At 63.4% G+C, this 222,483-nt stretch carries 215 protein-coding genes, 2 tRNA genes, 3 pseudogenes and 1 riboswitch (2 of these 221 only partly in view); of the genes and pseudogenes, 129 read left to right on the top strand and 91 right to left on the bottom strand.

The annotated features are described in order from the left end of the window. The 3 genes from ACVWZT_RS05280 to ACVWZT_RS05270 all read left to right on the top strand — a co-directional run. Positions 1-462: the end of an MFS transporter gene (locus ACVWZT_RS05280; RefSeq protein WP_457468473.1), read on the top strand. Its footprint begins 753 nt before the window's first position; the window shows 462 of its 1,215 coding nt (coding positions 754-1,215); the start codon falls outside the window, past its left edge; the stop codon is at positions 460-462. Between the two features lie 99 nt (positions 463-561). Continuing rightward, positions 562-699 (top strand): hypothetical protein, encoded by a 138-nt coding sequence (locus tag ACVWZT_RS05275; RefSeq protein ID WP_457468471.1) that lies wholly within the window; start codon positions 562-564, stop codon positions 697-699. Positions 700-782: 83 nt separating this feature from the next. Further along, entirely contained in the window at positions 783-1,940 is a 1,158-nt protein-coding gene (locus tag ACVWZT_RS05270) for an MFS transporter (RefSeq protein ID WP_457468469.1), read from the top strand. 6 nt (positions 1,941-1,946) lie between these two features. Here the strand turns inward: ACVWZT_RS05270 and ACVWZT_RS05265 are convergent, their stop codons facing one another. After that, the gene (locus tag ACVWZT_RS05265; protein ID WP_457468468.1) at positions 1,947-2,903 is read right to left on the bottom strand and encodes a FecR domain-containing protein; all 957 of its coding nucleotides are present in this window, start codon (positions 2,901-2,903) and stop codon (positions 1,947-1,949) included. Further along, positions 2,890-3,405 (bottom strand): sigma-70 family RNA polymerase sigma factor, encoded by a 516-nt coding sequence (locus ACVWZT_RS05260; RefSeq protein WP_296231841.1) that lies wholly within the window; start codon positions 3,403-3,405, stop codon positions 2,890-2,892. The genes ACVWZT_RS05265 and ACVWZT_RS05260 overlap by 14 nt, the downstream gene beginning before the upstream one ends. A 168-nt stretch (positions 3,406-3,573) precedes the next feature. On the opposite strand from ACVWZT_RS05260, the gene ACVWZT_RS05255 reads away from it, so the two are divergent. From ACVWZT_RS05255 to ACVWZT_RS05245, 3 genes are read left to right on the top strand one after another with little or no spacing between them, the layout of a single operon-like run. Continuing rightward, a complete protein-coding gene (locus tag ACVWZT_RS05255; RefSeq protein ID WP_457468467.1) occupies positions 3,574-4,200 on the top strand; it encodes a DNA-3-methyladenine glycosylase family protein in 627 nt (208 codons plus the stop codon). Positions 4,201-4,247: 47 nt separating this feature from the next. Next, positions 4,248-5,300, top strand: a complete 1,053-nt coding sequence (gene ada / locus ACVWZT_RS05250; protein WP_457468466.1) for a bifunctional DNA-binding transcriptional regulator/O6-methylguanine-DNA methyltransferase Ada — start codon at positions 4,248-4,250, stop codon at positions 5,298-5,300. A 55-nt stretch (positions 5,301-5,355) separates the two neighbouring features. Beyond that, the gene (locus tag ACVWZT_RS05245) at positions 5,356-7,767 is read left to right on the top strand and encodes a DUF3772 domain-containing protein (protein WP_457468464.1); all 2,412 of its coding nucleotides are present in this window, start codon (positions 5,356-5,358) and stop codon (positions 7,765-7,767) included. 348 nt (positions 7,768-8,115) lie between these two features. Here the strand turns inward: ACVWZT_RS05245 and ACVWZT_RS05240 are convergent, their stop codons facing one another. From ACVWZT_RS05240 to ACVWZT_RS05230, 3 genes are all read right to left on the bottom strand, one after another. Further along, positions 8,116-9,546 (bottom strand): aldehyde dehydrogenase family protein, encoded by a 1,431-nt coding sequence (locus ACVWZT_RS05240; RefSeq protein WP_296231835.1) that lies wholly within the window; start codon positions 9,544-9,546, stop codon positions 8,116-8,118. Positions 9,547-9,559: 13 nt separating this feature from the next. After that, the gene (locus ACVWZT_RS05235) at positions 9,560-11,059 is read right to left on the bottom strand and encodes a purine-cytosine permease family protein (RefSeq protein WP_457468463.1); all 1,500 of its coding nucleotides are present in this window, start codon (positions 11,057-11,059) and stop codon (positions 9,560-9,562) included. A 96-nt stretch (positions 11,060-11,155) separates the two neighbouring features. Beyond that, complete coding sequence (locus ACVWZT_RS05230) at positions 11,156-11,545, bottom strand: YybH family protein (protein WP_457468461.1); 390 nt, start codon at positions 11,543-11,545, stop codon at positions 11,156-11,158. A gap of 467 nt (positions 11,546-12,012) precedes the next feature. Between ACVWZT_RS05230 and ycaC the strand changes: the two genes are divergently transcribed. The 7 genes from ycaC (at position 12,013) to ACVWZT_RS05195 (ending at position 19,633) form a co-directional block, all read left to right on the top strand. Then, complete coding sequence (gene ycaC, locus ACVWZT_RS05225) at positions 12,013-12,633, top strand: isochorismate family cysteine hydrolase YcaC (RefSeq protein WP_296231831.1); 621 nt, start codon at positions 12,013-12,015, stop codon at positions 12,631-12,633. Between the two features lie 172 nt (positions 12,634-12,805). After that, positions 12,806-13,624, top strand: a complete 819-nt coding sequence (ppk2, locus tag ACVWZT_RS05220; protein WP_296231830.1) for a polyphosphate kinase 2 — start codon at positions 12,806-12,808, stop codon at positions 13,622-13,624. 35 nt (positions 13,625-13,659) lie between these two features. Continuing rightward, a complete protein-coding gene (locus ACVWZT_RS05215) occupies positions 13,660-14,856 on the top strand; it encodes a monovalent cation:proton antiporter-2 (CPA2) family protein (RefSeq protein WP_457468459.1) in 1,197 nt (398 codons plus the stop codon). Between the two features lie 39 nt (positions 14,857-14,895). After that, positions 14,896-15,993 carry an AI-2E family transporter gene (locus ACVWZT_RS05210; protein WP_457468457.1) on the top strand — a complete coding sequence of 366 codons (1,098 nt, stop codon included), beginning with the start codon at positions 14,896-14,898 and terminating at the stop codon, positions 15,991-15,993. Between the two features lie 13 nt (positions 15,994-16,006). After that, on the top strand, positions 16,007-17,527 hold the full coding sequence (locus ACVWZT_RS05205) for an efflux transporter outer membrane subunit (RefSeq protein WP_457468456.1): 1,521 nt from the start codon (positions 16,007-16,009) through the stop codon (positions 17,525-17,527). Beyond that, a complete protein-coding gene (locus tag ACVWZT_RS05200) occupies positions 17,524-18,621 on the top strand; it encodes an HlyD family secretion protein (RefSeq protein WP_457468454.1) in 1,098 nt (365 codons plus the stop codon). Before ACVWZT_RS05205 ends, ACVWZT_RS05200 begins: the two co-directional genes overlap by 4 nt. Then, the gene (locus tag ACVWZT_RS05195; protein WP_457468452.1) at positions 18,611-19,633 is read left to right on the top strand and encodes a DUF2955 domain-containing protein; all 1,023 of its coding nucleotides are present in this window, start codon (positions 18,611-18,613) and stop codon (positions 19,631-19,633) included. Before ACVWZT_RS05200 ends, ACVWZT_RS05195 begins: the two co-directional genes overlap by 11 nt. Before the next feature lie 89 nt (positions 19,634-19,722). Here the strand turns inward: ACVWZT_RS05195 and ACVWZT_RS05190 are convergent, their stop codons facing one another. Together ACVWZT_RS05190 and ACVWZT_RS05185 are read right to left on the bottom strand one after the other, a co-directional pair. After that, complete coding sequence (locus ACVWZT_RS05190) at positions 19,723-21,435, bottom strand: SulP family inorganic anion transporter (RefSeq protein WP_457468451.1); 1,713 nt, start codon at positions 21,433-21,435, stop codon at positions 19,723-19,725. A gap of 143 nt (positions 21,436-21,578) precedes the next feature. Then, entirely contained in the window at positions 21,579-21,794 is a 216-nt protein-coding gene (locus ACVWZT_RS05185; RefSeq protein WP_457468449.1) for a TIGR02450 family Trp-rich protein, read from the bottom strand. 214 nt (positions 21,795-22,008) lie between these two features. Here ACVWZT_RS05185 and folE point away from each other — a divergent pair, with 214 nt between their 5' ends. Together folE and ACVWZT_RS05175 are read left to right on the top strand one after the other, a co-directional pair. Then, positions 22,009-22,569 carry a GTP cyclohydrolase I FolE gene (gene folE / locus ACVWZT_RS05180; RefSeq protein ID WP_457468447.1) on the top strand — a complete coding sequence of 187 codons (561 nt, stop codon included), beginning with the start codon at positions 22,009-22,011 and terminating at the stop codon, positions 22,567-22,569. An 11-nt stretch (positions 22,570-22,580) separates the two neighbouring features. Next, positions 22,581-23,036: a DUF3429 domain-containing protein gene (locus tag ACVWZT_RS05175; RefSeq protein ID WP_457468446.1), complete on the top strand. Its 456-nt coding sequence runs from the start codon at positions 22,581-22,583 to the stop codon at positions 23,034-23,036. Positions 23,037-23,106: 70 nt separating this feature from the next. On the opposite strand, the gene ACVWZT_RS05170 is transcribed toward ACVWZT_RS05175, so the two are convergent. Continuing rightward, positions 23,107-23,370 (bottom strand): OsmC family protein, encoded by a 264-nt coding sequence (locus ACVWZT_RS05170; RefSeq protein ID WP_457468445.1) that lies wholly within the window; start codon positions 23,368-23,370, stop codon positions 23,107-23,109. A 259-nt stretch (positions 23,371-23,629) separates the two neighbouring features. Here ACVWZT_RS05170 and ACVWZT_RS05165 point away from each other — a divergent pair, with 259 nt between their 5' ends. Beyond that, on the top strand, positions 23,630-24,325 hold the full coding sequence (locus ACVWZT_RS05165; RefSeq protein WP_457468444.1) for a hypothetical protein: 696 nt from the start codon (positions 23,630-23,632) through the stop codon (positions 24,323-24,325). Between the two features lie 177 nt (positions 24,326-24,502). On the opposite strand, the gene ychF is transcribed toward ACVWZT_RS05165, so the two are convergent. From ychF to ACVWZT_RS05125, 8 genes are all read right to left on the bottom strand, one after another. Next, positions 24,503-25,603: a redox-regulated ATPase YchF gene (gene ychF / locus ACVWZT_RS05160; RefSeq protein WP_170028247.1), complete on the bottom strand. Its 1,101-nt coding sequence runs from the start codon at positions 25,601-25,603 to the stop codon at positions 24,503-24,505. Positions 25,604-25,627: 24 nt separating this feature from the next. After that, on the bottom strand, positions 25,628-26,212 hold the full coding sequence (pth, locus tag ACVWZT_RS05155; RefSeq protein ID WP_051095896.1) for an aminoacyl-tRNA hydrolase: 585 nt from the start codon (positions 26,210-26,212) through the stop codon (positions 25,628-25,630). 79 nt (positions 26,213-26,291) lie between these two features. Continuing rightward, the gene (locus tag ACVWZT_RS05150; RefSeq protein ID WP_296231815.1) at positions 26,292-26,885 is read right to left on the bottom strand and encodes a 50S ribosomal protein L25/general stress protein Ctc; all 594 of its coding nucleotides are present in this window, start codon (positions 26,883-26,885) and stop codon (positions 26,292-26,294) included. Positions 26,886-27,006: 121 nt separating this feature from the next. Further along, the gene (locus tag ACVWZT_RS05145; RefSeq protein WP_003247410.1) at positions 27,007-27,948 is read right to left on the bottom strand and encodes a ribose-phosphate pyrophosphokinase; all 942 of its coding nucleotides are present in this window, start codon (positions 27,946-27,948) and stop codon (positions 27,007-27,009) included. Between the two features lie 47 nt (positions 27,949-27,995). Next, positions 27,996-28,070, bottom strand: a tRNA-Gln gene (locus ACVWZT_RS05140). 20 nt (positions 28,071-28,090) lie between these two features. Further along, a complete protein-coding gene (gene ispE, locus ACVWZT_RS05135) occupies positions 28,091-28,951 on the bottom strand; it encodes a 4-(cytidine 5'-diphospho)-2-C-methyl-D-erythritol kinase (protein ID WP_457468442.1) in 861 nt (286 codons plus the stop codon). A gap of 3 nt (positions 28,952-28,954) precedes the next feature. After that, on the bottom strand, positions 28,955-29,572 hold the full coding sequence (lolB, locus tag ACVWZT_RS05130; RefSeq protein WP_170028250.1) for a lipoprotein insertase outer membrane protein LolB: 618 nt from the start codon (positions 29,570-29,572) through the stop codon (positions 28,955-28,957). A 4-nt stretch (positions 29,573-29,576) separates the two neighbouring features. After that, a complete protein-coding gene (locus tag ACVWZT_RS05125; protein WP_457468440.1) occupies positions 29,577-31,298 on the bottom strand; it encodes a tetratricopeptide repeat protein in 1,722 nt (573 codons plus the stop codon). 321 nt (positions 31,299-31,619) lie between these two features. On the opposite strand from ACVWZT_RS05125, the gene hemA reads away from it, so the two are divergent. The 6 genes from hemA to ACVWZT_RS05095 all read left to right on the top strand — a co-directional run bounded on the left by hemA (position 31,620) and on the right by ACVWZT_RS05095 (position 36,969). Beyond that, positions 31,620-32,897 (top strand): glutamyl-tRNA reductase, encoded by a 1,278-nt coding sequence (gene hemA, locus ACVWZT_RS05120; RefSeq protein ID WP_296231811.1) that lies wholly within the window; start codon positions 31,620-31,622, stop codon positions 32,895-32,897. Further along, positions 32,894-33,976 (top strand): peptide chain release factor 1, encoded by a 1,083-nt coding sequence (gene prfA, locus ACVWZT_RS05115; RefSeq protein WP_296231810.1) that lies wholly within the window; start codon positions 32,894-32,896, stop codon positions 33,974-33,976. Before hemA ends, prfA begins: the two co-directional genes overlap by 4 nt. After that, a complete protein-coding gene (gene prmC, locus ACVWZT_RS05110) occupies positions 33,976-34,806 on the top strand; it encodes a peptide chain release factor N(5)-glutamine methyltransferase (protein ID WP_296231809.1) in 831 nt (276 codons plus the stop codon). Before prfA ends, prmC begins: the two co-directional genes overlap by 1 nt. Then, the gene (locus ACVWZT_RS05105) at positions 34,800-35,555 is read left to right on the top strand and encodes a molybdopterin-synthase adenylyltransferase MoeB (protein WP_457468439.1); all 756 of its coding nucleotides are present in this window, start codon (positions 34,800-34,802) and stop codon (positions 35,553-35,555) included. The genes prmC and ACVWZT_RS05105 overlap by 7 nt, the downstream gene beginning before the upstream one ends. After that, positions 35,548-36,345, top strand: coding sequence for a glutamate racemase (gene murI / locus ACVWZT_RS05100; protein WP_457468437.1), 798 nt, complete (start codon positions 35,548-35,550; stop codon positions 36,343-36,345). The genes ACVWZT_RS05105 and murI overlap by 8 nt, the downstream gene beginning before the upstream one ends. Before the next feature lie 105 nt (positions 36,346-36,450). Continuing rightward, positions 36,451-36,969, top strand: coding sequence for an acyloxyacyl hydrolase (locus ACVWZT_RS05095; protein WP_457468435.1), 519 nt, complete (start codon positions 36,451-36,453; stop codon positions 36,967-36,969). A gap of 41 nt (positions 36,970-37,010) precedes the next feature. Here ACVWZT_RS05095 and ACVWZT_RS05090 read toward each other — a convergent pair whose 3' ends face one another. The 5 genes from ACVWZT_RS05090 to ACVWZT_RS05070 form a co-directional block, all read right to left on the bottom strand. Beyond that, the gene (locus ACVWZT_RS05090) at positions 37,011-37,715 is read right to left on the bottom strand and encodes an SDR family oxidoreductase (RefSeq protein ID WP_457468434.1); all 705 of its coding nucleotides are present in this window, start codon (positions 37,713-37,715) and stop codon (positions 37,011-37,013) included. Next, complete coding sequence (gene phrB / locus ACVWZT_RS05085) at positions 37,712-39,154, bottom strand: deoxyribodipyrimidine photo-lyase (RefSeq protein ID WP_296231805.1); 1,443 nt, start codon at positions 39,152-39,154, stop codon at positions 37,712-37,714. Before phrB ends, ACVWZT_RS05090 begins: the two co-directional genes overlap by 4 nt. After that, the gene (locus ACVWZT_RS05080) at positions 39,145-40,044 is read right to left on the bottom strand and encodes a MerR family transcriptional regulator (RefSeq protein WP_457468433.1); all 900 of its coding nucleotides are present in this window, start codon (positions 40,042-40,044) and stop codon (positions 39,145-39,147) included. The genes phrB and ACVWZT_RS05080 overlap by 10 nt, the downstream gene beginning before the upstream one ends. Further along, complete coding sequence (locus ACVWZT_RS05075) at positions 40,034-41,002, bottom strand: YbgA family protein (RefSeq protein WP_457468431.1); 969 nt, start codon at positions 41,000-41,002, stop codon at positions 40,034-40,036. Before ACVWZT_RS05075 ends, ACVWZT_RS05080 begins: the two co-directional genes overlap by 11 nt. A 97-nt stretch (positions 41,003-41,099) precedes the next feature. Next, the gene (locus ACVWZT_RS05070) at positions 41,100-42,086 is read right to left on the bottom strand and encodes an NAD(P)/FAD-dependent oxidoreductase (RefSeq protein ID WP_296231802.1); all 987 of its coding nucleotides are present in this window, start codon (positions 42,084-42,086) and stop codon (positions 41,100-41,102) included. Between the two features lie 187 nt (positions 42,087-42,273). Between ACVWZT_RS05070 and ACVWZT_RS05065 the strand changes: the two genes are divergently transcribed. Both ACVWZT_RS05065 and hemH read left to right on the top strand, forming a co-directional pair. Then, positions 42,274-43,179: a TIGR01777 family oxidoreductase gene (locus ACVWZT_RS05065; RefSeq protein ID WP_457468428.1), complete on the top strand. Its 906-nt coding sequence runs from the start codon at positions 42,274-42,276 to the stop codon at positions 43,177-43,179. Positions 43,180-43,192: 13 nt separating this feature from the next. Next, positions 43,193-44,209, top strand: coding sequence for a ferrochelatase (gene hemH / locus ACVWZT_RS05060; protein WP_457468427.1), 1,017 nt, complete (start codon positions 43,193-43,195; stop codon positions 44,207-44,209). A 59-nt stretch (positions 44,210-44,268) separates the two neighbouring features. Here the strand turns inward: hemH and ACVWZT_RS05055 are convergent, their stop codons facing one another. Both ACVWZT_RS05055 and upp read right to left on the bottom strand, forming a co-directional pair. Beyond that, complete coding sequence (locus ACVWZT_RS05055) at positions 44,269-45,540, bottom strand: uracil-xanthine permease family protein (protein WP_457468425.1); 1,272 nt, start codon at positions 45,538-45,540, stop codon at positions 44,269-44,271. 2 nt (positions 45,541-45,542) lie between these two features. Beyond that, entirely contained in the window at positions 45,543-46,181 is a 639-nt protein-coding gene (gene upp / locus ACVWZT_RS05050) for a uracil phosphoribosyltransferase (protein WP_225780412.1), read from the bottom strand. Between the two features lie 158 nt (positions 46,182-46,339). Here upp and ACVWZT_RS05045 point away from each other — a divergent pair, with 158 nt between their 5' ends. From ACVWZT_RS05045 to ACVWZT_RS05030, 4 genes are all read left to right on the top strand, one after another. Next, entirely contained in the window at positions 46,340-46,897 is a 558-nt protein-coding gene (locus ACVWZT_RS05045; RefSeq protein ID WP_296231798.1) for a hypoxanthine-guanine phosphoribosyltransferase, read from the top strand. A gap of 2 nt (positions 46,898-46,899) precedes the next feature. Then, entirely contained in the window at positions 46,900-47,373 is a 474-nt protein-coding gene (locus tag ACVWZT_RS05040; protein ID WP_457468423.1) for a WbuC family cupin fold metalloprotein, read from the top strand. Positions 47,374-47,500: 127 nt separating this feature from the next. Beyond that, positions 47,501-47,971 (top strand): hypothetical protein, encoded by a 471-nt coding sequence (locus tag ACVWZT_RS05035; RefSeq protein WP_457468421.1) that lies wholly within the window; start codon positions 47,501-47,503, stop codon positions 47,969-47,971. 68 nt (positions 47,972-48,039) lie between these two features. Next, positions 48,040-48,330 carry a PA4642 family protein gene (locus tag ACVWZT_RS05030; RefSeq protein WP_296231796.1) on the top strand — a complete coding sequence of 97 codons (291 nt, stop codon included), beginning with the start codon at positions 48,040-48,042 and terminating at the stop codon, positions 48,328-48,330. Positions 48,331-48,384: 54 nt separating this feature from the next. On the opposite strand, the gene mqo is transcribed toward ACVWZT_RS05030, so the two are convergent. Both mqo and ACVWZT_RS05020 read right to left on the bottom strand, forming a co-directional pair. Further along, complete coding sequence (gene mqo, locus ACVWZT_RS05025; RefSeq protein WP_457468419.1) at positions 48,385-49,893, bottom strand: malate dehydrogenase (quinone); 1,509 nt, start codon at positions 49,891-49,893, stop codon at positions 48,385-48,387. 598 nt (positions 49,894-50,491) lie between these two features. Next, positions 50,492-50,725 (bottom strand): hypothetical protein, encoded by a 234-nt coding sequence (locus ACVWZT_RS05020; RefSeq protein WP_457468418.1) that lies wholly within the window; start codon positions 50,723-50,725, stop codon positions 50,492-50,494. 145 nt (positions 50,726-50,870) lie between these two features. Between ACVWZT_RS05020 and ACVWZT_RS05015 the strand changes: the two genes are divergently transcribed. Continuing rightward, positions 50,871-51,455: a YajG family lipoprotein gene (locus ACVWZT_RS05015; RefSeq protein WP_296231793.1), complete on the top strand. Its 585-nt coding sequence runs from the start codon at positions 50,871-50,873 to the stop codon at positions 51,453-51,455. 106 nt (positions 51,456-51,561) lie between these two features. Here the strand turns inward: ACVWZT_RS05015 and ACVWZT_RS05010 are convergent, their stop codons facing one another. Further along, entirely contained in the window at positions 51,562-51,768 is a 207-nt protein-coding gene (locus ACVWZT_RS05010) for a hypothetical protein (RefSeq protein ID WP_296231792.1), read from the bottom strand. Between the two features lie 156 nt (positions 51,769-51,924). Here ACVWZT_RS05010 and ACVWZT_RS05005 point away from each other — a divergent pair, with 156 nt between their 5' ends. Beyond that, positions 51,925-52,185 carry a hypothetical protein gene (locus tag ACVWZT_RS05005; protein WP_296231791.1) on the top strand — a complete coding sequence of 87 codons (261 nt, stop codon included), beginning with the start codon at positions 51,925-51,927 and terminating at the stop codon, positions 52,183-52,185. A gap of 32 nt (positions 52,186-52,217) precedes the next feature. On the opposite strand, the gene ACVWZT_RS05000 is transcribed toward ACVWZT_RS05005, so the two are convergent. Then, positions 52,218-53,387 (bottom strand): 1-acyl-sn-glycerol-3-phosphate acyltransferase, encoded by a 1,170-nt coding sequence (locus ACVWZT_RS05000; RefSeq protein WP_457468416.1) that lies wholly within the window; start codon positions 53,385-53,387, stop codon positions 52,218-52,220. Positions 53,388-53,509: 122 nt separating this feature from the next. Between ACVWZT_RS05000 and ACVWZT_RS04995 the strand changes: the two genes are divergently transcribed. The 4 genes from ACVWZT_RS04995 to ACVWZT_RS04980 all read left to right on the top strand — a co-directional run bounded on the left by ACVWZT_RS04995 (position 53,510) and on the right by ACVWZT_RS04980 (position 55,520). Further along, entirely contained in the window at positions 53,510-53,695 is a 186-nt protein-coding gene (locus ACVWZT_RS04995) for a CPXCG motif-containing cysteine-rich protein (protein ID WP_176516808.1), read from the top strand. Then, the gene (locus ACVWZT_RS04990; protein WP_296231789.1) at positions 53,695-53,955 is read left to right on the top strand and encodes a putative signal transducing protein; all 261 of its coding nucleotides are present in this window, start codon (positions 53,695-53,697) and stop codon (positions 53,953-53,955) included. Before ACVWZT_RS04995 ends, ACVWZT_RS04990 begins: the two co-directional genes overlap by 1 nt. Before the next feature lie 15 nt (positions 53,956-53,970). Beyond that, a complete protein-coding gene (locus ACVWZT_RS04985) occupies positions 53,971-54,591 on the top strand; it encodes an SOS response-associated peptidase (protein WP_296231787.1) in 621 nt (206 codons plus the stop codon). Between the two features lie 113 nt (positions 54,592-54,704). Then, on the top strand, positions 54,705-55,520 hold the full coding sequence (locus tag ACVWZT_RS04980; RefSeq protein WP_296231786.1) for a M48 family metallopeptidase: 816 nt from the start codon (positions 54,705-54,707) through the stop codon (positions 55,518-55,520). A gap of 39 nt (positions 55,521-55,559) precedes the next feature. Here ACVWZT_RS04980 and ACVWZT_RS04975 read toward each other — a convergent pair whose 3' ends face one another. The 3 genes from ACVWZT_RS04975 to ACVWZT_RS04965 form a co-directional block, all read right to left on the bottom strand. Continuing rightward, a complete protein-coding gene (locus ACVWZT_RS04975) occupies positions 55,560-56,144 on the bottom strand; it encodes a TMEM165/GDT1 family protein (RefSeq protein ID WP_186673688.1) in 585 nt (194 codons plus the stop codon). 87 nt (positions 56,145-56,231) lie between these two features. After that, positions 56,232-56,371, bottom strand: a riboswitch (yybP-ykoY riboswitch). Between the two features lie 39 nt (positions 56,372-56,410). After that, positions 56,411-57,409 (bottom strand): methyltransferase, encoded by a 999-nt coding sequence (locus ACVWZT_RS04970; RefSeq protein ID WP_457468414.1) that lies wholly within the window; start codon positions 57,407-57,409, stop codon positions 56,411-56,413. 52 nt (positions 57,410-57,461) lie between these two features. Continuing rightward, complete coding sequence (locus ACVWZT_RS04965; RefSeq protein ID WP_296231784.1) at positions 57,462-58,427, bottom strand: 2-hydroxyacid dehydrogenase; 966 nt, start codon at positions 58,425-58,427, stop codon at positions 57,462-57,464. Positions 58,428-58,662: 235 nt separating this feature from the next. Here ACVWZT_RS04965 and ACVWZT_RS04960 point away from each other — a divergent pair, with 235 nt between their 5' ends. From ACVWZT_RS04960 to ACVWZT_RS04925, 8 genes are all read left to right on the top strand, one after another. Then, entirely contained in the window at positions 58,663-60,345 is a 1,683-nt protein-coding gene (locus ACVWZT_RS04960; RefSeq protein WP_296231783.1) for a fatty acid--CoA ligase, read from the top strand. A 332-nt stretch (positions 60,346-60,677) separates the two neighbouring features. Continuing rightward, entirely contained in the window at positions 60,678-62,564 is a 1,887-nt protein-coding gene (locus tag ACVWZT_RS04955) for a DUF1302 domain-containing protein (protein ID WP_457468412.1), read from the top strand. 25 nt (positions 62,565-62,589) lie between these two features. Then, positions 62,590-63,954: a DUF1329 domain-containing protein gene (locus ACVWZT_RS04950; protein WP_296231781.1), complete on the top strand. Its 1,365-nt coding sequence runs from the start codon at positions 62,590-62,592 to the stop codon at positions 63,952-63,954. Positions 63,955-64,195: 241 nt separating this feature from the next. After that, on the top strand, positions 64,196-66,913 hold the full coding sequence (locus ACVWZT_RS04945; protein ID WP_457468409.1) for a LuxR C-terminal-related transcriptional regulator: 2,718 nt from the start codon (positions 64,196-64,198) through the stop codon (positions 66,911-66,913). Positions 66,914-67,072: 159 nt separating this feature from the next. Continuing rightward, on the top strand, positions 67,073-68,680 hold the full coding sequence (locus ACVWZT_RS04940; protein WP_457468408.1) for a response regulator: 1,608 nt from the start codon (positions 67,073-67,075) through the stop codon (positions 68,678-68,680). Continuing rightward, positions 68,677-69,369, top strand: a complete 693-nt coding sequence (locus ACVWZT_RS04935) for a sensor histidine kinase (RefSeq protein ID WP_296231778.1) — start codon at positions 68,677-68,679, stop codon at positions 69,367-69,369. The genes ACVWZT_RS04940 and ACVWZT_RS04935 overlap by 4 nt, the downstream gene beginning before the upstream one ends. Before the next feature lie 98 nt (positions 69,370-69,467). Further along, the gene (locus tag ACVWZT_RS04930) at positions 69,468-70,112 is read left to right on the top strand and encodes an MBL fold metallo-hydrolase (RefSeq protein WP_457468406.1); all 645 of its coding nucleotides are present in this window, start codon (positions 69,468-69,470) and stop codon (positions 70,110-70,112) included. Positions 70,113-70,220: 108 nt separating this feature from the next. Then, a complete protein-coding gene (locus ACVWZT_RS04925; protein ID WP_225780436.1) occupies positions 70,221-70,940 on the top strand; it encodes an OmpA family protein in 720 nt (239 codons plus the stop codon). A gap of 33 nt (positions 70,941-70,973) precedes the next feature. On the opposite strand, the gene pta is transcribed toward ACVWZT_RS04925, so the two are convergent. Together pta and ACVWZT_RS04915 are read right to left on the bottom strand one after the other, a co-directional pair. Next, positions 70,974-73,061, bottom strand: coding sequence for a phosphate acetyltransferase (pta, locus tag ACVWZT_RS04920; protein WP_296231776.1), 2,088 nt, complete (start codon positions 73,059-73,061; stop codon positions 70,974-70,976). A 31-nt stretch (positions 73,062-73,092) separates the two neighbouring features. Then, entirely contained in the window at positions 73,093-73,395 is a 303-nt protein-coding gene (locus tag ACVWZT_RS04915) for a DUF3565 domain-containing protein (RefSeq protein ID WP_296231775.1), read from the bottom strand. Between ACVWZT_RS04915 and ACVWZT_RS04910 the strand changes: the two genes are divergently transcribed. Next, positions 73,394-73,879: an FKBP-type peptidyl-prolyl cis-trans isomerase gene (locus ACVWZT_RS04910; RefSeq protein ID WP_170028289.1), complete on the top strand. Its 486-nt coding sequence runs from the start codon at positions 73,394-73,396 to the stop codon at positions 73,877-73,879. The genes ACVWZT_RS04915 and ACVWZT_RS04910 overlap by 2 nt on opposite strands. Before the next feature lie 143 nt (positions 73,880-74,022). Then, positions 74,023-74,505, top strand: coding sequence for a glutathione peroxidase (locus tag ACVWZT_RS04905; protein ID WP_170028290.1), 483 nt, complete (start codon positions 74,023-74,025; stop codon positions 74,503-74,505). 114 nt (positions 74,506-74,619) lie between these two features. Here the strand turns inward: ACVWZT_RS04905 and ACVWZT_RS04900 are convergent, their stop codons facing one another. Continuing rightward, positions 74,620-75,837, bottom strand: coding sequence for a glycosyltransferase family 4 protein (locus tag ACVWZT_RS04900; RefSeq protein WP_457468403.1), 1,218 nt, complete (start codon positions 75,835-75,837; stop codon positions 74,620-74,622). A gap of 156 nt (positions 75,838-75,993) precedes the next feature. Here ACVWZT_RS04900 and ACVWZT_RS04895 point away from each other — a divergent pair. Further along, positions 75,994-76,737 (top strand): annotated as a pseudogene (locus tag ACVWZT_RS04895) (PAS domain-containing protein); the annotation flags it as partial. A 60-nt stretch (positions 76,738-76,797) separates the two neighbouring features. Beyond that, a complete protein-coding gene (locus tag ACVWZT_RS04890; protein WP_457472022.1) occupies positions 76,798-77,331 on the top strand; it encodes a methyl-accepting chemotaxis protein in 534 nt (177 codons plus the stop codon). A 52-nt stretch (positions 77,332-77,383) separates the two neighbouring features. Here the strand turns inward: ACVWZT_RS04890 and cysZ are convergent, their stop codons facing one another. Next, positions 77,384-78,112, bottom strand: a complete 729-nt coding sequence (gene cysZ, locus ACVWZT_RS04885) for a sulfate transporter CysZ (protein ID WP_457468401.1) — start codon at positions 78,110-78,112, stop codon at positions 77,384-77,386. Between the two features lie 329 nt (positions 78,113-78,441). On the opposite strand from cysZ, the pseudogene trxB reads away from it, so the two are divergent. Further along, a pseudogene (gene trxB, locus ACVWZT_RS04880) lies at positions 78,442-79,405 on the top strand (thioredoxin-disulfide reductase). Between the two features lie 124 nt (positions 79,406-79,529). On the opposite strand, the gene nadC reads toward trxB, so the two are convergent. Next, positions 79,530-80,378 carry a carboxylating nicotinate-nucleotide diphosphorylase gene (nadC, locus tag ACVWZT_RS04875; RefSeq protein ID WP_457468399.1) on the bottom strand — a complete coding sequence of 283 codons (849 nt, stop codon included), beginning with the start codon at positions 80,376-80,378 and terminating at the stop codon, positions 79,530-79,532. Between the two features lie 242 nt (positions 80,379-80,620). On the opposite strand from nadC, the gene ACVWZT_RS04870 reads away from it, so the two are divergent. From ACVWZT_RS04870 to ampE, 3 genes are all read left to right on the top strand, one after another. After that, positions 80,621-82,780: a DUF1631 domain-containing protein gene (locus tag ACVWZT_RS04870; protein ID WP_457468397.1), complete on the top strand. Its 2,160-nt coding sequence runs from the start codon at positions 80,621-80,623 to the stop codon at positions 82,778-82,780. Between the two features lie 88 nt (positions 82,781-82,868). Beyond that, positions 82,869-83,441 (top strand): 1,6-anhydro-N-acetylmuramyl-L-alanine amidase AmpD, encoded by a 573-nt coding sequence (ampD, locus tag ACVWZT_RS04865; RefSeq protein WP_296231767.1) that lies wholly within the window; start codon positions 82,869-82,871, stop codon positions 83,439-83,441. After that, a complete protein-coding gene (gene ampE, locus ACVWZT_RS04860) occupies positions 83,438-84,268 on the top strand; it encodes a regulatory signaling modulator protein AmpE (RefSeq protein WP_296231766.1) in 831 nt (276 codons plus the stop codon). Before ampD ends, ampE begins: the two co-directional genes overlap by 4 nt. A gap of 59 nt (positions 84,269-84,327) precedes the next feature. Here the strand turns inward: ampE and ACVWZT_RS04855 are convergent, their stop codons facing one another. Together ACVWZT_RS04855 and cra are read right to left on the bottom strand one after the other, a co-directional pair. Then, the gene (locus ACVWZT_RS04855; protein ID WP_457468395.1) at positions 84,328-85,104 is read right to left on the bottom strand and encodes a TatD family hydrolase; all 777 of its coding nucleotides are present in this window, start codon (positions 85,102-85,104) and stop codon (positions 84,328-84,330) included. Positions 85,105-85,106: 2 nt separating this feature from the next. Beyond that, complete coding sequence (gene cra / locus ACVWZT_RS04850) at positions 85,107-86,102, bottom strand: catabolite repressor/activator (RefSeq protein WP_457468393.1); 996 nt, start codon at positions 86,100-86,102, stop codon at positions 85,107-85,109. 284 nt (positions 86,103-86,386) lie between these two features. Here cra and ptsP point away from each other — a divergent pair, with 284 nt between their 5' ends. The 3 genes from ptsP to ACVWZT_RS04835 are packed head-to-tail and all read left to right on the top strand — an operon-like array spanning position 86,387 to position 91,923. Beyond that, positions 86,387-89,239, top strand: a complete 2,853-nt coding sequence (gene ptsP, locus ACVWZT_RS04845; protein WP_457468391.1) for a phosphoenolpyruvate--protein phosphotransferase — start codon at positions 86,387-86,389, stop codon at positions 89,237-89,239. Beyond that, the gene (pfkB, locus tag ACVWZT_RS04840; protein WP_457468389.1) at positions 89,240-90,187 is read left to right on the top strand and encodes a 1-phosphofructokinase; all 948 of its coding nucleotides are present in this window, start codon (positions 89,240-89,242) and stop codon (positions 90,185-90,187) included. Next, on the top strand, positions 90,184-91,923 hold the full coding sequence (locus ACVWZT_RS04835) for a PTS fructose-like transporter subunit IIB (RefSeq protein ID WP_457468388.1): 1,740 nt from the start codon (positions 90,184-90,186) through the stop codon (positions 91,921-91,923). Before pfkB ends, ACVWZT_RS04835 begins: the two co-directional genes overlap by 4 nt. Before the next feature lie 59 nt (positions 91,924-91,982). On the opposite strand, the gene ACVWZT_RS04830 is transcribed toward ACVWZT_RS04835, so the two are convergent. After that, positions 91,983-92,204 carry a DUF3820 family protein gene (locus ACVWZT_RS04830; RefSeq protein ID WP_289134240.1) on the bottom strand — a complete coding sequence of 74 codons (222 nt, stop codon included), beginning with the start codon at positions 92,202-92,204 and terminating at the stop codon, positions 91,983-91,985. Positions 92,205-92,405: 201 nt separating this feature from the next. Between ACVWZT_RS04830 and ACVWZT_RS04825 the strand changes: the two genes are divergently transcribed. Beyond that, positions 92,406-92,882, top strand: a complete 477-nt coding sequence (locus ACVWZT_RS04825) for a ferritin-like domain-containing protein (protein ID WP_296231760.1) — start codon at positions 92,406-92,408, stop codon at positions 92,880-92,882. Here the strand turns inward: ACVWZT_RS04825 and ACVWZT_RS04820 are convergent. From ACVWZT_RS04820 to norR, 7 genes are all read right to left on the bottom strand, one after another. Then, positions 92,879-94,369 (bottom strand): sensor domain-containing diguanylate cyclase, encoded by a 1,491-nt coding sequence (locus tag ACVWZT_RS04820; RefSeq protein ID WP_457468386.1) that lies wholly within the window; start codon positions 94,367-94,369, stop codon positions 92,879-92,881. The genes ACVWZT_RS04825 and ACVWZT_RS04820 overlap by 4 nt on opposite strands. Before the next feature lie 298 nt (positions 94,370-94,667). After that, positions 94,668-96,002: an OprD family porin gene (locus ACVWZT_RS04815; protein ID WP_457468385.1), complete on the bottom strand. Its 1,335-nt coding sequence runs from the start codon at positions 96,000-96,002 to the stop codon at positions 94,668-94,670. A gap of 204 nt (positions 96,003-96,206) precedes the next feature. Next, positions 96,207-96,431: a hypothetical protein gene (locus ACVWZT_RS04810; RefSeq protein WP_296231757.1), complete on the bottom strand. Its 225-nt coding sequence runs from the start codon at positions 96,429-96,431 to the stop codon at positions 96,207-96,209. A 175-nt stretch (positions 96,432-96,606) separates the two neighbouring features. Next, positions 96,607-97,341 carry a YkgJ family cysteine cluster protein gene (locus ACVWZT_RS04805; protein ID WP_457468383.1) on the bottom strand — a complete coding sequence of 245 codons (735 nt, stop codon included), beginning with the start codon at positions 97,339-97,341 and terminating at the stop codon, positions 96,607-96,609. Beyond that, positions 97,338-97,649: a hypothetical protein gene (locus ACVWZT_RS04800; protein ID WP_457468381.1), complete on the bottom strand. Its 312-nt coding sequence runs from the start codon at positions 97,647-97,649 to the stop codon at positions 97,338-97,340. Before ACVWZT_RS04800 ends, ACVWZT_RS04805 begins: the two co-directional genes overlap by 4 nt. Positions 97,650-97,736: 87 nt before the next feature. After that, positions 97,737-98,636 (bottom strand): chemotaxis protein, encoded by a 900-nt coding sequence (locus tag ACVWZT_RS04795; protein ID WP_296231754.1) that lies wholly within the window; start codon positions 98,634-98,636, stop codon positions 97,737-97,739. A gap of 69 nt (positions 98,637-98,705) precedes the next feature. Further along, positions 98,706-100,259, bottom strand: coding sequence for a nitric oxide reductase transcriptional regulator NorR (gene norR, locus ACVWZT_RS04790; protein WP_296231753.1), 1,554 nt, complete (start codon positions 100,257-100,259; stop codon positions 98,706-98,708). A 154-nt stretch (positions 100,260-100,413) separates the two neighbouring features. Here norR and hmpA point away from each other — a divergent pair, with 154 nt between their 5' ends. The 13 genes from hmpA (at position 100,414) to ACVWZT_RS04725 (ending at position 112,921) form a co-directional block, all read left to right on the top strand. Continuing rightward, entirely contained in the window at positions 100,414-101,592 is a 1,179-nt protein-coding gene (gene hmpA / locus ACVWZT_RS04785) for an NO-inducible flavohemoprotein (RefSeq protein ID WP_457468379.1), read from the top strand. Positions 101,593-102,086: 494 nt separating this feature from the next. Continuing rightward, a complete protein-coding gene (locus ACVWZT_RS04780) occupies positions 102,087-102,593 on the top strand; it encodes a disulfide bond formation protein B (RefSeq protein ID WP_170028313.1) in 507 nt (168 codons plus the stop codon). A gap of 558 nt (positions 102,594-103,151) precedes the next feature. Further along, on the top strand, positions 103,152-104,096 hold the full coding sequence (gene cyoA / locus ACVWZT_RS04775; RefSeq protein WP_015268993.1) for a ubiquinol oxidase subunit II: 945 nt from the start codon (positions 103,152-103,154) through the stop codon (positions 104,094-104,096). A 3-nt stretch (positions 104,097-104,099) separates the two neighbouring features. Beyond that, complete coding sequence (cyoB, locus tag ACVWZT_RS04770) at positions 104,100-106,118, top strand: cytochrome o ubiquinol oxidase subunit I (protein ID WP_063911280.1); 2,019 nt, start codon at positions 104,100-104,102, stop codon at positions 106,116-106,118. 3 nt (positions 106,119-106,121) lie between these two features. Then, positions 106,122-106,745 (top strand): cytochrome o ubiquinol oxidase subunit III, encoded by a 624-nt coding sequence (gene cyoC / locus ACVWZT_RS04765; protein ID WP_296231751.1) that lies wholly within the window; start codon positions 106,122-106,124, stop codon positions 106,743-106,745. Further along, positions 106,745-107,077, top strand: a complete 333-nt coding sequence (gene cyoD, locus ACVWZT_RS04760) for a cytochrome o ubiquinol oxidase subunit IV (RefSeq protein ID WP_003259128.1) — start codon at positions 106,745-106,747, stop codon at positions 107,075-107,077. Before cyoC ends, cyoD begins: the two co-directional genes overlap by 1 nt. A gap of 11 nt (positions 107,078-107,088) precedes the next feature. Beyond that, positions 107,089-107,976, top strand: coding sequence for a heme o synthase (gene cyoE / locus ACVWZT_RS04755; protein ID WP_296231749.1), 888 nt, complete (start codon positions 107,089-107,091; stop codon positions 107,974-107,976). 267 nt (positions 107,977-108,243) lie between these two features. Beyond that, entirely contained in the window at positions 108,244-109,452 is a 1,209-nt protein-coding gene (gene alaC / locus ACVWZT_RS04750; protein WP_457468376.1) for an alanine transaminase, read from the top strand. 116 nt (positions 109,453-109,568) lie between these two features. Further along, positions 109,569-110,696 carry a hypothetical protein gene (locus tag ACVWZT_RS04745; protein WP_457468374.1) on the top strand — a complete coding sequence of 376 codons (1,128 nt, stop codon included), beginning with the start codon at positions 109,569-109,571 and terminating at the stop codon, positions 110,694-110,696. Between the two features lie 159 nt (positions 110,697-110,855). Further along, entirely contained in the window at positions 110,856-111,239 is a 384-nt protein-coding gene (locus tag ACVWZT_RS04740; protein ID WP_170028317.1) for a YkgJ family cysteine cluster protein, read from the top strand. Positions 111,240-111,325: 86 nt separating this feature from the next. Beyond that, a complete protein-coding gene (locus ACVWZT_RS04735) occupies positions 111,326-111,889 on the top strand; it encodes a GNAT family N-acetyltransferase (RefSeq protein ID WP_296231746.1) in 564 nt (187 codons plus the stop codon). Between the two features lie 84 nt (positions 111,890-111,973). Further along, positions 111,974-112,513, top strand: a complete 540-nt coding sequence (locus ACVWZT_RS04730) for a hypothetical protein (protein ID WP_457468372.1) — start codon at positions 111,974-111,976, stop codon at positions 112,511-112,513. Between the two features lie 21 nt (positions 112,514-112,534). Next, positions 112,535-112,921: a lysozyme inhibitor LprI family protein gene (locus ACVWZT_RS04725; RefSeq protein ID WP_296231744.1), complete on the top strand. Its 387-nt coding sequence runs from the start codon at positions 112,535-112,537 to the stop codon at positions 112,919-112,921. Positions 112,922-113,027: 106 nt separating this feature from the next. On the opposite strand, the gene mnmH is transcribed toward ACVWZT_RS04725, so the two are convergent. Beyond that, complete coding sequence (gene mnmH, locus ACVWZT_RS04720; RefSeq protein WP_457468370.1) at positions 113,028-114,140, bottom strand: tRNA 2-selenouridine(34) synthase MnmH; 1,113 nt, start codon at positions 114,138-114,140, stop codon at positions 113,028-113,030. Next, positions 114,140-115,174 (bottom strand): selenide, water dikinase SelD, encoded by a 1,035-nt coding sequence (gene selD, locus ACVWZT_RS04715; RefSeq protein WP_457468368.1) that lies wholly within the window; start codon positions 115,172-115,174, stop codon positions 114,140-114,142. The genes mnmH and selD overlap by 1 nt, the downstream gene beginning before the upstream one ends. Positions 115,175-115,300: 126 nt before the next feature. Here selD and ACVWZT_RS04710 point away from each other — a divergent pair, with 126 nt between their 5' ends. The 4 genes from ACVWZT_RS04710 to phnE are packed head-to-tail and all read left to right on the top strand — an operon-like array spanning position 115,301 to position 118,549. Beyond that, the gene (locus ACVWZT_RS04710) at positions 115,301-116,155 is read left to right on the top strand and encodes a putative selenate ABC transporter substrate-binding protein (protein ID WP_457468366.1); all 855 of its coding nucleotides are present in this window, start codon (positions 115,301-115,303) and stop codon (positions 116,153-116,155) included. A gap of 14 nt (positions 116,156-116,169) precedes the next feature. Further along, positions 116,170-116,964 carry a phosphonate ABC transporter ATP-binding protein gene (locus ACVWZT_RS04705; RefSeq protein ID WP_457472021.1) on the top strand — a complete coding sequence of 265 codons (795 nt, stop codon included), beginning with the start codon at positions 116,170-116,172 and terminating at the stop codon, positions 116,962-116,964. Beyond that, positions 116,958-117,785: a PhnE/PtxC family ABC transporter permease gene (locus ACVWZT_RS04700; RefSeq protein WP_296231740.1), complete on the top strand. Its 828-nt coding sequence runs from the start codon at positions 116,958-116,960 to the stop codon at positions 117,783-117,785. The genes ACVWZT_RS04705 and ACVWZT_RS04700 overlap by 7 nt, the downstream gene beginning before the upstream one ends. Then, the gene (gene phnE, locus ACVWZT_RS04695) at positions 117,782-118,549 is read left to right on the top strand and encodes a phosphonate ABC transporter, permease protein PhnE (RefSeq protein WP_296231739.1); all 768 of its coding nucleotides are present in this window, start codon (positions 117,782-117,784) and stop codon (positions 118,547-118,549) included. The genes ACVWZT_RS04700 and phnE overlap by 4 nt, the downstream gene beginning before the upstream one ends. Positions 118,550-118,683: 134 nt before the next feature. Here the strand turns inward: phnE and ACVWZT_RS04690 are convergent, their stop codons facing one another. The 5 genes from ACVWZT_RS04690 to ACVWZT_RS04670 all read right to left on the bottom strand — a co-directional run bounded on the left by ACVWZT_RS04690 (position 118,684) and on the right by ACVWZT_RS04670 (position 122,871). Then, positions 118,684-119,577 (bottom strand): bestrophin family protein, encoded by an 894-nt coding sequence (locus ACVWZT_RS04690; protein WP_457468364.1) that lies wholly within the window; start codon positions 119,575-119,577, stop codon positions 118,684-118,686. Between the two features lie 122 nt (positions 119,578-119,699). Continuing rightward, a complete protein-coding gene (locus tag ACVWZT_RS04685; protein ID WP_457468362.1) occupies positions 119,700-120,188 on the bottom strand; it encodes an N-acetyltransferase family protein in 489 nt (162 codons plus the stop codon). Between the two features lie 135 nt (positions 120,189-120,323). Continuing rightward, positions 120,324-121,226, bottom strand: a complete 903-nt coding sequence (locus tag ACVWZT_RS04680) for a transporter substrate-binding domain-containing protein (protein ID WP_457468360.1) — start codon at positions 121,224-121,226, stop codon at positions 120,324-120,326. Between the two features lie 26 nt (positions 121,227-121,252). Continuing rightward, the gene (locus tag ACVWZT_RS04675) at positions 121,253-121,603 is read right to left on the bottom strand and encodes a RidA family protein (protein WP_457468358.1); all 351 of its coding nucleotides are present in this window, start codon (positions 121,601-121,603) and stop codon (positions 121,253-121,255) included. Between the two features lie 26 nt (positions 121,604-121,629). Continuing rightward, positions 121,630-122,871 (bottom strand): D-amino acid dehydrogenase, encoded by a 1,242-nt coding sequence (locus tag ACVWZT_RS04670; RefSeq protein WP_457468356.1) that lies wholly within the window; start codon positions 122,869-122,871, stop codon positions 121,630-121,632. 107 nt (positions 122,872-122,978) lie between these two features. Here ACVWZT_RS04670 and ACVWZT_RS04665 point away from each other — a divergent pair, with 107 nt between their 5' ends. Continuing rightward, positions 122,979-123,887 carry a LysR family transcriptional regulator gene (locus ACVWZT_RS04665; RefSeq protein WP_457468354.1) on the top strand — a complete coding sequence of 303 codons (909 nt, stop codon included), beginning with the start codon at positions 122,979-122,981 and terminating at the stop codon, positions 123,885-123,887. Positions 123,888-123,975: 88 nt separating this feature from the next. On the opposite strand, the gene ACVWZT_RS04660 is transcribed toward ACVWZT_RS04665, so the two are convergent. Further along, a tRNA-Leu gene (locus ACVWZT_RS04660) sits at positions 123,976-124,060 on the bottom strand. Between the two features lie 107 nt (positions 124,061-124,167). Here ACVWZT_RS04660 and queA point away from each other — a divergent pair. From queA to ACVWZT_RS04630, 6 genes are all read left to right on the top strand, one after another. Continuing rightward, positions 124,168-125,217, top strand: a complete 1,050-nt coding sequence (gene queA, locus ACVWZT_RS04655; protein WP_170028339.1) for a tRNA preQ1(34) S-adenosylmethionine ribosyltransferase-isomerase QueA — start codon at positions 124,168-124,170, stop codon at positions 125,215-125,217. A gap of 14 nt (positions 125,218-125,231) precedes the next feature. Beyond that, complete coding sequence (tgt, locus tag ACVWZT_RS04650) at positions 125,232-126,347, top strand: tRNA guanosine(34) transglycosylase Tgt (RefSeq protein ID WP_161959640.1); 1,116 nt, start codon at positions 125,232-125,234, stop codon at positions 126,345-126,347. A 42-nt stretch (positions 126,348-126,389) separates the two neighbouring features. After that, positions 126,390-126,725, top strand: coding sequence for a preprotein translocase subunit YajC (yajC, locus tag ACVWZT_RS04645; RefSeq protein WP_085623861.1), 336 nt, complete (start codon positions 126,390-126,392; stop codon positions 126,723-126,725). Between the two features lie 64 nt (positions 126,726-126,789). Continuing rightward, positions 126,790-128,652, top strand: a complete 1,863-nt coding sequence (gene secD / locus ACVWZT_RS04640; RefSeq protein ID WP_296231730.1) for a protein translocase subunit SecD — start codon at positions 126,790-126,792, stop codon at positions 128,650-128,652. A 10-nt stretch (positions 128,653-128,662) separates the two neighbouring features. Beyond that, positions 128,663-129,571, top strand: coding sequence for a protein translocase subunit SecF (gene secF / locus ACVWZT_RS04635; RefSeq protein WP_296231729.1), 909 nt, complete (start codon positions 128,663-128,665; stop codon positions 129,569-129,571). Between the two features lie 118 nt (positions 129,572-129,689). Next, positions 129,690-130,232 (top strand): glycine zipper 2TM domain-containing protein, encoded by a 543-nt coding sequence (locus ACVWZT_RS04630; RefSeq protein ID WP_457468351.1) that lies wholly within the window; start codon positions 129,690-129,692, stop codon positions 130,230-130,232. 214 nt (positions 130,233-130,446) lie between these two features. Here ACVWZT_RS04630 and suhB read toward each other — a convergent pair whose 3' ends face one another. Then, positions 130,447-131,265, bottom strand: a complete 819-nt coding sequence (suhB, locus tag ACVWZT_RS04625) for a type III secretion system regulator SuhB (RefSeq protein ID WP_440807033.1) — start codon at positions 131,263-131,265, stop codon at positions 130,447-130,449. A gap of 151 nt (positions 131,266-131,416) precedes the next feature. Here suhB and trmJ point away from each other — a divergent pair, with 151 nt between their 5' ends. From trmJ to ACVWZT_RS04520, 21 genes are all read left to right on the top strand, one after another. Continuing rightward, positions 131,417-132,172 (top strand): tRNA (cytosine(32)/uridine(32)-2'-O)-methyltransferase TrmJ, encoded by a 756-nt coding sequence (gene trmJ, locus ACVWZT_RS04620; protein ID WP_296231725.1) that lies wholly within the window; start codon positions 131,417-131,419, stop codon positions 132,170-132,172. 3 nt (positions 132,173-132,175) lie between these two features. Further along, a complete protein-coding gene (cysE, locus tag ACVWZT_RS04615) occupies positions 132,176-132,961 on the top strand; it encodes a serine O-acetyltransferase (RefSeq protein WP_296231724.1) in 786 nt (261 codons plus the stop codon). 179 nt (positions 132,962-133,140) lie between these two features. Next, on the top strand, positions 133,141-133,632 hold the full coding sequence (iscR, locus tag ACVWZT_RS04610; RefSeq protein ID WP_050704358.1) for a Fe-S cluster assembly transcriptional regulator IscR: 492 nt from the start codon (positions 133,141-133,143) through the stop codon (positions 133,630-133,632). Between the two features lie 46 nt (positions 133,633-133,678). After that, positions 133,679-134,893 carry an IscS subfamily cysteine desulfurase gene (locus ACVWZT_RS04605; protein WP_457468348.1) on the top strand — a complete coding sequence of 405 codons (1,215 nt, stop codon included), beginning with the start codon at positions 133,679-133,681 and terminating at the stop codon, positions 134,891-134,893. A gap of 46 nt (positions 134,894-134,939) precedes the next feature. Then, positions 134,940-135,326, top strand: coding sequence for a Fe-S cluster assembly scaffold IscU (iscU, locus tag ACVWZT_RS04600; RefSeq protein ID WP_003248539.1), 387 nt, complete (start codon positions 134,940-134,942; stop codon positions 135,324-135,326). A 28-nt stretch (positions 135,327-135,354) separates the two neighbouring features. After that, complete coding sequence (gene iscA, locus ACVWZT_RS04595; protein WP_170028347.1) at positions 135,355-135,678, top strand: iron-sulfur cluster assembly protein IscA; 324 nt, start codon at positions 135,355-135,357, stop codon at positions 135,676-135,678. 8 nt (positions 135,679-135,686) lie between these two features. Next, positions 135,687-136,208, top strand: coding sequence for a co-chaperone HscB (gene hscB / locus ACVWZT_RS04590; RefSeq protein ID WP_457468346.1), 522 nt, complete (start codon positions 135,687-135,689; stop codon positions 136,206-136,208). A 42-nt stretch (positions 136,209-136,250) separates the two neighbouring features. Beyond that, positions 136,251-138,113: a Fe-S protein assembly chaperone HscA gene (gene hscA / locus ACVWZT_RS04585; protein ID WP_296231721.1), complete on the top strand. Its 1,863-nt coding sequence runs from the start codon at positions 136,251-136,253 to the stop codon at positions 138,111-138,113. A 3-nt stretch (positions 138,114-138,116) separates the two neighbouring features. After that, complete coding sequence (fdx, locus tag ACVWZT_RS04580) at positions 138,117-138,458, top strand: ISC system 2Fe-2S type ferredoxin (protein ID WP_025337773.1); 342 nt, start codon at positions 138,117-138,119, stop codon at positions 138,456-138,458. A gap of 10 nt (positions 138,459-138,468) precedes the next feature. Next, on the top strand, positions 138,469-138,669 hold the full coding sequence (gene iscX / locus ACVWZT_RS04575; protein ID WP_023382209.1) for a Fe-S cluster assembly protein IscX: 201 nt from the start codon (positions 138,469-138,471) through the stop codon (positions 138,667-138,669). 89 nt (positions 138,670-138,758) lie between these two features. Next, positions 138,759-139,190, top strand: coding sequence for a nucleoside-diphosphate kinase (ndk, locus tag ACVWZT_RS04570; RefSeq protein ID WP_023382208.1), 432 nt, complete (start codon positions 138,759-138,761; stop codon positions 139,188-139,190). Between the two features lie 24 nt (positions 139,191-139,214). After that, positions 139,215-140,360, top strand: a complete 1,146-nt coding sequence (rlmN, locus tag ACVWZT_RS04565; RefSeq protein ID WP_457468344.1) for a 23S rRNA (adenine(2503)-C(2))-methyltransferase RlmN — start codon at positions 139,215-139,217, stop codon at positions 140,358-140,360. A gap of 13 nt (positions 140,361-140,373) precedes the next feature. After that, on the top strand, positions 140,374-141,135 hold the full coding sequence (gene pilW, locus ACVWZT_RS04560; RefSeq protein ID WP_457468342.1) for a type IV pilus biogenesis/stability protein PilW: 762 nt from the start codon (positions 140,374-140,376) through the stop codon (positions 141,133-141,135). Further along, positions 141,132-142,190 carry a RodZ domain-containing protein gene (locus tag ACVWZT_RS04555; RefSeq protein WP_457468341.1) on the top strand — a complete coding sequence of 353 codons (1,059 nt, stop codon included), beginning with the start codon at positions 141,132-141,134 and terminating at the stop codon, positions 142,188-142,190. Before pilW ends, ACVWZT_RS04555 begins: the two co-directional genes overlap by 4 nt. A gap of 3 nt (positions 142,191-142,193) precedes the next feature. Then, positions 142,194-143,303, top strand: coding sequence for a flavodoxin-dependent (E)-4-hydroxy-3-methylbut-2-enyl-diphosphate synthase (ispG, locus tag ACVWZT_RS04550; protein WP_296231718.1), 1,110 nt, complete (start codon positions 142,194-142,196; stop codon positions 143,301-143,303). Between the two features lie 24 nt (positions 143,304-143,327). Next, positions 143,328-144,617, top strand: coding sequence for a histidine--tRNA ligase (gene hisS / locus ACVWZT_RS04545; RefSeq protein ID WP_296231717.1), 1,290 nt, complete (start codon positions 143,328-143,330; stop codon positions 144,615-144,617). A 39-nt stretch (positions 144,618-144,656) separates the two neighbouring features. Next, a complete protein-coding gene (locus ACVWZT_RS04540) occupies positions 144,657-145,295 on the top strand; it encodes a tetratricopeptide repeat protein (protein WP_225780494.1) in 639 nt (212 codons plus the stop codon). Next, a complete protein-coding gene (bamB, locus tag ACVWZT_RS04535) occupies positions 145,296-146,438 on the top strand; it encodes an outer membrane protein assembly factor BamB (protein WP_296231715.1) in 1,143 nt (380 codons plus the stop codon). Between the two features lie 117 nt (positions 146,439-146,555). Beyond that, entirely contained in the window at positions 146,556-148,022 is a 1,467-nt protein-coding gene (der, locus tag ACVWZT_RS04530) for a ribosome biogenesis GTPase Der (RefSeq protein WP_296231713.1), read from the top strand. 209 nt (positions 148,023-148,231) lie between these two features. Further along, the gene (locus tag ACVWZT_RS04525) at positions 148,232-149,380 is read left to right on the top strand and encodes a pyridoxal phosphate-dependent aminotransferase (protein ID WP_457468338.1); all 1,149 of its coding nucleotides are present in this window, start codon (positions 148,232-148,234) and stop codon (positions 149,378-149,380) included. Then, the gene (locus ACVWZT_RS04520) at positions 149,368-150,159 is read left to right on the top strand and encodes an amidohydrolase (protein WP_296231711.1); all 792 of its coding nucleotides are present in this window, start codon (positions 149,368-149,370) and stop codon (positions 150,157-150,159) included. The genes ACVWZT_RS04525 and ACVWZT_RS04520 overlap by 13 nt, the downstream gene beginning before the upstream one ends. A gap of 129 nt (positions 150,160-150,288) precedes the next feature. Here ACVWZT_RS04520 and ACVWZT_RS04515 read toward each other — a convergent pair whose 3' ends face one another. Then, positions 150,289-152,844, bottom strand: coding sequence for a PepSY domain-containing protein (locus ACVWZT_RS04515; protein ID WP_457468337.1), 2,556 nt, complete (start codon positions 152,842-152,844; stop codon positions 150,289-150,291). A gap of 100 nt (positions 152,845-152,944) precedes the next feature. After that, positions 152,945-155,257, bottom strand: a complete 2,313-nt coding sequence (locus ACVWZT_RS04510) for a TonB-dependent receptor (protein WP_457468335.1) — start codon at positions 155,255-155,257, stop codon at positions 152,945-152,947. 222 nt (positions 155,258-155,479) lie between these two features. On the opposite strand from ACVWZT_RS04510, the gene ACVWZT_RS04505 reads away from it, so the two are divergent. Beyond that, positions 155,480-156,160 carry a Fe2+-dependent dioxygenase gene (locus tag ACVWZT_RS04505; RefSeq protein ID WP_296231707.1) on the top strand — a complete coding sequence of 227 codons (681 nt, stop codon included), beginning with the start codon at positions 155,480-155,482 and terminating at the stop codon, positions 156,158-156,160. Between the two features lie 3 nt (positions 156,161-156,163). Further along, entirely contained in the window at positions 156,164-156,913 is a 750-nt protein-coding gene (locus ACVWZT_RS04500) for a tetratricopeptide repeat protein (RefSeq protein ID WP_296231706.1), read from the top strand. Positions 156,914-156,988: 75 nt separating this feature from the next. Here ACVWZT_RS04500 and ACVWZT_RS04495 read toward each other — a convergent pair. Beyond that, positions 156,989-158,154, bottom strand: a pseudogene (locus ACVWZT_RS04495) (type III PLP-dependent enzyme). Between the two features lie 506 nt (positions 158,155-158,660). Here ACVWZT_RS04495 and ACVWZT_RS04490 point away from each other — a divergent pair. The 3 genes from ACVWZT_RS04490 (at position 158,661) to ACVWZT_RS04480 (ending at position 162,666) form a co-directional block, all read left to right on the top strand. Further along, positions 158,661-159,146, top strand: a complete 486-nt coding sequence (locus ACVWZT_RS04490) for a sigma-70 family RNA polymerase sigma factor (RefSeq protein ID WP_296231705.1) — start codon at positions 158,661-158,663, stop codon at positions 159,144-159,146. Beyond that, positions 159,143-160,129, top strand: coding sequence for a FecR family protein (locus ACVWZT_RS04485; protein ID WP_457468332.1), 987 nt, complete (start codon positions 159,143-159,145; stop codon positions 160,127-160,129). Before ACVWZT_RS04490 ends, ACVWZT_RS04485 begins: the two co-directional genes overlap by 4 nt. 107 nt (positions 160,130-160,236) lie before the next feature. After that, entirely contained in the window at positions 160,237-162,666 is a 2,430-nt protein-coding gene (locus ACVWZT_RS04480) for a TonB-dependent siderophore receptor (protein ID WP_296231703.1), read from the top strand. Between the two features lie 34 nt (positions 162,667-162,700). Here ACVWZT_RS04480 and ACVWZT_RS04475 read toward each other — a convergent pair whose 3' ends face one another. The 4 genes from ACVWZT_RS04475 to ACVWZT_RS04460 are packed head-to-tail and all read right to left on the bottom strand — an operon-like array spanning position 162,701 to position 166,147. Continuing rightward, positions 162,701-163,858 (bottom strand): osmoprotectant ABC transporter ATP-binding protein OsmV, encoded by a 1,158-nt coding sequence (locus ACVWZT_RS04475; protein ID WP_296231702.1) that lies wholly within the window; start codon positions 163,856-163,858, stop codon positions 162,701-162,703. Continuing rightward, the gene (locus ACVWZT_RS04470; protein WP_296231701.1) at positions 163,855-164,508 is read right to left on the bottom strand and encodes an ABC transporter permease; all 654 of its coding nucleotides are present in this window, start codon (positions 164,506-164,508) and stop codon (positions 163,855-163,857) included. Before ACVWZT_RS04470 ends, ACVWZT_RS04475 begins: the two co-directional genes overlap by 4 nt. Further along, complete coding sequence (locus ACVWZT_RS04465) at positions 164,505-165,419, bottom strand: glycine betaine ABC transporter substrate-binding protein (protein ID WP_296231700.1); 915 nt, start codon at positions 165,417-165,419, stop codon at positions 164,505-164,507. The genes ACVWZT_RS04470 and ACVWZT_RS04465 overlap by 4 nt, the downstream gene beginning before the upstream one ends. Before the next feature lie 14 nt (positions 165,420-165,433). After that, positions 165,434-166,147, bottom strand: a complete 714-nt coding sequence (locus tag ACVWZT_RS04460; protein WP_296231699.1) for an ABC transporter permease — start codon at positions 166,145-166,147, stop codon at positions 165,434-165,436. Positions 166,148-166,705: 558 nt separating this feature from the next. Between ACVWZT_RS04460 and ACVWZT_RS04455 the strand changes: the two genes are divergently transcribed. After that, positions 166,706-168,289, top strand: coding sequence for a peptide chain release factor 3 (locus ACVWZT_RS04455; protein ID WP_170028373.1), 1,584 nt, complete (start codon positions 166,706-166,708; stop codon positions 168,287-168,289). 117 nt (positions 168,290-168,406) lie between these two features. Here the strand turns inward: ACVWZT_RS04455 and ACVWZT_RS04450 are convergent, their stop codons facing one another. From ACVWZT_RS04450 to ACVWZT_RS04390, 13 genes are all read right to left on the bottom strand, one after another. Continuing rightward, a complete protein-coding gene (locus tag ACVWZT_RS04450; RefSeq protein WP_296231698.1) occupies positions 168,407-169,486 on the bottom strand; it encodes a polyamine ABC transporter substrate-binding protein in 1,080 nt (359 codons plus the stop codon). Positions 169,487-169,538: 52 nt separating this feature from the next. Continuing rightward, on the bottom strand, positions 169,539-169,880 hold the full coding sequence (locus ACVWZT_RS04445) for a cupin domain-containing protein (protein ID WP_296231697.1): 342 nt from the start codon (positions 169,878-169,880) through the stop codon (positions 169,539-169,541). A gap of 32 nt (positions 169,881-169,912) precedes the next feature. Then, entirely contained in the window at positions 169,913-171,319 is a 1,407-nt protein-coding gene (locus tag ACVWZT_RS04440; RefSeq protein WP_457468328.1) for an NAD(P)/FAD-dependent oxidoreductase, read from the bottom strand. Between the two features lie 64 nt (positions 171,320-171,383). Beyond that, positions 171,384-172,193 (bottom strand): helix-turn-helix domain-containing protein, encoded by an 810-nt coding sequence (locus tag ACVWZT_RS04435; RefSeq protein ID WP_457472020.1) that lies wholly within the window; start codon positions 172,191-172,193, stop codon positions 171,384-171,386. 347 nt (positions 172,194-172,540) lie between these two features. After that, positions 172,541-173,509, bottom strand: coding sequence for a peptide ABC transporter ATP-binding protein (locus ACVWZT_RS04430; RefSeq protein ID WP_296231694.1), 969 nt, complete (start codon positions 173,507-173,509; stop codon positions 172,541-172,543). Continuing rightward, complete coding sequence (locus ACVWZT_RS04425) at positions 173,509-174,477, bottom strand: ABC transporter ATP-binding protein (RefSeq protein WP_296231692.1); 969 nt, start codon at positions 174,475-174,477, stop codon at positions 173,509-173,511. The genes ACVWZT_RS04430 and ACVWZT_RS04425 overlap by 1 nt, the downstream gene beginning before the upstream one ends. A 10-nt stretch (positions 174,478-174,487) precedes the next feature. Further along, positions 174,488-175,414, bottom strand: a complete 927-nt coding sequence (locus tag ACVWZT_RS04420; RefSeq protein ID WP_063911340.1) for an ABC transporter permease subunit — start codon at positions 175,412-175,414, stop codon at positions 174,488-174,490. A gap of 10 nt (positions 175,415-175,424) precedes the next feature. Beyond that, positions 175,425-176,435: an ABC transporter permease subunit gene (locus ACVWZT_RS04415; protein ID WP_296231688.1), complete on the bottom strand. Its 1,011-nt coding sequence runs from the start codon at positions 176,433-176,435 to the stop codon at positions 175,425-175,427. Positions 176,436-176,526: 91 nt separating this feature from the next. After that, the gene (locus ACVWZT_RS04410) at positions 176,527-178,137 is read right to left on the bottom strand and encodes an ABC transporter substrate-binding protein (protein ID WP_457468325.1); all 1,611 of its coding nucleotides are present in this window, start codon (positions 178,135-178,137) and stop codon (positions 176,527-176,529) included. 77 nt (positions 178,138-178,214) lie between these two features. Next, positions 178,215-179,594: an OprD family porin gene (locus tag ACVWZT_RS04405; protein ID WP_296231685.1), complete on the bottom strand. Its 1,380-nt coding sequence runs from the start codon at positions 179,592-179,594 to the stop codon at positions 178,215-178,217. A gap of 226 nt (positions 179,595-179,820) precedes the next feature. Further along, positions 179,821-181,413 (bottom strand): ABC transporter substrate-binding protein, encoded by a 1,593-nt coding sequence (locus ACVWZT_RS04400; protein WP_457468323.1) that lies wholly within the window; start codon positions 181,411-181,413, stop codon positions 179,821-179,823. A 147-nt stretch (positions 181,414-181,560) separates the two neighbouring features. Continuing rightward, positions 181,561-183,186, bottom strand: a complete 1,626-nt coding sequence (locus ACVWZT_RS04395) for an ABC transporter substrate-binding protein (protein WP_457468321.1) — start codon at positions 183,184-183,186, stop codon at positions 181,561-181,563. Positions 183,187-183,505: 319 nt separating this feature from the next. Next, positions 183,506-184,222 carry an SIMPL domain-containing protein gene (locus tag ACVWZT_RS04390; protein ID WP_225780523.1) on the bottom strand — a complete coding sequence of 239 codons (717 nt, stop codon included), beginning with the start codon at positions 184,220-184,222 and terminating at the stop codon, positions 183,506-183,508. Between the two features lie 201 nt (positions 184,223-184,423). On the opposite strand from ACVWZT_RS04390, the gene ACVWZT_RS04385 reads away from it, so the two are divergent. The 4 genes from ACVWZT_RS04385 (at position 184,424) to ACVWZT_RS04370 (ending at position 188,811) form a co-directional block, all read left to right on the top strand. Further along, positions 184,424-185,680, top strand: a complete 1,257-nt coding sequence (locus tag ACVWZT_RS04385; protein ID WP_296231677.1) for an ATP-binding protein — start codon at positions 184,424-184,426, stop codon at positions 185,678-185,680. Next, a complete protein-coding gene (locus tag ACVWZT_RS04380) occupies positions 185,680-186,240 on the top strand; it encodes a response regulator transcription factor (protein WP_186673416.1) in 561 nt (186 codons plus the stop codon). Before ACVWZT_RS04385 ends, ACVWZT_RS04380 begins: the two co-directional genes overlap by 1 nt. 215 nt (positions 186,241-186,455) lie before the next feature. Next, positions 186,456-187,397, top strand: coding sequence for an AEC family transporter (locus ACVWZT_RS04375; RefSeq protein ID WP_457468319.1), 942 nt, complete (start codon positions 186,456-186,458; stop codon positions 187,395-187,397). Positions 187,398-187,452: 55 nt separating this feature from the next. Continuing rightward, entirely contained in the window at positions 187,453-188,811 is a 1,359-nt protein-coding gene (locus ACVWZT_RS04370) for an amino acid permease (RefSeq protein WP_296231675.1), read from the top strand. A gap of 55 nt (positions 188,812-188,866) precedes the next feature. Here the strand turns inward: ACVWZT_RS04370 and ACVWZT_RS04365 are convergent, their stop codons facing one another. From ACVWZT_RS04365 to gatC, 6 genes are all read right to left on the bottom strand, one after another. Continuing rightward, positions 188,867-189,241, bottom strand: coding sequence for a carboxymuconolactone decarboxylase family protein (locus ACVWZT_RS04365; protein ID WP_296231674.1), 375 nt, complete (start codon positions 189,239-189,241; stop codon positions 188,867-188,869). Positions 189,242-189,251: 10 nt separating this feature from the next. Beyond that, a complete protein-coding gene (locus ACVWZT_RS04360; RefSeq protein WP_457472018.1) occupies positions 189,252-190,292 on the bottom strand; it encodes a calcium/sodium antiporter in 1,041 nt (346 codons plus the stop codon). Positions 190,293-190,352: 60 nt separating this feature from the next. Then, the gene (locus ACVWZT_RS04355; RefSeq protein ID WP_457468316.1) at positions 190,353-190,727 is read right to left on the bottom strand and encodes a septal ring lytic transglycosylase RlpA family protein; all 375 of its coding nucleotides are present in this window, start codon (positions 190,725-190,727) and stop codon (positions 190,353-190,355) included. A 153-nt stretch (positions 190,728-190,880) separates the two neighbouring features. Next, complete coding sequence (gene gatB / locus ACVWZT_RS04350) at positions 190,881-192,326, bottom strand: Asp-tRNA(Asn)/Glu-tRNA(Gln) amidotransferase subunit GatB (protein WP_296231671.1); 1,446 nt, start codon at positions 192,324-192,326, stop codon at positions 190,881-190,883. Positions 192,327-192,337: 11 nt separating this feature from the next. Then, entirely contained in the window at positions 192,338-193,789 is a 1,452-nt protein-coding gene (gene gatA, locus ACVWZT_RS04345; RefSeq protein WP_296231670.1) for an Asp-tRNA(Asn)/Glu-tRNA(Gln) amidotransferase subunit GatA, read from the bottom strand. A 15-nt stretch (positions 193,790-193,804) separates the two neighbouring features. Beyond that, complete coding sequence (gene gatC / locus ACVWZT_RS04340; protein ID WP_003255165.1) at positions 193,805-194,092, bottom strand: Asp-tRNA(Asn)/Glu-tRNA(Gln) amidotransferase subunit GatC; 288 nt, start codon at positions 194,090-194,092, stop codon at positions 193,805-193,807. Between the two features lie 205 nt (positions 194,093-194,297). Here gatC and mreB point away from each other — a divergent pair, with 205 nt between their 5' ends. From mreB to tldD, 8 genes are all read left to right on the top strand, one after another. After that, positions 194,298-195,335 carry a rod shape-determining protein MreB gene (gene mreB, locus ACVWZT_RS04335; protein WP_200139197.1) on the top strand — a complete coding sequence of 346 codons (1,038 nt, stop codon included), beginning with the start codon at positions 194,298-194,300 and terminating at the stop codon, positions 195,333-195,335. Positions 195,336-195,530: 195 nt separating this feature from the next. Further along, the gene (gene mreC / locus ACVWZT_RS04330; protein ID WP_457472016.1) at positions 195,531-196,547 is read left to right on the top strand and encodes a rod shape-determining protein MreC; all 1,017 of its coding nucleotides are present in this window, start codon (positions 195,531-195,533) and stop codon (positions 196,545-196,547) included. Next, a complete protein-coding gene (mreD, locus tag ACVWZT_RS04325) occupies positions 196,547-197,035 on the top strand; it encodes a rod shape-determining protein MreD (protein ID WP_296231122.1) in 489 nt (162 codons plus the stop codon). The genes mreC and mreD overlap by 1 nt, the downstream gene beginning before the upstream one ends. Before the next feature lie 31 nt (positions 197,036-197,066). Continuing rightward, positions 197,067-197,678 carry a Maf family protein gene (locus ACVWZT_RS04320; protein WP_457468315.1) on the top strand — a complete coding sequence of 204 codons (612 nt, stop codon included), beginning with the start codon at positions 197,067-197,069 and terminating at the stop codon, positions 197,676-197,678. Between the two features lie 54 nt (positions 197,679-197,732). Then, positions 197,733-199,190 carry a ribonuclease G gene (gene rng, locus ACVWZT_RS04315; protein ID WP_289133946.1) on the top strand — a complete coding sequence of 486 codons (1,458 nt, stop codon included), beginning with the start codon at positions 197,733-197,735 and terminating at the stop codon, positions 199,188-199,190. Positions 199,191-199,278: 88 nt separating this feature from the next. Further along, positions 199,279-203,106 carry a YhdP family protein gene (locus ACVWZT_RS04310; protein WP_457468313.1) on the top strand — a complete coding sequence of 1,276 codons (3,828 nt, stop codon included), beginning with the start codon at positions 199,279-199,281 and terminating at the stop codon, positions 203,104-203,106. Then, on the top strand, positions 203,103-203,954 hold the full coding sequence (locus tag ACVWZT_RS04305) for a carbon-nitrogen hydrolase family protein (RefSeq protein WP_296231118.1): 852 nt from the start codon (positions 203,103-203,105) through the stop codon (positions 203,952-203,954). The genes ACVWZT_RS04310 and ACVWZT_RS04305 overlap by 4 nt, the downstream gene beginning before the upstream one ends. Before the next feature lie 2 nt (positions 203,955-203,956). Continuing rightward, positions 203,957-205,396 carry a metalloprotease TldD gene (gene tldD / locus ACVWZT_RS04300; protein WP_296231117.1) on the top strand — a complete coding sequence of 480 codons (1,440 nt, stop codon included), beginning with the start codon at positions 203,957-203,959 and terminating at the stop codon, positions 205,394-205,396. A gap of 34 nt (positions 205,397-205,430) precedes the next feature. Here tldD and yjgA read toward each other — a convergent pair whose 3' ends face one another. After that, positions 205,431-205,952 carry a ribosome biogenesis factor YjgA gene (gene yjgA / locus ACVWZT_RS04295; RefSeq protein ID WP_003255152.1) on the bottom strand — a complete coding sequence of 174 codons (522 nt, stop codon included), beginning with the start codon at positions 205,950-205,952 and terminating at the stop codon, positions 205,431-205,433. 108 nt (positions 205,953-206,060) lie between these two features. Between yjgA and pmbA the strand changes: the two genes are divergently transcribed. From pmbA to ACVWZT_RS04280, 3 genes are all read left to right on the top strand, one after another. Continuing rightward, positions 206,061-207,407, top strand: a complete 1,347-nt coding sequence (gene pmbA / locus ACVWZT_RS04290; protein ID WP_457468311.1) for a metalloprotease PmbA — start codon at positions 206,061-206,063, stop codon at positions 207,405-207,407. A gap of 166 nt (positions 207,408-207,573) precedes the next feature. Further along, positions 207,574-207,966, top strand: a complete 393-nt coding sequence (locus tag ACVWZT_RS04285; RefSeq protein WP_457468310.1) for a FagA protein — start codon at positions 207,574-207,576, stop codon at positions 207,964-207,966. A gap of 2 nt (positions 207,967-207,968) precedes the next feature. Next, positions 207,969-209,345, top strand: a complete 1,377-nt coding sequence (locus tag ACVWZT_RS04280) for a class II fumarate hydratase (protein ID WP_457468308.1) — start codon at positions 207,969-207,971, stop codon at positions 209,343-209,345. Between the two features lie 52 nt (positions 209,346-209,397). Here the strand turns inward: ACVWZT_RS04280 and ACVWZT_RS04275 are convergent, their stop codons facing one another. The 10 genes from ACVWZT_RS04275 to ACVWZT_RS04230 form a co-directional block, all read right to left on the bottom strand. After that, complete coding sequence (locus tag ACVWZT_RS04275; protein WP_296231113.1) at positions 209,398-209,670, bottom strand: HPr family phosphocarrier protein; 273 nt, start codon at positions 209,668-209,670, stop codon at positions 209,398-209,400. A gap of 19 nt (positions 209,671-209,689) precedes the next feature. Beyond that, positions 209,690-210,544 carry an RNase adapter RapZ gene (rapZ, locus tag ACVWZT_RS04270; RefSeq protein WP_296231112.1) on the bottom strand — a complete coding sequence of 285 codons (855 nt, stop codon included), beginning with the start codon at positions 210,542-210,544 and terminating at the stop codon, positions 209,690-209,692. A gap of 2 nt (positions 210,545-210,546) precedes the next feature. Further along, entirely contained in the window at positions 210,547-211,011 is a 465-nt protein-coding gene (ptsN, locus tag ACVWZT_RS04265; RefSeq protein ID WP_457468306.1) for a PTS IIA-like nitrogen regulatory protein PtsN, read from the bottom strand. 12 nt (positions 211,012-211,023) lie between these two features. Beyond that, positions 211,024-211,332, bottom strand: coding sequence for a ribosome hibernation-promoting factor, HPF/YfiA family (gene hpf / locus ACVWZT_RS04260; RefSeq protein WP_003255135.1), 309 nt, complete (start codon positions 211,330-211,332; stop codon positions 211,024-211,026). A 79-nt stretch (positions 211,333-211,411) separates the two neighbouring features. Beyond that, positions 211,412-212,905, bottom strand: coding sequence for an RNA polymerase factor sigma-54 (locus ACVWZT_RS04255; protein WP_296231107.1), 1,494 nt, complete (start codon positions 212,903-212,905; stop codon positions 211,412-211,414). A 176-nt stretch (positions 212,906-213,081) separates the two neighbouring features. Next, positions 213,082-213,807, bottom strand: coding sequence for an LPS export ABC transporter ATP-binding protein (gene lptB, locus ACVWZT_RS04250; protein ID WP_012270657.1), 726 nt, complete (start codon positions 213,805-213,807; stop codon positions 213,082-213,084). Further along, positions 213,808-214,332 (bottom strand): lipopolysaccharide transport periplasmic protein LptA, encoded by a 525-nt coding sequence (gene lptA, locus ACVWZT_RS04245; protein ID WP_015269063.1) that lies wholly within the window; start codon positions 214,330-214,332, stop codon positions 213,808-213,810. After that, positions 214,319-214,891 (bottom strand): LPS export ABC transporter periplasmic protein LptC, encoded by a 573-nt coding sequence (lptC, locus tag ACVWZT_RS04240; protein ID WP_457468304.1) that lies wholly within the window; start codon positions 214,889-214,891, stop codon positions 214,319-214,321. Before lptC ends, lptA begins: the two co-directional genes overlap by 14 nt. Positions 214,892-214,899: 8 nt before the next feature. Further along, a complete protein-coding gene (locus tag ACVWZT_RS04235; protein ID WP_225780545.1) occupies positions 214,900-215,424 on the bottom strand; it encodes a KdsC family phosphatase in 525 nt (174 codons plus the stop codon). 12 nt (positions 215,425-215,436) lie between these two features. Then, on the bottom strand, positions 215,437-216,411 hold the full coding sequence (locus ACVWZT_RS04230) for a KpsF/GutQ family sugar-phosphate isomerase (RefSeq protein WP_457468301.1): 975 nt from the start codon (positions 216,409-216,411) through the stop codon (positions 215,437-215,439). Positions 216,412-216,660: 249 nt separating this feature from the next. Between ACVWZT_RS04230 and ACVWZT_RS04225 the strand changes: the two genes are divergently transcribed. The 9 genes from ACVWZT_RS04225 to hisD all read left to right on the top strand — a co-directional run. Next, complete coding sequence (locus tag ACVWZT_RS04225; RefSeq protein ID WP_225780546.1) at positions 216,661-217,470, top strand: ATP-binding cassette domain-containing protein; 810 nt, start codon at positions 216,661-216,663, stop codon at positions 217,468-217,470. Then, positions 217,470-218,267, top strand: a complete 798-nt coding sequence (mlaE, locus tag ACVWZT_RS04220) for a lipid asymmetry maintenance ABC transporter permease subunit MlaE (RefSeq protein WP_225780547.1) — start codon at positions 217,470-217,472, stop codon at positions 218,265-218,267. The genes ACVWZT_RS04225 and mlaE overlap by 1 nt, the downstream gene beginning before the upstream one ends. Continuing rightward, positions 218,267-218,752 carry an outer membrane lipid asymmetry maintenance protein MlaD gene (gene mlaD / locus ACVWZT_RS04215; RefSeq protein WP_170028411.1) on the top strand — a complete coding sequence of 162 codons (486 nt, stop codon included), beginning with the start codon at positions 218,267-218,269 and terminating at the stop codon, positions 218,750-218,752. Before mlaE ends, mlaD begins: the two co-directional genes overlap by 1 nt. Before the next feature lie 9 nt (positions 218,753-218,761). Further along, the gene (locus tag ACVWZT_RS04210; RefSeq protein WP_296231103.1) at positions 218,762-219,409 is read left to right on the top strand and encodes an MlaC/ttg2D family ABC transporter substrate-binding protein; all 648 of its coding nucleotides are present in this window, start codon (positions 218,762-218,764) and stop codon (positions 219,407-219,409) included. Then, positions 219,406-219,708 (top strand): STAS domain-containing protein, encoded by a 303-nt coding sequence (locus ACVWZT_RS04205; RefSeq protein WP_296231102.1) that lies wholly within the window; start codon positions 219,406-219,408, stop codon positions 219,706-219,708. The genes ACVWZT_RS04210 and ACVWZT_RS04205 overlap by 4 nt, the downstream gene beginning before the upstream one ends. Before the next feature lie 117 nt (positions 219,709-219,825). Next, positions 219,826-220,065, top strand: coding sequence for a BolA family protein (locus tag ACVWZT_RS04200; RefSeq protein WP_003255121.1), 240 nt, complete (start codon positions 219,826-219,828; stop codon positions 220,063-220,065). 23 nt (positions 220,066-220,088) lie between these two features. Further along, entirely contained in the window at positions 220,089-221,354 is a 1,266-nt protein-coding gene (gene murA, locus ACVWZT_RS04195) for a UDP-N-acetylglucosamine 1-carboxyvinyltransferase (protein WP_296231101.1), read from the top strand. A gap of 117 nt (positions 221,355-221,471) precedes the next feature. Beyond that, positions 221,472-222,107, top strand: coding sequence for an ATP phosphoribosyltransferase (gene hisG / locus ACVWZT_RS04190; RefSeq protein ID WP_023382134.1), 636 nt, complete (start codon positions 221,472-221,474; stop codon positions 222,105-222,107). A 126-nt stretch (positions 222,108-222,233) separates the two neighbouring features. Continuing rightward, positions 222,234-222,483, top strand: partial view of a histidinol dehydrogenase gene (gene hisD, locus ACVWZT_RS04185; protein WP_296231100.1) — the 5' portion only. It continues 1,076 nt past the right edge of the window; only the first 250 of its 1,326 coding nucleotides appear in the window; it begins with the start codon at positions 222,234-222,236; its stop codon lies off the right edge, out of view.

Genomic DNA, 222,483 nt, shown 5'->3' with positions numbered 1-222,483 from the left:
TACCTGATCGAGAAGTTCCAGGTGTCGGTGGCCAGCTCGCAGCTGCACCTGTTCCTGTTCCTCGGTGCAGTGGCGGCGGGCACGTTCTTTGGCGGGCCGATCGGCGACCGCATCGGGCGCAAGGCGGTGATCTGGTTCTCGATCCTGGGCGCGGCGCCGTTCACCCTGGCACTGCCCTATGCCGACCTGTTCTGGACCACGGTACTGAGCGTGGTGATCGGTTTCATCCTGGCTTCGGCGTTTTCCGCCATCGTCGTCTATGCGCAGGAGCTGGTACCAGGCAGCGTCGGCATGATCGCCGGGATCTTCTTCGGCTTGATGTTCGGTTTCGGCGGCATTGGCGCGGCACTGCTGGGGTATGTGGCGGACTTGCGCGGCATCGAGTATGTGTACGGGCTGTGCTCGTTCCTGCCATTGTTCGGACTGCTGGCGGTGTGCTTGCCAAGTACCGGTAAGCGCTGATATTGGCGGGGCGCGCAGCGGCCCCGACGATTGACGGCCCGACCCCCTTGACCTAGAGTGCCGCCTCTTTTTCCAATCACCTGCGTAGTAGCCACCGCAATGTGCCGTACCCAGCCCCTGCCACACGCCCGCCAGCCTGCCCTCCAGGCCCTGCGTCGTGCGTGGCCGAGCGACACCGTGCTCAAGCGTCGCCGCAGCGTGCTGTTTGCCTTCACCTTCTCGCCACACCTCGCCTGAGCTGATCTGCGCTTTTGCGTCGCACGCCGCCCTGGCGTGCGCACCTGTGTCTGCACGTCTTTTCGGTTTGCAAGGAGTGGTACATGAACATGCGTTTGCTGGCGGGCCTGTTGTTCGCCGTCTCGGTGGTGGGCTTCAGCCTGGGGGCCAGCCTGCCACTGGTGTCGTTGCGCCTGCATGAAGCGGAGGCGAGCACGCTGGAGATCGGCATCCTTTCGGCCATTCCGGCTGCGGGCATGATGCTCTCGGCGTTTCTGGTCGATTTCTGTTGCCGCCATTTCACCCGCCGCACCCTCTATCTGCTGTGCTTCAGCCTGTGCACGGTCAGCATCGCCCTGCTCGAATCGGCGTTCGGTTCCCTCTGGCTGCTGGCGCTGCTACGCCTGGGCCTGGGGCTGGGCATGGGTATCGCCATCATCCTCGGCGAATCATGGGTCAACGAGCTATGCGTGGAACATAACCGCGGCAAGATCATGGCCCTGTACGCTACCAGCTTCACTGGCTTCCAGGTGCTCGGCCCGGCCATGCTGGCCGTGCTGGGCGCCGACAGCCCCTGGATCATCGCCGTGGTCACTGCTTGCTATGGCCTGGCATTGCTGTGCATCGTGCTGACCGTGCCCGACGACCATGTCGAACATGAAGAAGGCGAGAAAAGCTTCGGTCTGGCCGGTTTCTTCCGTGTCGCGCCGGCGTTGTGCGTAGCCGTGCTGTTCTTTTCGTTCTTCGATGCGGTGGTGCTGTCGCTGCTGCCGGTCTATGCCAGCAGCCATGGCTTCGCCGTGGGCGTGGCGGCGCTGATGGTGACAGTGGTGTTTGCTGGCGACATGCTGTTCCAGCTACCGCTGGGCTGGTTGGCCGACCGGGTCGAGCGTACCGGGCTGCACCTGGCCTGCGGGCTGGTGGCGATGGCGATCGGTATCGGCTTGCCCTGGCTGCTGAACCTGACCTGGCTGCTCTGGCCGCTGCTGGTGCTGCTGGGTGCCGTGGCCGGTGGCATCTATACCTTGGCGCTGGTGTTGATCGGGCAGCGCTTCAAGGGTCAGGACCTGGTTACCGCCAACGCCAGCGTGGGCTTGCTGTGGGGCGTCGGCAGCCTGGTCGGGCCGCTGCTGAGCGGCGCAGCGATGGACGTGGCGCCGCATGGTCTGCCAATGGCACTGGCACTGATGGCCGGCTTGTTCGTGTGCTTTGCCCGGCAGTCGTATCGGCGCGCAGGGCGTTTGCGCGCATTGGCCGACTGAGGTTGTTCAGGCCGCGCCGATGCTTACCCAATAGCGCGTGTGGTAATCGACCCGCACCGGCAGGCTGCGGGTGAGCAACTGCAGGATCTGCCCGGTGTCGTTCAGCTGGTAGGTGCCGGAAACAGCCAGCCCGGCAACCTCGGGGGCGCAGCGCAGCAGGCCCGGGCGGTAGCGCGCCAGTTCGGCGATGAACTCGCCCAACGGCATTTGTTGCACGCTGAGTACGCCGTCGGTCCAGCCCCACGGGTCGCTGCGCAGCGTCACCGCCTGGAAGCTGCCGCTGGGCCACACCTGCAAGGTTTCGCCAGGCAGCACCCGGCGTGGCGAAGCAGAGGCGGGGAACAACGTGACAGCGCCCCGACGCACTGCCAGCAACAGGCCATGGTCGTTCTCGCGCAGCAGCAGTTGGCCATCGAGGGTAGTCATTGGGCCGACGCGAGTGTCGATGCGGAATGGGCGGTTGTCGTTGGGGTTGCTGTCCAGGCTCGCCTCGCCGCGCAGCAGTTGCAGCCGGCGTTGCCCAGCCTCGTAATGCAGGTCGATGGCGCTGGCGGTGTTGAGCTGGATGCGGCTGCCGTCGTTGCCTTGCAGTTGGCGGCGTTCGCCGGTGGCGGTACTGCTGTCGGCCAGCAGCTGAGGCAGGCCCAACGGTTCGCGCGCGGCCCAGCCCAGGCTGCCGCCCACGGCCAGCACGGCCAATAGCTTGAGGTGGTCGCGACGGCTGCCGTGCTGCCGCTGGCAGGTATCCAGGGTGCGTCGGCTCAGGTCGTTGGGCAGCCCGGCGAGCTCGTCGCCGAGGCGGCTGACCCGTTGCCAGGCCAGGGGATTATGCGGATGGCTGGCCAACCATTGCTGGAACTGCTGCTCCAGACGCGGACTGGGGCGGTCGAAGCGCAGTTTCACCAGCCAATCGATCGCCTGGTCGACATGCGCCTGCGCGGGCCTGCTGTCAGGCGTCGGCATAGCGCAACCGGTAGCAGGCGCCCAGGGCCTTGGCCAGATCGCGCTCGACCGTGGCCCGCGACACATTCAGCCGTTGGGCAATCCGCACGATGCTCAACCCGTCGAGCTGGGCCAGCAGGAATGCCTGCCGGGCACGCGGTTTGAGCTGATGCAAGGCTTGGTCGAGGCGTGCCAGGGTATCGAGTATGAGCAGTCGATCTTCTTCACTGGGCACGTCGGCTTCCGGCAGGTGCGCCAGGCTTTCCTGGAAGGCCCGTTCCAGCGCGCGGCGGCGAAACTGATCGATCATCAGGCCTCGGGCGATGCTGCTGAGGTAGGCACGCGGCTCCTTCAGTGGCGACACCTGACGCGCCCGCAACAACCGCACGAAGGTATCCTGGGCCAGGTCGGCGGCCTGTTCGCGGCAACCGACCCGGCTGCGCAGCCAGCTGCGAAGCCAGGAATGGTGGGCCTGATAGAGCACAGCGACCTCGGCGGGCTGGAGCATGTCGTTGGTCTGCATCGTAGTGAAGGGCCGGTCCCGTGTGCATGCGATTGTGAATGGTTCTCAATTCTATGCGGGACGATGCCGCTGAGCAACGTTATGCGAGCAATTACCGCGCAAGAACCGGCGTTTGCCCATGGCGCGGCTGCGCTAAGCTGGACCTGCACTCGACCTGATGGAGGTGTCATGATCCTCGCCGACCTTTCGCCTGATGCCTACCGTGAGGCCACCGCCTATCTGGCGGCGCTCGACCCGGACTGGGCACGGCACATCGCTGCGACCGGGCCTTGCCTGCACCAGGCCACGCCGGGTCGTGAACCCTATGAAGTGCTGGTGCGGGCGATTGCCTACCAGCAGTTGCATGCGCGTGCCGCCGAAGCCATTCTCGGGCGGTTGCTGGCACTGTTCCCGGACAACGCGTTCCCGGGGCCGGAGCAATTGTTGGCGGTTGCCCCGGAAACGATGCGCGCCTGCGGTTTTTCGGCAAGCAAGATGGCCACGCTTCAGGGCATCGCCCGGGGCCGGCTGGAGGGCCTGGTGCCGACCCGGGAAGAAGCCATGGCCATGGCCGACGAGGCGTTGGTCGAGCGCCTGGTGGCGCTGCGCGGGGTAGGGCGGTGGACCGTGGAAATGTTGCTGATCTACAGCCTGGCGCGTTCGGATGTACTACCGGTTGACGATTTTGGCGTGCGTGAGGGATACCGCCGGCTGAAGGGGCTGGACAAGGCGCCGACGCCGGCGCAGATGCGCTCGCTGGGGGGCGGCTGGCGGCCGTACCGCACCGTGGCAGCTTGGTACCTGTGGCGGGCCTGAAGCCTTGCAGGGCCTGCACAGGCAACAACTTATCTGGACACTGACCGATGAACCGCTACACCACCCCCGAACAGCGCTGGCAAGCTGTAGAAGCCCGTGACATCAGTGCCAGCGGCCACTTCGTCTACGCCGTGCGCACCACCGGCATCTATTGCCAGCCCGGCTGCAAGTCACGCCTGGCCAAGCGCAGCAATGTCGCGTTCTACGACACCCCGGCCGCTGCCGAAGCGGCCGGTTACCGCGCCTGCAAGCGCTGCACCGCGACCGCCACCCCCACTCGCCACAGCCAGCTGGTCACCCGCGCCTGCCGCCTTATCGAAGCCTGCGACTCCGTGCCCAGCTTGGACCAGCTCAGCACCGAGCTGGCCATCAGCCCGTTCCACCTGCACCGGCTGTTCAAGGCCGAAACCGGCCTCACCCCCAAGGCCTACGCCACGGCTTTCCGCGCCCGGCGCCTGCGTGCGCACCTGGCGGACGGCCAACGCTCGGTCACCGAGGCCATCTACGACGCCGGGTACAACTCCAACAGCCGCTTCTACGAAAGCGCCGAGCAGCGCCTGGGCATGCACCCGCGGCAGTACCGCGCTGGCGGTGCCGGGGCGAGCATTCATTTCGCCCTTGGCCAGTGTTCACTGGGCGCGATCCTGGTGGCCCAGAGCGACAAGGGCATCTGTGCGATCCTGCTGGGCGACGACCCCGAAACCTTGTTGCGCGAGCTGCAGGACCAGTTCCCCAAGGCCCGGCTGATCGGCGGCGATAGCGCCTACGAACAGCTGGTTGCCGAAGTGGTGGGCTTCGTCGAGGCGCCGTCATTGGGCCTGGCCCTGCCGCTGGATGTGCAGGGCACCGCCTTCCAGGAGCGGGTATGGCAGGCTCTGCGCGAGATACCGGCCGGCAGCCGGGTCAGCTACACCGAGATCGCCGAGCGCATCGGTGCGCCCAAGGCGGTACGCGCGGTGGCCATGGCCTGCGCGGCCAACCGCATCGCCGTGGCAATCCCTTGTCATCGGGTGGTGCGCCGCGACGGCGACCTCAGCGGCTACCGCTGGGGAGTGGCGCGCAAAGCGCAACTGCTCAAGCGAGAAACGGCACTCTCCTGATCGCGTGAAGCCGCGTAGAATCCCCCGCCAAATCGAATTGCAAGAGGAATATTCGATGAGGCGTGTCAGCCTTGCCCGTTACTGCCCAGGACTGATGGTCCTGATGGCTTTTCTGCTGCTGGTTGCCAGCCCCGCCTGGTCGGCCCCGGCCACGCCGTTATCCAACCTGGCAGTCGCCGAAGCGCCGGAGCTGGATGAAAACGCCAGCATCGAACAACTGAGCGAGCGCCTGGACCAGATCCGCCAGGGCGTTACCAGTGAAGCCAACGACGATCTACTGTCGCAACTACGTCTGGGCGCCGTACAGGTTCAACGCCAGGCCGATGCGTTGAGTGCCCTGCGCACTGCGGACGTGGAAAAACTCGACGACCAGCTCAAGGTCATCGGCCCGCGCCAGCCGGACGAGGCGGCAGCCCTGACCCAGCAGCGCAAAGAGCTGGAAGCTGAGAAAAAGGCGCTGGTGGCGCAGCAGGACCAGGCCATCAAGCTGACCCAGTCGGCTCGCGACCTGTCCACGCAGATCGTCAACCTGCGCCGCAGCAAGTTCAACTCGCAGATTACCAGTCGCGCGGCGTCGCCACTCAGCCCGGCCTTCTGGCAGAGCATCATTCGTCCTACCCAGGACGATGTGGCGCGCCTGCATGACCTGCGTGCCGAGGCGGCCGACGCCATTGGCAGCGCCTTCAGCGCCGAGCACCGCTGGCTGTTCATCACCAGCCTGGTTGCCGCCATCCTGGTCTGGACCTTGGTGCGCCGCGTATTCGAGCGCCTGTTGGCCAGCGCCATGGTCAACTGGCTGCCCGAAGGCCGCCTGCGTCGCAGTTCGTTGGCGCTTGGCGTCAGCCTGGCGACCCTGGGTACCATCGCCGGGTCGGTCTCGCTGCTGCGCTGGGGGCTGGAGAGCAGCGCCGAACTGGGCTCCGATATCGCCAGCCTGGCCAACCATGTGCTCGCCCTGGTAGTGTTCAGCGCCTTCATCACCGGCCTGGGCCGCGCCATGCTGATGCTGCAGCGCCCGTCCTGGCGCCTGCCGCCGATCCATGACGAAGTGGCCAGCGCGCTGGGCTGGTTCCCCAAGGTCCTGGCGCTGGCGCTGATGGTCATGATGACCATGGAGCGCATCAACAGTGTGATCGGCGCCAGCCTGGCATTGACCGTGGCCGTCAACGGCCTGACCGCGCTGGTGGTGGCGTTCACCTTCGCCGGTGCGCTGCTGCGTTACCGCCGGACCCTGCGCAAGCATGACCTGGAGCGCCCGAAAGGCCTGGCCGGGCTGATTCCGTTCGTGATGGTGATCTGGCTGACGCTGATCCTGCTGGCGCTGCTTGCCGGCTACCTGACGCTCGCCTACTTCCTTACCGGCAAGTTGCTGTGGGTCAGCCTGGTCATCACCTGTGCCTACCTGCTGACCACCTTCTTTGGCGACCTGTGCGAAACCCTGTTGTCGCCGCGCCAGCCTGGCGGCCTGGCGCTGGCCTCGACCTTGGGCCTGGCGCCGCGTCACCAAGCCCAGGCCAGCACCATCCTTGCCGGTATCGGCCGCACCGTGGTGCTGTTCCTGGCGCTGCTACTGGCGCTGATGCCGTCGGGCACCAGCCCCAGCGAGCTGCTGTTGAGCCTGGCTGACTGGGACGGCACCGGCGGCAAGCTGCTCGGCAACCTGAATATCGTGCCCCAGGACATCCTGCTGGCGCTGGTGATTTTCTTTGGTGGCCTGTTCGCCATCCGCGTGGTCAAGCGCTGGCTGAGTGAGCGCCTGCTACCGGAAACCGACATGGACGCCGGCATGCGTGCCTCGTTGGTCACCCTGGTGGGTTACCTGGGCTTCATCTTCCTGGCCATGCTGGTGATGTCGACCTTGCGCATCAACCTCACCAGCCTGACCTGGGTAGTCAGTGCCCTGTCGGTGGGTATCGGTTTCGGCCTGCAGCAGATCGTGCAGAACTTCATCTCCGGCCTGATCCTGCTGACCGAGCGCCCGGTGAAGGTTGGTGACTGGGTCAGCCTGGCCGGTGTCGAAGGCGACATTCGCCGCATCAACGTGCGTGCTACAGAAATCCAGATGTCCGACCGTTCGACGGTGATCGTGCCCAACTCGCAGTTCATTTCCCAGAACGTGCGCAACGTGACCATGGGCAATGCGCTGGGGGTGGTCGGCATCACCCTGACCTTGCCGCTGGAAACCGATGCCAACCGCGTGCGTGAGCTCTTGTTGGCGGCGTACCAGGAGCATGAGGCGATTCTCGACGCACCGGCCACCTCCGTGTCGTTCAAGGATCTGACCAGCAGTGGCATGGTGATCGGCGTGAGTGGTTACGTGGCGGGACCGCGGCAGGTGTCGGGTACCCGCAGCGATCTGCTGTTTACCATCCTTGGGCGCTTGCGTGACGAGGGCATTGCCCTGTCTTCGCCGCAGAGCATGGTACTGCTGCAAGAAAGCGCGCGGTCGGCTGACGCAACGGCGTGAATGCCGAGGGCTGCTGTGCAGCCCATCGCGGCGCAAGGCCGCTCCCACAGGTACTGCACAGCAATCACTGGCGGCGCCGTTCCTGTGGGAGCGAATCGCCGGCAAGCCAGCTCTCCCAGACATAGCGCATGGCTTGAGGCAAATACGGTCGGGGTAGAAAGCAACGGTCTTGCTCAATTTCTAAAAGCTGGCGCGGTCCTGTGGGAGCGGGCTTGCCCGCGAACACGGGCGAAGCCCGTGCCATCCACCGCGGTGTCTTCTTCGCGGGTAAGATCCTGATGCCTGGGGCCGCACCAAGACACAAGCTGGCTTGCCGGCGAATGGGCCGCATGACGGCCCCTTGCGCTATCAGCCCAGGCACCGCGTTACATGCTTGACCGACTGGTACGCCGACAACCCCCACGGCCCGAGCTCGCGGCCGATCCCGCTGCCCTTGGTGCCGCCCCAGGAGGTCTCGACGAACACCGCCTGCACCGAGTTGATCCACACATGGCCAACCTCAAGTGCATCGGCCACCCGCTCGGCGCGCGCCAGGTCGGCAGAGCACACTGTCGCCACCAGCCCGAAACGGCTGTCGTTGGCTTCGGCAATCGCCTGCTCCTCGGTAGCGAAGCGACGTGCGCACAGCACCGGGCCAAAAATCTCCTCGGTCCACAAGCGGCTGTCTTTCGGCACATCGGCATACAACGTCGGGCTGACGAACCAGCCGTCCCGGTCCAGTGCCCGGCCACCGGCCAGGCACTGCAAACCTTCTTCCCGCGCCGTGGCAAAGTAACTGGCCACCTTCAGCCACTGCGCCTGGCTGGTCAGTGGGCCCATGTCGACCTCTTCGCTCAACGGGTTGCCCACCCGCAGGCTTTCCAGGGCCGCCTGCAAGCGTGGCAACAGCGCATCGGCAATGCCTTCCTGCACCAGCAGCCGCGACGTGGCCGAACACATCTGCCCGGCGTTCCAAGTGATGCCGGCGACGATCCATTCCACCGCCTGGTCGGCATCGCAATCATCGAACACCACGATCGCCGACTTGCCGCCCAGCTCCAGCGTCACCGGCCGGCATTGCGTCGCAGCGCTGCGCATCACCTGGCTGCCGACGCTGTTGCTGCCGGTGAAGGACAGCTTGTCCAGGCCAGTGTGGGTGCTCAGCGCGGCACCGGTCTCGGCCTTGCCATTGACGATGTTCAGCACCCCGGCGGGCAGGCCCAGGGCATCGGCGATCTGGCCGTAGGCCTGTTCGACCAGCGGGGTGACTTCCGAGGGCTTGAGCACCACCGTGCAGCCCGCTGCCAAAGCCGGCGCGAGCTTCCAGGCGCTGGTCACCAGGGGGAAGTTCCACGGCACGATCAGGCCGACCACCCCCACCGGCTCCAGGCGGGTTCGCGCAGTGAAACCTGGGGCAGCCAGGGGGACCTCACGGTTTTTCGAGGGCAGTTGCGCGGCCAGCTCGGCATAGTAGTTGAACGTGGCAATGGCATCATCCAGGTCGATTTCCGCCTCGTGGCGTGGCTTGCCGTTGTTGCGCATCTGCACGCTGATCAACGCTTCGCGGCGCTGGCCCAGTTGCTCGGCAAAGCCGCGCAGGTAGCCAGCGCGCTCGCTGGCGCCGGTGGCTTTCCAGGCGGGCAGGGCACCACGGGCGGCAGCCACGGCCTGGTCGACCTGGGCTGCGCTGGCTGCCATCAGTTCGGCGAACGGTTGCCCCAGCGCAGGGTCGTTGACGCTGATGCAGTCGCTACCCTGGCCTTCGACCCAGCGGCCGGCGATATAGTGGGAAGTGGTCATGGTCGGTTTCCAGTCAGGCCATTTCGGCAGTGGTTACCGGCGTATGCGCGGCGCTTTTGCAACGCACCCAACGCGGGCCCTGGGGGCCATACACGCCAGCAGGTTCGGGGAACAGGTTGAGCAGTACCAGGTACAGCACGCCGGCCAGGCCCAAGGTGACCGGCAGGCTCAGGTCGATGCCACCCGCCAGGTCACCCAGTGGGCCGACGAACTGCCCCGGCAGGTTGACAAAGCACAGGCCGACTGCCGCGCTGGGGATCCACGCGCCCATGCCGCGCCAGTTCCAGCCATGCAGGAACCAGTAATGGCCGCCACGCTGGCCGCGGGTGAACACCTGCAGGTCGTCGGCATGGTAGAAGCCGCGGCGGGTGACCAGGCCGAGGATCATGATCACCATCCATGGGCTGGTGCAGGTGATGATCAGCACGGCGAAGGTCGAAACGCTCTGCACCAGGTTGAAGGTGAAGCGGCCGATGAAGATGAAGCCGATCGCCAGCAACCCGATCAGCAGGGTGGCGCCGGCACGGCTGAGCAGGCGCGGGAACACGCTGGACATGTCCAGGCCGGTGCCATACAGCGCGGTGGTGCCGGTGGACATGCCGCCAATCACGGCAATCAGGCACACCGGCAGGAAGAACCAGCTTGGCGCCACTGCCAGCAGGCCACCGACGTAGTTGTTGGCGGTAATATAATCGGGGGCCTGGGTCGCCACCAGCGTGGCCGTGCACAGGCCGAACAGGAACGGGATCAGCGTCGCGGCCTGGGCCGCGATCACCGCCAGCATGATGCGCGCCTTGGGCGTTTCTCGCGGGATGTAGCGCGACCAGTCACCGAGGAACGCGCCGAACGACACCGGGTTGCTCATGGCCAGGATCGCCGCACCGATGAATGCCGCCCAGAAGCCCGCCTGGCCGAGGTTGACGCTGCCGGCGTAACCGGCGTCGAACGGCCCGGCAAAGGCGACGATGCCGAGCAGGAACAGCAGGCTCGAAGCCCACACGGCCACCTTGTTGACCCACAGCATGAAGCGGAAGCCGAAGATGCACACCACCAGCACCAGTACCGCGAACAGGCCGTAGGCCAGGCCCAGGGTGAGGTCGGTTTCCGGCAGGCCGGCCAGGCGCTTGGCACCGCCCACCAGGGCGTCCCCGGAGCTCCATACCGACAGCGAGAAGAACGCCACCGCGGTGAGCAGCGATAGGAACGAGCCGACGATGCGCCCGTGCACGCCAAAATGCGCGCCCGACGACACCGCGTTGTTGGTGCCGTTGAGTGCGCCGAACAGGCCCATTGGTGCAAGGATCAGGGCGCCAACGCCGACGCCAAGCAGGATCGCCCACACCCCGGCCTGGAACGACAGCCCGAACAGTACCGGGAAGCTGCCCAGCACCGCCGTGGCAAAGGTATTGGCACCGCCGAAGATCAGGCGGAACAGGTCCAGCGGGGAAGCGTCGCGTTGATCTTCAGGGATCTGTTCGACGCCGTTGGTCTCGATAGCGGTCGAGTGGCTCATGGTGATGCTCCAGCGCGGTTGTTGTGGGCCGGCGCGGTGCGCGGGCCTTCTTGTGGGTGCGATGGCAGGGCGGCAAGGCCGCAGGAAGAATGAAGATCAGCTCGCAGACACGACCGACAGGTGCTCGTGGCACGCCAGCCATTGTTCACCGTGGCGGCGGAAGACGATGGTCTCGCGTTCGCTCAGCTGGTGCTCTTCGCCGGCACTGCGGATGTGCGTGGCAACGTCATGCATGAAGATCGCCACCTCGCCTTGCAGGCTGATCTGGGCATTGCCTGATTCACAGGCGAGCACGGCAAAGCCCTCGGCCTGCCACTGCGCCCACAGTTCTTCATAGGCACGGCGTGACAGCAGGGGCTGCGGCAAGGTGTGGAACAGGAAGGTGGCGTCTTCGCTGAAGCAGGCGAAATAACGGGCGGTATCGTTGCTGGCGAACGCGGCAACGAGTTCGGCGGCGGCTTGGCGTACCTGGAGTGTCTGGTCCACGGAAGTGGCCTCACGGTTCTTGTGATTATGGTGAAGCGATTCTGGTGGCGCTCGGCGGGCGGAAAAATCGCTATCGGCAAATAATCAGTTCAGGAATTCGTGAAGTGATGGCTGCGTTACCTTTAGCCTCGCGCGCGCAGGGGATTAAGGTGACGCCTGATTCCAACGGGCTGCAGGCAATGAGCGATTACCCACACCACCGTTGACGGTGACGCTGACCGACCCTGAGTCTCCTCGCAGTCCCAAACAGCGGTATCGGCGGGTTGCGAAATAGGTTGCTTGCGCCGCTCCTGGATCCACTTCAGTTATTCATGCGTCGGCGGCTGGCGTGGCGGCGCTGGTCGTTTCGCAAGCCGTGCGCGCAGCGCCCCGTGCTACCGGCCCCGGGCAACCGACTGGCGGTATTCTCTGCGGCTGAACCTTGCCTACGCTGATAGTCCCAACCTGCCGAAGCAAGGAGACCCGTCATGGCCTTCCAATACAAGCGTCTGGACAAGAACAACACCGCTGTGCTGCTGGTCGATCACCAGACCGGCCTGCTCTCGCTGGTGAGGGACATCGACCCCGACCGCTTCAAGAACAATGTGCTGGCCCTGTCAGACCTGGCCAAGTACTTCAAGCTGCCGACCATTCTCACCACCAGTTTCGAAACCGGCCCCAACGGCCCGCTGGTGCCTGAACTGAAGGAACAGTTCCCCGACGCCCCGTACATTGCCCGCCCCGGCAACATCAATGCGTGGGACAACGAGGACTTCGTCAATGCGGTCAAGGCCACCGGCAAGAAGCAGTTGCTGATCGCTGGTGTTGTCACCGAAGTGTGTGTGGCCTTTCCCGCACTGTCGGCGCTGGAGGAGGGCTTCGAGGTGTTCGTCGTCACCGACGCCTCCGGGACCTTCAACGAACTGACCCGTGACTCGGCATGGCGGCGCATGGAGGCAGCCGGGGCGCAGTTGATGACCTGGTTCGGCGTGGCCTGCGAGCTGCATCGCGACTGGCGCAACGACATCGAAGGCCTGGGCACCCTGTTCTCCAACCATATTCCGGACTACCGCAACCTGATGACCAGCTACAACAAGCTGGCCGAGTAAACCCGCCTCGCGGCCACACCGTACCCTGTGGGAGCGGGTAACCCGCTCTTGCAGTCAGCCGAACGCCCACCAGATCAATCGGCTAGGCGCAAAACCTGGGGTCACAACAAGCGAAGCGGCAAATCGCCATGGATCGACCATACTGACTCCTCAACCGCCCCAGGAGCGCGCCATGCCGAAGCCGTCCAGGAATAAAACCACCCTTGAACAACCGGAAAAGCTAAGCAGCAAGGCATACGAGAAGCAACTCAAGCGCCTGCATGTGGAGCTGGTGAAACTGCAGGAGTGGGTGGTGGCCAAGGGCCTGAAGGTCTGCATTGTCTTCGAAGGCCGCGACGGCGCTGGCAAGGGCGGCACCATCAAGGCCATCACCGAGCGCGTCAGCCCGCGGGTCTTCCGGGTGGTGGCGTTGCCGGCACCGACCGAGCGGGAAAAGACCCAGATGTACCTGCAGCGCTATGTCGGTCATCTGCCGGCCGCAGGTGAAGTGGTGATCTTCGATCGCAGCTGGTACAACCGTGCCGGGGTCGAACGGGTGATGGGCTTCTGCTCGAGCGAACAGGCCGACCGCTTTCTCGCTGGCGTACCGCTGTTCGAGAAGGTCATGGTCGAGTCGGGCATCATCCTCATCAAGTACTGGCTGGAGGTCAGCGCCGAAGAGCAGACCCGGCGTCTGCAGGACCGCATCAATGACGGCCGCAAGCTGTGGAAGCTGTCGCCCATGGACCTCAAGTCCTACACCCGCTGGGATGACTACACCCAGGCCCGTGATGAGATGTTTGCCGCGTCGGACAGCGCCTGGGCGCCCTGGTTCATGGCCCACTCCAACGACAAGCGGCGCGCCCGACTGAACATCATCAGCCACATGCTCGGCCGCATCCCCTACAAGGACATCACCCAGGAGCAGACGGTGAAGCTGCCCAAGCGCGGCAAGATCGGCAAGTACAAGGCCGTTGCCTACCCGTTCAAAGTGGTCGAAGAGCGTTTCTGATCCCTCCCTGCGGGGAGCAGCAAGGGTGCAAACCTATGCCACATGACGGCAGCCTGCTACAGGCGACGGTGGTGTTCCTGCTGGCCGTGGTGCTTCTGGTACCGCTGGCTCAGCGTCTGAAAATGGGTGCAGTGCCGGGCTATCTGCTGGCCGGCATCCTCATCGGCCCCTCCGTGCTCGGGCTGCTCGACAACCCCGAGAACGTGGCGCGGTTATCGGAAATGGGCGTGGTCATGCTGTTGTTCGTCATTGGCCTGGAGCTGTCACCACAGCGCCTGTGGACCATGCGCCGGGCGTTGTTTGGCGTTGGTTCGCTGCAGGTCGGGCTGACCGCCGTAGCGCTGGGCATGGTGGCGTATTTCGCGTTCGGCCAGTCGCAGGCCGCCGCCATCGTGCTCGGCCTCGGGTTGGCGTTGTCGTCGACGGCCTTCGGCCTGCAGGTGCTGGCCGAGCGCAAGGACCTTGGCAAGCCACACGGGCGCCTGGCCGTGGCCATCCTGCTGTTCCAGGATATCGCTGCCATTCCATTGATCGCCGTGGTACCGCTGCTCGGTGGCAATGTCAGCACTGCCGATGAAGGCGCCTGGCCGCTGCTGGCGGTGGCGGTAGGCCTTGGCACATTGATCGTCTTTGGCCGCTATCTGTTGAGCCCGGTATTCAAGTGGACGGTCGGCTCCGGCCTGCCGGAGTTGTCGACCGCTACTGCCTTGCTGGTGGTGCTGGGCACGGCCTGGGTGATGGAGCATGTGGGCGTGTCGATGGCCCTGGGAGCCTTTCTCGCCGGCGTGCTGATGGCCGAGTCGCCTTTCCGGCATGAACTGGAGGCCCAGATCGAGCCGCTCAAGGGCCTGCTGCTGGGGCTGTTCTTCGTCGGCGTTGGCATGAGCGCCGACCTGCGACTGCTGTTCGACCTGCCGCTGCTGGTGCTGGGGCTGACGCTGTTACTGGTAGCCATCAAGCTGCCGCTGCTGTATGGCCTGGGGCGTACGGCCGGTGGCCTCGACAAGGCGCAGGCGCTGTGCCTTGGCGTGGTGCTGGCCTCTGGCGGCGAATTTGCCTTCGTGGTGTTCAAGTTGGCGCTGGAGCATCAGGTGCTGGCGCAGCAGGTGCACGACCTATTGGTACTGGCCATCACCCTGTCGATGGCAGTGGTGCCTTTGATAATGCTGGCCCTGGCGCGGCGACTGGCTGACGACAGCCCCGCCCGGGCAAGCCCTGGAACGGGCAAGTGAATCGCGCCACACGGCTTGGCTGAAGTTCGGAGGTGAAGCATGCAAGCGGGTATCAAGCTGGACAGCGGCCTGTCGCGGGGCTTGCTCGATGTGCTCATCAAGGCTGGCCTGATAGCCGCCTTGGTGATGTTTGCCTTCCAGACGTTTCAGCCATTCCTGGAACTGATGCTGTGGTCGGTGATCCTGGCGGTGACCCTGTATCCGCTGTATTGCCGTATCCAGCGCCGCACGGGCCTCAAGGACGGGCTGTCGGCGACCCTGGTCGTGGTGCTGGTACTGGTCGTGCTGCTGGTACCGATCTACCTGGTGGTGATGTCGATCGGCGAATCGGTGGACAGCCTGGTGACCTTGCTCAAGAGCGGCGCCTGGAGCGTGCCGCCACCGCCTGAATCGGTGGCGACCTGGCCAATGATCGGGCCGAAAGTCCATGCCCTGTGGCTGGCGGCTTCGGAAAACATGGCCGGTGTGCTGAACCAGTGGATGCCGCAACTCAAGGGCGCCGGGCGCACGGTGCTGGGGGCTGCTGCCAGTGCCGGGGGCGCGTTCCTGCTGTTCATCGCAGCGATCATCATCTCGGGCATCATCATGGCCTTCGGTGACCGTGGCGAAATCGCCGCGCAGCGCATCGCAATGCGGGTATCGGGCGAGGAGCGCGGCAAGCCGCTGGCCAAACTGTGCACCGCCACCATTCGTGCCGTGGCCCAGGGCGTGATCGGCATTGCCTTCATCCAGATGTTGCTGATCGGTGTCGGCTTCGTTGTCAAAGGGGTGCCAGGTGCCGGGATGCTGGCCATCGTCATTCTCATGCTGGGGATTGCCCAGGCACCAGCCACGCTGATCACCCTGCCGGTGATCATCTATGTCTTCAATGCCGAAGGCTTCACCGTGGCGACCATCGTGTTCGCCATCTACACCTTCGTCGCCGGGCTGGCCGACAACGTGCTCAAGCCGTTGCTGCTGGGGCGCGGGGTGGATGTGCCGATGCCGGTGGTACTGATCGGTGCGCTCGGTGGCATGGTGGTCAAAGGCATCATCGGCTTGTTCATCGGCCCGGTAATCCTTGGTGTCACCTATGTTCTGTTCTGGCAGTGGGTGGCGCTGCAGGTGCCGGAAAACCCCGCCGAGCCGACCGCCTGAAGCAGCGTTCGCCATGCCCGGACGCGCCTGCGGTTGTGCCCTGAGCCTGGTTGCCGTGTTGGCCGGCTGCAGCCAGGTCGGCCCGGATTTCCAGCCGCTGCAGGACCCCTGGCTGCACAAGTGGGATAGTCCCTTGCTGAAGCAGGCCGGCCAGCAGGGCACCGTGCCCGACCTGCGCCAGTGGTGGGCGGTGTTCGCCGACCCGGCACTGGACGCCCTGATTGCCGAGGCCGACGCCAACAACGCCAACCTGCGCGTGGCCGGCCTGCGCATCGTCGAGGCGCGCGCCCAGCTGGCTATCGTGCAGACCGGGCGTTATCCACAGCTGCAGCAACTGCGTGCCCAGAGCCTGTACCTGAAGCAGGACCAGTCCGGCAGCGCCAACGCCCGCGATTCGGTGTTCTGGCAATCCAGCGCAGGCTTCGACATCGGCTGGGAAATCGACTTCTGGGGGCGCTTCAGCCGCGCCATCGAGAGTGCCGATGCTGCCTACTTCGCCTCCCAGGCCAATTATGCCGATGCCATGCTGCTGTTGCGGGCGCAAGTGGCTGACACCTACTTTGCCCTGCGCACTGTCGAGGCGCGGCTGGATATCGCCGAAGAAAACGCCCGGCGTCAGGCGCGCAGCCTGGAAATTACCGAACGGCTGTTCCGCCATGGTGAAAACGACGAACTCGACTGGCAACAGGCGCGTACCCAATACCTGGCCACCCAGGCCACCATCCCCGAGTTCCACAACCAGCTCAATGCCCTGCGCAACGTGCTGTGTGCGCTGCTCGGCCGGCCACCCGGGCCGTTGCCGCAGCTGGACGCAGGCCACGGCCAGTTGCCGTTGCCGGACCGTGCCGTACTGCAGGACGTACCCGCCAACCTGCTGCAGCGCCGCCCGGACATCCGCGCCGCCGAGCAGGCAGTGGCCGCACAATCGGCATTGGTCGGGGTGGCCGAGGCCGATCTGTATCCCCAGCTGAGCCTGCTGGGCAGCATTGCTTGGAGCTTCGTCACGACCAGTCACCTGCCTGACACCTTCGACCTGGCCGCCGGGCCCAGCCTGATCTGGAGCCCGTTCGACTACGGCCGGCGCAAGAACGCCGTGCGTGTGGAGGATGCTCGCTTGCAGCAGCTCATCGAGCGCTACCACCAGGGTGTGCGCGAAGCCGCGCGCGAGGCGGACGATGCCGCCAGCGGGCTGGTGCGCTCGCTGCAGAGCGCGCGCATCCGCGAGCAGGCCTCGCAGGCCGCACAACGCTCGTTTAGCCTGGCCAGCTCGCAATACCGTGAAGGTTTTGCCGACTTCCAGCGCGTGCTCGACGCCCAGCAACTGCTGTTGCAGCAACAGGACGGTTACCTGGTCAGCCGTGGCAATGCCGTGAGCAGCCTGGTGACCCTGTACAAGGCCCTGGGTGGCGGTTGGGACGCCAGCCGCGCGCCGATCGACCCGGCCACGCGCCGGCAGATGCAGCAACGGACCGACTGGGGCGAGCTGCTCGACGAGCCGGCCCCCAGCGCACATGCACAAGGTGAAACGAAATGAGTGACGCTGCGCCGACGCCGCCCCCGGCCGCCCCCGATCGCGGCATGCGCTGGATATTGCTGCTGATTGCCGTGAGCCTGCTCTGGTACCTGCTGGCCGACCGCTTCACGCCCTACACCCAGCAGGCCCGTCTGCAGGCCTATGTGATACCGGTCAGTGCCGAGGTGGCCGGCCAGGTGAAGCGCGTGGCGGTGGGCAACAACCAGGAAGTGCGCCGGGGCGATGTGCTGTTCGAGCTGGACCAGGAGCAGTACCGCATTGCCCTGGCGCGTGCCGAGGCCGACCTGGACGCGGTGCGCCGGCAGATCGGCGCGCACACGGCTGGCATCGATTCGGCACAGGCGGCGCTGGTCGCGGCGCAGGCCAACGAGCGCAAGGCGCGGCAGGACGCCGAACGGCTCAAGCGCCTGATCGATGAAGACCCGGGGACGGTATCGGTGCGCCGCCTGGAAAGCGCCCAGGCCACTCGCGACCAGGCTGTCAGCCAGGTGGCGGCAGCCCGTGCCGAAGTGGAGCGGGCGCGGGAGCAGCAGGGTGGGGCGCAGGATGACAACGCCCAGTTGCGCAGTGCCGCGGCGAATGTGGAAAAGGCCCGCCTGGACCTGGCACGCACGGTGGTGCGTGCCGATGCGAACGGCTTGATCACTGACCTGCGTACCGACGTCGGCCACTATGTCGGCGCCGGCAGCCCGATGCTGACCCTGATCGCCATCCATGACGTGTGGATAACTGCCGACATGACCGAGAACAATCTCGGCCGCCTGCGCCCCGACACTCCGGTGCTGGTGGTGCTCGACGGACTGCCGGGCACGGTATTGAAGGGCCACGTTCGCAGCATCGGCTACGGTGTGAGCGTGGGCCAGAGCACCCCGCCGGGCACGCTGCCGACCGTGCAGAACAGCCGCGAGTGGCTGCGTTCGGCGCAACGCTTCCCGGTCATCGTCGAACTCGAGCGTGACCAGTTGCAGGACAAGAGCGGGCTGCGGGTTGGCGGACAGGCCGAAGTCATGGCCCTGCCCAGCGAAGGTAACCCGTTGAACCTGCTGGCCCGGTTGTTCATGTGGCTGATGAGCTGGCTGTCGTATGCCTATTGAGTTGCGCCGCCTGCGCGCGCTGCGCCTGGCCTGGGGCGTGGCGCTGAGCCTGGCGTTGAGTTTCGGCATCGGCCTGCCAGTGCCGATCCTGGCGCCGGTGTTCGCGGTACTGTTGCTGGCCAAGCGCAGCCAGCCCTTGCCGCTGCGTGCGGCACCGGCCCTGGCATTACTTGTGCTGCTCAGTTGCGGCAGCGGGCTGTTGCTGATTCCGCTGCTGCGCCATGCGCCGGTGAGTGGAGTGTTGCTGGTGGGCGTGGGCGTTTTCCTGACCTTGCGCTACGCCCTGAAGGGCGGCAACGGCTTGCTGGCGAACCTGCTGGTGATCGGCCTGACCATGATCGCTGCCGCCGGTACCAGCGACTTTACCCTGGCCTTGTCGGTGGTCGAAGCAATGGCCAAGGGCATGCTGCTGGCGGTACTGGGCACGGCTTTGGCCCATGTGCTGTTTCCCGAACCAGCCGATGCTCCGGCGCAACCAGCGCCGCCGTTGCTGGGCAGTGAGCAGGTAAGCTGGGTGGCGCTGCGTGCCACGCTGATCGTGATGCCAGCGTTCCTGCTGGCGCTGATCGCCCCGGACCAGTACATGCCGCTGATCATGAAGGCGGTGAGCCTGGGGCAGCAGGCTGGCGAGACCCGCGCGCGGCATGCCAGCCGGGAGCTGATCGGCTCGACCTTGCTGGCCGGCTTGTTGGCGATCCTGATATGGGGGGCGCTGAGCCTGTTCGTGCACCTGTGGATGTTCTTCCTGTGGGTGCTGCTGTTCGCACTTTGGCAAGGGCGGCGGATGTACCAGGCCGTGCCGAACCGGCAGGGCCCGGCCTATTGGCTGAGCTGCCTGATGACCATGCTGATCTTGCTGGGGCAGTCGGTGCAGGACAGTGCCGGTGGGCAGGATGTCTACCGCGCCTTTGCCGTGCGCATGGCGCTGTTTGTGGCGGTGTCGGTGTATGCCAGTGCCATGCTCATCTGGATCGACCGGCTTCGGCTACGGCGTGGCGTTCTTCGCGGGTGAACCCGCTCCCACAGGTATCGTGTCGCCTATGGGATCACGCAATCCTTGTGCGAGCGGGTTTACCCGCGAAGAGGGCAGCCCAGGAAACCCTAGGGCTTCCAGTCAACCCCACTCTCTTCCAGGTAGGCATCCACCGCCGCACCGACAGTGGGATGAAATGCCGACTCCCCCATGTTCTCGAACAACTCGAACTGCCGCATCTTGTCCTTCACCGGGTCCTTCATCTCGGCAAACTGCAGCTCCACCCCGCGCGCCTCCAGCGTCCGGTCCAGCTCGGCGAGCATGTCCGCCGAGGTGACATCAATGCTGGTCACCGGTTCTGCCGCGATCACCAGCCGTTGCACCGGGGTAGGCGATGCGGCCAGCGCCGCCATCACCGTGCTCTGGAACTGCTCGGCATTGGCAAAGAACAACGGCGCATCCCAACGCAGCAGCACCAGCCCCGGGATGCGCCGGGCCTGTGGATAACGCTGCACGTCATGGTACCCGCGGGTGCCATCCACTCGACCCAGCACCGCATGGTGCGGCCGCCAGCCGTCCCACAGGAACTCGATCACCGATATCACCACGGCAATGCCGATACCAGGGATCGCACCGAACACTGCGACCCCGACAAAGCAGGTGATGGACAACCAGAACTCCCACTGTTGCATGCGGAAGATGCGCTTGAGGTCGGCGAACTCGAACAATCCCAGTGCGGCTGCTATCACCACCGCTGCCAGGGCGCTGTTGGGCAGGTATTGCAGCAGGTTGGGCGCTACCAGCAGCAACAGGGTCACCGCCAGCGCACCGATGATGCCGGTGAGCTGCGTCTGCGAGCCGGCCGCTTCGGCCACGGGGGTACGTGACGAACTGCTGCTGATGGGGATGCCCTGGAACAGCCCGGAGGCCAGGTTGGCCATGCCCAGGCCGAACATTTCCTGGTTCGGGTTGACCGGCATCTTCATGCGCGCGGCATAGGAGCGCGACAGCACGCTGGTATCGGCGAAGGACACCAGCGCCACGGCAATGCCGCCCAGTACCACTTCGACCATGTCGATGTCGGAGACCCAGGGGAACACCAAACTGGGCAAGCCTTGGGGCAGTTGGCCGAGCACCTTGACGCCCATCTGCTCAAGGTCGAACAGGCTCACTGCCAGCGTTGCCAGGACCACGGCGATCAGGATCCCTGGCAGGCGCTTGAAGGGTTTGAGCAGCATGATCAGCAACAGGCTGCCGGCACCGACAATGAAACTGGGCCAGTGCCCTTGGCCGGCAAGCAGTGCTTCACCCAGCTGCCAAAGGTCGCGCAGCGGCCCCTGGCTATCGACCTTGATGCCGAACAGCTTGGGCAACTGGCTGATCAATACGGTGAGGGCAATGCCGTTCATGTAGCCATAGCGGATCGGCTTGGACAGCAGTTCGGTGATGAAGCCCAGGCGCAACAGCCCGGCGATCACGCAGAAGGCCCCGGCGACCAGGGCCATCAGGCTGGCGATGGCGATGGCCCGCTGCGGGTCGCTGGCGGCGTACTGCACCACCACCGCCAGGATCGGTGCGGCCAGCGCCGAGTCCGGGCCCAGTACCAGGATGCGGCTGGGGCCGAACAGGGCATAGGCCAGTAGCGGGATGATGGTGGCGTACAAGCCGTAGATGCCTGGTACTCCAGAGGCCTCGGCGTAGGCGATGCCCACCGGTACCAGCATGGTGGTGAGTACCAGGCCGGCGGCGATGTCCTTGGGCAACCAGGCGGGTTGATAGTGGAGCAGGGTGACCAGGCCGGGTAACCAGCGTTGCCAGTCGAAGCGGTGCTTTTCCGCCATGGTGCGCTCCGAGGGAACAGTGCTGAATCACAGCTTAGATGCTGTTTTTTTTGCCTGCTGGCAAACGCTGCCGTGTCGCGACAGCACCAGGCTGCTTCCTGCTTGCCGCCATTTGCCTTTACCTCGGATGGCGCCCGGGCTGTTCAACACCAGCCGAATTTCCAGCGTTGGCTATCCCTGAGTTCTCGCCAGTCGAGCACCTGCTTGCGCTGGCTGTGGACGGCCTCCAGTTCAATCTGCAGAGGCGTACCGTCTTCGTCGCAAATCAGCTCGGTCACCATGAAGTGCTTTTCCCGATTTACAGGCTGACACGCCGTCCACTTGGACGCCCCCAGTTTGCGCGGATTGAATCTGTTCATCTGGTGTGGATCCCCTGATCACCTTCACGTTGAGGTGCGATGACGCTCTCCGCTCGTCCGCGTCCGGGCGGGCAAAGCTGCTGGCGACATTTCATGCTCGAGGCCGGAGCGGCTATTGCTTATTGCTGGCTTTCGGCTAAATTGTACAAAACCTGTACAAGAATTCAATCTTGTACATATTTTATGGTCGTCGCCGTAGCGGTGAGGAGTCCAAATGTCCCATTCGTTAGCTGCAAACTATCGCGAAATTCTGCTCGAAGTAGGCGAAGACCCGCAGCGAGAAGGGCTGTTGGACACTCCCCAACGCGCGGCCAAGGCCATGCAGTACTTGTGCAACGGCTACAAGCTGAATATCGAAGAGGTCATCAACGGAGCGCTGTTCGAGTCCCAGAACGACGAAATGATCGTCGTGCGCGATATCGAGCTTTATTCATTGTGTGAGCACCACATGTTGCCCTTTATCGGCAAGGCTCATGTTGCCTACCTGCCTACTGGCAGGGTGCTGGGGTTGTCGAAGGTCGCGCGCGTGGTCGATGTATTCGCCCGCCGCCTGCAGATTCAGGAAAACCTCACCCGGCAAATTGCCTGTGCCATACAAGACATCACCGATGCGGCAGGGGTGGCTGTGGTCATCGAAGCAAAGCATATGTGCATGATGATGAGAGGTGTGGAAAAGCAGAACTCGGTGATGGTTTCCTCCGTGATGCTGGGTATGTTCCGCGACTCGGCGACCACGCGCCAGGAGTTCCTTCAACTGATTGGCCGAAACAAATGACAGGCGTTCAGATGAGCGGGTCTGGCACGTTATTGCCAAGGCGCTTTGCCATCCTCGGTTATGGCGGCTTGCTGCCGTTCGTTGGCTTGATGCTGCTGGTGGTCTTTTCTCCCGAGTACCGATCATTGTCGGCGATGATGCTGGTGAACTATGGGGCCGTCATTTTGAGTTTCGTCGGCGCCTTGCACTGGGGCTTCGCGATGTCCCTGCCGGAGTTACCCGCCGAGCAGCGTCGCGAACGGCTCATGTGGAGCGTCGTGCCGGCTCTGCTCGGTTGGGTCAGCACTTTGCTGCCTGCTTCCCTGGGTTGTCTGCTGTTGCTTGGCGGTTTTGCTGTTCATTATTGGCAAGATCGAAAGTTGCTGCAGGTCGTGCCAGGCTGGTACCTGCCGATGCGATTGCAGCTGACCACCGTGGCGAGCATTTGCCTGCTGCTGGGCGCGATGGCTTTGGCGAGCGATTTTTGAATCTACGTGCCATCGCGACACCAAGCCATGCCTGCAAAGGGAGCGTTAGCCCCGGGCCTCTAAGCCAGCGTCACCAGTGCCGCGCACTCGACCGGGAAATTGACCGAATTGGCAATGAAGCACTCATGGTGCGCCTCCTCATGCCGGCAACCAGCAGGTCTTCCGGGTCCCAGCGCAGGGGGTTACCGCGAAAAGCCGGGTCGGCCGAACCTTCCAGAGTCGACTTGCCCGGGGCTTCGACACTGAAGTCGCGGGCGTAAGCGGTGTAGCGGGATGTGCCATTGCCATTGTTGCCGGTCCAGGTCACCTGGACCTCGTACTGGTGTTCTTTCATGGTTCTTCCTTGAATCGATCTTTCAACAACGGACAGCGCTGACCAGAGCGCTTTTTAACGGTTGTTGCATGGAGTTGCTCAGCGCTGTGGGCTTCGCTGCCATGCAAGGACCAGATCCTTGGCGCGCATTTTGTCAAAGTGACAACGACAACCTTGAAACCATAGAATATATCGATAGGCGAAACCAAGGACGTTTCTAAAAAATTGTCGATTCTGGGTGCCGCTCAGGTTTCCTTGAACTGTAGGCGGCGCACATTTCGTGCGCCTTTATTGGCGCCATATTCAAACGATGATCCTAGCGAGGGACTGCAATGAAAATGTACGAGCTTTAGCGCTTCTGCCTTTTTTTGTGACGGGTTGTTCGTCAACAGAAATGCAGGGAGCGTTGAACTCGCTCAATGGTGTAGGGCAATCGATCAGTGCCAATCTGAAGCAGGTATCCCCCGCATCGGCTGGCACAACCAGCAAGAACAGCTTGCTGCGTACACCGCTTTACAACGCTTTGCGGCAGAATATCTCTACGGACGGACGCGCACCTGAGTGGCCAAAGGTAGTTATCACGAACCTCGACATTCCGGCCGATCAACGTAGCCTGTCCCGCAGTCTAACTCTCAAGGCAAACGACTGCGTTCATTTCGACGCAGTGCTTTGGCACGATGCCAGACGCTCCGAACATTTCGAGAACCTTTCCCTGTGCGCGCCGGACCTGCCCAAGCAGTCCAACAACTTTGTGTTGACCTGGAAGAGCTTTTCCGTGTCAGGAAAGACGACAGGCCAAGCCCGTACGGATGGACCAACGCCTCCGTACAGCAAGTTGCCCAGTGATGCGGTCATGGACAGTTGGGTGATGAACCAGTTTGGCCTTTACTATGTGGGCTCGATGCTGACACTGGTTGGCTACGACCCCAACTTCAGCGTTGATGATCGACGTTTCTGGATCAAGAACATCAAGTGAGCTAATAGAAACGAAAGAGCCGCGCTATTGCGCGGCTTTTTCGTATCGAGCTGTTTGGGGTGGCTAATTATACGGAATGGAAGGCGTTGGCTCACGCACACGTTGAAGCGCACGAACAAAACAAAACCCCTTGAAGCCATGGGCCTCAAGGGGTTTGTCAGTACTGCAAACTGCCGCTTAGACGTTGAAGCGGAAGTGCATCACGTCGCCATCCTTGACGATGTAATCCTTGCCTTCCAGGCGCCATTTACCGGCTTCCTTGGCACCGCTTTCACCCTTGAACTGGATGAAGTCGTCATAGGCCACCACTTCAGCGCGGATGAAACCCTTTTCGAAGTCGGTGTGGATAACCCCGGCCGCCTGCGGCGCGGTGGCACCGACGCGCACGGTCCAGGCGCGTACTTCCTGCACGCCGGCAGTGAAGTAGGTTTGCAGGTTCAGCAGTTCGTAACCGGCGCGGATCACACGGTTCAGGCCAGGCTCTTCCAGGCCCAGGGCCTCGAGGAACATGTCCTTCTCTTCACCGTCTTCCAGCTCGGCGATTTCTGCTTCGATCTTGTTGCACACCGGTACCACGACCGCGCCTTCTTCCTCGGCGATGGCCTTGACCACGTCCAGGTGCGGGTTGTTCTCGAAGCCGTCTTCGGCCACGTTGGCGATGTACATCACCGGCTTGCTGGTCAGCAGATGGAAGCCGCGAATGACCGCCTTGTCTTCGGCGCTCATGTTCTTCATCAGGCTGCGCGCTGGCTTGCCTTCGGTGAAGTGCGGGATCAGCTGTTCGAGAATGGCCTTCTGCGCCAGGGCGTCCTTGTCGCCGCCCTTGGCGTTACGGGCAACCTTCTGTAGCTGCTTCTCGCAGCTGTCGAGGTCGGCGAAGATCAGCTCGAGGTCGATGATCTCGATGTCACGCTTGGGGTCGACGCTGTTGGAAACGTGGATCACGTTCTCGTCTTCGAAGCAGCGCACCACGTGGGCAATGGCGTCGGTCTCGCGGATGTTGGCGAGGAACTTGTTGCCCAGGCCTTCGCCCTTCGACGCACCGGCCACCAGGCCGGCGATGTCGACGAATTCCATGGTGGTTGGCAGGATGCGGTTGGGCTTGACGATTTCAGCCAGCGCATTCAGACGCGCATCGGGCATCGGCACGATGCCGCTGTTTGGCTCGATGGTGCAGAAAGGGAAGTTCTCCGCCGCGATGCCAGACTTGGTCAGGGCGTTGAACAGGGTGGACTTGCCGACGTTGGGCAGGCCGACGATGCCGCAATTGAAACCCATGGGTATTCCCCTCTCTAAAGGAAATCAGGCCTTCTGGCTGTGCAGCTCGCGCATCGCCTTGGCGAAGTCGCCGGCAAGCACGTCCGGCAGCACGCCGAGGGCAAAATCGATGCTGGCGTCGAGCTTCTCCTGCTCGGCGCGCGGCGCGCGGCCCAGGACGAAGTTGGAGACCAGTTTGGCGTCACCCGGGTGGCCGATGCCAAGCCGCAGGCGGTGGAAGTCGTTCTGGTTGCCGAGCTGCGCGATGATGTCGCGCAGGCCGTTGTGCCCACCATGGCCACCGCCGCGCTTGAGCTTGGCGACGCCCGGGGGCAGGTCGAGTTCGTCATGCGCCACCAGGATCGCTTCCGGCTTGATGCGGAAGAAATTGGCCAAGGCCGCCACGGCCTGGCCGCTGCGGTTCATGTAGGTGGTGGGGATGAGCAAGCGAACGTCGTTGCCCTGATGGCTGAACTTGGCCGTCAGGCCGAAATACTTGCGGTCAGCGGTCAACGAGACGCGCTGGGCGCTGGCAATGCGTTCAACGAAAAGAGCCCCTGCGTTATGCCGGGTCTGTTCGTATTCGGGGCCGGGGTTACCCAGGCCGACGATCAACTGGATGGCGGTCACGTCAGGGGCTCTTCCTTGGAGTTGGTGGGTTACAGTGCGCGCGGCACTGTAACCCGATCAACGCCGGCGCGCGAGTGGATTACTCGGCAGCGCCTTCTGCTTCTGGAGCAACGCGTGGAGCGTGAACGTTGGCAACAGCTTTGTCATCACCGTGGGCCAGAGCGACGAACTCTACGCCTTTCGGAGCTTTCAGGTCCGACAGGTGGATGATGGTGCCGATTTCAGCGTTGGCCAGGTCGACTTCGATGAACTCAGGCAGGTCCTTGGCTTCGCAGGAAACTTCGATCTCGGCCTCTACGTGGGAGATCTCGCCGCCTTTCTTGACCGGGGCTTCTTCGTTGATGAAGTGAACCGGTACCTTGGCGGTCAGTTTCTGGCCAGCAACGACGCGAACGAAGTCGGCGTGCATGATGAAGCCTTTGGCCGGGTGACGCTGCAGGGCCTTGACCACGACGTTCTGCTTGGTGCCGTCGACGTTCAGTTCCAGAACGTGGCTGAAGGCAGCCTCGTTTTCGAACAGCTTGGTGATTTCCTTGGCCAGGATGGTCAGGGACTGAGCGTCCTGGTTACCACCGTAGACAACGGCTGGGATGTTCGCGGAGTGACGCAGGCGGCGGCTCGCACCTTTCCCCAGGTCAGTACGCGCTTGGGCGTTCAGAGTGAATTCGGTCATTTTGTTTCTCCAAAATAGCCCCCCGAGGGCGTTTGCGACCAGCGCCAACGGGGATGGCAAAAAAGCCCCGCCCCAACAACCAGTGTTGGGGCGGGGCGCTTTTCGTCAGCGTGTGTTCCGCTTAGCGGAACATCGCGCTGATCGATTCTTCGTTGCTGATGCGGCGTACCGCTTCAGCGACAACCGGTGCGATATCCAGCTGGCGGATACGGTCACAGGCTTGAGCAGCGGCGGACAGCGGAACGGTGTTGGTCACCACCAGCTCGTCCAGTACCGACTTCTCGATGTTCTCGATCGCGCGGCCCGACAGGACAGGGTGCGTGCAGTAGGCGTAAACCTTGGCAGCGCCGTGTTCTTTCAGGGCTTTGGCCGCGTGGCACAGGGTGCCGGCGGTGTCGACCATGTCGTCTACCAGGATGCAGGTGCGCCCTTCGACGTCGCCGATGATGTGCATGACCTCGGAGTGGTTAGCCTTCTCGCGGCGCTTGTCGATGATACCCAGGTCGACGCCCAGGGACTTGGCGACGGCACGTGCGCGCACGACACCACCGATGTCCGGGGAGACGATCATCAGGTTCTCGAAACGCTGGTCTTCGATATCGTCGACCAGCACGGGCGAGCCGTAGATGTTGTCGACCGGGATATCGAAGAAACCCTGGATCTGGTCAGCGTGCAGGTCGACGGTGAGTACACGGTCGATACCGACGACAGTGAGCATGTCAGCGACGACTTTGGCGCTGATGGCTACACGTGCCGAACGCGGACGGCGGTCCTGGCGGGCGTATCCGAAGTAAGGAATCACGGCGGTGATTCGGGATGCTGAGGAGCGGCGGAAGGCGTCGGCCATCACTACCAGTTCCATCAGGTTATCGTTGGTCGGGGCACAGGTCGGCTGAATAATGAAAACGTCTTTACCACGAACGTTTTCATTGATCTCAGTGCTGATCTCGCCGTCGGAGAATTTACCGACAGAGACGTCACCGAGAGGGATATGCAGCTGACGTACTACACGCCGAGCCAGATCGGGGTTGGCATTCCCCGTAAAGACCATCATCTTGGACACGCGCAGTACCTGGAGGCTGAGGGTAACCTGGATGAGTATAAGGAAAATGGCAGGGGCGGCTGGATTCGAACCAACGCATGGCAGGATCAAAACCTGCTGCCTTACCGCTTGGCGACGCCCCTGTATCTGTTGCTGCGAACGCTTATGCGCTCGACTTCTTGATCAGACTTTGCAGCTTGCGATGCAACATCGAAATATTGCTTCCTTTCGCCACAAACCCTGTTTGGGTCGCTGAAAGAAGGGCCAGAACTTTATCAGCTTCGGCTTTGCTTGGGAAGGCCCCAAACACACAACTTCCAGTTCCGGTTAGCCGAGCTTCAGTGAATTTGCCCAAAGAATTCAACGCATTGCGAACTTCCGGGTAACTCTGCTCTACCACCGGTTGGCAGTCATTTCGACTGTTTCCCTCGGGAACGGGGCGCATCTTAAGGGGCAGTGAATCACGTGTCAACTGCGGATGTGAAAAAATTTCTGCTGTGCTGACAGACACTTGCGGCACCAGCACGACATACCACGGCTCGCTCGGGTCGACCGGGGTCAGTTGTTCGCCCACGCCTTGAGCGAAGGCCGCGTGGCCGCGCACGAACACCGGTACATCGGCACCCAGGCTCAGGCCCAGGGCGGCCAGGCGGTCTTCGTCCCAGCCCAGTTGCCACAGGTGGGCGAGGGCCAGCAGGGTGGTGGCGGCGTCCGAGCTGCCACCACCGATGCCACCGCCCATGGGCAGTACCTTGGTCAGCCAGATGTCGGCGCCCAGCGTCGTGCCGGATTGCGCCTGCAGCATACGTGCGGCACGCACGATCAGGTTGCTGTCGTGCGGTACGGTCTCGATTTCGGTGTGCAGGCGAATCACGCCATCGTCTCGCACGGTGAAACTCAGCTCGTCGCCGTGGTCGAGAAACTGGAACACGGTTTCCAGTTCGTGATAGCCGTCAGCGCGGCGGCCGATGATATGCAGCCACAGGTTGAGCTTGGCCGGGGCGGGCAGGGTCAGCGTGTGCATGGATCAGTGCCCCAGCTGGCGCGGCTGCCAGTCCTTGACCACCAGGGTAACGTCGAGGTCCTTGCCGTGCAGCTTCAGGCGTTCGGGCAGCCAGTAGCCGTTCTGTTCGGTGTAGCTCAGGTACTGCACCTGCCAGCCGTCCTGGTCAAGGCTGGCCAGGCGGCTGTCGCCATCCAGGGTCAGTTTGCTCTTGCTGTCTGGGGCAGGCAGGCCGCGCACCCACCAGACCAGGTGCGAGACCGGCAGTTGCCAGCCCAGTTGCTCTTCCAGCAAGGCCTCGGGGCTGCTGGCCTCGTAGCGGCCCTGGTTGGCCACTTCCAGCACCACGCCGCCGGGGCGGCCGGTCAGGCGTGCGGCGCCACGGCCCAGCGGGCCGGCCAGGCGGATGTCGTAGTAGTCCTGGCGTTGCAGCCAGAACAGCGTGCCGCTGCCGGAATCACGCGGGGCGCGGATGCCGACCTTGCCGTTGATCTGCCAGCCATCGAGGCTGCTCAACTGCTCTTTATGGGCGCGCCACTGCTGCGGGTTGCCGTGGCCCTCCAGGGCCTCGCGGCTACCGAAGCCGGCACAGCCGGCCAGCAGGGCGATCAGGGTGAAGGTGATGCAATGGCGCAGGAACATGGCGTTAAAGAGTCTCGGATCCGGTCAGGCGCAGGAGGGTCTTGCGCAGGATGGGGCTGTCGGCCTGGGCGGCGAAGCCCTTGGCCCAGACCTGGCGGGCTTCGCGGCGCTTGCCGTTGGCCCACAGCACTTCGCCCAGGTGGGCGGCCACTTCATGGTCGGGGAAGCTGGCGAATGCCCGGCGCAGGTACGACTCGGCCTCGTCCAGGTTGCCCAGGCGATAATTGACCCAGCCCAGGCTGTCGAGTATCGCCGGGTCATCCGGGGTCAACTGGTGGGCCTTGTCGATCAGCGCCTTGGCTTCGCTGTAGCGGGTGGTGCGGTCTGCCAGGGTATAGCCCAGGGCATTCAGCGCCATGGCATTTTCCGGTTCGCGGGCGATGATCGCGCGCAGATCCTTTTCCATCTGCGGCAGGTCGTCGCGTTTTTCCGCCAGCATGGCGCGGGTGTACAGCAGGTTGAGGTCGTCCGGGTAGCGCTGGATGGCCTGCTGCAGGACCTGGCTGGCCTGGGCGTCCTTGTTGTTGTTGCTGTAGCTTTCCGACTCGATCAGGTACAGCTGGATGGCGTAGTCCGGCTGCGCTTCGCGGGCTTCGGCGAGCAGGCGCGAGGCTTCGCTGCCGCGGCCGTTGGCAACCAGTATGTCAGCCTGGCGCAGCTGCGCCGGCAGGTAGTCGGGGCCGGGGCCGACCAGGGCGTATTCACGCAGGGCGCCGGCTGGGTCGTGGCGTTCCTCGCGGATGCGGCCCAGGTTCAGGTGCGCGGCGTCGACATTGCTGTCGCGCTCGATCAGCTCCTGCAGGTAGCCCTCGGCTTCATCCCAGTCTTTGTTTTCCAGACATACCAGGGCCAGTGAATAGCGCAGTTCGTCGTCGTCGGGGTATTGCTGGACCAGGCTGAGGAATTCGCCCTTGGCATCAGCAATACGGTCCTGTTCGACCAGGGTCCGTGCGTAGGTCAGGCGCAGGCGTTTGTCATCTGGGTTGTCGCGGATCGCCCCGCGCAGCAGTGGCAGCGCTTCCGGGCCGCGGTTCAAGGCCTGGAGCAAGCGGGAGCGCAACAGGATCGGGGCGATTTCGCCATTCTGCGCCGGGTGCGCTTCGAGCAGGTCGAGGGCTTCCTGGGCCTTGCCGTCCTGGTTCAGCAGCAACGCCTTGCCGAACACCAGCTGGCTGTTGTCCGGATATTTGACCAGCAGGCGGTCGAAGCTCTGCATCAGGCCATCGCGGGTGCTCTGGTCGGTTTCGGCGGCGGACAGGGCGAGGAAGTCGAAGTGGGTGTCCCCCTGGCCTTGCAGCACCTTCTCCATATAGTTCATGGAATCGTCATAGCGGCCGGCACGTGCCAGCTGGATGGCGGCGGCGCGTTGGGCGTCGAGATTCTCCGGGGCGTTCTTGGCCCAGATCAGCGCGCTGTCCAGGGCCGGCTCGTCGGCACCGAGGTATTCGGCGATCCGATAGGCGCGTTCGGAGACGCCCGGGTCCTGGGTCTTCTCGGCCTGGTCGGCGTAGTTGGCCAGAGCGATGTCGAAGCGGTTGCGTTGCCCGGCCAGTTCCGCCACCAGCAGGCTATAGAGCGTTTCCTGCTTGAACGAGCCATACACCACGGGCTTCTCCGCCTCGCGCTTGGCAGCCTCGGCAATGGGAGGCTCGGCCTTTTGTGGAGCCAGGCTCTGGCAGCCCTGGAGCAGGGCGAAGGCAAGCAGCAATGCGTATGGTTTGTTCATAAAAGGCTTTAGAAAGACTCACCGGCGGTCGGAGCATGATGACACAAGCGCGGGGGCAAACCCACCCGTGCCGTGGCTGGTTAACTGCGACCTTTGAGGGGGGGAAGGGTTCCGGGAGCGGGCGTGGCTGTGCCGTGTGCATTTCTTGAATGGTGTGGTGGCGTTCGATTTCCGCGCCAGCGCAACTCCATCGGTATACACCACCGGTTCCCCCAACGCCAACGACATGCCCCTGCGATGAGCGCAATAGCGAACGGTGGTTGTCCTGAAACCTGTGAAAGAGGACAATTATCGGCTTCCCGTCACAACCAGCGACCTTGCATGGCCTTTCTTGCACTTGGTATCAACCATAAGACTGCCTCGGTAGACGTACGCGAGCGCGTGGCGTTTACCCCAGAGCAGCTGGTAGACGCCCTGCAGCAGCTCTGCCGGCTGACCTCCAGCCGCGAAGCGGCAATCCTGTCGACCTGCAACCGTAGCGAGCTCTACATTGAGCAGGACCAGCTGTCCGCCGATGCCGTGCTGCAATGGCTGGCCGACTATCACCGGCTCAGCCTGGACGAGCTGCGCGCCAGCGCCTACGTGCACGAAGAACACGAGGCGGTGAAGCACATGATGCGCGTGGCCTCGGGCCTGGATTCGCTGGTGCTCGGCGAGCCGCAGATCCTCGGTCAGATGAAGTCCGCCTATGCCGTGGCGCGCGAAGCCGGTACCGTCGGCCCGCTGCTCGGGCGCCTGTTCCAGGCCACCTTCAGCGCCGCCAAGCAGGTGCGTACCGACACCGCCATTGGCGAAAACCCGGTGTCGGTGGCGTTCGCCGCGGTCAGCCTGGCCAAGCAGATCTTCAGCGACCTGGGCCGCAGCCAGGCGCTGCTGATCGGTGCCGGTGAAACCATCACCCTGGTGGCCCGCCACCTGCACGAGCAGGGCGTGCGCCGCATCGTCGTCGCCAACCGGACTCTGGAGCGGGCCAGCATCCTCGCCGAACAGTTCGGCGCGCATGCCGTGCTGCTGGCCGACATCCCCCAGGAGCTGGCCAACAGCGACATCGTCATCAGCTCCACCGCCAGCCAGCTGCCGATCCTCGGCAAGGGCGCTGTAGAAAGCGCGCTGAAGCAGCGCCGGCACAAACCGATCTTCATGGTCGACATCGCCGTGCCACGCGACATCGAAACCGAAGTCGGTGAGCTGGACGATGTCTACCTGTACACTGTCGATGACCTGCACGACGTGGTGGCGGAAAACCTCAAGAGCCGCCAGGGCGCAGCCCAGGCCGCCGAAGAGCTGGTGGCCGTCGGGGCGGAAGATTTCATGCTGCGCCTGCGCGAGCTGGCCGCAGTGGACGTGCTCAAGGCCTACCGCCAGCAAAGCGAGCGCCTGCGCGACGAAGAACTGCAAAAGGCCCTGCGCCTGCTGGCCAACGGCGGCAACCCCGAGGATGTGCTGGCCCAGCTGGCCCGGGGGCTGACCAACAAACTCCTGCATGCGCCCAGCGTGCAACTGAAAAGGCTCTCGGCCGAGGGCCGCCTCGATGCGCTGGCCATGGCCCAGGAACTCTTTGCCCTCAACGAGGGCTCGACGGACAAATCCCCGCAATGAAAGCGTCGCTGCTGAACAAACTGGAAATCCTCCAGGACCGCTTCGAAGAACTCACCGCATTGCTCGGTGATGCCGAGGTCATTTCCGACCAGACGCGCTTCCGCGCCTATTCCCGTGAATACGCCGAAGTCGAGCCGGTCTACGCTGCATATAAAGAGTGGCGCAAAGTCCAGGACGACCTCGAAGGCGCCCAGGCGCTGCTCAAGGACAGTGACCCGGACCTGCGCGAAATGGCCGTGGAAGAAGTGCGTGAAGCCAAGGAGCAACTGCTGACGCTGGAGGCGCAGCTGCAACGCATGCTGCTGCCCAAGGACCCCAACGACGGCCGCAACGTATTCCTCGAAATCCGCGCCGGCACCGGTGGCGACGAGGCGGCGATTTTTTCCGGCGACCTGTTCCGTATGTATTCGCGCTACGCCGAAAAACGCGGCTGGCGTCTGGAAATCCTCTCCGAGAACGAAGGCGAGCACGGCGGTTACAAGGAAATCATCGCCCGCGTCGAGGGTGACAGCGTGTACGGCAAGCTCAAGTTCGAGTCTGGTGCGCACCGCGTACAGCGGGTGCCGGAGACCGAATCCCAGGGCCGTATCCACACCTCCGCATGCACCGTGGCGGTACTGCCCGAGCCGGACGAACAGGCTGCCATCGAAATCAACCCGGCCGACCTGCGCGTGGACACCTACCGTGCGTCCGGTGCCGGTGGCCAGCACGTCAACAAGACCGACTCGGCGATCCGCATCACTCACTTGCCGACCGGCATCGTGGTCGAGTGCCAGGAAGAGCGTTCGCAGCACAAGAACCGTGCCCGCGCCATGTCCTGGCTGTCGGCCAAGCTCAACGACATGCAGACCAGCGCCGCGCAGAACGCCATCGCTACCGAGCGTAAGCTGCTGGTCGGTTCGGGCGACCGTTCCGAGCGTATCCGCACATACAATTATCCACAGGGCCGGGTCACCGACCACCGTATCAACCTGACCCTGTACTCGCTGGACGACATCCTCGCCGGTGGCGTGGAGGCCGTCATCGAACCGCTGCTGGCCGAATACCAGGCCGATCAGCTGGCCGCGCTGGGGGACTGATGACCATCATCGCCAGCCTGCTGCGCAACGCGCAGTTGCCAGAGTCGCCCACCGAGCGGCTGGATGCCGAGCTGTTGCTGGCAGCAGCCATCGGCAAGTCGCGCAGCTACCTGCACACCTGGCCCGAGCGGATCGTCAGCAGCGAAGATGCCGAGACCTATGCCAGTTACCTGCAGCGCCGCCGCGACGGCGAACCGGTCGCCTACATTCTCGGGCAGCAGGGCTTCTGGACGCTCGATCTGGAGGTGGCCCCCCACACCCTGATTCCGCGGCCGGATACCGAGCTGCTGGTCGAGACCGCCCTTGAACTGCAACCCGCCACGCCGGCCAGGGTCCTTGACCTGGGCACTGGTACCGGCGCGATTGCCCTGGCCCTGGCCAGCGATCGCCCGGCCTGGCAGGTAACCGCAGTCGACCGGGTGGAGGAGGCCGCTGCCCTGGCCGAGCGCAACCGCCAGCGCCTGGGCCTGGCAAACGTCCAGGTGCGGGTCAGCCACTGGTTCGACAACCTTGCCGGCGAGCGTTTCGACCTGATCGTCAGCAACCCGCCCTACATCGCCGCCGCCGACCCGCACCTGGTCGCCGGCGACGTCCGCTTCGAGCCCAGCAGCGCACTGGTGGCCGGCGTCGATGGCCTGGACGACCTGCGTGTCATCGCTGCCCAAGCCCCCGCGCATCTGGTCGCAGGCGGCTGGCTGTTGCTGGAACACGGCTATGATCAGGCAGCGGCGGTCCGCGCCTTGCTGGCTGAACAAGGCTTCATCGAGGTCGCCAGTCGCACTGACCTGGGCGGCCATGAACGCATTACCCTGGGACGCCTGCCATGCTGAGTGATCAGGAACTGCTGCGTTACAGCCGGCAGGTATTGCTGGCCCAGATCGACATCGACGGCCAGTTGCGCCTCAAGCAGAGCAAGGCGCTGATCGTCGGGCTCGGTGGCCTGGGGTCGCCGGTCGCCTTGTACCTGGCCGCTGCCGGTGTGGGCGAGCTGCACCTGGCCGACTTCGATACCGTCGACCTGACCAACCTGCAACGCCAGGTGATTCATGACAATGCCAGCGTCGGCATGAGCAAGGTCGATTCGGCCATGCAGCGCTTGCAGGCGATCAACCCGGAAATCAGCCTGGTCGCCCATCGCCAGGCCCTGGACGAGGACTCGCTGGCCGCTGCCGTGGCGGCAGTCGACCTGGTGCTGGATTGCTCGGACAACTTCAGCACCCGCGAGGCGGTCAATGCCGCCTGTGTCGCGGCGGTCAAGCCGCTGGTCAGCGGTGCCGCGATCCGCCTGGAAGGGCAGCTTTCCGTATTCGACCCACGGCGCGACTACAGTCCTTGCTACCACTGCCTGTACGGCCATGGTAGCGAAGCCGAACTGACGTGCAGTGAAGCCGGCGTGATTGGGCCCCTCGTTGGCCTGGTGGGCAGCCTGCAAGCGTTGGAGGCCATGAAGCTGCTGGCCGGCTTTGGCGAGCCGCTGGTCGGGCGCCTGCTGCTGATCGATGCCCTCGGCACCCGCATCCGTGAATTGCGGGTCAAGCGTGATCCCGCCTGTGCAGTGTGCGGCAAGCGCGATGGCTGAGCGCTCGGCGCCGATCGGCGTGATGGATTCGGGGGTCGGTGGCTTGTCGGTGCTCGCCGAGATCCAGCGCCTGCTGCCTGGCGAGACGCTACTGTACGTGGCCGATTGCGGTCACGTGCCGTATGGCGAAAAGACCCCGGACTACATCCGCGAGCGCTGCCGGCGAATTGCCGGGTTCTTTCATGAACAAGGCGCCAAGGCCATGGTACTGGCTTGCAACACGGCGACGGTGGCGGCGGTGGCCGATTTGCGCGAACTTTACCCGACCTGGCCGCTGGTTGGCATGGAGCCGGCGGTGAAGCCCGCTGCGGCTGCCACGCGCTCGGGGGTGGTCGGTGTGCTGGCGACCACCGGTACCCTGCAGAGTGCCAAGTTCGCCGCCTTGCTCGACCGTTTTGCCAGCGACGTTCAGGTCGTGACGCAGCCTTGCCCCGGGCTGGTAGAGCGGATCGAAGCAGGCGACCTGGCCAGCCCGGCATTGCGCCGGTTGTTGCAAGGCTACGTGCAGCCTTTGCTGGCGGCGGGCTGCGATACCCTGATCCTCGGCTGCACCCATTATCCCTTCCTGCGCCCCCTGCTGGCCGACCTGGTACCAGCTGACGTGGCGATCATCGACACTGGCGCCGCGGTCGCCCGTCAACTGCAGCGCTTGTTGGGCGCCCATGACTTGCTAGCCGAAGGGCCAGCCGGCGCCACCCGCTTCTGGACCAGCGCTGATCCGCAGTTGATGAGAAAAATCCTACCTTTGCTGTGGCATAAGTCCGACAGTGTGCAAAGCTTTGCGTTGTGAAAAAAACGTGAAATCGAGCTGAACTATCGTACCAATGCCGCTTTCTACCGTGTGCCTGAAATGAGGCGGACACTAACAACAGCATCAGGAAGAAGGATGTTTCTCATGAAGAAACTGCTGTGCTTGGCGGCGGCTGCCGTCGTGACCTTGGGGCAAGCACTATCGGCGCAGGCCGCCGACGTTTCGTTTTCGGTGGGGCAGACCGGCGACTCGACCATGGTCTACCGGCTGGGGCTGCAATCGAACTGGGAGGCGAGCTGGTGGCAAACCAGTGTCGGTCGCCTGACCGGGTACTGGGATGGGGCCTACAGCTATTGGGACGGTGACGAGACCGCCAGTAACCACAGCCTCTCGTTCGCGCCGGTATTCGTCTATGAGTTTGCCGGTGACTCGGTGAAGCCCTACATCGAGGCGGGGATCGGCGTGGCGGCGTTCTCCAGCACCGAGCTGGAAGACAACCAGCTAGGCTCGTCGTTCCAGTTCGAAGACCGTATCGGCTTTGGTTTGCGTTTTACCGGTGGGCATGAGATCGGAGTGCGGGCGATCCACTATTCCAACGCCGGCATCAAACAACCGAACGACGGTGTGGAAAGCTACAGCCTGCATTACCGCATGGCGCTGTGAGTCAGCGATAGCGGCCCTGTGGCCGCTGCCCGCATGCAGATTCATCGTCTTGTAGGCAGCGGCCACAGGCTGGCCGGGTCCAGAGCTTCCAGCACCAGCTCCGGTGCATTCTGCGGCCACCGCCGTAACAGCTCTTCTGCCGCGCTCTGCGGTGTCCAGGCCTCCGGTATTGCCTGCGCCGAGATCACGGGTGCCTTGAGCGACTGTGGGCCCACCACGGTCAGCGCGACCCCCTGAGCCTGCAACGCCTGGCGCCGCTCGCGCAGCCACTTCGGCATGTTGTTCCAGCCTGCGCTCGGCTGCGTCGGCGCATACAACTGCAGCGCAGAATAACGATTGAAAACCGCCATTACCTGCGGGGAGTCGCCGTTGGCCAGCAAGGGCAACGCCTGGGCCAGGCAATGTTCGCCGGCCAACTGGTTGCTGGTGACGATCGCTTCGAACAGCTGGCTGTCGGCCACGTCAGCCGGCAGGTAGTCGCAGGTCCCCGCATTGAGGATCAGGCCATCCAGCGCGCACCAGGCATGGCAAAGCATCTCGCCGGCCTGCGCCGCCTGCTGTTCTTCATGCAACTGCCAGGGCAGACGCAGCAGTCGGCGCCCATAGCGTGCCGCCAGGGCATCCAGTACCTCGCCATGCTTGCCGCTTGCCGCTACCCGGTGTCCTTGGCCAAGCAAGCTTTCCACTAACGCCAACCCTAGTCCATTGTCGGCACCCGTTACCCAGATACGACGCGCGTTGTTCACGATACTGCCCTCTGATCCTGCCGGTGCGGGAGGCTTCTGAATGCTTCCAGTACACGCTGGCGACTACTGTCGAGATCGACAATCGGACTGTGATACGAATGTTTAGCAAAAAGATCGGCATTCTTCACGGGTAAATGAATGGATTTTTCACCCAGGCCCTGCAATTCCGGCAACCAGTGGCGAATGAAGCGCCCCTCAGGGTCGAAACGCTGCGACTGCGAAACCGGGTTGAACAGGCGGAAATAGGGTACGGCGTCGGTGCCGGTGGACGCGCTCCACTGCCAACCGCCATTGTTGGCGGCGAGGTCGCCATCGATCAGGTGACGCATGAAGTGGCGTTCGCCCTTGCGCCAGTCGATCAACAGGTTCTTGCTGAGGAACATGGCCACGATCATGCGCAGGCGGTTGTGCATCCACCCGGTGTGCAGCAACTGGCGCATCGCGGCGTCGATGATCGGGTAGCCGGTGCGTCCCTGTGCCCAGGCTTCGAGATCGGCCGGCGCGTCGCGCCAGGGCAAGGCCTCAGTCTGGGCGCGGAAGGCACGGTGGCGCGAGACCTGTGGATAACCGGTCAGGATGTGTTTGTAGAATTCGCGCCAGAGCAGTTCGTTGATCCAGGTCTGCACGCCGCTGCTGCCAGTGTCGAATTCGCCCCGGTTGCTGGCCAGGGCAGCGTGCAGGCATTGGCGCGGCGAGATCACTCCAGCGGCCAGGTAAGGGGAAAGCTGGCTGGTGCCGGGCTTGGCGGGCAGGTCGCGCAGTTGCTGGTAATCGTCGATGGTTTCGTCAACAAAGCGGGCCAGCCGCGCCTGTGCCTCGGCCTCACCGGCCGGCCAGTGTTCGCGCAGGGCGCGGCCCGGCTTTTCGAAGCCATCCAGCTGCTCGGGTATGGGGTCGCTGGCAACCTGTAGCGGTGCCTGGCGCTGCACCCGCCGGGCCAGGGCCGGCAGGCCGCGGTGCAGGTGCTCCAGGCAGCTCTTCTTGAACTGGCTGAAAACCTGGAAGTAGTCGCCACTGCGGGTGAGGATGGTGCCGGGACGAAAAAACAACTGGTCGAGATGGCTGTTGGCATGGATGCCTGATCGTTCCAGCAGCGCGCGGGTGGCGTCGTCGCGGCGCTGCTCGTTGAGGCCGTATTCTTCGTTCCAGTGCACGCTGTGCACCCGATGCTGGCGGCATACCTCGAGCACGGCCTGTGGCGCCTGGTCCCAGGTGTCGATCGTGCGGATCAGCAAGGGGATGTTCAGCCGCGCCAGCGACTGCCTCAGGTCACGCAGGTTACGCAGCCAGAAATCGACCTTGCAGGCGGCGTCGTCGTGGGCTCGCCACTGCCCGGGGCTGACCAGCCACAGGGCGATGGTCGGGCCACGTTCAGTGGCGGCACTGAGTGCGGTGTTGTCGTCGATGCGCAGGTCACTGCGCAGCCAGGTCAAGTGCATGATGAGTCCGGTCCTGAAGGCGGCCTGTCAGTGCCCTGAAGCAAGCGCAGGGCTGCGTGTGGGGTGTCGAAGAAGGAGAGGGCGCGATGGTCGAGGTTGGCCAGCGGCACTTCGTGCATGGCCAGTGTCGAGCCGCCCAGCAGGGCGGGAACTGGCAAGCTGCGCAGCATGCGTTGCAGCGCCTTTGCATCGATGCGCGGGCCAAGGTGCAGGATGACCGCGCGCACCTTGAGGGAAGTGGCGGCATGGCTGAGCTGTGCAGCGCCGATGGGATGCTCCAGCACTTCGACCGCAATACCATTGTTGGTCAGCAACCAGGCGCATAACCACAATTCGGGGTTGAAGCCGCGCTGGTAGTCATCGGCCAGCAACACCGCCGGGCCTGGCAACAACTGGTTGTCGTGATAGACCCGGGCGCCGAGCTTGCTGCGCAACCATGTGTTGAAGAAAATCTGCTCCAGCCCGGCATTGAAGTAGTTGCGCCAGCGCAGTTCAAGAATGTCGAGCAGCGGTAGCAGCAGTTGTTCACACAGGGTAACCGCCGGGTATAGCGCCATGGCCTGGTTGAGCTGCTGGTCGAGCGCACGTTGTGAAAGATTGGCGATGGCATCGACCAGCTGGAACTGCCTGGCTTGCCAATCCCCTTTGGGCGGCGTGGCGGTGGGCTTGTCGAGAAGCTCGCCGACCTGGCTGACCGATGCGCCACGTTGCAGCCAGGCGAGGATCGCCTCCACTCGTTCGACCTGGGCCAGTGGGTACAGGCGGTGCCCCTTGGCCGTGCGCTGGGGCTTGAGCAAACCGTAACGCCGCTCCCAGGCCCGCAAGGTAACCGGGTTGACGCCAGTACGGCGGGCAAGCTCGCCGATGGGCAGGAGGATCTCAGACAGCATTGCGCAGCCCCAGGCTCTCTGGGTGCGGCTGCAGGTAGGTCTGTTGCAGCAGATACGGATCGGGGTGCTTGCGCAAATGGTGCTTGAGCAAGGTCAGTGGCACGACCAGCGGTACCATGCCTTGCTGGTACTGGCCGATGATGGCCTGCAGTTCGGCCTTGTCCTGTGGCGTCAGGGCGTCCTTGAAGTAGCCACTCAGGTGCCGCAGTACATTGCCATGTGTGCCGCGGCTGGCGCAGCGGCGCAGCGCCTGCATCAGCTGGCTGAAGTAGCGGGGGCCTATGCTTTGCGGGTCGTCTTCGCGGCGCATGCTGCCAAGCAGGCGCCCCAGGGTGCGGTAGGCCTGGGGATTGTTGGCCATCAGCAGGTACTTGTAGCGCGAATGGAACTGCACCAGCGCTCCGCGGCTCAGGCCCTCGGCCAGCAAACGCTGCCAGTCGGCATAGGCATACACCCGGCTGATGAAGTTCTCGCGCAGCACGGCATCATGCAGGCGGCCTTCCTCTTCAACGGGCAGGTCCGGGCGCTGTGCGCAAAACGCCTGGGCATACGCGCCACGCCCGCTATTGATGGCCGGGCGGCCATTGTCCTGGTACACCTTGACCCGCTCCAGTCCGCAGGACGGCGACTTTTGCATGAAGATGTAGCCACAAATTTCATCGAGTTCCGCAGCCATTTGCTCACCGTAGCTGCGCAGCGGGCCGGTCAGGTCGATGTCGGCGTTGCGGGTACCGACCACTTCCGGTCGCTCGGGGTCGCCGACCAGGCGAATGGGGTCGCGCGGTGTGCCGAGGCCAATGGCCACCTCCGGGCATACCGGCAACCAGTCGAAGTGTTCCTCGAGCTGCGTGCGACACAGGTCGGAAGCCTTGTGGCCGCCGTTGTAGCGCACGCTGTGGCCGATCAGGCAGGCGCTGATGGCAATGCGCGGCTTGCGATGAGTGGAGGGGTCGTGCATGGCTGTCTCCATAAACCTGTACGAGAAAAGAATCTTGTACAGGTTTATTCCAGCACAGCCGAGCCGTTATGCAAACTAGTATTTTTGTATAGCTTCGTCACTCAAGGTGTTCAAGCAGCCGCCGTGCGGCTTCCTGGCCACTCAGCCAGGCGCCCTCGACACGCCCGGACAGGCACCAGTCGCCGCAGGCATACAAACCTTGGTCGGCATCGGCCAACGCCCCCCACTCGTGGTTGCTGGTTGGGCGGGCGTACAGCCAGCGGTGGGCCAAGGCAAAGGTCGGCGCCGGCACCACGCAGCCGACAAGCTCGGCGAATTCGCCCCACAGCTGCTCGATCACCTCTTCCTTGGGCAGGTCGATATGTTGTCGGCTCCAGGTCGAGGTGGCGTGCAGCACCCAGGTGTCGAGCTGCTCGTCACGGCCTGGTTTGCTTCGGTTGCGGGCCACCCAGTCGAGCGGGTTGTCCTGCACGAAGCAGCCTTGCATAGGCGTGTCGAGGGAAGGCTGGAAAGCCACGGCCACGGCCCAGGTGGGTTCCATCTGCACCCCCGCTGCCACTGCGGCGAGCTTCGGGGTAGCAGCCAGCAGTGGCGTGGCCTGTGGAGCCGGCACGGCGATGACCACGCGGCTGAAGGGGCCATGACTGCAGCCTTCGGTATCCTGCAGGTGCCAGTACTGCTTGCCGCGGAACACCTCGGCGATGCGGCAGCCAAAGTTGACCGTCACATCCTTGAGCAGGCCGCGGGTAATGGCGCTCATGCGCGGCACGCCCACCCAGCGCGTCTGTTCGTCCGGCGAGGGGCTGAGTTGACCATCGCGATAGTTGTACAGCTGCGGCTTCCATTGCTCGGCCCAGCCGGCGGCGACCCATTGCTGTACCTGCTCGACAAAGCGCCGGTCACGGGCGGTGAAGTACTGGGCACCGAGATCCAGCGCGCCCGCTTCGCTGCGCTTGCTGGCCATGCGCCCGCCACTGCCATGGCCTTTGTCGAACAAGTGCACGGATTGCCCGGCCTTTTGCAAGGCCTGGGCGGCAGACAGGCCGGCGATACCGGCCCCGATGATGGCGATTGGTACTGTCATGATGGCCTCTTTAAACCGTGCTGTAAGCAGACTACGCTGTCAAACAAACCTGTACAATGCATAAATACTGTATAAGGTTATGCCGCTTTGGCGGGCAGCTTGGCCTATGTTTATCCGAGAGCGTCGGGTCAAAAAAGTGCCTTGTCGTTAAAAATAGACCACCGCCGCATTCTGCGAGGACACAGCCATGCATATATTGCTGACAGGCGGCACCGGGTTGATCGGCCGGCACCTGTGCCGGTACTGGCTTGGCCAGGGGCATCGACTGACGGTGTGGAGCCGGCGACCTGAACAGGTGCCGGCAATCTGCGGGGCCGGTGTGCGCGGTATCGCCCGGCTGGAGCAACTGGAGGCAGACGAGCGGCTGGATGCGGTGGTCAACCTGGCCGGTGCTCCGATTGCAGACCGGCCTTGGACGGCGGCCAGGCGCAACCTGTTGTGGGCCAGCCGCGTCACCCTTACCGAGCAGTTGCTGAGCTGGCTGGGCACCCGTGAGCAGCGCCCGGAAGTGCTGATTTCCGGTTCGGCGGTAGGCTGGTACGGGGATGGTGGCGAACGCGAGTTGAGCGAGGATTCACCACCGGTGCGGGAAGATTTCGCCAGCCAGTTGTGTATTGCCTGGGAAGAAACCGCGCTGCGTTCCCAGGCCCAGGGCATTCGCGTAGTACTGGTACGCACCGGGCTGGTCCTGGCCGCTGATGGTGGCTTTTTGTCGCGCCTGCGCACGCCCTTCAAGTTGGGGCTGGGCGGGCCTTTGGGCAACGGGCGCCAGTGGATGCCATGGATCCATATAGACGACCAGGTCGCCCTGATTGATTTTCTCTTGCAGCACAAGGACGCCAGCGGTCCTTATAATGCCTGCGCCCCGGAGCCCGTGCGCAACCGCGAATTCGCCACGCGCCTGGGCCGCACCTTGCACCGCCCGGCGTTGCTGCCAATGCCGGCACTGCTGCTCAAGGCCGGCCTGGGCGAGCTGTCGGTCCTGCTGCTCGGCGGCCAGCGCGCCCGCCCGGTACGCTTGCTGGCGGCAGGCTTCATCTTCCGCTTCAACGATCTGCAATCGGCCCTGGACAACCTGTCCGGCCAACTCTGACATAGGACGCTGCATGACCGATCACGCCCTGCTGCTGGTCAACCTGGGTTCCCCTGCCTCCACTTCGGTGGCCGATGTGCGCCGCTACCTCGACCAGTTTCTCATGGACCCGTATGTGGTCGACCTGCCATGGCCGCTGCGGCGCCTGCTGGTGTCGCTGATCCTGATCAAGCGCCCGGAGCAGTCGGCGCATGCCTATGCCTCTATCTGGTGGGACGAGGGTTCGCCATTGGTGGTGCTGACCCGGCGTCTGCAGGCGGCGATGGTCGGGCACTGGCCGCATGGCCCGGTGGAAATTGCCATGCGCTATGGCCAGCCGGCGTTGCCTGAAGTACTGGGGCGGCTGGCGCAACAAGGCGTGCGCAAGGTGACCTTGGCACCGCTTTACCCACAGTTCGCCGACAGCACGGTAACCACGGTAGTGGAGCAGGCAAGCCAGACCATCGCTGAGCAGCGGCTTGCGTTGCAGATGCGCGTGCTGCAGCCGTTTTATGCGCACCCGGACTATATCGAGGCGCTGGCCGCCAGCGCCCGTCCCTACCTGGAGCAGTCTTATGACCACGTACTGCTCAGCTTCCACGGCCTGCCGGAGCGACACCTGAAAAAGTTGTTCCCCAAAGGTAGCAAGCACGACCTGCGTGCTGCCGATTGCTGTCACGGTGCGCCCGCCGAAGTGCGGGCGGTCTGCTACCGTGGGCAATGCCTGGCCACGGCCAACGCTTTTGCGCGGAAAATGGGCATTGCCGATGGCAAATGGTCTGTCTCGTTCCAGTCGCGGTTGGGCCGGGACAAGTGGATCGAACCCTATACCGAGACACGCTTGGACGAGCTGGCCAGGGCCGGGGTGAAGAAGCTGCTGGTGATGTGCCCGGCGTTCGTCGCCGATTGCATCGAAACGCTGGAAGAGATCGGCATGCGTGGCCGTGAGCAATTTGTCGAGGCGGGGGGGCAGGAACTGGTGCTGGTGCCGTGCCTGAATGATCATCCGGAGTGGGTGAAGGTGCTGGCTGATATGTGCGAAAAGGCCTGATTCTCAGGGCGTCTGTGCTGGCCTCTTCACGGGTAGAGCCGCGAAGAGGCCAGATCAGGTCAAGGCTGATCGTCCCGTTTCTTGTGCTTCCAGCCATCATTCCCCGGCAGAATCAGGTTCAGGGCGATAGCCACGATGGCGCACAGGGCGATGCCTTTCAGGCCCCAGTCATCCGGGCCGTCGCCGCTGCCGATGAGCACGCCGCCGATACCGAACACCAGGGTGACCGAAACGATCACCAGGTTGCGCGCTTCGGCCAGGTCGATCTTGTGACGGATCATGGTATTCATGCCCACCGCTGCGATCGAGCCAAACAGCAGGCACAGGATGCCGCCCATCACCGGTACCGGAATGCTCTGAAGCAGCGCGCCGAACTTGCCGATGAAGGCCAGGGTAATGGCGAAGATCGCCGCCCAGGTCATGATTTTCGGGTTGTAGTTCTTGGTCAGCATCACCGCGCCGGTCACTTCGGCGTAGGTGGTGTTGGGCGGACCACCGAACAGGCCGGCGGCGGTGGTGGCCAGGCCGTCACCCAGCAGGGTGCGGTGCAGGCCGGGCTTCTTCAGGTAGTCGCGGCCGGTCACGCTGCCGACCGCAATCACCCCGCCGATGTGCTCGATCGCCGGTGCCAGGGCGACCGGGACGATGAACAGGATGGCCTGCCAGTTGAATGCCGGCGCGGTGAAGTTGGGTAGCTCAAGCCACGGGGCGGCGGCGATTTTGCCAGTGTCGACCACGCCAAAGGCGAACGACAGGGCAAAGCCGACCAGCACCCCGGCAATGATCGGCACCAGGCGGAAGATGCCCTTGCCGAACACGGCGACGATCAGCGTGGTCAGCAGCGCGGGCATGGAGATCAGCATGGCGGTCTTGTACGGCAGCAGCACGCTGCCGTCCCCGGCCTTGCCCATCGCCATGTTGGCGGCGATCGGTGCCATGGCCAGGCCGATGGAGATGATCACCGGGCCGATTACCACCGGCGGCAGCATGCGGTCGATGAAACCGGTGCCTTTGATTTTCACCATCAGGCCCATGAAGGTGTAGACGAAGCCTGCGGCCATCACGCCGCCCATGGTCTCGGCCAGGCCGAACTGGCCCTTGGCGAGGATGATCGGGGTGATGAAGGCGAAGCTCGAGGCCAGGAACACCGGGACCTGGCGGCCGGTGACCAACTGGAACAGCAAGGTGCCGATGCCGGCGGTGAACAGCGCGACGTTCGGGTCGAGGCCGGTGATCAGCGGCATCAGCACCAGCGCGCCGAATGCCACGAAGAGCATCTGCGCGCCCGAAACGACCTGGCGCCAGAGCGGGTCGTTGAAGCCGTCCTGCATGGTCAGGCGTCCTTTTGCTTGGTGCCGAAGATCTTGTCACCGGCATCGCCCAGGCCTGGCACGATGTAGCCGTGTTCGTTCAGGTGCTGGTCGATCGACGCGGTGTAGATCTGTACGTCCGGGTGGGCTTTTTCCACCACTTCGATGCCTTCTGGCGCGGCCACCAGGACCATGGCACGGATCTCTTTGCAGCCAGCCTTCTTCAGCAGGTCGATGGTGGCGACCATCGAACCGCCGGTGGCCAGCATCGGGTCGATGATCAGGGCCAGGCGCTGGTTGATGTCCGGCGCGAGCTTTTCCAGGTAGGTGTGGGCTTCGAGGGTTTCTTCGTTGCGCGCAACACCGACCGCGCTGACCTTGGCCCCCGGGATCAGGCTGAGCACACCGTCGAGCATGCCGATGCCGGCGCGCAGGATCGGCACCACGGTAATCTTCTTGCCAGCGATCTTTTCAACTTGCACCTTGCCACACCAGCCGTCGATCTCGTAGCTTTCCAGCGGCAGGTCCTGGGTCGCTTCGTAAGTCAGGAGCGCGCCGACTTCCTGGGCGAGTTCGCGAAAATTCTTGGTGCTGATATCGGCACGGCGCATCAGGCCGAGCTTGTGGCGGATCAGCGGATGGCGGATCTCACGAGTGGGCATAGGGGGCTCCGAAAGGCGGGCAAAAAAACCGCGCTAGATTAATCTATTCAGCCTGTGCTGTCGTCTGGTCATTTGGACGTTAGTCCATAAATGCTTGATCTGTGACGAGCGGATGCGTACCTTTGCCCGCTTTTCCAAAATGCCACCCGGAGAGCGCCATGTCCGCCGATCTCGAGCATATCCGTCAAGTCATGCGTGAAGCTGACTGCCTGTACACCGAAGCCGAAGTCGAAGCGGCCATCGCCAAAGTCGGCGCGCAGATCTGCAACGACCTGCACGACAAGAACCCGGTGGTATTCTGCGTGATGAACGGCGGCCTGATCTTCTCCGGCAAACTGCTGACCCACTTGCATTTCCCGCTGGAGGCCAGCTACCTGCACGCCACCCGCTACCGCAACCAGACCAGCGGCGGCGAGTTGTTCTGGAAGGCCAAACCGGAAGTGTCGTTCATCGACCGTGACGTCTTGATCGTCGATGACATCCTCGATGAAGGTCACACCCTTGGCGCCATCATCGAGTTCTGCAAGCATGCCGGCGCGCGTTCGGTGCACACCGCAGTACTGATCGACAAGGACCATGACCGCAAGGCCAGCCCGGACCTCAAGGCCGACTACGTGGGCCTGCCCTGCGTCGACCGCTACATCTTCGGCTACGGCATGGACTACAAAGGCTACTGGCGCAACGCCAACGGCATTTTCGCCGTCAAGGGGCTGTGACCATGCGCCAGCCTGCGTTCATCGACCAATCGCTGTTCGCCGGGCTGGCCGCGCAGGCTGCCGCCAGCCCGAGGCAGCGGCAGCACCACACCTTCCATGACATGGAAGAACCCTGCCACCGCATGGCTGTCGGCCTGCAGCCGGGTACCTACATCCCGCCACACCGCCACCTCAGCGCCGACAAGGCGGAAACGCTGCTGGCCCTCAAGGGACGCTTCGGCCTGCTGCTGTTCGATGAACAAGGCGTGGTGACCGACAAGCGGGTGCTGCAGGCGGGCGGTGACTGCCTCGGGGTGGACCTGGCGCCAGGCATCTACCACGGGCTGGTAGTGCTGGAGCCGGACAGCATCCTGTTCGAATGCAAGGCCGGGCCGTACCGTCCGGTGGGCGAAGGCGAGCACGCGCACTGGGCACCGCGCGAGGGTGAAGAGGGAGCTGCCGGTTACCAGGCCTGGATGGTCGCGCAGTTCGCTTGATGTACCTGCCCTGGCCCGGTTGCCGGCAAGCCAGCTCACGCCGGAATCGCCCATGGCTTGCCGGCGACCGGGCCGCTACAGCCCACACCCGGCATGCTAGAGTGCTCCTTCATACAAGGAGCCTCACATGCGTGCGTTTCTTCCCTTGCTGCTGGCGGTCAGCCTGCCACTTGCTGCCGCACCACTGCACAGCCAGTTCCTGCCACCTGACGACCAGTCCCTGCGCCAGGAAGCGCCGACCGGCCAGCAATTGCTGCAGGTGACCGACTATTCGGTGGTCGTCGGCGCCCAGCGCCAGTCCGACCAGCAGCCGATCCCGATCACTTCGTCGTTGCAGGTGCGCCTCAAGGGCAAGCCGTTGAACAAGGGCGCGACCATCGCCCAGGTGTTGCTGACCTTCGACGGGGAAGCGGCCAAGAGCCTGAAAAAACCCGTGTACGACGAGAAAACCCGTACCCTGAGCCTGAATTACCCGGTCAGCGACTACCGGGTGATCATGGACCTGCTGCGCAATGAAACGCTGTATGTGCAGTTCCTCACCTACGGCAACGGCCACATCTGGGCCGACCTGCACACCGGCACCGTACGTACGCGTTGAGGCGCGCGGGCTGAGGGGGGTACACTGCCGGCCTTCGAAATCCCGTGATGGTCCAGTTGGAGTCGGCAATGCGTAAAGACAAGAAACAGGTAATCGGCGACGAGATCAGCGACGACTACATCAAGACGTTCCTTCAATTCGAGCCGGCCGACGGGGTGACCTCACCTTCGCTGCACAAGCTGGTCAAGGCCTACCGGGGCCTGCGCGTCGACGACTTCGCGCGCTTTGTCGGCTTCTTCGTCGAAGCGGGCCTGGACCTGGATGGCAAGGACGAGCATGGCAAGACCTTCGTCGAGCAGATTGCCGACCAGCGCAATGCGGCTGAATACATCGAGATCATCGCCAACGCTCGCGGCTGATAAGATCCAGGTAACAAAAAAAGCCCCGAGGGGCGTTTTTTGTTACCGCTGCAATCAAGCGTAATGCTTGGCCGCCGGGCTGCTTTCCACCAGGTCCAGCGCCACGTCGTTGTCGGCACTGATCTTGTGGTACAGGGCTGCGTCGGTCGCCAGGGTCTTCTCGCGAGCCGGGAAGATTTCCTTGAGCTTGGCAGCCCAGGCACCTTTGGCCTGCTCGGGGAAGCAGCGCTCGATCAGTTCCAGCATGATCGACACGGTCACCGAAGCACCCGGCGATGCGCCGAGCAGTGCCGCCAGGCTACCGTCCTGGGCCGAGACCAGCTCGGTACCGAACTGCAGCACGCCACCTTTCTTCGGGTCTTTCTTGATGATCTGCACACGCTGCCCGGCCACTTCCAGGCGCCAGTCTTCGGCCTTGGCCTGCGGGTAGAAGCGCCGCAGGGCTTCCAGGCGCTGCTCCATCGACTGCATCACTTCACTGACCAGGTACTTGGTCAGGTCCATGTTGTCGCGGGCCACGGCCAGCATCGGGCCGATATTGCCCATGCGCACCGACAGCGGCAGGTCCATCAGCGAACCGTGCTTGAGGAACTTGGTGGTGAAGCCGGCGTACGGCCCGAACAGCAGCGATTTCTTGCCGTCGACCACGCGGGTGTCCAGGTGCGGTACCGACATCGGCGGGGCACCGACCGCGGCCTGGCTGTAGACCTTGGCCTGGTGCTGCTTGACGATTTCCGGGTTGTCGCAACGCAGCCACTGGCCGCTGACCGGGAAGCCGCCGAAGCCCTTGCTTTCCGGAATGCCGGACATCTGCAGCAGCGGCAGGGCAGCGCCACCGGCACCGAGGAAGACGAAGCGGGCGTCCACTTCGCGGCTGCCGCCGCTGTTCACGTCCTTGATGCTCACGGTCCAGCCGCTGCCATTACGGCGCAGGCCGACGACCTTCTTGCTGTACTTGACCTGGGCGTGCTCGGCGTCGCCCAGCAGCTTCAGCAGCTTGTTGGTCAGCGCGCCGAAGTTGACGTCGGTGCCCTTGATTACGCGGGTGGCGGCGATGCGCTGGTCGGCCGGGCGGCCTGGCATCATCAGCGGCATCCAGTCCTTCATCACCGCCTTGTCTTCGGTGTATTCCATGTCGGCGAAGGCATGGTGCTGCTTGAGCAGTTCGAAGCGCTTCTTGAGGAAGGCAATACCCTTGTCACCCTCGACATAGCTCAGGTGCGGCACAGGGTTGATGAAAGCACGCGCCGAGCCGAAGTTGCCCTTCTTGCTCAGGTAGGCCCAGAACTGGCGCGAAACCTCGAACTGGGTGTTGATGTGCACGGCCTTCTTGATGTCGATGCTGCCATCGGCGGCCTGCGGCGTGTAGTTAAGCTCGCATAGGCCGGCGTGGCCGGTACCTGCGTTGTTCCAGGGGTTGGAGCTTTCCGCGGCTCCGGAGTCCATCGCCTCGACCACCTCGAGTTTCAGGGCCGGGTCGAGCTCCTTGAGCAGTACGGCCAGGGTGGCACTCATGATGCCCGCGCCAACCAGTACCACATCAACCGATTCGTTCTGCGCCATTTAACGCGTCTCCACAATCTACAGCTACCTAATTGACAGCATAGGACCTGGGGTCGCCAGGATCGCCATGTCCGACTTCTCGCAGTTCTTGCAACTTCCGCGGGCACCGCCAATCAGTCTTCGGGTTCGGCTATTGAACGCCGTTTGCCACGGGTGCGGCAATTCGACTTATGGTCAAGGTGTCGTGCGTGCGTTATGGAACGGCTCAGATACTCATCCGGGATGAGCGCATTTGCCGCCTGTTCAGGGCTGTTCGGGACACATCTGCCGCTTTTGCACATGCCAGACTGTTCATTTGCTCGCCACACTCTTGTGAAGTTGTGAAAACCGTTTTTTCACGCTCTTTTGGAGACGTGAACCTCAAAAGGGACTGCGCGATGGCAACCCGCAGGTTCATGCAGTGTGAAGGGCCGGAAAAGCAGGCACGACAGCCGATGCAAGACCTGAGTGGAAGGCTCTCTGTGGGCGAAGCGGTGAAGTTGCCGGGGTCAATCGGCGATGCGGGGCCCGATCAGGAGACGTCCTTATAATCGGGGGGAGATTATAGCGAGGTCGCGCGCAGAAATGTCGCCATTCGTGGTTTTTATTGCAGCGTTTGTCAGGCCGCGAGGATGCGCTGGTGCCAGCGGCGGCTTGCGCGTGCGCAAACCCTGGCACTGGCGGGCAGCTCGCGGCCCAGCCAGGCAAGCTGGATTTCCCCGATCCGGACCCAGCCGCTGCCGCTGGGGGCCTGGCTGCATTGCTTGAAGGCCAGGCATTTGCCTTCGGCATCGAGGCGCGCATAGGCGTTGTGGCGCGGGCGTGGGAAGAGCAGGGTCCAGAGCGAGGCCATGGCAGCGGGTCCTGTGCGTTGGGGCTTGGCGCAAGAATAAGGGCGCGGCGATGAAACCATTGTGACAACCGGGCCGGACCGATGACTGGTCGGTGGGTCGCTAGGTATACTGTGGGCCTTCGCCGTATATTCTGGAGTAACGCGCATGTTGCAACGTCTGTTGTTCGGTTTGATCGCCGTGGCCAGTCTCAGCCTGGCCGGTTGTGCCCACAGCCCGCAACAACTCAGCCCGCAACCCACGCTCAAGGCCCAGCTCGCCCCGGTCGGCCATGGCCAGCCGGTGGTGGTTCGGGTCGTTGACGGCCGGGCGTCGCCGTCCCTGGGCACTCGTGGTGGCATGTATCCTGAAACCAGCACCATCAGCGTCAGCGGTAACGACATCGTGCCCAAGCTGCAGGCCCAGGCCGAAGCCGCCGTGCGCCTGCTCGGCTTCACCCCGACGCCGAACGCCTATAACGCGCCGAAGCTGACCGTGACCCTGGCCGAGTTGAAGTACCAGTCGCCGAAAGACAAGCTGTACGTCACCGAGGCGACCATCGGCGCTACCTTCCGTGCCGACGTTGCCAACGGCGGCCGTACCTACAGTGGCCGTTACGGCGCTTCGCTGGACCAGCGTTTCGGCATGGCACCGAACCAGGAAACCAACAACCAGCTGGTGGGCGATGTGCTGAGCGATGCCCTGACCCGCCTGTTCAAGGACCCGAGCATCGGGCAGGTGCTGGGGCAGTAAACCTTTTACTGGCATGAAGAAAACCCGCTGCCTGTGCTTCAGGCAGCGGGTTTTTTGTTGGCTGTAGCTGCCTTGCGGGTGAACCCGCGAGCAGTTCGGTCCAGGCTTATGCCGCTTCTATCTGGAAATCCAGCACGCTGAGGCCGGTATGGGTATCGATATCCGGTAAACCGTCATGCACATGCCCACCCAGCGCGCAATACACCAGCCACTGGCGGTCTTGCACGTTGATGGCAAGACCATCGATCAGCGCCTGCTGTTCGTCGCTTTGGGCAACGAGGTAAAGACGGTCCTGGTTTTCGGCGTGCAGCATGAACTAGCTCCGGGTCATTGAAAGGCCGACAGGGTGGCCTGTTCAGATGACGAGCACATGACAGATGAAATTTAATGACACTTTGTCGCCCGGGCCGGGTGTCAGGGCTTGACTTGGGTAGAATGCGGGCCTCGTCGCTCACACCGAGGTTGCGTGATGTCCTTGCAAGTGCTCTGGGGGTTCCTGGCCGCTCACCCGGCCAAACTGATCAATCTGCTGGCGCTGCTGCTGACCTGCCCGGGCGGGCTGCTGCTGCACGGTGCGCGGCGGCGCGAGGCCGAGACCCGCGAGTACATGGCAATGGGCGAGGGGGTAGTGGACGCGTTCGACCTTCGGGTGCCGCGCTATTTCTACATTCTCGGCTTTTCCTGCCTGGCGATGGCGTTGCTGCTGTCCTGGTTCAGCACCTGGGTCTGACAAACCGGGGCTGCGAAGCAGCCCCGATGCCATCAGGCGACCGGTGCCTGCTGCCTGACCTGGTACTGGTTACGCACCGGCGTGGCATACTGCAACACCAGGTACGGCCGCTGCTCTTCAGGGCAGGCATCCAGGCGGCGTTGCCATTCCTCTCTGGCCCGGGCCAGCTCATCGGCCGGGAATACGTTCTCGGCGCTCGGTACCTGCAAGGACTCATCCTTGCCTTCCCACATCGCATACGCCAGGTAGTGGACCGGGAACAGCCGGTAGCCGCCGAGGATCTGACGGTCGATTTCCGCCGCCAGCTGCTTGGTGTCTTCGTAGTACTCGGTCACCGGAGGGGCGAAGTTGATATGCACCCTGCCTTTGTAGCCGGTAATGCCCTTGGCGATGCTGTTGTCATCCTCACCCGGCGCCTTCTTGTAGGTGCCGGTGGTGGCGCGGATATACAGCTCGCGGGCCTTGGCCTGGTCGCACGGGTCGTATTCATAGCTGATCGACACCGGCGTCAGGTTCAGGCTCTGGATCACCGCGCCGAACGGTTCGTCCTTGCGGCTCATGTGGAACATCTTGAGAATCGCCGAGTCGGTGCGGTCGTCACCGTCCTTGGCGCGGCCTTCGGCCTGGGCGATCCAGATCGATGTCACGTCGTTGCGGATCGAGTGGTTGATGTACGCCGAAAGCAACTGGTAGGCGGCCAGCTTCTCGCGACGCCCGCTGAGCGACCGGTGCACGATGAAGCTCTTGTTCAGGCGCATCATGTCGCTGACGAAGGGTTTCTGTAGCAGGTTGTCACCAATGGCGATGCGCGGCGTGGGCAGGCCGGCGTGGTAAACCGCGTAGTTGACGAAGGCCGGGTCCATGACGATGTCGCGGTGGTTGGCCAGGAACAGGTAGGCGGTACCGGCCTTGAGCTGCTCCACGCCCGAATAGGTGACGCCGTCGGTGGCGCGGTCGATGGTCTGGTCGACGTAGTATTCGACTTTGTCCTGCAAGGTCGAGACACAGCTGACGCCGGCGAATTCCTTGCGCAGGCGGCGTGCGATCAGCGGCTTGAGCAACCAGCCCAGGGCGCCGGCCGCACGCGGGAAGCGGAAGTGGGTGAGGATATCGAGGAATGCCGGGTCGCTGAGCAGGCGTGCCAGAACGGCAGGGACCTCAGCGTCGTCGTACGGTCGGATGGCATCGAATTCGCCCATCATGCTCTCTTGTTGGAAACGGCTAGGGTAATAAGGTAGGGACGGGCTCCGAAAAACGGCTCGGACGCACACAGGCCCTGTAAACAGACCGGCAATTATACGCATAAGTCACTGCGGAGGCCGCGATGCTGGAAACCGACTTCTATGATTGCCCGTATTGTGGCGAACGGGTGGAGACCACCGTCGATCTGTCGGCTGGCGACCAGGTCTATACCGAGGATTGCCAGGTGTGCTGCCAGCCTGTGGTGTTCATTCTGCAGGTCCATGGCGACGAATGGATGCTCGAAGTCCGCCGCGAGGATGACGCCTGATGCAGCGAATCTACGAACCGGAAAGCCTGCTCGAGGCGGAAATGCTGGCGGGCATGCTTGCCAGCGAAGGCGTTGAAGTACACGTGGTCGGCCGCGACCTGGTCGGTGCCGCCGGCGAGTTGCCGCTGCAAGGCCTGCTGGGGCTGGCCGTGGCTGATGAGCAGGCCGAATACGCACGACAGCTGATCGATGCGTACAATGACGCCCAGCCACTGGTTGGCGACGAACCGGAGAGTTTTCCCGGTACCTTGATCTGTTAGGTTCTGAATTCGCCCATGTGTGGACGTTACGCGCTGTTTCGCTGGCCCCAGGCGCTGGCCTGCCTACCGGGCTTTCCTGCCGGGCAGCCAGCCCAATGGAACATCTCGCCAGGGGCTTCGGTACTGATCCAGCGGCAGCTGGACGGCCAGTTGCAATTGGCCAAGGCGCGCTGGGGGCTGACTCCGGCCTGGCTCACCGACCTGTCCCGTACCCCGGCCCATGCCCGCGCCGAGACCCTGGCCGAACAGCCGATGTTTCGCGATGCGTTCCGCCAGCGGCGCTGTCTGATGCCGGCCAACGGCTTCTACGAATGGCGTGGCAGTGTACGCAAGCGCCCGTACTGGTTGACCCCAGGGGAGGGCGCGTCGCTATACTTCGCCGCCATATGGGAGGCTTACCCCGTGCAGGACCAGGTGTGGCTGAGTTGTGCGGTGGTGACTCAGGCGGCCATGAACCAGCGTCGGCCGTTGATTCTGGATGAAGCAGGGCAGGCGGCCTGGCTTGACCCGGACACGCCACTGACGCGCCTGCACGAGCTGCTGGCCAGCCCGTCGGCACAGTTGCGTGAGCGGGCGTTGGCCAACTTCGTCAATGACCCGAAGCTGGATGCACCAGAGTGCCTGACCCCGGCCTGATGGCCTGCCTGAGCCGGCGTATTGAGGCTTCAGTGAAAATCTTCTCTACGGCTATGGCGGCCCACAGGCCAGTCAGCCTAGGATACGGCGCATGTAGGAAAGGGAGTGTTTTCATGCGTAAGTCTTTTGTCGTCAGCCTCTTGAGTGCTGGCATCCTGCTGGCCGGCTGCCAGGCGGTGAATACCACCAGCGGCGGTGCTGTCGGCGTCGAACGCCAGCAATACATGTTCAGCATGCTTTCGGCCGATGAAGTCAACAAGATGTATGCCCAGTCGTACCAGCAGACCCTCGGCGAGGCATCCAGCAAAGGCGTGCTCGACAAGTCCAGCGCCGATGCCAAGCGTGTGCAGGCCATCGCCAACCGCCTGATCGCCCAGACCCCCAAGTTCCGCCCGGATGCCGCGCAGTGGGACTGGCAGGTCAATGTGATCAAGAGTGACGAACTCAACGCCAACTGCGGCCCGGGTGGCAAGATCATCGTCTACACCGGGCTGATCGACCAGCTTCAGCTCACCGATGCGGAAATCGCCGCGGTGGTCGGCCACGAGATCGCCCACGCCTTGCGTGAACACAGCCGCGAAGCGATGTCCAAGGCATATGGCGTCGAGATGGCCCGCCAGGGTGCTGGCGCCATCTTCGGCCTGGGCCAGAGCAGCATGGCCCTGGCCGACACCGTGGTGAACTATGCCATGACCCTGCCCAACAGCCGGGCCAACGAGAACGAGGCCGACCTGATTGGCCTGGAACTCTCGGCGCGTGCCGGTTACGACCCGAACGCCGCAATCACCCTGTGGAACAAGATGACCAAGGCTTCCGAAGGTGCACCGCCTGAGTTCATGAGCACCCACCCGGCGTCGGCGAGCCGTATCGCTTCGTTGCAGGCGGCGATTCCGAAGGTCATGCCGCTGTATCAGGCCGCCAAAAAGTAATGACTGTCATGGGGCCGCTTCGCGGCCCCGTCTTCCTGATTATCCGACCCAGCCACTGGCCTTCATCGCCGAGTAGACGGCCACGATCGCCAGCACGAAGAACGCCGTCGCGGCGAGGCGACGAATCAGCGTCAGCGGCAGTTTGTCCGCTGCGAAGTTACCTGCCAGCACCACCGGCACGTTGGCAATCAGCATGCCCAGGGTGGTGCCGATGATGACCATGATCAGGTGCGGATACTGAGCCGCCAGCATCACCGTGGCGACCTGGGTCTTGTCACCGATTTCCGCCAGGAAGAAGGCAATCAACGTCGTCAGGAACGGCCCGAAGCGGCGTGCCGGGCTCTCGTCGTCATCCATCTTGTCCGGTACCAGGGTCCACAGCGCGGTGGCGGTAAAGCTGGCGGCCAGGACCCAGTGCAATGCCGAATCGCTGAAGAAGCTGCCGACCCATGCCCCCACGGCACCGGCCGCAGCATGGTTGGCCAGGGTCGCGGCGATGATGCCGGCGATGATCGGCCACGGCTTGCGGAAGCGGGCAGCGAGAATGAGCGCGAGCAGTTGCGTCTTGTCGCCAATTTCGGCGAGCGCAACGATTGCGGTGGGGACCAGCAGAGATTCCAGCATCAGGATTCCTACGGGGGCGGGTCGACACGGCTATGACACGTACAGCCTCCCCGCCCCGGGTAAGGTGTGCGTGTCATAGGTCTTGTCAAACCCTGGATCCGTCTACGCGGATCTCGCCATGCAGGCTGCATGGTGGGTCGCACGCGCCATGGTCTGTGGACCAAGTATGTTGACGCGTACCGGGCGAGCTGGGCGCTCGCGGGAGACTACTCCCCTAGGACGGTGCGGATTCTGCCTAGGCAAAACGCTTTCGGCAAGCGCTGTTTTTATCCGCGTGTTGCCCGGTAGATGCGAAAGCCATCGGCCTCGTCGCACACCTGGCAGTTGCCCAGCGCGCCTTCGATCAGCGGCTGGTAACGCAGGAAACTGTTGGCAACCAGGCGCATTTCGCCGCCTTTTCGCAGATGCTTCGCCGATCTTGTCAGCAAGTTCTCCGATGCCTGGTAATTGGTATGAACCCCTGTGTGGAACGGCGGGTTGCTCAGAATCAGGCTCAGTTCGGTAGGGGCAGCGTCAATGCCGTCACCGCTGATCACTTCACCTTCCAGGCCGTTGGCGGCCAAGGTCAGCCGGCTGGCAGCCACCGCGAAGGCATCCACGTCCAGCAGGGTTACCCGGCTTTGTGGATAACGGCGTTTGACCGTAGCGCCGAGCACCCCGGCACCGCAGCCGAAGTCCAGCACATGCCCGCTCGGCAGGCCGTCGAGGTGCTTGAGCAGCAGGGCGGTACCGCGATCGAGGCGGCCATGGCTGAACACGCCGGGCAGGCTGACCACCTGCAGCGGGCCGTCTTCGAGGGCCAGCTCGAAGCGTTCGGCCAGGCTTGCCAGGGGGGTTACCTGTGGCACCTGCGCGATGGTCACTTGCCAAAGCTGGCAATGGCGGGCGCTGTCGAGCTTGCGTGGCTTGCCGAAGGCCTGCAACTGTTTGGCAGCGCCTTCGATGCCACCGCGCTTTTCGCCTACCAGGTACAGTTCACGGCCGGCCAGGCGCGACGCCAGTGCATTGAGCAGGTAGCCAGCCAGTTCGCGGGACTTGGGCAGGAACAGCACCGCACGGTCGAAGGCCACGTCCGGGGGTTCGACCCCGTAGTGGCTGCGGCCGATGTAACGGCTCTGCAGCATGCCCTGATCGCCCGCATGCCAGGTCCAGGCCTGGGCCTGGGGCAACTGGCCGAGCAGGTCGTCGGCAGGGGCGCCGGCAATCAGCAGCGACCCTTGGAACAGCTCTGCCTGGCGGAGCAACACTTCACTGCGCGGGTCCATGGACGATGCCTCCGGAAAAAGTGGCGCAGTGTAGCAGAGCCGGGCGCCGCGCTCAGCTGACCACGCGGCGCGGCTGCCCGGCGAAGAAAGCCTGGGCGTTTTCGCTCAGCTGGCCGACGATGCGCTGGCGCGATTCCACCGCACCCCAGGCACTGTGCGGAGTGATGACCAGGCGCGGAATACCGGGTTCAAGCAGCGGGTTGCCATTGACCGGCGGCTCTGCGCTCAGCACGTCGGTGGCGGCGCCACCCAGGTGGCCGCTGCGCAGTGCGTCGGCCAGCGCCTGCTCGTCGATCAGGCCGCCGCGAGCGGTGTTGACCACCAGTGCGCCGGGCTTGAGCAGCGCCAGTTCGCGCGCACCGAGCATGTGCCGGGTGTATTCGTTCAGCGGGCAATGCAGGGTCAGGGCGTCGACTTGCGGCAGCAGTTCGTCCAGCGGCAGCCGGTCTGGCCGTTGCGGGCGGCCGGGGATCTGCCCGCTCAGCACGCGCATGCCAAAGGCTTCGGCCAGCCGCGCCACCGCGCCGCCCAGTTCGCCGTGGCCGAGCAGGCCCAAGGTCTTGCCTTCGAGTTCGACGATAGGGAAGTCCAGCAGGCAGAACTGGCTGGCCTTGGCCCACCGGCCGTCGGCCACCGCCTGGTTGTAGTCGCACAGGCGAGTGGCCAGGGCCAGCAGCAGGGCGAGGGTGTGCTGGGCCACGGACGGTGTGCCGTAGCCTTGGCAGTTGCACACGGTGACACCCTGGGCGCGCGCTGCCGCCAGGTCGACATTGTTGGTGCCGGTGGCGGCGACCAGGATCAGCTTCAACTGCGGGTTGGCGCCCAGCGTTGCAGCGTCGAGCATGACCTTGTTGCTGATCACCGCCACCGCACCCTGCAGCCGCTCGGCAACCTGCTCCGGGCGAGTGGCGGCGTAGAGCTCGAATTCGTCGAATTGCTGCTTCAAGGGCGAGAGGTCGAGATCACCCAGGTCCAGGGACTGGTGATCGAGAAACACGGCACGTCGCGGGCTGGGCATGGGGCTCTCCGTTGCAGGGCATGGGTATCGGTGTTCTGGCCGCGGAAGGGTTGTAGATCCGGGGACAAGTCCTGAAGCTGTCGGCGCAGTGTCTAGCCCGCGGTTACCGCCCGTCAACGCCTCCACTCATACCTTTGGCGCGCAAATCATTCCTTCGGCTGATTTGGCCGTCACATTGGCGGACTACAGTAATTGCCAGAGTTGTCCGGCCCGCCTTTTCCGAAAAGGGATACCCATGTTGCAGACCCGCATCATCAAGCCCACCGAGGGCGCCTACGCCTACCCGCTGCTGATCAAACGCCTGCTGATGTCCGGCAGCCGCTATGAAAAGACCCGCGAAATCGTCTACCGCGACCAGTTGCGGTTGACCTACCCGCAGCTCAACGAACGCATCGCGCGCCTGGCCAACGTGCTCACCGAAGCCGGCGTGAAGGCGGGTGACACCGTGGCCGTGATGGACTGGGACAGTCACCGCTACCTGGAATGCATGTTCGCCATCCCGATGATCGGTGCGGTGGTGCATACCATCAACGTGCGCCTGTCGCCAGAGCAGATCCTTTACACCATGAACCACGCCGAAGACCGCTTGGTGCTGGTCAACAGCGACTTCGTCGGCCTGTACCAGTCGATTGCCGGGCAGTTGACCACTGTCGACAAGACCTTGCTGCTGACCGATGGCCCGGACAAGACCGCCGAGCTGCCTGGCCTGGTCGGCGAGTATGAGCAATTGCTGGCCGCCGCCAGCCCGCGCTACGACTTCCCCGATTTCGACGAAAATTCGGTGGCCACTACTTTTTACACCACGGGTACCACCGGCAACCCCAAGGGTGTCTACTTCACTCACCGGCAACTGGTGCTGCATACCCTGGCCGAAGCGTCGGTGACCGGCAGCATCGACAGCGTGCGCCTGCTGGGCAGCAATGACGTGTACATGCCGATCACCCCGATGTTCCACGTGCATGCCTGGGGCATCCCTTACGCCGCGACCATGCTCGGCATGAAGCAGGTGTACCCCGGCCGCTACGAACCGGAGATGCTGGTCAGGCTGTGGCGTGAGGAGAAGGTCACGTTCTCCCATTGCGTGCCGACCATCCTGCAGATGCTGCTCAACTGCCCGACCGCGCAAGGGCAGGACTTTGGCGGCTGGAAAATCATCATCGGCGGTAGCGCGCTCAACCGTTCGCTGTATCAGGCTGCCCTGGCTCGCGGCATCCAGCTGACCGCGGCGTATGGCATGTCGGAAACCTGCCCGCTGATCTCCGCCGCGCACCTGAACGACGAGTTGCAGGCCGGCAGCGAGGATGAGCGCGTCACCTACCGCATCAAGGCTGGCGTGCCGGTACCGCTGGTCGAGGCGGCGATTGTCGATGGCAATGGCAACTTCCTGCCCGCCGATGGCGAAACCCAGGGCGAGCTGGTGCTGCGTGCGCCGTGGCTGACCCTGGGCTATTTCAAGGAGCCGGAAAAGAGCGAGGAGCTGTGGCAGGGGGGCTGGCTGCACACCGGTGACGTCGCCACGCTGGACGGCATGGGTTACATCGACATCCGCGACCGGATCAAGGACGTGATCAAGACCGGCGGCGAATGGGTATCTTCACTCGACCTCGAAGACCTGATCAGCCGCCACCCGGCGGTGCGCGAAGTGGCGGTGGTCGGGGTGGCCGACCCACAGTGGGGCGAGCGGCCGTTTGCCCTGCTGGTGGTGCGTGACGGCCAGGCCATCGACGCCAGGACGCTCAAGGAGCACCTCAAGCCGTTCGTCGAGCAAGGCCATATCAACAAATGGGCGATTCCCAGCCAGATCGCCGTTGTTACTGAAATTCCCAAGACCAGTGTCGGCAAGCTCGACAAGAAACGTATCCGCCAGGACATCGTGCAGTGGCAGGCCAGCAACAGCGCGTTCCTTTCCACGCTGTAACCGCCCTGCGGGTCGCGGTGCGCAGCACCCGGCCCGCATCCTAGAGCGGTCAGGTCCTTGCCAAATGGCGGAAATACGCCATCCTTTAGCACTGTCAGCCCGCTACCGATACCAGATTGCAGCGCGTTGGCAGCACGGAGCGCAAATCACACTTTAGAGGGATCAAGCGCCTGTGCCTTGCTGGCTATAGTCGGGGCCAGGGGATTTTCAGGAATGGGGGTTGGCGGCATGCGCAAGCCATGTCGTCGCGGGCGCAAGCCTGCATCCGGTCGCTCGGGCCGTTCTTGAAAGGACTCACTGCCATAACAAAAAAAGTACATGGAGTAGCGTCGATGAAATCTGCAAACCTGTTCTGGCGCCGGGCCAAGTTGCCCCTGGCCGTCAGCCTTGCTTCCACGCTCGCAAGTCCTGCTTTCGCTGTCAGCTTCAACATTGGTGAAATCGAAGGCCAGTTCGACTCGTCGCTCTCCATCGGCGCCAGCTGGTCGACAGCCAATCCCAACAAGAACCTGATCGGGGTGAACAACGGCGGCAAGGGCCTGTCGCAGACATCGGACGATGGCCACCTGAACTTCAAGAAGGGCGAAACCTTCTCCAAGATCTTCAAGGGTATCCATGACCTGGAACTCAAGTACGGCGACACCGGTGTGTTCGTCCGTGGCAAGTACTGGTACGACTTCGAGCTGAAGGACGAAGGCCGGGAGTTCAAGGACATCAGCGACTCCAACCGCAAGGAAGGCGCCAAGTCGTCCGGCGCCGAGCTGCTCGACGCCTTCGTCTACCACAACTATTCCATCGGCGATCAGCCGGGCTCGGTACGCCTGGGCAAGCAGGTCGTGAGCTGGGGTGAAAGTACCTTCATCGGTGGCGGCATCAACTCGATCAACCCGATCGACGTGTCGGCGTTCCGCCGTCCGGGGGCCGAGATCAAGGAAGGCCTGATCCCGGTCAACATGTTCTACATTTCGCAGAGCCTCACCGACAACCTGTCGGCCGAGGCGTTCTACCAGATCGAATGGGACCAGACGGTCGTCGACAACTGCGGCACCTTCTTCTCCCAGCCGGACATCATTGCCGACGGTTGTACCGACAACCTGCGCGTGCTCAACAGCAGCCGCACGGTGCCGGGCGCGGCGCAGCAGTTCCTGGCCAGCCGGGGCGTGAATATCAACGAAGAGGGGGTGATGGTACGCCGTGGTGCTGATCGTGATGCACGCGACAGCGGCCAGTTCGGCGTAGCGATGCGTTACATGTTCGAGCCGCTGGATACTGAGTTCGGCGCTTATTTCATGAACTATCACAGCCGTGCGCCGATCTTCAGCGCGACAGGTGCTCCGCCTTCCGTGTTTGGCGGGTTGAGCGCCCTGCCTGCACCGCTGCGTGCGCTGGCACCGCTGATCGTGGCTGGCAATTCCGAGTACTTCGTCGAGTATCCCGAAGATATTCGCCTTTATGGCTTGAGCTTCTCCACCACCCTGCCCACCGGGACCGCCTGGAGCGGCGAACTCAGCTACCGCCCCAACGCACCCGTGCAGCTCAATACCACGGATATCCTGTTTGCCGGGGTGCGTCCGATTGGCGGCGCCTTGAGCAATGCATCGCTGCTGAGCGGTACGCCAGGGCAGGACTTGCACGGCTACCGCCGTAAGGAAATCACGCAGTTCCAGACCACCCTGACGCATTTCTTCGACCAGGTGATGGGCGCCAGCCGCATGACGGTGGTCGGTGAGTTGGGGGTCACTCATGTCGGCGGCCTGGAGAGCGCGCACGATACCCGATACGGTCGTGACCCTGTATTCGGCCCCGGCCCGCTGCCATCCACCGGTGGTGCCGATACTTGCCAGGCGCTCAATGCCAGCACCATCGCGGGCGCAGGCGCTGGAGCCTCTACCGCCAACCTGTCTCGCAACTGCGAGAACGATGGCTTTACCACCAGTACTTCCTGGGGTTACCGCGCTCGGGTCATCTGGGACTACAACGACGTTTTCGCCGGGGTCAACCTGAAACCCAGCGTGGCCTGGTCGCATGACGTTTCCGGCTACTCGCCGGGCCCTGGCGCCAACTTCGAGGAAGGCCGCAAGGCGTTCAGCCTGGGCCTCGACGCCGAGTACCAGAACACCTACACGGCAAGCCTGTCGTACACCAACTTCTTCGATGGCGAGTACACCACCGTGGATGACCGTGACTTCGTCGCGCTCAGCTTCGGCGTGAACTTCTAAGCACACAGATCCAGGACGACACGACATGAACAAGACCAGAAGTCTGCTGCAGGCCGGTGTACTGGGCCTGTCCCTGCTGGCGACCAGCGTCATGGCTGCAGTATCTGCCGACGAGGCGGCCAAGCTGGGTAGCACCCTGACCCCGATGGGCGCCGAAAAGGCCGGCAACGCCGACGGTTCGATCGGCCCATGGGAGCCGTTGTCGAAGAGCGCGGGCAGCGCCGACGGCAGGGGCTTCCTGTCCGACCCGTACGGCAGTGAAAAGCCGCTGTTCACCATCACCGCGCAGAATGCCGACCAGTACAAGGACAAGCTTTCGCCGGGCCAGCTGGCCATGCTCAAGCGCTACCCGGACACCTTCAAGATCCCGGTATACAAGACCCATCGTGGTTCCACGGTACCGGCTGACGTGTTCGCCGCCATCAAGGAAAACGCCACCAAGACCACCTTGGTCGAAGGCGGCAACGGCTTGAGCAACTTCCGCACCGCCGTGCCGTTCCCTATCCCGAAAAGCGGCCTGGAAGTGATCTGGAACCATATCACCCGTTACCGCGGTGGCAGCGTCAGCCGCCTGGTGACCCAGGCCACGCCGCAGCAGAATGGCTCGTTCAACCCGGTGTACTTCTCCGACCAATTCGTCTTCCGCGAAAGGATGAAGGACTACGACCCGAACAACCCGGGCAATATCCTGTTCTACTTCAAGCAGGAAGTGACCGCGCCTGCACGCCTGGCCGGGACCGTGCTGCTGGTGCACGAAACCCTCGACCAGGTGAAGGAACCGCGCAAGGCGTGGATCTACAACGCTGGCCAGCGCCGTGTGCGGCAGGCGCCGCAGGTATCCTATGACGGCCCGGGTACCGCCGCCGACGGCCTGCGCACGTCGGATAACCTGGACATGTTCAATGGCGCCCCAGACCGCTATGACTGGAAGCTCGAAGGCAAGAAGGAGCTGTACATCGCTTCCAACGCCTTCAAGCTGGATGACCCCAAGCTCAAGTACACCGACATCATCAAGGCCGGGCACATCAACCAGGACCTGGCCCGTTACGAGTTGCGCCGCGTGTGGCACGTGGTTGCGACGTTGAAGCCGGGCCAGCGGCACATCTACGCCAAGCGTGACTTCTACATCGATGAAGACACCTGGCAGGCTGCGGTGATCGACCAGTACGACGGCCGTGGCCAGCTGTGGCGGGTGTCCGAGGCCCATGCCCAGCCGTACTACAACGTGGATGTGCCGTGGTACACCCTGGAGGCCATCTACGACCTGCAGTCGGGCCGTTACCTGGCCCTGGGCATGAAGAACGAAGAGAAACGCGCCTACGACTTCGGCTTCAGCGCCAGCAAGGCGGACTTCCAGCCAGCGGCATTGCGCCAGTCGGGTATCCGCTAAGTATTGCGCTACCGTGAAACGCCCCGGCTTGTCCGGGGCGTTTCCATTGGCACTTGCGGCCTGATAAACCTGCTGAATACCTCACCAAACCCCCGCTCCAGCCGCTGTCCAACAGCGTTGTTGCTTTTTGTCGTAGTCTTTTCCGGGGCAACTGCGCCCATCATCTTCAAATGCGCAGCGTTACCGGCTAGTCTCGCAAGCATCCATACCGCCGTAGTCTTCCAAACAGAACGAGCCGGCCATGACAGATCTGTCCCGTACGCATGGATTCGCCAGCCAGGCCCTGGGCCTGCTGGACGGGCGTTTCTTCCGCCCACCCTTGCCGGACGGCCATGTACCGCGCCTGCGCCTGTGTCAGCGGCTGCAAGCCGGCCTCGGTGGGCGGCTGTTGCTGGTGAACGCGCCTGCGGGGTTTGGCAAAAGCTCGCTGGCCATCGAATTCTGCGAAGCACTACCCGAGCACTGGCGTAGCCTGTGGCTGGGCCTGAGCCAACGCGATGCCGACCCTGGCCGCTTCCTTGAGCGCCTGCTCGAAGGCTTGCAGCAGTACTGCCCGGCGTTGGGCGGCCAGGCCATGGGCCTGCTGAAGATGCGCCAGCGCCACCAGCCGTTCGCCTTCGAGGAATGGCTCGATGGCCTGCTCGACGAGCTGGCGCTGTACCTGCAGGCCGATACGCCGCTGTTGCTGGTGCTGGATGACTATCACCTGGCTCAGGGGCCGGTGCTCGACCGCTGCCTGCAGTTCTTCCTCAATCACCTGCCGCCCGGGCTGGTGCTGCTGGTTACCAGCCGCCAGCGTCCGGACTGGCACCTGGCGCGCCTGCGCCTGTCGCGGCAACTGGTCGAGCTCAGTGAGCAGGACCTGCGCCTTACCCCCGAAGAGTCCCTGGCGGTGATCGGTCGCCAGCCCACCGGCCTGCGTGGCCAGGCCCTGGACAACCTGATCCAGCGCAGCGACGGCTGGGTGGCCGGGTTGCGCTTCTGGCAGCTGGCGGCCAGCGAGTCGTCTGACGAGCAGGCCCTGCCCCAGGCGCTGCATGGTGGCGAGGGCCTGATCCGCGACTACCTGCTGGAAGAAGTCATCGACATGCTGCCCGCCGACGTGCAGGCGTTCCTGTACGACACGGCCTGCCAAGAGCGCTTCTGTGCCCCGCTGTGCGACGCCGTGCGTGGCCGCCAGGACAGTGCCGCGATCCTGCGTTTCCTGCAGGCGCACCAGGTGTTCCTGGTGCCGCTGGACGAACATGGCCACTGGTTTCGCTACCATCACCTGTTCTCCGACCTGTTGCGCAGCCGGCAGGCCAGCGAGCCGCTGGCAGGGCTGCAGTTGCGCGCCTGCCGCTGGTTCGAGAGCCAGGGCCTGCTGGACGAGGCGGTAGAGCAGGCGCTGCGGGCCGGCCACCTCGATGTCGCCGCCAACCTGGTGCAGAGCCTGTCCGAGGAGCAATTGCTGGCCGAACAGAACGTCGGCATGTTGCTGCGCTGGAAGATGGACCTGCCCGACAGCCTGCTGATCAGCACACCGCGGTTGATCGTGCTGTACAGCTGGGCGTTGGGCCTGGCCTGCCAGCTGGACGCTGCAGAGGAACTGGCGAGTTACCTCAGCCGCTTCCTGCCCGCGCCTTCGGCGACCGCGCAGAAGTCCATGCTGGCGCAGTGGCTGGCGCTCAGCGGCGTGATCGCCCGTGGCCGTGGCGACCGCGAGCGCACCCTGGCCTATTGCGGCGAGGCGCTGCAGAGCTTGCCGAGCAAGCGTTATGGCCAGCGCCTGGTGTGCCTGTCGACGTTGTCAAACCTGGCGATCGCCGATGGTGATTTCTGGCGGGCCCGTGGCTGGAACCGCGAGGCACTGGAGCTGGCGCAGCGTGTCGGCAACCCGTTGTTCGAGGCCCTGGCTTACTACGACCGCGCACGGGTGCTGCACGCCCGTGGCGAGGTGCTGCGCGCGCTGGACGAAGTGCGCCAGGGGCTGCAACGCCTGCAAGGGCTCTCGGCGCAGCGCCTGTATGCCGTGCGTGCGCGCCTGACCCTGTACGAAGGCTACCTGCTGGTCTCGCGCTTGCAGCCGGCCCAGGGCCGTGCACGTTTGCGTGCGGGGCTGGGCGAGGCGCGCGCCTGCCGTGATATCAGCGTGCTCATCGGTCATTGCGTGATTGCGACGCTGGATGGCCGCGAAGGGCAGTTTGCCGAAGCCTTTGCCGAACTGGCCGAAGCCGAGCGGCTGATGCATATCTGGGATGTACCACCGGTCTACTACCTGGCCATGATCACCCTGGTCAAATGCGAGCTGTGGCTTGCCCAGGGGCGCATGGACCTGGCCGAGTCCTGGCTGCTGCGGCTGGGCCAGACCTATGGCGGCGAGCAGCCGGCGGCGGCGCCTGAGTTCCACCCGTTGCTGCCGTTGCACATTGCCTTGCAACAAGCGTCGCTGGACCGTACCCAGTCGCGTCGCGACGAAGCGGAGCAACGCCTGGCCGGCCTGGTCGAGCGCGGCCAGGCCAGTGGCGGCAGGCTGCTGACCGTCAATGCCCTGTGCCAGTGGCTTGCCTTGCTGCTGGACGAGGGCCGCGAAGGGCAGGCCGCACAGTTGCTGCCCAGGCTGCTGGAAGCCGCCCAAGGCGGCGTACTGCAACCGTTCCAGCCACTGCTGGAGCAACATCCGCAATGGCTTCACGAACAGTTGCAGGCAACTGTCGCCAGCCCGGTGCAGGCCGAGTTGCTCAAGCGCCTGCCGCCGATGCCCAACGCCGGGAACGCCGGCAGTGAAACGCTGAGCAGCCGCGAATTGGCAGTGCTCGAACTGATTGCCCAGGGGTGTTCCAACCAGCAGATCAGCGAGCGGTTGTTCATTTCCCTGCACACGGTGAAGACCCACGCCAGTCATATCAACAGCAAGCTTGGGGTAGAGCGGCGCACCCAGGCAGTGGCCAAGGCCAAATCGCTGGGGCTGCTGGCCTGACACTGGCTGCGCCGGGTATTGCCCGCTAAAGTCATGATCAAGGGCCCGGGTTACCGGCAGCCAATGCTCTATCCTCATCTTTCCCGGCCAGCTGCCGATACAGCTAGCGGTGGCATCGCTTCGCGCGATTTTTCAATTATTCCAAGGCAGGTCGTGTTGATGCTGCAGTACGGGCAAAAGAGCTTTCTGATCGTCGACGACTTTACCGACTTTCGCACGTCGACCCGTTCCATGCTGCGCGAGCTGGGTGTGCGTGACGTGGACACCGCCGACAGCGGCGAGCAAGCGTTGCGTATGTGCGCGCAGAAGCGCTATGACGTGATTCTGCAGGACTTCCACCTGGGCGACGGCAAGAAGAACGGCCAGCAGGTGCTCGAAGACTTGATCCTCGACAAGCACATCAGCCATGAGTGCATATTCATCATGGTCACGGCCGAGAGCAGCCAGGCCATTGTCCTCAGCGCCATCGAGCACGAGCCCGATGCCTACCTGACCAAGCCGTTCAACCGGGTTGGCCTGGCCCAGCGCGTCGAGAAGCTGTACCAGCGCAAGAACCTGCTGAAGCCGATCCTGCAGGCCCTGGACCGCAATCGGCCGGGCGAAGTGCTGGCGGCCTGCGCCGAGCTGTGCAAGCGCGACCCACGCCTGGCGCCGCTGTGCCTGCGGTATCGGGCCGATGCCTTGCGCAATCTCAGCCGCTTCGAGGAGCTGGAGAAGTTCCTCAAGGCCATTCTCGCCAGCCGCCCACAGCCATGGGTGTACGCGGCACTGGGCAGCCTGATGCACAAGCGTGGCCAGAACGCCCAGGCCCAGGGCGTGTACGAGCAGGCACTCAAGGCCTTCCCGATCATGCCGGGCCTGTACGATGGCATGGCCGAGGTGCTGGTGGCCCAGGGCGAAACCAAGCGTGCGCAGAACATGCTGGAAGAAGCCGTGCGGCTGTCGCCGTTGTCGGTACGCCGTCAGTCGACGCTGGGCAAGCTGGCGTTGGAAAACGAAGACTTCGAAAGTGCCTCGAAAGCGTTTCGCCATGCCGTCAACCAGGGCCAGAGCTCACGCTACAAGGACCCTGAGAACAATCTTGGCCTGGTGCAGGCGCTGATGAGCAAGAATGCCGGTTTTGGCCTAGATGCGCGCACCCGGGTCGAGATCAACGCCACGCTCAGCGAGGTGGCCAAGGAAAATCCGGAAGACCAAGGGTTGCAAGTGCGCGCGCGGATGATGAAGGCCGCCAGCCTGCAGCAGGCCGGGGACCCGGAAACGGCGGCCAAGCTGACCGAGCAGGCGATCCAGCGCCTGGACAAGATGAACCAGTTCTTCTCGGTCGATTCGGCCCTCACCGTCGCCGCGCAATTGCAGGCCATGGGTCAGGAAGCTGCCGCCATCAGTGTGCTGAGGGGCTGCGTGGAAAGTTACGGCGATGATCCCAAGGTGATGGAGAAGGTGGGCAAGCTGACCGACGACCCGAGCGTGCTCAACGCCATTACCGAAGCGGTCACCCTCAACCGTCAGGGCGTGCGCAGTTACCAGGGCGGGCAGCTCGGCGAGGCACTGCAGCTGTTCCGCAAGGCGCTGGGGTTGCAGCCTAAGAACATCAGCATCGCCCTGAATACCGCCCAGGCGCTGCTGCGCATCGGCGGTGACAACCCGCAGCCGGCAATCATGCAGGAGTGTCGCGACGCCCTGACCAGCGTGGCCGGTATCCCTGTCAGCGACAACCGTTACGACCGTTACCGCAAATTGCATATCCGGGTGTTCGGCGCATGAATCAAGACAACCAGGGGCTGGATTTTTCCACGGTGATCGCCTCCACCGTGCACGACCTGAAGAATTCCCTGTCGGCGCTTATCCAGTCCCACAACCAGTGGGTGGAGCGCTTGCCCGAGGAACTGCGCGGGGGGGCCGAGCAGGGCGTGATGGAGCATGAGTTTCGCCACCTCAACGGCATGCTGGTGCAGCTATTGGGGTTGTACAAGCTGGGTGTCAACCAGCTGCCGGTGTGCCCGGACTACCACGAGCTGGACGACTTCATCGAAGCCCAGCTGGCGGCCCACGAGGAAGTGCTCAGGCACAAGGACATCCTCGCCACCTGGCGCATCGACACTGATAACCCACTGGGCTTCTTCGACCGCGAACTGGTGGCCTCGGTGGTCGCCAACGTCATCACCAACGCCACCCGCTTCGCCGCGCATGCCTTGCTGATTACCATCGAGGAAGCCGACAACCAGCTGGCCATCTGTGTCAACGATGACGGCCCGGGCTATCCACAGCGCATGCTCGAACGCCAGGAAGAGTTCAGCCAGGGCATCGATTCGAACAGCGGCAGCACCGGCCTTGGCCTTTATTTTGCCGCGCGCATCGCGGCGCTGCATGAAAGTGGCGGGGTGCGCGGGCGCATAGAGATCTCCAATGGCGGAGCGCTTGGAGGGGGGCTGTTCAAACTGTTCCTGCCGTGAACTGGCAGGATTGCAGTGCGAACTTCTTGCGGATTTGTCATGCTCGACGCACTCGCACGCGTGCAAACGCTCTTCGACTAACCGGTCCCCCTATTCCCATGCACAATCCATCGTCAGCGCTTATTCGCGAAACCTTCCCTGTAGGCCCCTTGCAATGTAATTGCACCCTGATTGGCGACCCGCTGAGCAAGAAGGCCATCGTCGTCGACCCGAGTGGTGATCCGGAGAAGATTCTTGCCCGCCTGCAGGCCCATGGCCTGGCGCTGGTGAGCATCATTCATACCCACGCGCACTTCGATCACTTCCTGGCGTCCGGCAAGCTCAAGGAGCTGACCGGCGCGACCCTGCACCTGCACAAGGACGACCAGGTGCTGTGGGACAACCTGGAAATGCAATGCCAGATGTTCGGCGTACCCTACACCCCGGTCCCTGCGCCCGACCGCTGGCTGGGTGACGACGAAGAGCTGGCCTGCGGTTGTGGCGTAGCCCTGCATACGCCCGGCCACACACCGGGCTCGATGAGTTTCTGGTTTGCCGACGCCAAGTTGCTGATTGCCGGTGATACCCTGTTCCGCCGTGGCATCGGCCGCACCGATTTGTGGGGCGGCGACCAGCGGGCTATCGTGCGTTCGATCAAGGAGCGGCTATACCGGCTGGATGAAGAAGCCATTGTGGTGACGGGCCATGGGCCCGATACCCGCCTGGGCGACGAGATGCGTGAGAACCCCTTCGTACGTGCGTGATGGCACATGAAGGCACTTTCACGGAATTTTTCGTTGCCTGTGCGATCCAAGGCTGGCATAGATCCGTTCGCGGTCTGTCGCATTCATGAATTCAGTAGGAGCTTGTCCATGTTCACCATGCGTCGTCTGATTATCGTCGCAACCGCCGCTGCCCTGATGACTGGCTGTGCCGGTCAGAACCCTTATGACAGCCAGGGCCAGGCGCAGGGCTCCACAGGGATGAGCAAGACTGCCAAATACGGCGGCCTGGGCGCGCTGGCCGGTGCCATTGCCGGTGCCGCCATCGACCACAACAACCGGGGCAAGGGTGCGCTGATCGGCGCCGCCGCCGTGGGTGCCGCTGCAGCCGGTTATGGCTACTACGCCGACAAGCAGGAAGCCGAGCTGCGCGCGCAAATGGCCAACACCGGTGTGGAAGTGCAGCGCCAGGGTGACCAGATCAAGCTGATCATGCCGGGCAACATCACCTTCGCCACCGACTCGGCCAACATCGCGCCAAGCTTCTATTCGCCGCTGAACAACCTGGCCAGCTCGTTCAAGCAGTTCAACCAGAACACCATCGAAGTGGTCGGCTTCACCGACAGCACCGGCAGCCGCCAGCACAACATGGACCTGTCCCAGCGTCGCGCGCAGGCGGTCAGCACCTACCTGACCTCGCAGGGCGTGGACGCCTCGCGAATTTCGGTGCGCGGCATGGGCCCGGATCAGCCGATCGCCAGCAACGCCGATGCCAACGGGCGTGCACAGAACCGTCGGGTGGAAGTGAACCTGAAGCCGATTCCGGGTCAGCAGTATGACCAGCAGGGCCAGGTTCAGCAGTATCCCTGACCGATACCTGGGGCTGCAAAGCAGCCCCGGTTTCTAACCCGTCACGCTGGCCTGGATCGCCGTAAGGGCGATGGTATGCACGATATCGTCTACCTGCGCCCCGCGCGGCAAGTCGTTCACTGGCTTGCGCAGCCCCTGCAGCATGGGCCCCAGGCTGACGCCGTCGGTGCTGCGCTGCACCGCCTTGTGCGTGGTGTTGCCGGTATTCAGGTCGGGGAACACGAACACCGTGGCACGCCCGGCCACCGGGCTGTCTGGCGCCAGCTGCCGGGCAATCGCCGGGTTGGCTGCGGCGTCATACTGCAACGGCCCATCGATCAGCAGCGCCTCTGTCGCAGCCTGCGCCAGGCGGGTCGCTTCGCGCACTTTCTCGACTTCCTCGTCGCTGGCCGAATCGCTTGAGTAACTGATCATCGCCACCCGCGGTGCGATGCCGAATGCCTGCGCCGAGTCGGCGCTCTGCCGGGCGATTTCGGCCAGTTCGGCAGCGCTCGGGTGCGGGTTCATCACGCAGTCGCCGTACACCAGCACCTGTTCCGGGAACAACATGAAGAACACCGACGACACCAGGCTCGAACCGGGTGCGGTCTTGATCAGCTGCAGGGCCGGGCGGATGGTGTTGGCAGTCGAATGCACCAGGCCCGAGACCAGGCCATCCACTTCGTCCAGCGCCAGCATCATGGTGCCGATCACCACCGGGTCTTCCAGTTGCTGCTCGGCCATCGGCGCATTGAGGTTCTTGCTCTTGCGCAGTTCGACCATCGGTTCCACATAGCGCCCGCGGATCAGCTCCGGGTCGAGGATTTCCAGGCCTGGCGGCAAGGTGATGCCCTGGGCACGTGCCACGGCGTCGACGTCCTCGGGCTTGGCCAGCAGCACGCAGCGGGCGATGCCACGGGCCTGGCAGATGGCCGCAGCCTGTACCAGCAGCGGCTCGGCGCCTTCCGGCAGGACGATACGCTTGTTGGCTTGCTGCGCCCGCTGGATCAACTGGTAGCGGAACACGGCCGGTGACAGGCGTAGTTCGCGCGGAGTACCGCAACGCTGGTGCAACCAGGCCGCGTCGAGGTGGCTGGCGACGAAATCGGTGATGAACTCGGCGCGCTCGCGGTCGTCCACCGGGATTTCCCGGTTCAGCGAGTTGAGCTGGTTGGCGGTGTCGTACGAACCGGTACTGACCGACAGGATCGGCAGGCCTGCCTGCAGGGCGCCACGGCACAGGCCCAGGATGCGTGCGTCAGGCTTGCTGTCGCTGGTCAGCAGCAGGCCGGCCAGCGGTACGCCGTTGATCGCCGCGAGGCTGACGGCGAGGATGATGTCGTCGCGGTCGCCCGGGGTGACCACCAGCGTGCCCGAAGTCAGCAGCGGCACCGTATTGGCCACGGTGCGTGCGCAGATGATGATCTTGCTCATGCGCCGCTGCTCGTAGTCACCGGCGTTGAGTACCTGGGCGCCGAGCAGGTCGGCCACGTCGCGGGTGCGCGGGGCGTTCAGTTCCGCTTGGTAGGGGATGCAACCGAGCAGGCGGAAGTCGTCGCCGCGCAGCAGCGGCGAGTGCTCGCGCAGGCGCGCGGAAAACTCCGCCATGCTTTCGTCGGTGCGCACCTTGTTGAGGATCACCCCGAGCACTTTCGGATCACGCGGGCCGCCGAACAGCTGCGCCTGCAGTTCGACCCGGCCAGACAGCTCGCTGAGTACTTCGTTTTCCGGTGCCGAGACCAGGATCACCTCGGCATCCAGGCTCTTTGCCAGGTGCAGGTTGACCCGCGCCGCATAACTGGCGTGGCGCGTTGGCACCATGCCTTCGACCACTACCACGTCGTTGCCGATGCAGGCTTGCTGGTACAGGCGGATGATTTCCTCGAGCAGTTCGTCCAGCTGGCCTTCGCCGAGCATGCGCTCGACGTGGGCCAGGCTCAGCGGTACCGGTGGCTTGATGCCGTGGGTACGGGCGACCAGTTCGGTGGAGCGTTCGGGGCCGGTATCACCGGGGTGGGGCTGGGCGATCGGCTTGAAGAAGCCAACCTTCAGGCCGGCGCGTTCCAAGGTACGTACCAGGCCGAGGCTGATGGAGGTGAGGCCGACACCGAAGTCGGTCGGCGCAATGAAAAATGTCTGCATGCGTGCTTCTCGAAATAAGCGGTGCAAGAAATCAACGGCCAAGGGTAGCGCTATCGGCCCCCTGTGCGCACCAGCCACACGTGAAAGGCTGGCCGATGCGCTGCGCGCGCTGGGCCGGGTCCAGCACCCAGGGGCGTGCCTGCCACGGCGGCTGGTGGCGCAGATGCTGGGTATGGCCGCAGGACAGTTCGGCCACCCAGTGGCCTTCCTCGTCCTGGTGGAAGCCGGTGATCCGACTGATGGGCCGCTGCTCGTCCGCAGTGCGGTCGCAATCGGACGATGGCTTGGTTACACTTGTCCGCTCTACATTCTTTTGCAAAAGGTCTTGCCCCATGCTGATCGCCGCCAACAAGGCTGTCTCCATCGACTATACCCTGACCAACGACGCCGGGGAGACCATCGACAGCTCCGCCGGTGGCGCGCCGCTGGTTTACCTGCACGGTGCCGGCAACATCATCCCGGGCCTGGAAAAAGCCCTGGAAGGCAAGCAGGCCGGTGACGAGCTGAACGTTTCCGTCGAGCCGGAAGATGCCTACGGCGAATACCTGGCCGAGCTGGTCAGCACCCTGAACCGCAGCCTGTTCGAGGGTGTCGACGAGCTGGAAGTGGGCATGCAGTTCCACGCTTCGGCGCCGGATGGCCAGATGCAGATCGTCACCATCCGCGACATCGACGGCGACGACATCACCGTTGACGGCAACCACCCGCTGGCCGGCCAGCGCCTGACCTTCCAGGTCAAGGTCGTCAACGTGCGTGACGCCAGCGATGAAGAAATCGCTCACCGTCACATCCACGGTGAAGGTGGCCATCACCACTGATTTTCTGCGCTAAGCTCAGAAAGTCGCCAGGCGCTCGGGCAAGCCGACTTGTCTTCCTTCGGGAGGTGGGCGGCTTGGACGGGCGCCTTTTTAATGGGCGCAATTCGCCTGTGCGGCAACCGGCAACCTGAGAGGGATTCATCATGAGTGCATTTCACGACCTGAAACTGGACGCGCTGAACGGCGGGGAGCTGCCTCTCGCCCCCTTCAAGGGCCAAGTGGTGCTGGTGGTCAACGTTGCTTCCAAGTGTGGCCTCACGCCGCAGTACAAGGCCCTGGAAAACCTCTACCAGGACTACAAGGACAAAGGCTTCAATGTGCTTGGCCTGCCGTGCAACCAGTTTGCCGGGCAGGAGCCGGGCAGTGAAAAGGAAATCCAGGAGTTCTGCAGTCTCAACTATGGGGTGAGTTTCCCGCTGGGGGCCAAGCTGGAAGTCAACGGGCCGCACCGCCATTCGCTGTATCGCCTGCTGGCGGGGGAGGGTGCCGAGTTCCCCGGCGACATTACCTGGAACTTCGAGAAGTTCCTGGTGGGCAAGGACGGGCGGGTGCTGGCGCGCTTCTCGCCACGCACCGCACCGGATGATCCGGCAGTGGTGCAGGCCATCGAAAAAGCGCTTGCCTGACCAGCGCAGGGCCGCTTTGCGGCCCATCGCCGGCAACCCGCACCTGCCCTGGGCATCATGTGATCACGAGTCGAGCTGGCTGGTCGGGAACGGGCGCACGCATCCGTTGATCGTTCAGCTGCGAGGTGCAGTTGAGCCAGGCTTGACCCTGAGCGTGGCTGCTTCGGTTTGTCCAGGTGCCGGGCCGGTTTGCTGGCAGGCGCTATACAGGTAACCCTCGAACTGCTCGACAATCGCCGGCCAGCCCTGGCGGCTGGCATGCTGCCGTGCATTCAGGCGCACCCGGCGCAAGGTTTCCGCTTCTTCCAGCAGCCAGCAGGCGGCATCGACGAATGCCGCCTGGTCCCCGGGCATGGCCAGTGCACCGCTGTGGCCATGGCGAATATGCTGCGCTGCGGCCGCCTCGTCATAGGCGACCACCGCCAGCCCCGAGGCCATGGCTTCGAGCACCACGTTGCCAAAGGTCTCGGTCAGGCTCGGGAACAGGAACAAGTCACCGCTGGCGTAGTGCTCGGCCAGCAGCTCGCCGCGCTGGGCGCCGCAGAACACGGCCTCGGGCAACTGCTGGCGGAGGGCGGTACGTTGCGGGCCATCGCCCACCAGTATCAGGCGCAGGCGTTTGTGTGGATAAGCCTTCTGCAGGGCGTCGAGGCAGGGGCGCAGCAAGCCCAGGTTCTTTTCCACTGCCAACCGACCGACATGCAGCACGGCGATATCGTCCGGGGCAAGTCCCCAGCTGTCGCGCAATGCCTGGCTACGCCGCGCCGGGTTGAACAGGCAGGCATCGACCCCCCTTGCCAGCAGTTCCAGGCGTTCGAAACCACGGCGTTCAAGCTCCAGGCGCTGGCTGAGGCTGGGGACCAGGGTGGTGGCTGTACGCCGATGGAACCAGCGCAGGTAATGGGTAAGCAAGCGCGCCAGCAGGCCCAGCCCGTACTGGCCGGAATACTGTGGGAAATTGGTATGAAAGCCACTCACCACTGCCACCCCCAGACGGCGCGCGGCGCGCAGGGCGCTGAGCCCCAGCGGCCCTTCAGTGGCGATGTACAGCACGTCCGGGCGCTGCCGGCGCCAATGCCGTAACAGTTTGTGCATCGATACTTCGCCCCACTGCAAGCCAGGGTAGCCAGGCAGCGGCCAGCCACGGCACAGCATCAGCTCCGGGTCGTTGTACAGCGGCCCTTCACCGGCCTGGCGCGGGCGCACCACCTCGACCTTGTGGCCGCGCTGGCGCAGCCCCTCGCTGAGGCGGCCAAGGGTGTTGGCCACGCCGTTGATTTCCGGTGGGAAGGTTTCGCTGACCAAGGTAATGCGTAGGGCGGGTGTATTCATGACAAAAGTTTCCACCTGCCAGGTTGCGCCGATGTGACCGCTGCGTGACGTCCGGATGACGCTTGCTCGCTGACGCCTTTCGCTTTGTGAAATATTCCTTTCAAGGCGCTCAAGAAGGTCCCACGGGCAGCCGATGAAGAAGCATATGACGACCTGATGCGCTCCGGGAGAGCGGTGATGTTCAACAACAAGCTCAAGCAAGAAATCCGCCAGCTGCGCGAAGACCTGATGTCCATCGAACAGGTCAAGAGTAGTCTCGACAACGAGATGCTGGTGCTGCAACTCGACCCCCAGGGGCGGATCGAGATGGTCAACGGCAACTTCGAAAGAGAAATGCTTTACCGTGCCGATCAACTGCTTGGCCGCAACATCGAAGAGATTGTCCCGGCACAAGTGAAGTCACTGGATTTCTACCAGCGCATGAAAGGTGCAATCAGCCGCGGTGAACACCTCCACGGCGCCTTCCGTCTGCTGCGTGGCAATGGCCAGGAAGCCTGGTTGCGGTCGATCCTGCAACCGGTCAGGAACAGCGAGGGGCGTATCAAGTATTTCACGCTGCACTCCAGCGACCTTACCCGCACCATCGAAACCTCCCGCGAGCATGAAAGCCTGATCAAGGCGCTGATGCGCTCGACCGCGGTGATCGAATTCGACCTCGATGGCACCATCCTCACGGCCAACGAACGATTCCTGGCCACCGTCGGCTATCGCCTGGAGCAGATCCGTGGCAAGCATCACCGCATGTTCTGCGAGCCGGAGGAGGTCAATTCGCCGGCCTACCAGGCTTTCTGGGAAAAGCTGCGCCGTGGCGAGTACATTGCCGATCGCTTCAAGCGTATCGATGCCCACGGGCGGGTTATCTGGCTGGAAGCCTCGTACAACCCGATCTTCGACGCCCACGACGTGCTTTACAAAGTGGTCAAGTTCGCCACCGTGATTACCGACCAGGTCAACCAGGAGATGGCGGTGGCCGAGGCGGCGGATGTGGCCTTCAACACCTCGGTAGGCACCGACGCCAGTGCACGCAAGGCCACCGAAGTGGTCACCCAGACCGTCAGCGTGATGCGCGGCCTGGAAGCCTCGATGCAAGAAGCGGCCGAAGGCATCCAGGCGCTGGACACCCAGTCGCGGGTGATCGGCTCGATCATCAAGACCATCAGCGACATTGCCGGGCAGACCAACCTGCTGGCGCTCAACGCGGCCATCGAGGCGGCCCGCGCTGGCGAGCAGGGCCGTGGCTTCGCCGTGGTCGCCGATGAAGTGCGCCAGCTGGCCTCGCGCACCAGCACCGCCACCGAGGAAATCGCCCGGGTGGTGCAGCAGAACGAGCAGCTGGCCCAGGCGGCGGTGGCCATCATCGACACCAGCAAGCGCCAGGCCGAGCAGGGGCTGGCGCTGGCTGATGAAACCGGCGGGGTGATTGTCGAGATTCAGGAAGGAGCGAAGCGGGTGGTGGACGTGGTGGGGCAGTTCTCCAGCCGGTTGGGGCAGTGAAGCCTGTGGGAGCGGGTGAAGCCGTTCCCACAGGGGCGGTGTTACATCGCGATCAGTTGCGCTCCCGCACCCAGAACAACGTGGCGCCGGCCACCGCGGCCGGCATCATCAGCACGTTCACCAGCGGTATCATCAGCGCCAGGTAGGTAATCCCGCCAAAACCCAGCGACTGCCAGCGCTTCTGGCGCAGCCAGGCGAGCATGTCCTGCCAGCTCATCTTGTTGTTGTCCGCCGGGTAGTCGATGTACTGGATCGCCATCATCCAGACCCCGAAGATCAGCCACAGCGGCGCCGCCACCACGTTGACCACCGGGACCAGCGACAGGATGAACAGGCCGATGGCTCGCGGCAGGAAGTAGCCCAGCTTGCGCATTTCGCGGCCGAAGGTGCGTGGCACCATGGCTACCAGCTCACCCCAGCTGAAGGCCGGGAAGTTGTCCTGGCCACGCAGCACCACCTCGACTTTTTCCGCCAGGAAGCCATTGAACGGCGCGGCAATGATGTTGGCGACCAGGGTGAAGGTGAAGAACACCATCAGTACCACCAGGGCGACGAACAGCGGCCAGAGGATATAGGTAAGGAAACTCAGCCAGTTCGGCAGGGTGGGCATCAGGGCATCCACCCACAGGCTGAACTGGTGGCCGGCGAAGTAGATCAGGCCACCGAACAGCAGCAAGTTGACCGCCAGCGGCAACAGCACGAACAACCGCAGGTTGGGACTCAGCACCAGTTTCAGGCCTTCGCGCAGGTACTGGGGGCCGGACAGGACAGGGGCTTGCATCGGGAGACTCCGCAGAGAAGGAAAACGCGCTGACCTTACCGAGTTTGCCGCGCCGACGAAAGGCGGGCAGCGGTCGGGAAACGGCGCGTAACAAATAGGCCAGCCAAGCTATCCGAACAAATCCCTGAATAGGCGATGCCTATGAGGTGGATTGTCTAAGGATATTTCCTTAATCTTTGCCACCTCGCTACAGTGCGTTCAACTTTCCGCTTTTCGGGCCTGCGCGTTGTAGCCTTCCCCAAGTGCTGCGTGGGTCCTTTTTAAATTCCAGCTGGCCCAGCCGGCGCACACGCTGCCGGCCCATGCGGCCCGCTCGACAGGAGTTCGACATGTCTGAAGTACGTCATTCGCGCGTCATCATTCTCGGTTCCGGCCCTGCCGGCTACAGCGCCGCGGTGTACGCCGCCCGGGCCAACCTCAAGCCGGCTGCTGATCACCGGCATGCAGGCCGGCGGCCAGCTGACCACCACCACCGAAGTCGACAACTGGCCGGGTGACCCCCATGGCCTGACCGGCCCGGCACTGATGCAGCGCATGCAGGAGCACGCCGAACGTTTCGAAACCGAAATCGTCTTCGACCACATCAACGCTGTCGACCTGGCCAACAAACCCTTCACCCTGCAGGGCGACAGCGGCAAGTACACCTGCGATGCACTGATCATCGCCACCGGTGCCAGCGCCCGCTACCTGGGCCTGCCATCCGAAGAAGCGTTCATGGGCAAAGGTGTGTCGGCCTGCGCCACCTGTGACGGTTTCTTCTACCGCAACAAGCCGGTTGCCGTGGTAGGCGGCGGCAATACTGCCGTTGAAGAGGCGCTGTACCTGGCCAACATCGCCAGCAAGGTGACCCTGGTGCACCGTCGCGATACCTTCCGCGCCGAGAAGATCCTGGTCGACAAGCTGCACGCACGTGTCGCCGAAGGCAAGATCGAGCTCAAGCTCAACGCCACCCTGGATGAAGTCCTGGGGGACAACATGGGGGTGACCGGTGCGCGCCTGAAGAACAACGACGGCAGCAGCGACGAAATCAAGGTCGACGGCGTGTTCATCGCTATCGGCCACACCCCGAACACCTCGCTGTTCGAAGGCCAGCTGACCCTGAAGGACGGCTACCTGGTGGTCAACGGTGGCCGTGAAGGCAATGCCACCGCCACCAACGTCGAGGGCGTGTTCGCTGCCGGTGACGTGGCCGACCACGTTTACCGCCAGGCCATCACCTCGGCCGGTGCCGGTTGCATGGCGGCGCTGGACGTCGAGCGTTACCTGGATGGCCTGGCCAACGCCTCGTTCTGATCCGCAAATGCAGGGGCCGCTTTGCGGCCCATCGCGACACAAGGCCATTCCAACAGCATGGCTGCGCCCAGATGTCGCATAAAGGAACCGGCCAGAGGCCGGTTTTCTTATGCCTGCAATTCGATTAGAGGCTCAGTCGCATCGACAGGTCCACGGCCTTCACATCCTTGGTCATGGCGCCAATCGAGATGTAGTCCACCCCGGTCTCGGCAATCACGCGCAAAGTCTGCTCATTGACCCCGCCGCTGGCCTCGAGCTTGGCCTTGCCGGCGGTAATGCGCACCGCTTCGCGCATTTCCTCCAGATCAAGCTCGTCGAGCATGATGATATCCGCACCGGCGGCCAAGGCCTGGCGCAGTTCGTCCAGGCTTTCCACCTCGATCTCCACCGGTTTGCCCGGTGCAATGCGGTGCGCGGCTGCCACTGCCTCGGCCACGCCGCCACTGGCTGCGATGTGGTTTTCCTTGATCAGGAAGGCGTCGTACAAGCCGATGCGGTGGTTGTCGCAGCCTCCACAGGTCACTGCGTACTTCTGCGCCAGGCGCAGGCCGGGCAAGGTCTTGCGGGTATCCAGCAAGCGTACCTGGGTGCCTTGCACCAGGTCGGCGAGGAAGCGTGCACGGGTGGCCACCCCCGACAGCAACTGCAGGAAATTCAGCGCACTGCGTTCACCGCTGAGCAGCGAGCGTGCCGGGCCTTCCAGGTGGAACAAGGCCTGGTTGGCCGTGGCGCGTTCCCCGTCGGCCACCTGCCAGTGCACCGCCACGCGCGGGTCGAGCTGGCGAAACACCGCATCGACCCAGGCAGTGCCGGCAATCACGCAGTCTTCACGGGTGATGATGGTCGCCTTGGCCAGGCGTTCGGCCGGGATCAGCTGCGCGGTTATATCGCCACTGCCGATGTCTTCCAACAGTGCGCGACGCACGTTGGCTTCGATTTCAGCGGTCAGGTCGGCGAGGCGTAGGTTCGGCATGGTCGGCTCCACAAGCTAGATGCCCGCGATTATAGGGCAGGGGGCTTGCGTGTACAGCCGCCCTGGCAGCGACCTTTGGTCGGTCGCATTGAGCAAGTGGGGCAAACAAGGGTCATTAGCCAGCGAGTGAAACTGCGCTGGCAGCGATTTGGATTTTTGCCGATAATGGCGACCAGTATTTGGCGTCATGGCTTTGACGATCTCCAGCCCCTTCGGGCGAGACACCCTGCAAGGAGTCCGGGATGCAAAAAGAAGGCAAGGTGGTGCCCTTGGCGGCAGCCATCGATCGAGGGGGGCGTACGCCTCTGCCTTGCCTTCCGGTATTGCTGCTGCAGGTACGCGACAAGGCGGCCTTGCAATTGCGCCAAGGGCTGCAGGACCTGTTCGACAACGCTGACGATACCCTTTTCGAGATGGCCGACAAGGCGTTCGACCGCGGTGACCAGAACCTCTATTTCGAGGCCATGCGCGACCTGCGCCTGAAACGCAAGAGCATCGAACGTGGCTTTCTCGATACCTTCTACGATGCCTATGCGCGTATGGGCCAGGTCGACCCGCTGGCACGCCTGGCGGAGCCCGGCGACTTGCGCAGCAAGGCCCAGGCAGAGCGCACCGCCGCCATCGAAGGCATGGTTGCGCGGGTGCTGTCGCGTGACGGCATCGCCCTGCAGCAATTGGGCTTGCGCTTGGAGGCATTGCTCGACCGCCCCCTGTACGAGCAGCACAACCCGCTGGGGCCTGCCGCGTTGTGTGGCTACTTCCTCGAGGCAGGACGTAACCTGGGGGTCGGCCTGCGGGTGAAACTGGTGCTGCTCAAACTGTTCGAGCGCTACGTACTGCGCGATGCCGATATCATCTATGGCGAAGCCAACCAGTTGCTGGCGGCTGCGGGCGTGCTGCCCGAGCTGCCGCCGGCCCCGCGCCGGCGCGCCGAAGACCGGCGCATGCGGGCTCGACGCGGGGTGGCGAAGCTGGGGCAGGCAGTCGGTCCGGACGCGGCAGGGCAGGCGTTATTTGCCTCGCTGCAAACCCTGCTGGCGCCGCTGCGCGGGCAGTTCGCGCCTCGCCTGCAGGCCGTGGCCACGGCGCAGCCGATCAGCACCGCCGACTTGCTGCGCCTGCTGTCGCATTTGCAGCATTACGTGCCGGCTACCCACGAAGATGAAGACTTCGAGCTCGGCCAGCAGCTTGAACAGTTGTTGCTGCGGGTCAGCGTGCGCAGCGGCACCCGTCGGCGCATCGAGGTGGCCGACGAGGACATGATCAACCTGGTAGGGCGGCTTTTCGCGTTCATCCGCAACGACGACAACCTGCCAGCCAGCCTGCGCGCGTTGATCGCCCGCCTGCATATTCCGCTGCTGAAAGTCGCCCTGCTGGACAAGGGGTTGTTCAGCCGGGCCAGTCATCCGGCCCGGCGCCTGCTCAACGAGATCGCCGGCGCAGCCATTGGCTGGGAATGCCCCGGCACCAGCCTGCGCGACAGCCTGCACCTGCGGGTGGAGCGGACCATCCAGCGTCTGCTCAATGATTTTGCCGAAGATACCAGCCTGTTCGCCGAGTTGCTCGAAGACTTCCTGGCCTTCAACCAGGACGAGCGTCGGCGCAACGAGCTGCTCGAACAACGCACCCGCGATGCGGAAGAAGGCCGTGTCCGTGCCCGGCAGGCCAGGCACCAGGTGCAACAATCGCTCAACCAGCGCCTGCGTGGCCAGGTGTGGCCGCAGGTGGTGGTGCAGATGCTGGTGCAGTCGTGGAGCCAGGTACTGTTGCTGGCCTGGCTCAAGCAGGGCGCCGCTTCCCAGGCCTGGCGGGACGCGTTGCAGACCATGGACACCCTGCTGGCCAGCATCACCCCGCCGCAGGCGCCACAAGCCTTGCTGCAAAAGGTGCCGGGCCTGCTCAAGGCATTGCGCGATGGCCTGGCCAGCGTGGCTCTTGACTCGGCTGCGACCCGTGAGTTCTTCCTGCAACTGGAGCAGTTGCACCTGCGGGCCTGCGCAGGTACCGAAGGGCAGCCTGGTAGTGAGGGGCAGCGCCTGAGCGAAGTGCTGGTGGCCGAGGATATCGTGCTGGCCATTGCCGAGGAACCCGCCTGCGCACCGTTGCACGTTGCCCATGCCCAGGCCGCTGCGTTGCGCCAGGTGCAGCGCCTGCGCATCGGTACCTGGGTCGAGGTGCTCGACGAGGATGAGCCGCTGCGGTGCAAGCTGGTGGCACGCGTCGACAGTAGCGACAGGCTGGTGTTTTCCAACCGCACCGGCATGAAAGTGCGGGAGTGGAACGCCGCCAGCCTGGCCCAGGCATTGCACCGGGGCGAGGTGCGGGTACTGGATGACGGCTTGCTGTTCGAACGTGCGCTGGAGGCAGTACTCGACGAGCTGCGGCAACCACGGGGCGTGTAGGCGTAAACATTACAATCATTCACATGCAAACGGCCTTGGCCACAGGGCATACTGGTGCTCTGTTCACGGCACTTTCAGGATTCGCCTCATGCAATTGGACCGTGCCACTGGCTGGTTCCACGGAAACGGAATCACCCACTGCCCCTCGCCGAACTTCAATGCCCGCCCCGAAGGCGAATCGATTTCCCTGCTGGTGATCCACAACATCAGCTTACCCCCGGCCTGTTTCGGTACCGGCAAGGTTCAGCAGTTCTTCCAGAACCGCCTGGATCCTGACGAGCACCCCTATTTCGCCAGCATCAACCACCTGACCGTGTCGGCGCACCTGTTCGTCGAGCGCGATGGCGCGGTGACCCAGTTCGTGTCATTGCTCGAGCGTGCCTGGCATGCCGGCGTGTCGTGCTTCGACGGGCGCGAGGGCTGCAACGACTTCTCCATCGGTATCGAGCTGGAGGGCACCGACGACCTGCCCTACACCGATGCCCAGTACGCGGTGCTGGAGCAACTTACCCGGCATATCCGCCGCGCGTGGCCGGCCATCGACCTGGACCGCATCCAGGGCCATTGCGACATTGCCCCGCAGCGCAAGAGCGACCCTGGCCCGGCTTTCGACTGGCCGCGTTACCGCGCAGCGCTGCTGCACAATGAGGACAAGGCATGAGTTTTCTGGTGTTGTTGCTGGCGCTATGGGTCGAAAAGTTCTCGGCCTTGCGTCATCAGGTACAACGTGACGGGTTCTTCATTGCCGAGCTGGTGCGCCTGGAGCGTAGCGGCAAGGTACACCCGTGGTGGACACTGGCCATTCTGGTGCTGGCCCCGGTCGCATTGCTGGTGTTGCTGCTGCACGTGCTGGACCCTGTGGCCTATGGCCTGCTGGCTTTGCCAGTGCACCTGCTGGTGCTGATATACAGCCTGGGCCGCGGCGACGCCAAGGCATCGCTGGGGCCGTTCCGCGACGCCTGGCGCAGGGGGGATGACCAGGCCGCGTTGCACGTGGCAGAGCGTGACCTGGGGCTGGCCGCCGATGATTCACGCAGCCTGCTGGTCAGCGTTCAGGGCAACCTGTTGTGGCAGGTGTACCAGGGCTTTTTCGCGGTGATCTTCTGGTACTTCGTGCTCGGCCCGGGGGCAGCGCTGGCCTACCGCCTGCTGGCGCTGTGTGGCGAGCACGGCAGGCAGCCGGCGCTGAAGGCGCGTGCCGAGCAGCTACGGCATGTCATGGACTGGCTGCCGGTGCGGGTATTGGCATTGAGCTTTGCCTTGGTGGGCAATTTCGTCGCGGTGACGCGGGTGATGCTGCATGAATTGCTGAATTGGCATATCAGCGCCGCGCACCTGGTGGCTCGGGTGGGCCGCATTGCCGATGACATTCCTGGGGAAGAAGACGATCAGCGTGGGCTGGGGCGGTTGGACAGCCTGTGGGAATTGCTGCTGCGCTGTGCGGTGCTGTGGTACGCCGGGTTTGCGCTTTGGACGGTACTGGCCTGAAACCAGGCGCGTCGCTTTTGTGGGCGTGTGGAAACCCTGCGACAGAGGCGATTCAGCTGCTACCAGCCAAATACCTCGTACGCATTGCGGCTGCTGGCTTGCGCCAGCTCACCGACGCCCACCCCCATTATCTCTGCCAGCACCGTGGCAATCTCCGGCAGGTGCTCCGGGCTGTTGCGTTCTCCCGGGTACATCACCGGTGCCATGTCCGGCGCATCGGTCTCCAGCACCACGCTGTCCAGCGGTAAGCGCGCCAGGGTCTTGCGCAGCCGCAGCGCCTGGGGCCAGGTAGCTGCTCCGCCCAGCCCAAGCCGGAAGCCCAGCTTGATGTATTCGCGGGCCTCTTCGTAACTACCGGCAAAGGCATGAATCACCCCCGCCCGCGCAGGCTTGTAGCGCTTGAGCGTGGCAATGACCTGGGCGTGGCTGCGGCGTACGTGCAGCAGGGCAGGCAGCTCGAAGTCGCAGGCCATTTGCAGTTGCGCTTCGAACAGGTCCTGCTGGCGCGCCTTGTCCAGCTGTTCAACGTAATAGTCCAGGCCAAACTCGCCCACGGCACACAGGCGAGGGTGACCGCGCAGGCGTTCCAGCCACGCGCGTAATTGCGCCAGGTGCTCCGGGCGATGTTGGTCGAGGTAGACCGGGTGCAGGCCCAGTGCCGCGAACAGGCGCTGGTCGCTGCAGGCCAGCTCCCATACCCGTTGGAAATTCGCCTGGTACACCCCCAGCACCACCATCCGCTCCACCCCGCGCGCCGCCGCATTGGCCAACAGACGCGGGCGGTCGGCGTCGAAATCCGGAAAGTCGAGGTGGGTGTGGGTGTCGATGAGGCGCATGTTCAGGCCGCTGTGATGCGTTGCTTGAAGGTTCGAGCGACCGCGTGCACGCCAGGTTCGTAACGTTTTTCCTCGATCGCGGCCAGTGCCAGTTCCAGGGCGGTGGCGGCAATCAGGCCATGCTGTTGGGCCATGGCGTTCACCGGCAGTGGCAGGAAGTCGAGCAACTGGTTGTCGCCAAAGGTACCCAACTGCAGCTGGCGGGAGTCGGCCGGGCGCGCCTGCAGGGTGTCGAATACCCCTTGCAGCAGCACGTAGGAGGTGGTCACCAGGGCGTCCGGGAGGCCACCAAGTTCGTCGATCAGCTGCTGCATCAGGCGCTGGCCGCATTCACGGCTGAATGCTTCGCCCTGGTAGCGGCGAACTTCGCCGGCATAACCTTGCAGGGCTTCGTCGAAGCCGCCGGCACGGGCCTGGCTGACCGACAGCTCCGGGCGGGCGCCGATCAGGGCGATGCTGCGCGGGCCGGTGGCGAGCAGGCTGGCGGCCAGCTGGCGGCTGGCATCGCGGTCGTCGCTGATGACCGAGCAGAAGTGCGCCGGGTCCAGGCGGCGGTCGATGGCGATCACCGGCAAGCCTTTTTCCTGCAGCTCGCGGTAGCTGTCGTCTCCCGCCGGCAGGCAGCTGGCGACGAACAGTGCATCGCAACGGCGTGCACGGAACAGCTGTTGCAGCTGGCGTTCGCTGTCGGGCTGGTCATCGCTGCTGGCGATCAGCAACTGGTAGCCACGGGCACGGGCGCCTTGTTCGAGCTGCTTGGCGATGCGGGCGTAGCTGGGGTTCTCCAGATCGGGGAGAATGAAACCCAGGGTACGGGTGTGCCGGCTGCGCAAGCCAGCGGCCTGCGGGTTGGGGGTGAAGCCATGGGCCTCGACCACCGCACGTACCCGCTCGACGGTGCTGTTGCTGATGCGCTGTTGTTCGGCCTTGCCATTGATGACGTAGCTGGCGGTGGTCACGGACACACCGGCCAGACGGGCGATATCGCTGAGTTTCACCGAATTTTCCTTGTTATTACCGGGGCTGGCAGTGAAGCCTGACCGGGTAGTTTGACCCGGCAGCGGCGCCACGCGCAGACGACCATTGTCGCAATTGTCCGACAGGATGGGGCTTTTTCCCCGGCAGATTATCGAGTAACGTGGCCGCCTGGTCAGGTTAAACGTTTCAGCCGCCGAATTTTCTGCCTCGGCTGCCACCCGTGCAAGGCTGTCGAACTGGCCGTTCCTGTGAATTTCACAACAATACTCCAGTACCCGACCGGGAACTGCAAAAGGAGAAGGTCATGCTCGAGCTCGCCAAGGAGCAGATAGCCATGGGCCAGAAGGCCGCCAACAAGGCCGAGGCATTGTGCCTGCTGGCCGACCGGCTGGTCGCTGACGGCCTGGTCGCCGAGGGATACCTGCAAGGGCTGCAGGCCCGTGAGGCACAAGGCTCCACCTTTCTTGGCCAGGGCATTGCCATCCCGCACGGCACTCCGCAGACGCGTGACCTGGTGTACGCCACCGGCGTGCGCCTGCTGCAGTTTCCCGAAGGTGTGGACTGGGGTGATGGGCAGATGGTTTACCTGGCCATCGGCATTGCCGCCCGCTCCGACGAGCACCTGCGCCTGTTGCAACTGCTGACCCGCGCCCTGGGTGAGACCGACCTGGCCGAAGCGCTGCGCCGCGCCGGTAATGCCGAGGCCTTGCTCAAGCTGTTGCAAGGTGCGCCCCAGGAGCTGGCGCTGGATGCGCAACTGGTCGGCCTGAACCTGCCTGCGGAGGACTTCGACGAGCTGGCCTGGCGCGGCGCCCGCCTGCTGCAGCGGGCCGGGTGCGTCGACAGCGGGTTTGCCGCAGTGCTGCAGCAGGCCGAAGCACTCCCGCTGGGCGAGGGCCTGTGGTGGTTGCACAGCGAGCGCCTGGTGCGCCAGCCGGGCCTGGCCTTCATCACCCCGCAGCAGCCACTGCGCTACCGCGACCAGCCGCTCAACGGCCTGTTCTGCCTGGCCAGCCTTGGCGCTGCTCACCAGGCCTTGCTCGAACGCCTCTGTGAAGTGCTGATCGAAGGCCGCGGGCAGACGCTCTACCAGGCCACCAGTAGCCGTGCGGTGCTGGAAGTGCTGGGCGGTGAGGCGCCGGCGGACTGGCCCAGCGCGCGTATCGTGCTGGCCAACCCGCATGGCTTGCATGCCCGCCCGGCCAAGGTGCTGGCGCAACTGGCCAAAGGCTTCGAGGGCGAGATCCGCGTGCGCCCGGTCGACAGCGCGCAGCCTGCAGTGTCGGTGAAGAGCCTGAGCAAGCTGCTCAGCCTCGGTGCCCGCCGTGGCCAGGCGCTGGAACTGCTGGCCGAGCCAGGCATCGCCGCCGATGCCTTGCCGGTGCTGCTGGCTGCCATCGAACAAGGTTTGGGCGAGGAAGTGGAGCCGCTGCCGCAGGCTGACGCGCCTGCCCCTGGTACTGCCGCCGAAGTGCTGCAGGCGCCGCCGGCCGGTAGCCGTGTCCAGGGCGTGGGTGCTGCCCCGGGCATTGCCAGTGGCCCGGCGCACCTGTGTGTCGAGCGCGAGTTCGACTACCCGCTGCGCGGCGAGTCACTGGTCCAGGAGCGGCAGAAGCTGCGCGAAGCGCTGGCGACTGTAAATAGCGAACTGCAGGCCCTGGTCCAACGCAGTGACAAGGCCATTGGCGAGATCTTCGTGACCCACCAGGAAATGCTCGCCGACCCGGCCCTGAGCGATGACGTCGAGCAGCGCCTGGCCCAGGGCGAAAGCGCCGCGGCGGCATGGATGGCGGTAATCGAGGCGGCGGCGCGTCAGCAGGAATCGTTGCATGACGCCTTGCTGGCCGAACGTGCCGCCGACCTGCGCGACGTCGGCCGCCGTGTGCTGGCGCAACTGTGTGGGGTGCAGGCGCAGCCTGAACCGGAACAACCGTATGTCCTGGTGATGACCGAAGTCGGCCCGTCCGATGTCGCCCGGCTCGACCCGAGTCGTGTGGCTGGTATCGTCACTGCGCAGGGCGGCGCCACCGCCCACAGCGCCATTGTCGCGCGGGCCCTGGGCATTCCGGCAGTGGTTGGCGCTGGCGCCGCAATGTTGCTGCTGGAGGCCGGTACGCCGTTGCTGCTCGATGGCCAGCGCGGGGTGGTCAGCGTGGCACCGCCGACAGACGAACTGCAACGTGCCCTGGCCGAGCGTGACCTGCGCGAGCAACGCTTGCAGGCTGCCTGGGCCAACCGCTTCGAGCCGGCAGTCACCCGCGATGGACATGCCATCGAAGTGTTCGCCAACATCGGCGAAAGCAGCGGCATCGCCAAGGTGGTAGAGCAGGGCGCCGAAGGCGTGGGCCTGCTGCGCACCGAGCTGATCTTCATGGCTCACCCACAGGCGCCGGACGTGGCCACCCAGGAGGCGGAATACCGACGCGTGCTCGACGGCCTCGACGGCCGCCCGCTGGTGGTGCGTACCCTCGATGTCGGCGGCGACAAGCCACTGCCGTACTGGCCGATCGCCGCCGAGGAAAACCCGTTCCTCGGCGTGCGCGGGGTACGCCTGACCTTGCAGCGCCCGCAGGTGATGGAGGACCAGCTACGCGCCTTGCTGCGGGCTGCCGACCAGCGCCCGCTGCGCATCATGTTCCCGATGGTTGGCCAGGTGCACGAGTGGCGCGAAGCGCGGGCCATGGTCGAGCGCCTGCGGGCGGAGATCCCGGTGGCCGACCTGCAACTGGGCATCATGGTCGAGGTGCCTTCGGCGGCCCTGCTGGCCCCGCAACTGGCGCGCGAAGTCGACTTCTTCAGCATCGGCACCAATGACCTGACCCAGTACACCCTGGCCATCGACCGTGGCCACCCCAGCCTCTCGGCCCAGGCCGACGGTCTGCACCCGGCGGTGCTCAGCCTGATCGACATGACCGTGCGCGCAGCCCATGCCCATGGCAAATGGGTAGGGGTGTGCGGCGAATTGGCAGCTGACCCGCAGGCGGTCGCCGTGCTGCTCGGCCTGGACGTGGACGAGCTCAGCGTCGCGGCGCGCAGCATTGCCGAAGTCAAGGCCCTGGTCCGCCAGGCCGATCACCAGACGGCCCGCGCCCTGGCGCGCGAGGCCCTGCAACAGGACAGCGCCGCAGCGGTTCGCGCGCTGGTGGAGCGTTACTGAATGGCCAAGATCCTTACTCTTACCCTGAACCCGGCGCTGGATATCACCATCGGCCTGGATACCTTGCGCCCGGGGCAGGTCAACCGCAGCCAGGTGCAGCACAGTCACGCCGCGGGCAAGGGGCTGAACGTTGCCCAGGTACTGGCCGACCTGGGGCACAGCGTCACGGTAGGCGGTTTCCTCGGCAGCGATAACCTGCAGCCATTCGAAACGCTGATCCAGTGGCGTGGCTTTGCCGACTGCTTTGTTCGCGTGCCCGGCGAAACCCGCAGCAACATCAAGCTGGTCGAGGCTGATGGCCGCGTCACCGACATCAACGGCCAGGGCCCGGAGGTGGACGAGGCCGCACGCAGCGCCTTGTTGCGCCTGCTGGAGCAGGTCGCTGCCGGGCATGACGCGGTAGTGGTGGCGGGCAGCCTGCCGCGCGGCATCAGTGCCGAGTGGTTCCGCCAATTGCTTGAGCGGCTCAAAGCCCTGGGACTGAAGGTCGCGCTGGACAGCAGTGGCGAAGCCCTGCGGGCTGGCTTGCAGAGCGCTCCGTGGCTGGTCAAGCCGAATACCGAAGAGCTGGGCGAAGTGCTGGGCCTGGCGGTGGAGAACCCGCAACAGCAGCGTGCCGCTGCCGCGCGCCTGCTGGCCAGTGGCATCGAGCACGTGGTGGTGTCGGCCGGCGAACAGGGCGTCAGCTGGTTCAGCCGCGACCTCGACCTGCATGCCTGCCCGCCCAAGGTGCAGGTGGCCAGCACGGTCGGTGCAGGGGATTCGCTGGTGGCCGGCATGGTCCATGGCCTGCTGCAGGGCGAAGCGCCGGCCCAGACCTTGACCCGTGCCACCGCCATCGCCGCGCAGGCGGTGACCCAGTTGGGTTTCGGCATCCGCGACCGGGAGCAACTGGCGCGCCTGGAAGCCGCTGTGCAACTGACAGAACAACAAGAGGGTTGCCGATGAACATTGCCATTGTCACCGCCTGCCCCAATGGCCAGGTGTCGAGCGTGCTGAGCGCGCGTCTGCTATCCGCCGCCGCCCAGCGGCGCGGCTGGAGCACCAGCGTCGAGGTGCAGGACGTCGAGCACCCTGAGCGGCAACTGAGCGCCGCGCAGATCGCCGAGGCTGACTGGGTACTGGTGATCAGCACCGGGCCGGTCGACCTGTCCCGTTTCGTCGGCAAGCGCGTCTACCAGAGTACGCCGTCACAGGCCCTGACCGACCGCGAGGGCTTCCTTGATGAAGCGGCGGTCAATGCCCAGCTGCTGGCGTCCGTGGCAGACAGCCCGGCCGAAGTCACCAGTACGGGGGTACGCATCGTAGCGGTCACCGCCTGCCCGACTGGTGTTGCGCATACCTTCATGGCCGCAGAGGCGCTGCAACAGGCTGCGCAGCAACTGGGCTACCAGCTCACCGTAGAGACCCAGGGCTCGGTGGGTGCGCGCAACCCTCTGTCGGCCGAAGCCATCGCCGCTGCCGATGTGGTGTTGCTGGCTGCCGACATTGAAGTGCCCACCGCGCGTTTCGCTGGCAAGCGTATCTACCGTTGCGGCACCGGCATTGCCCTCAAGCAGGCTCGTACCACCCTGGACAAGGCCCTGGCCGAAGCCAAGGTGGAAAACAGCGCCGATGCCGCAGCGGCGGCTGGCCCGACCAAGGGCGAGAAAACCGGGGTATACAAGCACCTGCTTACCGGTGTGTCGTTCATGCTGCCAATGGTGGTGGCTGGCGGGCTGCTGATAGCGCTGTCGTTCGTGTTCGGTATCGAAGCCTACAAGCAGCCGGGTACGCTGCCGGCGGCGCTGATGCAGATCGGTGGCGAGGCTGCATTCAAGCTGATGGTGCCACTGCTGGCGGGCTACATCGCCTGGTCGATCGCTGACCGCCCCGGGCTGGCACCTGGCATGATCGGCGGGCTGCTGGCCAGCACCCTGGGTGCTGGCTTCATCGGCGGCATCATCGCCGGCTTCCTCGCCGGTTACAGCGCCAAGGCCATTGCCCGCTGGGCACGCCTGCCCAGCAGCCTGGAGGCACTCAAGCCGATCCTGATCATCCCGTTGCTGGCCAGCCTGTTCACCGGCCTGGTGATGATCTATGTGGTTGGCCAGCCGGTGGCGGCGATGCTCGAAGGCCTGACCCACTTCCTCGACAGCATGGGTACCACCAACGCCATCCTGCTGGGCTTGTTGCTGGGCGGCATGATGTGCGTCGACCTGGGCGGGCCGATCAACAAGGCCGCCTATGCCTTTTCGGTGGGGCTGCTGGCTTCGTCGAGCTACGCGCCGATGGCGGCGACCATGGCCGCGGGCATGGTGCCGCCGATCGGCCTGGGTATTGCCACCTTGCTGGCGCGCCGCAAGTTCGCCCAGAGCGAGCGCGAGGCGGGCAAGGCAGCCCTGGCGCTGGGCCTGTGCTTCATTTCCGAAGGGGCAATCCCGTTTGCCGCCAAGGACCCGCTGCGGGTCATCCCCGCCAGCATCGCCGGTGGCGCGCTGACCGGGGCCTTGTCGATGTACTTCGGTTGCAAACTGATGGCACCCCATGGCGGCCTGTTCGTGTTGCTGATCCCGAATGCGATCAACCATGCGGCGCTGTACTTGCTGGCAATCGTGGCTGGGAGCCTGCTGACCGCAGTGGTGTATGCACTGATCAAGAAGAGCGAAGGGGTAGAGCTGGCGGTAGCACCGGCGAAAGGCTAGAGGTCTGGGTTGGCCGCACAGGCTCTTTGCGGGTTTACCCGGCGAGGAGTCTGTGCCGGCTAGCGCCGATGTTTCTGCCGCAACGGCACCAGCAGATCGCCCAGCCCGTTATGGTCGATCTCGTGCATCAGCGCCAACAACCCGCCCAGCTCCCCCGACGGGAACCCTTTGCGCGCGAACCACGCCAGGTAGTCGCCCGGCAGGTCGGCGATGACCCGGCCCTGATATTTGCCAAACGGCATGCTGCGGGTCACCAGCAGTTCGAGGGTTTCCGGCTTCATCATCGGCACACCTGGCCATAGGGAGCGCCGACCATACTGCAATCTGCACGAATGCCCAAGCGGCAATCATGCAGAACGCCGCTTGCCGGCGTTACGGTGTTTCGCCTAACTGTTTGATATTCTTAGGTTTCCTGTTTTGAAACGGGTTGGCACGATCGCTGCTCCTGTCTTGTGGACTATCACCTGCCAAGGAGTTTTGCCATGAGCAACCCGAACAAAGATGTGATCGATGTACTGAACGACCTCATCGAGTACAGCAAGGACGGCGAAAAGGGTTTTCGCGAATCGGCCGATGATGTCAAGAACCCGGAACTGAAGGCCTTCTTCGTACAGCGCGCTGGCGAATGTGGCAACGCCGCAGCCGAGCTGCAGAGCGAGGTGCGCCGCCTGGGCGGTGACCCGGAAACCTCGACCAGCCTGAGCGGCGACCTGCACCGTGGTTGGGTCAACTTCAAGTCCATGCTCACCGGCAAGAGCGAAGAAGCCGTGCTGAACGAGGTCGAGCGTGGTGAGGACTATGCGCTCAAGGCCTACAAGGATGCCCGCGAAAAACTGGTCAAGCTGGGCCGCACCGCCAGCGACCAGACCTACAACCTGGTGGAGAAGCAGCTGCAGGGCGTGCAGCGCAACCATGATCAGGTCAAGGCGCTGCGCGACGCTGCTCGCGCCCGGTCCTAATCGGCCGGCCCCTCTACCCGGTTGCGGCCCTTGGCCTTGGCCCGGTAGAGCGCCTCATCTGCAGCACCCAGCACCCTTGCCAGGTCGTGCTGGGTGCCTGACAGGCCGATGCCGATGCTTACCGTGACCGAGCGGGCGTCATCGGCAAACGGCGCCAGCGCCTCGACACTGGCGCGTATGCGCTCGGCCAGCAGCTGCGCGCCGGCGAGATCGGTTTCCGGCAGCACCACCTGGAATTCCTCACCGCCATAGCGTGCCGCCAGGTCGGCGGGGCGGCGGATGCATGCCTCGATGGTTTTTGCTACCTCGCGCAAGGCATGGTCGCCACCAGCGTGGCCATGACGCTGGTTGAATGCCTTGAAATGGTCCACATCCACCATCAACACTGCCAATGGCTTGCGGCTACGCTGCGCGCGCGTCCACTCCTGGCGCAACACCTGGTCGAGGCGGCGGCGGTTGGCCAGGCCGGTCAGGCTATCGGTGGCGGCCAGGGTTTCCAGGCCTTGTTCAGCTTCTTGTCGGCGGCGCAATTCGCGGCCCAGCAACAAAGTCAGCCAGAGGATGCCCACGCACAGCAGCCCGGTGGCGACACTGACCATGATCGCAGTGCGGCGCCATGACTGGAACACTTCATCGGCCGAATGCGCAACCAGCACGATCAATGGCAACTGGTGGACGCGCGCAAAGGTATAGATGCGCAGCTTTGCGCTGCTGCCGGAGCGGGCGGTGAAGCTGCCGCTCTGTTCGTTGAGGATACGTTTGAAATTGGGTCGGTCGGCGTAGTTGCTGCCGATCAGCGGATCCTGTTTGCGCGATGGCTGGCGCGCGAGCAGTTGGCCGTCCGTGTTGAGCAGGTTGATGCTGCTGTCGTCGCCTATATCCAGGCGGCGAAACAGCTCGCTGAAGTACGACAGGCGTAACGCGCCCGCGGCCACCCCGGCGAACTCGCCATTGGGCCCGGAGATGCGCCTGCTGAAACTGATGCACCAGTCCAGATCGCCGAGCAGGGCCTTGAACGGTGGGCCCACCAGCAAGCCGAGGTTGGCATTGCGCTGGTGCGCCTGGAATACCCCGGTGTCGCCGAAGTTGGCTTTGCGCGGCACACTGCTGGTGGAGTCGCCTACCACGTTGCCCTGTTTGTCCAGCCACAGCACATCCCCGCGCTTACGGTCGACAAAGGCTTCATTGAACAGGAGGCGTTGGCGCAGTGGGCCGGGTATCTGCGCCAGCTCCTTGCGCCCGACCGCCCAGATCAGCCCCTGCAAGGACTGGTCGTAAAGCTCGGCGTTGCGCAGGATGTCGCTTTCGATCAGCTCGACGATGTTGCTGGACGAGCGGATCGCCGACAGCTCGACGCTGTCGCGCTCACGGGCCAGCAGGTAGCTGACAATGGCTACAATGGCGAGCACGGCGAGGCAACTGCCCAGGTTGAGGAACAGCTCGGGGTGTGACCTGTAGAGTGCGAAACGCGGGGGTCGGGGGATCATGCTCGCTACTGCGTGGGCAGGGCCATTCGCGGCGGCGCCATTCTAGGGAAGTGAGGATTGTCGAACAAGATTTGTCCGACGGAATCACGCAAGCGATTCTGCGCAGCCCATCGCCGCCAAGCCAGCTTCTACAGCTACCGCCGCCGCCTGCTTCGCGGATAAATCCGCGCGAGGTTTTGTGCCGGCTTCGAGTTGACGCGGTAGCTGTAGGAGCGGCTTCAGCCGCGATCTATGGCGAAGCCGGTGCCATCCACCGCGTCGGCGAACCGAGGGCAAGGCCCTCGCTGGCGGTTTCGAATCAGAACACATTCAACGGGTAATCGACGATCACTCGCAATTCATCGTTATCGCTGTTGCTGTCGATCGAGGCATAACCCTGGCTGCCACGGTGCACGGCATAGCGTACCAGGACCGACAAGTCCTTGAGGTCGCCCTCCTGGAATACGTACTTCACATCCAGGTCACGCTCCCAGTGCATCGCGTTCTCGCCGTCGGCACGGTAGTAGTCGTAGTGGCTGGTGTCCTGGGTAGCCTTGGTCAGATCGGCCTCACCGCGCGAATATGAAAGCGAACTGGTCAGGCCTGGCACACCCATGCCGGCGAAATCATAGTTGTACTGCAGCTTCCATGAGCGCTCGTTCGGCGCGTTGAAGTCCGAGTACATGCGCGAGTTGTCCAGGTAGATGCTGTCACCAAGGTTGATGTAGTCGAACGGCGTGTCGCCATTGACCCGCTGGTAGGCGGCGGTGACGCTGTGGTACCCGGCGTTGACGGTGAAGTGCACGCTGTAGGTATTGTTGTCGATCTTGCCCAGTAGCGCCTGGCCGGTTTCCTGGGTGTGGTAGAAGTGGATGCCCGGGTTCAGGCTGACCAGGTCGTTGACCACGTAGGTGTAGTCGAAGTCAGCGTAGTACTGGTTCCAGATGTCCTTCAGCTCGGCGGCATACAGGTTGGTGGTGATGTCCGGTGTGCCGCTCCACGACACGCCGGCCCAGTTCAGGTGCTTGCTCTTGTCGTGCTCGTCCAGCGCGCCGTAGTAGGTGTCGATGCGGCGGTGGCCGCTCTGGTTGTAAGGCTTGGTGAAGCTCACCTGGCCGCCTTCGAGCAGCAACCCGTCGATGCTGGTATTGGTCAGGCTCACGCCACGGAAGGTCTGCGGCAGCATGCGGCTTTCGCCCCCGGCAATTACCGGGTTGGTGAGGAACAGGTCACCCGCCTTGAACTCGGTGTCGAACGCCTTGAGCTTGAGCGCGGCCCCAGCAGTGGAGAACGAATGCGGGGCTGCGCCCAGCTCGCCGTCGTCCTTGATGTGCTCGGGCAGGATGCTGGTGCCGGCGTGGCCGCCACCGCCATCGAGCTTCAGGCCCAGCATCGCATGGGCATCCAGGCCAACGCCAAGCACACCCGGGGTGTAGCCCGACTCGAAGCGCGCCACCGCGCCCTGACCCCACTCGCGGGTGTCACGCACGCTGGCGTTGTGGTTATCGCGATTGAAATAGGCATTACGAAAGTGCAGGTTGAGGGACGACCCTTCGATGAAGCCATCAGCCTTGTCTTCATCTGCCTGGGTGGCGAAAGGGATCGTTGCAGTCAACGCAATGAACAGCGGGGTAAAACGAAACGCGGTAGGCACCGGTACTAGCTCCTTGGGTCGGGCGGTGGGGCAGTTTTTATTTTCGAATGTGCGTGTTTTTATAGGTAAAGGTTACAGCCGGGCTGATAGTTGAAGCACATAAAAAAAGCCGCTGATTGGCAGCGGCTTTAAAAGGCTAACATATCGGCACCGGTGGTGCCCATGGCGTAGCCAAGGGAAATCGGGAGCAGTAACTGCGCTCGCTCAGCTGTCGGCATTGGTGTCGACAGAAACTTTGGAAGCTGTCTGGTTTGCGTCTTTGGTGCTATCGGACTGCTGCGCGGCGATGGCGTTGCGAGCTTCCTGATGAACGGCGGCCAACTCGGCATTACGGGTGATGAAAGCCTGGGATTCTTCGGCCATGGCCAGCGGCGACAACAACAGGGAAGACAGGACGAAGACGCTGGCAATACCCTTACTGTTGGACATTTGAAACTACCTTCTTGCAGTGCAAGTGCTAATGAGGACAGGGCTAAAGTTAGCCCTTTCAATACACTTGAAACAGAGCGAAGTGCGATAAGCACTGTTGCGCAAAAGGTAATGATTGCACAGCAAAGCAATCGCACATTCGCCGTGAACCCCCGTGCTAGGCGGGACGGCTTGTTCAGAAGCCGATGAAGGCGTAGTACAGCGAGGCTTGTTGAGTTATGTGCAAGCCGTACCCCTGCAAGCTCGACCCTAGCGCTTGGTCCTCCACATGCAGGGCCCAAGCTGCCCCGTCATCTTCCGGCAGTTGCGCCAGGGCGGCGGCAAACGCGCCCATGTCGGGCAGGTAAGCCGTAAAGCCATTGCCTTTGAGCGCACTGGTAGTCATACCTAGCGCCTGGCATACCTGCACCTTGGCCGCGACGTCGTTTCTGTCGGCCTCACGCGAGGCGTGCACCAGTGCCTGCAACCCGGCATCGAGCAGTTGCGTGCCGTGAATCAGCTCAGGCCCCTGCTGCCAGGCTTGCGGCGGACAGTCCTTGCTTGCTGGCCGCAGCGGGATATGCGGGTTGATCTCTACCGGATAAATGCGGCAGACCAGCGGGCGGCGGTCATAGATGGTGCATCGGTCATTGTCGTCGAGGTTGCGGCAGCGCCCGGGGTTGAACGCGGCAAAGGTCACCGCGACGCGTACCTCGCCGGTGCCACAGCGCACGGGATGGGAACGGCGCATCACATGCTCACGCTGCTCCAGCGGCATGCCAGGGCCATCGGTCACGAAAGCTTCGATCAGGACCACCACCTGGCCGCCATCCGCCGCCCAGTGACGGGCTTCGGCCAGGGTCAACGGCACGTGGTGGCCGGTGCAGCACTTGCCGCAGCCGGTGCAGGCGAAACGCAGGCTGTCGGTCACTTGACCTCCGGGCTCCATTCGCTGACGAAAGCCCGTTGCTGGCGGCGGTCGTACAGGCACAGTTCGGTGCCGGTACGCTGCTGCATGTGTGGCTGTGGGTAGACGCCCTCGATCAGCAGGGCACTCATGCCGACCTGGTCATCGAACTCGGCAGGCTTGCTGCGAACGTGGGCGTCCTTGAACTGGCTGGCGGCCAGGCAGGCCTTGAGCATCTGCTGGCGCTGCTCGTTCCAGGCCTGGCTGCTGGAGGCTTGGGCGATAGCGCTGAACAGGGCACAGGTGATCAGGATAGCGCTGAAGAACTTCATGGACGACTCCGGCAAGTGGCTTGCGAGAGGCGCGATTATGCCCATCTCAACCCCTATGACAAGCCGGGGAGTTTGTCGCAGGATTTGTCAGCGCTCGGCGAACACCACGGTACGCGCTGCCACTACCAGGCAATCGGTCAGTTCCGGCGAGGAGAACTTGGTGAGGATTGCATTGGCCCCGGCCAGCCTGGCCTTCTCGGCGCTCATGGTGCTGTCGAGCGAGGTATGCAGCAGGATATAGAGGTGCTGGAAGTCCGGGGTCTCGCGCAGGGTGCGGGTGAACGCGTAGCCGTCCATCTCGGACATTTCGATATCGGAGACGATGATGTTGATCTCCTGTGCGGTGCCCTGCAGCTCCAGCAGGACATTGATGGCGTCCCTGGCACTGCGCGCGGTGTGGCATTCCATGCCGAGGTTACGCAGGGTGTGCACCGACTGTTGCAGGGCCACCTGGCTGTCGTCTACAACCAGGATGTTGGCGGCAGCCAACAGGCTGACGTCTTCTTCGCTCAGGGGGCTTTGGGGGGGCTCGGGTGCCGGCGGGGCAATGGCGTGGATGACTTTTTCGATATCCAGCACCTGTACCAGGGTATTGTCGACCCGGGTTACACCGGTGATGAACGAGCGGTTGCCCGAGCCGTAGGGCGGCGGTTTGATGTCGGTGCTCAGGCAATGCACGATGCGGCTGACCGCCTGCACATGCAGGCCCTGGCGCGAACGGCTGATCTCGGTGACGATCAGGCAGCCACCGTCCGGGTCGGCCAGTGGCCGTTCGCCGATGGCGCGGGACAGGTCGATGACCGACAGCGGGTTGCCGCGCAGGGTCGCCACGCCTTTTACGTGGGGGTGCGACTCGGGCAGCTTGGTCAGCGGTGGGCAAGGGATGATCTCGCTGACCTTGAGCAGGTTGATTGCCATCAACTTGCCGCTGCGCAGCGTGAACAGCAGCAGGGACAGCGAGTCCGCGCGGGCATTTTGCGTGGCCATGGTGACCTTCGTCGGGAACAGGGGTAACCGGTTATCGGCCTGATCTGTTCGGGCTTTAGCGACACCCCGTCAGCGTAACCCCAGGCGGCGGGCCAGACGGCTGAGGTTGGCCCGGTCCAGGCCAAGTTCCCGGGCGGCAGCCGCCCAGTTGTGCTGGTGCCGTTGCAGGCAGGCTTCGATCAGTTGGCGCTGGTACAGGTCGACGGCTTCGCGCAGGCCGCCCTCGGGCAGCGCCGCTTCCTGCATTGGCGCGGCAGGGGAGGCGAGCGTGGTGGGCGTTACCGTTGCGCGCAGGTCCAGGTCCATGGCTTCAAGGGTGAGAATGCGTGGCCGGTCGGCGTGCTGGCCCAGCGCCTTGAGCGCAGAGCGACCGATCAGGTGTTCCAGTTCCCGCACGTTGCCCGGCCAGTCGTAGGCCAGTAGTGCCGCCTGGGCGCCGCTGCTCAGGCGCAGGCTGTTCAGGCCCAGGCGCGAACGGTTCTGTTCGAGGAAGTAGCCGGCCAACAGCAGCACGTCGCGGCCTCTTTCGCGAAGCGGTGGTACATGCAGCGGGTAGACACTCAGGCGGTGGTAGAAGTCGGCGCGGAAGTTGCCGCTGCGCACCTCTGCCGCCAGGTCGCGGTTGGTGGCGGCGATCAGGCGCACGTCCACCCGGTGTTCGCGGTCCGAGCCAAGGCGCTGCAGCTGGCCACTCTGCAATACCCGCAGCAACTTGGCCTGTACTGCCAGCGGCAGTTCACCCACTTCATCGAGGAACAGTGTGCCGCCGTTGGCCAGCTCGAACTTGCCGCGGCGCTCGCCGTGGGCGCCAGTGAAAGCGCCGCGTACATGGCCGAACAGTTCGCTTTCCACCAGCGTATCGGGCAGTGCGGCGCAGTTGAGGCTGATCAGCGGCTTTTCGGCGCGGTTGCTGGCCCGGTGCAGGGCCTGCGCCACCAGCTCCTTGCCGACACCGGTCTCACCGGTGATCAGCACGGTCAGGTCGCTGCCCCCGACCAGGCGAATTTCTTCTACCAGGCGCTTATGGGCCGGGCTCTGGCCTATCAGTTCCCTGTCCTGGCCGCTGGCCTGGCGGTAGATCTCGGCACGGTGGTGCTCGTCTTCGGCGCGCAGGGCCAGGTGTTCGATACGCTCGGCCACGGTGACCGTGGCAGCGGCCAGGCTGGCAAAGGCCTGCAGGGCATCCAGTTCCAGGCTCTGGAATTGCCCTGGGGTAAGGGCGTCGAGCGTGACCAGGCCCCAGGGGCGCTCATCGACCATCAGCGGGCAGCCCATGCAGTCATGAACTTCCAGGTTGGCATCGGCGGCGTTGACCAGGCCGTCATAAGGGTCGGGCAGTTCGGAGTCACTGGCGAAGCGGGTGGGTTCCGGGCGGCTGAGCAGGACCTGGAAGCGCGGATGCTCGCTGACCCGGAATCGCCGGCCGAGGGTATCCGCGCTCAGGCCGTCCACCGCCAGTGGCACCAGCCACTCGCCATCCAGACGCAGCAGCGCGGCGGCGTCGCACGGCAGAAGTCCACGCATGGCCTGCAACAGGCGCCGGTAACGTTCCTGGTCCGGCAGGTCGCGGGACAGGTCGCTGACCAAGGGCAGAAGGGTGGTGAGCAACGGCTTTGCAGTCATATGGACTCCTATAGGTCGATATGACTATACGCTGCGCCGGGTCGTTTTGACATGATCACTGTCAAACCCTTGATTTTACTGAGGTTAGAACCTGGCACGATTGCTGTAATAGCCATGGCAGTCATTCGAAGCCACAGGCTCAGGAGTTGCTGCAATGCTCAATGCCGAACAACGTGCAATCATCAAGGCCACCGTCCCCCTGCTGGAAAGCCGCGGCGAAGCGCTGACCACCCACTTCTACCAAATGATGCTCAGCGAGTACCCGCAGGTGCGCCCGCTGTTCAACCAGGCCCACCAGGCCAGCGGGGATCAGCCACGCGCCCTGGCCAACGGCGTGCTGATGTATGCCCGCCATATCGACCAGCTGGAGCAGCTGGGCGGCCTGGTCGGTCAGATCATCAACAAGCACGTCGCCTTGCAGATTCTGCCGGAGCACTACCCGATCGTCGGCAGTTGCCTGCTGCGCGCCATCGAAGAGGTGCTGGGCAAGGACATCGCCACCCCTGCCGTCATCGAGGCCTGGGGCGCGGCCTATGGCCAGCTGGCCGACATCCTGATTGGCGCGGAAGAGAACCTCTACCAACAGAAGGAACAAGCCGAAGGTGGCTGGCGCGGTACCCGGGAATTCCGCCTGGTACGCCGTGAGCAGGAAAGCAGCGAGATCGTCTCGTTCTACTTTGCGCCAGTGGATGGCAAGCCGGTACTCAAGGCCGAACCTGGCCAGTACATCGGCCTGAAGCTGGACATCGACGGCGCCGAGCAGCGCCGCAACTATTCGTTGTCGGCACTCTGCGACGGCAAGGAATATCGCATCAGCGTCAAGCGCGAGGCGGGCGGCAAGGTCTCCAACTACCTCCACGACCAGCTGGCGGTGGGGGATACCTTGCAGTTGTTCCCGCCAGCCGGCGATTTCACCCTGGCTGCCAGCGACAAGCCGCTGGTTCTGATCAGCGGGGGTGTAGGCATCACCCCGACCCTGGCTATGCTGCAGGCGGCCTTGCAGACCCGGCGCGAGGTGCGTTTCATCCATTGTGCGCGTAACGGTGCCGTACATGCCTTCCGTGACTGGGTAGACGGCTTGGCTGCGCGTCATCCACAGCTCAAGCGCTTCTATTGCTATGCCGAGCCGCAAGGGGCTGCTGCGGCCGATGCCGTTGGTTTGCTCAGTGAAGAGCTGTTGGCCGAGTGGCTGCCGCGCGAGCGTGACGTGGACGCCTATTTCCTCGGGCCGAAGAGCTTCATGGCGGCGGTCAAGCGCCAGTTGAAAGGGCTGGGGGTACCGGAGCAGCAAAGCCGCTACGAGTTCTTCGGGCCGGCGGCTGCGCTGGAGTGATGTGGCGCCTGTACCGGACTCTTCGCGGGTCTACCCGTGAAAGAGCCGGTACAGGCTTGTAACAAGAATTCATCCCAGCCGCTGGCAAGCCAGCTCCCTCGCAGCTGCTCCCGCCCGTGGGTAATCGAGAACGAAACGGTCGATTGCATTCGCTGCCTGGGGGCTGGCTTGCCAGCGGCTGGGCACGCATCACCTTAATGCCTATATAAGGAGAGGTGAAAACCGCTGTACAGTTTTCATCTTTAATTCTCCTTTAATCACGGTATCCTTCACTCCCGGGTGTCGAGGGGCCTGGCCCTGCGCGGCACCTGGGCAGCCGCTTTTTGCCGCCCGACGTTGAACCGACGTCGCTGCGGCCGGTCTCAGCCACACCGGATAGCCCCGCGCCGCGCTATCACGCCGCTTCCTCGGCACGCTCACAGGCCTTGCTCTGCGTGTAGACTTGCGCCCAGGCAGGCGGACCACGCTGCGACTATCCATCGAAGGAACCGGCAATGAACGAACAAACATCGCGCCTTAATCGGGAACGGCGCTTCCTGGTGCTGTTGGGTCTGATCTGCATTTCGCTGATCGGCGGCGCTCTCTACATGCAGATCGTGCTCGGCGAGGCGCCGTGCCCTCTGTGCATCCTGCAGCGTTATGCTTTGTTGTTCATTGCCCTGTTCGCCTTCATCGCGGCGGCGATGCCCGGGCGCCGCAGCCTGACCTTCTTCGAGGCGCTGGTGGTGCTCAGCGCAATCGGTGGAATCGTTGCGGCCGGCAACCATGTGTATATACTCGCCAACCCCATGGTCAGTTGTGGCATCGATACCCTGCAGCCGATCGTCGACGACCTGCCGCTGGCCAAGCTCTGGCCGCTGGTATTCCAGGTCGACGGTTTCTGCAGTACGCCGTATCCACCGATCCTCGGCTTGTCGCTGGCACAATGGGCACTGCTGGCGTTCGTCCTGACAGCAGTTCTGGTTCCGCTCGGGATCTACCGCAACCGACGCCAGGCTTAGACAAAAGTACCGAGCTGCAAAGGTTCTTTTGCGCCGCATGAGAAGAGCGAAAAGTTGCTCCCCGCTTGATCCAGATCAACCTCCAGGCCTTGCAGAATGCGGCTTCGAGGGCTAGCAAGCGGGGTGCGACAAACTGTCGCGAAGTTGAATTTTCGAGCTGTATTGTTGCAGATCCTGTAAAAGACTGTTGCTCAATAAGTCATAGTCAAGGGTTGGCGACCTATCTACAATCGCCCCCAATTTCCGTTCGGCACTGCTTGCGAGTCGCAGGATTGAAGGAAGCCCCAGCGCTCCTTTTTGCTGACTTCGTCAAGTTTCGCCAAACGGCGATACCGGGCGGACCCCCCTCCGCGTTTTCCCGCACCAAATGGACTTGGTCTGAAGTACAGGCCTGTTGCCTACGAAACCATAAGCACCGCTAACCCGCTTGACGCCAAGGCCCTGCAGTCGGACCCGGGCAGGAGCGAGTACGGGCGCGAAATGCCGCACTTGGCAGGACGAAGTGTTGGCTACCAAAACACAAATTGCATTGAAGCAAGCTGATCTAGAGGTCGTGAGATGAGTAAAAAGCGTTACCCCAGACTGTTTGGCATATTGCCCTTTTTAGGCATGCTTTTACTCAGTGGGTGCAACTGGACCCTGCTCGACCCGAAGGGCCAGGTCGGCATTGAGCAAAAGAACCTGATCCTCATCGCTACCGGTCTGATGCTGCTGGTGGTGATTCCGGTCATCATCATGACCGTGGTTTTCGCCTGGAAGTACCGTGCTTCCAACAAGGCCGCCACCTACACCCCCGACTGGTCGCACTCGACCAAGATCGAAGCCGCGGTGTGGATCATCCCGATCCTGATCATCATCGCCCTGGGCTACTTCACCTACCACTCCACCCACAAGCTGGACCCGTATCGTCCGCTGGATTCCGATGTGAAGCCGGTGCAGATCGACGTGGTCGCGCTGGACTGGAAATGGCTGTTCATCTACCCGGAGCAGGGCATTGCCACGGTCAACAAGATCGTCTTCCCGGCTAACACCCCGGTCAATTTCCGCGTCACTTCCGACGCCGTGATGAACTCGTTCTTCATCCCGGGCCTGGGCGGCCAGATCTACGCCATGGCCGGCATGACCACCAAGCTGCACCTGATCGCCAACGAAAACGGCGAGTTCGACGGTATCAGCGCCAACTATAGCGGTGCTGGCTTCACCGGCATGAAATTCAAGGCTACTGCCACCTCCCAGGAAGACTTCGACAAGTGGGTCGCCGAGGTCAAGCAGTCGCCGAAGAAGCTGGACAAGGCCGAATACGACGCCTTGGCCAAACCAAGCGAAAACAACCCGGTCGCGCTGTACAGCGAGGCTTCGCCTGACCAGTTCCAGCTGATCGTCGACAAGTACGAAGGCATGAACCGCGGTCGTCCGAGCCACGAAGAAGCAGGCAGCAAAGATCTGGCCACTACCAAGGGTGTGGAATCGAGTATGCAACCAGCTGCCGGTGCAGAGGAGTAAGAGATGTTCGGTAAACTAAGCCTGGAGGCGATACCCTATCACGAGCCGATAGTCATGGTGACACTTGCCATGATTGCGCTCGGTGGTATCGCTGTCGTCGGTGCTATCACCTACTTCCGCAAGTGGACCTACTTGTGGACCGAGTGGTTGACGACTGTCGACCACAAGAAGATCGGGGTGATGTACATCATCGTCGCGATGGTCATGCTGCTGCGCGGCTTCGCCGACGCCATCATGATGCGTACCCAGCTGGCTGCCGCTACCGGTGGCTCCGAAGGCTACCTGCCGCCTGAACACTATGACCAGATCTTCACCGCTCACGGTGTGATCATGATCATCTTCATGGCGATGCCGTTCTTCACCGGCCTGATGAACCTGGCGGTTCCTCTGCAGATCGGTGCACGTGACGTTGCCTTCCCATTCCTGAACTCGCTGAGCTTCTACCTGCTGCTGGCAGGCGTGCTGCTGGTCAACATCTCGCTGGGCGTTGGTGAATTCGCCAAGACCGGCTGGGTTGCCTACCCGCCGCTCGCGGGCATTCAGTACAGCCCTGGGGTGGGTGTCGACTACTACATCTGGGCGCTACAGCTATCAGGCCTGGGTACGACGCTTACCGGTGTGAACTTCCTCGTCACCGTGATGAAGATGCGCGCACCTGGCATGAAGCTGATGGACATGCCGATCTTCACCTGGACCTGCACCTGGGCCAACGTGCTGATCGTTGCTTCCTTCCCGATCCTGACCGCTGCACTCGCCCTGCTGACTGTTGACCGTTATCTGGACTTCCACATCTTCACCAACGAGCTTGGTGGGAACCCGATGATGTACGTCAACCTGTTCTGGGCCTGGGGTCACCCTGAGGTTTACATCCTGATCCTGCCGGCCTTCGGTGTGTTCTCGGAAGTCACCTCGACCTTCTCCGGCAAGCGTCTGTTCGGCCACCACTCGATGATCTATGCATCGGGCGCCATCGCCGTGCTGGGCTTCGCTGTATGGCTGCACCACTTCTTCACCATGGGTGCCGGCGCCAGCGTCAACACCTTCTTCGGCCTGGCGACGATGCTGATCTCCATTCCGACCGGTGTGAAGCTGTTCAACTGGCTGTTCACCATCTACCAGGGCCGTCTGCGCTTCACCGCGCCGATCATGTGGACCCTGGGCTTCATGATCACCTTCTCCATCGGTGGCATGACTGGCGTTCTGCTGGCTGTTCCGGGGGCTGACTTCGTCCTGCACAACAGCCTGTTCGTGATTGCCCACTTCCACAACGTGATCATCGGTGGTGCGGTATTCGGCTACATCGCCGGCTTCGCCTACTGGTTCCCGAAAGCCTTCGGTTTCACCCTGAACGAGAAGTGGGGCAAAGCTGCCTTCTGGTTCTGGATCTCGGGCTTCTACGTAGCGTTCATGCCGCTGTACGCCCTGGGCTTCATGGGCATGACCCGTCGTCTGAACCACTCCGACAACCCGCTGTGGGAACCCTACCTGTACGTAGCCGTGGTCGGCGCCGTGCTGATCCTGTTCGGTATCGCCTGCCAGCTGATCCAGCTGTACGTATCGGTTCGCGACCGCAACCAGAACCTGGACGTGACCGGCGACCCATGGGGCGGCCGTACCCTGGAATGGTCGACTTCGTCGCCACCTCCGTTCTACAACTTCGCCCACATGCCTGAGAAGGTTGGCCTGGATGCCTGGCACGAAGCCAAGGAAGCCGGTGTTGCCTACAAGCCAGCGGCCAAGTACGAAGCGATCCACATGCCGAGCAACACCTCCACCGGTTTGTTCATGGGCCTGTTCCTGACCGTCTTCGGCTTCGCCTTCATCTGGCACATCTGGTGGCTGGTTGGCGCGAGCCTGGTTGCAACTATCGCTGTCTTCGTTCGCCACGCGGCGCGTGACGACCAGGGCTACATGGTTCCGGCCGAAGAAGTGGCGCGCATCGAAGGCGAGCGCATGAAAGCGCTGGCCAAAGCAGGTGCTCTGCCTGCCGGCGCACGTGTCGAATCGTTTGAGCGGGTGTAATCAATGTCCAGTCAAGTAATGCACGGTGCTGCTCATGGTCACGACCATGGGCATGACGACCACCACCACGACTCGGGCCAGATGACCGTACTGGGTTTCTGGCTGTACCTGATGACCGACTGCATCCTGTTTGCGTCGCTCTTCGCCACCTACGCGGTGCTGTCCGGCAGTTTTGCCGGCGGCCCGTCGGGTCATGACATCTTCCAGCTCGATTTCGTAGCTGTTGAAACGCTGTTCCTGCTGCTGTCCTCGATCACCTTCGGCTTCGCCATGCTGAAGATGTTCGATGGCAAGAAAGCTGGCGTACTGGGCTGGTTGGCTGTGACCTTCCTGTTCGGTGCAGCCTTCATCGCGATGGAAATCTATGAATTCCATCACCTGATCGGCGAAGGCTTCGGCCCGAACCGCAGTGGTTTCCTGTCGGGCTTCTTCGCCCTGGTAGGTACCCACGGCCTGCACGTGACCGCCGGCCTGATCTGGATGGCAGTCATGATGTACCAGATCAACAAGCACGGCATCACGCCGACCGCCAAGACCCGCATGAGCTGCCTGAGCCTGTTCTGGCACTTCCTGGACGTGGTCTGGATCTGCGTATTCACCGTCGTCTACCTGCTGGGAGTTCTGTAATGGCTAACGCACACGACACTCATCACGAAGGTAACCACGGCAGCGTCAAGTCGTACATGATCGGCTTCATCCTGTCGATCATCCTGACCGCGATCCCGTTCGGCCTGGCCATGTCGCCAAGCCTGCCGAAGAACCTGACCGTTCTGATCATTGTTGCCATGGCCGTGATCCAGGTAGTGGTACACCTCGTGTACTTCCTGCACATGGACCGCTCGAAAGAGCAACGCAACAACGTATCGACGTTCCTGTTCACCACTTTGGTGATCGCTCTGCTTGTCGGCCTGTCGCTGTGGATCATGTTCAGCATCCACTTCGAAATGTTGGCCAAGTGAGGTAAGACTGCATGTCCGTTAAGCACTTTATCCAAATCACCAAACCGGGGATCATTTTCGGTAACGTGCTTTCCGTGGCAGGCGGTTTCTTCCTTGCCGCGAAGGGCCATGTGGATTTCGCCCTGTTCCTGGCGGTAGTAGTGGGAACCTCCCTGGTCGTCGCCTCCGGTTGCGTGTTCAACAACTGCATCGACCGCGACATCGACCAGAAAATGGAGCGCACCAAGAACCGCGTCATGGTCCAGGGCGGCATGCCGCTGCCCCTCGCGCTGATCTACGCCACCCTGCTCGGGGTGGCGGGTTTCAGCCTGCTGTATGTCCAGGCCAACCCGCTGTCGGCGTTCTGCGCGCTGGTCGGCTTCATCGTCTACGTCGGTTTCTACAGCCTGTGGCTGAAGCGTAAATCGGTGCACGGCACCCTGGTCGGCAGCCTGTCGGGTGCCATGCCTCCAGTGATCGGCTACTGCGCCGTGAGCAACAGCTTCGACCTGGCTGCGGTCACCCTGCTGGTGATGTTCAGCCTGTGGCAGATGCCGCACAGCTTTGCCATCGCGATCTTCCGCTTCAAGGATTACAGCGCAGCCAACATTCCGGTCCTGCCGGTGGCGCGCGGTGTTCTGGCGGCGAAGAAGCAGATCGTGCTGTACGTACTGGCCTTCGTTCTCGCCACCCTGATGCTTACCCTCGGCGGTTACGCCGGCCTCGGCTACCTGGCCGTGGCAGCCGCCATGGGCCTGTACTGGCTGTACATGGCCTGGGGTGGCTACAAGGCCGAGGACGACAGCAAGTGGGCGCGCAAGGTGTTCGGCTTCTCCATCCTCACCGTCACCGCGCTTAGCGTGATGATGGGGGTGGACAGCCAGACCGCTGCGGACGTGCTGATGACTTACGCACGCTGAGACTGCTGCCTGTTTCACGAAAACCCCGGCCATGGTGCCGGGGTTTTTTTATGCCTGTATCGGGCCCCGTCGCTGGCTCGTCGGCGATAGGGACAGGCCTGGAAACAATAATCAGCACATTTTCAAATGATAGATCTGAAAATGTCGGTAAAAACGGGAAATTATCCTTTACAGGATCGCTCATTCGGGACTATCTTCTGTTCCAGGCCGCCACATCGGCCAACGTCGCTCGGACGGTTCCGGGCGCTTACGTACTCAGAGGAAGCCATGGCCAACCCAGGTTCGCCGCGCCGCTTTGCGCGCATCGATCGTCTCCCCCCTTACGTCTTCAACATCACCGCCGAGCTCAAGATGGCGGCCCGCCGCCGTGGCGAGGACATCATCGACCTGAGCATGGGCAACCCCGATGGCGCCACGCCGCCGCACATTGTCGAGAAGCTGGTGCAGGTCGCCCAGCGCGAAGACACCCACGGCTATTCCACCTCTCGCGGTATCCCGCGTCTGCGCCGGGCCATTTCCAACTGGTACAAGGAACGCTACGAGGTCGCCATCGACCCGGAAAGCGAAGCCATCGTCACCATCGGCTCGAAAGAAGGCCTGGCGCACCTGATGCTGGCCACGCTCGACCAGGGCGATACGGTGCTGGTGCCCAACCCCAGCTACCCGATCCACATCTATGGTGCGGTGATCGCTGGGGCTCAGGTGCGTTCGGTGCCGCTGGTGCCGGGGGTGGACTTCTTCAATGAACTCGAACGGGCCATTCGCGAGTCGATCCCCAAGCCGAAGATGATGATCCTTGGCTTCCCGTCCAACCCCACCGCGCAGTGCGTGGAGTTGGATTTCTTCGAGCGCGTGGTGGCCCTGGCCAAGCAGTATGGGGTACTGGTAGTGCATGACCTGGCCTATGCCGACATCGTCTACGACGGCTGGAAAGCGCCGTCGATCATGCAGGTGCCGGGGGCCAAGGACATCGCCGTGGAGTTCTTCACCCTGTCCAAGAGCTACAACATGGCCGGCTGGCGGATCGGCTTCATGGTCGGCAACCCCGAGCTGGTCAGTGCCCTGGCGCGGATCAAGAGCTACCACGACTACGGCACCTTCACCCCGCTGCAGGTAGCCGCAATCGCTGCGCTGGAGGGTGACCAGCAATGTGTGCGCGACATTGCCGAGCAATACCGTCAGCGCCGCAACCTGTTGGTGAAAGGCTTGCACGAGCTGGGTTGGATGGTCGAGAACCCCAAGGCCTCGATGTACGTGTGGGCGAAGATTCCAGCGGAGTATGCGCACCTGGGTTCGCTGGAGTTTTCCAAGAAGCTGCTGGCCGAGGCCAAGGTGTGTGTGTCGCCGGGGATCGGCTTCGGTGACTACGGTGATGACCACGTACGCTTTGCCCTGATCGAGAACCAGGACCGCATCCGCCAGGCGATCCGCGGGATACGGCAGATGTTCCGGGCCGATGGCCTGGCCCGCAGGTAATCACTGTTGGGGCTGCACAGCAGCCCCGATTCCGCAGCAGGGGTGAGCTTTCCGCCTGCGTTGCGTCAGTATGCCAACTTATTTTCAGCACTCATTTCTCACTACAGAGACTGCCCATGAGTGTTTTCACCGCCTATTTCTGCGGCACCGGCTCCCACCGCTTCGACCACGCCAACCCCAATTTCTGGAACGGCGAGCTGGTATCTACCTTGGCCAGCAACGACCAAGGCCGCGAGTTCGCCCATTGGATCGCCGTGGATGGCCCCGGCAGCGGCAACCTGCAGGATGACAACCTGTTCGTCGAGCCCGGCGGTTATTTCAACTGGACCGGCCAGCTGTTTGGTCTTGGCTGGGAAGAGAACGTCAAACATGTGCTGCAGGTGATCAAAGGCGAAAGCAACTGGCAACGTACCAAGCTGAGCGAGCAAGAGTACCAGCGCCTGAAAGATGCCGGGGTATCTGTTCCGGACCCTTCTTCCTCAGCTTCCTGGTTCTGGCGCACCTACGACTATGGTGACCGCCATCCGACGCCCCAGGAGCTGCAGGAACAGATCATCAGCATGTTCCGCAAGCCGCGCATCCCGACTCAAGTCAATCTGGTTGGCTGGAGCAGGGGAGGGATAAGCTGCCACATGTTGGCCAATGCCATGGCTCAGGATCCGGTGTTGCGTGACATACCCGTGAACATCTTCGCCATCGATCCGGTGCCCGGGGTCGGCAATGTCCAGGCCGAGCGCGTGACGCTGGCGGATAACGTCAGAGAATACGTAGGTTTCTACTCGCGGGATGAGCGCTCCAAAGGTTTTGCCTGTGTGATCCCTTCGGTCGCAAGCGGGACGCAGATCAGCATCTACCCCATGCCAGGCCGCCACGCCACGCTCGTCGGCAACGCTTCGGTGGACGGCGCCGGTGCCGGCGAGGTGCTGGTGGAACCGGGGCTGATCGTTCGTCATTTCGCCGAGGTGTGCCTGACCCGCTGGGGTGCGCAGCTCGACAAGCGCCTGGCACTGGACGACAGCCAGCTGATGAAATATCACCAGGTGATGGCGGCAGCGGACAGCCAATATCAGGCCATGCGCAGCAAGTCCTACACCGTACTCACCGAGGGTGAGCCGAACGACCGCCTGGTGCACTGTGGTGAAGCGCGCACCTACTTCAGCAAAGTGCAGGGCAGTGATTATGACCCGAGCGCAGGGCTTGCTCTGCAGCGCGTGGATGCCGCGACCTACAAGGCCATCTGCTGACAAAAACGGGCGATCGGCAGCGCTGCCGGTCGCCGTTGGCAGGCCGCCGGATCAGCGGCAAATATTTTTGCATTGCCCCCCTATCCAGCAGCCCCGGCTTGGATTGAAAATGGCGCCGCGGGCCAGCCCCGATAACAACAACCTTCCCTCCGTGCCATCATGTCCGAATATAACCCTTGCCTTGACTGCGGCGCCTGCTGCGGGTACTTCCGTGTGTCCTTCTTCTGGGGCGAATGCCAGTCTTCAGGCGGCCTGGTACCGGACGACCTGGTGGTTCAGATCAATCCCACCCGTGTTGCCATGATCGGCACCGACGCCAAGCCATGCCGCTGTATCAGCCTGCAGGGCGAGATCGGCCAGCAGGTGGCGTGTACCATCTACGCCAACCGCTCCAGCCCCTGCCGCGAGTTCGAAGCGTCGTGGGTGGGTGGGGTACATAACCCCAGCTGCGACGATGCGCGGGCCGCGTATGGGCTGCCACCGCTGACCCCGCCGGGGGCCAACGAGCCGCACTGGCCGGATGATGGGGCCGAGGTGGCCTGACCGCCAGCCTGTGCCGGCCCCGGATGCCTGGACCCTGTGCTTGACGTTAAACTGTCATTTCCCCAGCCATGGACAGGAGATCCGGCGTGACCCCACCTCGCAGTTTCCCCAGTGACCTCTGCCTTGAAAGCCCACGCCTGCAATTGCGCCCGATGCGTCATGCCGATGCCGCGCAATGGCTGGCGATCATGGCCGACCCCGAAGTCATGCGTTATTGGCATCATGCCCCCTGGCAAGACCTGGCCGAAGCTGAAAGCGCCCTGGCCGCAGATCGCGAAGCCTATGCCAACGGTGACCAGCTCAAGCTGGGCATGTACCGGCGCGACAACGGTGAACTGATCGGCATGGTCCAACTGTTCAACATCGACGATGTCTCGCGTCGTGGCGAGATCGGTTATTGCCTGGCCAGCGCAGTGCAGGGCCGAGGCTACATGGACGAGGCGCTGACCTGCTTCATCGACTACCTCGCCAACACCCTGCACATGCGCCGCCTGGAAGGCGAAATCGACCCGCGTAATCAAGGGTCGGCACGTACCCTCGAACGCCAGGGCTTCGTGCTCGAGGGTACCCTGCGCGCGCGCTGGTGCGTGGCTGGCGAGCTGTCCGATTCCGGTATCTATGGCCTGCTACTGGAGCCGCCGGTTGCCTGACCGCATGACATCTCATCGAAGGTTTGGAAGCGCGGCAGGGCCTGGGTTATGGTCGCAGCCTGTTCCTTTCCCCAGGTATGCCCCTTGCCCGTTTTCTACCTGAGCGCCAGCTTGCTGCTGTACCTGCTCGCACTGTTCTTCGATGGCGCGCTGATGAGTGGCGACCGTCACATGCCGGCCTTGCAGATGCTGTTGTACGGGCCTTGGGGCCTGCCTTTCGGGATGTATCAGTGGTTCGCCAACCCATTGCTGGCGCTGGCGATCCTGGCCCATCGACGATTCCGCCGGCTGGCGTTCCTGGCTGGGCTGGTTGCGCTGTACCTGGCTGCCAGCAGTTTCGGAATTGACCGCTTGCCGGACAACCAGAGCTACGCGTTTCATGAGCGTACCGGCTTTGGTGCCGGGTTCTACCTGTGGCTGGTGGCGATGATGGTGTTTTGCCTGGGACAGGCCTGGTATTGCTGGAAGGCGCGCAGTGCCGCCGATATGCCGGGGTGGAGCTGGCTAGACGTGGTGCTGGTTGCGGCGTTGGGCGTGGTGCTCTATGCCGCGACTCAGATGCCGACGTTGCGCTTTGAGCCGGGCAGGGTGCTGATGCCGCCGGAGCAGCCGCAGACGCTTTGAAATCCCACAAGGAGAGTTTGCATGATCAAGCATTACCTGGCAGGTCTGGCATTGGCCTGCTCGCTGTCATCGGCAATGGCCGATGACTACACGGCGGCCTATGGCCAATGCATGGACAAGGCCTCCAGCACCGTGGCCATGAGTGACTGCATCAAGACCGAAACGCATGTGCAGGACCAACGCCTGAACCGGGTGTACAAGCAACTGATGGGCAAGCTCGATGCCGGGCAGCAGAAGAGCCTGCGGGATGTGCAGCGCACGTGGCTGGCTTACCGCGATGGCAATTGCCAGTTCCATGTGCAGGCCAGTGGCGGAACCATGGCGGCACTGCAAGGTGGTACTTGCCTGATGGACATGACCCGTGACCGCGCCGCGGAGCTGGAGCGGTTGCTCAGCCCCGGGCAGTGAGTAGCCGACCGAGGCCTCTTCGCGGGTGAACCCGCTTCCACAGGGACTGTGCGGGCGCCAGGTGGGAGCGGGTTTGCCGGTGATGGGGCGCAAGGCTCCCCGGCTTCTACTTGTGCGGTGTGCGTAGCGCCCGGGCCTTTAGGTACTCGCGTACTTCCACGGCATCTCCGGCAAACTCGATACGCTCTGCCTTGGCTGCGCGCTGGTAGGCGTACATCGGGTCGTAGTACTCGTTCAGCAGGCCTTCGATCCAGCCTCGATGCAAGTCCACCGCACCGCTGCGCTGCTGCTCCTCAAGGGCCTGCCGCAGGATGTCCGACAGGCGCTGATAGCGTTCGCCGCCCAAGCGCTTGTAGATGTTCGCCATGCTCTGCAGCAGACGCTCGGCGAACAACCGGCGGCCGTCTTCTTCGCCATGCACGCTGACGAACTCGGCGCTCAGGTTGATCACATAATCACGCAGGATGCGCTCCACGCGGTTGGCGAACGTATCTTCCAGCCACACCAGTGGGTACTGCTGCATGCCCTGGTATAGCTCCAGCGGTACCGTGCAACTGCCGACAATGCGGCCTTCATCTTCCAATACGAACTGCTCGATGCCGCGGGCACGTTTCTTCAGTACATCGATGGCCAGCTGGTTCTCGAAGTCGATCTGTGCCGGCTGTGCGGTGGCGCGCTTGCCGAAGCTGGAGCCGCGATGGTTGGCGTGGCCTTCCAGGTCGAGCACATTGCCCAGCTGGTGCAGCACATCAGTCTTGCCGGTACCGGTCAGGCCGCCAATCAGCACGAAATCACATTGCTTCACGGCCTGCTGAGTGGTTTCCAGCAGGAAGGAACGCATGGCTTTGTAGCCACCTTTGACCCGCGGGTACTGGATACCTGCTTCATCACGCAGCCAGCCCTGCACGATCTGCGAGCGCAAGCCACCACGGAAGCAATACAGGTAACCCTCCGGGTGAGCCTGGGCAAATGCCGCCCAGGCCTCCAGGCGCGCCTGTCTGGTGGCGCCACTGACCAGCTGGTGGCCCAGGGCGATGGCGGCGGCCTGGCCCTGCTGCTTGTAGCAGGTACCGACCTTCTGGCGTTCCTGATCGGTCATCAGCGGCAGGTTGACGGCGCCGGGGAAGGCGCCCTTGGCAAATTCGATGGGCGCGCGCATGTCCATCATCGGCACGTCATCGAGGAACAGCTGGCGGAAATCGGTGCAGTCGGGGCGCATCAGATCACCTCGACCGCGTGGCTCTGTCGCTCGACCAACTGGCCGATCGCTGCCAATTGCAGGCCCAGCCTGTCGGCTTCGGCGAGGAACTCGGCTTCCCCGTCAGGGGCGACCGCCACCAGCAGGCCGCCGCTGGTTTGTGGGTCGCACAGCAGGTGTTTCTGGTCGTCAGTGAGGGCGCCGATCTTGTGCCCGTAGCTGTCGAAGTTGCGCAGGGTACCGCCAGGGATGCAGCCCTCGGCCAGGTAGTGTTCGACACTCGGCAGCCGTGGCACTTTTGTGTAGTCCAGGTGCGCGGTAAGGCCACTGCCTTCGACCAGCTCCACCAGGTGGCCGAGCAGGCCAAAGCCGGTGACGTCGGTCATTGCCTTGACCCCGTCGAGCTTGCCGAAGCGGCTGCCAGGGGTGTTGAGGGTGCACATCCAGTCGCGGGCCAGGCCCTGGTCCTGTGGGCGCAGCTTGGCCTTTTTCTCGGCGGTGGTGAGGATGCCGATGCCCAGCGGCTTGGTCAGGTACAGGCGGCAGCCTGCGCTGGCGGTGTCGTTGCGCTTGAGGTGGCGCTTGTTCACCACGCCGGTGACAGCAAGGCCGAAGATCGGTTCGGGGGCGTCGATGGAGTGGCCGCCGGCCAGCGGGATACCGGCTTCGGCGCACACCGCACGGCCGCCGCGGATCACTTCGCGGGCTACTTCCGGCGGCAGCACATTGACCGGCCAGCCGAGGATGGCAATGGCCATCAGCGGGTCGCCGCCCATGGCATAGATATCGCTGATGGCGTTGGTGGCGGCGATGCGGCCGAAGTCGTAGGGGTCATCGACGATCGGCATGAAGAAGTCGGTGGTCGAGACCACGCCACGCTCATCGTCCAGCGCATACACGGCAGCGTCGTCACGCGAGGCATTGCCGACCCACAGCTTCGGGTCCAGTGCCTGTGCGCCGCTTTCGGCGAGGATCACATCCAGCACCTTGGGGGAGATCTTGCAGCCACAGCCGGCACCATGGCTGTACTGGGTCAGGCGAATCGGCTCGCTCATGTGTACCTCGGCAGGTCAAATTATTGCGCGATTGTAGCAAAGCTGGCCTTTGTGCCTGCGCCTCTTATAATCCACGTGGTCGGCTCAAAGGCCGGCCTTTCCCCGCTATTGAACCGGAGAACACCCATGCTCAAACGCCCCCTGGCGCTCGCCGCCGGCCTCGTGCTGTCCTGCTGTGCCGTAGTCGCCCAGGCTGCTGAAACCCTGCGGGTCAGTGCCATTCCCGACGAAGCGCCGACCGAACTGCAGCGCAAGTTCAAGCCATTGGGCGAATACCTGGCCAGGCAGCTGGGCATGGAAGTGAAGTTCGTGCCGGTCGCCGACTACCCGGCAGTGGTGGAGTCGCTGGCCTCCGATCGCCTGGACCTGGCCTGGCTGGGTGGGTTCACCTTCGTCCAGGTACACTTGAAGGACCCGACCGCCACGCCACTGGTGCAGCGTGAGCAGGATGCCCAGTTCACCTCCAAGTTCATCACCGCCAACCCCGACGTGAAAAGCCTGGCCGACCTCAAGGGCAAGTCGTTTGCCTTCGGCTCCATCTCGTCCACCTCGGGCAGCCTGATGCCGCGTTACTTCATGCTCAAGCAGGACGGCATCAAGCCTGAGACCTACTTCAGCCGAGTGGCCTATTCCGGCGCCCACGATGCGACCGTGGCCTGGGTGCAAGCCGGCAAGGTCGATGGCGGCGTGCTCAATGCCAGTGTCTGGCAGAAGCTGGTCGATGCCGGCAAGGTCAACACCGCCAAGGTGAGGGTGTTCGCTACCACCCCGACCTACTTCGACTACAACTGGACCGTGCGCGGCAACATGGATCCGGCGCTGAAGGAAAAGATCAGGAAGGCATTCCTCGACCTCGACCCGGCCAACCCGGAGCACAAGGCCATTCTCGACCTGCAGGCGGCCAGCCGCTTCATCGAGACCAAGCCTGAGAACTACGTGGGCACCGAGCAGGCTGCACGCGAGGCCGGCCTGCTCAAGTGACGGTCTCCGGCGAAGTGGCTATCCAGCTGTACGGCGCCGGCCTGTGCCATGGCCAGGTGCGTGCGCTTGAAGCGGTGAACCTGCACATCTGCCAGGGCGAACGCGTCGCCATCATCGGGCCGTCGGGGGCCGGCAAGTCCAGCTTGCTGCACCTGATGGCCACGGCGCTCCAGCCCAGCAGCGGGCGCCTGGAGCTACTGGGCCAACAGCCCTGGGCGTTGTCTGCCAGGGCGCGGCAGCGCCTGCGTGCGCGGGTCGGCCTGGTGCATCAGGCCCCGCCGTTGCCGCCGCGCCAGCGCGTGGTGACGGCGGTGCTGGCCGGCCGCCTGGGGCAGTGGGGCGTGCTGCGAGGCTTGCTCAACCTGTTGTACCCCAGCGATGTGCCTGGCGCGCGCCAGGCCCTGGCCGAGTTGGGGCTGGCCGACAAACTGTTCGTGCAGTGTGGGCAATTGTCCGGCGGCCAGTTGCAGCGTGTGGGCATTGCCCGGGCGTTGTACCAGCAGCCGCAAGTGTTGTTGACCGATGAGCCGGTGTCGGCCATGGACCCAGTGCTGGCTGACCACAGCCTGGCCTTGCTCAACCGTCACGCCCAGGCCAATGGCGTGACCCTGGTGGCCAGCCTGCACGCGGTGGAACTGGCGCTGGCGCACTTTCCGCGAGTGATTGGCATTCGCGAAGGGCAGGTGGTGTTCGACTGCCCGGCGCAAGCGGTGACCGAGCAGTTGCTCGATGCGCTGTATGCCAATGAACAGCTGGTGCCGACGCCGCCTCAGGGGCCGACGCTGACCGTGCAGATTCCGCGATGCTGAAGGCTGACGAGCGCGACCCGGCCTTGCTGCCGAGGTTGCTGCTGGCCCTGCTGGCGGTTCTGGTGTTGTGGCCGGGCGTGCAACTGAGCGAGCTCAACCCCGGGGTACTGCTACAGGCGCAGAACCGCCAGCAGATCGCCAGTTTTACCAGCGCCTTCTGGCCGCCGGCTCACACTGCAGACTTCCTGGCGTTGCTGTCTGAAGCCACCTTGCAGACCCTGGCCGTGGCCACCGCCGGAATGGCGTTGGCCTTGTTGCTGGCGGTCCCTGCCGGGCTGCTGGCCAGCCGGGCCCTGTCGTTGCGCGCGGCCTCGCGTGGTGGTCGTGCGGGGCTGTGGTCACGCATGCTGCGCCTGCCGGTGCGCTGGCTGCTGATATTCCTGCGCAGCGTGCCGGAAATCGTCTGGGCGTTGTTGTTCGTGCGGGCTGTCGGGCTTGGGCCGACCGCCGGTGTGCTGGCTATCGCCATTACCTACAGCGGCATGCTCGGCAAGGTCTACGCCGAAATCTTCGAGTCGGTCGACCAGCGCCCGGCCCATGCGCTGCTGCAGGCGGGCAGTGGCAGGCTGGCGGCATTTCTCTACGGCATCCTGCCCAGCGCTGCATCGGAAGTGGTGTCGTATACCGTGTATCGCTGGGAGTGTGCGGTAAGGGCCTCGGTGGTGATGGGCTTCGTCGGTGCCGGTGGGCTAGGGCAGCAGATCGACCTGTCGATGCGCATGTTCGCGGGAGCGGAAGTGGCGAGCATGCTGCTGACGTTCCTGCTGCTGGTGATGCTGGCCGACCTGTTCAGCCGCTTGTTGCGCTGGAGGCTGGCATGAACCGGGCGATCAACCTGCTGCTGCTCGGGGCCATGATCGCCGCGGTGGTGGCCTCGTTCGCGTACCTTGAGCTGGACTGGCAAGCGCTGTTCGGCAATGGCGGGCTGGGGCAGATGGCGGAATACGCCGGGCGTTTTCTGCAGCCGGACCTGTCTGCCGGGCATTTGCGCGCGGTCGCGCATGGCGCGTTGGAAACCTTGGCCATGTCGGGGCTGGGCACTTTGTTGGCCATGTTGTTGGGCCTGGCGCTGGCGCTACCGGCCGCGGGCCGCTTCGGTTGGCCGCTGCAGGGCTGTGCGCGGTTGCTGCTCAATGCCCTGCGGGCCATTCCGGAACTGGTGTGGGCCGCGCTGACGGTGCTGGCAGCTGGGCTGGGGCCCAATGCCGGTACCCTGGCCCTGGCGCTGCATACCGCCGGGGTGCTGGGGCGGCTGTTTGCCGAGGCCCTGGAGAACGCGCCACCAGAGCCGGCGACGGCCATCCGCCTGCAGGGTGGCAGCCAGCTGGCAGCGTTCTGTTTCGGCACCTTGCCCAACCTGTGGCCGCAGTTGCTGGCCTACAGCTTGTACCGCTGGGAGAACAACATCCGCATGGCCAGTGTGCTGGGGTTCGTCGGGGCGGGTGGCCTGGGGCAGATGCTCTACACCACCTTGAGCCTGTTCCAGGAGGCCCAGGCCAGCACGGTGATCATGGGCATGCTGGTGCTGGTATTGCTGGTGGATGCCTTGAGTGATGTGCTGCGCCAGCGCTACGTGCGCGCCTGATCGGTAGCCGGGGCGCGTTGCGCCTGCATCCAGGCTGGCACCGGCTCTGGTGTGCGCGGCTGAAGCCGCTTTTGCAAGGATCAGGCAAGGTTTTGGATCCCGAGCAAGACAGATGCGTGCCTGGTATCAATCATTCAGGCACCCACCGCTTCGGCGCATTGCGCTTCCCGCTGCATCGACTCCAGGTTGCGTTCGATCGTCTCGCAGATGCTGTCCATCTGGATCTGGTGCTCACTGAAGCGGAACGGGCTCTGCAGGTCCGTGCCGATCCGCTCGATCGCCAGCAGCATGAACCCCACCACCGTGGACGCCAGTGGCGTGAACCAACCCAGCGACTCCACCAGGCCCACCGGCACGATCAGGCAGAACAGGGTAATGAACAGCCGCGGGAAATACACATAGGGGTAGGGGAGCGGGGTGTTGGCGATCCGTTCCATGCCCCCCTGGGCGTTGGACAGGTCTACCAGCGTCGACTCCAGCCGCGCCAGACGGATGCTGTCCAGCCTGCCGGCCTGGTATTCTCGCGCGAGCAGGGCCGCCGAGCCGCTGAGGATGTCGTTGGCGAAGTTGTTCGAGCGGTTGCGCCGTTCGAACTCTGCGGGCGGGATGAAGGCCATCAGCTCATCCGGGCAGCTCTCGCCCTTCAGGTGCGCCGCCAGGCAGTTCACATAGGCGATATGCCGGCGCAGCAGGCTGGCCTTGACTGGGTTGAGCGCGCCATCCGGGTCGTCGATCAAGGTCAGGGTCTGCCGGGCGAAGCTGCGCGAACTGTTGACCAGCGCCCCCCACAACGTGCGAGCCTCCCACCAGCGGTTGTAGGCGCTGCTGTTGCGAAAACTGACCAGCACTACCAACGCAGAACCCAGCAAGGTCAGCGGGATCAGCGGCAGGGTGAACTTGCTGTTGAAGAACAGCATGAAGTCAATGGTGACCAGCACATCCCAGATCAGCAGCCAGAACAGCGACCAGCCGATATAACCGATGGTCTTCACGGCCAGACGGTACTTGCGGACGATGATCTCTTTCACGCGGGGTACCTCGAAAATGGGCAGATGCAGGATCCGACGTCGAGGCAGGGCGAAGGTTCGGTGGGTGATTGTTGCAAGGGATTTTTGATTATACGGTCCAGCCCCAACGCGGCCTCGCTGGCTCAGCCGGGCTGAATCAACACCTGTTTCATCTGCACCAACGCCACTCGCGACCCCTCCCACGCCTGCCGCTCCTCGATACCGAACGGTACGAAGCCCAGCTGTGGATAGAGCAACAGGCCCGCAGTGTTGTGGTTGAAGCACGACACCCACACCTCCCGTGCTGCGAACTGTTGACGAGCCAGTTCGAGCATGGCTGTCACCAGGTACTGCGCTACGCCCTGGCCGCGCGCGGCGGGGGCCACGACCACGTTGCCCAGGGCGCACACGCCGCCGTGTTCGGCCTTGTAGAAGTTGGCGAAGGCCAGCACCGTGCCGTTGCCTTCCACCACCGTGGAGCCGCTGCGTTGGGCGATGGCATCGCTCAATTGCGCAGGGGTCAGGGGATAGGTGGCTTTGGGGAACATATAGAACAGTTCGGCCGGGCTTTGCGGGAAGCTGCAGATTGCGGGGATGTCGTCGGGCCGTACCGGGCGGTGGTTCAGGTGCATGGCGAGTCCTTGTGTGCTGGCTGATCGGAAGTCGCTACTGCGCCGCTGACGCTTCGCAATAGCGACCTGTGGCAGTGACACACGTTGTTCACTGCCGCTCTCGGATGTTCACCGAGGGTGGACGCCGGGCTGCAGCTATTGCACCGGATCGCTTACCGGCTTGGCAAAGATGGCCTTGAGTTCGCTGGTCATCGGGAATTCGAGGTTCAAGCCTTTAGGCGGAATCGGCTGCTGGAACCAGCGTTGGTAGATCCCGTTGATTTCGCCTGAGCTATACAGCTCGCCTAGCGATGCATTCACCAGGGCGAGGAACTGCGGGTCATCCTTGCGCACCATGCAGCTGTAGATTTCCCGCGACTGCTCTTCTCCGACTACCACCCAGTTGTGCGGGTCGCGCGCCTTGGCGCGTTCGCCGTAGAGCAGCGCATCGTCCATGTAGAGCGCCGCCGCCCGTCCGGACTGCAACATCTGGAAGGCTTCGCCATGGTCCTTGGCGCTGATCACGTACATGTCCATCTTGTGATCGATGTTGTAGCTTTTCAGGTAGCGCTCGTTGGTGGTGCCGGCGGTGGTCACCACATTCTTGCCACGCAAGTCGGCGAAGCGCTTGATCCCGCTGTCCTTGGCCGTCAGCAACTGGCCTTTGACATAAATGAACCCGTAGGAAAACGCCACCTGCTTCTGTCGCTCTGCGGTGACGCCGGTCGAACCGCACTCAAGGTCGACGGTACCGTTCTGCACCAGCGGAATACGGGTTTGCGATGTCACCAGGTTGTACTTCACCTTGAGCTGGGGCATTGCCAGCTTCTGCTGCACCCGCTCGACGATCTTGCTCGCCAGGTCTACCGAATAGCCCATCGGTTGGCCCGAGTGATCGCCCACGTAGGAAAATGGCACTGACGCATCGCGATAGCCCAGGGTAATGCTGTTGGCTTTGGCGATCTTGCTCAGGGTAGGCCCCAGTGCTGCTTCGTCAGCATGGGCCTGGGTGCCCAGCAACAGGGCGAGGGTACAGCCGATCAACGTGATTTTTTGCATTGTTGTTCTCCGTTGTGGGTAAGGGGTCAGCGACGTGCCGCAATCACGGATATTTCCACCAGCACCTGCGGGCGCGCCAGTTCGGCCTGCAAAGTGGTGCGGCTGGGCGCCTGGCCAGGTGACAGCCAGGCAGACCAGACGTCATTCATCGCATCGAAATCCCTGCCGATGTCCTTCAGGTAAATGGTCGCGCTGAGCAAATGGTCTTTGTCGCTGCCTGCCTCGGCCAGCAGTGCGTCGATTTTGTCCAGTATCTGGCGAGTCTGGCCAGCGGCATCGGTGGCGTCACCCGGCACCTGGCCGGAAAGAAACACCAGGTTGCCGTAGGTCACGGCGGCGGACAGGCGTGGATTGGGCTGGATGCGGTCAATGGTCATAGGGTAGTCCTTCAAGGGGGAGGGGATCACGCCGCACGGGGTGTGAAACCCTGCAGGTCGATGGAGGGGCGGCGTTGGCCGATCAGTTCACTCAGCAGGCGAGCGCTGGCGCAGGCCAGGGTAAAGCCCAGCGCACCATGACCAAGGTTCAGCCACAGGTTGCGATACGCCGTTGCGCCCAGCAGCGGCACGCCGCTAGGTGTGGCCGGACGCATGCCGGCCCATTCGACGGCGTAGTCATAATTACCGGCGTTGGCGAAGGTCTCGCGGGCCTGGCGTTTGAGCAGGGCCAGGCGCTTGGGGTCCAGCGACGGGTCGAAACCGACGATGTCGACCATCGCCGCCACCCGCAACTGCTCGCCGATCCGCGCGTAGACGATCTTGCGGTCGTAATCGGTGATGCTCAGGTCCGGCGCCCGGTGCTCGGCGCCGATCGGGACTGTCAGGCTATAACCCTTGAGCGGATACAGCGGCAGGTCGACACCCGGCAGTGCCAGCAACGCACTGCGATGGCCGGCGGCGACCACCAGTTGCTCGACCGGCAGCACTTCATCGCCCAGTTCGACCGCATTGACCACGCCATGCGCATGGCGGATGCCGGACACGGCCTGGCCCAGGCGGAACTGGCAACGTCCCGACGCCTGCAGGCGTGCCGCCAGTTGCTGACAGAAAGCATGGCAGTCACCTACCTCTTCATCCGGGGTATAGATGGCGCCGACAAAGGGGGTTTCTGCCAGCGCCGGGTCCAGGCGGGCGCAGTCGGCGTGCGACAACACCTGTTGCTGCTGGGGCGCGGCCAGGCTTTTGCGTGCATGTTCGAAGCTGCCGGCCTGGCGGAAGGTGACCAGCTTGCCGTTGCGCCGCCAGTGGAACCCCTCCAGGCCATCCTCCTCACGCCAGGCTTGCAAGGTCGACTGGCTCAACAGCGCCAGGCGCAACAGATGGCCTGCGTTGGCGCGATTGACCGAGGCGCGGCAAGCCCCGAGGAACGAGGCCATCCAGCGCCACTGTGCCGGGTCGAAGCGCGGGCGCAGCCTGAGCGGGGAGTCGCCGCGCAGCATCCAGCCAATGGCCTGCAATGGCACGCCGGCGTCGGCCAGCGGCGCCACGTAGCGATAGGACAGCTGGCCGCCGTTGGCGAAGCTGGTTTCGCTGCCCAACGTATCGCGCGCCTCGATCAGCGTCACGTCGAAGCCGTCGCGTACCAGTGCGTAAGCGGTTGCCAGGCCAATGACGCCACCGCCGATGATGCATACCTGCCGAGCCATGTCAGTCCTTGGTCGTTATTGGAACGAGCCTGAGGTTATGGCCAGGTGACAGGTGGCGGAAAATGAATAAAGATCGCTGAGCCATAAACAAAGGTTATGGACTGACCATGCGCCTTCGCCATATCGAGATTTTCCAGGCCATCCGCCAGACCGGCTCGGTCAGCGGTGCTGCGCAGTTGCTGCACGTTTCCCAGCCTGCCGTGACCAAGGTGCTGCAGCACGCCGAGCAGCAACTGGGTTTCCCACTGTTTTTGCGGGTGCGTGGCAAACTGCAGCCGACCCCCGAAGCGCTGGAGCTGGAGCGTGAGGTGGACAAGGTCACGGAGAGCCTGCAAGGGGTGCGCCGCCTGGCACAAAGCCTGCGTCGCGAGCCGGGCCACAGCCTGCGCATCGGTGCCACACCGGCACTGGCCCTGTCACTGTTGCCGCCGGCCATTCATGAGTGGATCCAGCGTTATCCGGACATCGCCTGTGAGCTGTCCAGCGCCCACAGCCGCGAACTGGTGCAGAACCTGCTGATGCGCGAGATCGATGTCGCCCTGACCCTGCAACAGCCCGATCACCCGGCGCTGAAGGCCCAGGCGCTGGCCAGCGGGGTGCTGGTGGCGTTGGCACCGGCCGGTTATTGGCCGCTGGAAGAGGAAGGCAAGCCGCTGCCGTTGACGGCCTTGGCCGATGCGCCCTTGATCGGGCTGTCCAGCGCCGACCCGCTGTCGGCCCGCCTCGACAGCTACCTCAAGGCAGTCGAGCCGCCGCCCCGGGTGAGCATCGCGGTACAGACCTATTCGCTGGCCAGGGCGATGGTCGAATCAGGTGCGGGGTTGGCGGTTATCGACCCGTTCACCGCGCTTGGCGCATTGCCTGGGGCGACCACGATTCGTCCGTTGGCACCGGCGCTGCCGATCACCTTGTATGCCGTGACCCGCGCTGCCGAGCCCTCACCGCATACCTTGAGTGAGTTGTTGACCGTCTTCAGCAGGCGTGCCCAGGGGCAGCTGGACCGTTGGGCTGATTGAAAACGGTTCGGGCAGGCACAAAAAAACCGGCTCAGTGGCCGGTTTCTCTGGTGTTCCGGGTCTGGAGGGACCGCTTGGAACGATGTGATGGTGCCCCGAGGGAGACTCGAACTCCCACTCCTTTCGAAAACGGATTTTGAATCCGCCGCGTCTACCAATTCCGCCATCAGGGCTTGTGGCGCGCAGTATAGAGAGGCTCCGCTGGTCGGTCAATCGGCTTTCATGGTCAATTTTCACACATTGGGCTAAACTTCCCGGCCCTGCCGAACCGAACATCATCATGCGCGTCGCCGATTTTTCCTTCGAACTCCCTGATTCCCTGATCGCCCGCCACCCGTTGGCCGAGCGCCATGGCAGCCGTCTGCTGGTGCTCGATGGGCCAACCGGTGCGCTGGCGCACCGGCAATTCCCCGACCTGCTCGAATACCTGCGCCCGGGCGACCTGATGGTGTTCAACAACACCCGGGTGATCCCGGCGCGCCTGTTCGGCCAGAAGGCTTCCGGCGGCAAGCTGGAAGTGTTGGTCGAGCGCGTGCTCGACAGCCACCGGGTGCTGGCCCATGTGCGTGCCAGCAAGGCGCCGAAAGAAGGCGCGGTGATCCTCATTGATGGCGGTGGCGAGGCGGAAATGGTCGCGCGCCACGACACGCTGTTCGAGCTGCGCTTCAGCGAAGAGGTGCTGCCGTTGCTCGACCGCGTCGGCCACATGCCGCTGCCGCCCTATATCGACCGCCCGGACGAGGGCGCCGACCGCGAGCGCTACCAGACCGTGTACGCCGAACGCGCCGGCGCGGTCGCCGCGCCCACGGCGGGCCTGCACTTCGACGAGGCACTGCTGGAGAAGATCGCCGCCAAGGGCGTCGAGCGCGCCTTCGTCACCCTGCACGTGGGCGCTGGCACCTTCCAGCCGGTGCGGGTCGACAAGATCGAGGACCACCACATGCATAAAGAGTGGCTTGAAGTGAGCCAGGATGTGGTGGATGCCATCGACGCCTGCCGCGCCCGTGGCGGTCGCGTAATCGCGGTCGGCACCACCAGCGTGCGTTCGCTGGAAAGCGCGGCGCGCGACGGCGTGCTCAAGGCCTTCAGCGGCGATACCGACATCTTCATCTACCCGGGCCGGCCGTTCCATGTGGTCGACGCCCTGGTCACCAACTTCCACTTGCCGGAGTCCACGCTGCTGATGCTGGTCTCGGCCTTTGCCGGCTACCCCGAGACCATGGCCGCCTATGCGGCGGCGGTGGCGCAGGGGTACCGCTTCTTCAGTTACGGTGATGCCATGTTCATCACCCGCAATCCGGCGCCACGCGGGCCCGAGGATCAAGCATGAGTCGCACCTGTCGAATGTCCTTCGAACTGCTGGCCACCGACGGCAAGGCCCGTCGTGGCCGCATCACCTTCCCACGTGGCACCGTGGAGACCCCGGCTTTCATGCCGGTCGGCACCTATGGCACGGTCAAGGGCATGCTGCCGCGCGATATCGAGGCCATCGGCGCCGAGATGATCCTGGGCAACACCTTCCACCTGTGGCTGCGTCCGGGCACCGAGGTGATCAAGAAGCACAACGGCCTGCACGACTTCATGCAGTGGAAAGGCCCGATCCTCACCGACTCCGGGGGCTTCCAGGTGTTCAGCCTGGGCGCCATGCGCAAGATCAAGGAGGAGGGCGTGACCTTCGCCTCGCCGGTCGATGGCGCCAAGGTATTCATGGGCCCGGAAGAGTCGATGCAGGTGCAGCGCGACCTGGGCTCGGATGTGGTGATGATCTTCGACGAGTGCACCCCTTACCCGGCCGAGCATGATGTGGCGCGCGCTTCCATGGAGCTGTCGCTGCGCTGGGCCCAGCGCTCGAAGAATGCCCATGCCGACAACACCGCGGCGCTGTTCGGTATCGTCCAGGGCGGCATGTACCAGGACCTGCGCATGCGCTCGCTGGAAGGCCTGGAAAACATCGGTTTCGACGGCCTGGCCATCGGTGGCCTGTCGGTCGGCGAACCCAAGCACGAAATGATCAAGGTGCTGGATTACCTGCCGGGCCAGATGCCGGCTGACAAACCTCGTTACCTTATGGGGGTAGGCAAACCGGAGGATCTCGTTGAGGGTGTGCGCCGCGGCGTCGACATGTTCGACTGCGTGATGCCCACGCGTAACGCGCGCAACGGTCATCTGTTCGTCGATACCGGGGTAATCAAGATCCGCAACGCGTTCCATCGCCACGATGATTCGCCGCTGGATCCGACCTGTGACTGCTATACCTGCAGCAACTTCTCCCGCGCCTATCTCCACCACCTGGACAAGTGCGGCGAAATGCTGAGTAGCATGCTGAATACCATCCACAACTTGCGCCATTACCAGCGCTTGATGGCCGGTTTACGCGAGGCTATTCAACAGGGTAAATTGGCCGCCTTTGTCGACGCCTTCTACGCCAAGCGCGGGCTTCCCGTACCGCCCTTGGACTGACTGTCCGCATCCATTATTAGAACATTACATTAGGAGTGCCCAATGAGCTTCTTGATCCCCGCCGCATACGCGGACGCCGCAGCACCCGCCGCCGGCCCAGCCGGTACCGGCTTCGAGTGGATTTTCCTGGTCGGTTTCCTGGTCATCTTCTACCTGATGATCTGGCGCCCGCAGGCCAAGCGTGCCAAAGAGCAGAAGAACCTGCTGAGCAACTTGCAGAAAGGTGACGAAGTTGTCACCAACGGCGGCATCGCCGGCAAGATCGTCAAGGTTTCCGATGATTTCGTGGTCCTGGAAGTTTCCGACAGCGTCGAGCTGAAGTTCCAGAAGGGTGCCATTGCGGCCACCCTGCCAAAAGGTACGCTCAAGGCTATCTGAGTTACCAGTTTCATTTTTCCAGTCGGGGCGCGCAAAGCGCCCCGCGTCTTGAACGGGCGGCGTGATGCTGAACAAATACCCTCTGTGGAAATACGCACTGATCGTGCTGGTACTGGCGATCGGTTTTATTTATTCCGCTCCCAACCTCTACCCGGATGATCCGGCGGTACAGATCAGTGGTGCCAGCTCGGCGCTGCACGTGAGCCAGGCCGACCTCGACCGCGTCAGCAAGGCGCTGGTCGATGCCAAGATCGCCGTCAAGGGCGCGAGCCTGGGTGAAAAGGGCAGCGGGCTGATCCGCCTGACCAATCAGGAAGACCAGCTGCCAGCCAAGGATGTCGTGCGCAAGGCACTCGGCGATGACTATGTCGTGGCCCTGAACCTGGCCCAGACAACCCCGCAATGGCTGCGCAACCTGGGCGCCAGCCCGATGAAGCTGGGCCTGGACCTGTCCGGTGGTGTGCATTTCCTGCTGGAAGTGGACATGGACAAGGCCATGAGCGCGCGCATGAAAGTCTACGAAGGCGAGGTCAAGACCTTGCTGCGCAAAGAGCGCGTCCGCTACCGCAGCCTGCCTCAGCAGGATGGCGGCATCATGCTGGGCTTCGCCGACGATGCCACCCGCGAGCAGGCGCGTGCCCTGATTCGCAAGAATTTCAATGATTTCGACCTGACCACCACCGAGCGCAACGAGCTCGCCGTGCTGCGTCTGGCGCTGACCCAGGCGAAAGTCGCCGAGATCCGCGAATACTCGATCAAGCAGAACCTCACTACCGTGCGCAACCGGGTCAACGAGCTGGGCGTGGCCGAGCCGCTGGTACAGCGCCAGGGCGCCAACCGCATCGTGGTCGAGCTGCCAGGCGTGCAGGACACTGCCGAAGCCAAGCGCATCCTCGGCAAGACCGCCAACCTGGAGTTCCGCTTCGGTGCCGAACCGGGTGCCTCCAGGGCCACTACCGAAGTGTTCGAGTTCCGTGAAGGCGGGCGTTCCGCCGCGGTCGAGCGCGGCCTGATCATCACCGGTGACCAGGTTACCGACGCCCAGGCCAGTTTCGACGAGCACGGCCGCCCGCAGGTGAACATCCGCCTTGATGGCCACGGTGGCGAGCTCATGAGCCGTGCTACCCGCAGCAATGTCGGCCGCAGCATGGCGGTGATTTTCATCGAGCAGAAGCCGGTCACCCGCTACGTCAAGCAGACCGTCGATGGCGTCGAGAAGGACGTTGCCGTCCAGAGCTTCCAGGAAGAGAAGAAGATCATCAGCCTGGCGACCATCCAGTCGCCCCTGGGCAGCCAGTTCCGCATCACCGGCCTGAACGGCCAGGGCGAATCGTCCGAACTGGCCCTGCTGCTGCGTGCCGGTGGCCTGGCCGCTCCGATGTACTTCGCTGAAGAGCGTACCATCGGCCCAAGCCTGGGTGCCGATAACATCACCAAGGGCATCGATGCGTCGCTGTGGGGCATGCTGTTCGTCTCGCTGTTCATCATTGCCATCTACCGCGGCTTCGGTGTGATCGCCACCGTCGCCCTGGCGGGCAACATGGTCCTGCTGCTGGCGCTGATGTCGCTGCTGGGCGCCACCCTGACCCTGCCCGGTATCGCCGGTATCGTGCTGACCATGGGGATGGCGGTGGACGCCAACGTGCTGATCTTCTCGCGTATCCGCGAAGAGCTGAAAGCTGGCATGTCGGTACAACGCGCCATCCATGAAGGCTTCAACCGCGCCTACACCGCGATCATCGACGCCAACCTGACCAGCCTGCTGGTCGGTGGCATCCTGTTCGCCATGGGTACCGGCCCGGTCAAGGGCTTTGCGGTCACCATGTCCCTCGGGATTTTCACCTCGATGTTCACCGCCGTCATGGTGACTCGCGCAATGGTCAACCTGACCTGCGGCGGGCGTGACATCAAGAAGCTGTGGGTTTGAGGGAGCTGCGATGAAAACCATCAATTTCATGGGCGTGCGCAATGTCGCGTTCGCCATCACCGTGCTCCTCACCGTGCTGGCGCTGTTCAGCTGGTGGCAGAAGGGCCTGAACTTCGGCCTCGACTTCACCGGTGGTACGCTGATCGAGCTGACCTACGAGCGACCCGCCGATCTACAGGCGGTGCGTAGCGAGCTGGTCAGCTCCGGCTTCCACGAGGCGGTGGTGCAAAGCTTCGGCGCTACCACCGACCTGTTGGTGCGCATGCCGGGCGATGACCCACAGTTGGGCAACAAAGTGGCCGAAGCCTTGCAGAAGGCCGGCGGCGACAACCCTGCCACGGTCAAGCGGGTCGAGTTCGTCGGCCCGCAAGTGGGTGAAGAGCTGCGCGACCAGGGTGGCATGGGCATGCTCCTGGCCCTGGGCGGCATCCTCATCTACCTGGCCTTCCGCTTCCAGTGGAAGTTCGCCGTGGGCGCGATTGTCTCGTTGATCCACGACGTGGTGGTGACCCTGGGTATCCTGTCGTTCTTCCAGATCACCTTCGACCTGACCGTGCTGGCTGCGGTGCTGGCGATCATCGGTTACTCGTTGAACGACACCATCGTCGTGTTCGACCGGGTGCGCGAGAACTTCCGCGTCATGCGCAAGGCCTCGCTGATCGAGAACATCAACGTTTCCACCACGCAGACCCTGCTGCGTACCATCGCCACCTCGGTTTCGACCTTGCTGGCCATCGCCGCATTGCTGTTCTTCGGTGGTGACAACCTGTTCGGCTTCTCGCTGGCACTGTTCATCGGTGTCATGGCCGGTACCTATTCGTCGATCTACATCGCCAACGTGGTGCTGATCTGGCTGAACCTGAGCAGTGAGGACCTGATCCCGCCGGCCAAGAGCGACGGTGTGGACGACCGTCCATAAGGCATGCTGCATGCCGCCTGGCGGCCCGAAAGGCGCAAGTACTGAACTTGCGCCTTTTTTTTTACTCCAAGGCTGGGAGAAGGCGGGTCGGACCCGCCGGTATGATCAGGAGGTTCATGTGAACAAATCAATGCTGGTAGGTGCGGTACTGGGTGCTGTCGGTGTGACTGCCGGAGGTGCTGTCGCGACCTACAGCTTGGTCAACAAGGGGCCTGAATATGCCCAGGTCACCGACGTGCAACCGATCAAACAACAGGTTAAAACCCCGCGTGAGGTCTGCAAGGACGTCACCGTGACGCGTCAGGCGCCAGTCAAGGACCAGCACCAGATCGCCGGTACTGTGGTAGGCGCCCTTGCCGGCGGTCTGTTGGGTAACCAGATCGGCGGTGGTACTGGCAAGAAGATTGCCACTGTGGCCGGTGCGGTCGGTGGCGGTTATGCCGGTAACAAGGTGCAGGAAGGCATGCAGGAGCGTGATACCTACACCACTACGCAAACCCGCTGCAACACGGTCAATGACATCAGCGAGAAGGTGGTGGGCTACAACGTCAAGTACACCATCGGCGACCAGGTAGGCCAGGTGAAGATGGATCACGAACCCGGTTCGACCATTCCGGTGGACAAGAATGGCAAGCTGATCCTCAGCGAAGCCGTGCAGTAAGGCGCATGCGGCCTGTTCTAGATGTGAGGAGCGGCCTTGCGTCGCGAAAGGGGCGCGTAGCGGCCCCGGGGTCTGTGAACCATTAGAGATCGTCGGGGCTGCTTTGCAGCCCTTTCGCGGCGCAAGGCCGCTCCCACAAGAAGCAGATTGCGCATGGCTTCGAAAGGCAAAAAAAGCACCCCGAGGGGTGCTTTTTTTTGCCTGCAATCCGCGCTTAGCGCTTCATGCTCTCTGGCAGGTGCGGCTGGATGGCAGTCAGCACCGCCTTGAAGCACTTGATGTTGCCAGCAACGATATGGCCTTTCTCGAGGAAGTCATGGCCACCGTTGAAATCGCTGACCAGGCCGCCCGCTTCCTGGATCAGCAGCACGCCGGCTGCCATGTCCCATTCGGACAGGCCCGATTCCCAGAAGGCATCGAAACGGCCTGCAGCCACGTAGGCCAGGTCCAGGCTGGCGGAGCCGGCGCGGCGGATGCCGGCGGTCTGGCCAGTCAGTGCGCGGAACATGCCCAGGTAGTTGTCCAGCTCGGCCATCTGGCTGTCACGGAACGGGAAGCCGGTGCCCAGCAGGGCGCCTTCCAGGCTGGTGCGCGAGCTGACGCGCAGGCGACGGCCATTGAGCTGGGCGCCACGGCCACGGCTGGCGGTGAATTCTTCCTGGCGAACCGGGTCGACGATCACGGCGTGCTCAAGGCGGCCACGGTATTTGCAGGCGATGCTGACCGCGAAGTGCGGGATGCCACGCAGGAAGTTGGTGGTGCCGTCCAGTGGGTCGATGACCCACAGGTAGTCCTTGCCTTCTTCGCCGCTGCCCGCGTGCAGGCCGGTTTCCTCGCCCTGGATGGAGTGGTTCGGGTAGGCCTTGCGCAGGGCGTTGACGATGCTTTGCTCGGCGGCGCGATCGACTTCGGAAACGTAGTCCTTGGCCTCTTTCTCATCGACCTTGATGCTATCCAGGCGTTCGATGGAGCGGAAAATCAGTTCACTGGCGCTGCGAGCGGCGCGCAGGGCGATATTCAGCATAGGCTGCATGGGCGGGTCACCTGGAGATGTTAAAGAAGAAAGCCGATTATTCTAGCAGAAATCTTTGGCGGCAGAAGTGTGACATTTGCTTTCGTGGCGTTACGTCTGTCGGTTCTGTAAGATCGAAAGCCCTGATTCCTGCATCTGTGAGCACGACACCTTGCTGCAAAATATTCGTGTTGTTCTGGTCAATACCAGCCACCCCGGCAACATCGGCGGCGCTGCGCGTGCCATGAAAAACATGGGCTTGTCGCGTCTGGTGCTGGTGCAGCCGAAAGAATTTCCCGCCGTGGATGCAAGCGCCCGAGCCTCGGGGGCCGACGATGTGCTGGACAACGCCCAGGTGGTCGACAGCCTGGAGCAGGCGCTGGTCGGCTGCAACCTGGTGATGGGCACCAGCGCCCGCGAACGGAGCATTCCCTGGCCGCTGATCGGCCCGCGTGAATGCGGGGCCAAGGCGGTGGAACATGCCAATGGTGGCGAGGAGATCGCCCTGGTGTTCGGGCGCGAGCACGCCGGCCTCACCAACGAAGAACTGCAGCGATGTCACTTCCACGTGCACATTCCCTCCAACCCCGACTTCAGCTCGCTGAACCTGGCTGCCGCCGTCCAGGTGCTCGCCTACGAGGTGCGCATGGCCTGGCTGGCGGCCGGTGAGGTAGCGGGCAAGGTCGACAAGGTTGACGCCAGCGAACTGGCGACCATGGACGAAATGGAGCTGTTCTACGACCACCTGGAAAAGACCCTGGTCGGTATCGGCTTCCTCGACCCCGAGAAGCCCAAGCACCTGATGCCGCGCCTGCGCCGGCTGTACGGGCGGGTCGCGGTCGAGCGTTCGGAAATGAGCATTTTGCGCGGCATCCTCACCGAGACCCAGAAGGTGGTTCGGGGCGAGCCGCATAAACGGAAGGACTGACAGATGTTCGAACGCCTGCGTGAAGATATTCAAAGCGTATTCCACCGTGACCCGGCTGCGCGCAACGCCTTCGAGGTACTGACCTGCTACCCCGGCATGCACGCCATCTGGCTGCACCGCCTGGGCCATGCCCTGTGGAAGCGTGATTTCAAATGGCTGGCGCGCCTGGTGTCGAATTTCGGGCGTTGGCTGACCGGCATCGAGATTCATCCCGGCGCCACCATCGGCCGACGCTTCTTCATTGACCACGGCATGGGCATCGTCATTGGTGAAACCGCCGAGATCGGCGATGATGTCACCTTGTATCAGGGGGTGACTTTGGGCGGCACAAGCTGGAACAAGGGCAAGCGCCACCCCACCCTGGAAAACGGCGTGGTGGTAGGGGCGGGGGCCAAGGTGCTGGGCCCGTTCACCGTCGGCGCCGGGGCCAAGATCGGCTCCAATGCAGTGGTGACCAAGGCGGTGCCGGCGGGCGCCACGGCGGTGGGTATCCCGGGGCGGATCATCGTCAAGAGCGAAGACACTGAAGTGGAGGCCAAGCGCAAGGCCATGGCCGAGAAAATCGGTTTCGATGCCTACGGTGTCAGCGGCGACATGCCCGATCCGGTGGCCCGTGCCATCGGCCAGATGCTCGATCACCTGCAAGCGGTCGACGAGCGGCTTGAGGGGATGTGCGGGGCCCTGACCAAGATGGGCAGCGACTATTGCGCCAAGGAGCTGCCCGCGCTGCCGGAAGATGACTTCAAGGATGTCGCCCAGGTGGCCCAGCGCGACACTCAGACGCATTGATTGCGCCGTGTCCGCGGTGCAATGACATACGGGGCGTGTGCTGGCGCCCCTGGTCTGCTACACTCGCGCCCGCCTCCCAGATGCAAACCCGACTAAAGCAGTAGGTCTAATAGTTGACTTAAATGCTCGGGAATCGCATACTCGCACACATCCCGAAACTCCCGTGGTACCCAATAGCCATGCGACTGACTACCAAAGGCCGATACGCCGTGACCGCCATGCTCGACCTGGCGTTGCACGCGCAGCATGGGCCGGTGTCTTTGGCCGATATTTCCGAGCGCCAGGGCATTTCCCTTTCTTATCTGGAACAGCTGTTCGCCAAGCTGCGCCGCAGCAGCCTGGTTTCCAGCGTGCGCGGTCCAGGCGGTGGCTACCAGCTGTCGCGGGGCATGGAAACCATCCAGGTAGCCCAGGTCATCGATGCGGTCAACGAATCGGTCGATGCCACGCGCTGCCAGGGCCTCGGGGACTGCCATGCCGGTGATACCTGCCTGACCCACCACCTGTGGTGCGACCTCAGCCAGCAGATCCATGAATTCCTCAGCGGCATCAGCCTGGCCGACCTCGTCATGCGCCGCGAGGTGCAGGAAGTCGCCCAGCGCCAGGACCTGCGTCGTGTCGCAGGCCGAGTCGCCCAGCTGGACAAGATTGAGACGTCCGCCGTCGATTGATCCCGCTGGGACGACGAGCGACGCCACCGCCTGATAGGAGAGACAAATGAAGTTGCCGATCTACCTCGATTACTCCGCGACCACTCCGGTCGATCCACGCGTGGCCCAGAAAATGGCCGAGTGCCTGCTGGTCGACGGAAACTTCGGTAACCCGGCTTCCCGCTCCCACGTCTTCGGCTGGAAGGCCGAGGAAGCGGTCGAAAACGGCCGCCGTCAGGTTGCCGAACTGATCAATGCCGATCCGCGCGAAATCGTCTGGACCAGCGGTGCCACCGAGTCCGACAACCTCGCGCTGAAAGGAGTCGCGCACTTCTATCAGACCAAGGGCAAGCACATCATCACCTCCAAGATCGAGCACAAGGCAGTCCTGGACACCGCCCGCCAGCTGGAGCGTGAAGGTTTCGAAGTCACCTACCTGGAGCCGGGCGAAGACGGCATCGTCACCCCGGCCATGGTAGAGGCAGTGCTGCGTGACGACACCATCCTGGTCTCGCTGATGCACGTGAACAACGAAGTCGGCTCGATCAACGATATCGCCGCCATCGGCGAACTGACCCGCTCGCGCGGCGTGCTGTTCCACGTCGACGCCGCCCAGTCGGCCGGCAAGGTCGAAATCGACCTGCAAAAGCTGAAAGTCGACCTGATGTCGTTCTCGGCGCACAAGGTCTACGGTCCCAAGGGTATTGGCGCGCTGTACGTCAGCCGCAAGCCGCGGGTACGCCTGGAAGCCATCATTCACGGCGGTGGCCATGAGCGGGGCATGCGTTCGGGCACCCTGCCGACCCACCAGATCGTCGGCATGGGCGAAGCCTTCGCCATCGCCAAGCAGGAAATGGCCGCGGAAAACGTACGCATCAAGGCCCTGAGCGAGCGCTTCTTCAAGCAGGTTTCCAACCTTGAAGAGCTGTACGTCAACGGCAGCCAGACCGCCCGCGTGCCGCATAACCTGAACCTGAGCTTCAACTACGTCGAAGGCGAATCGCTGCTGATGTCGCTGAAGGACATCGCCGTATCGTCCGGTTCGGCGTGCACCTCCGCGTCGCTCGAACCGTCCTACGTATTGCGCGCCCTGGGCCGCAACGACGAGCTGGCGCACAGCTCGATCCGCTTCTCCTTCGGCCGTTTCACCACTGAAGAAGAAGTCGACTACGCCGCGCAGAAAGTCTGCGAGGCAGTGAACAAACTGCGTGAGCTGTCGCCGCTGTGGGACATGTACAAAGACGGCGTTGACATCTCCAAGATCGAGTGGGCCGCCCACTAAGCAGTCGCCGGCAAGAGCGGCTCCCTGATGAGGAAGGAATTGCACCATGGCATACAGTGAAAAGGTCATCGACCACTACGAAAACCCGCGCAACGTCGGCAAGATGAATGCCGAAGACCCGGACGTCGGCACCGGCATGGTCGGCGCCCCGGCCTGCGGTGACGTGATGCGCCTGCAGATCAAGGTCAACGAGCAGGGCGTGATCGAAGACGCCAAGTTCAAGACCTACGGCTGCGGTTCGGCCATCGCTTCCAGCTCCCTCGCCACCGAGTGGATGAAGGGCAAGACCCTGGACGAAGCCGAAACCATCAAGAACACCCAGCTGGCCGAAGAACTGGCGTTGCCGCCGGTCAAGATCCACTGCTCGGTACTCGCCGAAGATGCCATCAAGGCAGCGGTACGCGATTACAAGCAGAAGAAAGGCTTGATCTAAGTCGCCTGTTGCGAGGTAAGGAGTCCAGATGGCTATCAGCATGACAGAAGCCGCCGCCAACCACGTGCGGCGTTCCCTGGAAGGGCGCGGCAAGGGTGAAGGCATTCGCCTGGGCGTGCGCACCACCGGTTGCTCGGGCCTGGCCTACGTGCTGGAGTTCGTCGACGAACTGGCGGAGGAAGACCAGGTGTTCGAGAACCATGGCGTCAAGGTGATCATCGATCCCAAGAGCCTGGTCTACCTCGACGGCACCGAGCTGGACTTCGTCAAGGAAGGGTTGAACGAAGGCTTCAAGTTCAACAACCCCAACGTGCGCGGTGAGTGTGGCTGCGGCGAAAGCTTCAACGTTTGAGGCTGGCTGTGGGTACTCCTTGTCATTTCGCATTGTTTGACCTCCAGCCAGGCTTCCGTCTGGATCTCGAAAAGCTGGCCACTCGCTATCGCGAGCTGGCCCGCGAGGTCCATCCCGACCGCTTTGCCGATGCCTCCGAGCGTGAGCAACGCGTAGCGCTGGAAAAGTCCGCAGCCCTTAACGACGCCTACCAGACCCTGCGCAGTGCGCCGCGTCGCGCCCGCTACCTGCTGGCCATCAGCGGTCATGAAGTGCCACAGGAAGTCACGGTCCACGACCCGGACTTCCTGTTGCAGCAGATGCAGTGGCGCGAGGAGCTCGAAGAGCTGCAGGACGAAGCCGACCTTGACGGTGTAGCTGTGTTCAAGAAGCGCCTGAAGGTCGCCCAGGACACGCTGAACGAGGACTTTGCCGCCTGTTGGGACGCCCCGGGCGAGCGCGACAAGGCCGAGCGCCTGATGCGCCGCATGCAGTTCCTCGACAAGCTCGCCCACGAAGTGCGCCAACTGGAAGAGCGCCTCGACGACTAACCCGGTGCTGCCCGTGATGGCACCTAAGGTATTCAGATAAGCATGGCCCTACTGCAGATTGCCGAACCCGGTCAAAGCCCTCAACCGCATCAGCGCCGCCTGGCGGTGGGGATCGACCTGGGTACCACCAACTCCCTGGTCGCCGCACTGCGCAGCGGCCGTAGCGAGCCCCTGCCCGATGCGCAGGGCAACGTCATTCTGCCGTCCGCGGTGCGCTACCTCGACGGGCGCAACGAGGTGGGGCAGGCTGCGCGTGACGCCGCTTCCCTCGACCCATTGAATACCGTGCTGTCGGTCAAGCGTCTGATGGGGCGTGGCCTGGCCGACGTCAAGCAATTGGGCGAGCAGCTGCCGTACCGCTTCGTCGGCGGTGAATCGCACATGCCGTTCATCGATACCGTGCAGGGGCCGAAGAGCCCGGTTGAAGTGTCCGCCGATATTCTCAAGGTGCTGCGCGAGCGTGCCGAAGCCACTCTGGGCGGCGAGCTGGTCGGGGCGGTGATCACTGTGCCTGCCTATTTCGACGACGCCCAGCGCCAGGCCACCAAGGACGCTGCGCGCCTGGCCGGCCTGAACGTGCTGCGCCTGCTCAACGAGCCGACCGCAGCCGCCGTGGCCTATGGCCTGGACCAGAACGCCGAAGGCGTGGTGGCCATCTATGACCTGGGGGGCGGCACCTTCGATATCTCCATCCTGCGCCTGACCGCCGGCGTGTTCGAAGTACTGGCCACCGGTGGCGACACCGCCCTGGGTGGTGACGACTTCGACCACGCGATTGCCGGCTGGATCATCGAGCAGGCCGGCCTGTCGTCCGACCTTGACCCGGCCACCCAGCGCGCACTGCTGCAAACCGCCTGTGCCGCCAAGGAAGCCCTGACCGACGCCGACGTGGTCAGCGTCAGCCATGGCGCCTGGCAGGGCGAACTCAGCCGTGCCGGTTTCGAAGCCATGATCGAACCGCTGGTTGCCCGCAGCCTCAAGGCCTGCCGCCGCGCCGTGCGTGACAGCGGCATCGAGCTGGAAGAAGTCAGCGCCGTGGTCATGGTCGGTGGCTCGACCCGCGTGCCGCGTGTGCGCGAAGCTGTGGGCGGCTTGTTCGGGCGCACCCCGCTGACCTCGATCGATCCTGACCAGGTAGTGGCCATCGGTGCCGCGATCCAGGCCGATACCCTGGCCGGGAACCGCCGCGAGGGTGGCGAGTTGCTGCTGCTCGATGTTATCCCGCTGTCGCTTGGCCTCGAGACCATGGGCGGGCTGATGGAGAAGGTGATCCCGCGCAACACCACCATTCCGGTGGCGCGTGCCCAGGAGTTCACCACCTACAAGGACGGCCAGACGGCCATGATGATCCACGTGCTGCAAGGTGAGCGCGAGCTGATCAGCGACTGCCGCTCGCTGGCGCGTTTCGAACTGCGCGGCATTCCGGCCATGGTCGCCGGTGCGGCAAAGATCCGCGTCACCTTCCAGGTCGATGCCGACGGCCTGCTCAGTGTCGCTGCCCGCGAGCTGGGTTCGGGCGTGGAAGCCAGCATCCAGGTCAAACCGTCCTACGGCCTGACCGACGGCGAAATCGCCCGGATGCTCAAGGACTCCTTCGAACACGCAGGTTCGGACAAGCAAGCCCGCCAGTTGCGCGAGCACCAGGTGGATGGCGAACGCCTGCTCGAAGCGGTACAGGGCGCCCTGGACGCCGATGGCGAACGCCTGCTCAGCAGTGACGAGCGCGAAGCCATCGAATTCCAGATGCAAGAACTACGTGATTTGCTGGCCGGCACCGATGGCGCAGCCATCGAGCAACAGACCAAGCGTCTGTCGCAGGTGACCGATGCATTTGCCGCCCGTCGCCTTGATTCGACGGTCAAAGCCGCACTGGCCGGGCGCAACCTGAATGAGATCGAGGAGTAACCGATGCCGCTGGTGACATTCCTGCCGCACGAGAAGTTCTGCCCCGAAGGGCTGACTGTGGAGGTCGAGCCCGGGACCAACATCCTGGAGCTGGCCCACGACCATCACATCGAGATGGAAAGCGCCTGCGGCGGCGTCAAGGCCTGCACCACATGCCACTGCATCGTGCGCAAGGGCTTCGACTCGCTGGAAGAGGCCGACGAACTGGAAGAGGACATGCTGGACAAGGCCTGGGGCCTGGAGGCGCAATCGCGCCTCGGCTGCCAGGTGGTCGTCGCTGACCAGGACCTGGTCATCGAGATCCCCAAGTATTCGCTCAACCACGCCGCCGAAGCGCCGCACTGAGGTTTGTTCCATGAGCCTGAAATGGATTGATGTACTTGAGATCGCCATCCAGCTTGCAGAAAGCAAGCCGGACGTCGATCCTCGTTATGTGAATTTCGTCGATCTGCACCGCTGGGTGCTGGCCTTGCCAGAATTCAGCGACGATCCGTCACGCGGCGGTGAGAAAGTGCTCGAGGCCATCCAGGCGGCCTGGATCGAAGAAGCCGACTGAACGCGTCCTGCAGGTTAGGCAATCCCCTGGAACCCGCGTATAATTCGCGGGTTTAATTTTTCGCAACACTCATTTTTCTGGAGTTTTCCATGGCTGTTCAACGTACTTTCTCCATCATCAAGCCTGACGCTGTCGCCAAGAACGTCATCGGCGAGATCACCACTCGTTTCGAGAAAGCCGGCCTGCGCGTCGTCGCTTCGAAAATGAAGCAGCTGTCCAAAGCCGAAGCCGAAGGCTTCTACGCCGAGCACAAAGAGCGCGGCTTCTTCGCTGACCTGGTTGCCTTCATGACTTCCGGCCCGGTCATCGTCCAGGTTCTGGAAGGTGAAAACGCCGTTCTGGCCAACCGCGAGCTGATGGGCGCCACCAACCCGAAAGAAGCTGCTGCCGGCACCATCCGTGCTGACTTCGCCGTTTCCATCGACGAGAACGCCGTTCACGGTTCCGACTCGGAAGCTTCGGCTGCCCGCGAAATCGCTTACTTCTTCTCCGCTACCGAGCTGTGCGACCGCATTCGCTAAGCGAAGCAGGTCTTGGGTGATTCCATGAGTGACATGACTGGCAAGATCAACCTGTTGGGCCTGACCCTGCAGGAAATGGAAAAATTCTTCGAGTCGATCGGAGAGAAGCGTTTTCGTGCCGGTCAGGTCATGAAATGGATTCACCACTATGGCGTCGACGATTTCGCCGCCATGACCAATGTCGGCAAGGCCTTGCGCGAAAAGCTCGAGGCCGTTGCCGAGATTCGGGGCCCGGAAGTGGTCAGTGAAGACATTTCCGCCGACGGTACCCGCAAGTGGGTGGTGCGCGTTGCTTCCGGCAGCTGCGTCGAAACCGTCTACATCCCCACCGACGACCGCGGCACCCTGTGTGTCTCGTCGCAAGCCGGCTGCGCCCTGGACTGCAGCTTCTGCTCCACCGGCAAGCAAGGCTTCAACAGCAACCTCACCGCCGCCGAAGTGATCGGCCAGGTATGGCTTGCCAACAAATCCTTCGGGACCGTTCCGGCCAAGATCGACCGCGCCATTACCAACGTGGTCATGATGGGCATGGGCGAACCCCTGCTGAATTTCGACAATGTCATCGCCGCCATGAAGATCATGATGGAAGATCTGGGCTATGGCATTTCCAAGCGTCGCGTCACCCTCTCGACTTCGGGCGTCGTGCCGATGATCGACGAGCTGGCCAAGCACATCGATGTGTCGCTGGCCCTGTCGCTGCACGCGCCGAACGACGAACTGCGCAACAAGCTGGTACCGATCAACAAGAAGTACCCGCTGAAGATGCTGCTGGAATCGTGCATGGGCTATATGGCCACCCTGGGCGGCAAGCGCGTGCTGACCATCGAGTACACTTTGCTCAAGGACGTCAACGACCAGCCCGAGCATGCAGCGCAAATGATCGAACTGCTGCGCGACGTGCCGTGCAAGATCAACCTGATCCCGTTCAACCCGTTCCCGCATTCGGGCTACGAGCGGCCAAGCAACAACGCCATTCGCCGCTTCCAGGATCTGTTGCACCATGGCGGCTTCAATGTCACTACCCGTACTACCCGTGGTGACGACATCGATGCTGCCTGCGGCCAGCTGGTTGGCCAGGTCAACGACCGCACCCGCCGCAGCGAACGCTACATCGCTGTGCGCCAGCTGTCTGCGGATGCCGACCTGCCAGACAGCGCTGCGCAGCACTGACCGGACCTTGCCCATGAGCCTGCGCGCCGCGCTGTCGATCCTTGCGCTTTCGCTGCTGGCCGGCTGCGTGTCAGGCGGCGCGGGCGATCCGCTGGCCAGCCGCCAGGGCAGGGCGGAGGCGGGGCGGGCTTATGTGCAGCTAGGCCTGGGTTATTTGCAACAAGGTTTGACCGAGCAGGCCAAGGCGCCGCTGGGCAAGGCCTTGGCCCTGGACGAGGATGATGCCGATGCGCACGCCGCCCTGGCCCTGGTACTGCAGGCCGAGGGCGAGCCGGAAACGGCCGAAGGCCATTACCGCAGGGCACTGCAGCTGCGCAGCGGCGACACGCGAATTCGCAACAATTACGGCAGTTTCCTTTATGCTCAGGGGCGATTCGCCGAGGCTGAGCAGATGTTTCGCCTGGCCAGCGCCGATACCCTGTATCCTGAGCGTTCACGGGTTTACGAGAACCTGGGCCTGACTGCCCTCAAGCTCGAACGCCGCGACCAGGCGTACGCCTATTTGCTGAAAGCTTTGCAACTCAACCAGCGGCAACCGAAAGCGTTGCTGGAAATGGCTGAGTTGTCCTACGAAAACAGGCATTATGTGCCGGCCCGGGACTACTACGATCGTTTCAGCCAACTGAGCGAACACGATGCCCGTAGCCTGCTGCTGGGCAGCCGCCTTGCCAGGGTGTTCGACGAGCAGGGCAAACTGGCCGAGCTGGGCCAGCAATTACAACGACTTTATCCCGGTACGCCGGAATATCAGCAATACCTGTCGGAGCAACGATGAAAGCCGCGCACCCCGAAGTAGCCGTAGCGCCTGGCCAGAACCCCGGTGAGCTTTTGCGTCAGGCCCGTGAGAACCGGGACTGGTCACAAGCCGAGGTGGCCCGCAAGCTCAACCTCACTGTCAGCTCGTTGAACCACGTGGAAACCGGCGCCTTCGACAAGCTGCCCGGGCATACTTTCGCCCGTGGCTACATCCGCGCCTATGCCAAGCTGATGGACCTGGACCAGGCCGCCCTGGTGGATGCCTTCGACCGCTACACCGGCACCCACGCCAAAGGCAGCGACGTGCACTCGCTGGGCCGTATCGAAGAGCCCGTGCGTCTGTCGCACAACATCCTGCGTGGCGTCAGTCTGCTGCTGCTGGTGGCGGTGGTCGGTGGTGGTTTCGTCTGGTGGCAGGACCAGGGCAGCCTGCGTGGCAAGGACCTGGCCAAGATCGCACTGGAACACGTCGAAGTCGAAAGCGCCGACGGTACCACCCAGATTCACCCGCTCGATGAGCCAGAAGACCAGGCCGTTTCGGCCGGCCAGCAGCCCGAAACCGCGCCGCTGCCGCTGGAGCAAGGCGCCGCCGGGCAGCCCGATGCCGTCGCCGAACAGGCTCCGGCAAACCCGGCATCAGCCGCTGCCACAGCACCCACCGCGGCGCCCGCGCAGCAGGCTCCAGCGCAGGCAGCAGCCAGCGCACCGGTAGTCACGCCTGCGCCGGTAGCACCGGTCGCTGTGCCCCCGGCGGCTGCACCGGTCGCTCCTGGGCCGGCCGTAGCCGCCGCCGAGCCAGCCTCGCCAGCCGTGCCCGCCCAAGTGCCGGCCGGCAGCGCCAAGGTGGCCATCCAGTTCAGCGCCGATTGCTGGACCCAGGTCAGCGACGGTAATGGCAAGGTGCTGTTCAGCGCCATCAAGCGCAAGGGGGACAACCTCGAGCTGACCGGCAAGCCGCCGTTCGCGGTACGCCTGGGCTTTGCCCGTGGCGCCCAGGTCAGCTACAACGGCCAGGCCGTCGATGTTGCCCCGTTCACCAGTGGCGAAACCGCTCGCCTGAAGTTGGGACAGTAAGTCATGCACGGCGAATCTCCGATCAAACGTCGCGAATCCCGCAAAATCTGGGTCGGCAATGTGCCGGTGGGTGGTGATGCGCCTATCGCGGTGCAGAGCATGACCAATACCGACACCAACGATGTGGCCGCCACCGTGGCGCAGATCCAGCGCCTGGTCGATGCCGGCGTGGACATCGTGCGGGTCTCGGTGCCGGACATGGACGCCGCCGAGGCGTTCGGCCGCATCAAGCAGCAAGTCAGCGTGCCGCTGGTTGCCGATATTCACTTCGACTACAAGATCGCCCTGCGTGTAGCCGAACTGGGCGTCGACTGCCTGCGTATCAACCCAGGCAACATCGGCCGTGAAGACCGCGTGCGCGCAGTGGTCGATGCCGCCCGCGACCGTGGCATCCCGATCCGTATCGGCGTCAACGCCGGCTCCCTGGAGAAGGACCTGCAGAAGAAGTATGGCGAACCGACCCCGGCGGCGCTGGTCGAGTCGGCGCTGCGCCATGTCGAGCACCTCGACCGCCTGGATTTCCAGGACTTCAAGGTCAGCGTCAAGGCTTCCGACGTGTTCATGGCCGTCGAAGCCTACCGTCTGCTGGCCAGGCAGATCGTGCAGCCGCTGCACTTGGGCATCACCGAGGCCGGCGGCCTGCGCTCGGGGACGGTGAAATCCGCTGTCGGCCTCGGTATGCTGCTGGCCGAAGGCATTGGCGATACCATCCGTATCTCGTTGGCGGCCGACCCGGTCGAAGAAGTGAAGGTTGGCTACGACATCCTCAAGTCGCTGCACCTGCGTTCGCGTGGCATCAACTTCATCGCCTGCCCGAGCTGCTCGCGGCAGAACTTCGATGTGGTCAAGACCATGAACGAGCTGGAAGGGCGCCTGGAAGACCTGCTGGTACCGCTGGACGTAGCGGTCATCGGTTGCGTGGTCAATGGCCCGGGCGAGGCCAAGGAGTCCCATGTCGGGCTGACCGGCGGTACGCCGAACCTGGTCTATATCGACGGCAAGCCGGCGCAGAAGCTGACCAACGACAACCTGGTCGACGAGCTGGAAAAGCTCATCCGCCAGAAAGCGGCCGAGAAGGCCGAAGCCGACGCGGCGCTGATCGTCCGTGGCTGACACCCGAATTCGTAAGGACTTTTCGTGAGCAAATCGCTGCAAGCCATCCGTGGCATGAACGACATCCTGCCTGAACAGTCGCCGCTGTGGCGCTACTTCGAAGGCACCGTGGCCGGCCTGCTGGATACCTACGGGTATAGCCAGATCCGCACGCCGATCGTCGAGTTCACCGAGCTGTTCAAGCGCTCGATCGGCGAAGTGACCGACATCGTCGAAAAAGAGATGTACACCTTCGAGGACCGCAACGGCGACTCGCTGACCCTGCGTCCGGAAGGCACGGCCGCCTGCGTGCGTGCCGTGCTCGAGCATGGCATCACTGGCAACGGCCAGGTCCAGAAGCTGTGGTACATCGGCCAGATGTTCCGCCACGAGCGCCCGCAGAAAGGCCGCTACCGCCAGTTCCACCAGATTGGCGTGGAAGTGTTCAACCTGGACGGCCCGGACATCGATGCCGAGCTGATCATGCTGACCTGGCGCCTGTGGGGCCTGCTGGGCATCCAGGACGCGGTCAAGCTGGAACTCAACAGCCTGGGCACCAGCGAAGCCCGTGCGCGCTACCGGGATGCGCTGGTCGAGTTCCTCTCGGCACGCCTGGAGCAGCTGGATGAAGACAGCCAGCGCCGGCTGAAGAGCAACCCACTGCGCATCCTCGACAGCAAGGACCAGAACACCCAGGCGGTGCTGGTCGGTGCGCCGAAGCTGGAAGACTACCTCGACGAAGAATCGCGCGTGCACTTCGAGGGCCTCAAGGCCCGCCTGGACGCTGCCGGTATCCCGTTCGTGATCAATACCAAGCTGGTGCGCGGGCTGGACTACTACAGCAAGACCGTGTTCGAGTGGGTTACCGACAAGCTCGGCGCCCAGGGCACGGTCTGCGCCGGTGGCCGCTACGACGGCCTGGTCGAGCAGATGGGCGGCAAGCCGACTCCGGGCGTCGGTTTCGCCATGGGTATCGAGCGCCTGATCCTGCTGCTGGAAACCCTGGGCAAGGTGCCCGAGTCCATCAGCCGACAGATCGACGTCTACCTGTGCGCCTTCGGCGAACAGGCCGAACTGGCTGGCCTGCGCTTGTCCGAGGGCCTGCGTGACCGCATGCCGGGCCTGCGCCTGGCGGTCAACGCCGGTGGTGGCAGCTTCAAGAGCCAGTTCAAGAAAGCCGACAAGAGCGGCGCGCTGTTCGCGCTGATCCTCGGTGATGACGAACTGGCCAAGCAAGAGATCGGCTTCAAGCCCCTGCGTGGTCAGGGCGAACAACAGAACATTGCCTGGGATGCTCTGGCTGAGCACCTGGAAACCGCGATCGCGCAGGCGTAACGCGGTTCAACAAGCGAATAGGCGAAAAGGAGTATTGGGGTGTCGAGTACCGATGATGAACTGGCAGGGGTCAAGGACTGGTGGAACCGCAACGGCAAGCCGCTGCTGACCGGTGCCCTGCTGGCTGGCGTGGTGGTATTGGGCTGGAATACCTGGCACAAGTACCAGAACAATCAGTCGCAAGGTGCCTCGCAGCTGTACCAGGCCTTGCTGGAAACCAGCCTGACGCCCACTGGCCAGCCTGACGCGACCAAGGTCGCGGAACTGGCCGGCAAGCTCAAGAGCGAGTTCGGTGGTACCGCCTACGCCCAGTATGGCAGCCTGTTCGTGGCCAAGGTCGCGGTCGAGAGCGGCAAGCTCGACGACGCCGCTGCCGAGCTGAAAAGCGTGCTGGACAAGCCGGCCGATGCCACCCTGGGCGAAATTGCGCGGCAGCGCCTGGCACGCGTGCTGGCGGCCCAGAACAAGGCCGAGGACGCGCTCAAGCTGCTTGACGGCGACGCCGAGCAGGCCTTCCTGGCCAGCCGTGAAGAGTTGAAAGGTGACTTGCTGGTGCAACTGGGGCGTGCCGACGATGCGCATAGCGCTTACGAGAAAGCCAAGGCTGCGTTGTCCGATGAGGCGGCGGTCGGTGGCCTGCAATTGAAGCTGGATGACTTGGCCAAAGGGGACGCGTAAGTGATCGGTTGGAAACATGCAGCAGTGCTGACCCTGGCCGTCCTGGCCGCAGGTTGCAGCAGCAACAGCAAGAAGGAACTGCCCCCGGCCGAGCTGACCAAGTTCACCGAGGAAGTGGTGCTGAAGAAGCAGTGGAGCCGTTCGATCGGCGACGGCCAGGGTGAAACCTACAATACCCTGGTGCCGGCGATCGAAAACGACCGTATCTATGCCTCCGACGTCAACGGTGAAGTCTTCGCCCTCGACCGCATCACCGGAGACGTGGTGTGGAAGAAGGACCTCGAGCTGCCGGTTTCCGGTGCTGTCGGCGTCGGCTATGGCCTGGTCATGCTGGGTACCCTCAAGGGTGAAGTGATTGCCCTGGACTCCAGCACTGGCGAGGAACGCTGGCGCTCCCGCGTGACCAGCGAAGTGCTGGCCCCGCCGGCCAGCAACGGTGACGTGGTGGTGGTGCAGACCCAGGACGATCGCCTGATCGGCCTGGATGCCGCCACCGGTGACCGCCGCTGGATCTACGAGAACAGCCCGGCTGTGCTGACCCTGCGTGGTACCGGCGCGCCGATCGTCACCAACCGCCTGGCCGTCGCCGGCCTGTCCACCGGCAAGGTGGTAGCGGTGGACATCAACAACGGTGTACCGGTGTGGGAAAGCCGTGTGGCGATTCCGCAGGGTCGTTCCGAGCTGGACCGTGTGGTCGACATCGACGGCGGCCTGCTGCTGTCGGGTGGTACCCTGTACGTCAGCACCTACCAGGGCCGCGTCGCGGGCCTGGACCTGGAAAGCGGCCGCGTGCTGTGGCAGCGCGATGCCTCCAGTTACGTGGGTGTCGCCCAGGGCTTTGGCAACGTCTACGTCAGCGAAGCTTCCGGCACTGTCGAAAGCGTCGATGAACGCTCTTCCAGCGCGCTGTGGAGCAACGACACCATGGCGCGTCGCCAGCTGACCGCGCCGGAAGTGTTCTCCAGCTACGTGGCGGTGGGTGACTTCGAGGGCTACCTGCACCTGCTGAGCCAGGTCGATGGCCGCTTCGTCGGCCGTGAGCGTATCGACAGCGATGGCCTGCGTGCCCGTCCACTTGTGGTCGGCGACACCATCTACGTCTTTGGCAACAGCGGCAAGCTCGAGGCACTGACCATCCGCTGAAGCTATGCTTGAAGCCTTGGCGGGCTTCAAGCCGCGGCGTAGGACACGCCGCCCGAACTCCGGCCGCTGCCTTGCAGCGGCCTTTGCATTTTCAAGAATTCAAGAGTGGAGAGCCGAATGGTTCCCGTAATCGCCCTGGTGGGCCGCCCGAACGTCGGCAAATCCACCATGTTCAACCGCCTGACCAAGACCCGCGATGCCATCGTCGGTGACCTGTCGGGCCTGACCCGTGACCGCCAGTACGGTGATGCCACCTGGCAGGGTCGTTCCTTCATCCTGATCGACACCGGCGGTATCACCGGTGACGAAGTGGGCATGGACGAGAAAATGGCCGAGCAGTCGCTCATGGCCATCGAAGAAGCCGATTATGTGCTGTTCCTGGTTGACGCCCGTGCTGGCATGACCGCCGCTGACCAGATGATCGCCGAGCACCTGCGCAAGCGGAACAAGGAAGCGATCCTGGTTGCCAACAAGATCGACAACATCGATGCCGACGTTGCCCGCGCCGAGTTCTCGCCGCTGGGCATGGGCAATGCCATTCCGGTGGCGGGCTCCCAGGGCCGCGGCATCAATGCGTTGATGGAGGCCGTGCTCGGCCACCTGCCGCGCGACCAGGTCGAGGAAGCGCTGGACGCGGAAGTCGCCGAAGGCGAAGAAGCGGTGCGCATCCCTGGCCCGAGCGAGAAGGACGGCATCAAGATCGCCATCATCGGCCGCCCCAACGTGGGCAAGTCGACCCTGGTCAACCGCATGCTCGGCGAAGAGCGCGTGGTGGTGTACGACCAGCCGGGCACCACCCGCGACAGCATCTACATCCCGTTCGAGCGCGACGACGAGAAGTACACCTTCATCGACACCGCCGGCGTGCGCAAGCGCGGCAAGATCCACGAGGAAGTCGAGAAGTTCTCGGTGGTGAAGACGCTGCAGGCGATCAAGGACGCCAACGTGGTGATCTTCGTCATGGACGCCCGCGAAGGCGTGGTGGATCACGACCTGAACCTGCTGGGTTTCGCCCTGGAAGCCGGCCGCGCCATCGTCATCGCCCTGAACAAGTGGGACGGCATGGAGCCGGGCGAACGCGACTACGTGAAGACCGAGCTGGAGCGCCGGCTGTTCTTCGTCGACTTCGCCGACATCCACTTCATCTCCGCCTTGCACGGTACCGGCGTGGGCCACCTGTACAAGTCGGTACAGGCTGCGTTCAAGTCGGCCGTGACCCGTTGGCCGACCAGCCGCCTGACGCAGATCCTCGAGGATGCCGTGAGCGAGCACCAGCCGCCGCTGGTCAATGGCCGCCGCATCAAGCTGCGCTATGCCCACCTTGGTGGTGCCAACCCGCCGCTGATCGTGATCCACGGCAACCAGACCGACAAGATTCCGAAGTCGTACTCGCGTTACCTGGAAAACACCTACCGTCGTGTACTGAAACTGGTCGGGACGCCGATTCGCATCGAATACAAGGGCGGTGAGAACCCGTACGAGGGCAAGAAGAACACCCTCACCGACCGTCAGGTCAACAAGAAACGCCGCCTGATGTCGCACCACAAGAAGGCCGAGAAGAAGCGTCGCGACAAGAAACGCTGATTCCGCGTCAGCTTCTTCGCGGGTAGGCCCGCTCCCACAGGTACTGCGCAGTGATCGAGTCTGTCGAGAACCTGTGGGGGCGGGATCACCGGCAAAGGGGCCTTTGATCCAGCGCAATGCCCCCATCGTTTCAACCTTTTTCCTGACCGCTCGATCCGCTATGCTCGGACTCCACCCCGTGCCGGATACACCCCAGGAAAGAGGGCTTCATGATCCGCAGCAAACTGCCGAACGTCGGCACGACCATCTTCACCAGCATGTCCCAGCTCGCCGCGCAGACCGGCGCGCTCAACCTGTCGCAGGGCTTCCCCGACTTCAATGGCCCGCAGGCGCTGCTCGATGCGGTGGGCCGGCATGTGGCTGCCGGACATAACCAGTACTCACCGATGACCGGCCTGCCGGCCTTGCGCCAGCAGGTGGCGGCCAAGGTCGCGCGGCTATACGGTGCACAGGTGGATGCCGACCAGGAAGTGACCATCACGCCCGGTGCCACCGAGGCGATTTTCTGTGCCATCCAGGCGCTGGTCCACGTGGGCGACGAGGTGATCGTCTTCGACCCGAGCTACGACAGCTACGAGCCGTCCGTTGAACTGGCCGGTGGCCGTTGCGTGCATGTGCGTCTGAGCGATGGTGACTTCCGTATCGACTGGCAGCAGTTTGCCGACGCGCTCAGCCCGCGCACGCGCATGGTCATTCTCAACTCGCCGCACAACCCCAGCGGTGCGCTGATCAGCCGTGCAGACCTGGACCAGCTGGCGCAGCTTATCGCCAACCGCGATATCTACCTGATCAGCGACGAAGTGTATGAGCATCTGGTGTATGACGGTGTGCGCCATGCCAGCGTACTGGCCCATGAGCAGCTGTACTCGCGCGCTTTCGTGGTCAGCTCGTTCGGCAAGACCTATCACGTTACCGGCTGGAAGACCGGTTATGTGATTGCACCGCCGGCGCTGAGTGCTGAGCTGCGCAAGGTGCACCAGTACGTCAACTTCTGCGGGGTGACGCCGTTGCAGTGCGCGCTGGCTGACTTCATGGCCGAGCATCCCGAGCATATCGATGAATTGCCGGGCTTCTACCAGGCCAAGCGCGACCTGTTCTGCGGTTTGCTCGACACTTCGCGGTTTCGTTTCACCCGCACGGCGGGCACCTATTTCCAGCTGGTGGACTACTCGCAGATCCGCCCGGACCTGAACGATGTCGACATGGCACTGTGGCTGACCCGTGAGCACGGTGTGGCGAGCATCCCGGTGTCAGTGTTCTACCAGCAGCCCATCCCCGCGCAACGCCTGGTCCGCCTGTGCTTTGCCAAACGAGAGGAGACGCTGCGTCAGGCAGCGGAAAGACTATGCGCGATCTGAGCACACTGCCCAACCTGAAAGTCGCCCTGGTGCAAACCACCCTGGTCTGGCATGACCGTGAGGCCAACCATGCACACTTCGAGGAGCTGCTGGCCCAGGTAGGCGAGGTGGACCTGGTGATTCTGCCGGAAATGTTCACTACCGGTTTCTCTATGCAGTCGCAGAGCCTGTGCGAGCCTGAGAACGGCCCGACCTACAAATGGTTGAAGGCGCAGGCGAAGAAGTGCAACGCAGTTGTCACCGGCAGCGTGATCATCCAGGCCGCCGATGGCAGCCACCGTAACCGCCTGCTGTGGGCACGACCGGATGGCGAGATCCTGCACTACGACAAGCGCCACCTGTTCCGCATGGCCGGTGAGCACAAGCATTACACCCCGGGCGAGCGCCAGGTACAGTTCGAGCTCAAAGGCTGGCGGATCCGCCCGCTGATCTGCTACGACCTGCGCTTCCCGGTGTGGAGCCGCGATGCCCAGGACACCGACCTGCTGCTGTATACCGCCAACTGGCCGGCTGCGCGCCGCCAGCACTGGAACCGCCTGTTGCCGGCCCGGGGTATCGAGAACCTGTGCTATGTGGCGGCGGTGAATCGGGTGGGCACCGATGGCAAGGGCTTTGCCTATTCGGGCGACAGCCAGGTGCTGGACTTCCAGGGCGAGAGCCTGCTCAGTGCCGGGGAGGCGGACGGGGTGTTCACCGTCGTATTGAGCGCAGCGGAACTGGCGGCATACCGGGCCAAGTTTCCGGCCAACCTGGATGCTGACACCTTCGAGCTGCACTGACAGTCGGTACCGGCCCCTTCGCGGGTAAACCCGCTCCCACAGGTACCGCACAGTATTCAAGATCTGTGAGGACCCTGTGGGAGCGGGTTTACCCACAAAGAGGCCGGTGCTGGTTACATCAGTTTCCGATCAGTACACATCCCGCCGATAGCGCCCATCCTCGATCAGTTGCTGCACGACTGCTTCGCCCAGGATGCCGTTGAGCGCCGCGTCGACACCTGCCGCCATACCCTGCAGGCTGCCGCACACATACACACAAGCCCCGTCCTGCACCCAGCGCTTGAACTCATCGGCCTGCTGCAACAACACATCCTGCACATACACCTTCTCGGCCTGGTCCCGCGAAAACGCCAGGTCCAGGCGCGCCAGGTCGCCGCTTGCCAGCCAGCCTTGCAGTTCCTCGCCACACAACAGGTCGTGCGCCCGGTTGCGTTCGCCAAACAGCAGCCAGTTGCGTTGCTCACCTGCACTCACCCGCGCGCGCATCAGGCTGCGCAGGCCGGCCAGGCCGGTGCCGTTACCGATCAGTACCAACGGTGCCGCCGTTTCCGGCAGGTGGAAGCTGCTGTTACGCCGCACCCGCAGGCTCAGCATGCCGTTCAGCGGCAAGTACTCGGTCAGCCAGCCGGAGCCCAGGCCCAAGTGGCCATCGGCGTGGCGCTCCTGGCGCACGATCAACTCCAGCAGGCCATCGCTGGCGATCGAGGCGATCGAATACTCGCGGCTGCCGATCGGCGCCAGTGCATCGACCAGCGCTTGCGGCTGCAAGCCGATCAGGTGCTCGCGCCGGGCCGGCAACTGCCGACCGGCCAAGGCCTGGGCGAGGGTTTCGGTCAGCCCGTTCACCTGCACCTTGGTCCCGGGGTCCAGTGCCATGCCAGTGAGGAAGGCGTCGATCCGAGGCTGGCCATTGAGCGGCAGGATTTCCACCAGGTCGCCGGCTTCCCAGCTGGCGGGGTGTTGCGGCTGCAGGCCGAGCAGGTACACCGGTTGGCCCTGACTGCCCGGGTTGAGCAGTTCGCGGCGAACCAGTGACCAGTTGCCAAAGCTTGGCGGCTGCCAGGCGGCCACCGGACGGGCGCCAGTCAGTTGCGCCAGTTCCTGTTGCCACTGCAGCAGGGCGGCCTGGTCGGCATTGTCCACTTCCACCGAGCTGAATGCACTGCTGGCTCCGCGCTCACCCAGCCAGGCCTGCAGGCGCCGGGCAAAGCCGCAGAAGTGCGGGTATTGGCGATCGCCCAGGGCAAGCAGGGCATAGCTGAGGTTATCCAGCGCCCACGGCTGGCCAAGCACCTTGCGTTCGAAGACGCGGGCGCTGTCGGGGGCTTCGCCATCACCGAAGGTACTGACCACGAACAGCGCACGACGGGCCTGGCGCAGGTCGCTTTCACTCAGTTCGGTCAGGGCGCGTACCTGTACCGGCAGGCCGGCAGCCTGCAACTGACCGGCGCTCTGCCAGGCAAGCTGCTCGGCCAGGCCGCTCTGGCTGGCAAAACCGATCAGCCAGCTGTCACCACTGCCATGGCTGTCGAGGACTTTGCCACGGGCCGCGCGCACCTGGCGCTTCTTGCGGCGACGGTCGAGGTACAGCAGCCAGCCGGTGATGAAGAACAGCGGCATGGTCAGGCTGGCAAGGGTGACGATGATGCGCCCCGGCAGGCCGAAGTACTCGCCGACATGCAGGGCATAGACGCTCTGCAGCAGCTGGGCCTTGAAGGATTTGTCGGTGTAGCGGTCATGTTTTTTCACCTGGCCGGTGGCCGGGTCCAGCACCAGGGTATTGAAGGCGCGGGGGTGGTCGGCGTTGTCCAGCAGGTAGAAAAGATTGGCCGGCTGGCCGCCCACCGGTGGCAGGCGCAGGTTGTACATGGCCAGGCCCGGGCCGGCGTTATCCTTGAGGTTGGCCCAGATCGCGTCGTAGTCGACCACCAGTGGCGGGGCGTTTTTGTCGATCTTCTGTGGCCCATGGCGGCCACGGCCTTCGCCGCGCTTTTGCTGCTGAGCGGCGGCCGGAGTATCTGCCAGCAGCTTGTTCAGGCCGTTGCGGTACCACTCGTAAGACCAGAACAGCCCGGTCAGGGCGAACAGCAGGTAGAACAGCAGGCACCAGGTCCCGGCCACGGCATGCAGGTCCCAGTTGAACGCGCGGCCCGTCTTGGCCCAGTCGAAGGTCAGCCAGGCGCGCCAGTCCAGCGCCTTGCGCGGCCAGCGCAGGTACAGGCCGGAGAGGCAGAAGAACACCAGCATCAAGGTGCAGGCACCGGTGATCTGCCGGCCAGTGTCGCCCATGGCCAGAAAACGGTGCAGGTTGAGCATGAGGTTGAAGAAGGCTTGGCCGGTTGCTTCACCCTTGAGTTCACCGGTGTAGGGATCGGCATAGCGCAGCTGGCCACGGCGCTCGCCCGGTGGGGGCGTGAAGAAGATTCGTGCGGCATTGCCGTCGCGCACGTCAACCCACAGCATTGCCACTTTGTCCTGTTGCTGGGCCTCGACCCGCCGTACCAGCTCGGCCGGCGGCAGCACGCCTTCGGCGCGCACTGCTACCTTGAGAACATCGGCATTGACGGCGCGCAGCAGTTCCTCCTGAAACGAGTAAAGCGCCCCGGTGATACCCATCAAGGCCAGCACCAGGCCAGCGGTGATGCCAAAGAACCAGTGCAATTGAAACAGCGTTTTCTTCACCACATGATCACCTTGTATGCAGCAACTACCGGGGCGGCGGGCATTATGCCCTGATACGCAAAAGCCCCGCTCACGGGAATGAACGGGGCTCGGCGGCGTTTGGTCAGAAGTGGACGCTGGTGGTCAACAATGCAGTTCGCCCGGCCGCCTGGTTGGCGAAGTGGGTGGAGAAGGCCTTGTCGTAATACACCTCGTTGGTGAGGTTCTGCACGTTCAGTTGCAGATCGACGTTCTTGGTCAGCTTGTAGGCAGCCATGGCGTCGTAGCGCACATAGCTGTCGACCATGGTGGTGTTGGCCACGCTGCCGTACACCTCATCCACGTAGAATGCACCGCCACCGACGGTCAGCTTCGGGGTGATGGCGTAGGTGGTCCAAAGGCTGGCGCTGTTGTTCGGCGTGTTCGGCAACTGGTTGCCGTCATTGGCCTTGCCCAGCGGTCCGCCGTCGACCTGGCGGGCTTCCATGTAGGTATAGCCGGCGAACACCTGCCATTTGTCGGTGAGCTTGCCGCTGGCTGACAGTTCGATGCCCTGCACGCGGGTTTCGCCGACGTTCTCGTAGGTGGTGGTGTCCACCTGCACGCGGGCGTTTTCCTTCTCGGTGCGGAACAGCGCGGCGGTCAGCGACAGGCGCTGGTCAAGCAGGTCCCACTTGGTGCCGATCTCGTAGTTGGTGGTTTCTTCCGGCTCCATGTCGCTGCTCAACAGGTTGCCGGCACGGTCGGTGGTGTTGCCCAGCGGGTTGGCCTCCATGCCTTCGCCCAGCATCGCACCGGGTGGGGTAGCGGAGGTGGCGTAGGACACGTAGATGCTGCCGTTGTCGGCCGGCTTCCAGACCAGGCCCAGCTGGCCGGTGACGAACTCGCTGGTGTCCTTGCCTTTGGAGGCAATGCCCTTGGCGTTGACCACGGTAGCGCCAGAGGCGTCGTAGGCGCGGTACTGGGTATCGAAGTGGTCGTAGCGCAGGCCCATGTTCAGCAGCCACTGCGGCGACAATTCGAGGGTATCGAACACGTAGAGGGCGCGGGTGTTGCTCTTGGTGTCGGTACCGGCGTAGTTGCGCGTGATGCTGCCGTTCCACGGGTCATCCGGGTTCGGGTTGCCCAGCGAAGTGCAGTTGTAGCCGCTGCTCGCGCCGATCATGCCTGGAGTGCAGTTGGTGTTGGCGGCGCCGCCGGGGACGGTATCGGTATCGACGTTGTAGCTCGAACGTTTGCTCTCTTCACGGCTTAGCTCGATACCAGTCGAGAAGCTGTTCTTCATGCCACCCAGGTAGAACTCGCCGAACAGGTCGGTCTGATTGGTGGTGGTAGCGGTGTTGCCCACGCGGGTGTTGGCACGGCGCCAGACACTGCCGTTGTTGACGTTGCCCTTGCTGTCGTCAGGCTGGGTCAGGATGTAGTCCTGCATGCTGTTGCCGTGGCGCAGGGTGTTCTTGATGGTCAGCGAGTCGGTCAGGTCGTGCTCGATGGCGAAGGTGGCGATATCCACGCGGCTCTTGCGGAAATCGCGGCCGGTCAGGCCATAGAAATTGTCGCTATCGCCGCCATCGTAGGGCTTGCTCGGGTGTGCCGAGGTCCGTGCAGCGCTGCCGCCGGTCGGGATGGTGTATGGGATGCCCGAATCCGGCAGGTCGTCGCTTTCCAGGTGGTAATAGTCGAGGTTGATGCGGGTCGGCGTGCCCAGGCCGAAGGCCAGCGACGGGGCGATACCCCAACGGTCGTAGTTGACCTTGTCGCGGCCGGCGACGTTGCTCTCGTGGGTCATCAGGTTCAGGCGCCCGGCAACGCTGTCGCTGAACTGGTAGTTGCCATCGAAGGTGTAGCGCTGGGTCTGGTCGCTGCCCCAGGTCCAGGCGCCGTCCAGCGAGTTGCCCAGGTGCGCGCGCTTGCTTACCAGGTTGATGGTGCCGCCCGCGGCGCCGCGGCCACCGATGGCCGAATTCGGGCCCTTGGCCACTTCCACCGATTCGATGGCGAAGATTTCGCGGGTTTGCGCGCCGGTATCACGCACGCCGTCCAGGTAGGTGTCGCCCTGCGCATCGAAACCGCGGATGAACGGGCGGTCACCTTGCGGGTTGCCGCCTTCGCCGGCACCGAAGGTGATGCCCGGCACGGTGCGCAGGGCATCCTGCAGAGTCAGCGCGCTGGTGTCCTTGATCACTTGTTGCGGGATCACGGTGACTGAGCGTGGGGTGTCTACCAACGGCGCGGTGTACTTCTGCGAGGAGGCCTTCTCGACCTTGTAGTCGGTGCTGGCCTGTTCGGCCTTGCCATTGACGCTGGTGGCGTCCAGGGTGATCGCGTTGCTGGCGGCCGGGTCGGCGGCGTAGGCCGTCGAGGCGCTGAGGGCAACGCCGATGGCGGAGGCGATCAGGCGTGGTGAGCTCACTGCAGATGGTACGGATTGGCGCATTGCTAAGGACCTTCCCCAAGGTATCAAGGCCGCGGATCTTAATGTAAGCAATTTGGACTCTCAATTGAGAGCAGTTACCATTCGCGAATAATTTACAAACTTTACAATTTACCTTTACGGTTTCATCCGCATGACGCGTCTTGGGTAGCGCATGGGGCTTGTGAAGCGCAAAAGGGAATCAATATCATTGTTGCCTGTTCTTTTTCCAACGGTGCTGCCGCCATGCTGCTTCACATCCCCGGCCTGTTCGACGCCGATGAACTGGCCCGTATCCGCGAGGCGCTGGAACAGGCCGACTGGGCCGATGGCAAGATCACCGCTGGCTACCAGTCGGCCAAGGCCAAGCACAACCTGCAGCTGCCGGAAGGCCACCCTTTGGCCAAGGAGATCGGCAGTGCGCTGATCGAGCGCCTGTGGAAAAACCCGCGTTTCATGTCGGCGGCTTTGCCGCACAAGGTGTTCCCGCCGCTGATCAACTGCTACCGCGAGGGCGGCAACTTCGGCTTCCACATCGATAATGCCCTGCGCCAGCCCAAGGGCAGCCCGGAGCGGGTACGCACCGACCTGTCCTCGACCTTGTTCCTCAGCGACCCGGGCAGCTACGACGGTGGCGAACTGGTGATCCAGGACACCTTTGGCGAGCAGCAGGTCAAGTTGGCCGCCGGTGACCTGGTGTTGTACCCGGGTACCAGCCTGCACAAGGTCAACCCGGTCACCCGTGGCCAGCGCTTCGCCGCGTTCTTCTGGACCCAGAGCCTGGTCCGCGAGGACAGCCAGCGCGCCTTGCTGTTCGAGATGGACACTGCCATCCAGCAACTGACTGCCGATGTCCCGGAGCATCCTGCCTTGCTGCAACTGACCGGCACCTACCACAACCTGCTGCGCCGCTGGGCGGAGGTCTGAAACGTGTCCTACCCGTTGCGACGTGAGGAAGTGGTGGATGTGGCTGGCTTGCAGGCGATGCTCGAAGCAAGCCCCGGCAAGGCTGCACAAGCGATCCTGGCGGCAGCGGGGCAGGGTGTGGTCGAGGCCCAGTTGCTGTTGGGGCAGATCCTGCTCGACGGTCGGGGTATCGAAGCGGATGCCAGCGTGGCCCGGCGCTGGTTCGGCATCGCTGCCCAAGGCGGTAGCGCGATGGCGCACAACATGCTGGGGCGGTGCCTGGAGCATGGCTGGGGCGGCAGCGTAGACCTTCCGCTGGCTGCCATCCACTATGCCCGGGCAGCCGATGCGGGGCTGGACTGGGGGCTCTACAACCTGGGCAACCTGTTGGCCACTGGTCGTGGCGTAGCGGCCAACCAGGCGCAGGCCCTGATGTGTTACGAAAAGGCGGCGCAGCTTGGGCACGCCAAGTCGATGAACCTGTACGGGCGTTATCTTGAACAGGGCATTGCCACCGCGCCCAGCCCGGCGCGGGCGGTGCGCTGGTATCGGCGTTCAGCCGAGGCGGGGGATTTCCGCGGCATGTTCAGCCTGGGCCTGGTGCTGGTCGAACGCGGGCAGATGGTCGAGGCCGGGCGTTGGCTGGAGCAGGCTCGGGTCGAGGGGAACATGAACTTCCTGCGCAGTGCGCTGGCGACCTTGCAGGGCGCTGGGCCGGTGCTGATGGCCTTTGCGGCGCGCTATGCCGAAGAGATCGAACGGCGCGGGAGCTGAGGTTTGGCTGTGCTGGCCCTGGCGCCGGCGCAGGAACGCACAAATGAAAACGGGGCCTCGCGGCCCCGTTGTGCATTACAGGTAGTAAGCCTTCAGCGGCGGGAAGCCGTTGAATTCCACGGCGCGCTGTAGCTGGTGGTATAGGCGCCGGTCGACAGCCAGTACAGGCGGTCGCCGATTGCCAGGTTCAGCGGCAGGCCGTACTTGTAGTGCTCGTACATGATGTCGGCGCTATCGCAGGTCGGGCCGGCGATGACCACTTCTTCGGTTTCGCCTTTCTTCTCGGTCCAGATCGGGAACTTGATGGACTCGTCCATGGTTTCGATCAGGCCGGAGAACTTGCCCACGTCGGTGTAGATCCAGCGCTCGACGGCGGTGCGCGACTTGCGTGCCACCAGCACCACTTCGCTGACCAGGATCCCGGCGTTGGCGATCAGCGAACGGCCCGGTTCGAGGATGATTTCCGGCAGGTCGTCACCGAAGTCTTCCTTGAGGAAGCGGATGATCTCTTCGGCGTAGGTTTCCAGGCTGTTGGTACGGGTGATGTAGTTGGCCGGGAAGCCGCCACCCATGTTGATCAGTTTCAGCTCGATGCCGTCTTCTTCCTTCAGGCGTTCGAAGATCACCTTGACCTTGGCGATGGCGGCGTCCCACACGCTGATGTCGCGCTGCTGCGAGCCCACGTGGAAGGAGATGCCATACGGCACCAGGCCCAGGTCGCGGGCGAGGATCAGCAGATCCATGGCCATGTCGGTCTGGCAGCCGAACTTGCGCGACAGCGGCCAGTCGGCAGTGGTGGAGCCTTCGGTAAGGATGCGCACGTACACTTTCGAGCCCGGCGCGGCCTTGGCGATGTTGCGCAGGTCGGCTTCCGAGTCGGTGGCATACAGGCGCACGCCCTTCTCGTAGAAGTAGCGGATGTCCTTGGACTTCTTGATGGTGTTGCCGTAGCTGATGCGGTCGGCGCTGACACCGCGGCCCATGACCTTGTCCAGCTCGTAGATCGAGGCGATGTCGAAGCTCGAACCTTTATCCTTGAGCAGATCGATGATCTCGACGGCCGGGTTGGCCTTGACCGCGTAGTACACCTTGGCGAACTCGAAACCGGCGCGCAGGTCGTCATAGGCCTGGCTGATCATCTGGGTATCGATGAGTACGAACGGGGTTTCCTGCTTGTCGGCGAACGCCTTCATTTTCTGGAAAGTGTCACGCGCGAAATAGTCTTCGACCTGGATCGACATGCTCAGGGACTCCATGGGCAAACTGAAAGATTAAGTGGCTGCAAACTGAACGTCCTCCGTATCCCCACTTTGGTTCGCCTACTCAGTACTTGAGCCGGATGGATCGTTTCCAGCATGGACGTTCGGCGCGCACTTTAGGGTGTGAAGAATGCAGAATCAACAGGCAATCCGGGCGTGATCGACGCGGATCGACGACCAGCCATTTGAATAACCGACTCGTATGACCGGCTGATGTTCCCCTGCATGTTTGAAGCGTAAAAAATTGTGGAATAGGCCGCGTTAGCCTGTTTGCGGGTATGCCCGCTGCCACAGGCATCGCGTGATTCCTGCGGCAGCGGGCGTGCCCATGAAGGGGCCTGGGGTGTTCATATTTATGGCCACAAAGTCGTGGCACGCCCGTACCTGAAAAAGCCGATAAATTTTTTGTTACCGACTGACGGATTTGCCGGTTTTGATGCGAAACATTACTATTCGCACCCTTGTCCGCCTCCTGATGACCATCGACCGTGTCCGGACCCAAAGGTTTTCTCGACCATTACCACGAGCTGATCGGCACCTGGACGCGCAAGCTGCGCAGTCGTCAGCAGGCCGAGGACCTCGCCCACGATGCCTTCGTCCGGGTCCTGGAAAGCCCGGGCCAGCAGGTCGAACAGCCTCGCGCCTACCTGCACCAGACCGCACGCAACATTGCCGTGGATGGTTTCCGTCGCGAGGACCGTCGCCAGGCCCTGGAGCTGGAAGCCTTCGACGAGAGCCCGGCCGGCAGTGGCGACCCCGAAGCCTACGTGCACGCCCTGGAACTGGCCGACAGCGTCGAGCGGGCGTTGGCCGAGCTACCGCTGAACTGCCGCCAGGTGTTCATCTGGCAGAAGCTGGAAGGCCGCACCCAGGCGGAAATCGCCGCGCGCATGGGGTTGAGCAAGAACATGGTCGAAAAGTATATGATTCGCACGCTCCGGCATCTGCGTGAGCACCTGGATGTGTCGGCATGATGAGTCAGGAGACCTTTTCGATGGAACAGCACGCTAGCGAAACCGTCCGCGAGCAGGCGGCTGCATGGTTCGCCCGCGTGCAGGATGCGCCTCGGGATGCCGCGCTGCAGGCGCAGTTGCTGGCCTGGCTGGAGGCCGACAGGCGGCACCGTGAAGAGTACGAGCAACTCGCCCGCCTGTGGCAGGCGGCCGATTTCATCCCCCGCCAGCACCTGGAAGCGCTGGCCCGGCCGGCCCCGGTACCGCAGCTGCCACGGCGACGCTTTGTGCGCGTGGCTTTGGCTGCCACGCTGGGCGCAGTGGCGGTGGGGCTGGGCTGGGGCGGCTGGCAGTATCAGCAACTGAACCACCAAGGCGGCCTGCAGACTGCCTTCAATGAACGCCGCCAGGTCGAATTGCCGGATGGTTCGCACCTTGAACTCAACGGCAGCACGCAGGTGCGGGTCGCATTCAGTGCGGGCCAGCGTCATGTGCAACTGATCACGGGCGAGGTGATGTTCAGCGTCGCCCACGACCGTGCCAGGCCATTCGTGGTCGACACTGCCCAAGGCAGCGTGACCGTCACCGGTACCCGCTTCGACGTCCGCCTGGACTCGGCCAGTACAAGGGTGGCGGTGGAGCAAGGCTCGGTGCGGGTGCAGGGCAAGGGGGCGTCGCTGGCGCAACTTGCGGCTGGCCAGGGTTCGCACATCGACGCGCAAGGCCAGGTCGCCGCACCCTATGCGGTGAATGCCGCCGCGCTGACCGCCTGGCGCCAGGGCAAGCTGGTGTTCGACAATGTCACCCTGGCCGAGGTGGTGGCGGAAGTTTCGCGCTACCGCAGCCAGCCGCTGCGGGTCGCCCCGGGCAAGGTTGCCCAGTTGCGCCTGTCCAGCACGTTCCGCACTGACGACACCGACGCCTTGTTGCGCGCCTTGCCAGGCATCCTGCCGGTGGCCATCAAGACCCATGCCGATGGCTCCAGCGAAATAATCGCGAAATAGATTCAGGTTTTTTTCCGCTCGTTCGTCTTCCCCGCCAGCTGCAACTGCCAAGCATTTCCATTTGCATGCGGTTGGCGTTTATCCGTATCCCAGGAAGTTTCGACGACGTGAACAATAACAAGCCCTTTCCACGCTTGCGCGCCCTGGCACTGACCCTGGCGGTCACTGCCGTGGCCGTCGGCAGCCAGGCCGCAGAAACTGGCAACACCATTCAGATCCAGGCGCAACCGTTGGCTTCGGCGCTGAACCAGCTGGGTCAGCAGACCAACCTGCAACTGTTCTTCAGCCCCGAGCTGGTAGCCGGCAAGCAGGCGCCGGCGGTGGTCGGCCAACTGGCGCCCGAGGAGGCGCTGCAGCAGTTGCTGCAAGGCAGCGGCCTCACTTACGAAATGTCCCAGGGCACCGTTGTGGTCAAGCCGGCCCAGGCCGATGGCACCCTCACCACCGGCAGCCTGGAGCTGGCGCCCACCGATATCAAGGTGGTCGGTGACTGGCTGGGCGATGCCCAGCAGAGCGTGGTACAGAACCACCCTGGCGCGCGTACCGTGGTGCGCCGCGAAGCAATGGTGGAGAAGGGTGCGATGAACGTGCGCGATGTGCTGCGCGGCATCCCGGGGGTACAGGTGCAGGACTCCAATGGCACCGGTGGCAGCGACCTGTCGCTGAACGTTGGGGTACGCGGCCTGACTTCGCGCCTGTCGCCGCGCTCCACGGTACTGATCGATGGCATCCCGGCCGCTTTCGCACCGTATGGCCAACCGCAGCTGTCGATGGCCCCGATTTCCTCGGGCAACCTCGACAGTATCGATGTGGTGCGTGGTGCCGGCTCCGTGCGTTATGGCCCGCAGAACGTAGGCGGGGTGATCAACTTCGTGACCCGGGCAATCCCGGAGAAAGCCTCGGCAGAGCTGTCCACAACCCTGGAAACTTCCCAGCATGGCGGCTGGAAGCACACCGAGTCGGCCTTCGTCGGTGGCACGGCGGACAACGGCATGGGCGTGGCGCTGTTGTACACCGGGGTGAATGGCAACGGCTACCGCGAAAGCAACAATGGCAACGACATCGATGATGTCATCCTCAAGACGCACTGGGCACCCACCGAAGTTGACGAGTTCTGGCTCAACTTCCACTACTACGATGGCCGTGCCGACATGCCCGGCGGCCTGACCCAGGCCCAGTACGACAGCAACCCGTACCAGTCGCTGCGCGACTATGACTACTTCGCCGGCCGGCGCAAGGATGTGTCGTTCAAGTGGCAGCGTCAGCTCGACGACGCCACCCAGTTCGAAGTGCAGACCTACTACACCGACAGCTTCCGCGGCAGTGCCATTGCCGCGCGTGACATGAAGACCCTGTCGTCGTACCCGCGCAACTACCACACCTTCGCCATCGAGCCGCGGCTGTCGCGTATCTTCTTCGCCGGGCCCACCACCCACGAAGTCAGCGTGGGTTATCGTTACCTGAAGGAAGCGATGCGCGAACAGTCGACCCGCCTGGGCCTGGTCGACAACGTGCCGACCCCGGTGCCAGGCTCCGACGGCCATGTGTTCCAGGACCGCAGCGGCGGGACCGAGGCCAGCGCCTACTACGTCGACGACAAGATCGACGTGGGCAACTGGACCATTACCCCCGGCCTGCGCTTCGAGCACATCAATACCGACTGGCGCGACCGCCCGGTGCTCGGTGCCAACGGCAAGCCGGTACCGGAGAAGAACCGCAGCATCACCAGCAACGAACCCCTGCCGGCGCTGAGCGTGATGTATCACCTCTCCGATGCGTGGAAGCTGTTCGCCAACTACGAGACCTCGTTCGGCAGCCTGCAGTACTTCCAGCTGGGCCAGGGCGGTACCGGCAACAGCACGGCCAATGGCCTGGAGCCGGAAAAGGCCAAGACCTACGAAATCGGTACGCGCTATGACAATGGCGGTTTTGCCGGTGAGCTGACGGCGTTCTACATCGACTTCGATGATGAGCTGCAGTACATCAGCAACGACGTGGGCTGGACCAACCTTGGGGCGACCAAGCACCAGGGTATCGAGGCCTCGGTGCGCTATGACCTGGCCGGGCTGGACCCGCGCCTGGACGGGCTGTCGGTGAGCGGAGGCTACACCTATACCCGTGCGACTTATGAAGGGGAAATTCCCGGGTTCAAAGGCCGTGACCTGCCGTTCTATTCACGCCAGGTGGCCACGGCCGGGGTGCGTTACGCAATCAACCACTGGACCTGGAACCTGGATGCCTACGCCCAATCCAGGCAGCGCGCGCCGGGTACCGGGATCAATGCCGATGGCAGCTTCAATGGTGACTACATTACCGAGCCGAGTGCCGATGGGCAGTATGGCGACATTCCGGGTTATGTGACCTGGCATGCCCGTGGCGGCTACGAGTTCGGTCCGGAGCTGTCCAACCTGAAGCTGGCGGCGGGGGTGAAGAACCTGTTCGACAAGCAGTACTTCACCCGCTCCAGTGACAACAATGCCGGCCTCTATGTGGGTGAGCCGCGGACCTTCTACGTGCAGGCCAGTGTAGGGTTCTGATCGGCAATTGCCGGGGGCGCAAAGCGCCCCCTTTTCAAGAGGTTAGCGCCTCTGCCGGCGAGACAATGCTGGTCTTGGCCCCACGAGACCGCCCCGAACTCAGATAAGCCGCAATCGACTCCTGGGTCACCTCGCCCAGGAACACCTGCCCGGCATCCAGCACCGGCAACCATGCCCGGTTGTACTCGTACATCCGCGACAACAGGATACGCAGGTGCTCGTCATGTGACGCCGTGGCATTGAAGGGGCGCAGGAAGTCGCCACAGCTGCCCTGCTGGCGATGCATGTCGCGCCGGCGCACATAGCCCAGCGCCTTGTTCTGCCCGTCAGTCACCACCACATAGCGGCGGTCGTGCTCGTCGAGCAGTTCCAGCGCCTCGCCCACCGGCGTCTCCGGGCTCACCGACGGCGCGTTGTCCGCCGCATCCTCGGCACGCACCAGCAGCAGGCGCTTGAGGGTGCTGTCCTGGCCGACGAAATTGCTCACGAATTCATCCGCAGGATGGGCCAGCAAAGTATCCGGGTGGTCCAGTTGCAACAGCTTGCCGGCGCGGAAGATGGCGATCTTGTCACCCAGCTTGATCGCTTCGTCGATATCGTGGCTGACCATGATCACGGTCTTGTTCAGGGCCCGCTGCATTTCGAAGAATTCGTTCTGGATCATCTCGCGGTTGATCGGGTCGACTGCCCCGAACGGCTCGTCCATCAGCAACACCGGCGCTTCGGCAGCCAAGGCACGGATCACGCCGATACGCTGCTGCTGGCCGCCGGACAGCTCGCGCGGGTAGCGTTGCAGGTACTGCTTGGGCTCCAGCTTGATCATGTGCATCAGCTCGCGGGCGCGTTCGTGGCACTTGTGCCTGTCCCAGCCGAGCAGGCGCGGTACCACGGTGATGTTCTCCTCTATGGTCATGTTCGGGAACAGGCCGATCTGCTGGATCACGTAGCCGATGTGCCGGCGCAGCGTCACTTCGTCCAGCCCGGTGGTGTCCTCGCCATTGATGAACACCTGGCCAGAGGTGGGCGTGATCAGGCGGTTGATCATTTTCAGCGTGGTGCTTTTGCCGCAGCCCGAGGGGCCGAGGAACACGCAAATCTCGCCTTCGTTGACGGTGAGGCTTACCGAGTCGACGGCTTTGACGTCCTTGCCGTTGACGTTGAAGGTTTTGCTGAGGTTCTTCAGTTCGATCATGGGCGCAGTCCTTCTGGAGTCAGGGCACGTTGCAGGGTTTGCAGAAGCAGGTCGGCGACGATCGCCAGCAGGCTGACCAGTACGGCGCCGACCAGCAGCATCGACATGTCGCTGCGGCTGATGGAGGTAAGGATGAGCACCCCCAGCCCGCCAGCGCCGATGGTGGCGGCAATGGTCATGACGCCGATGTTCATCACCACGGCGGTGCGCACGCCGGCGAGGATCACCGGCACCGCGATCGGCAGCTCGACCATGCGCAGGCGCTGGCCGAAGGTCATGCCGATGCCGCGCGCGGCCTCGCGGATACCGGGTTCGACGTTGGTCAGGGCGAGGTAGGTGTTGCGCAGGATTGGCAGCAGTGAGTAGAGGAACACGGCGGTGATCGCCGGCAGCGGCCCCAGGCCCTGGCCGAACTTCGAGTAGAACGGCAGCAGCAGGCCGAACAGGGCGATCGAGGGGATGGTCAGCAGCACCGTGGCGCTGGCTTGCACCGGGCCGGCGACGGCGGGGAAGCGGGTCATCAGGATGCCCAGCGGCACGCCGACGAGGATGGCCAGGCCGACGGCAACGCCCACCAGCATGATGTGCTGCCAGGTCAGCTGCAGCACCTGGGCCCAGTCCAGGTGACTGAAAGTATCGATCAGGTTCATGGCTGGCCCTCGCTGTTCAGTGGCTGCTCGCGCAGAAAGGCTGCCGCTACGGCGGTCGGGTTCTGGTGCTCGACATCGACCTTGGCGTTGAGCTGGCGCATGGTTTCATCGTCCAGCTGCTCGGCCAGTGGCTTGAGCAGGCTGGCCAGTTGCGGGTTGGCGTCGAGCACGGCCTTGCGCACCACGGGGGCGGCGGTGTAGTCGGGGAAGTAGTGCTTGTCGTCTTCCAGCAGTTTGAGCTTGAACGCATTCAGGCGGCCGTCGGTGGTGTACACCAGGCCGGCGAACACCTGGTTGTTGTGCATGGCGGTGTAGACCAGTCCGGCGTCCATCTGGCGGATATTGGCGCGGTTCACTTGCAGGTCGTACATCGCCTTCAAGCCCACCAGGCCATCCGGGCGGTTGGCAAACTCGGTGTCCAGTGCCACCAGGTGATGGCTGTCGCGCTCGTTGCGCAGTACCTGGTTGAGATCGCTGATCGAATTGACCTGCGGATAGGCCTCGGCAACCTGCCTGGGCAGGCCAAGCGCGTAGGTGTTGCTGAATTTCGACGGGGTCAGCCAGATCAGGCCCTTCTGCGCATCCAGTTCCTTGACCTTGGCATAGGTGGCGGCCGCACTGGGCATGCGTTGGTCGACGTGGTTGTACGACACCAGCGACACACCGGTGTACTCCCACATCAGGTCGAGCTGGCCGGTCTCCTGGGCCTGGCGCGCGATGTTGCTGCCCAGGCCACTGGTGACACGCACGTCGAAGCCATTGGCGCGCAGGTATTGCGCAGTGATCTCGGCGAGTACGGTCTGTTCGGTGAAGACCCGCGCGCCGATGCGGATCAGCGGTTTTTCCGCTGCCTGGGCAAATCCTGCGAACAGCAAGGCCGCGCCCAGCAGCAAGGCGATTTTCTTGTTCATCGGTTCCCTCTCGTTTATCCGGCCAGGCCACGTTCCAGCCAGCGCTTGCTGGCGAAGCTCACTGCGGCATCCAGCACCAGTGCCAGCAGTGCGGTGCAGGCGGCACCCAGCAGCAGCTGTGGCTGGTTGTTCAGGGCGATGCCGGGGAAGATCAGGCTGCCCAGGCTGTTGGCGCCGATCAGGAAGGCCAGTGGTGCGGTGCCCACGTTCAGCGCCAGGGCCACGCGCACACCGCCGACGATGATCGGCACGGCATTGGGTAGCTCAACCTGCCAGAGCTGCTGGCGCGGGGTCATGCCGATGCCGGTGGCGGCTTCCTTGAGCGCGGCGGGGACGTTTTTCAGGCCCTCGTAGGTGTTGCGCACGATGGGCAGGAGCGAGGCGAGGAACAGGGCGAAGATCGCAGGCCCGGCGCCGATGCCCAGGATACTGAGCGCGATGGCCAGAACGGCCAGGGGAGGGATGGTATTGCCCACGTTGAACAACTGCATGAAGCGCTCGGCCTTGTCGACCCGTTGCGGTCGACTCAAGGCAATGCCGGCGGGGATGCCCACGGCCAGCGCCGCCGCCATCGAAGCCAGCACCAGTACCAGGTGCGCTTGCAGGTAGAACCCAAGATCGTCGCGATAACGGGCGATCGTGTCGATGCCGATCCAGTGGACCAGCAGGGCCAGGATGACGAGCACGGTGGCCCATCCCAACAGCCCTTTTCCGTAGCGTTTAGCCACAGGCGGACTCCTTGTGTTGTCGGCGAGCACACTTCTTGATAGCCGGCCAGTCCTGGCGGCGGGTGGTGTGTTCGCGAGTAGCAGCGTGAGGCAGCCGAAGGCTGCGCTCAGGCCATGAGCCGAACCCCGTCGGGCTCGAAATGCTGATGAAACAACCCCCCCCAAGCGAAGCGGGTTGCAGGGGAATGGACGTCTCCATGAGCGTAAAGGTTCCCATCTGAAGCGGCATTTGGCCAGCGTTAATCACTGCCTGCCTGGAAAATTGACGAGAAAAAGCAGCGGGTTAGTGCGCTGTAGGCGTTGAAATAACTGCTCTTGGGCTATTTGTCGTGATAAAGCGATTGCCTGGCGAACTTGTGGCGTCTGGACAGGCCCTTTTGCGGGAAAACCCGCTCCCACAGGCCCTGCACAGGGTTCAAAGACGGTGTGATACCTGTCGGAGCGGGTTTACCCGCGAAGAGGCCGGAGCAAGGCACCGCCGCTTCAGTAGGTTTTGGTACTGGCCCAACATCAGGTATGATATCGCCCCTTTTTAATCCCCCAGTCAGGCGATTTCCCATGACCAACCAGGCCGCCGAAGTCGCGAAGCGCCGCACTTTCGCAATCATTTCCCACCCCGATGCCGGTAAGACCACCATCACCGAGAAGCTCCTGCTGATGGGCAAGGCCATTGCCGTCGCCGGTACCGTGAAGTCGCGCAAGTCCGACCGCCATGCCACTTCCGACTGGATGGAGATGGAGAAGCAGCGCGGTATCTCCATCACCACCTCGGTGATGCAGTTCCCGTACCGCGAGCACATGATCAACCTGCTCGACACCCCCGGCCACGAAGACTTCTCGGAAGACACCTACCGCACCCTGACCGCGGTGGACTCGGCGTTGATGGTGCTCGACGGCGGTAAAGGTGTAGAGCCGCGTACCATTGCCCTGATGGATGTATGCCGCCTGCGCGACACGCCGATCGTCAGCTTCATCAACAAGCTCGACCGCGACATCCGTGACCCGATCGAACTGCTCGACGAGATCGAAGCAGTACTGAAGATCAAGGCCGCGCCAATCACCTGGCCGATCGGTTGCTACCGCGACTTCAAGGGCGTGTATCACCTGACCGGCGACTACATCGTGGTCTATACCCCGGGCCACGGCCACGAGCGTACCGAAGCCAAGATCATCCAGAAGCTGGACTCGGATGAAGCCCGCGCCCACCTCGGCGACCAGTACGATGCGTTCGTCGAGCAGTTGGAGCTGGTGCAGGGTGCCTGCCACGAGTTCAACCAGGACGAGTTCATCAATGGCCAGCTGACCCCGGTGTTCTTCGGTACCGCGTTGGGCAACTTCGGTGTCGACCATGTGCTTGACGCGGTGGTCGACTGGGCACCGCGCCCGCTGAGCCGGGTCGCCCACGAGCGCACCGTGGAGCCGGTGGAAGAGAAGTTCAGCGGCTTCGTATTCAAGATCCAGGCGAACATGGACCCGAAACACCGCGACCGCATTGCCTTCATGCGCATCTGTTCGGGGAAGTACGAGAAGGGCATGAAAATGCGCCACGTGCGGATCAACAAGGACCTGCGCATCGGCGATGCACTGACCTTCTTCTCCTCCGAGCGTGAGCAACTGGAAGAGGCCTACGCCGGCGACATCATCGGCCTGCACAACCACGGCACCATCCAGATCGGTGACACCTTCACCGAAGGCGAGGCGCTGGGCTTCACCGGTATCCCGCACTTCGCCCCGGAACTGTTCCGCCGGGTGCGCCTGAAGGACCCGCTGAAATCCAAGCAGCTGCGCCAGGGCCTGCAGCAGTTGGCCGAAGAGGGGGCGACCCAGGTGTTCTTCCCCGAGCGCAGCAACGACATCATTCTTGGTGCGGTCGGCGTGCTGCAGTTCGACGTGGTCGCCAGCCGACTGAAGGAAGAGTACAAGGTCGAGTGTGCCTACGAGCCGATCACTGTATGGTCGGCCCGCTGGATCACCTGCGATGACAAGAAGAAGCTCGAGGAATTCCAGAACAAGGCCATGGAGAATCTGGCCATCGACGGCGGCGGGCACCTGACCTACCTGGCACCGACCCGGGTCAACCTGTCGCTGATGGAAGAGCGCTGGCCGGACATCAAGTTCCGCGCTACCCGCGAGCATCACTGATTTTGCAAGCCCTCACCGGAGCCCTGTGGGAGCGGGTTCACCCGCGAATGCGGTGTTGCATCTACCGACGCATTCGCGGGTGAACCCGCTCCCACAGTGATCGTGTAACGCCAGAAATCAGTTCCCGGCCTTGATACTGGTCCAGATCCGCGTGCGAATGCGGTCGATCCTCGGCGGCATCGCCTCCAGCGCGTAGAGCTTGCCCATCACGTCGTCGCTCGGGTAGATCATCGTGTTGCTTTTAAGCGCCGGGTTCACCAGTGCGTCGGCCTCGAGGTTGCCGTTGGCGTACTGCACGTGATTGCTGATGTTGGCCATCACCTCCGGCTGCAGCAGGTAGTTCATGTAGGCATACGCAGCCTTCTCGTCCGGCGCATCGGCCGGCATGGCCACCATGTCGAACCACATCGGCGCCCCTTCCCTAGGTATCGAATACCCCACCTTCACCCCGTTGTTCGCCTCTTCGGCACGGTTCTTCGCCTGCAGCACATCCCCCGAGAATCCCACCACCACGCAGATGTCGCCGTTGGCCAGGTCACCGGTGTACTTCGATGAGTGGAAGTAGCTGATGTACGGGCGCACCTGCATCAGCAGCGCCTTGGCCTTGTCGTAATCTGCCGGGTTCTGGCTGTGGTGTGGCAGGCCGAGGTAGTGCAGGGCGATCGGCAGCAATTCGGGGCCGTTGTCAAGCACCGCGACGCCGCAACTTTTCAGCTTGCTCATATACTCGGGCTTGAAGATCAGGTCCCACGAATCCACCGGCGCGTTGTCGCCAAGCACGGCCTTGACCTTGTCGATGTTGTAGCCGATGCCGGTACTGCCCCACAGGTACGGGAAGCCGTACTGGTTGCCCGGGTCGTTGACTTCCAGTGCCTTCAGCAGCACCGGGTTGAGGTTGTGCCAGCCGGGCAGTTGCGACTTGTCCAGGCGCTTGAGGGCCTTGCCCTGGATCTGCCGCGCCATGAAGTGGTTTGAAGGGAATACCACGTCATAGCCGGAGTTGCCGGTCATCAACTTGCCATCGAGGGTTTCGTTGCTGTCGTACACGTCATAGGTAGGTACGATGCCACTGGCCTGCTGGAAGTTTTTCAGCGTGTCGGGGGCGACATAGCTGGACCAGTTGTAGATCTTCACCGTTTCGGCGGCGCTGGCCACGCTGGCGGCCAGCATCAGAGGGGCGAGAAGGTGCGTGCGCATGTCGGGTTTACCTTGCTTTGTCTGTTGTTATCGAAGGCAGGCGATCAGCGGATCAGAAGATAAGGACGTAGGTCTTGCGTACCGTCTCCTGGATGTCCCAGGTGCCGGTGCTGTTGGCCGGTAGCATCAGTGCGTCTCCGGCTTCTATATGCAGCGGCTCGCCGTCGTCGGGGGTGAAAGTGCAGCGGCCCTTGATGAAATGGCAGAATTCCTGCTGCACGATCTGCCGACGCCAGCGCCCGGGGGAGCACTCCCAGATGCCGGTCTCGACGCCGTCGCTGCGTGCCACACAGGTGGCCGAGGTCACTGCCACGGGGGCGCCGAGGGGGACCGCGACCGGGCTGGAACTGTCGAGCACGGCGGTGTCGGTGTTCTTGAACTGGGTGATGCTCATGACCGCTTGATCCTGTGTCGGGTGATGGGAAATCAGTGCATGAAGCCTTCCATGAAGTCCGCCAGCGAGCCGGCCAGGCGCCGTCTCCAGGGCGCGCTGGCGGGGTTGGCGAGGGTGCGGTCCTCGTGGACGAAGCTGTGGATGATCGCGTTGTAGCCCAGCCAGCGGCAGGGCTCGGGGGGCCAACTGGCCAGGCTCGACAGCGGGCGGTTGTCGAGCACCCAAGGTTGCCCGGTCAATTCGTTATGCTGATTGAGGATCAGCGCCGCCAGGGTGCGCCCGCCGAGGTTGCTGGCGCCGACGCCCTCGCCACCGTAGCCACCGGCCAGGGCGATGCCACGCTGGCGGTCGCAGAGCATGTGCGGGCGAAAGCGCCGCGCCATGCCCAGGTTGCCACCCCAGGTGTGGGTAATGCGTACGTGCTGCAGTTGCGGGAACAGTTCGCTGAACAGGTAGCGGCGCAGTTCCACTTCGTGTTCGTCCAGGTTGAAGTCCTCACGCAGGCGCCCCCCAAAGCGGTAACCGCCACGGGCACCGAACACCAGCCGGTTGTCGGCGGTGCGCTGGCCGTAGGTGACCTGCCGGCTGCTTTCGCTGAAGGCCTGGCCCTGGCTCAGGCCGATCTGTGCCCAGGTGGCTTCCGGCAACGGCTCGGTGGCCACCAGCAGGCTTTGCACCGGCAACTGGTGTTTGCCCAGCGGCGGCAGGTTGGTCGCGTAGCCTTCCACGGCAGGCACTGTCCATTGGCAGCGCACGCGTGCCAGCGGGGTACGCACCTCGCCAGGTAGCCAGTCGATGGCCGGGGTGTTTTCGTAGATCGGCACGCCCAGCGCTTCCACGGCCCGAGTCAGGCCACGCACCAGCCTGGCCGGCTGGATGGTCGCGGTGTGCGGGCTGTAGATGGCACCGTAGGCGTTGTTTACCCGTAGCTGGGCCTCGAGCTGTTCAGGGCGTAGCCAGCGATAGTCATCCTCGGTCATGCCCTGGCGGTACAGGTCGTCAAGGTGAGCGCGCAGGCTGCGCTCCTGTTCCGGGTAGCGCGCGGCGCAGTACAGCACACCGCCCTTGCGGTAGTCGCAGTCGATGCCTTCACGTTGCAACACGCGGTGCACTTCCTCGGGGATGCCGTGCAGCAGGTCGATGCTGGCCCGGCGCTGTTGCGGTGACAGGGTGGCCAGCAGGCGGTCTTCTCCGAGCAGGTTGCCCATCAACCAGCCGCCATTGCGCCCCGAGGCACCGAAGCCAGCGATATTGGCGTCGATCACCGCGATGTCCAGCTGCGGTGCCTGGCGCTTGAGGTAATAGGCCGTCCACAGGCCGGTATAGCCGGCGCCGATGATGCACACATCCGCTGTCAGGTCTTCGCGCAGGGCCGGGCGGGCGCACAGCGGCTCGTCGAGCTGGTCCATCCACAGGCTGAGCGTGCGCAGGGGTTGCATCGGCTTCGGCTCCACATCCGTCAAGGTCTGTGGGCGATCCTAGTGGGGGCGGGCGATGGCTGTCTTACGTGCGTGCACGCAGGGAAATTTGCTTCAGGTAGGCCTTGGGCGTAAGCCCGGTGTGTTCACGGAAGCACTTGTAGAACGCCGACAACGAGTTGAAACCGGCGTTGAACGCCAAGTCGTCGATCGTCGCCTCGACACTGTTGTCGCCCAGGCTGGCCATCAGGTGTTGCAGGCGGGCCTGGTTGACGTAGCGGTAGAAGCTTTTCCCGAGCACCTGGTTGAGCAGGTAGGAAATCTGGTTGCGGCTGTAGCCGCTGGCGTCGGCCACTTGCTGCAAGTCCAGTTCCGGGTCCAGGTACGGGCGCTGGCGCTGGAAATAGTGCTCCAGGTCCTGGGCCATGGTCGACAGCTGCCTCGGCGACAGCCCCAGGCGGCTGGTTGCCGGGCGCGGGCCGGACTGGGTATGGCCTGTGCCGTTCTGGCGGACCAGGGCAGCGTATTCATTGACCCGCCAGATCAGGCTGTCCTTGACGGTAATCGCCTCGCTGGACTGGAACGCCACCAGGCCATCACCGCCCTGGACCGTGACCTGGTACTGGATGAACGCGGTACAGCCGTCGACGCGGATGCGGTCGTTATGGACGATATCCTCGCCGGCCTCATGGGGCAGGCAGGCGCGCACATAGTCGCGAAGGTCGTGGTAGCCGAGCACGCGGTTCTGGAAGAAGTCGTGGTATTGGATGTCGGGATGGTAGAGCGCGATGACGCCGTCGAGGTCCCGGTGCTTCCAGCACAGGTGGTAGCGCAGCACGGTGTCGGCGGTGAGCGGAGTCTGCTCGGGTCCGTCGGGGAGGGTGGTGGCGGTCATGAGGCCGATAGTGCATTGCAGAACACCCAGGTGCAAGGGCGTCGATCCGGCATATTGCATGGTTCTGGCAAGCGGCTGCGCAGGCAAGGCATTGATTTATCGCAGCTTGGCTTTCTGTGGCCGATGGCATGGAGGGTGCACCGGTTTGTTCACCATTGAACAAGGAGAAAAGCCATGCGCTCGATATTGCTGTGGATGATCGGGGTTCCGATTCCGGTGATCATTCTGATCTGGTTTTTCATGCATTGAGGTTATCGGGGCCGCTTTGCGGCCCATCGCGGATAAATCCGCTCCTACAACGGTAGCGATGCAGGGGCGGGTTTATCCGCGATGGATTTCATGCCGATCTAGAGAAACTGCTCGGCATAGTGACAAGCCACCTGCCGCGTACCCACCTGCCTGAACGCCGGCACTTCCTTGGCACAGCGCTCGGTCGCATACGGGCAACGTTTGTGAAAGGCGCAGCCATCCGGTGGATTGAGCGGGTTGGGCAGCTCTCCGGCGATGCGGATCTTCGGTTTCAGGGGATCGGGATGGATTGCCGGCGTCGCCGAGAGCAGCGCCTGGGTATATGGATGCAGCGGCCTCTCGTAGATGTCCTCTTTCGGCCCCATTTCCGCCGGTCGGCCCAGATACATCACCAACACCTGATCCGCGACGTGTCGCACCACCGCCAGGTTGTGCGAGATGAACACGTAGGCGGTGTTGAACTCCTTCTGCAAATCCATGAACAGATTGAGCACCTGAGCCTGGATCGACACGTCCAGTGCCGAAGTAGGTTCGTCCGCGACCAGTACCTTGGGTTGTAGCATCATCGCCCGGGCCAGGGCGATACGCTGACGCTGGCCACCCGAGAACATGTGCGGGTAGCGCTGGTAATGTTCAGGGCGCAGGCCGACCTGTTCCATCATCTTCTGCACCTTTTCACGCCGCTCGGCCTTGCTCAGCGAGGTGTTGATCAGCAGCGGCTCGGCCAGCTGGTCGCCGATCTTCTGCCGTGGATTGAGCGAGGCGTAGGGGCTCTGGAACACCATCTGCACGTCGCGGCGCAGTTGCTTGCGTTCGGTTTTGCTGGCGCCTTTCACCTCGGTACCGGCGATCTGCAGCGAGCCGGACGACGGCTCTTCGATCAGGGTCAGCGCGCGGGCCAGGGTCGACTTGCCACAGCCGGATTCGCCCACCACGGCCAGGGTCTTGCCAGCCTCCAGCTCGAACGACACGCCATTCAGTGCACGCACCAGGGCATGGCCCTTGAACAGCCCGCGGGAGACTTCGTAATGCCGGGTAAGCTCCCGGGCGGAAAGAACGACGGCCATTACGCCACCTCCTGGTTCAGCGGGTAGAAGCAACGTGCCAGGCTATTGGCCTGGGGATCGAGGGGCGGGCGCTGGTGCCGGCAGTTGTCCTGCACATACGGGCAGCGCGGCGACAGCAGGCAACCTGCCGGGCGGTCGTAGCGCCCGGGGACGATGCCGGGCAGGGTGGCCAGGCGCTCGGCACCGAGGCTGTGCTCGGGAATCGCCGCCAGCAGCGCTTCGCTGTAGGGATGGGCGGGCAGGTCGAACAGCTCTGGCACCTGGCCGACTTCCACGGCCTGGCCGGCGTACATCACGCACACCCGCCTGGCGGTTTCGGCCACCACGGCGAGGTCATGGGTGATCAGGATGAGCGCCATGTTGCGCTCCTTCTGCAGGTTGACCAGCAGCTCCATGATCTGCGCCTGAATGGTCACATCCAGCGCCGTAGTCGGTTCGTCGGCGATCAGCAGCTTGGGCTCGCCAGCGATGGCCATGGCGATCGCCACACGCTGGCTCATGCCGCCGGATAATTGATGCGGGTAGGCATCCAGGCGGCTTTCCGCCGCCGGGATCTCGACCTTCTTCAACAGCTCCAAGGCACGCTGGCGCGCCGCCTTGCCCTTCAGGCCCAAGTGCTGACGCAGCACTTCCTCGATCTGGTAGCCCACGGTATAGCTGGGGTTGAGCGCGGTCATCGGGTCCTGGAAGACCATGGCGATGTCCTTGCCCACCACCTTGCGCCGCTGGCGCCCGCTGAGCTTGAGCATGTCGGTGCCATCGAAGGTCAGCGCGTCGGCGGTGATGCGCCCGGGGGCGTCGACCAGGCCCATCAGGGCCATCATCGTGACCGACTTGCCCGAGCCGGACTCGCCAACGATGGCCAGGATTTCACCGGCTTCCACCGTCAGGTCCAGGCCATCGACTACCGGTACCGCACTGGCGTCGCCGAAGCGCACGTTCAGGTTGTTGATCTGCAACAGTGACATGGCGTTCTCCTCAGGCGGCGTTCTTGAGTTTCGGGTCCAGCGCATCGCGCAGGCCGTCGCCCATCAGGTTGATTGCCAGGACACTGAGCAGAATGGTCAGGCCGGGCAGGCTCACCACCCACCAGGCGCGCTCGATGTAGTCACGGGCCGACGCCAGCATGGTGCCCCATTCGGGGGTCGGTGGCTGCACGCCGAGGCCGAGGAAGCCCAGGGCGGCGGCGTCGAGAATGGCCGAAGAGAAACTCAGGGTGGCCTGCACGATCAAGGGCGCCATGCAGTTGGGCAGCACGGTGACGAACATCAGCCGTGGCAGGCCGGCACCGGCCAGGCGCGCGGCAGTGACGTAGTCGCGGTTCAGCTCGCCCATCACGGCGGCGCGGGTCAGGCGCACATACGATGGCAATGAAACGATGGCGATGGCGATCACCGTATTGATCAGGCCTGGGCCGAGGATGGCGACGATGGCTACCGCCAGCAGCAGCGAGGGCAGGGCCAGCATCACGTCCATCAGGCGCATGATCGACGGGCCGAGCAATTGCGGGAAGAAACCGGCCAGCAGGCCCAGCAGGATCCCCGGGATCAACGACATCACCACCGACGACAGGCCGATCAGCAGCGACAACCGCGCGCCCTGGATCAGCCGCGAAAGCAGGTCGCGGCCCAGTTCGTCGGTGCCGAGGATGAACTGCCAGCTGCCACCTTCCAGCCACACCGGCGGGGTCAGCAGGAAGTCGCGGTACTGCTCGCTCGGGTCGTGCGGGGCGACCCACGGTGCGAACAGCGCGCAGAACACCACCAGGCACATGAAGGCCAGCCCCATCACCGCGCCTTTGTTGCGCGCGAAGGCTTGCCAGAATTCTTTGTACGGCGAAGGGTAGAGCAGGCTCTGGTCCACCGGACTGGCCGGTGTGACGGATTTCGGAATCGGGCTAGTCATGGCGAAGGCCTCAGCGCTGATGACGGATGCGTGGGTTGGCCAGGCCGTAGAGGATGTCCACGACGAAGTTGACCAGGATCACCAGGCAGGCGATCAACAGGATGCCGTTCTGGACCACGGGGTAGTCACGGGCACCGATGGCTTCGATCAGCCATTTGCCGATGCCCGGCCAGGAAAAGATGGTTTCGGTCAGCACCGCACCGGCCAGCAGCGTGCCGACCTGCAGGCCGAACACGGTCAGCACCGGGATCAAGGCATTGCGCAGGCCGTGCACGAACACCACGCGGGCGGGCGACAGGCCTTTGGCGCGGGCGGTGCGGATGTAGTCCTCGCGCAGCACTTCGAGCATCGACGAACGGGTCATGCGGGCGATTACCGCCAGCGGGATGGTACCGAGCACGATGGCTGGCAGGATCAGGTGCATCACAGCATCCTTGAACGCCCCTTCCTCGTCGCTGAGCAGGGTGTCGATGAGCATGAAGCCGGTTTTCGGCTCGATGTCGTAGAGCAGGTCGATGCGCCCGGATACCGGGGTCCAGCCCAGGCTTACCGAGAAGAACATGATCAGAATCAGGCCCCACCAGAAGATCGGCATCGAGTAACCGGCCAGGGAAATGCCCATCACCCCGTGGTCGAACAGCGATCCGCGCTTGAGCGCAGCGATCACGCCGGCCAGCAGGCCGACGATGCCGGCAAACAGCAGGGCGGCAAAGGCCAGTTCGAGGGTGGCCGGGAACAGCGTGAGGAACTCGTGCCACACGCTCTCGCGGGTGCGCAACGACTCACCCAGGTCGCCCTGGGCCAGCTTGCCAACGTAGTCCAGGTACTGGGCCGGCAGCGGTTTGTTCAGCCCCAGACGCTCCATGGCCTGGGCATGCATTTCGGGGTCGACCCTGCGCTCGCCCATCATCACTTCCACCGGGTCGCCGGGGATCAGGCGTATGAGCGCGAAGGTCAGCAAGGTGATGCCGAAGAACGTCGGTATCAACAGGCCCAGGCGCCGGGCAATAAAACTCAACATTGTCGGGGTTACCTCATCAGGCCGTGGGGCTATCAGCCCGTTACGGCGGGGCCGCCGGGCCCCGTGTGGGCGGCCGGCGGTCGTTGTTGTTCTACTTCACCTTGGTAGTGGCGAAGTTGTTGTTGGTCAGAGGGTTGATCACGTAGCCCTCCACGTTGTCACGCATGGCGGTGAACATCTTCGGATGAGCCATGCTGATCCAGGGTTGTTCGTCATCGTACACCTTCAATGCCTCGTTATAGAGCCTTGCACGCTCGTCGTTGTCGATCACTTCGCGGGCGCGGCTGATCAGCTCCTGGAACTTAGGGTTGCACCAGCGCGCATAGTTCTCGCCGCTTTTCACGGCATCGCAGCTGAGCAGTGGGCTGAGGAAGTTGTCCGGGTCGCCGTTGTCACCAGCCCAGCCAGTGGACACCAGGTCGGCTTCGCCCTTTTTCGCCCGGCGCAGCATTTCGGCCCATTCCATGATGCGGATATCCAGCTTGAGGCCGATCTGCTTGAGGTCGGCCTGCAGCATCTCGGCCGACAGGCGCGGGTTGGGGTTGGTCGGGCCACCGCCGTTGCGGGTGAACAGCGTGAGCACCGTGCCGGGTGGTACCCCAGCTTCCTTGAGCAGTTCGCGCGCCTTGGCCAGGTCGCGGGGCGGGTTCCTGTTCTCGTTGTTGTAGCCGATCATGGTCGGCGGGTAAGGGTTCACGCCTACCAGCGCATTGCCCTTGCCGAACAGCTGGTCGACGTGGGTCTGGCGGTCGAAGGCCATGTTGATGGCTTTGCGCACACGCACGTCGCTCAGGTATTTGTGTTCGGTGTTCATCGAGATGTAGCCGGTGACCAGGGCCTCGATCTCCTCGACCTTGAGTTTCGGGTCCTGCTTGATCGACGGCACATCGTCGGGCTTGGGATAGAGCGCCACCTGGCACTCGTTGGCGCGCAGTTTCTGCAGGCGCACGTTGCTGTCGGTGGCGATGGCGAACACCAGCGCATCGGCCGGCGGCTTGCCGCGGAAATAGTCCGGGTTGGGCTTGAAGCGGACCTGGGCGTCCTTGTTGTAGCGCTGGAAGATGAACGGGCCGGTGCCGATCGGCTTGCTGTTCAGCTCGGCGGTGTTGCCAGCCTTGAGCAACTGGTCGCCGTATTCGGCGGAGTAGATCGAGGTAAAGCCCATGGCCATGTCGCGCAGAAATGGCGCTTCCGGTCGGGTGAGGGTAATCACTACGGTGTGCTCATCAACCTTGCTGACCGACTTGAGCAGTTCCTTGAACCCCATGCTTTCGAAGTACGGGTAGCCAACGCTGGTCTTGCGGTGCCAGGGATGGTTCGGGTCGAGCTGGCGATTGAGGCTCCACAGCACGTCATCGGCGTTGAAGTCGCGGGTCGGCTTGAAGTAGTCGGTGGTGTGGAACTTCACCCCTTGACGCAGATGGAAGGTGTAGGTCAGGCCGTCGGCGGAGATGTCCCAGCGCTCAGCCAGGGCCGGCTGGATATCGGTGGTGCCAGGCTTGAAATCGACCAGACGGTTGAACACCGTCTCGGCCGAGGCATCGGCGGTGACCGCAGTGGTGTACTGGACGATGTCGAACCCTTCCGGGCTGGCTTCGGTGCATACCACCAATGGTTTGGCCGCCAGTTGCGTGGCACTGCCCAGAAGCAGCGCGGCCAGGGCCAGGCGCAGTGGCCGCGATTTCATGAAAGCTCTCTGCATGGGTTGAAACTCCCTGCTTGCATTGATTCCAGCGTAGCCGCCACGGCCCGCAGCAAAGCAGGCCGTGGCGCTGGCGGTCAGAGAATGTTGAATGGAATGGTGGTAACCACCCGGAACTCATCCAGGCTGCCATCGCCCTGGGCCTTGCTGGCGCGGTGCGCGGTGTAGGTGGCACGGATGCTGGTGTCTTTCAGCGGCCCGCTCTGTACTGCGTAGCTGGTGCCGAAGCCCCACTCGTAGTGGGTTTCGCCATCCAGGCCGTTCACGTCGTAGGCGGTACCGCGGTAGTGGGTACCATCGATACCCCAGCCGCGGGCGTTGTACAGATTGAACTTCAAGCCCGGCACACCGTATGGCGCCATGTTCAGCACGTAGGAAAGTTGCAGCGATTTCTCGTTGGGGCCGTTGAAGTCCGACAGCAGCGAGTTGGCCAGGTAGATGCCGTTGGTTTCGTGCAGGTAGTCGAAATACTCGTTGCCGTTGACCTGCTGCCACGAGGCACTGACGGTGTGGGCCTGGTGGGTCAGGCCGAACGACAGGCTGTAGGTGTCGTTGTCGATTTCGCCCATCTTCTGGCCGCCGGCGTCGACGGTCTTGTAGTAGTTCAGGCCGGTGCTCAGGCTCAGCACTGCACTGTCGCCGAGCACATGGTTGGCGCCGAAGTAGTACTGGTTCCAGAAGTCGTCGACCTTGGTGGCATACAGACTGGTGGTCAGGCTCTTGAACGGCTGGTAGTTGATGCCGGCGGTGCTGGCGCGGTCGGTTTCAACGCCAGTGGCGCTGTACTCGCTGCGGAACTTGCTGAGGCTCTGCTCGGTGCGTGGCGAGACGCGGTCGAAGGTGCCCAGGTCGAAGCTCAGGTTGTCGAATTCGGCGCTGTGCAGGAATGCACCCTGGAAGCTCGAGGGCAGGGCGCGGTTGCCGATGTAGGCGATCATCGGTGTGTCCACCGATTGACGGCCAACGGTCAGGGTGGTGTTGGACACGCGTGCCTTGATGTTGGCCAGGCCCATCTTGCTCCACTGGCCGACCGGGTCGCCGTCGCTGTGGGTCAGGGTGCGGTTGTTCGGCCCGGCGATTGCGGCACGGCCCTGTTCCAGGGCGATGGCGTTGTAGCCGGCAGCCTCGACGGCAAAGCCGACGGTGCCCTGGGTGAAGCCGGAGCTGTAGTTGAGGATGGTGCCCTGCACCCAGTTGTCACGGCTGTGGGTGTCGTGGCGGGTGCCGTCGCTCTTGTAGTACTTCCAGAGCGGGGCGCGCGTGGCGCGTTCGCGCGCGTACCAGTTGCGAGTGCTGCCGGACAGGCTCTGGCCGTCGATGAAGCCGCTGGCCTGCTCCTGCTCGCTGCTGCCTTTGAGGGTGACGGGCACATAGTCCTGGCTTTGCGGGTCGGCCTGGGTCACGGTGGATAAGGCACTGATGGATAACGCCAGTGCGGTCAAGGTGAATAGTCTCAAGGTAAAAGCTCCCTTTCTGTTCTTCTAGTTATTCCCTGGCTTTGTGGGCCGGGGCTCTTGCTGCGGTGTTGCCGGGGTTGCCCGGGGTCGCCGGGCTGAATCGGGGCGTTGCGCTGCTGGCCCTATCGCCGGCAAGCCAGCTCCCACAGGTACGGCGCAGACGCCGAAACCTTTGCTGACCCTATGGGAACGGGCGGGGCGAGCGAGAACCGCTGCAGGCTGGAAATCAATCAACACTCACGCCGGAGAAATCATTGCGCCCGAACGGGCTGACCTTGAACTCGGAAACCTTGACGCTGAGCGGCTGGTTCACCGTGGAATGCGCCACCGGGGTAATCGGGACCTGTTGCTTGAGGCGTTGCTGGGCCTGCTGGTACAGCGCCGTGCGTTGGGTGCGGTCGGTGACCTGCTTGGCCTGCTTGACCAGGCGGTCGTACTGCGGGTCGCACCACAGCGAATAGTTGTTGCTGCCGATCGCGTCGCAGTTGTAAAGGGTGCCCAACCAGTTGTCCGGGTCGCCGTTGTCGCCGGTCCAGCCGATCAGGGCGATATCGTGCTCGCCGCTTTTCATGCGTTTGAGGTACTCACCCCATTCGTAGCTGACGATGCGCACCTTGAAGCCGAGCTTGCTCCAGTCGGCCTGGAGCATTTCTGCCATCAGCTTGGCGTTGGGGTTGTACGGGCGCTGCACCGGCATGGCCCACAGGGTGATTTCGCTGCCGGGCTTCACGCCGGCCTGCTGCAGCAGCTGGCGGGCTTTGTCCGGGTCGTAGGGCGCATCCTTGATGCTGCTGTCATAGGACCACTGGGTCGGCGGCATGGCGTTGACGGCCAGTTGGCCGGAATCCTGGTACACCGCCTGGAGGATCGCCTGTTTGTTCACCGCCATGTCCATCGCCTGGCGCACTTCCAGGCGGTCGAACGGCGGGTGCTGGGTGTTGTAGGCGATATAGCCGAGGTTGAAGCCCGGTTGCTGCAGTACCTGCAGCTTGCTGTCGGCCTTCAGCGCAGGCAGGTCGGCCGGGCGCGGGTGCAGGGTGACCTGGCATTCGTTGCGGCGCAGCTTCTGGATGCGCACCGAAGGGTCGGTGTTGATCGAGAACACCAGGTTGTCGATCTTCACCTCCTCTGGTGCCCAGTAAGCCTGGTTGCCCTTGTAGCGAATCTGCGAGTCCTTCTGGTAGCGCTGGAACGTGAACGGCCCGGTGCCGATCGGTTGCTGGTTGATGTCGCTGGCGCGTCCGCTGGCTAGCAACTGCTCGGCGTATTCGGCGGAAAGAATCGAGGCAAAGCTCATGGCCAGGTTCTGGATGAAGGCAGCATCGACCTTGTTCAAGGTGAAGACGACGGTCATGGCGCCGGTCTTCTCGACACGGGCGATGTTCTTGTCCAGGCCCATGCTGACGAAATAGGGGAACTCGGTCGGGTAGGCCTGGCGGAACGGGTGGCCCTTGTCGAGCATGCGGTTGAAGGTGAACAGCACGTCGTCGGCGTTGAAGTCGCGGCTGGGGGTAAAGGCCTTGTTGCTGTGGAATTTCACCCCCTCGCGCAGGTGGAAGGTGTAACGCAGGCCATCGTCGGACACCTCCCAGCGTGTCGCCAGGGCTGGTTGTACGGCGGTGCCACCACGCTCGAACTCGACCAGGCGGTTGTAGATGGGTTCGGCGGCGTCGTTGTCGGTTGCGCTGGTGTATTGCGCGGTGTCGAAGCCGGCGGGGCTGCCTTCGGAGCAGAACACCAGGTTGTTGGCCAGCACGGCCGGGGCCTGGCTGATCAGGCCCAGAGCAAGCAGGGTGGAAAGACGAGTGACAGGGCGCATGGCAAGTCCTTTTACGTCTGTTGGCGCCGCCTCTCGGTACGAATGGCGGCAACAGTTCGCCGACCCCGCCACGCGTAGCGGCGGGACGGCATGAAGGGGTGGTGGAGCTGGTGGGGCACCCGCCGCTCAGCGGGTGCCGTGGCTAGCCTATTTGTCCACGCTGACGCCGTAGAAGGAGTTCAGTCCGAACGGGCTGATCTTGAAGTCCTTCACCTTGGCGCTCATGGGCTGGTATACCGTGGAGTGGGCGATCGGGGTGATCGGCACCTGTTCCTTGAGCATGCGCTGTGCCTGCTGGTATAGCTCGGTGCGCTTGGCCTGGTCGGAAGTGGCCTTGGCCTGCTTGATCAGGTCATCGTAGGGCTTGTAGCACCACTTGGAAAAGTTGTTGCCGTTCATGGCATCGCAGCCGTACAGGGTGCCCAGCCAGTTGTCCGGGTCACCGTTGTCACCGCTCCAGCCGATCAGCATGGCGCCCTGCTCGCCACCCTTGGAGCGTTTGATGTATTCACCCCATTCGTAGCTGACGATCTTCGCCTTGATGCCCACCTTGGCCCAGTCCGATTGCAGCATTTCTGCCATCAGCTTGGCATTGGGGTTGTATGGGCGCTGTACCGGCATGGCCCACAGGGAGATCTCGGTACCTTCCTTGATGCCGGCTTCCTTGAGCAGCTGCCTGGCCTTTTCCGGGTTGTACGGGGCGTCCTTGATGCTGTCGTCATAGGACCACTGGGTTGGCGGCATGCCGTTGACTGCCAGTTGGCCTGCGCCCTGGTAGACCGACTCGATGATCTTCTTCTTGTCCACGGCCATGTCCAGCGCCTGACGGACTTTCAGCTGGGCCAGCGGGTTGGCTTCGTTGCTGCCCTTGATCTTGTCCATCACGTTATAGGCGATGTAGCCGAGGTTGAAACCGGCCTGGTCCGGCATCTGCAGCTTGGGGTCCTGCTTCAGCGGCTGGATGTCTGCCGGGCGCGGGAACAGGGTCACCTGGCACTCGTTCTTCTTCAGCTTCTGCATGCGCACCGAGGCGTCGGTGGTAATGGCGAAGATCAGGTTGTCGATCTTCACCTCATCAGGCTGCCAGTAGTCCTTGTTGCCCTTGAAGCGGATCTGCGCGTCCTTCTGGTACTTGCTGAACACGAACGGGCCGGTGCCGATCGGTTTCTGGTTGATATCGGCAGCCTTGCCGTCCTTGAGCAGTTGGTCGGCGTATTCGGCGGACTGGATCGAGGCGAAGCTCATGGCCAGGTTCTGGATGAAGGCGGCGTCGACCTCGTTGAGGGTAAACCTCACCGTGTGTTCGTCGAGCTTCTCCACTTTGGCAATGTTCTTGTCCATGCCCATGTCGGTGAAGTACGGGAACTCGGTGGGGTAGGCCTTGCGGAACGGGTGGTCCTTGTCGAGCATGCGGTTGAAGGTGAACAGCACGTCGTCGGCGTTGAATGCGCGGGTGGGCTTGAAGTAGTCGGTACTGTGGAACTTGACCCCTTCGCGCAGGTGGAAGGTGTAGGTCTTGCCGTCGTCGGATACTTCCCACTCGGTCGCCAGGCCCGGGATGACGGCGGTGCCGCCGCGTTCGAACTGGGTCAGGCGGTTGAACACGGTCTCGGCAGAGGCGTCGAAATCGGTCCCTGTGGTGTATTGCCCTGGGTCGAAGCCGGCCGGGCTGCCTTCGGAGCAGAACACCAGGTTGGACGCGGCGAGGGCCGACGGTGCCCCGGAGAGCAAGCCTGCACCCAGCAGGAACGGAATGACTGCGTGTTTGAGCATGGTGGCCTCATTGTTGTCATTTTTCGATTTGAGGTGGCCTCGTGAGCCGACCTGCGGATACTTATGCAGGGGGTATACCCATTGCAATATGGCAAGTGTTCATTGACGCCAGAAAAGTGGTACGACCGTACATGGATGTCGCATTGGTATAACTTTTCAGCAAGTTGAACGTTTGCGAGGGCAAAATGATGGCTTTTTACGGGATGTTTCGGGGCGGGAGAAGCTGTAGGAGGCACCGTATTGGTGCGTAGGAATGTTCTGAAAGGCGTGAAACTGACGCGGCCTTCGAGGGAGCGGGCTTACCGCTCCCTCGAACGGATCAAGGCATCTGTACCTCGATCAGGCCATCGGCATTCATGCTGACTTCACTGGTACCGGCCTCGATATCTGGTGCCGGTGCCGCCTCATCAGCCCCCATCGCCTTCATTGCCATTGGTGCACTGCGCAGGTATGGGCGCGGGTAACCACTGCTGTTGAGGTTCAGGCTGACCACCTTGTAGCCTTTGCCGCCCAGCGCCTCGGTCGCCAGTTGTGCACGTGCCTTGAATGCATCCACTGCATCCTTGAGCAGTGCATCCTCGCTGGCCTTGCGCGTGGCCGGGGCGATGGAGAAGTCCATGCCGCCCATCTTCAGCTCTTGCAGCAGGTCGGCAGTCAGTTGCGACAGGGCCGGGAAGTTGGCGCTTTCCAGACGCAGCTCGGCACGCTCGCGCCAGCCGGTGATCTTCTGGCCCTTGCTGTCATACACCGGGTAGCTGTTGCGGCTGCCCTGGCTGATCTTCACGTCCTTGACCTGACGCGACTGCTGCACCGCCTTGTTCATGGTCTCGGTGATCTGCTGGGCCAGCTTGCCGGGGTCGCTGTTCTGCGCTTCGCTGTACAGGGTCACGACCATCAGGTCACGCGCCACTTCCTTGCTGACTTCGGCACGCAGCGATACCTGGTTGTAGCGCGGTTCATCGGCAGCCAATGCCGGCAGGCTGGCGAGCAGGCCGCAGGACAGGATCAGCGCGGCGCCGCGACGAGGGTTTTGCATGGGATACTCCTTGGCAATAAAAGGCGTGGGCTCTGGCCATCCATTCCACGCATGGGCCTTCAGACCGGCAACAGTGTAGTGGGTTCAAAAGTGCCATCATGGACTTGTGACAAAGTGTGGCGCTTTGCCGCATCACTGCAGCGCGGCGCCGGGCTTCGGTATACTCCAGCCGATTTTCTGGAGCACTCATCAGGAGAGCTCATGCTCGCCGCCGTACAACCGCTGTCCGCTACCCGCCAGAACCTCTGGCGCCTGACCGTCATTCGGGTCCTGGTCCTGGCTGCCCAGGCTGGCTCCGTGGGCGTCGCCTACTGGACCGAACTGCTGCCGCTGCCCTGGCTGTCGCTGGCCGGCACCTTGGCCTTGTCCTCGCTGTTGTGTGCCTTCACGGCCCTGCGCCTGCGCCTGTCGCTGCCGGTCACCGAGCTTGAGTATGCCCTGCAGCTGGCCTGTGACCTGCTGATCCACAGTGCCTTGCTGTACTACTCCGGCGGTTCGACCAACCCGTTCGTCTCGTATTACCTGGTGCCGCTGGCGATTGCTGCGGTGACCTTGCCGTGGCTGTATTCACTGATTCTCTCCGGCATTGCGCTGACCGCCTACAGCCTGCTGCTGGTGCAGTTCTACCCGCTCGAAGGCTTGCCGATGGCGCGGGACAAGATGCAGGTTTACGGCATGTGGCTGAGCATCGCCCTGGCCGCTGCTGTGATCACCTTCTTTGCCGCACGCATGGCCGAAGAGTTGCGCCGCCAGGAGCAGTTGCGCTCCGAGCGGCGCGAGGAAAGCCTGCGCGACGAACAACTGCTGGCCGTGGCCACCCAGGCCGCCGGCGCGGCCCATGAGCTGGGCACGCCGTTGGCGACCATGAGCGTGTTGCTCAACGAGATGCGCCAGGACCACGCCGACCCGCTGCTGCAGGAAGACCTGCAGATCCTTCAGGACCAGGTCAAGCTGTGCAAGGAAACCCTGCAACAGCTGGTGCGTGCTGCCGAGGCCAATCGGCGCCTGGCGGTGGTGGAGCAGGAGGTGACCGCCTGGCTCGACGAAGCGCTCAACCGCTGGCACCTGATGCGTCCGGAGGCCAGCTACCGCTTCCAGCGCCTGCGCGACGGCCAGGTACCGCGCCTGACCCCGCCACCTGACCTGACCCAGGCGCTGCTGAACCTGCTGAACAACGCCGCCGATGCTTGCCCCGATGACCTTGAAGTGCGCCTGGACTGGGACGCCCATGACATCGTCATCAGTATCCGCGACCATGGCCCCGGCGTGCCGCCGGCCATTGCCGAAGCCATCGGCAAACCCTTCATTACCACCAAGGGCAAAGGCTTCGGCCTTGGCCTGTTCCTGAGCAAGGCCAGCGTGACCCGTGCGGGCGGCTCGGTGAAACTCTATAGTCATGAACAGGGTGGCACCCTGACCGAACTGCGCCTGCCCCGTGGCAAGCGAGGAGATGAATGATGAGCGAAGAAAACCAGGTCGAAAGCGAAGAGCTCCCGCACCTGTTGCTGGTGGACGACGATGCCACCTTCACCCGGGTCATGGCCCGTGCCATGAGCCGCCGCGGTTTTCGTGTGAGCACTGCCAGCTCTGCCGAGGAAGGGTTGCTGCTGGCCCAGCAGGATTTGCCGGACTATGCCACGCTGGACCTCAAGATGGATGGCGACTCCGGTCTGGTGCTGCTGCCCAAGCTGCTGGAGCTGGACCCGGAAATGCGTGTGGTGATACTGACCGGCTACTCGAGCATTGCCACCGCCGTGGAAGCGGTCAAGCGTGGCGCCTGCAACTACCTGTGCAAACCGGCCGATGCCGATGATGTGCTGGCGGCGTTACTGTCGGAGCACACTGACCTGGATACCCTGGTGCCGGAAAACCCGATGTCGGTCGACCGCCTGCAGTGGGAGCACATCCAGCGTGTGCTGAACGAGCACGAGGGCAATATCTCGGCCACTGCGCGGGCGCTGGGCATGCACCGCCGGACCTTGCAGCGCAAGCTGCAGAAGCGCCCCGTCCGGCGCTGACTGCCTGCTTCGGTACCGGCCTCTTCGCGGGTAAACCCGCTCCTGAAGGTATTCACGGGGCTCTCGAGACCTGCGCAGCCACTGTGGGAGCGGGTTATCTGCGGAGGCCGGTATTGGCAGAAACTTATTGATATAGCCCCCTCGATCCCCGCAATTCCTGACGCGTTGGCGTATCATTAGCCGCCTAACGGCAACTCCTCCAGGATCGCTTGCGCATGCTCGCCCTTCTTATCCAGACGCTGAACATCACGGCACCGGTATTCGCCATGCTGTTCATGGGTGTGCTGCTCAAACGCATCCGTCTGATCGATGACAATTTCAACCGCGTTGCTTCGCAGCTGGTGTTCAACGTGTGCATGCCAGCGCTACTGTTCCTCGGCATCTACCACGCCGACCTGGGCGCTGCGGTCAAGCCTGGGGTTCTGCTGTATTTCATCGCCGCCACTCTGGTCGGTTTCGCCATCGCCTGGGGCCTGGCCATCTGGCGCTGCCCCGAGGAAGATCGGGGCATCTACACCCAAGGCGCCTTCCGGGGCAACAATGGTGTGATCGGCCTGGCCCTGGCCGCCAGCCTTTACGGCGACTACGGCATTTCCCTGGGGGCGGTGCTCGCCGGCCTGGTGATCCTCCTGTACAACTCGCTGTCGGCGGTGGTGCTGGCGGTGTACAGCCCGTACCTGAAGTCCGATCCGTGGAGCATCTGCAAGAGCATCTTCAGCAACCCGTTGATCATCAGTGTGCTGGTGGCCACGCCGATGGCCTACGCTCAGGTGCCGCTGCCCAACTGGCTGCTCACTTCGGGCGACTATCTGGCGCAGATGACCTTGCCGCTGGCGCTGATCTGCATCGGTGGCACCCTGTCGCTGGCGGCGCTGCGCGACAGCGGCAGGCTGGCCATGGATGCCAGCCTGGTGAAAATGGTCTGGCTGCCGCTGGTCGGCACCCTGGGTGCCTGGTTCTGCGGCTTCCGCGGGGCCGAACTGGGCATCCTGTTCCTGTACATCGCTAGCCCGACCGCAGCTGCCAGCTACGTCATGGCACGGGCAGCCAACGGCAACCATGAGCTCGCCGCATCGATCATCGTGGTTACCACGCTGATGGCGGCGATCACCACCAACATAGGCATTTTCATCTTGCAGTGGGGCGGATGGATCTAGATCCTTCACTGCAAATAACACAACAACACTGCCTCACTGAGCTAAAGGACACTTCATGCAAGACCAGAGCACGCCCGAGCGGTTGCAGCGCGGGCTGAAGAATCGCCATATCCAGCTGATTGCGCTGGGCGGGGCTATCGGCACCGGGTTGTTCCTGGGCATCGCCCAAACCATCCAGCTGGCCGGTCCCTCCGTGCTGCTGGGTTATGCCATTGCCGGCCTGATGGCCTTCCTGATCATGCGCCAGCTGGGCGAAATGGTGGTGGAAGAGCCGGTGGCCGGCAGTTTCAGCCACTTCGCGCACCAGTACTGGAGCGAGTTCGCCGGTTTCGTCTCGGGCTGGAACTACTGGGTGGTGTACGTGCTGGTCGGCATGGCCGAGCTCACCGCAGTGGGCATCTATGTGCAGTACTGGTGGCCGGGCTTCCCCACCTGGGCCACGGCAGCAATCTTCTTCGTGGTGATCAACCTGATCAACCTGACCCAGGTGAAGGTCTATGGCGAGATGGAATTCTGGTTCGCCCTGGTCAAGGTGGTCGCTATTGTCAGCATGATCGGTTTCGGTGCCTGGCTGCTGACCAGTGGCCATGGCGGCCCGGATGCCAGCGTGGCCAACCTGTGGCAGTACGGTGGCTTCTTCCCCAATGGCGTCACCGGCCTGGTAATGGCGCTGGCGGTAATCATGTTCTCGTTCGGTGGCCTGGAGCTGGTGGGCATCACTGCTGCCGAGGCCGACAACCCGCGCCAGAGCATCCCCAAGGCCACCAACCAGGTGGTGTACCGTATCCTCATCTTCTACATCGGCGCCCTGGCGGTGCTGCTGTCGCTGTACCCGTGGCAGAAGGTGGTGCAGGGCGGTAGCCCGTTCGTGATGATCTTCCACGAACTGGACAGTGACCTGGTGGCGACCATCCTCAACATTGTGGTGCTCACGGCCGCGCTGTCTGTGTACAACAGCTGTGTCTACGCCAACAGTCGCATGCTGTTCGGCCTGGCCAGCCAGGGCGACGCGCCACGGCAGTTGTTGAAGGTCAGCCGCAGTGGTGTGCCGCTGACCGCGCTGGGCGTGTCGGCGCTGGCTACCGGGCTGTGTGTGGTGATCAATTACCTGATGCCGGGCGAGGCCTTCGGCCTGCTGATGGCGCTGGCGGTATCGGCGCTGGTGATCAACTGGGCGAGCATCAGCATTACCCACCTGAAGTTCCGCAAGGCCAAGCTGGCGGCCGGGATCATCCCGTTCTACAAGAGCTGGGGGCACCCGTTGACCAACTACCTGTGCCTGGCGTTCATCGTACTGATCCTGGTGGTGATGTACCTGACCCCGCCGATTCGCATTTCGGTGATGCTGATCCCGGCGTGGATCGCCGCGCTGTGGGTGGCCTTCAAGCTGAAGAAGGCTCGCCAGGCCAACTGACGCGGCCGGCCCTTGCAGGAGCGCCCTTCGCGATACAAGGCCGCTCCTGCAGCTTTCAGCCTTGATCGCTGTCGATCACTTCCTGCGCGGCCCGGAACGCGTCGATGGCCGCCGGTACCCCCGCATACACTGCGCAATGCAGCAGCGCTTCGCGAATCTCCTCCACCGTACAACCGTTGTTCAACGCCCCGCGTACATGTCCCTTGAGTTCTTGCGGGCATTTGAGTGCCGTGAGCGTGGCCAGGGTAATCAGGCTGCGCGTCTTCAGCGGCAAGCCGTCGCGCGCCCACACGCTGCCCCATGCATGTTCGTTGACGAACTCCTGTAGTGGCCGGGTAAAGTCAGTGGCATTGCCCAGGGCGCGGTCAACGAACGCATCGCCCATTACCTGGCGGCGAATCTGCTCGCCGGTCTTGTTGTTATCAGCCATGTTGTTTTCCTCAGTGTTGGCGGCGCCAGGCACGCACGGTGGTAAACAGCAACACCACGGCGAGCACCGGCAGCACGTAGTACATCAACCGTTCCAGGCGACCGGCCAGCGGCAGGCCCATGGTAAACGCCGCTACATGCAGCCCATAGGCCAGGTACAGGCAGAGGAACACCATGCCCTCGGCGCGGGTGATGCGGTAACCGGAATAGAACACCGGCAGGCTCAGCGCGGCAACGCCGAGCATCACCGGCAGGTCGAAGGCCAGGGCGTTGGGTGAAATCGACAGCGGTTCGGGGGTGACCAGCGCGGTAAGGCCCAGTACGGCCAGCAGGTTGAACAGGTTGCTGCCGATCACCGTACCCACGGCGATTTCCCGTTCCCCTCGCAGGGCGGCGATCAGCGCGGCGGCCAGTTCCGGCAACGAGGTGCAGATAGCGACCACGGTCAGGCCGATGATGCGCTCGGACAGGCCGAGGTCGGTAGCCACTTCCACGGCGGCTTCCAGCAGCAGGTGGCCGGCCAGGCTCAGCAGGCCCAGGCCTGCCAGTACCTGCAGCAGCGTGCCTGACCAGAAGCGCCCGACGCTGGCGACGACGGTGGCCGGGGCAGGGTAGGTGCGCGCGTAGTGACGGGACTGATGCCAAAGCGTTGCCAGGTAAGCGGCCAGGCCGACCAGCAGCAATGCGCCTTCGGTCCGGCCCAGGTGGCCGTTGGCGGATAGCCCGTAGATCAGCCCGCTGGCTGCGATCATCAATGGAATGTCAAGGCGTACCAGTTGCCGCGAGACGCGCAGCGGAATGATCAGCGCGGCCAGGCCGAGAATGACCAGCACGTTGAAGATGTTGCTGCCGATTACGCTGCCCACCGCTACATCCGGTGCTCCCTGGTAGGCGGCCTGCAGGCTAACCGTCATTTGCGGCGCGGTACTGCCGAAGGCTACCAGGCTCAGGCCGATGATCAGTGGGCGTACGTGCAGGCGCTGGGCCAGGCGCAAGGCTGCGCGTACCAGCAGTTCGGCGCCAGCCACCAGCAACAGCAGGGCAATGCCCAGTTGCAGAAGGCTGAAGGTAGCAAGGGTGGCCAGGTCGAAAATGGGCGGACTCCTGTCGGGTCAGTCGCTAAGCCCTTGTACGCGCACCCGCGCGGTTCCGCTACGGACCATGCCGATTTTTTCCGCCGCGGCGCGTGACAGGTCGATGAGGCGGCCCCGGGTATGCGGCCCACGGTCGTTGATTCGCACCACCACGCTGCGCTGGTTGGTTGTGTTGGTAACCAGTACGCGGGTGCCGAAGGGCAGGCTGCGGTGGGCGGCAGTCAGGCCATTCTGGTTGAAAGGTTCGCCGCTGGCGGTGCGTTTGCCGTGGTGGCGCGAGCCGTAGTAGGAGGCGGTGCCGGTCTGGTCATAGCCGCGCGGGTCGATGTCATGGCTGGCGCAGCCGGCCAGCAGGGAATAGAGGGCGAGGGTGCTCAGGGATCGTTTTAGCAAGTCAGATGCTCCGCTGTTGCATTTGGGGCCGCTGTGCGGCCCATCACCGGCAAGCCAGCTCCCACAGGGACCCACGGCCGTTGAGGGCGGTGCTGTAGCTGTGGGAGCTGGCTTGCCGGCGATCGAGGGCGGAGCCCTCGCCGCATTTTCAAATCACCCTTCGAGCTTGGCCTTGAGCAATTGGTTCACCTGCCCGGGGTTGGCCTTGCCTTTGGAAGCTTTCATCGCCTGGCCGACGAAGAAGCCGAACATCTTGCCACGCTTGGCCTCGTCGGCGGCGCGGTACTGTTCGACCTGCTCGGCGTTGGCTGCCAGCATCTCGTCGAGCATCTTGTCGATTGCACCGGTATCGGTGACCTGCTTCAGGCCTTTGCTGTCGATGATGCTGTCGGCATCACCTTCACCGGCGGCCATGGCTTCGAACACGGTCTTGGCGATCTTGCCGCTGATGGTATTGTCGCGGATACGCAACAGCATGCCACCTAGCTGCGCGGCGCTGACCGGTGCCTGGTCGATCTCGATGCCCAGCTTGTTCAGCAGGCTGCCCAGTTCGACCATAACCCAGTTGGCAGCCAGCTTGGCGTCGCCACCAATCTTCACCACTTCTTCGAAGTAGTCCGCCTGTTCGCGGCTGGATGCCAGCACGTTGGCGTCATAGGCCGACAGGCCGTACTGCTTCTGGAAGCGCTCGACCTTTTGCGTCGGCAGCTCTGGCAGGCCGGCGCGGACGGTTTCCAGGAAGCTGTCCTCGATCACCACCGGCAGCAGGTCCGGGTCCGGGAAGTAACGGTAGTCGTTGGCTTCCTCCTTGCTGCGCATGGAGCGGGTCTCGTCCTTGTTCGGGTCGTACAGGCGGGTTTCCTGAACTACCTTGCCGCCGTCCTCGATCAGGTCGATCTGGCGCTGGATCTCGCTGTTGATCGCGCGCTCGATGAAGCGGAACGAGTTGACGTTCTTGATCTCGCAGCGGGTGCCGAATTCGGTCTGGCCTTTCGGTCGGATCGATACGTTGCAGTCGCAACGCAGCGAGCCTTCGGCCATGTTGCCGTCACAGATGCCCAGGTAACGCACGAGCGCGTGGATAGCCTTGACGTAGGCCACGGCTTCCTTGGCGCTGCGCATGTCCGGCTCGGAAACGATCTCCAGCAGCGGGGTGCCGGCACGGTTGAGGTCGATGCCGGTGGAGCCGCTGAAGTCTTCGTGCAGGCTCTTGCCGGCGTCTTCCTCCAGATGCGCACGGGTTACCCCGATGCGCTTGATGGTGCCGTCTTCCAGGGCGATGTCGAGGTGGCCCTTGCCGACGATGGGCAGGTCCATCTGGCTGATCTGGTAGCCCTTGGGCAGGTCGGGGTAGAAGTAGTTCTTGCGCGCGAACACGTTGCGCTTGCCGATCTCGGCGTCGATGGCCAGGCCGAACATGCACGCCATGCGCACGGCTTCCTGGTTCAGCACCGGCAGTACGCCGGGCATGCCCAGATCAACCAGGCTGGCCTGGGTGTTCGGCTCGGAACCGAAGGTGGTGGCGCTGCCGGAGAAGATCTTCGACTGGGTGGCGAGCTGAGTGTGGATTTCCAGCCCGATCACAACTTCCCATTGCATGTGTGAATTCCTCAGAAGCCGTTGGGGGCGCGGGTGTGCCAGTCGGTCACTTGCTGGTAGCGGTGCGCGACATTGAGCAGGCGGCCTTCCTGGAAGTACGGCGCCAGCAGTTGCACGCCGACCGGCAGGCCATCGACGAAGCCGGCTGGCATCGACAGGCCCGGCAGGCCTGCCAGGTTGGCGGTGATGGTGTAGACGTCTTCCAGGTAGGCGGCGACCGGGTCGCTGCCCTTGGCGCCGAGCTTCCAGGCCGGGTTTGGCGTGGTCGGGCCGAGGATCAGGTCGACGTCGTTGAATGCGGCCATGAAGTCGTTCTTGATCAGGCGGCGGATCTGCTGCGCTTTCACGTAATAGGCGTCGTAGTAGCCAGCCGACAGGGCATAGGTACCGACCATGATGCGGCGCTGCACTTCCATACCGAAGCCTTCGCCCCGGGAGCGCTTGTACAGGTCGGTCAGGTCTTTCGGGTTTTCGCAGCGGTAACCGAAGCGCACGCCGTCGAAACGCGACAGGTTGGACGAGGCTTCAGCCGGGGCGATCACGTAGTAGGCCGGAATGGCGTGCTGCATGTTCGGCAGGCTGATTTCCCTGACCACCGCGCCGAGCTTTTCCAGTTCCTTGACGCTGGCCTGGACCAGATCGGCGATGCGCGGGTCGAGGCCGGCACCGAAGTACTCCTTCGGCAGGCCGATGCGCAGGCCCTGCAGCGAGGCGTTGAGGCTGGCGCTGTAGTCCGGCACCGGCTCCTCGATGCTGGTGGAATCCTTGGCATCGAAGCCGGCCATGCCTTGCAACAGCAGGGCGCAGTCTTCGGCGGTGCGTGCCAGCGGGCCGCCCTGGTCGAGGCTGGAGGCGTAGGCGATCATGCCCCAGCGCGATACGCGACCGTAGGTTGGCTTGAGGCCGGTAAGGTTGGTCAGCGCCGCCGGCTGGCGGATCGAACCGCCGGTGTCGGTGCCGGTAGTGGCTGGCAGCAGGCGCGCGGCCACGGCTGCGGCCGAACCGCCCGACGAGCCGCCGGGGACGTGCTCGAGGTTCCACGGGTTCTTCACCGCGCCGTAGTGGCTGGACTCGTTGGCCGAACCCATGGCGAACTCGTCCATGTTGGTCTTGCCCAGGGTAACCATGCCGGCTTCGGCCAGCTTGGCGACCACGGTGGCATCATACGGTGCCTTGAAGTTGTCGAGCATCTTCGAGCCGCAGCTGGTGCGTACGCCGTTGGTGCAGAACAGGTCCTTGTGGGCGATCGGGGCACCCAGCAGCGCACCGGTGTCGCCGGCGGCGCGACGGGCGTCGGCAGCACGCGCCTGGCCCAGGGCCAGGTCTTCGGTGACGCTGATGAAGCTGTTGATCTGTGGGTCGAGCTGCTTGATGCGCGCCAGCAGGGCGCCGGTCAGCTCTTCGGAGGAAAACGACTTGTCGGCGAGTCCGCGGGCGATCTCGGCCAGGGTCAGTTGATGCATGGCAGGCTCTATCCCTTACTCGATGACTTTGGGTACCAGGTACAGACCGCTCTCGGTCGATGGCGCGATGGCCTGGTAGGCGTCGCGCTGGTTGCTCTCGGTGACCTGGTCGGGGCGCAGGCGCTGGCTGGCCTCCAGGGGGTGGGCGAGGGGCTCGATACCTGTGGTATCGACCGCTTGCATCTGGTCGACCAGCCCGAGAATGCTGTTGAGGGCGTCGGTAATTCGTGGCAGTTCGCCATCATTTAGCCCCAGACGGGCCAGATGGGCGATCTTTTCCACGTCGCAGCGTTCAAGCGCCATGGGGATCTCCAGGGGAAACAAAGAACGGAATTTGGGTCCGCAGTGAGGAACATGTCAGCTTTCTGACGGTCTATCGGCCGCGATCATCTGCTGGCTTGCTCGGAAAAACAGCCAATTTAACATATTGGCTCCTTGCCCAAAATCCCTGCCATTGTTAGAGTTTGCCGCACTTTTTTACCCACGCTTTCCCCAGGGTCACTTTCCCATGTTCAAGAAACTGCGTGGCATGTTTTCCAGCGATCTGTCCATCGACCTGGGTACTGCCAACACCCTTATTTACGTGCGTGAGCGCGGTATCGTCCTGAATGAGCCCTCGGTTGTTGCCATCCGTACCCATGGCAACCAGAAAAGCGTCGTCGCCGTCGGTACCGAAGCCAAGCGCATGCTGGGCCGTACGCCTGGCAACATTGCTGCCATTCGTCCGATGAAGGATGGCGTCATCGCCGACTTCAGCGTTTGTGAAAAAATGTTGCAGTATTTCATCAACAAGGTTCACGAGAACAGCTTCCTGCAGCCGAGCCCGCGCGTGCTGATCTGTGTGCCGTGCAAGTCGACCCAGGTAGAGCGCCGCGCCATTCGCGAGTCGGCCCTGGGTGCCGGTGCGCGTGAAGTGTTCCTGATCGAAGAACCGATGGCCGCCGCCATCGGTGCCGGGCTGCCGGTTGAAGAAGCGCGCGGTTCGATGGTCGTCGACATCGGTGGCGGTACCACCGAAATCGCGCTGATCTCGCTGAACGGCGTGGTCTATGCCGAATCCGTCCGCGTTGGCGGCGACCGCTTCGACGAAGCCATCGTCACCTATGTGCGCCGCAACTACGGCAGCCTGATCGGCGAATCCACCGCCGAGCGCATCAAGCAGGAAATCGGTACCGCCTACCCGGGCGGCGAAGTGCGCGAGGTCGATGTCCGTGGCCGCAACCTGGCCGAAGGCGTCCCGCGTGCCTTTACCCTGAATTCCAGCGAAGTGCTCGAAGCGCTGCAGGAATCGCTGGCGACCATCGTCCAGGCGGTCAAGAGCGCCCTGGAGCAATCGCCGCCGGAGCTGGCCTCGGACATCGCCGAGCGTGGCCTGGTGCTGACCGGTGGCGGCGCACTGCTGCGTGACCTGGACAAACTGCTGGCCCAGGAAACCGGCCTGCCGGTAATCGTCGCCGAGGATCCGCTGACCTGTGTTGCCCGTGGCGGCGGTCGCGCCCTGGAAATGATGGACAAGCACGCGATGGACTTGCTCTCCAGCGAGTGATTCCGCTCGCTGTTCACGAGCGCCCGGTTTACAGGTAGCACGCGCAGTGCTACCTGTATGTGCTGGGCTGGCGCCCTGGGGGGCGCCGTATCCATCAACCCGCAACCAGGCTGGTGCGTTGTCCCATGTCCAATGACCTCCTGAGTCGTCCACGAGGAACGGCCCATTAAACCGCTTTTCTCCAAGGGCCCTTCGCTGGGTGTTCGCCTGCTCGTCCTGGTGGTGCTTTCGGTCGCGCTGATGGTTGTCGACGCGCGCTTCGACGTGCTCAAGCCGGTACGCAGCCAGATGGGTCTGGTACTCATGGAATCGTACTGGATCACCGACCTGCCGCAGCGTGCCTGGCAAGGTGTGGCCGGCCAGTTCGGCAGCCGCACCGAACTGATCGCGGAAAACGAAAAGCTCAAGACCGAAGCCCTGCTGCTGCAGGGGCGCCTGCAGAAGCTGGCGGCCCTGACCGAGCAGAACGTGCGCTTGCGCGAGCTGCTCAACTCGTCGGCGCTGGTCAACGAAAAGGTCGAAGTGGCCGAGCTGATCGGGGTCGACCCCAACCCCTTCACCCACCGCATCCTGATCAACAAGGGCGAGCGTGATGGCGTGTTCCTTGGCCAGCCGGTGCTCGATGCGCGCGGCCTGATGGGCCAGGTGGTCGAGTTGATGCCCTACACTTCGCGGGTGCTGTTGCTGACCGATACCACCCACAGTATCCCGGTGCAGGTCAACCGCAACGGCCTGCGCGCGATTGCCAGCGGCACCGGTAACCCGGAGCGCCTGGAGTTGCGTCATGTGGCCGACACCGCCGATATCAAGGAAGGCGACCTGTTGGTCAGTTCCGGCATGGGCCAACGTTTCCCGGCCGGCTACCCGGTCGCCACGGTCAATGAAGTGATCCACGATTCCGGCCAGCCGTTTGCCATCGTGCGCGCCATCCCCACGGCCGCGCTCAACCGCAGCCGCTACATGCTATTGGTATTCAGTGACCGACGGAGCCCGGAGCAGCGTGCCACCGATGCTGCCATTGCCCAGGAAGAAGCTGACCGCAAGGGCGCCTCGGCTTCTGGCCAGCCGGCACCGGCAAGCGGCCAAGGGGCACCAGCCGCTGGCGCGCCGGCCACGCCAGCGGCCCCGGTAACTCCGACAGCGCCGCCTGCAGCCCCGGTGGCCGCACCCGCCACGCCGACTGTCGCACCTGCTCATACCCGGAGGCAATGATGGCTGTATCGCGCCGCAACCACGGCTGGGTCATCTGGCTGACGTTCGCCATCGGCCTGCTGCTCAGCGTCTCGCCCATGCCGCAGTTCATGGAAGTGTTCCGGCCCATGTGGCTGGCCTTGCTGGTGTCGTTCTGGACCCTCGCCGTGCCTGGCAAGGTCGGCATGACCACGGCGTTCGTACTTGGCCTGGCCGAGGACGTGCTGTATGGCACCCTGCTTGGGCAGAACGCGCTGATCCTCACCCTCATTACCTTCCTGGTGCTGTCTTTGCAGCAGCGCCTGCGCATGTTCCCCATGTGGCAACAGAGCCTGGTGATCCTGGTGATCTTTGGCATTGCCCAGTTGATCCAGCTGTGGCTCAGTGCGTTGACCGGCAATCGCCTGCCGACCCTGGCGCTGGTCTGGTCGGCGGTGATCAGTGCCTTGCTCTGGCCGTGGATCAGCTTCGCCTTGCGCGACCTGCGCCGACGCCTGCATATCAACTGACGGCTGCCACGCCTGACAGGGAGATGTCTGCATGACCCCGCTATTCCTGGCCTCCGGCTCGCCCCGTCGTCGTGAACTGCTGACCCAGATCGGCGTGCCGTTCAGCGTCGTCAGTGCCCCCATCGATGAAACCCCGCTAGCCGCCGAGGGCGCCCCGGCCTATGTCGAGCGCCTGGCCAGGGCCAAGGCTGCCGCCGGCCTGGCCAGCATCGCAGGCCCGGGCGTGGTGCTGGGGGCCGATACCGCCGTGGTGCTCGATGGTCGCATCCTCGGCAAGCCTGAAAATCGCGAACAGGCCTTGGCCATGCTGGCCGGCCTGTCGGGCCGCGAACACCAGGTACTGACTGCAGTCGCCCTTGGCGATGGCCGGCGCATGCACAGCGTGTGCGTTACCAGCACGGTGCGTTTCCGCGCGATCAGCGCCGATGAAGCGCAACGCTACTGGGCCAGCGGCGAGCCGGCGGACAAGGCCGGTGGCTATGCCATCCAGGGCCTGGGCGCGGTATTCGTCACCGGCCTTTCGGGCAGTTATTCGGCGGTGGTCGGCTTGCCCCTCAGTGAGACGGCTGACTTGCTTGGCCAATTCGGTATCGCTTGCTGGCAATCCCTCGCGCATTCGCCTGAGGTAACAAACCAGCGGTAGCCAGCACTGCATACGCCGTCCATCATTACAAAAGACCTTTGACGAGAGCCTGCCATGAGTGAAGAGATCCTGATCAACATCACCCCGATGGAGTCACGCGTGGCGGTGGTGGAAAACGGGGTGCTGCAGGAAGTACACGTCGAGCGTACCCAGCGCCGGGGCATCGTCGGCAATATCTACAAAGGCAAGGTCGTGCGCGTGCTGCCAGGCATGCAGGCGGCTTTCGTCGACATCGGCCTGGAACGTGCCGCGTTCATCCACGCCTCGGAAATCTCCCAGCGCGAAGGCTCGGCGGTAGAGAACATCACCGCCCTGGTGCACGAAGGCCAGGCCCTCGTGGTACAGGTGACCAAGGATCCGATCGGTACCAAGGGCGCGCGGCTTACCACCCAGCTGTCGATCCCGTCGCGCTACCTGGTATACATGCCGCGCAGCAGCCATGTCGGCATCTCCTTGAAGATCGAAGACGAAACCGAGCGCGAACGCCTCAAGCAGGTGGTCAGCGACTGCATGGACAGCGAAAACATCAAGGACGCCGGTGGCTTCATCCTGCGCACCGCTGCCGAAGGGGCGCGCGCTGAAGAAATCCTGCAGGACATCCGTTACCTGCGCCGCCTGTGGGAGCAGATCGGCACGCAGATCAAGACCTGCGGTGCGCCCACGGTCATCTACGAAGACCTGGGCCTGGCCCTGCGTACCCTGCGCGACCTGGTCAACCCGAAGATCGAGAAGATTCGCATCGACTCGCGGGAAACGTTCCAGAAGACCACGCAGTTCGTTGGCGAGCTGATGCCGGAAATCGCCGATCGCCTCGAGCACTACCCGGGCGAACGCCCGATCTTCGACCTGTACGGTGTCGAGGACGAAATCCAGCGCGCCCTGGAGCGCAAGGTGCCACTCAAGTCCGGTGGCTATCTGGTGGTCGATCCGGCCGAAGCGATGACAACCATCGACGTCAACACCGGTGCTTTCGTTGGCCATCGCAACCTTGAAGAGACCATCTTCAAGACCAATCTCGAGGCCGCCACCGCCATCGCCCGGCAGCTGCGCCTGCGCAACATCGGCGGCATCATCATCATCGACTTCATCGACATGGAAGACGAGGAGCATCAGCGCCAGGTGTTGCGCACCCTGGAAAAACAGCTGGAGCGCGATCATGCCAAGACCAACATCATCGGCATCACCGAGCTGGGCCTGGTGCAGATGACCCGCAAGCGCACCCGCGAAAGCCTCGAGCAGGTGCTGTGCGAGCCCTGCCTGGCTTGCCAGGGCCGCGGCAAGCTGAAAACCCCGGAAACCATCTGCTACGAGATTTTCCGCGAGATCCTGCGTGAGGCCCGGGCCTACCAGGCCGAAGGCTACCGCGTGCTGGCCAACCAGAAGGTGGTCGACCGGCTGCTGGATGAAGAGTCCGGCAACGTGGCCGAGCTGGAGGCATTCATCGGTCGAACCATTCGCTTCCAGGTCGAGTCGATGTATTCGCAGGAACAATACGACGTGGTGCTTCTCTGAGTCCTTCTGAAATGCGCCGCGGGTGGGCCCGCGTGGCCCAACCGGTACGACCGGCAATCATCGCTAAACGACCTGGAGGGCATTGGCCATGGGACGTCTGAACCGCGTTCTGGTCGCCTTGACCCGCTGGGGGCTAGGCATCTGCGCCCTGCTGGCAGTATTGGTGGCGCTGTATGTCAGCCTTGGCCGCGAGCTGGTGCCATTGGTGGCCGAGTACCGTGCCGATGTGGAAAGCAAGGCTGAACAGGCCCTGGGCCTGCCAGTGCACGTGGGTGGCCTGGAAGGCCATTGGAGCGGGCTGGCGCCGGTGTTGCGGGTGCGCGACCTGCAACTGGGCGAGGGCGGTACGGCCCTGCGCCTGGACGATGTCAAGGTCGTCCCTGACATCTGGGCCAGCCTAACCGCACGTGAGGTGCGCCTGGCACGCATACAGCTGGGCGGCCTGCAGTTGATCCTGCGCGAGAACGAGCAAGGCCAATGGGCCCTCGAAGGCCTGCCGAAGAAGGACGATGCGCCACTCGACCCCGCCGAGCTGTTGCAGCGCCTGCGCCAGCTCGGCCGCATCGATGTGTTCGACAGCCAGGTCACCCTGCACCCGTGGCAGCGTGACCCTCTGACCCTCACCTATGTCAGCGCCGGCCTGCAAGCCGGTGCTTCGCGCCAGGCCCTGGACCTGCGCGCGACCTTGCCCGATGGCCAACCCATGGCGCTGAACCTGCGCAGCCGCGCTTCGGCCAGTACCTGGCGCGACGGCCAGATCGAAGCCTACCTCAGCTTGCCGCAGAGCGATTGGGCGCGCTGGTTGCCGCCACAGCTGCTGGGCCAGTGGCGTGCCGACGCCTTGCGGGCGGGGGGCGAGTTCTGGGTCGACTGGCAAAAAGGGCAGTTGCAACAGGCCGTGGTGCGCCTGAATGCCCCGGCGCTGCAGGGCGCTTATGCCGGGCGCCAGGCGGCCAAGCTGAACAACCTGGCCCTGGGGGCCTGGTTCCAGCGTCGCGAGCACGGCTTCGACATGGTGTTCGACTCGCTGGCCATGGATATTGGCAAGACCCGCTGGGAATCGCACCTGCAATTGCAGCAACGTCCTGGCGACAACCCTGCCGAGGAAAGCTGGCGGTTACAGGCCGACCGCCTCGACCTCACGCCGCTGACCCCGTTGATCGATGCCCTGGCGCCGTTGCCGGACAAGGTCATGGCTGTAGTCGATGGGCTCAAGGTGACCGGCGCGCTGCGCAATGTGCGCCTGGAGGCTCGGCCCAGGGCCGAGGGAGACCAGCGTCTGCAGTTTGAAGCCAACCTGGACAGGGTCGGCTTCGACGCCTATCACAATGCCCCGGCTGCCGGTAATGTCAGCGGCAGCATCAGCGGTGATCTGGGCCACGGTGAGCTGCGCCTGGACACCGATGCGTTCATGCTGCATCTGTACCCGATATTCGCCAAACCCTGGCACTACCAGAAGGCCAATGCACGCCTGACCTGGACCCTCGACCAGCAAGGTTTCACCCTGGTCGCGCCTTACCTCAAGGTGCTGGGCGAGGAAGGCAAGATCGCCGGTGACTTCCTGATCCGCCTGCTGTTCGAAGAGGGGCGCGAGGACTACATGGACCTGCGCGTCGGCCTGACCGAAGGTGATGGCCGCTACACCGCCAAGTACTTGCCCGAGGTACTCAGCCCGGCGCTCGACGAATGGTTGCGCAGTGCAATCGTCAAAGGCACGGTGGACGAAGGCTACTTCCAGTACCAGGGTTCGCTGAACCATGGGGCCGCGCCGGAAGCGCGCAGCATCAGCCTGTTCTTCAAGGTGCGGGATGCAGCGCTGGACTTCCAGCCCGGCTGGCCGCAGGTGCAGCACGTGGATGGCGATGTGCTGATCGAGGACAGCGGTGTGCGCATCAAGGCCCGGCGTGGGGTACTGCTCGATACCAAGGTCAGCGATGTGAGCGTCGATATCCCGCATGTCGAGGCGGGCCAGCCCAGCCACCTGTACCTTGATGGCGACTTCGATGGCAGCCTCGGCGATGGCCTGAAGATCCTCAAGGAAGCACCTATCGGCACGGGCGAGATCTTCGCTGGCTGGGAAGGCGAGGGGCCCCTACTAGGCAAGGTCAAGCTCGACATTCCCCTGGCCCATGGGCAGCGGCCGAAGGTAAAGGTGGACTTCACCACCCATGATGCCCAGCTGAAAGTTGCGCCGCCGAGCCTGGAACTGAGCCGCCTGAAAGGCGATTTCAGCTTCGATTTCGACAAGGGCCTGAGCGGCAAGGGCATCAGCCTGCAGGCCTTCGGCAGGCCGGTGACGGCGCAGATCAGCGCCGAAGGCCAGCCCGGGCAGATGCAGACCCGCATCAACGCCAATGGCCAGGTGTCGCTCAAGGCGCTGACTGACTGGTTGCAGTTCAAGCAGGCCTTGCCGGCCTCCGGCGAGCTGCCGTACCAGTTGCAACTAAGCCTGGGTAGCCGGGACAACCGCCTTAGCGTCAACTCCAGCCTCAAAGGGCTCGCCATCGACCTGCCAGCACCGTTCGGCAAGGCATCGGCTGAAACGCGTGACAGCCGGTTCAGCATGACGTTGCAGGGGCCGGAGCGGCGTTTCGATGCCGCGTACGCCGACCTTGCCCGCTTTGCCTACGCTGCGCCGGCCGGCAAGCTGGCTCAGGGCCGCGGCGAGCTTCTGCTCGGCACCGGTGATGCGCAGTTGCCGGGTGGCCAGGGCCTGCGTGTGCGTGGTCGCCTGGAGACGCTGGACCTGGCGCCCTGGCAAGAACGGGCCGCGCGCCTGGCTGGCGGCGACCCGGGCGGCAGCGCGCGGCAGAATCTGCAGGGCGTCGACCTGAGTATCGGCCAGTTGAAGGCGTTCGGCATGGACCTTAACCAGGCCGTGGTTCGCCTGGCGCGCAGCGGCCCGGCGTGGGACCTGCGGCTGGACAGCAAGGAAGTCATCGGAAATGCCCGGCTGCCGGATGCCAAGGGCGCGCCACTGGTGGTACGCATGCAGACCTTGCGCCTGCCGGCTGCCAGCGCTGCCGAACAGCAGGCCGAAGAAGGACCGGACCCGTTGGCCGCGTTCGACCCGCGCAAGGTCCCGGCGCTGGACCTGAGCATCGACAAGCTGTACCGCGGTGATGACCTGTTCGGCAGCGCTTCACTCAAGTTGCGGCCAACCGCGCGTGGCGTCAGCGCCAGCGATATCGACCTGTCCTTCAAGGGTCTGCATATCAATGGCGGCGGCGCCTGGGAAGGCGAACCGGGCAGCACCGGCAGCTGGTACAAAGGGCGCCTGGACGGCAACAACCTGGCCGACGTGCTCAAGGCCTGGGGCTTCGCTCCGACAGTGACCAGCCGCGACTTCCGCCTGGATGTGGATGGCCGCTGGCCGGGTTCGCCGGCAGCAGTCGGCCTCAAGCGCTTCTCCGGCAGCATGGACGCGGCGCTGCGCACCGGCCAGTTCGTCGAGGTCGAAGGCAGCGCACAGGCGCTGCGGGTGTTCGGCCTGCTCAATTTCAACTCGATCGGCCGACGCCTGCGCCTGGACTTCTCCGACTTGTTCGACAAGGGTTTGGCCTACGACCGGGTGAAAGGCTTGCTGGTCGCCAGCGATGGTGTCTACGTGACCCGCGAGCCGATCACGGTGACCGGCCCGTCGAGCAATTTCGAACTGGATGGCACGCTGGACATGGTGAACGACCGGGTCGATGCCAACCTGCAAGTGAGCCTGCCAGTGACCAACAACCTGCCCCTGGCGGCGCTGATCGTCGGCGCGCCAGCGGTTGGCGGTGCGCTGTTCCTGGTCGACCGGCTGATTGGTGACCGGGTGTCGCGTTTTGCCAGCGTGCACTACCGTGTCGAAGGGCCGTGGAAAGAGCCTAGAATCACATTTGTGAAACCGTTCGAGAAACCCCGTCAGGAGTCCCCATGAAGGCAGCGGTCATCCAGATGGTCAGCCAGGACGATGTGCTGGCCAACCTGCAACGCGCCGGTGCCCTGCTGGAGCAGGCAGCATCCGGCGGCGCGCGCCTGGCCGTGCTGCCGGAAAACTTCGCCGCCATGGGGCGCAAGGATGCCGCTGCCATCGGCCGCGCCGAAGCGTTGGGCGAAGGGCCTGTCCTGCCATGGTTGAAACGTACCGCCCGCGACCTCAGGTTATGGATTGTCGCCGGTACCTTGCCGTTGCCACCGGTCGGTCAGCCCGAGGCCAAGGCCCATGCCTGTTCGTTGCTGATCGACGAACATGGCGAGGTGGCGGCCCGGTATGACAAGCTGCACCTGTTCGATGTGGACGTCGCCGACAACCGAGGCCGCTATCGGGAGTCCGATGACTATGCCCATGGCACCCAGGTGGTGGTTGCCGATACGCCGGTGGGACGAGTGGGCCTGAGCGTATGCTACGACCTGCGCTTTCCCGAACTCTACAGTGCACTGCGCGCCGCCGGTGCCGAGCTGATCACGGCACCGGCTGCCTTTACCGCGGTAACAGGGGCGGCGCACTGGGAAGTGCTGGTGCGCGCCCGGGCCATCGAAACCCAGTGCTACCTGCTGGCAGCAGCGCAGGGCGGTGCCCACCCGGGGCCACGGGAAACCCATGGCCATGCGGCGATCGTCGACCCCTGGGGGCGCATCGTCGCGGAACAGGCGCAAGGCGAAGCAGTTTTGCTGGCCGAGCGCGACATCGACGAACAAGCGTCCATCCGGGCGCGCATGCCGGTGCTGTCGCACCGGCGCTTCTTCTCGCAGGACGCATTGCGGCCTGCGTACACCTCGGAGTGACTATGAGCCAGATGTTATCCACCGTCAGCGAACAGCTCCTGGCCCCAGGCGGCTTGACCCTGGACAGCCTGCAGAGCGTGCTGGGTGAGTTGGCCGGCCCCGGCATCGATGCCGCCGACCTGTATTTCCAGGGCCAGATTTCGGAAACCTGGGCGCTGGAAGACGGCATTGTCAAAGAGGGCAGTTTCAACCTGGATCAGGGCGTGGGCGTGCGTGCCCAGTCCGGCGAAAAGACCGGCTTCGCCTACAGCAATGCGATCAACCTCGAGGCGCTGACCTCGGCGGCTCGCGCCGCCCGTTCGATTTCGCGCGCCGGGCAGAACGGCAAGGTTCAGGCCTTTCGCAGCCAGGATGTAGCCGCGCTGTACCCCGCGGACAACCCGCTGGATGTGCTCAGCCGTGCCGAGAAGGTCGAGCTGCTCAAGCGGGTCGATGCCGCCACCCGCGCCCTCGACCCGCGCATCCAGCAAGTCAGCGTGAGCATGGCCGGGGTCTGGGAGCGCATTCTGATCGCTGCGGCCGATGGCAGCCTGGCCGCCGATGTGCGCCCGCTGGTGCGTTTCAACGTCAGCGTCATCGTCGAACAGAATGGCCGCCGCGAGCGCGGCGGGCAGGGCGGTGGCGGGCGTACCGATTACCGCTTCTTCACCGAAGAGCGCGTCATGGGCTACGCACGCGAAGCCCTGCGCCAGGCCTTGGTGAACCTGGAGGCGATCCCGGCGCCGGCCGGTACCTTGCCGGTGGTGCTGGGGTCGGGCTGGTCGGGCGTGCTGCTGCACGAGGCTGTCGGCCATGGCCTGGAGGGCGACTTCAACCGCAAGGGCAGTTCGGCGTTCAGTGGCCGCATCGGCGAGAAAGTGGCATCGAGCCTGTGCACTATCGTTGACGATGGCACCCTGGAAGGCCGCCGTGGTTCGCTGAGCGTGGATGATGAAGGCACACCGACCGAGTGCACTACGCTGATCGAAAACGGCGTGCTCAAAGGCTACATGCAGGACAAGCTGAACGCCCGCCTGATGGGCATGGCGGTGACCGGCAACGGACGCCGGGAATCCTACGCCCACCTGCCGATGCCACGCATGACCAACACCTACATGCGTGCTGGCGAAAGCGACCCACAGGAAATCATCGCCTCGGTGAAAAAAGGCATCTACTGCGCCAACCTGGGCGGTGGCCAAGTGGATATTACCAGCGGCAAGTTCGTGTTCTCGACCAGTGAGGCCTATCTGATCGAAGACGGCAGGATCACCGCGCCAGTAAAAGGGGCGACCCTGATTGGCAATGGCCCGGAGGCGATGAGCCGGGTGTCGATGGTTGGTAACGACCTGGCGCTGGACAGTGGAGTCGGGACGTGCGGCAAGGACGGGCAGTCGGTGCCGGTCGGGGTCGGGCAGCCGACCTTGAAGCTGGATGCGATCACGGTGGGCGGTACCGGGGCGTGATGGCCTTGGGGGCCGCAAAGCGGCCCCATGGGGGTCAGCGCAAGCCGCGCTGCAATTCGTCGAGGTCGCGGATGTACTTGAACACCTTGCGCGCAGCGGCTGGCGGCTTGTTCCGCGCCTTTTCGTGCTGGGCATGGCGCACCAGCGAGCGCAACTGCTGGCGGTCGGTATCGGGGTACTCGTTGACGAAGCGTTCGAGATCTTCGTCGTTACCGTCGATCAGCCGGTCGCGCCAGCGCTCCAGGCTGTGGAAACGCTCGTTGTACTGGCGCGTGGAGCTGTCCATCTGTTCGAGCAAGGCGTGGATGGCATCCAGGTCCTGCACACGCATCAGCTTGCCGACGAACGACATGTGCCGTTTGCGGGCGCCGTGAGCGGTGTGCTTGCTGGCCTCGGCCAGGGCCTTGCGCAACTCGTCGGTCAACGGCAGGCGGGCCAGGGTATCGGCCTTGAGTGTGGTGAGGCGCTCGCCGAGTTCGACCAGCGCATGTAGTTCACGCTTGATCTGGGTTTTGCTTTTTTCGCCGTCGAAGGCGTCGTCGTTTGAATCAACCATGGTGGCAGTCCGCTAGAAATCGCCGCCATGATAACCAGTCGGGGGCCGCTTGTCCGGCCCGGTCGTAGAATGATCCTTGCCGAACGCAGAATTTGAGTGGAGAGAACCATGAGTGCAGTCCAGAGCGTAGGTCCCAAGGACCTGCCAGCATTGCAGGAGCAGGTCGAGGCGATCATCGCCGAGGCACGCCGCCAAGGGGCCAGCGCCTGCGAAGTGGCGGTGTCGCTGGAGCAGGGCCTGTCCACCACGGTACGCCAGCGCGAGGTCGAAACGGTCGAGTTCAATCGCGACCAGGGCTTTGGCATCACCCTCTATGTCGGCCAGCGCAAAGGCTCGGCAAGTACCTCGGCCAGTGGCCCGGAGGCCATCCGCGAAACCGTCGCCGCTGCCTTGGCAATTGCCAGGCATACGTCCGAGGACACATGTTCCGGCTTGGCTGATGCGGCGCTGATGGCCCGCGAAATTCCCGACCTTGACCTGTACCATGACTGGGATCTGGAGCCCGAGAAGGCAATCGAGATGGCGCTGGCCTGCGAGGCGGCGGCATTCGACGCCGACCCGCGCATCCAGAACGCTGATGGCACCACCCTCAATACCCATCAGGGATGCCGCGTATATGGCAACAGCCATGGCTTCATCGGTGGCTATGCTTCGACCCGGCACAGCCTGAGCTGCGTAATGATCGCCGAAGACGATGGGCAGATGCAGCGCGACTACTGGTACGACGTGAACCGTCAGGGCAACCTGCTGGCCGACCCACGTAGCATTGGCATGCGTGCTGCCCAGCGTGCCGCCAGCCGCCTGGGTGCGCGGCCAGTGCCGACCTGCGAAGTGCCGGTGCTGTTTTCCGCCGAGCTGGCCGGCGGCCTGTTCGGCAGCTTCCTGTCGGCCATTTCAGGTGGCAACCTGTACCGCAAGTCGTCGTTCCTCGAGGGCACCCTCGGCCAGCGCCTGTTCCCCACCTGGTTGACCCTGGACGAGCGTCCGCATATTCCGCGCGCATTGGGCAGCGCGGCGTTCGATGGCGACGGCCTGGCGACCTATGCCAAGCCGTTCGTGGACAAGGGTGAGCTGGTGTCCTACCTGCTGGGTACTTATTCCGGACGCAAGCTGGGCCTGCCAAGTACGGCCAATGCCGGCGGGGTGCATAACCTGTTCGTCAGCCATGGTGTCGAAGACCAGGCGGCGCTGATACGGCGCATGGGGCGCGGTTTGCTGGTGACCGAGCTGATGGGGCACGGCCTGAATATGGTGACCGGGGACTATTCACGTGGTGCGGCGGGCTTTTGGGTAGAGAACGGCGAGATCCAGCATGCGGTGCAGGAAGTGACCATTGCCGGCAACATGAAGAACATGTTCCAGCAGATTGTGGCAATTGGTAGCGATCTGGAGACCCGTAGCAATATCCACACCGGCTCGGTGCTGATCGAGCGGATGACCGTAGCGGGTAGCTGATTCGCAGCTTGTACTGGCGTTTTAACGGGTTAAACCGCGAAGACCAGTACACCTGGAGGACAATCCGATCCCGGCCTTCGAGCCGGGATTTTGGTTTGCGCATCTTTCCCTTGAAGTAATACAGTTTCTCAATTAATAATGAATATCATTATCTAGAAGCCCGGCGATGATGTTCATGAAACCTGTCTTGCGCGAAGTGCCCTACCTGGACAACTGGCGTTGGCTCAGCCTACGCATCCGCTGCGCGCTCGAGCCCGACGAGCCGCGCCTGATCGAGCACTACCTGGCTGAATGCCGCTATCTGGTGCGCTGTACCGAAACCTCGCCGTGGACAGTGGCACTGAGCGCCTTCCGCCTGCTGCTGGATACCGCGTGCGACCGCATGCTGCCCTGGCATTGGCGCTGCCAGTGCCTGGACCAGGCTTGGCGCCCGCTGCTGGACCTACGCAACCTCGACCGCCAGGCCACCAACCAGCGGTGGCAACCTTACGCTCTGCAGCTGGCCACTTGCCGCCTGCTACCGTCGATTTCCCAAGATGAACTGATGCAAGGATTCTGAAGATGAGTGATACCCGTATCGAGCGTGACAGCATGGGCGAACTGCAGGTACCGGCCCAGGCCCTGTACGGTGCCCAGACCCAGCGCGCGGTCGACAATTTCCCGATCAGCGGCCAGCGTATGCCGGCCCAGTTCATTCGTGCGCTGCTGTTGGCCAAGGCTGCGGCGGCCAAGGCCAACGTCGAACTGCAACAGCTGTCCACGGCGCAAGGGGAGGCTATCGTCAGCGCCGTTGAACAACTGCTGGCGGGGGACTTCATCCAGCATTTCCCGGTGGATGTGTTCCAGACCGGTTCCGGTACCAGCTCGAACATGAACGCCAACGAGGTGATCGCCACCCTTGCCAGCCGTGCCCTGGGCGACGCTGTCAGCGCCAACGACCATGTCAATTGTGGCCAGAGCAGCAATGACATCATTCCCACCACCATCCATGTCAGCGCTGCCTTGGCCCTGCACGAGCAGCTGTTGCCCGCCTTGGGGCATCTGGTCCAGGTGATCGAGGTCAAGTCGAGGCAGGTGCATCAGTACGTCAAGACTGGCCGCACGCATCTGATGGATGCCATGCCAGTGCGCATGAGCCAGGTGCTGGATGGCTGGGCTGCGCAGCTAAACGGTGCCAAGGCACATATCGAAGCCACCCTGCCGAGCTTGCAGGCGTTGGCCCAGGGTGGGACCGCAGTGGGTACCGGCATCAACGCGCACCCGCGGTTCGCTGTCGGCTTTGCTCGCCAGCTCAGCAGCCTGACCCAGATCGAGTTTTCCCCCGGGCAGAATCTGTTTGCCCTGATCGGCTCGCAGGACACCGCCGTAGCCCTGTCCGGCCAGCTCAAGACGGCGGCGGTGGCGTTGATGAAGATCGCCAACGACCTGCGCTGGATGAACTCCGGGCCTTTGGCCGGCCTGGGGGAGATCGAACTGCAAGGCCTGCAGCCGGGCTCTTCGATCATGCCAGGCAAGGTCAACCCGGTGATTCCGGAGGCCACCGCGATGGTCGCCGCCCAGGTAATCGGCAATGACGCCACCATCGCCATTGCTGGGCAGTCCGGGAACTTCGAGCTGAACGTGATGCTGCCGGTAATCGCCCGTAACCTGCTGGAAAGCATCGAGCTGATGGCCAATGCCAGCCGCTTGTTGGCCGACAAGGCCATCGCCAGCTTCAAGGTCAACGACAGCAAACTCAAGGAAGCCCTGGCGCGCAACCCGATCCTGGTCACGGCGCTGAACCCGATCATTGGTTACCTGAAGGCCGCCGAAATCGCCAAGACTGCCTACCAGCAGGGGCGTCCGATCATCGATGTGGCGCTGGAGCATACCGACCTGTCGCGTGAGCTACTGGAAACGCTGCTGGACCCCGAGAAACTCACCGCTGGCGGTCTCTGACCCAGCACAAGGCCCAGGGCTGTCAGGCGTCGAGCCGCTGCCCTGGGCGGGTTTATTCGCCTTCGTCGAAATAGTTGTTGATCAACTCGACCAGCGCGTCCATGGCTTCGTTGTCCTGATCCCCTTCGGTATGCAGGTACACCGGGGTACCTTTGCCTGCCGCCAGCATCATTACCGCCATGATGCTTTTGCCATCCACCAGCTTGTCCGGCGCGCGGCCGACCCTGACCTGGCAGGGGAAGCGGCCGGCCACGCCGACAAACTTGGCTGCCGCCCGGGCGTGCAGCCCCAGCTTGTTGATGATGGTGATTTCACGGGCGGGCATCGTGGGGCGGATCCTTGGGCTAGAGGTCGCGGTGGCGGACCTGGACGTTTTTCAGGGATTGCTGCAACAACTCGCCGAGGCGTTCGGTGAGGTATACCGAACGGTGGTGGCCGCCAGTGCAGCCAATGGCAATGGTGACATAGGCGCGGTTGCTGGCAGCGAAGCGGGGCAGCCACTTGAGCAGGTAGCTGGAAATGTCGTTGAACATTTCTTCGACGTCCGGTTGGGCGGCCAGATAGTCGATCACCGGTTGCTCGAGACCGGAGTGCTCACGCAACTCGGGCTTCCAGTAGGGGTTGGGCAGGCAGCGCACATCGAACACCAGGTCGGCATCGACCGGCATGCCGCGCTTGAAACCGAACGACTCGACCAGGAATGCCGTGCCAGGCTCGGGCTGGTTGAGCAGGCGCAGCTTGATCGAATCCCGCAGCTGGTAGAGGTTCAGGCTGGTGGTGTCGATTTTCAGGTCGGCCAGGTCGGAAATTGGCCCAAGCAGTTCGCTCTCCACGCGAATTGCCTCTGCCAGCGAACGGTCGGCATTGGTCAGCGGGTGGCGTCGGCGGGTTTCCGAAAAGCGCTTGAGCAGCGTGTCTTCGTCCGCATCCAGGAACAGTACGTCGCACTTGATATGCCGGGCGCGGGCTTCCTCGAGCAGCTCGGGGAAACGGGACAGGTGGCTGGGCAGGTTGCGTGCGTCGATCGACACGGCGACCTTGGGTTGCAGCAGCTCGGTATTGATCAGGGCATTTTCCGCCAACTGCGGCAGCAACCCGGCGGGCAGGTTGTCAATGCAGTAGAAACCATGGTCTTCCAGGACGTCGAGGGCGGTGCTCTTGCCGGAGCCGGACCGGCCGCTGACGATGATCAGGCGCATGTTCAGTGCTCGTTCTGTACGTCCAGGACAACCTGGAACAGGGCCTCGCTGCTGGTGGCCGCACGCAGGCGATCACGCACGTCCTTGCGATCAAGCATGCTGGCAATCTGGCGCAGCAGTTCCAGATGAGCATCGGTGGCGGCTTCTGGCACCAGCAGGACGAACAGCAGGTCCACCGGAGCACCATCGATGGCGTCGTAGTCGATAGGGGCTTGCAGGTGCAGCAGGGCGCTGACCGGGGCTGAGCACCCGTGAAGCCGGCAGTGGGGAATGGCAATGCCGTTACCGAAACCGGTCGAGCCGAGTTTTTCCCGGGCAACCAGTTTTTCGAAGACGTCCTGCATCTCCAGTTCAGGCACTTGTTCGGAGATGATGGTGGCGACCTTTTCCAGGGCGCGCTTCTTGCTGCCACCCGGCACGTTCACCAGGGAACGGCCGGGGGTCAGGATGGTTTCAAGTCGGATCATGGATGAGGGGGATCAGCGGGCTGCTGCACCTTGCAGCAGGCTCTGCTGTTTTTCCTTGTGTTTTTTCAGTTGGCGGTCGAGCTTGTCGGCCAAGGCATCGATCGCTGCATACATGTCTTCGTGTTCGGCGTTGGCAACCACTTCGCCGCCGGGAATCTGCAGGGTCGCCTCGACCTTCTGTTGCAGCTTCTCGACCTTCATGATGACCTGCACGTTGGTGATCTTGTCGAAGTGACTTTCCACGCGGGCGAGCTTTTCAAGCACGTAATCGCGCAGTGGCTGGGTAACTTCTACATGCTGTCCACTGATATTGACTTGCATACAGCTTCTCCTTTGTTGCCCGTGCATAAAGAGGCAGGTCTTGCACCTGCCCCACAAACGCTGTGGCGCATCTCAGGGGCTACATCAGTCGCTTGCGTTCGCTCGACGGTGCGATGCCGAGAGACTCGCGGTACTTGGCGACGGTGCGACGGGCTACCTGGATGCCTTGTGCCTCCAGTAAACCAGCGATCTTGCTGTCACTCAATGGCTTTTTCTGATTTTCCGCCGCAACCAGTTTCTTGATGATCGCGCGGATCGCCGTGGACGAGCATTCGCCGCCTTCGGAGGTGCTGACGTGGCTGGAGAAAAAGTATTTCAGTTCGTAGATGCCACGCGGCGTGTGCATGTATTTCTGCGTGGTAACCCGCGAAATGGTCGACTCGTGCATGCCCACAGCCTCGGCGATGTCATGCAGCACCAGGGGTTTCATCGCTTCGTCGCCGTGGTCGAGGAAGCCGCGCTGGTGCTCGACGATCTGCGTGGCCACCTTCATCAGGGTCTCGTTGCGGCTTTGCAGGCTCTTGATGAACCAGCGCGCTTCCTGCAGCTGGTTGCGCATGAAGGTGTTGTCGGCACTGGTATCGGCCCGGCGCACGAAGCCGGCGTACTGCGGGTTGACGCGCAGACGCGGGATGGCCTCCTGGTTCAGCTCCACCAGCCAGCGGTCGCTGTCCTTGCGCACGATGACGTCAGGGACCACATACTCAGGCTCGCTGGACTCGATCTGCGACCCCGGGCGCGGGTTGAGGCTCTGCACCAGCTCGATGACCTGGCGCAGCTCGTCCTCCTTGATTTTCATGCGCCGCATCAACTGGCTGTAGTCGCGGCTACCGAGCAGGTCGATGAAATCGGTGACCAGGCGCTTGGCTTCGTTCATCCACGGCGTGTTGGCTGGCAGCTGGCGCAGTTGCAGCAACAGGCATTCGCCCAGGTTGCGAGCACCGACGCCGGCCGGCTCGAACTGCTGGATGCGGTGCAGTACCGCTTCGACCTCGTCCAGCTCGATATCCAGCTCGGGGTCGAAACCGGCGCAGATTTCCTCGAGGGTGTCTTCCAGGTAGCCCTGGCCATTGATGCTGTCGATCAGGGTGACGGCGATCAGGCGGTCGGTATCCGACATCGGTGCCAGGTTCAGCTGCCACAACAGGTGGCTTTGCAGGCTTTCGCCAGCCGATGTCCGCGTGGTGAAGTCCCATTCGTCATCGTCGCTGCTCGGCAGGCTGCTGGCACTGGTCTGGTAGATGTCTTCCCAGGCGGTGTCGACCGGCAGCTCGTTGGGAATGCGCTCGCTCCACTCGCCGTCTTCAAGGTTGTCGGCACTGGTGGTGCTTTCCTGGAAGCTGTTGTCCTGGACTTCGGCGGCCGGTTTGTTCTCGGCGTTGTCCGCCATCGGGTCGCTGTTGTCGAAGTCGTCGCCGTCTTCCTGACGTTCGAGCATCGGGTTTGACTCCAGCGCTTCCTGGATTTCCTGTTGGAGGTCCAGGGTGGAGAGCTGGAGCAGGCGGATGGCCTGTTGCAACTGCGGCGTCATCGTCAGTTGCTGGCCCATTTTTAGGACGAGCGATGGTTTCATGGCTGGGGCTTAATACCTTGTTCGCCGGCGCGCATGCGCCATCCACTACACGAGGGCGCCGGAGCGCCAGATCAAGCAAGTTTTATGCCTTAAATTGTAGCGTTTGCCTAGAGCACCGTAACAACTTTACCCCCCATTCCAGGGCGAATCGCCAGTGCACCAGGCGCGTGCCGGGGTCAGAGCCGGAACTCGTGGCCCAGGTAAACCTCTTTGACCAGGTCATTGGCCAGGATGGTCTCGGCATCGCCTTCGGCGATGAGGCGGCCATCATTGACGATATAGGCGGTTTCGCAGATATCCAGGGTTTCGCGGACGTTGTGGTCGGTGATCAGCACACCGATGCCCTTGGCCTTGAGGTGGTGGATGATCTGCTTGATGTCGCCGACGGAGATCGGGTCGACACCGGCAAAGGGTTCGTCCAGCAGAATGAACTTGGGCGCGGTCGCCAGTGCACGGGCAATCTCGACGCGGCGGCGTTCACCACCGGACAGGCTCATGCCTAGGTTGTCGCGAATGTGGCTGATGTGGAACTCCTGCAGCAGGCTTTCCAGTTCCTTGCGCCGGCCTTCGCGGTCGAGGTCCTTGCGGGTCTCGAGGATCGCCATGATGTTGTCGGCCACCGACAGTTTACGGAAGATCGAGGCTTCCTGCGGCAGGTAGCCGATACCGGCGCGGGCGCGACCGTGCATGGGCTGGTGGCTGACATCGAGGTTGTCGATCAGCACGCGGCCTTGCTCGGCCTGGACCAGGCCGACGATCATGTAGAAGCAGGTGGTCTTGCCGGCGCCATTGGGGCCGAGCAGGCCGACGATCTGGCCGCTGTCGATCGACAGGCTGACGTCACGCACGACTTGCCGCCCCTTGTAGCTCTTGGCCAGGTGCTGGGCTTTGAGGGTTGCCATTTACTCGGCCTTCTTCTTGGGCTGGATCACCATGTCGATACGCTGACGCGGCGAAGTCACGTTGCCACCACGACCAGCGGTCGCCACCTGGGTCTGGGTGTTGTAGACGATCTTCTCGCCTTCGGTGGTGTTGCCTTCGTTCTCGACCTTGGCGCGATCGGTAAGGATCACCATGTCCTTCTGCGACTGGTACTGGATGGTGACCGCCCAGCCCTTCATCTTGTCCGGCTTGGCTGCGCTCTGCTGCTGCTCGAAGTAGGCCAGGTTGCCCACCGAAGTGACCACGTCGATGTCGCCAGAGGCGGAGCGGGTGATAGTCACGGTGTTGCCTTTGATCATCATCGAACCCTGGGTGATGATCACGTCGCCGGTGTAGGTAGCCACGCCCTGCTTGTCGTCCAGGTGGGCGTTGTCGGCCTGGATGCGGATAGGCTGGTCACGATCATTCGGCAGGGCGAGGGCGCTCGCGCTTCCCAGTGCTGCGCTCAGGCTGAGCAAAAGGGGGAGGGTTTTAACGAGCCTCATACTGTCCTCTTACGTTAGAGAGCAAGTCCATCTTGCCTTCTTTCAAATACGCTTTCATTCCTTTACCCGTAGTCGTGCCACCGGCGCCGTCGATTCTAACGGCTTGCTCGGTCTGCGCATATTGCTTCTGCGGGAACACGGTCATGCGTGAGCTGGTAATGATGGTTTCACGCTGCTTTTCGTCGGTGCGGGCAACCCGTACGTTGTCGATCAGTTCGACCTCACTGCCGTCCGGGTTGACCTCGGCGCGGGTGCTCTGCACGTGCCACGGGAACGTGGTGCCGCGGTACAGGTGCAGGTCCGGCTTGGTCAGCAGGGTGATTTCGCTGGCCTTGAGGTGTTCGACCTTGTCGGCGGTCATTTCGTACTGCAGCTTGCCGTTGGGCAGGAACTGCACGCTGTGGGCGTTCACCGCATAGTAGTCGATGGCGCTTTCGTCGGTCTGGGCCACCGGCTTGTCGAGGAAGCTTTCCGGGCTGACATTCCAGTAGCCGATCGCCACCAGCAGGGCGGCGATCACTGCGAGCAGCGCAATGTTGCGGGCTTTCTTGCTGAACATGGGCAGCCTTACAGGTAATTGGCGTTGGCAGCGTCCAGGGTGCCCTGGGCCTGCATGATCAGTTCGCAGAATTCACGGGCTGCGCCTTCGCCGCCACGTGCCTGGGTCACGCCATGGGCGTGCTGGCGAACGAATGGAGCGGCGCTGGCGACCGCCATGCCCAGTGCGACCCGGCGAATCACCGGCAGGTCGGGCAGGTCGTCGCCGAGGTAGGCCACTTGAGCATAGCTCAGGCCCAGTTCGGCGAGCAGGCCGTCAAGCACCACCAGTTTGTCCTCGCGGCCCTGATAAAGGTGCGGGATACCGAGGTTCTTCGCCCGGCGCTCGACCACCGGGGTCTTGCGCCCGCTGATGATCGCGGTGGTCACGCCCGAGGCCATGAGCATCTTGATGCCCTGGCCGTCGAGGGTGTTGAAGGTCTTGAATTCGCTGCCGTCCTCGAGGAAGTACAGGCGCCCGTCGGTGAGCACGCCGTCCACGTCGAACACTGCCAGCTTGATGTGCTTGCCACGTTGCATGAGGTCCTGGTTCATTCCATCGCTCCTTTACATTACGCCGGCGCGCAGCAGGTCGTGCATGTTCAGGGCGCCGGTCGGACGGTCCTCGCGGTCTACCACAACCAAGGCGCCGATCTTGTGGTCTTCCATGATCTTCAGGGCCTCGGCCGCGAGCATTTCGGCGCGGGCCGTCTTGCCATGCACGGTCATGACCTGGTCGATCAGGGTGGTGCGGACGTCGATGTTGCGGTCCAGGCTGCGGCGCAGGTCGCCGTCGGTGAAGATCCCGGCCAGCTTGCCGTCGGCTTCGACGATCACCGTCATGCCCAGGCCCTTGCGGGACATTTCCACCAGGGCGTCCTTGAGCAGGGTACCGCGCGGGACCTGAGGCAGTTCGTCACCGGCGTGCATCACGTTCTCGACCTTCAGCAGCAGACGGCGACCCAGCGCACCACCCGGGTGCGAGAAGGCAAAGTCCTCGGCGGTGAAGCCGCGGGCCTCGAGCAGGGCGATGGCCAGGGCGTCGCCGAGTACCAGCGATGCGGTGGTGGATGAGGTGGGGGCCAGGTTCAGCGGGCAGGCTTCTTGCTCGACGCGAGCGTCGAGGTTGACCTCGGCAGCCTGGGCCAGGGGCGAGTCCGGGTTGCCGGTCAGGCTGATCAGCTTGATCCCCAGGCGCTTGATCAGCGGCAGCAGGGTGACGATTTCGGCGGTGCTGCCAGAGTTCGACAGGGCAAGAATCACGTCGTCGCGGGTAATCATGCCCATGTCGCCATGGCTGGCTTCGGCCGGGTGCACGAAAAACGCCGGCGTACCGGTGCTGGCCAGGGTGGCGGCGATCTTGTTGCCGATGTGCCCGGACTTGCCCATGCCGACCACGACGACCCGGCCCTTGCTGGCCAGGATCAGTTCGCAGGCCTTGACGAAATTGTCGTCGATGCGCGCCAGCAGGGCCTCTACGGCCTCGAGTTCCAGGCGCAGGGTGCGTTGGGCGGATTGGATCAGCTCGCTGGATTGGCTCATGTCGAAAAAGCAATGCCTGATGAAAAGGCGGCGATTATAGCTGCAATGAAAGAAACCCTCACGCTTTCGATTGCCGTGGCGAATATCCTGCCTGCCTGTCACTGGGCTGAACGAGTCGTTTGCCGACCTTGGGGCGACGCTGTCAGCGGTGCTATAGTTCGCCGCTATTCGGCCCGCCAAGGGGCGCGTGTGCCTTCCAGGTGGAGGCCGGCGTCCATTAGGACGAGGCTGCATCAGCAAGGAGTCTAGATGAGTGTGGATAGCGCCTACGCGGTCGAGTTGAAGGGGGTTACCTTCAAACGCGGTTCGCGCAGCATTTTCAGCAACGTCGACATTCGCATCCCGCGCGGCAAGGTCACAGGTATCATGGGGCCATCGGGGTGCGGCAAAACCACGTTGCTGCGCCTGATGGGCGCGCAGTTGCGCCCTTCCAGCGGTGAGGTCTGGGTGGCCGGGCAGAACCTGCCGACCCTGTCGCGCAGCGACCTGTTCGATGCCCGCAAGCAGATGGGAGTGCTGTTCCAGAGCGGCGCGCTGTTCACCGACCTCGATGTGTTCGAGAACGTCGCGTTCCCGTTGCGCGTGCACACCCAGCTGCCGGATGAAATGATCCGCGACATCGTGCTGATGAAGCTGCAGGCCGTGGGCCTGCGCGGTGCCATCGACCTGATGCCGGACGAGCTGTCCGGTGGCATGAAGCGCCGGGTAGCGCTGGCCCGGGCGATTGCCCTGGATCCGCAGATTCTCATGTACGACGAACCGTTCGTCGGCCAGGACCCGATCGCCATGGGCGTGCTGGTGCGCCTGATCCGCCTGCTCAACGATGCGCTGGGTATCACCAGTATCGTGGTCTCCCACGACCTGGCGGAAACCGCCAGTATCGCCGACTACATCTATGTAGTGGGTGACGGCCAGGTGCTGGGCCAGGGGACTCCTGACGAACTGATGGGCTCGGACAACCCGCGCATTCGCCAGTTCATGAAGGGCGATCCGGACGGCCCGGTTCCTTTCCATTTTCCCGCGCCTGACTACCGCGCCGACCTGCTGGGGGCGCGTTGATGCGCAGAAAATCCTTACTCGAACGTGTGCGCCTGCTCGGGCGTTCGGCAATCGACGTGCTGGCGGTGCTGGGGCGTTCCTGCCTGTTCCTGTTCCATGCCCTGGTCGGCCGCGGCGGCATCGGTGGCGGCCTCCAGCTGCTGACCAGGCAGCTGTATTCGGTAGGCGTGCTGTCGCTGGCGATCATCGTCGTGTCCGGCGTGTTCATCGGCATGGTGCTGGCGCTGCAGGGCTACAGCATCCTGACCAAGTACGGCTCGGAGCAGGCCGTGGGGCAGATGGTTGCCCTGACCCTGCTGCGTGAGCTCGGCCCGGTGGTGACCGCCTTGCTGTTCGCCGGCCGTGCCGGTTCCGCGCTGACTGCCGAAATTGGCAACATGAAGTCGACCGAGCAGCTGTCGAGCCTGGAAATGATCGGCGTCGACCCGCTCAAGTACATCGTCGCACCGCGCCTGTGGGCCGGTTTCATCTCGCTGCCGTTGCTGGCGCTGATCTTCAGCGTGGTCGGCATCTGGGGCGGCTCGTGGGTCGCCGTGGACTGGCTGGGCGTCTACGAGGGCTCGTTCTGGGCCAACATGCAGAACAGTGTTTCGTTCACCGACGATGTGCTCAACGGGTTGGTCAAGAGCCTGGTATTTGCCTTCGTCACGACCTGGATCGCCGTATTCCAGGGGTACGACTGTGAGCCCACCTCAGAAGGGATCAGCCGTGCCACCACCAAGACCGTGGTCTATGCCTCGTTGGCAGTGCTGGGTCTGGACTTTATTCTGACCGCCTTGATGTTTGGAGATTTCTGATGCAAAACCGCACCCTGGAAATCGGTGTCGGCCTGTTCCTGCTGGCCGGGATCCTGGCGCTGCTGCTGCTGGCCCTGCGTGTCAGCGGCCTGTCGGCCAGCCCGAGCAGCGATACCTATAAAGTTTATGCGTACTTCGACAATATCGCCGGTTTGACGGTCAGAGCTAAAGTGACCATGGCCGGAGTGACCATCGGCAAGGTGACCGCCATCGACCTGGATCGTGATTCCTACACCGGTCGGGTGACGTTGCAGCTGGACAAGTCGGTGGACAACCTGCCGGTCGACTCCACTGCCTCGATCCTGACTGCCGGGCTGCTGGGTGAGAAGTACATCGGCATCAGCGTTGGCGGTGAAGAACAGGTACTCAAGGATGGCGCAACCATCCATGACACCCAGTCGGCACTGGTGCTGGAAGATCTGATTGGCAAGTTCCTGCTCAACTCCGTTGGCAAGGAACCGAAAGAAGCGCAACCGGCAAATTGAGGAGTTTCCATGATTTCGATCCTGCGACGTGGCCTGCTGGTCCTGCTGGCGGCCTTCCCCCTGATGGCAATGGCCGCGCAGTCGCCGCACGACGTGGTGCAGAGCACCACCACCGAGCTGCTGGGTGAGCTCAAGGCCAACAAGGAACAGTACAAGACCAACCCGCAAGCTTTCTACGACACCCTTGACCGGATCCTCGCGCCCGTGGTCGATGCCGACGGTATTTCCAGAAGCATCATGACCGTCAAGTACTCGCGCAAAGCCACGCCTGAGCAGATGCAGCGCTTCCAGGAGAACTTCAAGCGCAGCCTGTTCCAGTTCTACGGTAACGCGCTGCTTGAGTACAACAACCAGGGTATCGTCGTAGATCCGGCCAAGGCCGATGACGGCAAGCGCGCCTCTGTCGGCATGAAGGTCACCGGCAACAACGGTGCTGTCTACCCGGTGCAGTACACCCTGGAAAACATCGGCGGCGAGTGGAAGGTGCGTAACGTGATCGTCAATGGCATCAACATCGGCAAGCTGTTCCGCGACCAGTTTGCCGACGCCATGCAGCGCAACGGCGGCGACCTGGACAAGACCATCGACGGCTGGGCTGGTGAAGTGGCCAAGGCCAAGCAGGCCGCCGATAACTCGCCAGAGAAGACCGTGAAATGAGTGAGGCCGCTGTTAGTATGGCCGAGCCGGGCGTATTGCACCTGGCCGGTGTGCTGGACTACCGCAGCGGGCCGGCCCTGCGCAAGCAGGGCAGGGCGCTGATCGGCGCCTGCCGCGAGGCACAGCTGGTGCTCGATTGCTCGGCGGTGCAGCATTCCACCAGTGTTGGCCTGTCCTTGCTGCTGGCCTTCGTGCGTGATGCCCAGGCCGCTGGCAAGGGCTGCGAGGTGCGCAATATGCCTGACGACATGCGCGAAATTGCCGAGGTCTATGACCTCGACGAAGTGCTGGCAACCTGATGGTGCGACAGGAATGATGGCCCCTCGGTCAGCGAAGCCCTCGTTGGGCTTCGCAGGCGAGGGGCTTTTTTGTATGATGGCCGACCCGTGCGCATCGGGCGCCGATTGAGGTTGAGCATGCAGGCCGTAGAAGTTAAAAGCTTCCTTGAAGAGAAATTGCCGGGTTCCCGGGTCGAAGTTGAAGGCGAAGGCTGCAACTTCCAGTTGAACGTGATCAGCGACGAGTTGGCTGGCCTGAGCCCGGTCAAACGCCAGCAGGCGATCTATGCTCACCTGAATCCGTGGATCGCCAATGGCAGCATCCATGCGGTAACCATGAAATTTTTCAGCAGCGCAGCCTGGGCTGAGCGCACCTGAGCCAACGTGGCGGCGAGATTCCAATGGACAAACTGATTATTACTGGCGGCGCTCGCCTTGATGGCGAGATCCGCATTTCGGGCGCGAAGAACGCAGCCCTGCCGATCTTGGCGGCGACCCTGCTGGCTGACGGCCCGGTCACCGTAGGCAACCTGCCACACCTGCACGACATCACTACCATGATCGAGCTGTTCGGGCGCATGGGCATCGAGCCTGTGATCGACGAAAAGCTGGCGGTCGAGATCGATCCGCGCACCATCAAGACCCTGGTCGCGCCGTACGAACTGGTCAAGACCATGCGCGCCTCGATCCTGGTATTGGGCCCGATGGTCGCCCGCTTCGGCGAGGCCGAAGTGGCCCTGCCTGGCGGCTGCGCCATCGGCTCGCGGCCGGTCGACCTGCATATCCGTGGCCTCGAAGCCATGGGCGCGAAGATCGAAGTGGAGGCCGGCTACATCAAGGCCAAGGCGCCTGAAGGCGGCCTGCGCGGTGCGCACTTCTTCTTCGACACCGTCAGCGTCACCGGTACCGAGAACATCATGATGGCCGCGGCCCTGGCCAAGGGCCGCAGCGTGCTGCAGAACGCCGCGCGCGAGCCGGAAGTGGTCGATCTGGCCAACTTCATCAACGCCATGGGCGGCAAGATCCAGGGCGCCGGTACCGACACCATCGTCATCGATGGCGTCGAGCGCCTGACTTCGGCCAGCTATCGGGTGATGCCGGACCGTATCGAGACCGGTACCTACCTGGTTGCCGCTGCCGTGACCGGTGGCCGCGTCAAGGTCAAGGACACCGACCCGACCATCCTCGAAGCGGTCCTGGAAAAGCTCAAGGAAGCCGGCGCCGACATCAACACCGGCGAAGACTGGATCGAACTGGACATGCACGGCAAGCGGCCGAAAGCCGTCAACCTGCGTACCGCCCCCTACCCGGCATTCCCGACCGACATGCAGGCGCAGTTCATCTCGCTCAACGCTATTGCCGAAGGCACTGGCGCCGTGATCGAGACGATCTTCGAAAACCGTTTCATGCACGTCTACGAAATGCACCGTATGGGCGCGCAGATCCAGGTCGAAGGCAACACCGCGATCGTCACCGGCGTGAAAGCGCTCAAGGGCGCCCCGGTCATGGCCACCGACCTGCGCGCTTCCGCCAGCCTGGTGCTGTCGGCACTGGTTGCCGAAGGCGATACGCTGATCGACCGCATCTACCACATCGACCGTGGTTACGAGTGCATCGAAGAGAAACTGCAGATGCTGGGCGCGAAGATCCGTCGCGTACCGGGCTAGTCGTCTGCCGGCCCAGGCGCGGTAGTGGCCAACCCACTCCATGCCTGGGCCTGATGAATTGAATGCGGTCGGGCTTGTAGCCCGGCCGGCAGTAGCCGCTTGAGGACCGACGTTCCAATGTTGACCATCGCGCTTTCCAAAGGCCGTATTCTCGACGATACCCTGCCCCTGCTGGCGGAAGCCGGTATCGTGCCGACCGAGAACCCGGACAAGAGCCGCAAACTGATCATCCCCACCACGCAGGACGATGTGCGCCTGCTGATCGTGCGTGCCACCGACGTGCCGACCTATGTCGAGCATGGTGCCGCCGACCTGGGTGTGGCCGGCAAGGACGTGCTGATGGAGTACGGCGGCCAGGGCCTGTACGAGCCCCTGGACCTGCAGATTGCCCGTTGCAAGCTGATGACCGCCGGCGTGGTCGGTGCACCCGAGCCCAAGGGCCGTCTGCGCGTAGCTACCAAGTTCGTCAACGTAGCCAAGCGCTACTACGCCGAACAGGGTCGTCAGGTCGACATCATCAAGCTGTATGGCTCGATGGAGCTGGCGCCGCTGATCAACCTCGCCGACAAGATCATCGACGTGGTCGACACCGGTAACACCCTGCGCGCCAACGGCCTGGAACCGCAGGAACTGATCGCCACGATCAGCTCGCGCCTGGTGGTCAACAAGGCCTCCATGAAAATGCAGCACGCCCGTATCCAGAGCCTGATCGACACGCTGCGCCAAGCAGTCGAGTCGCGACACCGCGGTTGACTCCTGCGCGCGACCTTCGCTGTCGCGCCCGTCTATCCGCGTCATAGCCATTTTTCTCGGGTGCCCGCGCGGATGGACTGGTAGCCTAGGGCGCCTGAGCATTCGCCATTAATCGAGGCCCTCGCCATGACCGTGTCCACTGCAATTGCCCGTCTCAACGCTGCTGATCCGGATTTCGCCCGACATCTGGATCATCTGCTGAGCTGGGAAAGTGTGTCCGATGACGCGGTCAACCAACGCGTGCTCGACATCATCAAGGCTGTACGCGAGCGCGGTGATGCGGCGTTGGTGGAGTTCACCCAGCGTTTCGATGGTGTAGATGCCAAGTCGATCGATGACCTGATCCTCAAGCGTGACCGCCTGGAACTGGCACTGA

This window comes from Pseudomonas sp. TE21394 (genome assembly GCF_054057835.1).
This window is presented reverse-complemented; position numbering and strand designations above follow the sequence as displayed.

What these genes read in the sequence shown, in the direction of transcription:
- ACVWZT_RS05275 (WP_457468471.1), top strand. Translation starts at nt 562, where the DNA reads ATGTGCCGTACCCAGCCCCTGCCACACGCCCGCCAGCCTGCCCTCCAG.
- ACVWZT_RS05270 (WP_457468469.1), top strand. Translation starts at nt 783, where the DNA reads ATGAACATGCGTTTGCTGGCGGGCCTGTTGTTCGCCGTCTCGGTGGTG.
- ACVWZT_RS05265 (WP_457468468.1), bottom strand. Translation starts at nt 2,903, where the DNA reads ATGCCGACGCCTGACAGCAGGCCCGCGCAGGCGCATGTCGACCAGGCG.
- ACVWZT_RS05260 (WP_296231841.1), bottom strand. Translation starts at nt 3,405, where the DNA reads ATGCAGACCAACGACATGCTCCAGCCCGCCGAGGTCGCTGTGCTCTAT.
- ACVWZT_RS05255 (WP_457468467.1), top strand. Translation starts at nt 3,574, where the DNA reads ATGATCCTCGCCGACCTTTCGCCTGATGCCTACCGTGAGGCCACCGCC.
- ada (WP_457468466.1), top strand. Translation starts at nt 4,248, where the DNA reads ATGAACCGCTACACCACCCCCGAACAGCGCTGGCAAGCTGTAGAAGCC.
- ACVWZT_RS05245 (WP_457468464.1), top strand. Translation starts at nt 5,356, where the DNA reads ATGAGGCGTGTCAGCCTTGCCCGTTACTGCCCAGGACTGATGGTCCTG.
- ACVWZT_RS05240 (WP_296231835.1), bottom strand. Translation starts at nt 9,546, where the DNA reads ATGACCACTTCCCACTATATCGCCGGCCGCTGGGTCGAAGGCCAGGGT.
- ACVWZT_RS05235 (WP_457468463.1), bottom strand. Translation starts at nt 11,059, where the DNA reads ATGAGCCACTCGACCGCTATCGAGACCAACGGCGTCGAACAGATCCCT.
- ycaC (WP_296231831.1), top strand. Translation starts at nt 12,013, where the DNA reads ATGGCCTTCCAATACAAGCGTCTGGACAAGAACAACACCGCTGTGCTG.
- ppk2 (WP_296231830.1), top strand. Translation starts at nt 12,806, where the DNA reads ATGCCGAAGCCGTCCAGGAATAAAACCACCCTTGAACAACCGGAAAAG.
- ACVWZT_RS05215 (WP_457468459.1), top strand. Translation starts at nt 13,660, where the DNA reads ATGCCACATGACGGCAGCCTGCTACAGGCGACGGTGGTGTTCCTGCTG.
- ACVWZT_RS05210 (WP_457468457.1), top strand. Translation starts at nt 14,896, where the DNA reads ATGCAAGCGGGTATCAAGCTGGACAGCGGCCTGTCGCGGGGCTTGCTC.
- ACVWZT_RS05205 (WP_457468456.1), top strand. Translation starts at nt 16,007, where the DNA reads ATGCCCGGACGCGCCTGCGGTTGTGCCCTGAGCCTGGTTGCCGTGTTG.
- ACVWZT_RS05200 (WP_457468454.1), top strand. Translation starts at nt 17,524, where the DNA reads ATGAGTGACGCTGCGCCGACGCCGCCCCCGGCCGCCCCCGATCGCGGC.
- ACVWZT_RS05195 (WP_457468452.1), top strand. Translation starts at nt 18,611, where the DNA reads ATGCCTATTGAGTTGCGCCGCCTGCGCGCGCTGCGCCTGGCCTGGGGC.
- ACVWZT_RS05190 (WP_457468451.1), bottom strand. Translation starts at nt 21,435, where the DNA reads ATGGCGGAAAAGCACCGCTTCGACTGGCAACGCTGGTTACCCGGCCTG.
- ACVWZT_RS05185 (WP_457468449.1), bottom strand. Translation starts at nt 21,794, where the DNA reads ATGAACAGATTCAATCCGCGCAAACTGGGGGCGTCCAAGTGGACGGCG.
- folE (WP_457468447.1), top strand. Translation starts at nt 22,009, where the DNA reads ATGTCCCATTCGTTAGCTGCAAACTATCGCGAAATTCTGCTCGAAGTA.
- ACVWZT_RS05175 (WP_457468446.1), top strand. Translation starts at nt 22,581, where the DNA reads ATGAGCGGGTCTGGCACGTTATTGCCAAGGCGCTTTGCCATCCTCGGT.
- ACVWZT_RS05170 (WP_457468445.1), bottom strand. Translation starts at nt 23,370, where the DNA reads ATGAAAGAACACCAGTACGAGGTCCAGGTGACCTGGACCGGCAACAAT.
- ychF (WP_170028247.1), bottom strand. Translation starts at nt 25,603, where the DNA reads ATGGGTTTCAATTGCGGCATCGTCGGCCTGCCCAACGTCGGCAAGTCC.
- ACVWZT_RS05150 (WP_296231815.1), bottom strand. Translation starts at nt 26,885, where the DNA reads ATGACCGAATTCACTCTGAACGCCCAAGCGCGTACTGACCTGGGGAAA.
- ispE (WP_457468442.1), bottom strand. Translation starts at nt 28,951, where the DNA reads ATGCACACGCTGACCCTGCCCGCCCCGGCCAAGCTCAACCTGTGGCTG.
- lolB (WP_170028250.1), bottom strand. Translation starts at nt 29,572, where the DNA reads ATGTTCCTGCGCCATTGCATCACCTTCACCCTGATCGCCCTGCTGGCC.
- ACVWZT_RS05125 (WP_457468440.1), bottom strand. Translation starts at nt 31,298, where the DNA reads ATGAACAAACCATACGCATTGCTGCTTGCCTTCGCCCTGCTCCAGGGC.
- hemA (WP_296231811.1), top strand. Translation starts at nt 31,620, where the DNA reads ATGGCCTTTCTTGCACTTGGTATCAACCATAAGACTGCCTCGGTAGAC.
- prfA (WP_296231810.1), top strand. Translation starts at nt 32,894, where the DNA reads ATGAAAGCGTCGCTGCTGAACAAACTGGAAATCCTCCAGGACCGCTTC.
- prmC (WP_296231809.1), top strand. Translation starts at nt 33,976, where the DNA reads ATGACCATCATCGCCAGCCTGCTGCGCAACGCGCAGTTGCCAGAGTCG.
- ACVWZT_RS05105 (WP_457468439.1), top strand. Translation starts at nt 34,800, where the DNA reads ATGCTGAGTGATCAGGAACTGCTGCGTTACAGCCGGCAGGTATTGCTG.
- murI (WP_457468437.1), top strand. Translation starts at nt 35,548, where the DNA reads ATGGCTGAGCGCTCGGCGCCGATCGGCGTGATGGATTCGGGGGTCGGT.
- ACVWZT_RS05095 (WP_457468435.1), top strand. Translation starts at nt 36,451, where the DNA reads ATGAAGAAACTGCTGTGCTTGGCGGCGGCTGCCGTCGTGACCTTGGGG.
- phrB (WP_296231805.1), bottom strand. Translation starts at nt 39,154, where the DNA reads ATGCACTTGACCTGGCTGCGCAGTGACCTGCGCATCGACGACAACACC.
- ACVWZT_RS05080 (WP_457468433.1), bottom strand. Translation starts at nt 40,044, where the DNA reads ATGCTGTCTGAGATCCTCCTGCCCATCGGCGAGCTTGCCCGCCGTACT.
- ACVWZT_RS05075 (WP_457468431.1), bottom strand. Translation starts at nt 41,002, where the DNA reads ATGCACGACCCCTCCACTCATCGCAAGCCGCGCATTGCCATCAGCGCC.
- ACVWZT_RS05070 (WP_296231802.1), bottom strand. Translation starts at nt 42,086, where the DNA reads ATGACAGTACCAATCGCCATCATCGGGGCCGGTATCGCCGGCCTGTCT.
- ACVWZT_RS05065 (WP_457468428.1), top strand. Translation starts at nt 42,274, where the DNA reads ATGCATATATTGCTGACAGGCGGCACCGGGTTGATCGGCCGGCACCTG.
- hemH (WP_457468427.1), top strand. Translation starts at nt 43,193, where the DNA reads ATGACCGATCACGCCCTGCTGCTGGTCAACCTGGGTTCCCCTGCCTCC.
- ACVWZT_RS05055 (WP_457468425.1), bottom strand. Translation starts at nt 45,540, where the DNA reads ATGCAGGACGGCTTCAACGACCCGCTCTGGCGCCAGGTCGTTTCGGGC.
- upp (WP_225780412.1), bottom strand. Translation starts at nt 46,181, where the DNA reads ATGCCCACTCGTGAGATCCGCCATCCGCTGATCCGCCACAAGCTCGGC.
- ACVWZT_RS05045 (WP_296231798.1), top strand. Translation starts at nt 46,340, where the DNA reads ATGTCCGCCGATCTCGAGCATATCCGTCAAGTCATGCGTGAAGCTGAC.
- ACVWZT_RS05040 (WP_457468423.1), top strand. Translation starts at nt 46,900, where the DNA reads ATGCGCCAGCCTGCGTTCATCGACCAATCGCTGTTCGCCGGGCTGGCC.
- ACVWZT_RS05035 (WP_457468421.1), top strand. Translation starts at nt 47,501, where the DNA reads ATGCGTGCGTTTCTTCCCTTGCTGCTGGCGGTCAGCCTGCCACTTGCT.
- ACVWZT_RS05030 (WP_296231796.1), top strand. Translation starts at nt 48,040, where the DNA reads ATGCGTAAAGACAAGAAACAGGTAATCGGCGACGAGATCAGCGACGAC.
- mqo (WP_457468419.1), bottom strand. Translation starts at nt 49,893, where the DNA reads ATGGCGCAGAACGAATCGGTTGATGTGGTACTGGTTGGCGCGGGCATC.
- ACVWZT_RS05020 (WP_457468418.1), bottom strand. Translation starts at nt 50,725, where the DNA reads ATGGCCTCGCTCTGGACCCTGCTCTTCCCACGCCCGCGCCACAACGCC.
- ACVWZT_RS05015 (WP_296231793.1), top strand. Translation starts at nt 50,871, where the DNA reads ATGTTGCAACGTCTGTTGTTCGGTTTGATCGCCGTGGCCAGTCTCAGC.
- ACVWZT_RS05010 (WP_296231792.1), bottom strand. Translation starts at nt 51,768, where the DNA reads ATGCTGCACGCCGAAAACCAGGACCGTCTTTACCTCGTTGCCCAAAGC.
- ACVWZT_RS05005 (WP_296231791.1), top strand. Translation starts at nt 51,925, where the DNA reads ATGTCCTTGCAAGTGCTCTGGGGGTTCCTGGCCGCTCACCCGGCCAAA.
- ACVWZT_RS05000 (WP_457468416.1), bottom strand. Translation starts at nt 53,387, where the DNA reads ATGATGGGCGAATTCGATGCCATCCGACCGTACGACGACGCTGAGGTC.
- ACVWZT_RS04995 (WP_176516808.1), top strand. Translation starts at nt 53,510, where the DNA reads ATGCTGGAAACCGACTTCTATGATTGCCCGTATTGTGGCGAACGGGTG.
- ACVWZT_RS04990 (WP_296231789.1), top strand. Translation starts at nt 53,695, where the DNA reads ATGCAGCGAATCTACGAACCGGAAAGCCTGCTCGAGGCGGAAATGCTG.
- ACVWZT_RS04985 (WP_296231787.1), top strand. Translation starts at nt 53,971, where the DNA reads ATGTGTGGACGTTACGCGCTGTTTCGCTGGCCCCAGGCGCTGGCCTGC.
- ACVWZT_RS04980 (WP_296231786.1), top strand. Translation starts at nt 54,705, where the DNA reads ATGCGTAAGTCTTTTGTCGTCAGCCTCTTGAGTGCTGGCATCCTGCTG.
- ACVWZT_RS04975 (WP_186673688.1), bottom strand. Translation starts at nt 56,144, where the DNA reads ATGCTGGAATCTCTGCTGGTCCCCACCGCAATCGTTGCGCTCGCCGAA.
- ACVWZT_RS04970 (WP_457468414.1), bottom strand. Translation starts at nt 57,409, where the DNA reads ATGGACCCGCGCAGTGAAGTGTTGCTCCGCCAGGCAGAGCTGTTCCAA.
- ACVWZT_RS04965 (WP_296231784.1), bottom strand. Translation starts at nt 58,427, where the DNA reads ATGCCCAGCCCGCGACGTGCCGTGTTTCTCGATCACCAGTCCCTGGAC.
- ACVWZT_RS04960 (WP_296231783.1), top strand. Translation starts at nt 58,663, where the DNA reads ATGTTGCAGACCCGCATCATCAAGCCCACCGAGGGCGCCTACGCCTAC.
- ACVWZT_RS04955 (WP_457468412.1), top strand. Translation starts at nt 60,678, where the DNA reads ATGAAATCTGCAAACCTGTTCTGGCGCCGGGCCAAGTTGCCCCTGGCC.
- ACVWZT_RS04950 (WP_296231781.1), top strand. Translation starts at nt 62,590, where the DNA reads ATGAACAAGACCAGAAGTCTGCTGCAGGCCGGTGTACTGGGCCTGTCC.
- ACVWZT_RS04945 (WP_457468409.1), top strand. Translation starts at nt 64,196, where the DNA reads ATGACAGATCTGTCCCGTACGCATGGATTCGCCAGCCAGGCCCTGGGC.
- ACVWZT_RS04940 (WP_457468408.1), top strand. Translation starts at nt 67,073, where the DNA reads ATGCTGCAGTACGGGCAAAAGAGCTTTCTGATCGTCGACGACTTTACC.
- ACVWZT_RS04935 (WP_296231778.1), top strand. Translation starts at nt 68,677, where the DNA reads ATGAATCAAGACAACCAGGGGCTGGATTTTTCCACGGTGATCGCCTCC.
- ACVWZT_RS04930 (WP_457468406.1), top strand. Translation starts at nt 69,468, where the DNA reads ATGCACAATCCATCGTCAGCGCTTATTCGCGAAACCTTCCCTGTAGGC.
- ACVWZT_RS04925 (WP_225780436.1), top strand. Translation starts at nt 70,221, where the DNA reads ATGTTCACCATGCGTCGTCTGATTATCGTCGCAACCGCCGCTGCCCTG.
- pta (WP_296231776.1), bottom strand. Translation starts at nt 73,061, where the DNA reads ATGCAGACATTTTTCATTGCGCCGACCGACTTCGGTGTCGGCCTCACC.
- ACVWZT_RS04910 (WP_170028289.1), top strand. Translation starts at nt 73,394, where the DNA reads ATGCTGATCGCCGCCAACAAGGCTGTCTCCATCGACTATACCCTGACC.
- ACVWZT_RS04915 (WP_296231775.1), bottom strand. Translation starts at nt 73,395, where the DNA reads ATGGGGCAAGACCTTTTGCAAAAGAATGTAGAGCGGACAAGTGTAACC.
- ACVWZT_RS04905 (WP_170028290.1), top strand. Translation starts at nt 74,023, where the DNA reads ATGAGTGCATTTCACGACCTGAAACTGGACGCGCTGAACGGCGGGGAG.
- ACVWZT_RS04900 (WP_457468403.1), bottom strand. Translation starts at nt 75,837, where the DNA reads ATGAATACACCCGCCCTACGCATTACCTTGGTCAGCGAAACCTTCCCA.
- ACVWZT_RS04890 (WP_457472022.1), top strand. Translation starts at nt 76,798, where the DNA reads ATGGCGGTGGCCGAGGCGGCGGATGTGGCCTTCAACACCTCGGTAGGC.
- cysZ (WP_457468401.1), bottom strand. Translation starts at nt 78,112, where the DNA reads ATGCAAGCCCCTGTCCTGTCCGGCCCCCAGTACCTGCGCGAAGGCCTG.
- nadC (WP_457468399.1), bottom strand. Translation starts at nt 80,378, where the DNA reads ATGCCGAACCTACGCCTCGCCGACCTGACCGCTGAAATCGAAGCCAAC.
- ACVWZT_RS04870 (WP_457468397.1), top strand. Translation starts at nt 80,621, where the DNA reads ATGCAAAAAGAAGGCAAGGTGGTGCCCTTGGCGGCAGCCATCGATCGA.
- ampD (WP_296231767.1), top strand. Translation starts at nt 82,869, where the DNA reads ATGCAATTGGACCGTGCCACTGGCTGGTTCCACGGAAACGGAATCACC.
- ampE (WP_296231766.1), top strand. Translation starts at nt 83,438, where the DNA reads ATGAGTTTTCTGGTGTTGTTGCTGGCGCTATGGGTCGAAAAGTTCTCG.
- ACVWZT_RS04855 (WP_457468395.1), bottom strand. Translation starts at nt 85,104, where the DNA reads ATGCGCCTCATCGACACCCACACCCACCTCGACTTTCCGGATTTCGAC.
- ptsP (WP_457468391.1), top strand. Translation starts at nt 86,387, where the DNA reads ATGCTCGAGCTCGCCAAGGAGCAGATAGCCATGGGCCAGAAGGCCGCC.
- pfkB (WP_457468389.1), top strand. Translation starts at nt 89,240, where the DNA reads ATGGCCAAGATCCTTACTCTTACCCTGAACCCGGCGCTGGATATCACC.
- ACVWZT_RS04835 (WP_457468388.1), top strand. Translation starts at nt 90,184, where the DNA reads ATGAACATTGCCATTGTCACCGCCTGCCCCAATGGCCAGGTGTCGAGC.
- ACVWZT_RS04830 (WP_289134240.1), bottom strand. Translation starts at nt 92,204, where the DNA reads ATGAAGCCGGAAACCCTCGAACTGCTGGTGACCCGCAGCATGCCGTTT.
- ACVWZT_RS04825 (WP_296231760.1), top strand. Translation starts at nt 92,406, where the DNA reads ATGAGCAACCCGAACAAAGATGTGATCGATGTACTGAACGACCTCATC.
- ACVWZT_RS04820 (WP_457468386.1), bottom strand. Translation starts at nt 94,369, where the DNA reads ATGATCCCCCGACCCCCGCGTTTCGCACTCTACAGGTCACACCCCGAG.
- ACVWZT_RS04810 (WP_296231757.1), bottom strand. Translation starts at nt 96,431, where the DNA reads ATGTCCAACAGTAAGGGTATTGCCAGCGTCTTCGTCCTGTCTTCCCTG.
- ACVWZT_RS04800 (WP_457468381.1), bottom strand. Translation starts at nt 97,649, where the DNA reads ATGAAGTTCTTCAGCGCTATCCTGATCACCTGTGCCCTGTTCAGCGCT.
- ACVWZT_RS04795 (WP_296231754.1), bottom strand. Translation starts at nt 98,636, where the DNA reads ATGGCCACGCAAAATGCCCGCGCGGACTCGCTGTCCCTGCTGCTGTTC.
- norR (WP_296231753.1), bottom strand. Translation starts at nt 100,259, where the DNA reads ATGACTGCAAAGCCGTTGCTCACCACCCTTCTGCCCTTGGTCAGCGAC.
- hmpA (WP_457468379.1), top strand. Translation starts at nt 100,414, where the DNA reads ATGCTCAATGCCGAACAACGTGCAATCATCAAGGCCACCGTCCCCCTG.
- ACVWZT_RS04780 (WP_170028313.1), top strand. Translation starts at nt 102,087, where the DNA reads ATGAACGAACAAACATCGCGCCTTAATCGGGAACGGCGCTTCCTGGTG.
- cyoA (WP_015268993.1), top strand. Translation starts at nt 103,152, where the DNA reads ATGAGTAAAAAGCGTTACCCCAGACTGTTTGGCATATTGCCCTTTTTA.
- cyoB (WP_063911280.1), top strand. Translation starts at nt 104,100, where the DNA reads ATGTTCGGTAAACTAAGCCTGGAGGCGATACCCTATCACGAGCCGATA.
- cyoC (WP_296231751.1), top strand. Translation starts at nt 106,122, where the DNA reads ATGTCCAGTCAAGTAATGCACGGTGCTGCTCATGGTCACGACCATGGG.
- cyoD (WP_003259128.1), top strand. Translation starts at nt 106,745, where the DNA reads ATGGCTAACGCACACGACACTCATCACGAAGGTAACCACGGCAGCGTC.
- cyoE (WP_296231749.1), top strand. Translation starts at nt 107,089, where the DNA reads ATGTCCGTTAAGCACTTTATCCAAATCACCAAACCGGGGATCATTTTC.
- alaC (WP_457468376.1), top strand. Translation starts at nt 108,244, where the DNA reads ATGGCCAACCCAGGTTCGCCGCGCCGCTTTGCGCGCATCGATCGTCTC.
- ACVWZT_RS04745 (WP_457468374.1), top strand. Translation starts at nt 109,569, where the DNA reads ATGAGTGTTTTCACCGCCTATTTCTGCGGCACCGGCTCCCACCGCTTC.
- ACVWZT_RS04740 (WP_170028317.1), top strand. Translation starts at nt 110,856, where the DNA reads ATGTCCGAATATAACCCTTGCCTTGACTGCGGCGCCTGCTGCGGGTAC.
- ACVWZT_RS04725 (WP_296231744.1), top strand. Translation starts at nt 112,535, where the DNA reads ATGATCAAGCATTACCTGGCAGGTCTGGCATTGGCCTGCTCGCTGTCA.
- mnmH (WP_457468370.1), bottom strand. Translation starts at nt 114,140, where the DNA reads ATGCGCCCCGACTGCACCGATTTCCGCCAGCTGTTCCTCGATGACGTG.
- selD (WP_457468368.1), bottom strand. Translation starts at nt 115,174, where the DNA reads ATGAGCGAGCCGATTCGCCTGACCCAGTACAGCCATGGTGCCGGCTGT.
- ACVWZT_RS04710 (WP_457468366.1), top strand. Translation starts at nt 115,301, where the DNA reads ATGCTCAAACGCCCCCTGGCGCTCGCCGCCGGCCTCGTGCTGTCCTGC.
- ACVWZT_RS04700 (WP_296231740.1), top strand. Translation starts at nt 116,958, where the DNA reads ATGCTGAAGGCTGACGAGCGCGACCCGGCCTTGCTGCCGAGGTTGCTG.
- phnE (WP_296231739.1), top strand. Translation starts at nt 117,782, where the DNA reads ATGAACCGGGCGATCAACCTGCTGCTGCTCGGGGCCATGATCGCCGCG.
- ACVWZT_RS04685 (WP_457468362.1), bottom strand. Translation starts at nt 120,188, where the DNA reads ATGCACCTGAACCACCGCCCGGTACGGCCCGACGACATCCCCGCAATC.
- ACVWZT_RS04680 (WP_457468360.1), bottom strand. Translation starts at nt 121,226, where the DNA reads ATGCAAAAAATCACGTTGATCGGCTGTACCCTCGCCCTGTTGCTGGGC.
- ACVWZT_RS04675 (WP_457468358.1), bottom strand. Translation starts at nt 121,603, where the DNA reads ATGACCATTGACCGCATCCAGCCCAATCCACGCCTGTCCGCCGCCGTG.
- ACVWZT_RS04670 (WP_457468356.1), bottom strand. Translation starts at nt 122,871, where the DNA reads ATGGCTCGGCAGGTATGCATCATCGGCGGTGGCGTCATTGGCCTGGCA.
- ACVWZT_RS04665 (WP_457468354.1), top strand. Translation starts at nt 122,979, where the DNA reads ATGCGCCTTCGCCATATCGAGATTTTCCAGGCCATCCGCCAGACCGGC.
- queA (WP_170028339.1), top strand. Translation starts at nt 124,168, where the DNA reads ATGCGCGTCGCCGATTTTTCCTTCGAACTCCCTGATTCCCTGATCGCC.
- tgt (WP_161959640.1), top strand. Translation starts at nt 125,232, where the DNA reads ATGTCCTTCGAACTGCTGGCCACCGACGGCAAGGCCCGTCGTGGCCGC.
- yajC (WP_085623861.1), top strand. Translation starts at nt 126,390, where the DNA reads ATGAGCTTCTTGATCCCCGCCGCATACGCGGACGCCGCAGCACCCGCC.
- secD (WP_296231730.1), top strand. Translation starts at nt 126,790, where the DNA reads ATGCTGAACAAATACCCTCTGTGGAAATACGCACTGATCGTGCTGGTA.
- secF (WP_296231729.1), top strand. Translation starts at nt 128,663, where the DNA reads ATGAAAACCATCAATTTCATGGGCGTGCGCAATGTCGCGTTCGCCATC.
- suhB (WP_440807033.1), bottom strand. Translation starts at nt 131,265, where the DNA reads ATGCAGCCTATGCTGAATATCGCCCTGCGCGCCGCTCGCAGCGCCAGT.
- cysE (WP_296231724.1), top strand. Translation starts at nt 132,176, where the DNA reads ATGTTCGAACGCCTGCGTGAAGATATTCAAAGCGTATTCCACCGTGAC.
- iscR (WP_050704358.1), top strand. Translation starts at nt 133,141, where the DNA reads ATGCGACTGACTACCAAAGGCCGATACGCCGTGACCGCCATGCTCGAC.
- ACVWZT_RS04605 (WP_457468348.1), top strand. Translation starts at nt 133,679, where the DNA reads ATGAAGTTGCCGATCTACCTCGATTACTCCGCGACCACTCCGGTCGAT.
- iscU (WP_003248539.1), top strand. Translation starts at nt 134,940, where the DNA reads ATGGCATACAGTGAAAAGGTCATCGACCACTACGAAAACCCGCGCAAC.
- iscA (WP_170028347.1), top strand. Translation starts at nt 135,355, where the DNA reads ATGGCTATCAGCATGACAGAAGCCGCCGCCAACCACGTGCGGCGTTCC.
- hscA (WP_296231721.1), top strand. Translation starts at nt 136,251, where the DNA reads ATGGCCCTACTGCAGATTGCCGAACCCGGTCAAAGCCCTCAACCGCAT.
- fdx (WP_025337773.1), top strand. Translation starts at nt 138,117, where the DNA reads ATGCCGCTGGTGACATTCCTGCCGCACGAGAAGTTCTGCCCCGAAGGG.
- iscX (WP_023382209.1), top strand. Translation starts at nt 138,469, where the DNA reads ATGAGCCTGAAATGGATTGATGTACTTGAGATCGCCATCCAGCTTGCA.
- ndk (WP_023382208.1), top strand. Translation starts at nt 138,759, where the DNA reads ATGGCTGTTCAACGTACTTTCTCCATCATCAAGCCTGACGCTGTCGCC.
- rlmN (WP_457468344.1), top strand. Translation starts at nt 139,215, where the DNA reads ATGAGTGACATGACTGGCAAGATCAACCTGTTGGGCCTGACCCTGCAG.
- pilW (WP_457468342.1), top strand. Translation starts at nt 140,374, where the DNA reads ATGAGCCTGCGCGCCGCGCTGTCGATCCTTGCGCTTTCGCTGCTGGCC.
- ACVWZT_RS04555 (WP_457468341.1), top strand. Translation starts at nt 141,132, where the DNA reads ATGAAAGCCGCGCACCCCGAAGTAGCCGTAGCGCCTGGCCAGAACCCC.
- ispG (WP_296231718.1), top strand. Translation starts at nt 142,194, where the DNA reads ATGCACGGCGAATCTCCGATCAAACGTCGCGAATCCCGCAAAATCTGG.
- der (WP_296231713.1), top strand. Translation starts at nt 146,556, where the DNA reads ATGGTTCCCGTAATCGCCCTGGTGGGCCGCCCGAACGTCGGCAAATCC.
- ACVWZT_RS04525 (WP_457468338.1), top strand. Translation starts at nt 148,232, where the DNA reads ATGATCCGCAGCAAACTGCCGAACGTCGGCACGACCATCTTCACCAGC.
- ACVWZT_RS04520 (WP_296231711.1), top strand. Translation starts at nt 149,368, where the DNA reads ATGCGCGATCTGAGCACACTGCCCAACCTGAAAGTCGCCCTGGTGCAA.
- ACVWZT_RS04510 (WP_457468335.1), bottom strand. Translation starts at nt 155,257, where the DNA reads ATGCGCCAATCCGTACCATCTGCAGTGAGCTCACCACGCCTGATCGCC.
- ACVWZT_RS04505 (WP_296231707.1), top strand. Translation starts at nt 155,480, where the DNA reads ATGCTGCTTCACATCCCCGGCCTGTTCGACGCCGATGAACTGGCCCGT.
- ACVWZT_RS04485 (WP_457468332.1), top strand. Translation starts at nt 159,143, where the DNA reads ATGATGAGTCAGGAGACCTTTTCGATGGAACAGCACGCTAGCGAAACC.
- ACVWZT_RS04475 (WP_296231702.1), bottom strand. Translation starts at nt 163,858, where the DNA reads ATGATCGAACTGAAGAACCTCAGCAAAACCTTCAACGTCAACGGCAAG.
- ACVWZT_RS04470 (WP_296231701.1), bottom strand. Translation starts at nt 164,508, where the DNA reads ATGAACCTGATCGATACTTTCAGTCACCTGGACTGGGCCCAGGTGCTG.
- ACVWZT_RS04465 (WP_296231700.1), bottom strand. Translation starts at nt 165,419, where the DNA reads ATGAACAAGAAAATCGCCTTGCTGCTGGGCGCGGCCTTGCTGTTCGCA.
- ACVWZT_RS04455 (WP_170028373.1), top strand. Translation starts at nt 166,706, where the DNA reads ATGACCAACCAGGCCGCCGAAGTCGCGAAGCGCCGCACTTTCGCAATC.
- ACVWZT_RS04450 (WP_296231698.1), bottom strand. Translation starts at nt 169,486, where the DNA reads ATGCGCACGCACCTTCTCGCCCCTCTGATGCTGGCCGCCAGCGTGGCC.
- ACVWZT_RS04445 (WP_296231697.1), bottom strand. Translation starts at nt 169,880, where the DNA reads ATGAGCATCACCCAGTTCAAGAACACCGACACCGCCGTGCTCGACAGT.
- ACVWZT_RS04440 (WP_457468328.1), bottom strand. Translation starts at nt 171,319, where the DNA reads ATGCAACCCCTGCGCACGCTCAGCCTGTGGATGGACCAGCTCGACGAG.
- ACVWZT_RS04435 (WP_457472020.1), bottom strand. Translation starts at nt 172,193, where the DNA reads ATGACCGCCACCACCCTCCCCGACGGACCCGAGCAGACTCCGCTCACC.
- ACVWZT_RS04430 (WP_296231694.1), bottom strand. Translation starts at nt 173,509, where the DNA reads ATGGCCGTCGTTCTTTCCGCCCGGGAGCTTACCCGGCATTACGAAGTC.
- ACVWZT_RS04425 (WP_296231692.1), bottom strand. Translation starts at nt 174,477, where the DNA reads ATGTCACTGTTGCAGATCAACAACCTGAACGTGCGCTTCGGCGACGCC.
- ACVWZT_RS04420 (WP_063911340.1), bottom strand. Translation starts at nt 175,414, where the DNA reads ATGACTAGCCCGATTCCGAAATCCGTCACACCGGCCAGTCCGGTGGAC.
- ACVWZT_RS04415 (WP_296231688.1), bottom strand. Translation starts at nt 176,435, where the DNA reads ATGTTGAGTTTTATTGCCCGGCGCCTGGGCCTGTTGATACCGACGTTC.
- ACVWZT_RS04410 (WP_457468325.1), bottom strand. Translation starts at nt 178,137, where the DNA reads ATGCAGAGAGCTTTCATGAAATCGCGGCCACTGCGCCTGGCCCTGGCC.
- ACVWZT_RS04400 (WP_457468323.1), bottom strand. Translation starts at nt 181,413, where the DNA reads ATGCGCCCTGTCACTCGTCTTTCCACCCTGCTTGCTCTGGGCCTGATC.
- ACVWZT_RS04395 (WP_457468321.1), bottom strand. Translation starts at nt 183,186, where the DNA reads ATGCTCAAACACGCAGTCATTCCGTTCCTGCTGGGTGCAGGCTTGCTC.
- ACVWZT_RS04390 (WP_225780523.1), bottom strand. Translation starts at nt 184,222, where the DNA reads ATGCAAAACCCTCGTCGCGGCGCCGCGCTGATCCTGTCCTGCGGCCTG.
- ACVWZT_RS04385 (WP_296231677.1), top strand. Translation starts at nt 184,424, where the DNA reads ATGCTCGCCGCCGTACAACCGCTGTCCGCTACCCGCCAGAACCTCTGG.
- ACVWZT_RS04380 (WP_186673416.1), top strand. Translation starts at nt 185,680, where the DNA reads ATGAGCGAAGAAAACCAGGTCGAAAGCGAAGAGCTCCCGCACCTGTTG.
- ACVWZT_RS04375 (WP_457468319.1), top strand. Translation starts at nt 186,456, where the DNA reads ATGCTCGCCCTTCTTATCCAGACGCTGAACATCACGGCACCGGTATTC.
- ACVWZT_RS04370 (WP_296231675.1), top strand. Translation starts at nt 187,453, where the DNA reads ATGCAAGACCAGAGCACGCCCGAGCGGTTGCAGCGCGGGCTGAAGAAT.
- ACVWZT_RS04365 (WP_296231674.1), bottom strand. Translation starts at nt 189,241, where the DNA reads ATGGCTGATAACAACAAGACCGGCGAGCAGATTCGCCGCCAGGTAATG.
- gatB (WP_296231671.1), bottom strand. Translation starts at nt 192,326, where the DNA reads ATGCAATGGGAAGTTGTGATCGGGCTGGAAATCCACACTCAGCTCGCC.
- gatA (WP_296231670.1), bottom strand. Translation starts at nt 193,789, where the DNA reads ATGCATCAACTGACCCTGGCCGAGATCGCCCGCGGACTCGCCGACAAG.
- gatC (WP_003255165.1), bottom strand. Translation starts at nt 194,092, where the DNA reads ATGGCGCTTGAACGCTGCGACGTGGAAAAGATCGCCCATCTGGCCCGT.
- mreB (WP_200139197.1), top strand. Translation starts at nt 194,298, where the DNA reads ATGTTCAAGAAACTGCGTGGCATGTTTTCCAGCGATCTGTCCATCGAC.
- mreD (WP_296231122.1), top strand. Translation starts at nt 196,547, where the DNA reads ATGGCTGTATCGCGCCGCAACCACGGCTGGGTCATCTGGCTGACGTTC.
- ACVWZT_RS04320 (WP_457468315.1), top strand. Translation starts at nt 197,067, where the DNA reads ATGACCCCGCTATTCCTGGCCTCCGGCTCGCCCCGTCGTCGTGAACTG.
- rng (WP_289133946.1), top strand. Translation starts at nt 197,733, where the DNA reads ATGAGTGAAGAGATCCTGATCAACATCACCCCGATGGAGTCACGCGTG.
- ACVWZT_RS04310 (WP_457468313.1), top strand. Translation starts at nt 199,279, where the DNA reads ATGGGACGTCTGAACCGCGTTCTGGTCGCCTTGACCCGCTGGGGGCTA.
- ACVWZT_RS04305 (WP_296231118.1), top strand. Translation starts at nt 203,103, where the DNA reads ATGAAGGCAGCGGTCATCCAGATGGTCAGCCAGGACGATGTGCTGGCC.
- tldD (WP_296231117.1), top strand. Translation starts at nt 203,957, where the DNA reads ATGAGCCAGATGTTATCCACCGTCAGCGAACAGCTCCTGGCCCCAGGC.
- yjgA (WP_003255152.1), bottom strand. Translation starts at nt 205,952, where the DNA reads ATGGTTGATTCAAACGACGACGCCTTCGACGGCGAAAAAAGCAAAACC.
- pmbA (WP_457468311.1), top strand. Translation starts at nt 206,061, where the DNA reads ATGAGTGCAGTCCAGAGCGTAGGTCCCAAGGACCTGCCAGCATTGCAG.
- ACVWZT_RS04285 (WP_457468310.1), top strand. Translation starts at nt 207,574, where the DNA reads ATGATGTTCATGAAACCTGTCTTGCGCGAAGTGCCCTACCTGGACAAC.
- ACVWZT_RS04280 (WP_457468308.1), top strand. Translation starts at nt 207,969, where the DNA reads ATGAGTGATACCCGTATCGAGCGTGACAGCATGGGCGAACTGCAGGTA.
- ACVWZT_RS04275 (WP_296231113.1), bottom strand. Translation starts at nt 209,670, where the DNA reads ATGCCCGCCCGTGAAATCACCATCATCAACAAGCTGGGGCTGCACGCC.
- rapZ (WP_296231112.1), bottom strand. Translation starts at nt 210,544, where the DNA reads ATGCGCCTGATCATCGTCAGCGGCCGGTCCGGCTCCGGCAAGAGCACC.
- ptsN (WP_457468306.1), bottom strand. Translation starts at nt 211,011, where the DNA reads ATGATCCGACTTGAAACCATCCTGACCCCCGGCCGTTCCCTGGTGAAC.
- hpf (WP_003255135.1), bottom strand. Translation starts at nt 211,332, where the DNA reads ATGCAAGTCAATATCAGTGGACAGCATGTAGAAGTTACCCAGCCACTG.
- ACVWZT_RS04255 (WP_296231107.1), bottom strand. Translation starts at nt 212,905, where the DNA reads ATGAAACCATCGCTCGTCCTAAAAATGGGCCAGCAACTGACGATGACG.
- lptB (WP_012270657.1), bottom strand. Translation starts at nt 213,807, where the DNA reads ATGGCAACCCTCAAAGCCCAGCACCTGGCCAAGAGCTACAAGGGGCGG.
- lptA (WP_015269063.1), bottom strand. Translation starts at nt 214,332, where the DNA reads ATGAGGCTCGTTAAAACCCTCCCCCTTTTGCTCAGCCTGAGCGCAGCA.
- lptC (WP_457468304.1), bottom strand. Translation starts at nt 214,891, where the DNA reads ATGTTCAGCAAGAAAGCCCGCAACATTGCGCTGCTCGCAGTGATCGCC.
- ACVWZT_RS04235 (WP_225780545.1), bottom strand. Translation starts at nt 215,424, where the DNA reads ATGAACCAGGACCTCATGCAACGTGGCAAGCACATCAAGCTGGCAGTG.
- ACVWZT_RS04230 (WP_457468301.1), bottom strand. Translation starts at nt 216,411, where the DNA reads ATGAGCCAATCCAGCGAGCTGATCCAATCCGCCCAACGCACCCTGCGC.
- ACVWZT_RS04225 (WP_225780546.1), top strand. Translation starts at nt 216,661, where the DNA reads ATGAGTGTGGATAGCGCCTACGCGGTCGAGTTGAAGGGGGTTACCTTC.
- mlaE (WP_225780547.1), top strand. Translation starts at nt 217,470, where the DNA reads ATGCGCAGAAAATCCTTACTCGAACGTGTGCGCCTGCTCGGGCGTTCG.
- mlaD (WP_170028411.1), top strand. Translation starts at nt 218,267, where the DNA reads ATGCAAAACCGCACCCTGGAAATCGGTGTCGGCCTGTTCCTGCTGGCC.
- ACVWZT_RS04210 (WP_296231103.1), top strand. Translation starts at nt 218,762, where the DNA reads ATGATTTCGATCCTGCGACGTGGCCTGCTGGTCCTGCTGGCGGCCTTC.
- ACVWZT_RS04205 (WP_296231102.1), top strand. Translation starts at nt 219,406, where the DNA reads ATGAGTGAGGCCGCTGTTAGTATGGCCGAGCCGGGCGTATTGCACCTG.
- ACVWZT_RS04200 (WP_003255121.1), top strand. Translation starts at nt 219,826, where the DNA reads ATGCAGGCCGTAGAAGTTAAAAGCTTCCTTGAAGAGAAATTGCCGGGT.
- murA (WP_296231101.1), top strand. Translation starts at nt 220,089, where the DNA reads ATGGACAAACTGATTATTACTGGCGGCGCTCGCCTTGATGGCGAGATC.
- hisG (WP_023382134.1), top strand. Translation starts at nt 221,472, where the DNA reads ATGTTGACCATCGCGCTTTCCAAAGGCCGTATTCTCGACGATACCCTG.